Below are 230,686 nucleotides of genomic sequence, written 5' to 3'. Positions count from 1 at the left end.
CTTATAAAGGTGCGTGGGGTCTGGCAACAGGTTTCCTCCATGAGGGAGAGTCTTTGGATTATGCCGCAGAACGTATCCTAAAAAAGCAGACAGGTTTGGACGACATCTATATGGATCAGTTACAAGCCTTTGGTGATGTAGGAAGAGACCCTGTAGAACGAGTGGTTTCAATTGTTTACTACGCATTGATTAATGTGGATAACTATGACAGGTCTCTGTTGGAAGAAAACCAAGCAGAATGGTTTTCTATTACAAGTCTGCCAAAGTTAATGTTTGACCATGAAAACATGATCCAAAAGGCATGGGGAAAACTCAGAAGAAAGTCCCGTTATCAGCCTATTGGATTTGAGTTGCTGCCCGAGAAGTTTACCCTTCCTGAGCTTCAATCCCTTTATGAAGCAATCCACCAGAAGCAGTTTGATAAGCGTAACTTCCGTAAGAAGATCCTTGCTACAAACCTATTGGTGAAATTGGACGAGAAACAGAAAGGTGTTTCCAAGAAAGGAGCTTATTATTATCAGTTCCAAAAAGATTTGTATGATGAGTTGATTGCTGCTGGATTCAACTTTGAGCTTAAATCAATGGCCTTTGGTAGTTAAACTACACAACATCTTTTAGAAAGATAGCAAAGCCACAGGAGTCTTTAACCTTGTGGCTTTATTGCTTTCTAGATGTAACACTTTGCACAACTTTTAAAATGCCATATTCTGAATTTGTAAAGCATTTAAGAAAGGTGGTCAGACGTTGGGTTAGTAGTATGATTAGCCTTCAAACAATTTGAAAGCTAGAAAAGTCGTGATAATTTTCTTGTTGACTATCAATCACTAATGCGGATTACACCTTTTTTTTGTGTATTGGGATTTGTAGAAATGATTAAACCTACTACCTTTGCACTCGCAACAACGGAAAAGGGTTGTGAGTTTGCTTATCAGACCACAAATTTTAACTGTTTTGTGATATTTGACATGATGGGGTGTTAGCTCAGTTGGTTTAGAGCACCTGCCTTACAAGCAGGGGGTCACTGGTTCGAATCCAGTACGCCCCACAATACATTGACAAATGAGTCGGTGTTTTGAAGGATTGATGAATTCCTTTAAAAAAGAAACATGATGGGGTGTTAGCTCAGTTGGTTTAGAGCACCTGCCTTACAAGCAGGGGGTCACTGGTTCGAATCCAGTACGCCCCACAATACATTGACAAATGAGTCGGTGTTTTGAAGGATTGATGAATTCCTTTAAAAAGAAACATGATGGGGTGTTAGCTCAGTTGGTTTAGAGCACCTGCCTTACAAGCAGGGGGTCACTGGTTCGAATCCAGTACGCCCCACAATACATTGACAAACGAGTCGGTGTTTTGAAGGATTGATGAATTCCTTTAAAAAGAAACATGATGGGGTGTTAGCTCAGTTGGTTTAGAGCACCTGCCTTACAAGCAGGGGGTCACTGGTTCGAATCCAGTACGCCCCACAATACATTGACAAACGAGTCGGTGTTGTAAAGGAATGACACATTTCTTACTAGAGGAAACATGATGGGGTGTTAGCTCAGTTGGTTTAGAGCACCTGCCTTACAAGCAGGGGGTCACTGGTTCGAATCCAGTACGCCCCACAATACATTGACAAATGAGTCGGTGTTTTGAAGGATTGATGAATTCCTTTAAAAAGAAACATGATGGGGTGTTAGCTCAGTTGGTTTAGAGCACCTGCCTTACAAGCAGGGGGTCACTGGTTCGAATCCAGTACGCCCCACAATACATTGACAAACGAGTCGGTGTTGTAAAGGAATGACACTTTCTTACTAGAGGAAACATGATGGGGTGTTAGCTCAGTTGGTTTAGAGCACCTGCCTTACAAGCAGGGGGTCACTGGTTCGAATCCAGTACGCCCCACAATACATTGACAAACGAGTCAGTGTTTATAAAGGAATCACAAATTCCTTACTAGAAGAAACATGATGGGGTGTTAGCTCAGTTGGTTTAGAGCACCTGCCTTACAAGCAGGGGGTCACTGGTTCGAATCCAGTACGCCCCACTAATAAAAAAGCCATAGATTAGTTTTATCTAACCTATGGCTTTTTTTATTTCCTAGAGATCAAATTTTTCTATTCTTCATTGAGAAGAATATTATTCAATGAGACATCAACAGTAATTTCTAACCTGTTTTCAAACTTTTTGAATTTACTGAAGTACTCCTCACCAAATAGTGTAATCCCAAATATACGTTCATTATTCTGTTTCATGTTCTCGGTAAGCTTGGCACTTAGCTTTGAATATATGTAAGAGAAGTTATAAAGCTCCTTATACCCAGCCGCATCAATTAATGCATATTTAGGTTTTTTATGTAATGCCAAGAAGTTTTCAAAACCCTCATTGTCATTCGGGTATTTCATTTTACCTGTTTCCACACCTTCTTTTCTAAGTGCGATTTCGCCGGCTGCATAAATATAAGCCTGAGCAAGAATCGCATCATGGAGTGTGATAATGATGGTTTTATTTTCAGAAGCTAGCTGCTTTTCTTGCCTTCTTTCTACTATATATGAACTGATCCATTCCAGTTCTGACCTGTCAAAGGCTGTTGGGTTAGCAGTCGAAAGCGAGTCTAGATACTCATAATACTTGAGGACAAGCTTTCTTTGAGGAGAAATGTCTAGTACAGTAAATGGATTTTGCGTTAACTCATTACCATCCTCTGCTTTTTCTACTACTTGAGGCGTTTCAATATTGATCTGTTCCTTTATTTTTTCAAATGGAATTTCATATTCCTTGAGCTTTTCTTCAAGTCTCATGAGAAGGTACTCTTTGGAGTAAGCAAGTCTTTGTTTTACAAATATTGTAGCATCAGAGGCGCTATAGCGCCTAAGTACAGCCAAGTCTTCTACATATCCACCTGCATAATAATTACTCTGAATATCAAAAGTGTTTCTGAACTGCTCACTGACCAAGTAAGATAAGCTATCCTGAAGCTCAAACCAGCGGATCATGGCTTTTTCAGGAAGTGGAACCTTGGTTTTCATATTGATACTAACTTTAACCTTTCGGTCATGTACCAAGAGTTTTGTAATAGGCTCCAAAACATCTTTTTCTAGTTGCTTATCCAGCACACATCTGTTTTTATCATTATATATTCTTTCATATAGCAACGTAACTTCACTCCTAAAGTCCAAAGTCTTTTCTACATCATACTTGTCAAAGCTTGGTGCATACCTAGCAGCAACAGCGTTTTGAAGAGGTATTGCATCAATAAAAACAGGAATTACCTTTTGTCGAGTAATTATTTCCTTTAGTAAGTAAGAGAAAATGCTGGATGTTCTGATACAGCCACCTGAAAGCGCATAGCCAAGCTGCTCGACTCTATTTGTACCATGTACATATAAGTGGCGTTCCAATGAGTTTAGGTTGTCCATCCAATAGACAGAACTATCCTGATAGTAGTAATACTGTGGAGCCGATATAGGAACGTATTCACTACCGTCATTTTGTCCTTTCAGCGCATATTGATTAGATAGGATGTAAGCTTTCTCTTTTTTGGTACTCACTTTATGTAGCCATTGTGCTGTACCAGCAAACTTTTGCTTTTCAATCCGAATGAAAATGTCTTTCATGTCGGTCATGATGGTATTAGCCATCCACAGGTTCTTGGTTTCATCATTCAGTGTAAAATAACCAAGTGGAGTTTTGCCTGAGTCACAGGAGTAACCTATACCTTGCCAGGCAGTGGATACTTTGACTTCTAGCATAAGTCCTGACTTTACATGTACTAAATAGGCTTTTTGCCCTCCCCTGTTATAGGCGGCTGCATTAACCAGCATGACAAAACCATTTCCTTTCCAGTTCTTTTCATAAACCAGATAGTTTAACTGCTCCTCAAACTTATCTTTAATCAACTGATACTGGCGAATGTTTCTTGTTGGTGATAATACTTTACCAGTAAAGACTTCTTCATTCGCCAAGCTTTTCTGTTCATCAGATAAGCTGAAGTAACTTTCTTGAAGGTTGAAAATGAGGCTGTCACATGCCATTTTCAATGGCATTGGCATATAAGGCTGTTCCTGTCTGAGTGCCTGAATTGAGTTGAGCTTACTTACCCACGCTTCAGCTTCAGCTTTCTTAAGTTGAAGAGAATCTTGTTCTTGGTTGAAAGCTGCTGCGTAGTGAGCAATAAACAGCAAGATGGATAAATTAAGGGTAGAAAGTATTCTCATAGGAATTGGTAGTCAGTTAATAAACCGGTAAGGCTTAGCCGAATAGACTTTAGGTTATGATGTAAGTATCTCTAGTGTATACGTACAGCAAGCCTGAACCGATGATGTATTTGATTTAATTGATGTTAATTTGATTGTAAATAGATCTTATATAAAGTGTGTCCTACTTTTTGTTGGGTTTATCTCGAAAACTATACCGTAATGTTAATGAGTAGGTGATTTTTATGGTTTAATGATTTAGCTAATTGTTGGTAGAGACAATTTAGTTTTTTCTCCAATTCAATCCTTGGAATTTGGAGAAGCTTTAAATCCTGAGGTAAGATTATAGGTGATTTTAAACAGTTCAGCCACTGTAAAAAGGCTTATGTAATGTATTTTTGAAATACACTCTAAATCTTTCGGTTAAATATTTCCATTTATACTCTCATTCATTATCTTTGCAGTCCGTAAAATCTTAATTCTAAAGGAGGGAAATAATGATTGTTATTAACGTAAAAGACAACGAATCAATAGATAGAGCACTGAAGAGATTTAAGAAGAAGTTCGAAAGAACTAAAGTTCTTAGAGAAATCAGAAACAGAGCTTACTTTGAGAAGCCTTCTATTGCGAAAAGAAACGCAAAGATGAAAGCTGCTTACAAGCAAAAGCTTTACGCTGAGCAAAACTTCTAGTAGTTCTCTATTTAGAGATTTTACTCTTGAGAAGCCCGGGTTCGTGAACGAATCCGGGCTTTTTCTATGCGATTTTTTTGATTATTGCTAACCTATGTATATGTTTTTCCTGTCTTTTTAGAGAAAATTTTTTAATCCTATCATCATAATATGGATAAGCTAACGGAATTCTATGATTATTTGACTTACCAAAAAAGGGTGAGTAAGCATACAATCAAGGCATATGAGACAGACCTCAGTCAATTTGGAGTATTCATAAGCAGTAAATATGGTGAGTTAGAGATTGAACAAGTAACGTACAGGCATATGAGAGGTTGGGTATTAGCTCTGTTAGATGAAGGAGTTTCTGAACGTTCTGTTAACCGAAAGGTAGCCACACTGAAAACTTTCTACAGGTTTTTGAAGCAGAAGGAATATACAGCAGATAATCCAGCTCAAAAGCTTCAGTCTCTAAAGACAGGTAAAAAGTTACCGTCATTTATAAAGATGGAAGAGATGGATAGTGTGTTGGACTCAAGTCGGTTTGAAAGTGATTTTAATGGGATAAGAGACCGGATGGTCTTGGAGTTGCTATATGGTACAGGTATAAGACAGGCGGAGCTACTGTCATTGAAGTGTGTCCATGTAGACTTACAGCAGAAGGTGATTAAGGTTACAGGTAAAAGGAATAAGCAGCGATTAATTCCTTGTAATGATACGCTCTGTGAGATTTTTTCCTTATATTTAAACAGTAGGCCTATTGTGGATCATGATTACTTGATTGTGACAAAATCTGGAACTCCTGCATACCCTATGCTTATTTATCGTATTGTCGAAAAACATTTATCCTACACTAACAATGTTGATAAAAAAAGCCCTCACACACTTAGACACACCTTTGCTACACACCTCCTTAATGAGGGCGCTGCCCTGAATGATATCAAAGAACTTATGGGACATGCAAATTTAGCAGCTACACAAGTATACACTCAACAGTCACTTGAACGGCTAAAAAAAGTTTTCATTCAAGCACATCCGAAATCAGGTGAAAATGAGGTAGATAAAAATTAAATATTGAATTTTAGTAATTTTTATTAGGATTTAGAGAACTTAAATGTGTTGTATTCGTATCTTATCATAAGAATTCTGGTTAACCAATTAATTATTATCAACGTAAAATACACACAGATCAAATACTCTTAATGAAGCTTCAATAGAACGATTAGATCAAATATAATTATAGCCGGACAAGGGAGGAGACGCCTTCTGGGATGACGGTTTCACGGGAATTTTTTTCTTCAACTCAAAAATTCACGAAATATGAAATTAGATATTCATTCAATCCACTTCACTGCAGACCAAAAGCTTATCGATTTTATTCAAAGAAAAGTGGACAAGCTGGAAACATTTTATGACAGATTTGTAGACGGAGAAGTCTACCTGAGATTGGACAAGAGCAGTGAGAATAGTCGCGAAAACAAAGTAGTGGAAATTAAACTGAATATCCCGGGTGACCAACTAATTGCCAAAAAACACAATACAAGTTTTGAAGCAGCCTGTGATGAAGCATCGGAGTCTTTAAGAAGACAATTGAAAAGGTTTAAGGAGAGGCTAGTGGCAAAGCACTAGTGTACTACACATAAAGACTGAAAAATCCCTTAGATATGAATTTATCTAAGGGATTTTTTATTTGTATGAACTTGTAATTGAATGATAAAGGGGTGCTACGAAGTCTGATTTAGGCTATATATATTTATATTGTAGTATAAAGATCAAACAATAACCCACAACCTACTATCACATGAAACCTAATACCTTACTATTAACCTTATCGATAGTGCTGTACACTTTTACAGCTTTTGGACAAACCTACCCAATTGATACAATGATCATGAAGTGCAAGCAGGAAAACTCATCCAATTTGGGAGTTTTGGAGTGTGACATGAAAGGCTTTGAACTTTGGACTACAGAAATGGAGAAGAACTATGATCTGTTGTTCAAACAAATGGACAGGGAAGGGCAAAGAATGTTACAGGAACAGCAGACCTTATGGAGAAAGATGATGGAGGCTCAACTTGAGTTTAATCATTATTACTATAAAAATAAAGGAACTTCAGGAATGTTGATTATCTCTTCAGAAAAAACACAGATAGTAAGAAAGAGAGCGTTGGAGTTGAGAGGGCACCTAGAAAGGTTGGTGCTTAAATAAATGAATTGCCAGAAAATCAGAAGTGAAGATGAGGAAAATAAAATCACTTGCCATAGGCTTAGTATGTGTTTGCCTTTTGGGAGTTGTCGGAGCCTGTAATGTTGATAAAGAAAAAAAAGTAGATCCTAATATTGAAGTGGATTTCAAAACAACAGAGCAGTCAAAGATGTTCTTTAATAATGTTAGAAAGCTGTCTTATGATATAGAGGAGGATAAGAATACCGATAGGCTGTTTTACAGAATAAATGAGCGGATCACAGATGACGACCAATTGCTGTTGAACCTTTGTATCGTTCAGGATCCGAAAATAGATGCGGTTTATCTAATGCTTGAACCTAGTAAAAAGATTGATGTAACTAAAGGCATAAAACTGAAATGGGAAAGCAATGATGGTAAATCAGAAGGGATATATGAATATGAGCAAGGTAATGTGCACGAGCAGTTTAGTTTTCTCACTGAAATATATAATGGACTAATAGAACAGCGGTCTTTTTATTTTGTAGAAGATGGACAGGAAATACCAATTCTTGATGCTGAAAATGAGCGGGAAGCCTTTCGTAAAACCATGATGGATTATTACAGATTGGTGAATATATTCTGATTTGAACTGCATTTTTAGCAAAGGTTTATTTTGTGTTTTGTGACTTACGCATATATTTGCGTTCGTTAATGAATACCGCATCCTTTAATTAGGTAGTGATATCAGCGGACACACCTTGTCGTTCAACGATATTGAGCTGTAAATTTTTTTACAGTTTCGAGAAGAAGACCTCCATACTATCAGCCACTTTTAGAATTTTCAGTAGGCTTTTCGAAGCATCCATGAATATAAAGGTTAGGTGAAAAAGACTCTTCTGGCGGTAGGAAAGACAGCTTAAGAAATTTTTTTTCAAACCTTGAATAAGCACTATAAATTAGACCATGAGCGGACAAAAAATCACGATCGAAAACGGTAAGCTTAATGTACCTAATATTCCAGTTGTTCCTTTCATTGAAGGTGACGGTACTGGTCCAGATATTTGGGCAGCATCTCAGTTGGTATTTGATGCAGCAGTAGCAAAAGCTTACAATGGTGAGCGTAAAATCGAGTGGAAAGAAGTATTGGCTGGTGAGAAAGCTTTCAACCAAACAGGTGAGTGGCTTCCTCAAGAAACACTTGACGTGTTCAAAGAATACTTGGTAGGTATCAAAGGTCCTCTGACTACTCCTGTAGGTGGTGGTATCAGATCACTGAACGTAGCACTGAGACAGATTCTTGACCTGTACGCTTGTGTTCGTCCGGTAAGATACTTTACAGGTGTTCCTTCTCCAGTTAAGAAGCCAGAGCTGACAGATATGGTTATCTTCCGTGAAAACACTGAGGATATCTATGCAGGTATCGAGTACTTGGCGGGTACTGAAGAAGCAGACAAAGTGAAGAAGTTCCTTAAAGAGGAAATGGGCGTAAACAAAATCCGTTTCCCTGAGTCTTCATCAATCGGTATCAAGCCTGTGTCAGTTGAAGGTACTGAGAGATTGGTAAGAGGTGCTATTGAGTATGCTATTCTGCACAACAAACCTTCAGTGACATTGGTGCACAAAGGTAACATCATGAAATTTACAGAAGGTAAATTCAAAGAGTGGGGTTACGAATTGGCTGAAAGAGAGTACGGTGACAAAGTATTTACTTGGGCACAATACGATAGAATCGCAGCTGAGCAAGGTAAAGAAGCAGCAGACAAGGCTCAAGACGAAGCTTTGGCAGCTGGTAAAATCTTGGTGAAGGATTCAATTGCAGATGCATTCTTGCAGCAGATCCTGACTCGTCCGGCTGAGTACTCAGTAATCGCTACTTTGAACTTGAATGGCGATTACATTTCTGATGCATTGGCTGCAATCGTTGGTGGTATCGGTATTGCTCCAGGTGCAAACATCAACTACGTAACTGGTCACGCAATCTTTGAAGCTACTCACGGTACAGCTCCTAAGTATGCAGGTTTGGATAAAGTAAACCCAGGTTCAGTAATCCTTTCAGGTGCACTGATGCTGGAGCATATGGGATGGCAAGAGGCTGCAGACTTGATCTACAAAGGTCTTGAGACTGCGATCTCTAAGAAAAGAGTTACTTATGACTTCGAGCGTCTGATGGAAGGAGCAACACTGCTGAAGTGTTCTGAGTTCGGTCAGGAAATCGTAGACAATATGTAAGAATTTCCTCTGCTATTAACAAAATGCCCATGCTGATACAATTTGGCATGGGCATTTTGCATTATATATATAATAATATTACTTTCAAGGCTATCTTGTTAATAACATTAATTGTACTTATTGTTATTCCATAATGGGGATAATATCTTCTGAGAATAATATAATACCGTTTTACGACCTCCAATAAAAGACCATTTTAGACTATGCCGGGCACGCCAGATTATTCACTCCAAAAAGATGGGAACTTCTCATTCTACGAAAACATCACTTTAGAAAAGTTCCAGTACTTTGCCAATGTTATAGGTTTGCATACCGGAAAGGATATTGACATTATATATCCTAGAATCAAAGATGCAGAAGAGATTGTGGAGTTAGGGCCAGGTTATGGTCGTGCTTTGGATTTTATCTTGGAGAAAGGCTACAAAGGTAAAATTACAGGAGTAGAGCGTATTCCACAGTTTGTCAACTACATGAATGAACGCTACAAGGGGAGTGTGACTGTTGAGGAACTCGATATCCGTGACTATCGCTTTGAGCTACCTCGCAAAGTGGGAGCCGTACTCTGGCTGTGGTCAGGTATTTTGGAGCTCACTGCGGAAGAGCAACTGAACTGTATTGCTGAATGCAGTAGAAGCTTGGTAGATGGAGGAGTTTTGGTAATTGAGGCTCCGTATCAAGAAATCAAGAAGCTAGGTAATGTAGAAGACAGTAGTAGCAAGAAGATAAAGTTTGAGACAGAGTGGGGGACACTCAATGCCTACTTTACTTCTTTAGATGATATCGAAAATTTTGCAAGCAAAACGGGCTTTTCTAGAGTTGACTACACCGTTTATAAAACAGATACAGATCTTGAACGAGTAGTTTATTTCCTTTACAAGGATTGAGCTAACGATTAAGTAAATGATATACAGAGAAGAGGCAGTTGGATACTGCCTCTTTTTTTATTCCTAAAAATTTCCCAAATGATGCGTCTGTATTTTTAATCTTCTTGATAAAATTCTAAAATTGTACTTTGAAAGTACAGACGATATCCAAATGTACACATTCGAAAAATGGCTGAGTGACTTTAAAGAGCCTGATGTCTTGGCAAAAGGTTTCCCCAAATGTCATTCAGCCATTCAGTCATTACACCGTTGTTGTGTAATGGCACTGAGGATAACGCTGCATTCGTAAGCAGCGGTCTTATTAACGTAAAAAGCAAAACACAAATGATCAAGGTAACTTTGCCCGATAATTCGGTAAGAGAATACGAACAGGGAGCATCAGCCCTCGACGTAGCAAAAAGTATCAGCGAAGGATTGGCCAGAAACGTTCTGGCAGCAGAAGTAAATGGAGAGGTTTGGGATGCTACCCGCTCACTGCCTACGGAAAGCAACTTGAAGTTGTTGACGTGGAATGACGCTGATGGTAAGTCTACGTATTGGCACTCATCGGCTCACCTGCTGGCTGAAGCGCTGGAAGCATTGTATCCAGGCGTAAAACTAGGTATTGGGCCTGCGATCGAAAATGGTTTCTACTACGATGTAGACTTTGGTGACCATGAGTTCTCTTCTGAGGACTTGCCGAAAGTAGAAGCTAAGATGGCTGAACTGGCTAAACAAAAGAATGAATATAAGCGTCAGGAAATTTCAAAATCTGATGCAGTAAAATACTATGAGGAAAAAGGTGACGAGTACAAGCTGGACCTGTTGAGTGGTCTGGAAGATGGCTCTATCACTTTCTACCACCAAGGTAACTTTACAGACCTTTGCCGTGGACCTCATATTCCGAACACAGGCTTTATCAAGTCAGTGAAACTGATGAGTGTAGCGGGTGCATACTGGAGAGGGGATGAGAAGAATAAGATGCTTACACGTATCTACGGTATTACATTCCCTAAGAAGAAAGAACTGGATGAGTACTTGGAGAGACTGGAGGAAGCGAAAAAACGTGACCACAGAAAACTAGGTCAGGAACTGGATCTGTTTACTTTCTCTCAGAAAGTTGGTCAAGGTCTTCCAATGTGGTTGCCAAAAGGTACTGTATTGAGAGAAAGATTGACAGCATTCCTTAAAAAGGCGCAAACACGTCTAGGATACCTTCCTGTAGTAACACCACACATTGGAGGTAAAGAGCTGTACGTGACTTCAGGTCACTATGCCAAATATGGAGAAGACTCGTTCCAGCCTATTCATACACCAAACGAAGGGGAAGAGTACTTGCTGAAGCCGATGAACTGCCCTCACCACTGTGAGATCTACAAGTCGAGACCTCGTTCTTACCGTGACCTTCCAATCCGTATGGCTGAGTTTGGTACAGTGTACCGTTATGAGCAGAGTGGCGAACTTCATGGCCTGACAAGGGTAAGAAGCTTTACACAGGATGATGCACACATCTTCTGCCGTCCGGATCAGGTGAAAGAAGAGTTTGCAAAAGTGATTGACCTTGTACTGTATGTATTCAAGTCATTGGGCTTTGAAGACTATGTAGCACAGGTGTCGCTTCGTGACCTAGAAGACAGATCGAAATATATCGGTGATGAAAACCTATGGGAAGAAGCAGAACGTAACATCCAGGAAGTAGCAAAAGAGAAAGGACTGAATACAATCATCGAATATGGTGAGGCGGCATTCTATGGTCCTAAACTTGACTTTATGGTGCGTGATGCCCTAGGCAGAAGCTGGCAGCTTGGTACCATTCAGGTAGACTACCAATTGCCAAACCGTTTTGAGCTGGAATACAAAGACTCTGACAATACAATGAAACGTCCGGTAATGATTCACCGTGCACCTTTCGGTTCATTGGAAAGATTTATTGCCATCCTGATTGAACATACAGGTGGTAACTTCCCATTGTGGTTGTCTCCTGAGCAGTTTGTGGTATTGCCGGTATCGGACAAATACAATGATTATGCACAGGAAGTAGCCTTTATGCTACAGGAAAATGATATTGAAGGGTATGTAGACGACAGAAACGAGAAGATCGGTCGTAAGATCCGTGATGCGGAAGTGCAGAAAGTACCTTTCATGCTAATCGTTGGAGAAAAAGAAGAGGAAAGCAAAGCTGTTTCTGTAAGAAGAAAAGGTGAAGGTGACCTCGGTACTATGGAAGTGAAAGCATTTGTTGATTTCTTCAAGGAAGAGGCAAAAGTATAAAGCGATAGTATATGATCTGGAGTGGCAAGCGTTCAATGCAATTTGTGTATTGGAGCTTGCCACTTATGGCGTAAAATATAGACCATGACATACGATATAGTAATCATAGGAGCCGGTATTGTAGGTTTGGCAACTGCCTTGAAGCTGAAGGAAAAATATCCTGACCTGAAGGTAGCTGTTGTGGAGAAGGAGAAGCAGGTAGCCATGCACCAGACCGGCAATAACAGTGGAGTGATTCATTCCGGACTTTATTACAAGCCGGGAAGTCTTAAAGCACGTAACTGTATCAACGGCTACAATATGCTGTTGGAGTTTTGTGACAAGGAAGGTATTCCGTATGACTTGTGTGGTAAGATCGTAGTAGCAACCGACAAGGTAGAGCTTGAGCGCATGAACGAGCTTTACAAGAGAGGTATTGCAAACGGGCTGACCAAGATCAGAAAGATCACCAAAGAGGAAATTAAACGTTACGAGCCTTACTGCAATGGCATTGCAGGGTTACACGTGCCTTATACTGGTATTATAGATTATAAGCAGGTAACAGAAAAGTATGCCGAAATATTTACTGAAAGGTATGAAGGCAAACTGTTCTTGGGTGAAGCAGTAACGGATATCCGATTAGGTAGTGTAGCTGCGGAAACGATTACGGATAAACAAGTGCTTCGTAGCCGTTTGGTAATCAACTGTGCGGGACTTTACTCGGACAAGATTGCCTCTATGGTAAATAAGAAGCTGGATGTGAAAATTATTCCGTTCAGGGGTGAATACTTTGAGCTGAACAAGAATAAGCAGCATTTGGTAAAGAACTTGATCTATCCTGTGCCAGATCCGGCATTCCCATTCTTGGGGGTACACTTTACCCGCATGATTAACGGAGGGGTAGAGGCAGGACCAAATGCAGTGTTGGCTTATCAGCGTGAAGGCTATAAGAAAGGTAATGTCAATGTAGGAGAGTTCTTCGAATCCATTTCTTGGAAAGGGTTCCGAAAAGTAGCTTCCAAGTACTGGGTGACCGGGTTGGGCGAATTCTACCGTTCTTACTCAAAGGCAGCCTTTACAAAAGCATTGCAAAGATTGTTGCCAGACATTAAGCAGTCTGACCTTAAACCTGGTGGTGCAGGCGTTAGGGCACAAGCATGTGATAAAGATGGCGGACTGATTGATGATTTTATGTTTGTGGAGAACGAGCGTATGATCAATGTACTGAATGCGCCATCACCAGCAGCGACTTCTTCTTTGTCGATTGGAGATACCATCTCTGATATGGCACTGAACAGAATCGGTAAGCAGGCAGATCAGTCTTCAAGCAACTAAGTCAGCTATATAAGAATACAGATAGCCACCTGTTTATGCAGGTGGCTTTTTTTGTGCATTCGAGTAAATCTCTCCCCAAGCTTGTAGCATCTTTTCCACAAGTTAACAGCTGTACCCCTTCTTAATTCATGTTTGTTGGAGGTGGCTTGGTTTTGTCACTTTATAAAGCATCACCAAAAACGAACAACTATGGAATCGCTAAAATCACATAAGTTTACTTTTATCTATAATGGAAGTGAGCAACACGACAAGAAACTGCTTGGATACCTGAATGCTTCTAAAACAAAGTTTCACCAATTGGATATAGTTAAGACTCCTTTGACAGAACAACAACTGGCAGAGATTGCGACAGGGCTTAAAGTTCCTGTTCACCAATTGGTAGCAAAAGGGAAAGCCAAAGAAAAAGGAGTCTCTTTTGATGATATTACAGAAAGTGAAGTCCTGACAGTGTTGGTGAAGAATCCAGACTTATTGCAAACCCCTATATTGGGACTTTACAGGGAATATAGAATTGTGAAGGATATTGCAGACGTAAATAGGCTGGATGCTTTGGTCAAGCAGGAAATAGGTTCAGAAAAGCACTAATAACAAAAAGCCCCCGGGAGGGAATCCCGTGGGGCTTTCGTTTCTCATTTATGTCAAGGTTCAAAGTTAACCTCTTTTCAATAAGCGACAGGAGAAATCCCTTGCTTATATATTATCTAGTTGAGTAGTTAGGAGCCTCTCTTGTGATGGTTACATCATGTGGGTGAGATTCTCTTACACCAGCACCTGTAATCTTCACAAATTTAGCTTGCTGAAGTTGCTCAATTGAATTAGCACCACAGTAACCCATACCAGCTTTCAGACCACCAGTCATTTGGTAAAGTACTTCCTCAACACGTCCTTTGTAAGGTACACGTCCAGAAATTCCTTCAGGAACCAGTTTCTTGATGTCATCTTCAGCATCCTGGAAGTAACGGTCTTTAGAACCTTTGTCCATTGCTTCAACAGAACCCATACCTCTGTATGACTTGAATTTACGTCCTTCGTAAATAATCATTTCACCTGGAGCCTCTTCAGTACCCGCAAGTAGTGAACCGATCATGACTACGTTAGCACCACCAGCGATAGCCTTTACAAGGTCGCCAGAGAAACGGATACCACCGTCAGCAATAAATGGAACATTACGGTCTTTCAGTGCTTGTGCAGCCTCGAATACAGCTGAAAGCTGAGGTACACCTACACCGGCAATTACACGTGTTGTACAGATAGAACCAGGACCTACACCTACCTTGATACAGTCAGCACCAGCATCAGCCAATGCAATTGCAGCTTCAGCAGTAGCAATGTTACCTACTACTACGTCCAAGTCAGGATAAGTTTCTTTTACACGCTTCAGCGCATCAATTACTCCTTTAGAGTGTCCGTGAGCAGTATCAAGCGTGATCACGTCTACACCAGCGTTTTTCAGCTGCTCTACACGCTCCATCATGTCGCCAGTGATACCTACAGCAGCACCTACTCTCAAACGACCGTATTGGTCCTTACAAGCGTTAGGTCTGTTCTTGTTCTTCAGGATATCTTTATATGTAATCAGTCCGATCAGCTTGTTGGACTTACTTACGATAGGAAGTTTCTCAATCTTGTACTCTTGCAGAATTTCTTCAGCTTGAGCCAGTGTTATGCCATCATGTGCTGTAATAAGGTTCTCCTTTGTCATGATGTCTCTAACAGGTCTGTACAGATCCTTTTGGAATCTCAGATCTCTGTTAGTCAGGATACCCACCAGAATTCCTTCATCATCTACTACCGGAATACCACCGATCTTGTATTCTCTCATCAGCGCGTTTGCATCCGACAGAGTTTTGTTAGGATCCAATGTTACAGGGTCAAGGATCATACCGCTTTGTGAACGCTTTACTTTGCGAACTTGAGCAGCTTGGGCCTCGATAGACATGTTTTTGTGGATAAAGCCTAAACCACCTTCGTTGGCGATGGCAATTGCCAATTCAGCCTCGGTAACTGTATCCATAGCAGCGGATACAAGCGGAATATTTAGCTTGATGTTTTTCGTGAGGTAGGTAGAAGTATCCGTATCTCTAGGAAGGACTTCTGAATAAGCTGGGCGCAACAATACGTCGTCGTAAGTAAGCGCCTCATACAGTACTTTTGATGGATCTACTGACATTGATAGCAAATAATTTAGTTACCTTATTTGCCGGACAAATTTAAGGAGAATCTAAGACCTGTCAAATTATTTATATAATAGATTATAAAGCTTAACAATTGTTGGTGTATAAATGGTGTCTGAATTTTGCACTTTATGTGATAAGGAAAAGGTTAAAACATTATTTGTGGGTTGTTAAAATTCTGACTTTTACGCCATTTGAGGAATATTATGTCAGTTTGCGGCTAACTGAAAATAATTGAATTTTTATTCAAAATTTTTTCTTGCTCTTAATAAATGACAGCACTTAGCTTCTTTAGAAGACCTGATTAATGCCAAAGTAGAATCCCATATTGCCTCTAGCCCCAATCCCGAAGTCTGTACGCAGTAGGGTAGGGTTGTCTTTTCTGATCTGAAACCTTATGCCAGCGCCAGCACTAGGCGTAATGTGCTGGAACAAGGAGGTTATTTCTTTGTTCACTTCTCCTCCTGTACCAAATACAGCAATGCCCCACCTTGGCAAAATGCGGTAGCGAAATTCCAGTTGAAGTAAATACAGGTGCCGGTCAATGTATCTACCGTACGTATATCCCCTGCCATTCTCTTCTCCTCCATACCATGCCATCTGTTGGAAAGGTGGATTACCTGCTGTGAATTCTGTCTTGAACTGCATAGCCAACAAACTTTTGCCTCCAAGCCTCATGTAATGGCGAAAGTCTGTCATGTACTTATAAAAGCTGGTCAGGTTACCGAAGTCATCATTGAATACTCGGACAGCAAGCCTTGCGTAAGTACCGTATTGAGGATCAATGTCCGTGTCACGTGAGTCGTAAGTAAGCATGGCTCCAATCCCACTGATCTGGGCTTGGCTATTTCCCGTAACGGTTTCCTGTACCAGTAGTCCGGCAGGGTCTTTTTCTGTGACGGTATATTGATGGAAAATATATTCAATACCAGCATAAAGGAATTCCTCAACACGTTTCTGCAAAGAGAATTCAAATTGGTAGCTGTTCATGGTGTACAACTCTTCCTGTATGTCAGGTGTGTTGCGCCCCACTCCCCAAAAAGAAGAGGGGAGGTTTCTGTACCTGATTTTTAAATCTATTTGATAATCTCCTCCCTTTAAGAAGAGCTGCGATGAAGCGCCGAGTCGTATCTGTCCTTTTGTGGTGTACATGGCAGCAGCACTTAGGGTAGAGAACCGTTGGTTGTATTGGTTGGGCATGTCAAGAAAAAACACTCTTCCTGAAGCCCCTAATGCTAGACCTGTTTCCGATTTGAAAAGAATAACCGGAAGAATAATTTTCTGTTTGTTTTTGTGATTGTTTGTAGCGTCCTCATTTACATACTGTCCTTGGCATAGTGTAACCATGCCCATTATTAGGAGCCATATTGTTATCAGGAGTCTTACCATAACATAAGAGAAATCCCTGTACTCAATGTAAAAACATCAAGCGGATTCTTTTTATGATAAACAATATTTAGAGGGATAGCATCTCCTTGAGCGAGAGATGACGTGGATATAATGCGAATTTTTTGATTGGAGTGGAAGTATTCAAGTGCAAGATGCAACGCAATATTTTGGCTGACCATTTGTCTTAGGATAGCACCAGTACTAAAACTGAAAGCATCTTCAGGAATATATTTGAGTAGTGGAGAACTTTGTTGTACAGTACTGGTAGGGCTAAGGCGCTCTAGGTTGATTTTACCGACTGCGTGGCTAGACCAACCAAAGTTTGATTTAAACACCACCGCCAGTTTATCCGAAACAGGTAGGGTATAGTATGGCCCAACCATTACAGACCGTACGCCGTAGGCTTCCGCAGTAACCTGCAACATTTCATCTGTAATTCCTTCATTGGGAAAAGGCTCTGTGTCGAAGTTAAATGCCCTGACAGAGAAGCTTCCTCCAATCCCCCAGCGGTCTGTGATAAAATAGGCGCCTTCCAATCCAAGCATCATTCCGTTTTTCATGGAAGCACCCTCTCCATTGACAAGTTCATTGTAAGTAATATCAAGGTCATCCAACGGAAGGGTATAGCCAAGGTGAATGGAAATGAAGTGTGGTTTTCCTTTCTGGTATTGGTAAGCATTCTGCGGTAATTTGTTTTGCCACTTATCTTTGAGTACCCAGTCTAACAGCTGGTAGCTAAGCTCTGTAGTGAAAATGCCGATGCCTGCTCCCACCAGAACATCTGAAATCCAATGGGCATTGTTCAGTGAACGTAGCGCGCCAGTGGTTGTCGCTACTGTATATCCGGCTACACTGTACCATGGACTCCTATGTCCATATTCCTTATGCAAAAAAGTTGCTGCAATAAAAGCACGTGTCGTATGCCAAGAAGGAAAAGAGTTGTCACCACCGCCAGGTCTCTGGACATTTGTTTTATTTTTTAGGAGGTCAACTATAGGGGAAGCCATGGCATAGCTAAGCCCTAGTCCTAAGGTAGCCCGTCCCAACTTGTTCTGTCCTTTTACGCCCACAGCATTTAGCCCATATACTGTAATGACCGGTGCATAAAAAAGATAATCATCAAACTTGGTGTTGAAATCCTTGAAAAACCTGTTTCGCAGTGAACGGACTCCCTCTCGGTAATCCCATAAGGCAAGACCACTGGCAGTGAGTAGCAGTGGTACTGCTGTCACTTGAAATGTTTTATGTTGGTACCAGTTTGAGTGGGCGTTCTGATGATTAGTAGATAATGAGTCAGGGGTGAGGTATGTCTGTGCTGACGCAGGAATGTTCGTCAGTAGGATGATCAGGTAGAGAAAAAAGGATATGATAACCTGAAACCACATGGACAGAGATAGATAGTTAGTGGAATGGCTACATCATTATTGCAGCCAATAATATATGTTTAGACATTCAATGCTGTAATAAGATAACAAAAGGGTGAAAAGTAATAGTTCGTGAAAAAAAGAAGGGGTAAGGAAATATGATTTCCTTACCCCTTCCTTTGATTTATTTATTGGTTTAAATCAGTACAATACCGAAGAATTTCGACAGTACAGTAAGGACAAAGATAAAGCCTAATACGATAGGGCAAAGGAACCTTAAGGCAAAATCAATGTACTTAGCCATCAGTGTATAGCGGAAGTTGGTGTTACCCTCCGTCAGTTCTGCATACAGGTTTTTCTTTTTCCAGATATAAGCACCATAGATACTGATCAAAGTACCACCCAAAGGTAACATGGTATCACTGGCAGTGTCTTCTACAAGTGTCATAAAAGAGGTAGCCTGATCAGCACCGAAGTAAGTGACAAAGCTGCTGAAGAACTCTGTAGCACCATTGGAAAGCAATGAAGGAATACCAACAGCAAAGATAATGGAGGCTACGATCACTACCGCCTTGTTTCTCTTGATACCAAACTCATCAATTACATAAGCTGTCGGAACTTCCAACAATGATACGGTTGAAGTAAGTGCCGCAAAAGAAAGCAGGATAAAGAAAGTACCGCCAATGACTCTTCCTAAAATAGGACCTAAGCTTTCAAAGGCTCCCGGAAGTACCTGGAAGATAAGTCCGGCTCCGCCACCTTGTCCACCTAGACCTTGTGAGAAGATAAAAGAGAACATCATCAGACCTGCAATAAAGGCAATACCTACATCCATCAGGGTGATCCATGTAGCGGAGGTAATGATGTTGTCATTTTTTCCGACATAACTACCATAAGTAATCAAAGCGCCCATACCCAATGAAAGAGAGAAAAATGCCTGCCCTAATGCACCGTAAATAGTGTCAAGCTTGATTTTAGTGAAGTCTGGAATCAGGTAGTACTTTACCCCTTCCAGAGCGCCTTCCCTTGTAAGGGAGTAACACATCAGTGAAAGAATCAGGACCAACAATGTTGGCATCAGAATTTTAGATGCTTTCTCAATACCTGACGAAACACCTTTCTGAACGATTACTGCTGTTACGACAGCAAAGATCACAGCAAAAGCGCCTGTATATTTCCAGTCAGCAACAAAGTCCCCGAAGTGACCGCCGATCTCAAAGTTGCCCTGAATAATTTCAATGGCATATCCAAATGTCCAGCCTGCTACTACATTGTAGAAGGAAAGAATCAAAGTGCCGGACAAGATGCCCAGTTTACCAATGATAGACCACCTAGGTGTTTTAAGTTTATGGAATGCACCAACGGCATTTTTGGATGTATGTCTTCCGATTGCGATTTCTGTCACCATTACCGGAAAACACAATATAAAACAGAATAGCAAGTACATCACTACAAATGCAGCACCACCGCCATCACTTACTTCGAAAGGGAATTTCCAAATATTGCCCAATCCTACAGCTGAACCTGCTGCAGCTAAAATAAATCCTAGACGGTTAGAGAAACCACCTCTGCTAGTTGTAGCCATTTAAATGTCAATTTTTTCGTTTACAAAAAATAATAGTGAGATAATAAGGACCTTAGCATTGACTAAGGGGTCTTCGACACCAAAAGTTAGAAGCTGCTTCAGCTTTAGTTTTACCAAACAAAAATGCTCTTCTTCAGATGTTCGTTTGTTATTACAATTATTCCAAAAGGCGAATTTTACAAAAAATATGCTGTCTTTGAAAGAAAGAATTATAAAATATTGCTATTTGATATAAGTGCTCATTAAATCATCTGTTTAAACGGAAGTTTAAAAAATGGTGTTTTCACAGGGCATAAAAAAAGTGGTTACAGTTTTACTGTAACCACTTTTTTGTGTGTAACGAACCTTGTTCAAGGTAGTTGCTTATTTCTTCTTACCCTTCTTTGCTGGAATTTCGGGGTGCGCATCCATAAACTTTTGGTATAGGTCTGGTCTACGCTCTTTGGTACGCTGAAGTGACTGCTCAAAGCGCCATTCTGCAATCTTGGCTTCGTGTCCTGAAAGCAATACCTCAGGGACATTCATACCATCATACTCAGCAGGACGTGTAAAGACTGGCGGTGCCAGCAGGTCGTCCTGAAAAGAATCAGAAAGGGCAGACGTCTCATCATTGAGCACTCCCGGAAGCAGGCGCAATACAGCGTCCGCTATAACCGCCGCTCCAAGCTCACCACCTGAAAGTACGTAGTCACCGATACTGATTTCTTTGGTGATAAATTTTTGCCTGATACGGTCGTCTACGCCTTTGTAGTGTCCGCAAAGGATCATCAGGTTTTCTCCCATTGAAAGTTGGTTGGCAATGCGCTGCTCAAACCTTTCCCCATCAGGCGTCATATAGATTATCTCATCATAGTCGCGTTCTGCCTGCAACTCAGTAATGCACTTTTCTACAGGTTCTACCATCAGGACCATTCCGGCACCGTACCCATATGCATAGTCATCAATCTGTCCGTGTTTGTTGATGGCGTATTTTCTGAGGTCATGAACCACAATCTCTGCAAGACCATTATCCTGAGCTCTTTTCAGGATAGAGTGAGAAAAGGGACCTTCCAGTAGTTTGGGAACACAAGTAATAATATCTATCCGCATATTTCTAAGCTCTATATTCAGTGCCACTGCCGGTATATCATCAAGGCAAATAAATTTCCCTGCTTGGTCGTGGCGATTAACTGTAGTCAAGCACCGTATTTTTAGAATCGGTGTCAACCTACAAAGATATAATAAGCGGAGAGTTGAAACGATAGCTTATTGAATTATTTCCTATTTTTTTGTTAATTATCAAACAACGAACAACCCAACATGCTTTTGCACCCCTCACTGAAAGACCACTGTCATAAGGAAGGTGAAAAGAGCCATAAACACAGGGACGTAACACTCCCTAACCTTAACCAATAGTGTCATTAAAATGTACGTTGCTTGCTACTACTATTACCCAACCCTTGTGTTGCTATGCCTACTGCTGTCGGCGGGTAACATCCATGCGCAGGCTTCTGAAGCCTACCTGAAGAATCTGGCTTTTGAAGAACCAGATCAAAAAAAGGTGCGCATTCATTTCAAGAAAGTCAACAACCTTATCGTCATCCCGGTACAGATCAATGGCACCGATAGCCTGAACTTTATTCTTGATTCAGGTGTGGGATATCCTTTGCTGAGTAGTAAGGCAGAGGCAGCCCGAATGGGTGTGAATATGAAACGTCTCAGGCACATTGTAATCAGAGGGTTAGGAGAAGAGGGTGATCTGGATGCCTTTCATTCATGGGGTAACATTATACGCCTGCCTGGAGGCGTGATGGGCGTCAATCAGGATATGCTCTTCCCTGATCGGGACATCTATCACTTGTCTGAAAATATGGGGATGCAAATTCATGGTGTAATTGGCTATAATGTTTTTGCGGACTTTGTGGTGGAGGTGGATTACCTGAACAGTGTCTTGACGCTGTATGCTCCTGACTACTTTGCCCGTAGGATGAGGAAACGTAGAAAGAGAAAGTCTACCGTAATTCCGATCAAGATTGAGGGACGCAAATGTTTTGTCTATGTCTCTATAAAAGGAACGGAAGAGCATCTGAAGAACCTGAAGCTATTGGTAGACACAGGTGCGAGCGGAGCCATAACACTGTTTGAAAACTCTTCTCTGGAGATAGATGCTCCTGAGGATGCAATTGAAACCTATCTCGGTGTAGGGCTGAGTGGAGACATGTACGGAAAGCTGGTGCAGAAACAGGAGCTTCAGTTAGCAAAGTATTCGCTGCGCAAACCTGTAGTGGTATATCCCAAGGAAGAAGCCGTGCGAGGAGTCATGTTGGATACCGCACGTAACGGAAGTATTGGTGGCGAAGTATTACGCAGGTTCAGGGTGACGTTTGATTATGCCAATGGAGAAATGTACTTGCGTGCCAACAGTGATTTCAAAGATGTTTTTTACTACAACCTAAGTGGTATGGATATCAGGACACCTATTCCGGGCTTCCCATTTTATGAGGTGTCAAAAGTCAGGAAAAAATCACCGGCATCCATGGCAGGCATCAGGCAGGGAGATCGGATTATCAGCATCAATGGAGTAGACGCTGTTCACTTCTCATACGACCAGATATTGGAAATGCTTCACAAGCGGAAGGGACATGTGCTGAGCATGGTTGTAGAGAAGCCGACAGGTATCCATAAGGCAAGGATCAAGTTGGTGGATCCATTTGACAAAAAGAATGGAGAAAACTAATTGGAAATCCATCCATCAAATTAACGCAAAAGATGGATGGATTTTTTTGTCCAAAATAATTGGCATCATCCATTCAACCCTTTCAGGGTTATGATACAATGCACACTGTAAAATCCTGATTGCCCTCCGGAGCTAATATGGTTTGTTACCTTCGGAAACAGTGTTTACTGTAAGAGAAAAAACAAAGGAATTGAATAATAGTAGCCTCGGATGATAACCCGAGGTTTGAGCAACCCATCTTTCCTCAACTCCGATAGCCTCAAGCATTCAGTTATGATAACTTGATTCCCTGAAGGTGCTAAATCTTTGTTGACAAAAGTGCACGCAATTTGGTCGTGATTTTTCCACCGAGTTATTATTCCTCAATAAATCTTATTGCGTTAATAGAATCGAATTAACGAAACGAAAAAAGCGTATAATTGTTGGATTATTTTGTGAGACAATCCAAAAGTGACGATACGCATTTATGAGTAGATATAATATGGATATGGGAAACGACAGAATCTCCAGCTTGCTGATGAAGCTGTCATTTCCAGCAATGGCCGGTATGATGGTCATGGTATTTAACCAAATAATCGACACCATTTACATCGGCAGGGGAATCGGAACCATGGCGATTGCAGGTATGGCGATTGTATTGCCAATTGCAACGCTTATCCAGTCTATGGGGATGTCGGTAGGGGTTGGAGGTGCTTCAGTAATCTCCCGTTCATTAGGCGAAGGTAATCAGGACAAGGCTAGCAAGACTTACGGTTCATTGATCACTCTTAGTGCAGTGCTGGGGCTGTTGGCCGTAACACTGGGATTACTTTTTGAAAAAAACCTGCTGACGCTTTTTGGAGCCAAAGGGGAAATTTATGAACCAGCCCACCAATATTACGGCATGACGCTGCTAGGCATTCCGGTACTGATGCAAAATATGGTAGCCAACAATGCCATGAGAGCAGAAGGCGCACCACGTCAGGCAATGTTGGTGATGGTGATTGCAGCGGTTACAAATATCATCCTTGACCCGATCTTTATTTTTGCCCTTGGTTGGGGGATCAAGGGAGCAGCAGCAGCGACCAGTGTCTCTTACTTTGTTGCACAGATTTATGCCAATGCCTATTTCAGAAAGAAAAAAAGCAAGCTGACACTTAAGCTGGAATATTTGAAGCCAGACTTTGCCATCTATCGTGAGGCTATTTCAGTAGGGATTCCTTCATTTGCACGCCAAAGTGTGACCAGCGTTATGACGGTTGTGATCAACAACCTTTTATTGCGTTACGGTGGAGAGTTGAGTGTTGCCGTTTATGGTATTGTCATGCGTGTGATGACATTCTCCTTGATGCCTATGTTTGGCTTGGTACAAGGTTTCCTGCCAATTGCAGGCTTTAACTTTGGCGCAAGAAAAGCAGCCCGTGTAAAAACAGTACTGAAAACTGCCATAATTGCGGGAACGGTAATTTCTATAGGCGTATTTTTCGTCATACAATTGATGTCACATGAAGTGGTAGCAGTTTTCTCACAAGACAATAGCCTGATAGATCAAAGTGCCTTGGCACTGACCATTATATATGCAGCATCTCCGTTGGTAGCTTTTCAGATGTTGGGCGCCAGCTTCTTTCAAGCCATTGGTAAAGGAAGACCTGCATTGTTCCTGACACTCACCCGTCAGGGAATATTCCTGCTGCCTCTTATCGTATTGTTGCCATTGAGTTTTGGTTTAAAAGGAGTTTGGTATGCATTTCCGACTGCAGATGTGTTATCTACAGCTGTAACATTATTTTTTATTATGGCAGAGATCAGGAGACTAGAGGTAGTTCCTTCTAAGGCTTAAAGATTAGTACAGAAATAAAAATAGAAAGGCTTTGTTCAATGTAATGGACAAAGCCTTTTTTCTTGGCTAAAGAGTATGGTTAAAATAGGTAGGGAAATAATCAGGTGTAGAAATAAATGTTTTAAACGCTTCCATGATTTATAGGTTCAACTCCTTTGGAGTTGGATAAATGTAATTTATTTATACCTCAGGCTTAGGCCTAAGGCTACTATTGTTCAATCCCTTCGGGATTTTTTCTCTTACAAAATCCATTGATAAGCTAAGGTGAGTTATGGATTAAAATATACCGATTATATAACCCCATCAATAATTATCGAGAACAGGAGAGAGAGGAATTGCAAGGTATCAAAACATACAAACCCTTGGTTGTTTAAAAAAAGAGGTGCTCCCTTCTGCGTCTCTAAATTCCTCTCTAATAAATAATATTCGTATCCTTTAGTACCTCTTTTAGCTCAAGGTAAACCCCTTCCGAAATATCATTGCCATCAATATACAATTCCTGAAGGTGCGTCATTTTTTGGATAGCAGCAGGCAGGCTTCTTAGTTGGTTGCCCGAAAGCACAAGTTTTTTGAGTTGCTTTAGTTCCATGATATTTTCCCCTACTTCCGTCAGCTGGTTATAACCCACGTCCAATACTTCCAGACTTTCCATTGAGATCAGAATCTCAGGGATTTCTTTCAGTTGGTTATCTGCCACATTGATAACCTTAAGCTTTTCCATCTCGGAAATAGATGGAGGCAAATCTGTCAATTGATTGTACTGTAAGATCAACCGCTCCAATTTGTTCAGCGTACCAATGTTGTCAGGCAAACTTGTCAGGTGATTGTCTGAAAGATCGAGCAGCTGCAGATTTTGCATCTTGAGCAAGGAGTCCGGAACGGTATGGTAGTCATAACTGCTAAGGATAAGCCACTTTGTTTTGGCTGGCTGACTGAAATGACTTTGGGGAGTGGTATTGGCCTGGCTAGAAGATGTACTAAAAAAGCGGGTACTTTTTTCCTGTTGTGCTGAGGCAGCAGCAGTAATTGCCAGTATGCAGATCAGTGAAAATAAAAATCTCATGGTTGTTAGTAGTTTAGCTATGAATCCATACCCCATAACAGCGGAAGGTTAGGGAGTGTTATGGGGGCATCCAAATATAGACATATCCATAACGATCAGAAACAAAGATTTGTATTTGTGACTTGAGTATGAATGTTTTCTTGACAAAAATTGCCTTAGCTTTGCAGGCTGAAAATAACAAACGGGATACACGGATGCTTGACACAGTAATATTTGATATGGACGGAGTCCTGATAGATTCAGAACCACTTTGGAAACAAGCCGAACAGGAAGTGTTCTCTTCAGTGGGGGTAGAAGTGACTGCGGAACTTTCAGCCTTGACGGCCACTATGACTACTGAAGAGGTGACAAAGTTTTGGTACAGTAAGTACCCTTGGGAAGGGAAGTCTTTAGAGGAGGTCGAAAACGCTGTGGTAGATCGGGTAGGCGAACTGATTATGACCGTAGGAAAGCCCATGAATGGTGTCGAGGATATTTTGAAACTGTTTCAGCAGGAAGGTTTTCGTATAGGGCTTTCTACCAATGCGCCGTACCGACTGGTGCCAATGGTATTGGAAAAGCTGGGCATTGACCATTACTTTGGCGCAATTACCTCTGCGGAACAGGAGGCTGCTGGCAAGCCACATCCGGCGGTGTACCTTTCGACAGCCCAAAAACTGAACAGTGATCCTGCACACTGTTTGGCGATAGAAGATTCGGCATCGGGAATGAGAGCGGCACAGGCGGCAGGGATGAAAACAATGGTAGTGCCTGAGCAGTCAGTATTTGACCATTCAAAATTTGATTCGGCAAACCTAAAGCTCGAAAGTCTTGCCCATTTTCAGGCGGGACATCTGGACGCATTGAAAAACTGAGGCGACTTTATGTCTGAACAGCTCGATGACTGACTGTGTACTTTACTTTTTTTCTTAGTTTTGCCCACTTATTAAAAAAAACAGCATATGATTTCAGTTGATAACTTAGGAGTAGAGTTTAGTGGATCCACTTTGTTTAGTGAGGTGTCTTTTGTGATTAACCCAACCGACAAGATTGCCCTGATGGGTAAAAACGGTGCGGGAAAATCAACCATAATGAAGATTATAGCGGGGGTACAGAAGCCTACCAACGGTCGTGTTTCAGCACCAAAGGATGCCGTGATTGCTTACCTGCCTCAGCATTTGTTGACTGAAGACAACTGTACTGTTTTTGAAGAAACGGCTAAAGCCTTTCAGCACGTCTTTGATATGCGTGATCAAATGGAGGAGCTTAACCACGCGCTGGAAACCAGAACCGATTACGAAAGTGAGGAGTACATGAAGATCATCGAGCAGGTAACTGACCTTGGTGAGAAGTACTATGCACTGGAAGATGTCAATTATGATGCAGAGGTAGAAAAAGCCCTGAAAGGATTGGGCTTTAAGCAGGAGGACTTCCAGCGACAGACCAATGAGTTTAGTGGTGGATGGCGTATGCGTATTGAGCTTGCCAAAATCCTGTTGCAGAAACCTGACCTGATTCTGTTGGATGAGCCAACCAACCATATTGATATTGAGTCGGTAATCTGGCTGGAAGATTTTCTGGTAAACAAGGCGAATGCCGTGATGGTGATCTCCCACGACAGAGCTTTTATCGACAATATTACCAACCGTACCGTAGAGGTGACGATGGGACGTATCTATGATTACAAAGCCAATTACTCCCACTATCTGGAACTGCGTAAAGAGCGCAGGGAACATCAGCTCAAGGCATATCAGGAGCAACAAAAGTTTATAGCAGATACCAAGGCATTTATTGAAAGGTTTAAGGGGACATATTCCAAAACCAATCAGGTGTCTTCAAGGGAGCGCATGCTGGAGAAGTTGCAGATCATCGAGATTGATGAAGTGGACAACTCATCACTGAAGCTCCGTTTTCCTCCTGCGCCACGCTCGGGAGATGTGCCTGTCACCGTAAGCAACGTTTCCAAGGCATATGATGACCAAGTGGTGTTTCAGGATGCCAATATGTCGATCAGGAGAGGAGAGAAGGTTGCCTTTGTCGGTAGAAACGGTGAAGGTAAGTCTACCATGATCAAATCGATCCTTGGAGAGACTGAGGTGGAAGGTACTTGTGAACTGGGGCACAATGTCAGTGTCGGTTACTTTGCGCAGAACCAAGCATCTTTGCTTGACCCGAATATGACCATCTTCGAGACCGTAGATGAGGTGGCGCAAGGAGATATCCGTTCACAGATCAAGAATATCCTTGGACAGTTTATGTTCAGTGGTGATGATATTGACAAAAAAGTAGGTGTACTGTCAGGAGGGGAAAAAACACGTCTGGCAATGGTGAAGCTACTTTTGGAGCCAGTAAACCTATTGATCTTGGACGAACCGACCAACCACCTTGACCTGAAGTCGAAGGATGTACTGAAGGAAGCGCTGTTGGCATTTGACGGTACACTGATTTTGGTGTCCCACGATAGAGACTTCTTGCAAGGACTCTCCAACAAGGTGTTTGAGTTTAAGGACCAGCGAGTGATCGAACATTTTGAATCGATTGATGACTTCCTTGAGCGTAACCGTATCAAGAGTATAGCAGAAATAAACTTGAAAAAATAAGGGAAAGGAAAAAGCTTCCGTTTGTGGAGACAAAAAACAGACAGCCCAAACCATTGCTTCTGAAAAGGCAGGGTTTGGGCTGCTAAAAATTTTAGGCTGTAATTCCGACTCGGATTTTTCCCGCACCAACGATGCAATCGCAACAACCTGTCGTTTTTGACCATCTCAAGAGATCGGGTCAGAAAGGCAGGTTGTTTTTTTGTGCCCAAAAATATCTGGAAAGAAAATCAGGGGATAAAATGGGCTTATTTTTTTCCGAAATACCAATGCCCAAGGTGGATACCCCCGAGTCCTGTGCTCAAACAGGACATACTGAATAAGGGGAACCTTCAAGTTACCGGAAAAGTGGCGTAAGAAAGTAGAGTGGAGCGAAATAGCCCAAGCCATTGGAAGTATTTGTACAACGTATGTTTCAGTAGCAACCTCTACAGGCTTGGCAACGGAACGCTTTGCCAGCAGCCTTATCAGCTTATAACGGTAAGAGACCCAACTGCGGGCAAACCTGCTGCGGTACCACTCCCACGCAAAGTCCCTGATACGCCTTTTGTTTCGGAAGCGCATTTCTATAAGGAACGCCCAATGCAAAAACCTACGGTGGCGGACTCTTTTCCTTTGGTCTTTGGCTCTTCTGAAAAAGCGTCCCTTTCTATGGCGTCTCAGGTACTTTGGATAAAAGTATAAAGAGAATCGGCTCTTGCCGCCACCCTTTCGGGAAGAGACCTGTGCTTTGCCCTCCGAAAAAAGCTTGGTCAGTTTCATCAGGTTGGCGCCCATCTGTTTGCGGACAAAAGCTTTTTTGGCGGCAACATCTGCAAAGTATTTTCCATCCACACTGTTTCGACTGATTTCCCTGTTGACAGTACTGCGGTGTACGCCCAGTGCTCGGGCAATAGCAGCCTGTGATGCCCCATTAAGGAGCATTGCTTCTATCAATTGTCTGTTGTGGAGGGTAAGGTGCTGCATCATTTCAAAAGTATTGACAGAAATGTAACGGTACTGTAGGCAGCAGACAAGTGGTTGTAAGGTTGAAAGGGAAAAAGTGTTTTGCAAGATCGGCACTATAATCTGAGTTTTGATCATTCAAAACTTGAAATCCTGAAGGTGTCGCTCTGATGGAGCTTGTTCACTTTAAAACAGGAATCGAATTGAATAGAGGTTTTCTATTCTATCCTTTTCACATATTATGATGTACTAAATGATGCTGTTATCCTGTTCAACCCTTTCAGGGTTGAAAATATCATTTGCATGACGAAGGACTAAAGTCCATCGCTGATATATTTTGTATCCTTCGGAAACAGTGTTTGCTGTAAGAGAAACAATCCCGAAGGGATTGAATCATAGTAGCCGGTCAGGTACGGCCGGTCAGGTACGGTCGCTTATTTTTGCTGAAATGCTTTATTCCTTACTTGTGTATGGTTGCGTTGGTATCGTGTTTTTATCTCTGTTAGGTTATGATCAATTTTATCTCAATGACCGAAAGAGAAGAAAGTGATCTTAATTCAAACAATTCAGCCAATAACTTCAGGTCTTAAAATTATCACACTTTCGATATTGGTAGAATTGCTTTTAAATACTAAACAAAAGTGTAATGCTTGATTCGAACCAATACTTTTCAGAAGAGAAAATCAGCAGCCTACCTTCAGGAGCTTCTAATATTCAAGAAGTGATTGACCTTTTTTATAGAGAATACCATAAGTGGAGTAAACTTTTTCATGACTCTTATGACAATAAGACACCAACGGAAGAAGAGTTAGCAGATTATCAGCAAGAGTATAATGATTTGCAGGAATATGTAACCCAACTGGAAGCCAATATTGAATCAGCCAGTACAGAGAGCCTAAAAGCAAAGTACATTGAGGATAAGGCTGCTGCTACACGTCGTATGCGTACGTTGGAAGGGCGTCTGACAAAAGAGAACCCAGCACAGGTCTTGATGGTGTCAGGAAATGTGACGCTCTATAGAGAGAAGGCAGATATGTATTTGGATGTTTGTAACAGAATTGGCAGCAAGTTTCAGACAGGTGCTTTTGGTGAAGGTGAAGTAAAAGTGGGAGAAACGAGTTATAATTTTAGTAGCAATTAATGACTTGTCTATATGTGCTCATAGATTTTTTTATCTCAGCAGATGCTATTTTAATAGCGTCTGCTTTTTTGTTTTTAAACATAATGCACCTGTTGTTTGGGTGGTGTGGTTTGTTATAAATTAAATGCTTTATCTACTGAGTGGTGAACTGAGTGGTGAAGAGTGTGGTTGTTTTTTTTAATGTAATTAACAGCATTCGGAATTTTTTAATTAAAAAGATAAAGATGAGAACACTTTCTTTTATATGCTTCTATTTTTTGTTGAGTGCAGCTGCTATAGCCCAAGTGAAGCAAGTTGATACCGGAAAAATCAGGATCGACTATACTTACAAGTGCAGGGCTTTTGCAGAAGATACCACTTATGTGGAAGAGGATGTCATGTTGATTTTAGGGACAGAATATTCGCTTTATGGCAATTCAAAGTCTTATGAAATACAAAAAGTGTTGAAACAAGGAGCAACAAACAATAAAAATATTCAGATGGGCTCTATGGTTAGTCTGATCAAAAATATGCCGAGTAGCCAGACCCATAATTTTAAGATAATTAAAAACTTCACCACTCATGAACTGTACCTGACTCAGTCAGCTTTTCCTATGTATACTTATTCGGAAGAAGAAATTGATTTCCAATGGGAAGTATTAGGAGAGCAGCAAGAGATATCAGGTTATCAATGTATCAAGGCAAAGGGCTATTACAAAGGACGGGACTATGTAGCTTGGTTTACTCCTGAATTGCCTATATCTGAAGGGCCATACAAGTTTTATGGATTGCCCGGAGTGATCTTATCGATTCATGATACAGGGTTACAGCATATTTTTGAGGCAAAATCTATCTCAAAAACAGATGAGGCTATTTTTCATACAAAGAATGAGATTCTATCATTTGAAAAGTTTAGTAAGCGTCATATCAAGTTTTTCGAAAAGTGTCAGGCATTATACCAGAATGGAAAGCAGGTAGTTTATAGAGACCATGTGCAAGAGCTGCCGGGCAAGTCACCTGAAAACATCCGTGAGAATTTGTTGCTTTCGAGCTTGAGCAACCCAATCGAGATTTATCATATTGATAAGTAAGCACCTCCATTCTTTAAAACCATCCAAATGAAGTTTTTTTTCAACTTAACTTTTACAGCCTTTCTTTTCATCTGTTCAGTTGATGCTACATCCCAAACAGTCATAACGGGTACTGTAACCGATCAGGAACAACAACCTGTACCACGGGCTACAGTGATGGGCTACACGTTGGCTGACAGTACAGTGCTTGGGTTTGCCCTGACGTCAGAAGAAGGAAAGTATACCTTAAAACTGAAGCAGGCAGGAGCTGATCGTATTCGGATCGCTGTAAGGTCAATGGGATTCCAACGACAGGAACGGATTGTGGCAAATCAGACTCAACAGTTTGATTTTGTTTTGGAACAAGGTACAGATGTATTGGATGAGGTTGAGGTACGGGCAAAGCCCATCACACAAGAAGGAGATACATTGCTGTATAATGTCGCTGCTTTTACCCAACAACAGGATGAAGTGCTGGAAGATGTACTCAAGAAAATGCCCGGCATTAGTGTAGGTGCAAATGGACAGATTACTTTTCAGGGGCGTCTGATCAACAAGTTTTATATTGATGGAAAAGATTTATTGGAAAGTAAGTATGCCATGGCCACCCAAAATATTCCGCACAGGGCTGTGGCATCTGTGGAAGTGATGAAAAACCATCAACCTGTCAAGATGCTGGAAGATGTGGTGCATTCCATTGACCCTGCTATCAATATTACGTTGAAGCAAGGAACCACTTTTACTGGTACAGCAGAAGTAGGGGCAGGGGTTCCCAATATTTGGCAAGTGAAGGCTGCTCCGATGCTTTTTGGCAAGGAGCATCAGATGGTCAGTGAGTTGAGTAGCAATAATTCTGGTGTTGATTATTTGAGAAAGTTTAATGCTATCAACCTATTTGATTATTTGACTTTTGGTGAAAACCAGAACGAAAACCCTGAGCGTATTCTGGGAGGGGAACCTTTTAGTGCTTCTGTATTTGAATCGCAGGATATCAACTTCAATCGTACCCATTCTTTTTCCACCAACTATATCACTTCCCTGAAAAAAGGAGACCTGAAAGTTAACCTCGACTTTTACCATGATACCAAGCGCCAAGAGTCAGCAACACAGACGGAATACTTTGTGGAGGGGGATACCATTCAGGTTGCAGAACAAACTCACTCCAGATTCGGGCAAGTATACTTTATGCCTAAGCTTGTTTATGAGCACAATACCAAGCAGCAGTACTTTAAGAACACACTGAGTGCCCGCTTCTATAAGTTAGAGGAAGCAAGTGAGGTTGTGCTGAATGACAAACCAATACAACAAAATACCGATCGGCTTTTTTATGCTGTGGGAAACCAGCTCAGTATGGTTGCCAAGTTTGGTAAGACATATTTGCAGCTGAATGGCTATACGGAGTTTTCCAAAGAACCTCAAAAGTTGGAGGTGACAGGCGGACCGCTATTTGACAGGCTTTCATTTTTACAAGCGCAGAATATGTTGGCTCAGGAGGTCTACTTTAATAGGTTCAAAGCTTTTTTGGGGACGGAGGTGATCAAAAAATGGAACTCGATCTCTGTCAGCACAAAATTCAACCTGAAATATCGCCATAGGTCTTTAGGGAGTGATTTGGGTACAGCATTAAGTGATAGTAGCAGTTTGATCAATGATTTGGTGTATAGTGCATTTATCCCAAGTGTTGAACCTAACGCCACGCTCACTTCAAAAAGATGGTGGATATCGTTGACTCCAAAACTAAGCTACCAATATTTGCAGCTGAATGACCGTCACCAGAAGCAGGTGAGTAAGGTGAACCGTCCCTATCTAATGCCTTCACTTGATATTCGTTACCGTTTGGCAGGGTTGACGCTTACAGGGAATGTAAACAGGAAGATCAGTTTTCTGGAATTGCCCGATATCTATTCAGGTTTTGTCGTTACTGGATATAGACAAATCAGCAATCAGGATTTGATGTTGTTGGGTGTTGAAACCACTCAGTATCATGGACAGGCAGCGTATGAGTTACTGCCATTGTCTTTGATGCTCAATCTCAATTATACTTATTCTGAAAATGTAAAGGATTGGATTGAGTCAGTGATGGTAAATCAGGATGGCTCATCGACCTCTGAAGCTTTGCCTTACCACAACAATACGGCTTATACTAATAGTATACAGGCGGAGGCGAGCACCTTTGTGGTACCTCTTAAGGCGAACTTCAAGCTAACTACATCATGGAAAAGGTCTCAACAAAATGTGATCATAAGCGATGTGTTGAATAATACACAATCCACAATCAGGATGTATAAGTTGGAGACAGATATTGCTATGGCGAAATGGATGTCTTTTTCAGCCCATTATGATAGGGGCGAGCAGCAAACAGTATTTCAGCAAGGGAATAATTCTTCTATGTATCAGGAAGTGATCGGAGCAGACCTTAACTTTTTTGTCCGCAAGCATTCTTTGCTGTTGCAAGGTCGTCATCTGAACCATCAGTATTTGCCAGAGCGTATTTTGTATGCTGATTTTGTGTACCGGTATAAGCTAAAGAAAAACCGATTGAATATGGAGGTCAAGGTGAGTAACTTGTTTGATCGCAGGACTTATACCCAAACCATTTTTACAAGCACATCTAGTACTGCTCTTTACTATCAGCTAAGACCAAGGCAAGTACTTGCTTCGATCAAGTTTTTCCTAGGCAAAGTATGAACCTGAAAATAGTGGTAAAAGGGAGGGGGTATGATGTTGTGTCTAATAACTTTGAAACCTTTCTTTATAAGGGTACATCTTGATGTAATTTGATAAAAAATAGGAATCTTTCTGTAAAGTTTTTAAACTTGTTAACATAAATTTACGTCTAAGGTAATAGTGATGGATTGTAACTGATGTAATCAGGAAGAGCTGTCGATCGAGAGAGACGATTACTGGCAACGTAAACATGTTATTTTTCACACATCAAAACTGTTCATCATGACTAGAAATCTTTTTGTTGCAGGTGTAGTGCTATTGGCTATTGTTGGATGTGGAACAGCACAGGATAAGCAAGAGGCGCAGCAAGCATCTGCTGAAGCAGTACCTTCGGTTGAAGTAAATGAAGTTGAGGTAGCGACGGATTCTTTGTCTACTGAACTGGAGACCGTGAAAACACAAATTGATGAGACATCTGCAAAGTTGGATGAACTATTAAACAAACTATAAACACACAAATACTCTCAAACCGTATTACTACTATGAATAAAAAAGTTTACATAAGTCTTATTGTGTGCTTAATGGCGTTTCTCCAATGTGGAACGCTGATGGCACAGCAAGGAAAAGGACAGGCCAATAAGGAAAAAAATAAGTCAGAGAAAAAGGTGGAGCAAGCAGCTGCTGTACCTAATGAAAAGGCTGAGGCTGCCAAAGAGAAAAAAGGTGGCAATCCGCATGCAGATACTGATAAAACTAATCAGGGCAATGCTTATGGCAAAAATAAAGGCGAGCTGAAAGGTAAAGAGTTTGGTCAGGAAAGATCAGAAGAAGCCAAAGCGATGAGTGCTGAAAAGCGTGAGGCTTTAGATAAGTCTATCAGTGAGGGAGAAAGAAAGGTGAAGGAAGCGAAAGAGAAAATCCGTAAGTCAAAGGAGGAGCTGGAACGCAAACGTAAGGCGGGTCAGTATACCAAGAAAGAGTATGCAGAAAGGCTGAAGATGATTGAAGAGACAGAAAAGACAGTAGTAGAACTGGAACAACAAATCGAAAAAGGAAAAGAGCTGGAAAGCCAAGAGTAATTGACCATTTTCCTTTTGAATTAACAATGCCCATCAGGAGCACAACGAGGTGCTTTGATGGGCATTTTGTTTGGGTTTTTATTCGACAACTTTAGGCGATAACATTGTCTGTCAATTGACTTAATCTACCTTGGTAAGCTTCTAGCTGTAGCAAGATAGTTTCTTTTTCTTGTTGGAAATAGAACTGCTCATTTTCCAGTATCGTATAGTAGTACTCGATACCTGCCATTAGGTTTTTAGTGAAATTACGGTAGTATTTCTCCTTTTTAGCTGGTATTGGTGTACTTTCTTCAGCCAGTTGGTTCTGAAGGTAATCTACGTACAGTGAAAGCTCTTTGACAAAAAGGTTAGGACGATCTGTACGTTCAATTACATTGTTTCTGCCGTAGATATGTCCTACCATCTCTTTCAGGCTCATAGTCCTGTTGTAGTAAGCCATATTTGGTCCTGGACAAACCGAAACCTCGTCGCCTTCTACCTTGTTTTCGATATTGTGAGTGAGCAAAGCAGCTGTACCCAGTCCAAGGCAGATACAAGACTTCTCTGTGATTTTGAAGAACTCTTTTTCATATTCTTCTTTGCTCAGGTTCTTTTCATCCAGTTCTTGGAGTTTCATATGCTGGTACTTACGTGAAGCTACGCACAGTCCTTTGTCTCCAAATTCCTTATTCAGTTCTACATACTTCTTAGGACAAGGGCTTCCAGGACGACCATTGTTGATACGCTCCATTTTCTTGTTGTCCATCGTGTTGCCTCTAAGGCTATTGAATGGAACACCCAATGGAGAAATCCCACTAAGGTAAAGGTCTTTTTCCTTGGCTCCAGTCAGTAGGTTGATCGTGTTCTTGTCTACGTTTGTAGCTTCCGGAACTAGCAGGAAAGGTGTGCCCCAGCCAGTTGCATTTAAATCATACTCATTGATCAGGAATTCATGCTCCTCATTGGTTCCGATACCACCCTGAGCAGTAATCAGCATCTCAGGAGCTTTTGAACAGGTAAGTCCTTTTTCATCCAATGCCTTGCTCAACAGGTCAAATGTAGTATCAATCAGTGCTTGCTTTCCTTTCTTGAACTCATTGAGGATAGGTCCCATCAGCAAGCCTTCTGTAGCAAAGGCATGACCGCCGCAGTTAAGCCCTGATTCAATTCGGTATTCAGATACCCAGATGCCTTTTTTGGCAAGTACTTTTCCCTGAATCAATGCTGAACGGTAATCACTTACCTTCAGTACAATCTTCTTCTTTATATGACCTTCAGCATCCGGATAAAAATCATCAAAGGCTTCCATATAGCTGAAAAGCCTTGGGTTCATTCCTGCAGAAAGTATGATGGACGAGTTTAGCTTGCTCAAACCGAAACCTCTTAATGCTGCGTGGGCATCATTGTATTCGTTTGGTAGCAATTCATTCTGGAAGAAATTTTCCTTGTCCACTTTTGTCATGATGTTGACATCAATAGAACCTGCTACAATATTTACTTCTGCCCACTCTCTGAACTCTTGTTCATCAGCATCAGAAGTAAGCAGCTTTTTATACTCCTCTTTGATCGGAGAAGATTCTGGTAGCAGCTCAATGTACTTCAACCTTTCGGCAGGGGTTTCTTTGACATGCTTTAACTTCTTTTCCACAATGTCGTGCACAAGGTTGAGAAACTGCGTAATGCGACGCGCTCTTGCATCTTTTTCCTTATCAGAAATAAGAGGGTATGCTAGTCCTCTTTTGGCAGCATGGAAAGCCCCGATTTTTTCGGTAAGCTTGTCATCTACCAATGAAATTACTGAAGAGATGCCATATGGGGCAACCTTGATAGGCGTATCGATTGTAAAGCCGATACCCATAACCGGAATGTGAAAGTTGTGTGAAGTTTGCATGTCTGTATCGTATATGAAAGATATAGTTATTTAGCCAATTCCTTGGCATATCGTCTGTCTAAGGCAAACAGCTCAGGATTCTTAGGTGTAATGTGCTGATAGAACTTCATGATCTCGACCATGTCCTTGTCCATGTCACCACTTGGGTAAATGACCTTGCCAATCCCAGCCACTTTATTTTTGTAATCCAGATAGGCTAATGCAATCGGAACCTCAGCTCTTTGAGCCGTATAATAGAACCCTTTTTTCCATGACTTGGTAAGGGAGCGAGTTCCTTCAGGCGCAATCATGATACAAAGTTCATCACGCTCCTTGTACAGGTCTGCCATGGCATCAACAAGGGCGGTCTTGTTTTTCCTTTTGCTTGCGTCACTACGGTCAACGGCAATGCCTCCCATAGGTCTGATTGCGATATTAAGAGGGAATTTCATCCATGACTGCTTAATGGCAAAGCGGAGTTTCACTCCCATCTGGCGGCATCCTGCCACTGAGAACACAAAGTCCCAATTGGAAGTATGAGGGGCTGCCAGTATCACACTTTTCTTCAGCTTGTTTACATCTACACCAGGGTGAACTTTAACCTTCCAGCCTTTAAGCCAGAAGAGCAGTCTGAAAATCAATCTTACCATTTAGATATATAAGGTTTGGTTACATGATGACAGGAATCAAATCCCGTAAAATACTTGATGACTTACTCTTATTAATCCTATTACATTGTATTAGGAGTACTATTCAATCAACAATAAAAAAGCAGGAATGTGACATTTAATTTAAATTATTTGAGAATTTTTTGAATTTAAATCATGAATAATAATTCACTCATTGAGGGATTTTTAAAATTTTCATTCACTTGATGGAAGGTGTGTTTTCAAGAATTACTACAAAAAAATAGCCTTTTCAAAAGAGACCTGTAGCAACTTTTGAAAAGGCTTTGTTAGCCCATTATAAGACGAAGGTTATGTATGAATGATTGCTCATTGTTATGAGACGTAATAATGATACGGTACTCATCATTCATTTTGTTGCAAGGTTTTTTGTCTTGTTTTCCGTATCCGTCGCTCCTCAGAATCATGGTAATCTTCTAAAGACTTGTAGAAGCTGAAGCACATTACAATAATGATGATGGAGAAAGGAACTCCTGTCAGGATAGAGGCAGTTTGCAATGCGGTCAGTCCGCCACCTACTAGCAGGATGGCTGCTACTAGCCCTTCCATAGAAGCCCAGAAAATTTTCTGACCTTTTGGGGCGTCATGTCTTCCTCCAGAGGTAAGTATATCTACCACAAATGAACCCGAGTCAGAAGAAGTGACAAAGAAGGTGACCACGAGTATTACGGTGATGGTAGATGCCAAAAATGTGAATGAGTATTGCTCATACATATAGTAGATGGCTGTGGCTACATTGGTTTTGACAGCATCTGTAATCGCTGTATTGCCAATTAGCTCCTGATAGATAGCACTGCCACCAAATACAGAAATCCAGAGGAAAGTAAGTAGGGTAGGAACCAGCAGCACTCCCAAAATGAATTCCCTAATGGTTCTACCTTTTGAAATTCGTGCGATAAAGATCCCAACAAATGGAGACCAAGAGATCCACCAAGCCCAGTAGAATACAGTCCATGTATTTTGCCAGTTAGAGCTGGAGTTGGTTTCGACACCCCGATAGGAATTGGTCCAGAAGCTGACCTCAAAGAATTCATAGGCGTAATGCCCGATATTCTGAACAAAGGATTTCAACAGGAATAGGGTTGGTCCTGTAAATAATAGAAAAACAAGCATAAAGAGCGCTATTCGCATATTCCATTCACTGATCATCCGTATTCCTTTGTCGATGCCTAGCACAAGGGAAAGTGTAGCAAATCCGGTGATAATGATGATGAGTGTAACCTGAATGCCAGTACTGTCTGGAATCTCGAAGAGATAGTTTAGTCCTGCATTGACTTGCTGAACCCCCAATCCCAATGAAGTAGCGAGACCAAACAGTGTGGCAATAACAGAAATAATATCAATTGCATCTCCAATAGGACCATGGATACGGTGCCCTAAAAGTGGGTGGAAGATGGAGCGGATGGTAAGGGGCAATTTCTTGTTAAAGGTAAAGAATGCCAATGCCAAGCCAATAATGGCGTAGAGTGCCCAAGCATGTACACCCCAGTGGAGAAAGGTAATACCCATAGCAGATTTAGCTGCCAAGACCGGATTGTCAGGTTGCCCCCTAAGGAATGGATTGCTATTGAAATGATATATCGGTTCGGCTACACTCCAGAAAAGTAATCCGATCCCCATCCCTGCACTGAATAGCATGGAAAACCACCCAACATTGGTGAAGTCCGGTTTGGCGTCAGGTCCTCCGATCTTGATTTTGCTGAACTTGCCAAAGCAGAGGAAAAGGGCAAATATCAGCAGTGAATTCACTAGTAATATAAAGAACCAGCCTACTTTATTGGAGACATATGTTTGGGTTTTGGAAAACCATTCTTCCATTGGTTCTCCTACGATCAGGGTCGTGGAAACCAGCGTGGCAATAATGAGAAAGGAGGTGATAAACACCGGTCCGTTTGCTTTAATGCCAAGGAAAGTTTTTTCATCGCTACGTACTCGTTTTTTGCTCATAATAGCATTGAATTTTTGACTAGAAATAATATCCCAGGTTGATATTGAATCGCATATCCCAACCTGAGCCAGGGGTACCTTCAGCAAGGGCAGCTTCCCACACAGGGCCTAGCCATGGGTGGTTTTTGCCTGCTGCAAAATCAATGTAAGTATAGACTTGTCCGGCTGTAAGTAGTGCACCGGTTACATTCATATAGGAGTCTTCAAAATCAGATTGTGTCTTATCCATAAAGCCGAAGTCATTGTACAGGACAATCTTGGAGATAGGTTTCCAGTCTACAGGGATGGAATAACCAATTCCAAGTGTGTAAATGGTAGCTTCAGCAGCCACAAAGTATGCAGCGCCATAGGCAGCCATGGCAATGACTTGATCGGACTCACCAGCAGGACCGTCAGGATTGTACTTGTAATAGGCAATCTGTGCTTTTGTATCAATCTTACCTGCATCCAACTCATGGTGGACAGCAAAGGCGTAATGGTTTCCCATATTTTCTGTATCCAGATTGTACAGTCCACCAAACTCTGCAGAGACTCCAATCTTTTGGGCATAGTCCATTCCTCCAAATTTGTATAGCAATTTGCCATTCAATTGATTGACTTCTTTATTCCTAAATTGCAGGTTTCCGTCTCCGTTAGCATCAATGGAACTTACATCATAAGAGTACCTGCTAAAGGAAATATCAGAGTTGCTACCAAAGTTGAGTTCTTCTGCATTCTTGAAGAAGGCAATGCTGTAATCCCATACTTCATCTTCGTGTTGAAACTTGACACCCATATCATGGTCATCTTCCAGTCCGACATAGTAGTCGATGCTGAAAAACCAGCAATGAGAGTTGTATTGGGTAATCCCAAAAGGAACTTGCGTGAGACCAATCTGAATTTCATTCTGGTCATTGAAGTCATAAGCCAACCACCCTTGTTTGAGCATGCCTCCCCCAAATGAATTGGAGTAAAGTCGGTATTCTGCATTGAGCTTGACACCTTCATAAGCTGCCTTGACATTAAGCCGGAAGACATCATAGCCAAAATCACCACCTCTTTTCTTCTGACCGTCCTTCCATGTGGAGTAGTTGTAGTTAAACCTTAAAGCACCACCAATTTCCAAAGTAGGCTTTTCCAGGTCAATTTGGTTTTTGTCATCCTGTCCAAATACATCACTGAAATGAAAACTGAAACTGAATAGTAATAGAAGAAAATACTTGCTAGTGAAGACATTCATTTTGTAAACACCATTAATTAATAAGACATACGACTAGAAAAGAGAATGAAGGGAATCTCTATTGAAGTAGGAGTATTGGAATTACTTATTGAGGATAGCATTCATATTAACAAGTGTTTGCTACTGGTTTTAGTTCGGCATATTGGATCATAGTAGAGAGTAATCTCAGATGTTTGCATCCTTTTGTAATATTCTGTTATTTCGTAGCAGCTTTAGGGGTGTTCCATACTTTTAGTATCGGAACTGAGAACTTACCCTTAGAACCTGATGCAGCTAGTACTGCCGTAGGGAAAAGCTGGAAGATGATTTGTTGGGGCGTATTTTTTTATGCGCTTTCCCTAAAACATGTTTCTGCTTTTGATTCTCCTCTAGAGCCTGTGTTTCAAGTTTCATTTACAAAACCAATTGAACATGCAGGTTACCATTAACCAAGATTCTATTCAGCTTCCAGCCAATTGTACCGTTGCATTGGCTGTAAAGGAAAAAGGCGTCCCATTTCAGGGAACCGCTGTGGCTGTGAACTATGAAGTGATTCCACAGGAAGCATGGGAGTCTCATGCGCTAAAAGAAGGCGACAACATCACAATTATTCGTGCAACGCAAGGAGGGTGAAAAATTGAGATGCTAGACATGAGATTGACTACTTTAAATTCCCAATCTCAAGTCTCCAATCATATATCTCAAATCAACAAGACCATGATCAATAAAAAAGAAATTGCCCGTCTGCACTTTATTACACAACCACACCCAACGGTTTCCTATACCAAACAAGTAGAGCTTGCCTGTAAGGGTGATGTCAGGTGGATACAGCTTAGGGAAAAGACCATGTCTGATGAGCAGCTGCGTCCTATTGCGGAGGAAATGGCAGCCATCTGTAAAAATTATGGCGCCACATTGGTGATCAATGACCGGGTGGAACTGGCTGCTGACATCAATGCCGACGGCGTACATATCGGAAAGGAAGATATGTCACCTGTTGAAGCAAGAAAAATTTTGGGTGCAGGAAAAACTATTGGAGGGACAGCCAATACGCTGGAGGATATGCTCAAGCTGGCAGACATGAAGGTGGACTATATCGGCTTAGGACCATTCCGTTTTACAGCAACCAAGAAAAAACTCAGCCCGATTTTGGGATTGGAAGGTTATGCCAACCTTTTGGAAAAATTTCGAAACACAGACAATCACACACCTGTGATCGGGATAGGAGGCATTGAGCATGTGGATATTCCTGAGCTTTTGAAAGTCGGGCTGCATGGCATCGCTGTTTCTTCCCTGATTGCCCAAGCAGAAGATGCCGTCTTGGCAGCTGAGTACACCAACCTGATCATCTCACAACAAACCATCTGAAACCAATGCTTACAGTAGATAATATTCAATTCAATTCCAGACTGTTTACCGGAACAGGAAAGTTCAGCAGCAACAAAGAAATGCGGGAAGCGCTGGATGCTTCTGGTTCAGAGCTGGTGACCGTAGCCTTGAAGCGTGTCAATGAGCACCGACCAGAGGAAGACCTCTTTCACCACTTGCGTGAAGGAAACTTCAGGCTGTTGCCCAATACCTCAGGCGTTCGTAATGCCAAGGAAGCCATCTTTGCCGCACAGCTGGCAAGGGAAGCTTTACAGACCGACCTGCTCAAGCTTGAAATCCATCCTGATCCTAAATACTTGATGCCCGATGCGGTGGAAACCTTGAAGGCAACCGAGGAACTGGCAAAAATGGGATTCAAGGTATTCCCTTATATCCATGCAGACCCTGTACTGTGCAAAAGACTGGAAGATGCGGGAGCCGTAGCCGTTATGCCTTTGGGTTCGCCTATAGGCAGTAACCTTGGACTGAAAACTTTTGATTTCCTGAAGATCATTATTGAGCAGAGCAGGGTGCCGGTCGTGGTCGATGCGGGCATCGGGGCACCATCCCATGCAGCACAGGCAATGGAAATGGGAGCCGATGCGGTGCTGGTCAATACGGCGATAGCAGCTTCCCCTGACCCTGTCAGGATGGCAAAAGCTTTTAAGATGGCTGTAGAGGCAGGGCGTATGGCTTATGAAGCCAAACTGGCGCAACCTGTGCAGCATGCTGTTGCCAGCTCTCCACTGACGGGATTTCTGGATGAGGACTGATTGATCACCCCAAAAACTGTAACAACATGACTTCATTTTATGACTTGTTTACCCAACAAAATTGGGACAGGATCAAGGAAAGTATTTATGATAAATCAGGAAACGATGTCCTGACAGCGCTCTCCAAATCGCAGCGTGACTTGGAAGACTTCAAGGCATTGGTTTCTCCGGCGGCAGCCCCTTACCTGGAGCAGATGGCTGTCCAAAGCCAGCAGCTGACACAAAAACGATTTGGCAAGACTTTGCAGATGTATATTCCGCTGTACGTCTCCAACGAGTGCCAGAATATCTGTACCTACTGCGGGTTCAGTTTGGACAACAAGATCAGGAGAACCACGCTTACTGACCGCCAGCTGCTGAAGGAGGTGGAGCTCATCAAGGAGATGGGTTTTGAACATGTACTGATCGTAGCGGGCGAAGCAAACAAGACGGTAGGGGTGGATTACTTCAAGCATGCCATCGAACTGATTCGGCCGCACTTTTCACAAATCTCCTTGGAAGTGCAACCGCTTGACCAGCATGAGTATAAAACCCTGATCGCTGAAGGTTTGGATACCGTACTTGTCTATCAGGAAACCTACCATCAGGAAGATTACAAGAAGCACCATCCGAAAGGAAAGAAGTCCAACTTCCAGTACCGGATCGAAACGCCTGACCGCTTGGGCAGGGCTGGTATCCGCAAGATGGGATTGGGAGTGCTGATTGGGTTGGAAGACTGGCGAACAGACAGCTTCTTCACTGCCATGCACCTTGACTACCTGGAGCGAACCTACTGGCAATCGAAATATTCTCTCTCTTTTCCAAGACTCCGTCCTTTTTCGGGAGGGCTTGATCCTAAAGTAGAGATGAACGACCGTGAGTTGGTACAGCTGATCTGTGCCTACCGCCTTTTCAATGAGGAAGTAGAGCTGTCACTTTCCACCAGAGAGCAGGAAAAGTTTCGGGACAATGTAATCAAGCTAGGCATCACAACCCTGAGTGCAGGTTCCAAAACCAATCCGGGTGGCTATGCAGCTGGCAAGGAATCCTTGGAACAGTTTGAGATTTCGGATGAACGGTCTCCCGCCGAGATTACAGCGATGATCAGAAAGCAAGGCTATGAGGTAGTCTGGAAGGATTGGGAGATTGGGTTTACAACTTCTTATTAAGCAGGTATTGAATTGGAATAGAGATTTTCAATTCTACTCCTTTCACATATTATGATCTACTACAAAGATTCAGCACCTACGGAGCTAAGAAAGTGAACAGCTCCATCGGAGCGAGACCTTTGTAGTACTTCTGTTCGTGTAAAGCAAGCGCCGTAGGTGCGGCACCCTCTGGGAGGCAAGCTATCATAACTGAATACTCGAGTCTATCGGAAACGGTGTTTGCTGTAAAAAAATAATCCCGAAGGGGTTGAACAATAGTAGCCGTAGGCTTTTGCCTGCGGTATAAGTAAATCCATTTACCCAACTCCAAAGGAGTTGAACCTATAAATCATTGAAGCGTTTAAAACTTCCGATTTCAATGATATAGCTAGCTGCTTAAGAATACTTTTGATGTTCCCTGAGCGAAGCCGAAGAAATTATTTATTGAGCTTTGATTGGCTCAGTATACATCTGCTTAGTCACCATCATTAACTGTAAAGTCTTAATCGTGGTAAAGGATACTGAATATAATTACAAGTACATGGGTAAAAGGTATGCACTACCTGAACCTTGTCAGGTTATATGAAAAACCAAGAGCTCAACTATGTGCTGCCCTTGGTTTTCAATATTTATTCAAAACTAATATCCCCTTACTTCCACTATCTCATCACTGATTCTTTGGCGGACATCGACCTTGGCGCCAACAAATGAAAAAATGGTGGTGCCATATTCTCTTGCATATGGATTGGTAACGGTTCCTGATATGGCAGAGAGTTCAAAATAAGGACTGGTTTCTTTCAGCTCCATTTCTACTTCCTTGTTTTCTTTTACCCTAATCAGGTTGATGTATTGTTTGCTTAGGTCAAACCAGTTGATATAATCTGCGTTGAAGGAAACCGCATGGATCCCTCTTTTTGAATAGAAATTGATCGCACCTGCCTGACCATAGTTGTCGCATAGGATGAGCGTCTGATCAGGGTGAGGCATGATAGCATAAAGGCTGTCAACTTTATGGGCAAGCTCTTTCCAGCCCAACATATCGGCATAGTCCTGTGGCAGGTCATGTTCTTTGCCGTCTTCCCATCGGAGCAGTCCCATCTCGCTGTATTGTTCCTTGTTCTGGTACATAAACTCAGGGCTTTTGTTAGGAAAACCAATCTGATAGGCAGGAATGAAAAACAGCACAGGCAGAAGGTATAATACAGGCATCAGAAATTTTTTCCAGCCTTCCGCTAAAACGTTTGACAGATAAGTTGCTCCAAATGCGATATAGATCGGGTAAAGCCCAATGGCATAATAGTCCTTTGCTTTGAGGTAAATAAATACAGCAAGCGTAAAGCACAATGACCATCCAAACAGCCTGTATGGTCTGAATGGCTTGTAAAAGAACAAGGCATACAGTCCTGCTACGATCACGGGAAGCGAACCAAAAAAGAACCAGAACTGTGAGGAGATAAAATCCATCCGGTTGACATTGACAAGCTGCGTTGCTGAAAGTTCCTGAAGGTGTTTGAATACTGGAAATTCATTCTGGTATTGCCAAACCAAGTTGGGGAGTATAAGTGTCGAGCCTGCGAGAAGCGCCAGATAAAACGAGCTTTGTGTGAGTACTTTCCTGTGTGGGGAAAGCAGCAAGGCGGGCAACAATCCAATCAGGAGGAAGGCAATATTGTATTTGTTCAGAAAACCTGTGGCAAAAACGAGTGCCCCAGCAAAAAGCCATTTGATGTGTTGTGAATTGATGTACTTGATCAGCATCAGGTAAAAGGCTGTCCAGCAAAGTACATCCAATGAGTTGGGTTGGTACAGGGTGTTGAGTCTAAGCAGGGAAGAAAATACCAGACCTGTCGCACCTAGCATGCAGGCAAACAGGTTTCCCTTCAGTTCACGGATCGTTTCCCAAACCGTAAGGATTGTTAGGGCACCGAAAAGAGCAGGGAAAAACTTGACCCAGAATACGGAATTCCCAAGCAGCTGTATGATATAAGAAATCCATGAGGTAAGGGGAGGTACCGACAGAAAACCCCAAGCCAGGTGGTTGGCTTGATCAAGATGCAAGTATTCATCCCGATGGAGATCAAATTCGGGACTTATCAGCATAAATTGCAGCAAAAACTTCAGCAGGATAATGCCGAGTAGGATAATAGTTCGTTTGTTCATTGACACTAGTTTTTTGAGTAGTTATTAAGATATTCTTAATCAAAAGAATAGGTTGATGCTGTAAGCGGAGGGAATATAATAAATGGGTCAATAAATTCAGTTGAAAAAATAAAATGTTGCAATATTAAGGCTTCTTGAAAGTGGCAAAAACCTCTTTAAACTCTCCTGTTTTTCTATTTCGATACCAAGAGAAAAGTTTTTTGATAAGGAATTGGACTATCAGTAAAATAACAAGTCCAACAATGTAGGATGTGATTTCTTCGATGTTCTGGAACTCATCTTTTGTAACGAGTTTCTTTGATTTGTTAGCTGCCAAGCCCCATAGGTTTCTGATACTTTTCTTTTCGTAATACTGGTGGACAAGTTGCGAACTAAACAAACCTGCAGACCAACCCGCAGTCGTGGCGAGGACTTCCTGAAAAGTGAACTTGCCTATCTTACCCCAACCTTGCCATTTGCTGACTTTGGAAGCCTTGATGGAGCTGATAGCTTTTCGGGAAGATTCTTGAATGACAGGACTGTATTCCTGATAGTATTGCTTTGAATGTTTTCCGGCAACCTTTATCGCTTCCTTGCCTTTTTCCAAGAAAGTATCCAGTTGCTGCTGGTAGTTCTTTTTTTGTGGAGTGTTGGTGTCGTTTTGAGCCATTGTTTGATGATTTTTCCTCACTAAATAATATCATCAACGATTGAGGTGTATTGGCTAGTATATGTTACCTGAATTCAGATTCAGTTATCAATAGATAAAATTTTAGTATTGATGTCCTCTATCAAATGAAGTGCGTGTAATGGTGCTGAATCACTTGTTGATTTTAGAGAACACTTGGGGTTAATGGTTTTGTGAAATAAAAATGGTGAGCCTGAATAAAATCTTATAGGATTGGATGTTGTGCTTTGTTTTTTTATTAGTCCACTTTGGTAGTTTGTCTTTCGATACAGGGTGTTTTTTAACTGTAAAACGATTTTTATGCTGAATTACATTTTAGGTTTTGGAATGCCAATGATGTTTCTTCCAATTTTTTTAATTTATGTACTTCCATTTACACTTTGGCTTACGGCAATTATTGATATTGTGAAAAGTGATTTTTATGATAGTACCAATAAAGTTGTATGGACGATTGTGTGTTTTGCTCCAATTGTTGGACCAATTCTATATTTTTCTATAGGCTTAAAACAGAAAGCTTGAAAAAATATTTATAAGAAAAGCCCTCCCAAACAGACAGTTTAGGAGGGCTTTTTTGATAGGAAATTATACTATTAATTTACTTGTGAAGTTTTTCCTTCCAGTGCCAGTAGGAAAGCATATTCCAATGCTGTTTCCTTATATCTCTTGAATCTTCCGGATGCACCGCCGTGTCCTGCTTCCATATTGGCATGCATTAGCAGCAGCTTGTCGCCTGTTTTCATTTCTCTTAGTTTGGCAACCCACTTGGCAGGTTCCCAGTATTGTACTTGTGAATCAAACAGCCCGGTAGTCACCAGCATATTCGGATACTCCACGGCCTTGACGTTGTCGTAAGGAGAGTAAGAAAGCATATAGTCATAGGAGTCCTTGTTTTTAGGATTTCCCCACTCATCAAACTCATTTGTTGTTAGCGGAATCGTTTCGTCAAGCATGGTAGAGACAACATCCACAAACGGAACGGCTGCAATCACGCCATTAAACAGAGAAGGCTCCATATTAACCACAGCCCCCATCAGCAATCCACCTGCACTTCCGCCCATCGCATACAAATGCTCAGAGGAAGTGTATTTTTCTTTTACCAAATATTTACCGCAGTCGATAAAGTCTGTAAAGGTATTGATCTTGTTAAACATCTTGCCGTTGTCATACCAAGCACGTCCCATTTCCTGACCGCCACGGATATGTGCAATTGCCCAAACAAAACCACGGTCGAGCAGACTCAGGCGAGTAGAGCTGAAGCTTGGGTCCATGGAGTAACCGTAAGAGCCGTAGCCGTAAAGCAATACAGGAGCAGAGCCGTCTTTCTTGGTTCCTTTCTTGTAAACCAATGACATTGGTACCTTTGTGCCGTCACTTGCATCTACAAATACACGCTCTGTGACATAATCTTCAGGATTGTGTCCGCCTACAACTTCCGACTGCTTCTTTAGTGTCTTGGTACGGGTTTTCAGGTTGTAATCGTAGATGGTGTTTGGCGTCGTCAGGGATGAGTAACCAAAGCGAAGCTGATCGGTATCGAATTCAGGATTGGTTGAAGAGTAGACCACGTAGGCAGGCTCTTCAAATTCCATATAGTGTTCTTCTTTTGTATTCTGGTCAATGATGCGAAGATGTGTCAGTGCATTGCTTCTTTCCTGTACAACCAGATAATCCTTGAATAGCTCAATGGAGTTCAGCATCACGTCCTCACGGTGTGGGATTACCTCTTTCCAATTTTCTTTAGCTGTAGCCTCTACCGAGGTTTCCATCAGGCGGAAGTTTTGCGCCTCCCAGTTGGTTACGATATAGAACTTATCCTTGTAGTGGTCGATGGAGTACTCGTGTACGTCCTCTCTTGGCGTGAATTGGGTGAATCCATTTTCAGGGTGATCGGCATCGAGGATATGGTAATCATTGGATAGTGTACTCTGGTTCCAGATGATCACATACTGGTCAGATTTCGATTTGTACACCCCGATATAATAAGAAGGATTTTCTTCATGGTACATCAGCTCATCCTTGTCGATGTCATTGCCAAGCTCGTGCTTCCAAATTTTTTCTGAGAGCAGCGAAACCTTGTTTTTGGTTGTGTAGAAGAAAGTCTTGTTGTCATTTGCCCATGCGCCACTGCCTGTTGTATTCGGGAGGCTTTCTGACAGGATTTCTCCTGTTTCTAGATTCTTGAAACGCATATTGTAAATCCTGCGGCTGAGTGTATCCTCACCAAATGCCAGCCACTTGTTGTCAGGGCTTACATCCAGTCCTGAGGCAGCGTAATACTCATGTCCTTCAGCAAGCTCATTCACATTCAGCATTACTTCTTCCTCAGCTTCCAGACTTTCCATCTTGCGACAGTAGATCGGGTATTCTTTACCTTCCTCATAACGGGTATAATACCAGTAGCCGTTTTTCTTGTAAGGGACAGATGCGTCATCCTTTTTGATGCGCCCAACAATCTCCTCATACAGCTCTTCCTGCAAGGATTCTGTTGACTTCAGGGCTTTCTCCGTATAGGTGTTTTCAGCCGTAAGGTAGTTCAATACCTTTTGGGTTTGGGCATCTGGCTCTGTCGCATTTTTCTGCTCATCAGTCAGACGCATCCAGAAGTAGGAGTCTACGCGTTCGTGTCCGTGGATGCTTAATACAGAATCTTTTTTTTCGGCAACAGGTTTGAATTCCTTCAGGTCAGTTGGCAGTTGACCAAGCAGTGTCTCATTTGTTTGCTGCTTGCAGGCAACTGCCATCAGTAGGATACAGCAGCCAGTAATCAGTTTTTGAGTCATGTTATCGTTTTAATGGTAAGTAGTTTATCCGTTTAGTTTTGGATAAAATGGATTTTGTTTACCTGTACAAAATAATTTTTTCTTGGTTTAATACAAAAACGACTTGAATGTGATTTGAAGTAAAGTTTTCAGTTGTAAAGCTTGTTCGCAGTTGTGAAAGTAACATTCACTCTGATATGAAACTTTTATCCATACCCCGTCAGTTGGCTTTATAAAAACAGCCATACTATGTCAGGTAAAATAAAGTTACGTGATGCAATCTCAATTGGCATCGGAGGAATGGTTGGAGGGGGTATTTTTGCAGTGTTGGGTTTGGCAACAGAGCTAGCAAGGGGCGGAACCCCGATCTCTTTTCTGATTGCCGGACTGATTGCATTGCTGACCTCGTACTCTTATAGCAAATTATCATTTACCTATCCAGACAGAGGAGGAACCGTTAAGTTTATCAATCAGGGATTTGGGGTCAATGTATTTAGTGGAGCGATCAATAACCTGCTTTGGGTTAGTTATATCATTATGTTGGCACTGTATGCTTCCGCTTTTGGTTCATATGCGCCCAACCTTTTTAAGCTTACAGACAACCATGAATTGGCGACTCACCTATATTCCAGTGGTATCATTGTGTTTGCAACCATCATCAATTATTACAGTATCGTAATCGTTGGTAAGATTGAGTCCATAGCGGTGATCATTAAGCTGGTAATACTTTTATCATTTGTCGCAATTGGCGTGTATGGATTGTTTGGGAACCCAAATCTTGAACAGCTTTCACCTCAATATTGGGAATCTACATTCAAACTGGTCTCGGCAGGGATGGTCATTTTTGTAGCCTATGAAGGCTTTGAGCTAATTGCCAATGCAGCACCTGATATAGAACATCCTGAACGGAATATCAGGAAGGCATATTTTATCTCAGTCATCTTTGTAATCCTGTTATACATTACGATAGCCTGTGTGACTGTAGGTTCACTGAACTTCAGCCAGATCAAGAATGCGCAGGATTATGTATTGGCTGAAGCTGCTAAACCCATGTTGGGACAAGCGGGCTTTACCGTGATTACAATTGCTGCGTTAATTTCCACTTTTTCAGCGATCAATGCCTCGTTGTATGGTGGGAGCAGGGTCAACTATGAGCTGGCAGAGGATGATGAGGAGCCACACCAACTTACCGCCAAACTATGGAACCAACCGATTGGACTTCTGATTACTTCAGTTGCCACTTTGCTCGTTGTCAATACGCTTCAGTTGGAAAGCATATCCACAGCCGGAAGCGTGGGCTTCCTGTTGATTTTTGGTATTGTTAACTATGTCGCTTACAAGCAATCAGATGAAATTAAAGGGAACAGATTGATTTCGGGATTGGGATCAGTTGGTTGTTTTTTGGCACTTGCAGCGCTGCTTGTTCAGCAATATTCATCAGAGAAGCTGAGTGTCTTGATTGCCTTGGCTATTATCGCAGTTTGTTTTGTGGGGGAGTATTTTTATAAGAGAAGTGAGAGACCTTCGAATAAGTAGGAGGTAAGGCTTTAGAACATAGTATTCGAGTGTCGTAGTAATAATAATTTTGAAATGGTAGATTAAAAAAAGCCCCCAACAGAAAGTTGGAGGCTGAGGATATCAGGTGTTAGTTGGCTGTATTAATTGTTAAACAATTTCGTAGTTGTTATGATGTCTTCCTTGCCAAGCCAGTTTCTGGCGGCTATTGTTTTGGAAATAGAAATCAACTCTGCCTAGCTGGATACCTGCAAAACCAACCTGTGTCACCAGTACTTCTTTTTCTGCTGCATTTTTTATCACAGTCGGTTCTTTCAGGAACGTATGGGTGTGTCCACCAATAATCAGGTCGATATCTTGGGTAACAGCAGCCAGTTTTACGTCTGAGATCTTGTTTGGCTCACGGTCATATTTGTAACCAAGGTGAGAAAGACAGATAACCAGATCACACTTCTCTTCTTCCTTCAGTTTCTTGGTGTAAGTTTGTGCTGCCTCAATCGGATCAAGGTAGACGGTTTCCTTGTAACAGCTTTTAGCTACCAGTGCTTCCAGTTCGATACCTACTCCGAACACTCCAATTTTGATTCCTCCTTTTTCAAATACCTTGTAAGGTTTGGTCTTGCCATCCATTACGGTATTGCTGAAATCATAGTTGGCAGACAGGAACGGGAAGTTGGCATAAGGTAACATCGCTTCGAGTCCGTCAATGGTGTTGTCGAAGTCGTGGTTACCGATAGTGGCTGCATCATACTTCATTTGAGACATCGCCTGAAATTCAATCTTTCCTTTAAAGAAGTTGAAGTAAGGAGTTCCTTGGAAAATGTCTCCAGCATCCAACAATAGTACATTGTCTTCTTTGGCTCTGATGCTGTCAACAAGCGCTTTACGGCGACTTACACCTCCCATACCTGCAAACCTTGGGTGATCGGCAGGAAATGGCTCGATATGGCTATGAGTGTCATTGGTGTGAAGAATAGTGATTTTGGTCACATCCGATCCTTGCGCTAACAGTGAAGAAGGTAACCAAAGACCTGCACCTGCTACTGCCGCACCTTTGACAAACTGCTTTATGAATTTTCTTCTGTTGTTTTCCATTGTAGTGTCTTTAGAGTTTGAGGCTGATTATTGGTCTTGATTGGCCGTTTCTGCAATTTGAATTCTGTTTTCGATGTCAGCAGAAATGGTATCTGCCTCCACAAAGTATTCCATGATTGCATCTCTAAGCAGTAGACCTAGATCGTCTGTCTTAGTTGATTTCTGAAAGAAATACATTCTGCTTCCTCCATTGTAGAGGTAATCAGTAGTCAGGACACGGTAAGACTTATCAGGATCAAAAGGTTGTCCATTAATCATAACGGATACAGGAGAACCATTGTCAATGGTCATTTTCAGCCCCGAGACAGCTTCAGGCTTTTCACAGAGGTAAGCAAGGAACTCTTTCATCCCATCACCTGAAAGTGTTGCTACCATCAAGCTGTTATCAAAAGGCATCAATTCAAACACCGTTCTTTTGGTTACATCACCTTGATAAATAGGAGCTCTAAAACCCCCATTGTTCATAATACAAAGGTCAATAGGTGCTGCCCCATGTTTTTCAGCAATCTCAATACTCAGGTCGCAAATAAGGTTACCTAACTTGCCTTCAGGTTTGCCTTTAAACAGGTCTGTTTTGGCGAAAGTGATTACCTGATTCATTTCTTTATCCAGCTCCACCTTGTAGGTGTGTACAAGGTTTTCGAGTGTGGTGTCAGGTTTAAGTTGTTGCGAAACGGCTACTGTCTCTGCGGAGGTTTTCAGTAGTGCTTGAGGACCCTTACAGTTAGCGAAAAAGGCAATGCTGAGTCCAATCAGTAAGTATTTTAGCTTATTCATCATTACGCTGTAGTTCAGTTGTATAATATCGAATCAGTTAGGCTTACTCCACTCCAAGTTTTCTTGTGAAGGTTCCTTCTGGTGTTACAAACTTCCAAATATAAATTCCTGAAGGAAACTGGTTGGTGTCCAACAGTTGAGGCACGTTCTTTTCTACCTGAAGCTGTTGTGTACTGATCTCTGTTCCGTCTGTGGTATAGGCTGATACACCTACTGTATGTGTGTTGTTGAGGTGACTGAGCAGGTATATTTTTCCGGACCTTGTCAGGAAGGAGTAATATTGACGTATTGGTTCATCATTCAGGGCTGTTACGGTTGGTTCGTCATCATCTGTAACCGTAATGTCAAGTGTACTATTCTCTCCTATTACCAACCCCTCTGAAGCTTCAGAAAGCGTAATAGTAATCGTTTCTGTTCCATCCTCTACTTCATCATCCAAAATCTGTAATGTAGTGGTTGCCTGTGAGCCTCCATCTGAGAAGGAGAGAGATGTATCTGTAAGCAAGAATCCATTGTCTGAGCCAAATGATGAGGTGGCAGTAAGGTTCACTGTTTGCTCTCCTGAAACGGGTACATTGGTTCTTATGGTCAATGTGATACTGTTATCTGTTTCGGTTACTTCAACCTTATCCGCAGAAAGTGAAAGGACAGGCGAGTCGATAATGGTGATGGTGTATTCAGCATAACCATCCATCAGCTTCATATTGCCTTGGGGTACCAGAGTGACAGTCACTTGCTCAACGCTTTCAATTTGTTGGTCTTGAATAAATGTCAGGGTCGTGCTTGCTTCACTTGTTCCTGCCTCTAATGTAATAGTTGTAGCCTCTAGCTCATAGTCACTTTCTTCCAGTTTGTTGCCAGAGATTTCAACAGTGAAAACTTGGTCAGCTGAGACTGGGTTCAGGCTTGAAACAGATAATGTGATAGCTGTTTCTGCAGCTTCGTAGACTTTATCCTCAGATATATCAAAAAAGCCAATATCATTTGAGGTTTCTGAAAATAGTAGACGAAGCATCTGTGGGTTATGGTCTGAGATATTTCCCAGCTCATATTCGGTATAGTATGGAGTTTCTAGGGCTGTCAGTTCGTCAAAAAGCTCATCGGAGAGAGTCATATGATCGATTCCTTCCCCACATGCATAAGTGAAGTCTTTGCTGTTGTACCACCCCCAACGAGTTGGGCCTTCCTTACCTTCATATGAGGCATTGTTGTAATCACCGAGGATTACCAAGTTATTGTCTGCGTACTGTTCACGTAGCTTATTGATCAGGTATTCGCCATCTGCCTGACGTCTTGAGGCAGCATCGCTACAACACTTGAAGTGAATATTGATAAAAGTAATTTCTTGTGTGATACCATTCACCGTTACATCTGCTTTGAACAGTAATGGCAATCTACCTGATGCCATAAAGGAAGACGCACTACCACTGTAGTCAGGAAGGGAATAGTCAGTGTTTGAGGTATACTGGTCGTTAAACATTGGGAAGCTTTCCTTGAATGTCACGACAGACTTTTTGTAAACAAAAGCAGTTTTTTGAGCAGGGAAGTCTTCATCTACTGCTTTCCAGTCCTGGGAGTGTCTTGGGTTGTGGAAACCTGCCCATTTTTCTTCTCCCTCTTTTTCATTCAGCAGGTCAACCAGTTTCTGAAGGTTATCGCCCTTGATCTCATCTACCACCACTTCCTGCAATGCATAAATATCAGCGTCCATTCGAAGGATTTGTTCAGCAGTAGCTTCAAACTGCCAGAATAGAGACGTGCCACTTTTCTTTTCAGGGGCACCTAGCCACTCTACGTTCCAAGTAACTATATCCAATGTTGTATTGAAATCAACCTCTTGGTCACTAATAGGTGTTTGCTGGATATTCTCTTTGGTAGTCCATTTACCATCTGCATGGACAAAGTCCATCGTAGCATCAGAGCGGCTACCATTGTAATAGGCATATGTTACAGTTGTAGACTCACCATCTGTCGCATCAGGGAAGTGCTCTTCAAGAATGTATGCAATCTTTTTGGCTACCCAGAAAGTGCCCAGCTCATTGTAAATCTCAAAGTTGCTGTATTGTCCATCTCCAACCAAAGTATAATCGTCTGCTACCAGCTGATAAGAAGTGGGAGTGGAGGCTAGAGATAAAGAGGAAAGTGTAATAGACAACAGTAAGCCGAGTATTGCCTTTATATATTTTTTCATTTTTTATGTGGTTAAGTCAGTTCAGAACTTGCTTCAGAAAAACGACAAAATGCCGGTCAAGCTGACCGGCACTTTTGTACCTACCCGATAAGGTATTTTCAACTATGATAACTTCAACCATGCTTCACTCTTAACATGGGGAAGTGTTAGTTTTCAATTTGAGTTATTAATTATAAGCTTGCCTCAAGTAAAATAGTAGCTTCACCATTAGCACCATCATAGTACTTGTAAGTTACTGCAACTATAGCACCTTCTGGAACTTGTCCTGCTAATGAGACATTAAGGATTGTTGTGATTTTCTCAATAATTACGCTTCTGTCAGCTTCTGCCTTTCCATCTCTTGTGTCAAAGTTGCCATATCTGCCATTACCAACTACGCTATAGTCAGAGTCATTCAGCGTGTACTCTATTGAAGCTTCAACATTTGAAACTTCAGTGAAGACCATTTGAGGAGCAATGATCCATTCCTCTTTCGAAGGGTTAGTCTCTTTAAACACAAAGAAGATCTCTTTTTCCTCGTTGATTGCAGACATTACCCAATCAGTCCCATTAAACTCAAACTGTGAGGTTCTATACTCTGAGCCACTACCTGTATAGTAGTAGTAACGGAAAGTTTCAGTGTCTCCAGCTTTAGCATAAGGGAATGTTTTTGCTAGATAAATAGGAATGTAGTACTCAGGAGCGTCACTGCTAGAGAAGTTATCGTAGTTACCAGGAGCACCCATAGCATCGTACATAGCTACTGTGAATTCAATTCCTTGTGTTTCATCAGCAATTGAAACATTGATTTTGCTCCAATCAGTACCATCAAACTCATAGACAGTAGCTAATGTTACATTGCTACCATTGTATACTTCGTATTCTACATTTCTCTGATCTCCAGCAACAGCATCAGTAAACTGAGTCTTCAGAATAGTATCAATCTTTTGGTCAATTACCGCAGGATCTTCTTCAGGTTTGCCATCTCTAACATCAAAGTTGCCATATGTACCATTACCAACTTGTTCATAGTCAGTGTCAGTCAGTCTGTATGTTTCGAACATCAGTTCTGATGTCCAACTGTCAGTACCATCGAAACGGAATACAGCAGTTACTTCAAGGGTTTCGTAATCATCGTTGAATACCTTATAAGTTACTTCTACAATATCACCTTCTAATGAAGCTCCAATTTTTCTGCCTGATCTTTTGTTTTCCAAAATCTCAGCGACTTTCTCATGAATTACGACAGAGTTACTTTCAGACTTACCATCTCTGATGTCAAAGTTGTCATAATAGCCATTACCAACCAGGTCATAATCACTGTCTGAAAGCGTGTATGCTCTTTTGATAGGAACTAACTGGAAAGGCGCTTTATCAACGTATAAGTCATATGTTACTTCTAGCACATTACCAACTTGTCCTGTTAACTTATCATTGATCAGGAGTGGTAAGAAATTTTCAGCTTGGGCTTCAGTTTCAAAGCCACCCATAGTTTTGATTTCTTTTGCAGTAGTTGTATCACTTCCACTTACCAAGTTAAATAAAGAACTGTAGTCTGAAGAGGTAACACGGTAAGCTTCAGCAGCCATGTCTCTGTAATGAGCAGCAGAATCTTTAGATGCTTGATTAGCTTGTTCTTGTTCAAGAAGTTCATTGATGTCTTTGTTTGGGTCACAAGAGGTCATTGCAATTGCACCAAACATTAAACCTGTCAGAATATATGTTTTTTTCATTTCAGTGTCTGTTCAATTTAGCAGGGTAATAAGTGTTTTTCTACACTTACCTTCTGCATTACAAATAGTATTACTGATTAAGACTGTTAGCCGTAAGCTTAGAATTTGATCTTCAGAGATGTCGTCCAAGTTCTGCCTACGCCATAGAATACTGATGCAGAGCTGTAGTCATTTGTATCTCCATTCTGTGCATCTGAGATATACTCTGTATCTAGCAGGTTATTTACATTTCCTGTAAGAGTAGCATCTAGGTTACCAATCTTAAAGTCATACTTTACATTAAGATCCAATAATCCGAAAGAAGGAACTTTCCATGAATCTTGTTTGCTTTGACCATCTTTTAGAGCAATTTCTTCATTGCTTATAGGGTCAGCAGAAATATCAGAAGCAAATGTGAAGTACGCATAGTAGTTGTCAGCATAGTTGTAATCAACACCTACTTTGAAATTTTCCATAAATTCATAATCTACACCAAGTGAAGCCGTAGTTTGCGCTGCATCACCTACATGGAGGTCCTTGATAAACAGGTTCGCATAACCGATCAGGTTTCTGTTGTTATCAAAAACAGGCTGGTTGATTAGGTTATCAGCCCATAGCCAATCTCCTACAGAAGCCATTCCTCGAATGTTTACTTTTTCAGCTGGCTTGAAAGTTAATTCAACTTCAACACCTTGGTGAATTGCATCTACTCCTGTTAGGTTAACAGTATAATCTTCTCCATTAGGAGCTTCATAACCTCTAACTTCCGATTTATCCAACCAGCTAGTTCTGTATAGGTTTACTTTAGCGTTAAGCATTTTGCTTCTATAGCCATAACCTAGTTCAAAGCTCATTACACGCTCGTTCTTCGCGTCTTCGTTGATATCGTTACGGTAGTTTCTGAATACAGAGTTGAAGAAAGGAGCTTTTTCGAAGTAACCTACGTTAGCAAAAACATTGTGATTGGTTGTCAAGTTGTAGTTAGCACCACCTTTAGCCATGTAACCAATAAAGTTTTGCCAGTCTGTAGTTTGTTCTGGATCGGAATCCAAGTAGTTGAAGTAGTCTATTCTTCTATAAGATGTATTAGATACTGAAGCCGCTACAAAAGCAGAAAGTTTATCTTTTGAATACTCAGCTTGAGCAAATACACCTTCCCAAAGTACCTCACCATCATTATGGTAATCGATTTTATCACCTACTTTTGCGACCTTATTTATATTGTTTTGATCTCTGCCTTCGTCAATATAGTATTCACCACCTAGTAAATCAGTTACTTCTCTGAAGTGTCTACCTTTGTAGTATCTTAAGTCAAGACCACCAGTGAAAGTAATATTGTCAGTCAACTCAGTATTCAGTGATGACAGTATACCATACCAGTTATGATCATTTCTTGATGCTCTGATGATAGATTCAGAACCTTGGTGACCGTTTGCTATATTTTCGTCAACAATTCTGTCGAAATCGATTTGTCCATCTTTTCTGTAATTGTCAAACTTGTCAGTATCGCCATAACTACCAGTACCACCACCTGTACCGAATGAAACATATGCAGCAGTTGAAAGCTCAGTTTTGTCAGAGATAGTCCAATAATGGTTCAGTGAGATTTGAGGTTTATGGTAGAAGTTTTCACGAAGGTGAACTACTTGTCCATTTTTATATCCCCAATCAGAATTGTATTGCAGACCTTTGTTCGGATCCTTAAATTCTTCCATTTTCAATCTCGTAGAACGTTGACCGTGTACCTGTGGAGCACCAAATGCAGTCAGTGAGAGAGTGTGTGCAGAGTTGATTTGCTTTGAGATATTTGCAAAGTAAGACCAACCTTCAAATTCAGCTCCATCTACCCAGTTGTTACCTTTTGTTCTAGCTCCAGAAACAGTGATTGCCCACTTATTTTCTGTTAGCCCAGTAGAGGCTGTAAAAGCAAGCTTTTGGAATTGGTTGTTACCAATAGAAGTATATATGCTACCACCTTTTTGAGCGTCAGTTGTTTTGGTCAGGATATTGATAGTACCCCCAACAGATGGTACAGCAACTTTTGAAGCACCAAGGCCACGTTGTACCTGCATAGTACGTGTTACATCTGCCAAGCCAGCCCAGTTTGACCAGTATACAGTACCACCTTCCATATCGTTTATTGGTACACCGTTAATCATTACGGCTACGTTTTCAGAAGAGAAACCACGAATGTTTACTCTTGCATCACCAAAACCACCACCTTGTTTGGTTGCATAAACACCTGGAGTTGATTTTAAAATTTCTGGGAATTCTTGGGCACCTAATTTCTCTTCAATAACAGATGTCTTGATTGTAGAAACAGCTACTGGAGTTTGTCTGTCAATTGCTACAGATGCCAGTACCTGTACTTCATTTAGACCAATAGCCTCAGAAGCAAGATTGATATCTTTGAGGTCTACTGTGCTACCATTCAGCTTTACTTGCATCTCTTTTGTAGTCATACCTACAAATGATACAGTAATAGTAGCTTCGCCTGTTTGATTTACTTTTAGTGAAAAGTGACCGTCAAAGTCAGTAGTGGTACCTGTCGAAGTGCCTTTCAGAACTACTGTTGCACCTACGATAGGTTCATTTAAGTCTTTGTCGAAGACTGTTCCCTTAATCACTGTTGCTGCTTGTTGCGCAAAAGCATTCAAACATAGCAGAAGCAGTACAGATACTGATAAAAGTTTTCTCATTTGAATAAAGTCGATTTAAAAATGATTGATTCGCATTTTATAAATGGTACGCCGCAAAAGTATCTCTGCTTGGTAGGGGGAATCAACAACAGTTTAGGTGGTGAAGTAAGATGGGATTTGATGGGTGAATAAGCATTCAGTATGATGTTGTAGGCACTGTTTTGAGGGGTATGGCAAAAAAAAGTAACATTTCCCTAAAAGGGAAATGCTACTAAACATGTGAGGAAAGTAAAATTTAGACTGGTTTAAAGAATATTAACTTTTTGTGAAAGTGTAGAAATAAATCATGCAAAATCGGCAATTTAAGGGCAAAGTGTCCTTTTTTTCTGGTTGATCAGCTCAACTAAATGCTCATATGGGATCACTTCGATAGGTGAATATCCCGATGGCATCGGTTCCTGAATTGAGAATTGTTGCCCTTCATTAGCCTCATATTTTTGCGCTGCCTTATAAAGAAACTTTACAAAAGTAATGGTGCGCTCATCCCCGCTATCTTTCAGGTGCCTGATATAATACATCTTGAGATTGTTACTCTCATTGTAGAGGTCAGATTCTCCTTCATGCATTTTGAGTAATACATTCAAGATCTGTAGTTGTGTATTATATCCCCTCTTGTTTTTGACAATCGGCTTGCAATGATGATGCAGTTGGTTAATGCATAATCCCTTATTGAAAAAGATAAAGTTCTCTTTGATCTCTTCCAGTTTGCCACTTTGGGAAGCACTATAGTATAGGTATGCTTCTTTAAGTGCCCAGATAGCTTTATCAATTGGGGATAACATTTCGAACTGTTCGCACTCCTTGAGCTCTTTCAAGATATTACTTGCTTCTATTTCCAGACGTAGCTTCAATAGTACATCAAAGCGGAAAGACTGTACCTCAAACTGATCAAATGATCGGTAGTCGGATAGGTCCAGACATAAATCAAGTATTTGTAATGCAATTTCGAGCTTACCTTCAAGCTGCTCAACAATTGCAGAAGACAGGTAATACTCAAGTTGGTGTTTTTGTGTTGCCAGACAAGGGTTGTTTTTATACAACTCATTAAGCTCATTGATGACAGACCTGTACATATTAAAGTCAACACTGTGGTAGGCAGCTGTAAGTTTAATCTTTAAATAATAGTGTTCTAAAAATACAGCTTGTTGTGGCTGCAATATCCAAGGTGATAGTACCGAAAGGTACTCTGTACAGGTTTGTTGAATTTCGTCTGAGTAAGAAATGAAAAACTTATCTTGGCTCCTGATAATATTCCAGTAGCTAAGTGCGGTTTTCTCTTGCTTCGCTAAAAGCTGTAAATCCTCAATGATGGAAAAGTAAGACTCAGTAGCTTTTGGATCACCTTTCAGAGAATAAATCATTTGCAGATAACGATAACAGGTAAGCTGAATCTCATTCAGGTGACAGCTTTCTGCTTTTCTGATGACTTTCCATACCATTCTTTCTGCATTGTGATAGACATTGTTTTTCAGAAGCAAATCTGCAATGACTAATTCTTGTCTGCATTCAAATTCAATTACATCATAAGTTTGTCCATCGTCATTCTTTTGTTTAGAGATTAATAGCAAATCTGTCAATTTCTTAATCAGATTCTTTTTCAGCATCAAGTACTTCTTGTCGCCTTTGCTTGTTTTGTAAATTAGCTTTGCAGCTTCATCATCATCTTTGACTTGGTTGTTGAGAACAGCATCAAATAGCATTCGAAGCTTCGATCCTTTTGGGAGAAAAGCATCAATGTATCTGGTAGAGGTAAGGTGATAAAGGAACACCAATTCTTTGAGTAAGTTCATCAATTTAGTTGTTAGTACGAGTGCTTGTAGTTGAAGAAATAATGCTAGCTTACCTAAAAAATAAAATGTTAAAGTACGGTAATCTATATAATTTGACTAGCACAATAATTTATCAAAAGTAAATTATTGTTAAGTGTATAATATACGGAATAAGAGACACTTTATTAAAGTGTAATATAAAATCTAATATTTAGTTTTAATCAAGTAATTAATTTTTTTGCTGAAATAATTACAAGAATTTAAATGTTCAGAATATTAAATTATAGTTTATTAACTCTCCCGTATAAATTTTATAATCCTGTATAAGTACATAGAGAAAACGTAGAGGAACTGTTAAAATTATATGTCAAATCATTTTGTCAGTATAGTGGGGTATGTACTATGTGATGTGATTATCCTTTGTTATGATCATGTTATCATATTGGTGTGCTAGTGTACTTATTGATTACAAGCATCAGACATAGCCAGAAAAGCTTTTATTGGGGTGTCACTCATCCAAATTGCACCTAATACTGCCACTCCCATTACTCCTATTGATTTCAATTCTGGTATACGACCTGGCGTAATTCCTCCTAGTGCCACAATTGGGATAGGGGCCTTGTTGATGGCATGCTGAAGCTTATTTATCTCAAAAGCTTTTTGATAGCCACTTTTGGAAATACTGTCAAAGACAGGACTGATAAAAGCATAATCCAAAATAGGATTTGCGGTTTCCAATTGCTGTAGCTGATGAAATGAAGTAGACTGAATGATTCCTGAAACCTTATTGATTACAATAGGTCTTTTTTTCTCCGAATAATGTATCCCTCTAATGTTAAACTCATCTTTAAGGGGGTGCCCACCATGTAACATTATCCTACTATGATATTTTTCTGGAACACGTTTTAGGTAATTCCGATAGTCATCATTTATAAATGAAGGTTTTCGAAGGTGGAGAATTTCTAAGCCATTGTGGAAAAAGTCAGTTAATAGCTGCGTTTCATTTTCAATATTATCTGGTGATGATATTAATATCAGTTTCATTGTGTGCTAAAGAGTAAACTTTGAAGTTTTCTGTATTTCGAGAATTTAAATATATAAACTCTATTTAAGTTTTGATCTCAATTTTTTAATCATTGACCGCTATTTGTTGTGTCAGGTTCTTGTATTCTGTTTGTTTGCTACAGCAGAAATGAACAGTGAAGCTTGTATGAATGCAATGAGTTGATTGACTATATAAAGGGTAGTTGTATAAACATATAAGGATATGTTTAGGATTATTAGGAGATGGGTAATGGTTTGATTATGAATTATTTATTTGGATTGATCTGTTTAGGTCATTTGCTAGAGCATACATAGATGTATGAATTGTGTTTAATGTATACTTGGAATTAAATACATTGCAAAATACATCAAACAATTGGTTTTTTATGAGAGCTATCAGTCGAGCTCTTCTATTTTTAAATCAGCTAATAACTAAATGGGGTTCGTTCTCATTATTTTAATGTACCCCCTTCTAACTAACACTTACTTCAACTAATAGCACATGGATATTTCTTTAGACTCGTTTGAGAAGAGAGTGTTTTACTTTTCTTCTATATTTTCTGCACTGTTTGGTGCGATAGGAGCCATTTTCGCTTACCTGAATGACATTGGAGAATTAGCTATCTGGTTATTTGGTATTAATTGCATTAATAATTTAATACTAACTGTTGCTAATAAAAAAATTAAGTCAAATACTAATGCAGCACTTTATTATTTTGTTTGCAATGGATTAATAGTTTTCTATGCTTGGTATGCGTTTGAGAATGTGAATAACTTAGTTAACCTATATGCAATTGTACTGATGGTTCAGGCTAGAATCATGTTAAATCATATGCCAAGGTTGGTTGATCACATGTCTTTGTTTTTTAGTTTTGTGTTGATCTTGTTTCATGTGACTGCAATGGCGTTTCCTGAAGTTATGCCAGTGCCTAAGCCTGAACTTGTGATTTTTGATTTTATCTGTATTACGATGGCTTATGTCTTTATCTCGTCAACTATAAGACATTTTAATGATCAGGTAAAAAGTGAGCAGCGAACAGTTCAAGAACAAAAGGAAGAGCTGGCAACACAGAATGAAGAGTTACAGGTGAATAATGAAGAGTTGTTTGCCAATCAGGAAGAAATTTTGGCACAGCGAGAAGCTATAGAAAAACACCATGATGAGCTACAAAAAATAAATAACAACCTCCTTCACTCTATTAATTATGCGAACCGTATTCAAACAGCGCTTTTCAGCTCTTCTGTGAATATGCTCGATAGTAATAGAAGTTTTATTATCAGTAAGCCAAAAGATATTGTGTCAGGAGATTTCTGTTTTGTGAGAGAAGTACGCAATATCACTTATATTATTCAGGGTGATTGTACAGGACATGGTGTGCCAGGGGCGATTTTGACTGTGATTGCTTCTGAGATTCTGGATAAGATTATTGTGGATAAGCATTGTTGGTCTCCGAAAAAGATTCTGACCCGATTGGATGAAGAGATGAGCTTTAGGTTAAAACATGAGAACAGGGCAAACCTTGATGGGCTTGAAGCGGGTGTTTTAGCAATAGATAATAACTTGAACGTAGCACTTTATTCAGGTGCAAAAAGACCACTCATCTACTGGAAAAGTGAGGAGAATGATTACGAAATTATTAAAGGAACAAAGAAGGCTGTTGGAAACTCTATGAATGTAGAGAGTGAATACAGGGAAGAAGTCTTTAAGGTGAATAAAGGTGACAGATTTTATTTATTCTCTGATGGTTATGTAGATCAGTTTGGTGGAGATGAAAATAAAAAGTATTCCAAAAAACGTTTCTTCCAAAAAGTTTCAGAGCTTTCAGGAATTCATATTTCAGAGCAAGGCTCACTGTTAACAGAAGAGTTTGAAAGCTGGAAAGGAGATACACGCCAGATCGATGATGTAATGGTATTGGGTATAGAAGTATAAACAGTATTACAGAAGTCTATATTCGTCTAAACCTCCAAGTTTTGATATTCAAAGCTTGGAGGTTTTTTCTTTGGTTTAGGTAATAGTTTGATAGATATGTTACTCAGTGATTTTTACATGCCATAATTCTAAAATAACATCACTATAAGAGTAGTGAATGATCTCTTTTGTAATAGAATGCCTTATTGATTGAAAAAAAAACAATATTTTTTTTCAAACCATTAATATGTTCATAATCACATATTTGTGTGTGGTTATACTTGTTGATTATTATGTTGTAACATTGAAGTATAGAATAATGTTAATAAAAATCAATACATTGCTTTTGCTAAAAACAAAATACTTCAACAAAACAACTGCGTGTGTTTTGCTAAAATTAATGTAAAAATTGCTTTCAGACAGACTCAAACAGGTCGAAAGCAAATAAGTAGCTAAACTAAAAAGACTAACTAACTTCTTACTATGTCACCGGTAACTTTGAACTCTTTTGAAAAGAGGGTGCTCTATTTTACCTCAATCGCAAATGGACTATTTGCAAGTACAGGTATTTTATTGGCGTATGTGTTGGAATATGGGCAATTTGTAATGCTGATGTTTGGGATTGATGCTGTCAATAACTTTGTGTTAGCTTACCTGACACGAGTAAAACCAAACTATAGAATTGCTGCATTGAGCTTTATCAACAACATGGTTTTCCTTCTGTATGGATGGTACATTTTTGGGAATATGAATAACCTACCCAATTTAGTGGCAGTGGCGATGATTGCCGAGGCTCGAATTGTGTTGAATAGCAGACCGAAAATAGTATCAGCTGTATCCTGGTGTTTTGGAATTGCATTGATTCTACTTCATTTGGGAGCGTTGTTTTTACCTGAGTATATCCCTGTGATCAGACATGATATGGTAATTTTTGACCTGCTTGTAACAGCGTTAACCTATTCATTTATTTCATTGGCAATGAAAAGGTACAGTAAGCAGGTATTGGTAGAACAAAGAACTGTTCAGGAGCAGAAAGAAGAGCTTGCTACGCAAAATGAAGAGCTACAGGTTAGTAACGAAGAGCTGTATGCCAATCAGGAGGAAATATTGGCGCAACGTGAAGAAATAGAACGTCAGCATTTTGGTTTGCAGAGAGCTAACAACAACCTTTTGCACTCTATCAATTATGCAAACCGCATTCAAAAGGCCCTTTTCAGTTCATCTATAGAAAAGCTAAATAACAAAGGGAGTTTTGTTATTGATATGCCTAGAGACATTGTTTCGGGAGATTTCTGCTTTGTTAGAGAGGTCAACAATGTAATCTATATTATTCAGGGTGACTGTACAGGGCATGGAGTGCCGGGGGCAATTCTGACTGTGATAGCAACGGAGTTGTTAGATAAAATAATTGTGGATAAGCAGTGCTGGTCTCCTAAGAAAATCTTGACAAGGTTGGATGAAGAAATGAGATTCAGATTGAAAAATGAGGGTAGAGCAAACCTAGATGGTTTGGAAGCCGGTGTTTTGGCAATTGATAATAACCTGAATGTAGCGCTGTTTGCTGGGGCAAAAAGGCCACTGATCTTCTGGGACAGTACAACAAACCAGTATCGAGTAATCAAAGGAACCAAGAAGGCGGTAGGAAACTCTATGAACGTAGAGAGTGAGTATAGAGAAGAGGTATTCAAGGTAAATACAGGAGATAGATTTTATTTGTTTACGGATGGTTTTGTAGACCAGTTTGGAGGAGACTATGATAAGAAATACTCCAACAAAAGGTTCCTGAATACTATTGCAGAACTAACGGATATCAAGATCTCTGAGCAGGCTGAGGTATTGACCGAAGAGTTCATAAATTGGAAGGGAGACAAGCGCCAAATTGATGATGTAATGGTGCTTGGTGTGGAAGTTTAGTTATGATTGAGTAGTATTTGACAGAGAAAATCCGGTAGGTTTCAGATGGAAAACCTACCGGATTTTTTGTTAGTCTGCAATTGCAGTTTGAGCAGAACTGTTTTTAAACTTGATTAGATAAAGTGACTGACTTCGATCTTTGCTTGACCATAACCATTTGGGCTGTGAGACTTTTTGGTGTTTGATTAGCTGACTTGTATAATTATCCTGATGCAGCCTTGAAAATGTTTCTTTCCCTTCCTCGTCTGTTAAAAGCCAAATATGTTGTTGGGTGGGGTGCCAGTTTTCCAATGTCTCTAAATTATGGGCAGGTGAGTTCAGGTAGAAAAAGGTCTCTTCTCCATAGGTTCTGTATTGATACAGGGCTTGATCATTAAGAGAACTCCTATTGACAATTTTACAGGCTTTGATATAGCCATCATGGCTTAATAAAAACGGATAAAACCGGCTGTTCATCAAACTTCCAACTATTAAAATTGAGGTGAGGGATGTTAGTAATACTTTTGTGCCATTTGAGAGGTGGTAGTACTTGAATAAAAGGAGTACAGGAATAACCATTAATAGTATAGCTAAATGACTGTAATTGTTTGGTATAAAGTAGAAAGACACAAACAGTGCACCCAATAATAAGAGAACTGATAAAGTAATATGAGAGATGCTAAACCATTTTGGATTGTGTTTCAGTAATGGAAATGTCCAATGTGCAGTGATGGCAAATAGAAATGGCAGGATTGGAATAGGGTAATGTTGTCGTTTAAAACTGGAAATGCTGATGATAATTAGGAATAACATACTTCCTAAAAACAGTCCATGTCCTTCCTTTTTGATGCGGTTATTCCATACTTGTTTAGCTTCTAGAAATACAGCTCTGAAAAGTAAGATAGACCAAGGTAGTGCCAGCCATGCTATTGTATGAATGTAGAAAAAAGGACCTCTACTGCCAGCCAAGTATTCACCACTGATTCTACCTGCATTATTGGTCCAGAAGTAGAATATTACCCCATCCATTCCGAACTGCTTATACACGATAAGTGTAGCAGGCAGCAAAGACAAAAGTGTGATAGGCAGACCCACTATATACCACTTAATGTTTAGCAGGTTTTGCCAGTCCTTTTTACTGATAATTTCTCCCGCAACAATAAAAGCAGGAATACAAATACCTATTGGCCCCTTGATTAGTAGCGCTATTCCACAGCCAATAAAACCCAGTATATAGTTGATCCACTTATTTTGCTTTAAAGCCAAAAAGAATTGCCAAACTGCAAATATGATGGTATTCATCATGAACATGTCAATCTTAACATTGTTCATAAACATCAAGGAGACCAATGAACAAGCTGTTAGCAAGGTTGCCAATAAGCCTGTTTCCTTGTTATAGCATAGTGTCGTAAGTTTGAAAAGGCTATATAAGCCAAATATGAAAAACAGCAAGGAGGGTATTCTGTAAGCAAGTGGGTTGACCCCAAACAGCTTAAGAGAAATAGTGTTTACCCAGAAGAAAAGGGGCGGCTTTTGAAGGTAGGGTTCTCCACCTCTATATGTCAACTTCATCCAATCTTCTCTAAGTAGAAGTTCTTTGCTGATGGACGCATACTTGACGGCATTTCCGAATAAATCATCACTGATGCCAGATAGGTAAACACCTATGATGATTAGGAAAAGGCTAAATAATGTAACTCGGGATTGTGTTATTTCTCTCATATCCTCTTTGATGAAAAGGCTATTTAAATGGCTAACTGTAAATGTAACCGGATTAGTTTTTCGAGTGGTGGGCGCTCACCATTATAGTTGAACCGAGTCAGCTGATACTCAAGTACAAGTTTTGCATGCTGTCCGACAAAGTACCAGTTGGACCCTATTTGAAATCTTTCTCCGTCATGTTCAAAAGCATCATATTGACTGTATTCGTAAGAAAGATAAGGTTGTATTTTTCCTTGTTTTAAAAAAGGTGGAATTAGGTATCCAAATTGTGTGAAAAATATCTTTCCAGTACTTGCAACACTCAAAGGACCTATAAAGTTATTTCCAAAGTCAAAGTTGGCATAAGCAGCATATGCTGTAATAGCCCCTTTACCTACAGGTAAATCGGTGAATATATCTGTACTCCAGTGAAATACATCGTAAGTTCGGGTGGTGCTTTTCAGTTCTTGAGGAGTCAAAATTCCATCCATATTTATATCCAGTTCTTCACGACTGAGTGTTCCACTTCCATCTGTATCATACTCATTTAGTATCAGTTCATTCTTGACAGTAATGGTGCCGCTAGGATGAGATATAAAACCTGCACCCAATGCAAGGACTTTTTTCTTGCCTAAATAAGTGCCGGTTTTAAAAGGTAATACCATTCCTTCTTTTTCTAAAAACTGCCAAGTAAAATACCCTTCAGTGACCAACTGCGCTTTTTTATTTATATCATACAGTGCTCTTGTAGCATAGACAAATTGGTCTACGGATAACGCTTTATTTTCATCACGACTACTCCTGAGCGGACCGTTGAATGCAACCTGATATTGTAGCCTTCCCAATTCGCCTTTTGCATATACTCCCAGATGTCTTTGAAGCTGGTTGGTATAACCACCCTGAGCAAAACCAAATAGTGGACTTTCCAATGTTAACAGGTTGGCTGTTGAAGGGCTTGTAACGCGGGAAAGCCCTCCCCAGTAGTGTAACCCAAGCCCAATGTAAAGTTTATCCTTGATCAGCATACTTTCACCGACCATTCCGATTACAAGCTGATCAGAGGTGTTGGATTGTAAACCTGAGATGGTAAGGTTGGAAGGGGTCAGGCCATTTAGACCTAAATTGAGCCATATCAGGAAATGGTCAGTAATATGAATTTCGGTGCCAAGCCGGAGTCGCCTAAGTTCTGGTGTAAGTGAAAATTCGGAATCCTTGCTGGCGTCGGCTATTACCCAAAGGTTGGTACGGAAAAGCATCCGAATCCATGATTTACCATCTTCACTCAGTGTAAATATGAGTTTGGATGGAGCTTGAGTTTCCTGTGAAGGTGGAGCGGTTGTTTGTGCGAATGTATTGATAGAAAATAGTAGCAAGCACAGGTGAAGTGACTTTTTCATTGAGACATGAAAGGACTAGAGGGAATGGTTGATTTAGGGCTATTCTGATTAGTAATACTAAGATACCGGTTTTCTATTCTAATTCAATTGTAGCGGAACTTTCCCATCGGTAAAACAGCGGTGTTTGTCGAGGAAAAACTCGGAAACTTATATTCCTTTTTATTAATAGGGGTAATGTAATCTCTTTTGTACTGTATCAAGGAAAAAGAATCAGTACAAATAAGATATAGCATGAAGAAACTCTTTCTCATTTTATCGATCATTTTTTCAACTCAGGCATTATGGGCACAAGAGGCTAGCCTGAAAGGAAAACTTCAGGATAAATCAGATAATACTCCGTTGATAGGAGCTAACCTGATCCTGACGAGTTTACAGGACACAACCAAGAAGCTGGGAACAGTTGCTAATTCAAATGGAGAGTTTCGTTTCAATAAGCTACAATCACAAGCGTATAGGCTTCAGGTCAGGTATGTTGGATATAAGTCATTTGAGCAGGAGGTAAAGCTTTCGGGTGGAGTTACAGATTTGGGTGTAATTGCTATGTCTCTAGACAAAAAGATGCTCAACGAAGTATTGGTAGAAGAAAAAGTAGCGCCAGCCATTGTAAAGGGTGATACTGTACAATACAATGCCAATGCATTCAAAACCAATCCTGATGCTACAACGGAAGACCTGCTTAAGAAAATGCCAGGCATTACAGTAGACAATGGAGAGGTGACAGCTCAAGGAGAACAGGTGAAAAAGGTTTTGGTAGATGGTAAGCCCTTTTTTGGAGACGATCCAACAATTGCATTGAAGAATATTCCAGCTGATATCATCAGTAAAATTGAAGTGTTTGATAAGCTGAGCGATCAAGCGGAGTTTTCAGGTTTTGATGATGGAAATAGAACCAAGACCATCAATATCATTACCAAAGAAGACAAGCGAAACGGTCAGTTCGGAAAACTGTATGCAGGCTACGGTACTGATAACCGTTTTTCTGCGGGAGGTAATGTCAATATCTTTAATGGGGATCAGCGTATTTCAATAATAGGTATGTCCAATAACCTGAATCAGCAGAACTTTGCGACCGAAGACCTGATGGGAGTGATGAGTTCTGGGTCTTCAGGAAGACGTCGAAGAGGTGGCGGACCTGGTGGACCGGGTGGGAATCCTGCTGATAATTTCTTGATTGGAAACCAGAACGGTATTGCTACAACAAACTCTTTGGGAATCAATTTTACGGATGAGTGGGGAGAAAAAGTAGAAGTAAATGGTAGCTATTTCTTTAACAGGACTGATCGAGAAAATCGTGAGTCCCTGTACCGTCAGTACCTGTCAGGTCAGAGCGATGGACAGTTGTATAATGAACTGAGTGAAACCAACAATATTAATCAGAACCACAGGTTCAATTTCAAGATTGACTACAAGATCAATGACAGTAACTCACTATTGATCAGACCGAAGTTGAGTTTGCAAAAGTATGAGTCAACCAGTTATACCAATGGCGTAACAACTACTGCGGATGGTACAATGCTAAACCAAACTGAAAACACTCAGCTAAAGGAAAGTGAAGGGTTTAACTTCTCCAATAGCTTACTGTTCCGACACAGGTTTGCAAAAAGAGGTAGAACATTTTCAGTGGGTGTAAATACAGGAGTTAACGGAAAAGATATTCACAACACCTTGGGAGCGACCAATATTTTTGGCTCTACAACAGATATAGTAGATCAGCAATCATTTCAGGAGCAAACAGGTTATAGTCTTTCAGGAAATGTGATGTATACCGAGCCAATTGGTAAAAGCAGCAGGATGATGTTCAAATATGATGTGAGCTATTCGAATAGCTATGCTGATAAGGAAACATATGATTATCTGGATGGAGTTAGAATGGACCTTGACAGTGTACTTTCCAATACATTTGATAATGACTACCTAACGCATAAGGCTGGAGTTGGTTATAACTACAGGAAAGGTAGAAACTTTATGTTGATGGCGGGAGCTGATGTGCAACAAGCTGAGCTAATGAGTGAGCAGACATTCCCATTGGTAAATGATTCAGATTATACCTTCACGAATATATTACCATTCTTGAGAATGCATGTAAGAATGGGAGAGGGGAAAGACTTGATGTTCAATTACCGATCAAGTACCAATGCACCGTCTATCAGTCAGTTGCAGAACGTGGTGGATAACTCTAATCCATTACAGTTGAGTTCAGGCAATCCGAATCTTGAGCAACAGTTTTCAAATACGCTGATGGCTCGTTTCCATACAATGAATATGGATAAAGGAACCATGTTCTTTTTGATGGGTAGTGTGCAACAGACCAATAATTATATTACTAACTCCACCATTATTGCTGATGAGGATATGGTTTTGTCTGATGGTACAGAGTTGAAGCAAGGAGCTTCCTTTACGCAGCCTGTCAATATGGATGGTTACTGGAATGCAAGACTATTGGCCAACATTGGCATTACATCCAATATGCTGAAATCCAAAATCAACTTAACTTCAGGAGTTACATATAATAACACTCCGGGTTATGTGGATGAACAGGAAAACGAAACCAAGACTTACACCTTTACACAGGGAGTTGTATTGGCTAGTAATATCAGTGAGCGTGTAGACTTTACAGTATCTACTTCTGTTAACTATAATATTTCGGAAAGTACACTCCAGCCAGAACTGGACAACAAGTACTTCTATCAGACTTCGGGTTTTGACCTTAACTATATTTTTGGGAAAGAATTTGTTTTCAGAAACAACTTGAACCATGTGTGGTACTCAGGTCTTTCAGATGATATCGATCAGAATTACATGATTTGGAATATGAGTATCGGTAAGAAGTTCTTGAAAAACAATCGTGGTGAACTAAAGGTCGGTGTATATGATTTGCTGAATCAAAATACAAGTGTAGGTAGAAATGTAACAGAGACTTACACTGAAGATACAGAGAGCCTTGCATTGGGAAGGTATTTTATGGCAACGCTTACGTATAAGCTTAGCAACTTTGGAGAGCCTCCAATGGAAGATAATAGGAGAAGGGGTTTCGGACCGCCTCAGTTTTTTTAATAGGGTGTAAGTAGTGTAAAAGCCTGTTGTCAGTATATGCTGATACAGGCTTTTTTATTTCAATCAGTTAAAAATCTTCAGCTTCTTCTTTATTGATAATACCACTCCACTCCTCAGAATAGACGTATAGCCCGTTTTCTAACCCTTCAACATATTCAGCAATAAACTCAGAAAAAGAACTTGCAACCAAAACCCTTTCTGTTGCATCGTGCCAGGTCATGATCACTTGCCCCACTGCACCTGAATCATCGGGGTCAAGGTCAAGGCAAATATGGTTGCCATTGTCATCATGTGTAAAAGGAATCCAAAGAGGGTTCCACCAAGCGTTTTTGATTCCTTTATCGGGTGTTGAGACCATTTGATCAAATTGTCCTTCTTCAAGCAGCGTTTTCCATGCTGTCCATTGTACAAACACTTCTTCCAATGGAAGCAAAATATCTCCATCAATCAGTCCCTCAGCGGAACCTGTGTCTTCATCAAGCGCTTGTCCATCATGAATACTGTAAAACGCTTTGAAATCCTCAGGCAGGCTTTTGCCAATTGCATCCTCCAATTTTTTGAAACTTTGAACACCAGCACCTTCATTCAACTCATCAGCTAAGTGTGGGACGTGCTGTTCAAGCCATGTATATAGTTTATTCCAAATTTCAATCATTTCATTATGCTTTTAATGAGCTTTTCTAATGGCGGTAATGTATTTAAAAAGATTTAGATTGGAATCATTTTTAATGCATCGTGAAAATTTATTAAGCATCATTATTATAAAAACCTTAGCAAGTAAGTTGAATTTTCTTTTGTCTGGCCAAATTTGGGGTGAGGGAAATTATTATCGATTAAAAATTTATAATAGTTCAATAATTTAGTCTCTTTCTTGATATCATTGTAATCAAGTTGGTTGGATATTTAGCTGATCGAAATGTTTAATCACAAATCTATTGTCAAAGAGAATATTTTTTTATCACTTCTAAACCCTAATAATGAAACAATTACTTTTAACGCTGCTGTTATTTTTTGCAGTGCAATCACTATGGGCTCAATCTGCTATTTTAAAAGGAAAATTGGAGGATACTTCTGATCATACGCCACTTATTGGAGCAACACTATTGTTGATTGATCAACAGGATACTACCAAGAGAATTGGAACGATTACCGATACAGAAGGTTTTTTCAACTTCAAAAATGTCAAGCCCAACAGTTATAAGCTTCAGGTTAAATATGTGGGTTACAAGACCATTGAACAGGTGTTGAAACTGGAAGCGGGTATCAATGATGTAAAAACCGTACAACTTTCAGAAGACAAGCAACTGTTGAAGGAAGTAGTGGTAGAAGATAAAACTTCTCCGGCTATAGTAAAGGGAGATACTGTTCAGTACAATGCAAGTGCCTATAAAGTAAACGCAGATGCAACAACGGAAGACCTTTTGAAAAAAATGTCAGGGATTACGGTGGAGAATGGCGAACTGAAGGCACAGGGTGAGAGTGTGCAGAAAGTGCTGGTAGATGGGAAAACATTTTTTGGCAACGACCCATCGATTGCCATGAAAAACTTACCCGCAAATGTGATTGATAAGGTTGAGGTGTATGATAAGAAGAGTGATCAGGCACAGTTTTCTGGCGTAGATGATGGGAACTCAGCCAAGACGATCAATATTGTAACGAAGGAAGATAAGCGGAAAGGGAAGTTCGGAAAGGTGTACGCTGGTTATGGTACAGATAACCGTTTTGGAGCAGGAGGTAATGTCAATGTGTTTGATGGAGATAGAAGGTTTTCAGTATTAGGGCTTTCTAATAATGTTAATCAGCAGAACTTTGCGATGGAAGATCTGATGAGCATGAATGGAAGCGGTGGTGGAGGCCGTGGTTTTGGTAGAGGCTTGCAAAACTTCAGAGTAGGAGGACAGGAAGGTATCAGTACAACAAATGCTATAGGGCTTAACTATTCTGATAATTGGGGAGAAAAAGTGGAAGTAACAGGTAGCTATTTTTTCAACCATGCTAAAAATGAAAATAGAAAGTCTCTTTATAGGCAGTATTTTTCTGGCAATAATGATGGGCAATTTTATGATGAACTGTCAGAAGGAAACAGTACAAATTTGAATCACCGGTTCAACTTTGAGTTAGAGTATAAGATCAATGAAAATAACTCATTGAAGATAAGACCTCGATTGAGTGTTCAACAAAATGAATCAAATAATTTCACAGTAGGTAAGACATTTCTGACGGATGGTACAATACTAAACAGTACAGATAACTATAGAACCACAGACAGTCAAGGGTACAGTTTTTCAAACAGTTTGCTGTGGCGTCATTCATTTACTAAAAAAGGCAGAACCTTTTCCATAGATATAAATACAGATGTGAATGGCAATGACAGGGATAATACTTTGAATGCCAACAATGTATTTGGTGATTCGGAAGAGGTGGTAGAGCAGCAGTCTTCACAAGAGAATACAAAATATGAGCTGTCAGCAAAAACGGTCTATACTGAGCCAATCAGTGAACATGGTAAATTGGTTTTTGAATATGAGATTGGTTATGCCAACAGCTATGCAGATCGTAAAACCTATGATTACCAAAATGGGGAGCGAATTGATGTAGACAGTCTTTTATCCAATACATTTGACAATGATTACTTGACACAGGAAGGTGGCATCAAGTATAATTTCAGTAAAGGACGCGATATGGACTTTACGATTGGAGCAGATGTAAAACGTGCTGAGCTAATGGGAAATCAAACATTCCCGATCAATAATGAGACGGATTATATTTTCACCAATGTACTGCCAAACCTTAGGTTGAAAGTCAAATTAGGTAAAAACAATAATCTACACTTCCGTTACCGTGCCCGTACAAATGCACCGTCTATCAATCAGTTGCAAAATGTGGTGGATAACTCTAACCCGATCCGACTTTCATCAGGTAACCCGAATCTTGAACAGGAGTATAGCAACTCAGGAGGGCTTTTCTATCATAGTTTCAATATGGAAAAAGGAAGTTCTTTCTTTATGATGTTAGGGTTTGATCAGGTGAATAATCAGATCACTAACTCGACAATCATTGCTTCTGAAGATATGGAATTGGCAGATGGTACAACACTTAAGCAAGGGGCTTCTTTTACACAGCCTATCAACATGGATGGTTATTGGAGTATCAACTCTAATATAAATTATGGTGTTTCCTCAAAGTTGATTAAGTCTAAAATCAATTTCTCGACAGGGTTATCCTATTCTAAAAAGCCAGGAATGGTAGGAGGAGAAGCCAATGAGACACAGACAATCTCTGTGTGGCCTGGGGTATCTGTTTCGAGTAACATTAGTGAAAAGGTTGATTTTACGATCAGTTCGTATTCTGGGTATAATGTTTCAGAAAGTACGCTACAGCCTGAATTGGATAATAAATACTTCTCTCTTAACTCATCTTTTGACTTAAACTTACTGTTCTGGAAAGGGTTTGTTTTCAATAATAAACTGAATCACATGTTTTACTCAGGTTTGTCGGATGATGTTGAGCAGAATTACATGATCTGGAATATGAGTTTAGGGAAGAAGTTTCTTGAGAAAAACAGAGGTGAGTTGAAAATTGGTGTTTATGACCTGTTGAATCAAAATACCAGTGTTGGAAGAAATGTAACGGAAACATACTCTGAAGATACTCAGAACTTGGCTTTGGGTAGGTACTTTATGCTTACTTTCAGTTATAGGCTCAATAAGTTTGGAGATGATAAACCTAAAGGTGATCGAATGAGAATGATCCGTATACACCGATAGATAACAAAGTATAGTTAATTTATCAGACGAAAGATTTCGATAGAGGACATAGTTATTAACTGTGTCCTTTTTTTATTGTAACTACTCTAAAGCTTATATTCCTTTATCGAGTCAGCCATATCAATAGTATCCATACAGGTAATTTGGTTTATATGTGATACGCTTCCCAGTTTGTTTTTTCCATTTAAAGTCGGTGTTGGATATATTAATCTTGAATGTGTGTTTATAATGAAGGTTGAGTTTAAACTATTTACATAGATGAAATGGTAACATTCAATAATTTTGAAAACAGGATTTTTAGGTTCTCTTGTCTGGTTTGTTTGAGTGTTGTTTTAGTGAGGAGTTGCATTGCTTTTATCATTTATGATGACTACTACAAGAGTATTTCATTTTACTTCTCGATGCTTGATCTTCTGATTATAGGAGTGATTTATCTCTTCGCAAGCCAGAATAAGCACTACAGGTATCTTGATATCATATTTGTTATTTATGTAATAGTATCTATCGTAATCCATTTCCTTTTATCTCAGGGACATAATGGAACGATGCCCTATGTGCAGTTGATGGCAGCACCATTGATTGCTGCATTGGTAAGCTGGAGGCGGATTTTACCTTGGCTGATTCTTTTTTTTGTGATTACAATTGTACTTCATCTGATTAGTCATTTGAGAAGCGATTGGATCATTTATTACAGTGATGTCAGCTCATCCTTCCAGATGTGGGGATTATTTGTTTACATGTTGTCAATGCTTACAATCACATTGGTTGTTTCTATCTTAAGGCATAACTATCATGTAGCCTATCAGCTATCAATTACGAAAAGGCAAAAACTGGAGCAGCAGAGGCAATTGTTGGAAGAACAAAAACAGCAGATAGACCAGTCACTTGTATCTATAACTGAAAGTATTCAGTATGCCAAGAAGATACAGAATACGCTACTTCCCTCCGAAAATGAGCACTTAACCTTATTTTCAGACAGCTTTGTCTTTTTTCGTCCCAAGGATATTGTCAGCGGGGATTTTTATTGGTTTACACAAGTGGATAATTATAAAATTATTGTGGTGGCAGATTGTACAGGGCACGGTGTTCCAGGCGCTTTTATGTCAGTGTTGGGGTATGTTTTTTTGGATCAGATCATTAATTCCAAGAAAATCACCTCACCAGCTGAAATACTTACCCGACTGGATCGCAAAGTAGGGTCAACCTTGTCTTATGACGGAATGGATATGGCGATATGTGTTGTGGATACGGTACTTTCTACCTTGACTTTTGCAGGAGCAAAGATGCCACTATATTATGTGCAGGATGGGAAAAGTATACTACTGAAGGGTACGAAAAAAAGTGTGGGCGATCCCTATCGAGAAAATGTAGTGTTCGAAAACCATATGTTTTCAATTGATAGTCTCACAACCTGTTATTTATACTCTGATGGTTTTCAGGATCAGTTTGGAGGTGTCAAGAAGAAGAAGTTTATGTCTAAGAACCTGAGACTTCTTTTAAGTGGAATTGCTCCTCAAAGTATGAAAAGACAATATCTTGAGATTGATCGGGTATTTAAGGAGTGGAAAGCTGAGGAGGAACAGGTAGATGATGTACTTTTGGTTGGTTTTAGAATAGATAAATTTTAATGAAAAAAAGCTCTACACTAGCGTGTGCAGAGCTTGTATATGATATCTGTAGCGGCAAAAGCTTATTCAGATAAGATTTCCATGGTTAGGCCATCAACATCTTCCAGTTTGCTTTTTACCTCGTCAAAGAATTTTTCTCTTACCCAAAACTTGATCTGACAATCCATCTCAAAAGTCTGATTGCTGAAGTCAAGATCAAAGTTTTTAGCCACTTTCATCACATCGTTCATTTGAGGGTATTCAAAACGGATGTTGATATACTTCTGAAGGTATTCTGTGATAATTTCAGCATTGTCCAATGCTTCTGCTGTAGAAGTTTTATAAGCATTGATTAGTCCCGGAACACCCAGTTTTGTTCCACCGAAATAACGTATGACCACTACTAAAGTATCAGTCAGTTCCTTGGACCTGATTTGGTTGAGTATGGGAGTGCCAGCAGAGTTACTGGGTTCTCCATCATCATTGGCCCTGAACTTTATTTTATCGGCTCCTAGTATATAAGCATAGCACCAATGGCGTGCGTCGTAATATTGCTTGCGGTAGTCCTGAATAATCTCTTTGACATCGTCTTCAGTTCTGACCCTGTGTGCATAGGCAATGAATTTACTCCCTTTTTCTTTGTATAGTCCTTCTGAAATGCCTTCCAGCGTTAAATAAGAATCCTCCATGCTAAATGTTTTCAGTTAGTCTATTTTGATCAGTGATCTTGTTTTAGTGGTGATGGATAAAAAACTTTTCGGTCGCATCTACAACCTGTTGCATATGTACAGGAAGGGATGTCGCTTCCCAAGGGTGTTTGCTTCCAAATGTATGTGAGCCGCCTTCTATAATCAGTACATCACTATCAGGCTTTATCTCATTAAGGTATTGTGCTGCAGCTACGGGAACAGTTTCATCCACATCGCCATGAATCAGTAAAGTAGGAATTGCCAGACTTGCAATGGCTTTACCGACATCCAATCTGTCTTTGTTCTGGTTGAAGTCTTCCACGATCTGGTAGTGCAGTGGCAAGTTGTCACCGTTACGTCCGTTAACGACATGTGCAATGCCTTTTATTTTCCATTCAATCAGGAAGTCTTCTGAGAAGAATTTATCAACAGATGGAATAGAAGCCCAAGTAGCCACTTTTTTAATCCTACTGTCTTCAGCTGCTTTTAGTAGCGCCATACCGCCACCTCGGCTATGCCCGATAAGAAATACCTTGTCAAGATCAAGGTTCGGAATTGGACACTGACTGTCAAATATCCAGTCGATGGTAGTTCCAATATCATCAAGCTCTTTACTGAAGTTGTTTTCTGCAAAAGCATCAAAGTCCGTAATCTCAAAGGGCATGTCAAGTGTGGTGCCGTCGAAAGCTGTGTTGGATTTTACCACAGCGTAACCTAATTCAGCGTAATGCTCCGCAATCATGTTGAAGCATCCCCAATCCTTGAAGCCTTTGAATCCATGAATAAGTAAGATGACAGGTTTTTTGTCTACATGATTTTTCCATGTGGCATCTCCTAAGAATCGTTTCTGGTTATGCTTGGATGTCAATACGAACTCAACTTTCTTCATGCTAGGTATTGTCTTTTGTTTTGAACAGTAAAACTCAAAGATAAGGGAAGATCAAACTGAAAGGAAAGAAAGTGGGATAAATAGCAAAGGTAGTGGATAATTACTGTCCATTATTGAACAGTAATATGTTGATTTCGAACATTTATAGAGGTGGGGAGATACTATTGTAATCTTGTAAGTTATTGATAGTTAGTTACTTAAATTTAATGGTATAAGTGTTGGATAAAATAGAGTGATTATGAAATACTAACTAGTGTCGATTTAATTTATAGGTTATCAAAAAGAAATTTATCTGCGATACCAAACTACCATAAAAAGAGAGAAACTGTTTTTACTATCAATCTAGTGTTTTAGTACTTGTTCAATCAGAGATTGATTGAATTATTCTAGTGTCGATTTAATGTCAAATGAAAAAGGATGTATCTGTGTGGATACATCCTTTTTGTTTGCAATATAAAGTGGATTAGGCCACTACCTCATCACGTTCAACACGAAGGTTGTTGATGATAAAGTTTTGGCGCTCCATTGTGTTTTTACCCATATAATATTTAAGGATATCATTAATGGTTGTATCCTTATCCAATAGCACAGGCTCTAGTCTGATATCTTCACCAATAAAGCCACCAAACTCTCCTGGAAATCTCACCAAGACCCTTAAATCGGGTGATCTCAGGTTTGTTGCCTAGTTCTTGAATGGCTGCTTTACGTTCTTCGTCAGAGTAACAGTAGATGGTTTTCTTCTTGTTTCTTACCCTGAATAGTGGTGTTTCCAAGATATAAAGGTGTCCTTGTTTGACCAGATCAGGGAAGAATTGCAGGAAGAACGTTAAAACCAACAGGCGAATGTGCATACCATCCACATCGGCATCTGTAGCAATTACAACCCTGTTGTAACGAAGTCCTTCAATACCGTCTTCAATATTCAATGCATGTTGAAGAAGGTTGAATTCTTCATTTTCGTAAACAATTTTCTTGGTTAAGCCAAAGCTGTTCAATGGTTTACCTCTCAAACTGAATACCGCTTGTGTCTGAACGTCACGAGCTTTAGTAATACTACCGCTGGCTGAGTCACCCTCGGTGATGAATAGCGTAGTGGCAAGCTTTTTCTCTTCGTCGTTTTTCTTGTCGTTGTAGTGCGCTCTACAGTCTCTTAGCTTTTTGTTGTGAAGACTGGCTTTTTTGGCACGTTCGTTAGCCAATTTTTTGACACCAGCAATTTCCTTACGCTCTCTTTCAGACTGAAGAATTCGTTTCAGCATCATTTGAGCTACTTCAGGATGTTTATGCAGGTAATCGTCCAGTTCTTTCTTTACAAACTCATTGACAAATGTACGGATAGTTGGTCCATCAGGCCCAATATTAAGCGATCCAAGTTTTGTCTTAGTTTGAGATTCAAATACAGGCTCCTGAACACGTATGGCAACAGCGGCTTCAATTGATGCTCGAATATCTGTTGCATCAAAGTTTTTACCGAAGTGCTCACGTATTGTGCGTACCAATGCCTCACGCAGTGCCGCTTGGTGTGTACCTCCTTGGGTAGTGTACTGTCCGTTTACGAAAGTATAGTACTCTTCACCATACTGATTGGTATGGGTAAGTGCTACTTCTATCTCTTCACCTTTTAGGTGAATGATTGGGTAACGACGGTTTTCCTCAATTGACTTTCTGCTTAGCAGGTCCAACAGTCCGTTTTTGGAGAAGTACTTCTTTCCATTATAATTGACATGAAGCCCAGCGTTCAGGTATGCGTAGTTCCATATCTGATTCTCAAGGTATTCAGGAATAAAACGGAAGTGCTTAAAGACAGTATTGTCAGGTTTAAAGAAAACACGAGTACCGTTTGGCTCAGAAGATTTTTCAATATTGTATTCCTTCGTCAGTTTTCCTTGCTCAAATTCCGCTGTTTTCTTTTGGCCATCACGAACAGATGTAACCCTGAAGAAAGACGAAAGGGCGTTTACAGCCTTTGTACCTACACCATTCAGACCTACTGACTTTTGAAAGGCACTTGAGTCGTATTTTGCACCCGTGTTAATCTTGGATACACAATCGATCACCTTTCCAAGCGGAATACCACGGCCAAAATCTCGGACTTCTACGCTGTCTTCATTGACTGTGATGTCAATTTGCTTACCGAAGCCCATCATATGTTCGTCGATACTGTTGTCGACTACTTCTTTGACCAAGACATAGATACCGTCATCCGGAGCAGAGCCATCGCCTAGTTTACCGATGTACATCCCCGGACGTAGCCGGATATGTTCTCTCGGTTCCAGCGACTTAATGCTGTCCTCCGTATAGTTGTGTTGAGTTTTGCTAGACATAATTGTATATAAAAAATTATGGCTGAAGCTATCCTGTCTTTGTGTAGGCGATTGCAAACCCAACACTTCTGACTAAGAATTGCTTCTATCCTTTAATTTATCAGTCAATTCATGTGAAAGCATTCTAAATACTTTCGCGTTAAAGATTAAATGCTTACAAATTTAACAAAAATACAAATCCTGTAAAATAAGTCAATTTTATTGGCATTTAATTGTAGGTCAAATATGATTATCCTCACATCGGCCTACGGGCAGTTACATAGATTTTTTCCCAATAATTGGAATTGAGTTTGTCTGTTGTAACACCTCTGGATGTAGAAGCATGAATAAATGTGATGTCATCACCATTTACTTGTGTAATCATCCCTACGTGAGTGATACGAGACCCTCCTGGATATGTGAAAAACACCAGATCACCAGGACGTAGTTCAGACTTATTTATCGCTGTACCGGTTTGAGCCTGTTGTCTTGATACCCTTGGTAGGGTTACGCCTACTTTTTGGTATGATACATACATTAAGCCAGAACAGTCAATTCCTTTTTTGGTCAGGCCACCCATTTTATACCTGGTTCCCATCCACTTTTGGGCTTCCTCAATCACTACAGCTGAAGCACCAGCAGGACCCTCATTAACGACAGGTTTACTGACAATTGCTGTATTTTCGGAAGAGGCATTCAGGTTATTTTTTAACCTGTATTCCGCCACTTTCAGACCTGTTTCTTCCAACAGCTTTTCATGTCTTGCCTGATATGTATGTTTTGAGGAATTACACCCTGACTGTACCGCTAGTATGAAGATCAAGGAGTACCATACATGGGTTTTAAAATTTTTCATCCCGGCAAAATAATAAGTTTGTGATAAAATTAACTTGGGTTTGACTTTTTTAGCAGTCTTTCACTTTGCCCACGGCTTTTATCCACCTGTCAGGTAAGTTACCTTCCAAGGCATCTTGATAGTCTTTGTAGCTGCATGGGATAATTTGTCCATTTACAGGAGTCTCATCTTCTGTAAAGGCAACTTCCATCCACCACTTATCGGAAAGCTTGCTTTTATAAAAGACTAATGTTTGGAGAGATTCGTCAATTGGGATAATATATTTTGTATGAAAATTACTGAAAAAGCTATATTCTGGTCGTCTTTTACTGTAACCTTCTACAAAATACCATACCATAACAGACAACAACATAGCAGTATCACCCTGAATATCCTTCTTTGGTGCATAATTGTAAAAACCAACGGATGTAAGTTGTTCATTTAACCCTGCATACCAGCAGAGCTGACAAGCTTCTTCCGGTGTTAGCCCAAAAATATTGTTGTGATAAGCACCTTGACATTCTGACTTTCGGATAGCGCTGATGTCAAAGCTCAAAATATTGGCACTGCGAATAACGGGTTCTGTTTCTTGGAGGTTGTCTCGTATTTGCCCAATACTTGTTAGGTCAGCATTAAGCTTTGACAGCTGAAGTAAGGTGTTTTTGTCTGTGATAAACCGCTGATAAGCCAAGTGGCTATATTCAATTTTTGAAGGGTACAGTTCCAAAATTCGGAATAAATGCTCTTCACTGGGAATACCACTTTGTTCCATATCTGGCTTTGCATCAACCCCAACAATTCCCAACGTTTTTTCTGTATCGTGGTAAGCCTTTACCTGAGCCAAATCAAGGTCATGGCTTCCTCCAATAATCAGGGGTAGGGTATTATTGGCCAATAAGTATTCGCAAACCTTTTGCAGTTTATCATACGTGTCAGAAAGCAATGCCCCTGTGATAAGTTCACCTAGGTCCACGATCTTGCAGGAAACGGTCAAGTCCTTCAGGTTATAAAGCTGCTTTCTAAATTTTACAAACCCATTCTTAGGGTTTTCGGATAATGGCAAACCTCTGTATTCTGGTACAAATACCAATGCAATGTCTGCAGCTTCCCAATCAGGAAAGTGTTCAGCAATATGGAAGTCTGTGTTGTCTGACATTGTACCTGCTTCTCTGACAGGTAAAGTGTCTTGTGCAATTGGGTGGAAAAACTGTTTGAGTTCCATGTGGTAAAAAATTGGTATTTGCCTTGGCAGTGTTTAATTTAACTCTATCACAATACGGTTTTTTCTCCTTAATACAGAAGCATGAAAAACGGATAAACCGGACAGCTTTAGAAGTATACAGATAAAACTAAAATTTAAAAGGATGCCAAGTTGTCAATATTTGTATATTTGTCGCTTTGTACCACTGAGTACATAAGATATTTCAATTGAATCAAATTTGATTTTGCAAGAATCACAAATCTATCAAAAATAAACATAATGAAGTTATTAACCGTAGGGTCTGTGGCTTTTGATGCTATCGAAACGCCATTCGGAAAAACTGATAAAATCATTGGAGGTGCTGGAACATACATTTCCATTACAGGTTCTTATTTTACTCCTGAGCAAGGTGTAGTTTCTGTGGTTGGTGGAGATTTCCCTAAAGAGGAGATCGAAATGCTGAAAAGCAGAAAGATTGATTTGGAAGGTTTACAGGTAAAAGAAGATGAGAAAACATTCTTTTGGTCTGGTAAATACCATAATGATCTGAATACACGTGATACCCTGGTTACAGAACTGAATGTGTTGGGTACTTTTGATCCTATTGTACCTGAAAGCTATCAAGAGGCGGACTACCTGATGTTGGGCAACCTTTCTCCTCAAGTACAGAAGCAGGTAATTGAGCGCATGGCAAAACGTCCTAAACTGATCGTGATGGATACGATGAATTTCTGGATGGATATCGCTTGGGATGACCTGATGGAGACAATCAAAATGGTTGATGTACTTTCTATCAATGATGAGGAAGCTCGCCAGATGTCAGGAGAGTACTCATTGGTAAAGGCTGCCAGAAAAATCATTGAAATGGGACCAAAAGTCCTGATCATCAAGAAAGGTGAGCATGGAGCGCTGTTGTTCCACGGACAGAATATGTTCTTTGCACCTGCATTGCCACTGGAAGAGGTTTTTGACCCAACAGGAGCAGGAGATACATTTGCTGGAGGGTTTATTGGCTATTTGGCGAAAACGGATGATACCTCATTTGAAAATATGAAGCGTGCCGTTCTTTATGGTTCAGCAATGGCATCTTTCTGTGTGGAAAGGTTCGGTACAGAAAAGCTGTTGGATATTACGCCAGTGGAACTGTCGGAAAGAGTACAAATGTTCCGAGACCTTGTAGCGGTTGAAGGAAGAATCTAAATCACAGTACGCTGTATAGATAAAAAAGGGAAGCGATTTTTGAGTCGCTTCCCTTTTTATTTTCTTAGTTGACCTGACGGATATCGCCTGATCCTGAAATTTTCACATGTTGTCTGTCTGGTTTTCCCTTATAAGTGATGTTTCCAGAACCTGATACCTTAGCATCAAGGTTGTCAGAAACACTCACTTTTACATCTCCTGAGCCACTGACTCTGATCTCACATGTTTTCGTGCTTAACTCCATTGCATCTACATCTGAAGACCCACTCAATGAAATACCAGCATTGTCTGCTCTTCCTGTCAGGGTAATGTCACTTGAACCAGATAGCGCTACAGATAAGTCATTGCAGTCAATTTCAAACTTCATATCACCAGAACCACTGCTAGCAAGGTCAAGTGATGGCGCTTTCAGAGGTGATTTTGAAACGATATCACTCGATCCAGATGAAGACACCGACTTAACAGATTTATAGGTAAGGTAGATTTTTACGGAACCTGATTTGCTCCATCCCCATCCATTATTTTTCTTAGGTTTGATACGAAGTTTCGACCCTTCCACTTCGGTTTTTATATCTTCAGGCTCATAGTCTCCTTTGCATTCAATGCGAACTTCCTCTTTGTTTCCTTTTTCCATGATTACATCAAAAGAACCTGATACTGCTACCTGATCAAAGGATTCTAGTTGACGTGTTTCAGTTTGGGCAAATGTACAAGCAGAAAGGAGTACAAAGAATAATGAAACGAAAAGTTGTTTTTTCATGGTTGTAATTTTAATTCTGTTTTTACAATAGATGACACAGCTTTTCAAGTTTGTATTTTCGCTGTGCCTGACACTAGTAATCATAAAGACATTGGATAATATCAAGGGTTGCATGTAGGGCAGAAAAAATTATATATCTTTGGTGCAGAATTAATATTTGGCAGTATAAATGCCATCCAATAGTCCTATGTTTGAAGATAGGCAATTCAGGTAAAACTATTATGAGCAGATGGTGTTTCACTATCTGGAACTCAGTACCTGATTACAAAATTATTTATCAACATATATGTCCGACATAGCCGACCAACTTTGAGATGAGGCTGGAGAGCTATGAGTAGGGCATGGTCTAATAGCAAAACCATGAATTCATCTCAACTCAAAGAGTTAAAGGCAAGAGTAGATGCCTTGAGGGGGTATCTTTGACTACGATAACAAAGTAAAACAGATCGAGGAAGAGGAAAAGCAGACCACAGCACCTAACTTTTGGGATGATCCAAAACAAGCGGAAGTAATCCTGAAAGAAATAAAGGGTAAAAAATCTTGGGTAGATGACTATGACAATGTCAAAGCCTTGTATGAGGACCTTGAAACGTTGTACGAATTCTACGAGGCAGGAGATGTGGAGCTTGAAGAGATTACAAAAGAAGCAGTAAAGACTGAAGAGGCAATTGAAAACCTTGAAGTCAAAAAAATGCTGAGTGGTGAGGAAGACCGAATGAGTGCCATGCTTGAGATTAATGCAGGTGCTGGCGGTACGGAATCCAACGACTGGGCAGGAATGCTGATGCGTATGTACATCATGTGGGGTGAAAGCAATGGTTTCAAAGTAAAGCAAGTCAATATCAGTGACGGCGATGTGGCAGGTGTGAAGTCTGCAACATTGGAGTTTGAAGGAGATTTTGGCTATGGTTACTTGAAGTCGGAAATTGGTGTTCACCGCTTGGTACGTATTTCTCCTTTTGATTCAGGAGGAAGAAGACATACTTCTTTTGCGTCTATCTTTGTATACCCTGTAGCAGATGATTCAATTAACATTGAAATTAGCCCTGCGGATATCACATGGGATACATTCAGAGCCGGTGGCGCTGGAGGTCAGAACGTAAACAAGGTAGAAACAGCTGTACGTCTGAAGCACGCTCCTTCAGGGTTGATCATTGAATGTCAGCAAGAACGCTCTCAGCTTCAGAACAAGGAAAAGGCAATGAAGATGTTGAAGTCCCGCCTTTACCAACTTGAGCTGGAAAAGAGAAACGCTGAACGTGACAAGCTTGAAAGCTCAAAGATGAGAATTGATTTTGGTTCACAAATCCGTAACTACGTGATGCACCCATATAAGCTGGTTAAAGACCTGCGTACGAGTGTAGAGCGCACAGATGTGCAGCGTGTCATGGATGGTGACCTGAACGATTTCATCAAAGCATTTTTGATGGCACAGTAAAATGTGACTAAATGGCTGAGTAGGGAGTGATTCTATCATGACTGCTTAGCCATTTTTTCTAAACACATATATATAATTAACAACAGGGAGACTGGTGACTCCTAATTACAAAAACTGTAACCTTAATACCATAAGCACATGCAAGAGATTTTGAATCAATTGGGTATCAAAGAGCTGAATCCAGCTTTTTCAACAGGGGTAAAAGATGCTGAAATAGGCGGTAGAGAAATAAGAGAAATCTACTCTCCTGCTGACGGTAAGCTGATTGCCAAGGTGGAAATGGCAAATACTTCAGATCTGGACAATATCATTAAGGCTTCACAAGAGGCATTTAAAGTTTGGAGAAAGGTACCAGCTCCTCAAAGAGGAGAGATTGTTAGACAAATTGGAGACAAGCTGAGAGAGAATAAGGATGCACTTGGCAGCTTGGTGACTTACGAAATGGGTAAGATTTACCAAGAAGGTTTGGGAGAAGTGCAGGAGATGATTGATATCTGCGATTTTGCAGTAGGCTTGTCACGACAATTGTATGGTTTGAGTATGCACTCAGAGCGTCCTTCTCATAGAATGTATGAGCAATGGCATCCAATCGGGCTTGTGGGTATTATCTCAGCATTTAATTTCCCAGTAGCAGTGTGGTCATGGAATGCAATGATTGCAGCAGTATGTGGAGATGTTTGTATCTGGAAACCATCTGAAAAAACACCATTGACAGCGATTGCTTGTCAGAATATTATCAAATCTGTACTGAAAGACAACAACCTTCCTGAAGGTATCTTTAGCTTTATTATTGGTGATGCAACAGTTGGTGCAGCCATGTCAAAAGATGAGCGTATTCCTCTGATCTCAGCGACAGGTTCGACTCGTATGGGTAAGAAAGTGGCAGAGACAGTTGGTGCAAGACTGGGTAAGTCACTCCTTGAGCTAGGAGGAAACAATGCTGTAATCATTACAGAGAATGCAGACCTCGAAATGGCTATCAGAGCAACTGTGTTTGGTTCTGTTGGTACTTGTGGTCAGCGTTGTACTTCAACTCGTAGACTTATTATCCATGAAAGTGTTTACAATGAGGTGAAAGATCGTTTGGTGAAGATTTACCAGACACTGTCTATTGGTAACCCATTGAAACAAGGCACACTTGTAGGACCTATGATTGATAAGGATGCCGTTAATGGATTCTTGAATGCCATTGAGAAGGTACAAGTAGAAGGAGGTACCCTGCTAACTGGAGGGGAGGTACTGGAAGGAGAAGGTTTCGAATCAGGAACTTATGTAAAGCCTGCTTTAGCTGAGGCTAGTAATGATTTCCAGATAGTTCAGGAAGAAACTTTTGCACCAATCCTATACTTGATCAAATACAGTGGAGGAGTTGACGAGGCTATTGATATTCAGAATAGCGTGAAGCAAGGTCTTTCATCAGCCATCTTTACACAACATATCCGTGAATCAGAAGCATTCTTGTCAGCTCTTGGTTCTGACTGTGGAATAGCAAATGTCAATATTGGTACATCAGGTGCTGAGATTGGTGGTGCATTCGGTGGTGAGAAAGAAACTGGAGGTGGACGTGAGTCTGGTTCAGATGCATGGAAAGCTTACATGAGAAGACAGACCAATACAATAAATTATAGTGCAGATTTACCGCTTGCACAGGGAATTGAGTTTGATATCTAAGTTTCTCATGTACCTTTCTAAGGTGAAATTCACTAATATGTTGGTGGCAAAGGGAACTTAAGGGTGAAGGTCAACAAGTCTCTTAATGTCATGGAGCGTTTTTACGTTGATAACACTATAAATGTTGCTGTGGCTGATAAAAAATACCTTTGTGACGAATGTATGTTAATCCAAAAGCCGGAAGCTTACACATGTAATAGCTTCCGGCTTTTGATATTTGAAATGTTCAATGATATATCGAACTTCCTATCTGTAAAATGCATAACGAATGTGTTAAAGCTGAATTAAGTGCAATACTGAATAGTTTTTAAAAGGACCTAATTAAAGACTTGCAACAGTGACCATTTTTTTGAAAATTCAGCTCAAGGACCCTATGACAAAACAAAAAACCTATTCGCATGGCTGATCAAAAGAAGTATTTTGCTGTAATGCTGATCGATGACAATGAAATTGACAACTTGATTAATCACAAGATGATCGAGGCTTCAAATATCAGCGAGAATATCTATATCCACTCTGGTGCTAAAAGTGCGATTGAATTTCTGAAGAACATGGAAAAGCTTTCGGATTTTGCTGATAAAATACTACCTGATGTCATCTTCTTGGATATAGATATGCCACTTATGGATGGATTCCAGTTTTTGGACCTGTTTGACAAACTAAGTGACAAAATCAAAAAGCGCTGTAAAATTGTAATGTTGACCTCTTCTGTTAACCCACAGGATATTAATCGATCAAAAAATTACAGTTATGTGAAAAAGTATATTAACAAGCCTTTGACCCAACAAAATATAACGGGACTTGAAATGTAAATGTAAGACCATAATAAAAAGTAAAGAACATTTAAGCCTTCGTGAGTTTCATGAGGGTTTTTTTTGTTGGTTCAGTAAAAATGAAAAAAGCCAAAGTCACATAGGACAATGGCTTTCAGTATAAGTAAAGTAAGAGGCATTGATTTAGCTTTTGATTTCAGTATAAGGATCATTTCTGCATATGACATGTTTGAATTTATCATCGATCCTAACAAAATGAATAGGGGAGAAGTTTCTAGGTTGAGGCGTTATCAGAAATTTTTCAGAAAGGCTATTTACCTTAATTTCCTTGTCACGTTTGACATCACTTAATCCTGTTTTCAGCATCTTTACAAACAGGACTACATCTTCACAGTTTTCTTTTCCTAGTATTCTAATTTGTCTCTGAATACTGCTGATGAGTTGGTTGAAAAGTTCAAAATCCCTCATGCAGCAATACTGTAAGGCTAGTACAGCCTTGATTTCAAGCATGGCATAAGGGTATTTTTTTAAACTCATTTCATTTAGTAAGTTATTGATCCACCTTGCGGCTTCATCATACTTATCTGCATAGTAACAGGAAAGCGACCTGTATAATATATAGTTGATATAATTCGGGATGTCATCCATATCAGGGGAGTAATCCTCGAATATTTTGGAGCATTCTTCATACATTTCCGCTTCTGTTTCAAGTCTTAGATGCCTACTGATTTTAGTGTACATGAATTGAGAAGGGAAGGTGAATATATTACAGTATGATAGTAAGGCAGAGGCAGAGTTATTTACTTCATCATAGAAGGAGCCTGCTTTCCTATACACGCGGTAATGGTTATAGTATTCCAGTTTCAGAAATTCAAAAACGAGCTTGAGGTGAAAATAGACAGCATCCTTATGGTACTCTTCAAAGATTAAGTCAATGCGGTCAAAGATATCTTCGATTGCTTCTTCCCCATTATCAAACTCTGTCTGCTCTTCTGCCATTACGAATAACCTATGAAATATATTGACACAGCTTTTGTAGACATAAGGGCGGTGTGAATCATATAAATCACACATATTGTTGATTTCCTTTTTCAGGTAATCCAGACTCAGTTTTTCTATTTCATCACCCGTCAAGGTAAATACACTGAACTTTTTGAAGTAATCTGCTAGGATATCTTCAATCTTGTCAATGGCAAGCATGTAGGAAACGTGCTTGTTGTAAAGCTGTGAATAATGAAAGAAGTCTGGAGAATTGATATGTAACTTTTTAAGTGCCTTATAAACCACCGTAAGTTCATTGGACAGGTCATAGTCCAATAACTCTTTTTCAAGTTTTTTGAGCGTTGCAATTGAAATGGCTTTTTTCTTAGTGAAAACCATTTCATTGATGTTGGATACTTTCTTCAGAAGGTCCGTTCTCGGACTTTCCATTTGTTGCAACAAGTGTTCCTCAATTTTTTGGTTTAATCGTGAACGAAGCGTGTAGTAAGCATTTGTATTGACTTGTAGGACTTCCAGAATCTGGTTGTCGGACATATTGCGGCTTCTCATCGCTTTGAGCAGAAAAGCTGACTTATCAGCATTACTGCTTGTCAAGGAGTGGTAGATTGCGTCGAAATCTTCCTCTGACAGTTGTTTGATGATATGCTTTAATTTTGCCATAAGTTAATGAGGTTAATTTCAGTAGTCTGGATACTGGATAACTGATTTTGTTTTTGATGTTCACGCAAGGCGGGAAGCAGCGTGAGTTGGTCAAAAGAATGTAAGGATATAACGTGGAGAATATGGGAGTCGAACCCATGACCTCTTGCATGCCATGCAAGCGCTCTAGCCAACTGAGCTAATTCCCCGCTTATAGGTCAATGGTTATGTGTTTTAGTACAAACTAATTGAACGAGGAATAACGAAAAGGTTTGGCCAATCGTTAGCTTTCATTCAATCATTTATTTAAAATATAACTAAAATATTACTTATCAAATCTTCACCTCTGAAAAAGCGCCTTTTTATGGTTATATATGCATTGTTATATAATGATTGGGCGCTATTTGAGTATAATCAATAGGTTTGTCAGAAAGGCGTTTACAAACCCGATTCAAAACAGATGTAATATTTTGTGGTAATAGTGATAAAAGCTTCGTTATAAATAACTTTATGGGCTAATTTTTACGCATGGAACAGTAGTGTCGGTTGTAAATTGTTATGAGTTCATTAGAAGCGTCTAACCATACTATTTCTTAGAATATTCATATACTCATCAGCATCCTTATTGGAGAAACCAAGTTTCTCTGTTAGCATATGGTAAGCTTCTCCTTCATTGTATGAAGCCATAATTCCCATTAACTCATTATTTATATCACTTTTTCTATGTGGTACATCAAAAGTGTCTGAAGCTTTTCTTCCTTCAAAAAAGGAAAGAAAAGTTGTCAGTGAATGCTCATTGATAGTATCACCTTTCAGGTACTGAGTGAGTAGCCTCGAGGTAAATGAAAGAGGAGCTTCATAAAAGAAAGTCAAAAATGAAATAGCTTCAGCAGCATGTTGTGGTAACAAGTCTGCCAAATAGTTTTTAGGATAAAAGGAGGTGCTATTTTCTTCTTTTATCTTTTCTATAATATAAGTACTCTCATCAGGAGCACAGCCTTCTTCGATCAGCAATACTTGGCCTTTATCCCATTGGCCATTGCGAACATACTGTAATACTTTATTAAGTAGTTTTTGGGTTATAAGGGTCATGGTTCTTAGCTAAATATTATCAATTGAGAATGAGCCTGTTCGATGTAATATTATAACGGCTTCTTCTCAAATCTTATATAATATTTGCTAAAATAAAGGGAAGAAAAAAGTAATTGAGGATAAAAGACCTTAGATTCTTTATGATTTTTTACCTTTCCAAGTAATAATCCAATTTCTTATAATAAATTGTCCAAATTCAGTTAGGATAGCTTCAGGGTGAAATTGTACTCCTTTTATAGGGAGCGATTGATGTGTGATAGCCATAACTTCTTCCTTGTCAGTGGTAGCAGTGACAGAAAGAGGGGCTTTGACATCCTCTAATAATAAAGAATGGTACCGTACAATTTTGAATTTTTCGGGGAGGTCTTTAAAAAGGGGGTCGTTATTCATTTGTGAGATAAATGATATTTTCCCATGCATTGGACGCTCGGCTTTGACAAGTGAAGCACCAAAGAATTCTCCAATGGCTTGATGTCCCAAACAGATACCTAAAACAGGGAGTTTATCGTGGTAGTATTCAAGTACTTGCATTAGGTTGCCAGCTTTCTGAGGAGATTCAGGACCAGGTGACAAAACAACGGCATCATACTGATTACAAATAATATCCTTAATAGGGGTGTTGTTTCTTACAACGTGGCATTTTTCTCCTGCTTGAGCAAAATAATCAGCAAGGTTATATGTAAACGAATCAAAATTATCCAATAAAAGTATCATGCCTTCTCCTCATTAATCATGTCAAGGTCAATTTAACCTTGAACGCTCTTCATATAATCAGTTACTGATGTGCTGGTCAAACAGGTTGTGAATATGCTCTGCTTTTTCTCCAATTGTGGGTGCCAACATGGCTCCAGTATCTACAAGCCAGCCATGTAAGTCAAGTAGTACAGGGTAAATCATATAGTTGTCAATGGTTGCCTTAGAAGGACCCAAGCCGGCAGAGTTAAACAGTCCGAGGATAATGGATAACGAAATGGCATATTTGAAACCACCAGTAATTAAGGCAGCTACATTGTCAAGGTCATCCAATACGGAGTAGTCTACCCACTCTTGCAGTTTTCTTCCAACGAGGTTCAAGGCAATTGTACCTACGATATAAAATAAGAGGAAGAGAAAAAATACAGTAGATTTCGGAGTCTGAATGCCTAACAGTTCTTGTGTGTTGGTAGATAAAGCAACCACTCCCATAAAAACAATAAACACTCCTACCAGAAAAACGGCTGTAGAGATGACTTCAAGCAGAAATCCCCTTTTGAAGCCTTTATAGGCACCATAAACGATACTTCCTCCAAGAAAAATATCTACAATGCTGATATATCCAGTAGTTACCTCCAAGGTTACCATATAATTGAAACCAATGATTTAGAAATTGATTTAGTATTTCATATCACCATACTGCCTGTAGAATTGTTGACAGTATGGTGATTTTACTATTCAGTTAATTACTGATTGAGTAATTTCTTTACGAAATCAGCTACCTTCTTATTGTCAGCTTTACCTGCCAATTCTTTAGAAGCCATTCCCATAACCTTACCCATGTCCTTGATTGAAGTAGCACCTGTTTTAGCGATGATTTCGCTTACCGCGTTAGATATTTCTTCGTCAGACATTTGCTGAGGTAAGAATTTCTCAATTACAGCCAATTCTTTCAGTTCAACTTCGGCTAGTTCTTCTCTTCCAGCATCTTGATATACTTGAGCAGAGTCTTTACGTTGCTTGGCTTCTTTCATAAGCAGTTGAAACTCCTCTGCTTCTGTCAGCTCTTCTGATGCCCCACTAGCAGTCTCAGCAAGCTGAATTTTTGCCTTGATAGACTTCAGCGCTGTAAGTGTATCTTTATCTTTGGCCTTCATGGCCGTTTTCATCTCTTCCTGTATTCTAGCTTTTAAGCTCATTTTATAGTTATTTTGTTTAATATTATGCAATTGCACTTATGGATGCAGATACATAAAATACTGCATTTTTCATGTGAATACCATGGAATAATCCATGAAAGCAGTTTCAGGTCAATATTACAAACAAGTTATTTTTAAACCAAAATCTAAAATTGGATGACTAGACTGAGCGTAAATATCAATAAGGTGGCTACGCTGAGAAACGCGAGGGGCGGCAACAATCCAGACGTTATACAGGTGGCAAGAGACTGCGAAAGGTTCGGAGCTGAAGGAATAACAGTACATCCTAGACCGGATGAACGCCATATCCGCTTCCGTGATGTGACAGAGCTCAAAGAGATTGTAACTACAGAATTCAATATAGAAGGAAACCCCAATGAAAGGTTCATGCAATTGGTTTTGGATACGCAACCTGCTCAGGCTACGCTCGTGCCAGATGCAGATGATGCCATTACATCAAATGCAGGTTGGGATACAATCAAACACAAAGATTTCCTTATTGATGTAGTGAAAGAGTTGAAAAGTCATGGTATTAGGACTTCAATCTTTGTGGATCCAATTGTGGAAATGGTAGAAGGAGCGGCTATTATTGGTGCCGATAGGGTAGAGCTATACACTGAGCCATATGCAGAACAATACGGTGAAAACCCTGAAGCAGCAATTGCTCCTTATGTTAAGGCAGCTAAAGCAGCTAAGGCAGCAGGCTTGGGACTTAATGCAGGACATGACCTTGACTTGCAGAACCTGAAATATTTCCATCAGCATATAGAAGGACTTGATGAAGTGTCAATAGGGCATGCTTTAATTTGTGATGCATTGTATTATGGTTTGGAGAATACCATTCAGATGTATCTGAGACAATTACAATAGCATAGCTTTATAAAGCTAATTGAAGAAAGGCAACTTGTTTCTAGAAGCAAGTTGCTTTTTATGTTTTAGGAAAGAACCGAAACAAATACTTTTACATAACTTGTTCTTTTAATAAAGAAAGAAAATGGAACGAGATAAAAAGAAGGCTGACTTAAACCAATTTGTAGAATACTCTTGTCTGCATCCAACAGTTACAGAACGTGAAGTGATGGAGACAATTGAATTAGTGGTTGAACACAATTATGGTGGAATATGTCTACCTCCTTATTGGGTTAAGAAGGCAAGAAGAGAGTTGGCTGGTGCTGACACCAAGCTCATAACGGTAGTAGGTTACCCTTTTGGTTATAGCCGATCAGAACCAAAACGCATTGAAATTGAAAAAGCAATTGATGAAGGTGTAGATGAATTGGACATTACGATGAACTTTACTGCATTTAAATCAGATAGTACAGGTTGGGCTAAGGTTGAAGTCGCACAATTTTCTAAAATAGCGCATGTAAGTAATGTGTTTATGAAAATAATAATTGAAACTGCTTATCTTATGCCAACTGAAATTCAAAAAGCATGTAAGATCAGTGTAGATGGAGGAGCCGATTTTGTAAGTCTTGGTACAGGACTTGTTCATACGGTTCCTGATCAAAGTACTGTGCAATATGTACGTGACTTGTTGCCCAAAACAGTAGGTGTGAAATCTTATAGTTTTGAGTTGAAAGCAATAGAAAGTATATTAGAAGCAGGTGCTGAACGTGTTGGTTTTTTATCAAAATCAATAGTTTCTCCATAAAGCTGATTGTAACATGCCAAATTTATTACATTAGCCAAAAACTATATTAAGAAGCACAATAGTGCTCGCCTATAAGTGAACTACTCTGAATAATTTTTTAAGTTACTTTAATAGCCTATTATCATGATTGAAAACAATATCGCAACTGAACATAATATTCAGTCAGGAAGTCTTGGTACTTCACCTTTCGCATTTGATTTTCCCCCGATAGACAACAATCTAAAAGAAGGAGTAAATAGAAAAATAATTACCGAACTGGGTGTTCGTCACTGGGAAAGTTGCCATAGTGTGGTTGGTGTAAGTGATAATGAACAAAATGCAGGGGTACTTAAATCCATTGATGCAGGAGCTGGATCACTCGTTTTTGATTTTTCAAATCAGCATGTTGCTAATGTAGATTGGGAGGTACTTTTGAAAGGCGTTGATTTGGAGAGAAAAGGAATTGTACTAATCACGCAACGAAACATAACATCTTATCTTGAAAGTTATCTCTCATTTATAAAAATGAATGGAGTGAAAGCAGAGAAGCTCAAAGGGTATATAATGTCACGAGAACCTCATGTTGACGATATATCCAAAGCAATGCTTTTAGTTAAAAATAGTCCTGATTTTAAGGTGAACAGTATCATTCTGAATTGTGTAGAAAAAGTAGCAGATCGGCTAAGTGACGCAATGGATGTGGTTGTTAAGAGAATGAAAGAGCTTGCGGAGAGAGAGGTGTCTGAAAAAGAAGCTTTTGATAACATGGTTATATGCTTCAATATAAGTGACCAATACTATTATGAAATAGCAGGTATCAGGGCGCTGAGAGTGTTACTTTTCAAGTTGTCTCAATACTTTAAAGTGGAAAAATTTTCTCTGAGTGATATAAAAATTCATGCTTTTGCTTCAGAAACTGCTTCAAGTAATCAAGGTGAAAAATGTTCTCAATTGAAATTGGCTTCAGCGGTTATGGGGGGATGTAACTTGCTTACGTTACTTGCAGATCATGACGTATTGGAAAACAATGAGGTGTCAGGAGCAGAGCAGAAGTTGTTAGAGTCAGTATTTGAAGACTATTACAGTGGGAGTGAGTCCTATTACTTGGAAGCCTTGACGAATAAATTGGTGAACCTTACTTGGGATAGCTATTTTCCACCAAGCTAGTGAACCTTCAATCTTGTCAGATTAAAGCTGTCAAATTGTCACAGAAAAGCAAATTTTAGACGATGGTCTAAGGTTTGCTTTTTTTATGAAATGAAAGTGATTTGATTGGACTATTCAATTATAGACAAATATATAATAAGCAACTTCAGAAATATGAAACGCAATATTTTTACAGTATTACTGAGTTTGTTAGCAGGATTCATTGGCGCATATCTATTCAGCAAATTGGATAATGGTAATACCAATGGTACACAAGCTGTTGAGCTGGTAAGACAAGGAGAAGTGGCAGAATCCTTGGAGATTCATAGACCAGTTCCTTATGCAACGACCAATGTAAATGGACTACCTAAAGGAGAAGGTGGTGACATACTCAGCTTTTCAGAAGCCTCTGGCGTGGCTACGCAGTCTGTGGTGTACATCAAAACTTATACACAAGGAGCTTATAGCAGAAGGTCAACATGGCTTGACTTGTTTTTTGAACGTAGTCCCAGTCGTGAAGGCGGTATTGCATTAGGGTCTGGATCTGGAGTGATCTTCTCTGATGATGGATATATTGTAACCAATAATCACGTTATAGCCAATTCGGATAAGATTGAGGTAGTACACAATAAGCGTACTTACAAGGCTAAACTGATAGGGACGGATACATCAACAGACTTGGCTTTGTTAAAGATCGAAGCAGAGAATTTGCCTTCGATAAGAGTAGCGAGTTCACGGGAGCTTCAGGTAGGAGATTGGGTTTTGGCAGTTGGTAACCCGTTCAATTTGGCAACAACTGTTACAGCAGGGATTGTAAGCGCCAAAGGGAGGAAGATTAACATTTTGAAAGATGTTTTCCCAATTGAGTCATTTATCCAGACGGATGCTGCCATTAACCCTGGGAACAGTGGTGGAGCATTGGTCAATGTGGATGGTGATTTGGTGGGAATTAATACAGCTATCCTTTCTCGAACAGGTTCATATGCGGGGTATGGGTTTGCAGTACCTTCAGATATTGTAGCTAAGGTAGTCAATGACCTAAAGAAGTATGGTGAAGTCCAAAAGGCTTTTATTGGTGCAGAAGTGGTAGAGGTAGATGAGCAAATTTCCAATAAGTTGAATTTGGATAATGTGGACGGCATTGTTGTCTCAAGAGTTGATGTTGGTGGTGCTGCTGAAAAAGGCGGTGTAGAAGTTGGGGATGTGATTGTTGAGATTGACAATTTTGAAATTAATACTGAAGCTGATTTTGCAGAACAATTAAGTTTTTATGTTCCAGGTGATGAAATCAGGTTGAAATATATCAGAAATGGAAAACTGATGAATACATATCTGGTACTGACCAATCTTGATGGAACAACAGGGATTTCTAAAAGAGAAGTGTACAATGCGGAAAGCATAGGTGCTACTTTCGAATCTGTTCCAAAGTTTGAGAAAACAAAACTAGGATTGGAGAGTGGTATTAGAGTCATGTCCTTGAAAAGAGGTGGGTTACTGGATAGGATGGACCTTAGAAAAGGGATGTTGATATTGGCAATTAACCGTTATCCTGTTAACAGTGCTGAAGACTTTACGGAAATTCTGGAACGGATCAGAGGTAGGGTTATTTTGGAAGTAATGACTGAGAGAGGAGATAAAAAGTATTACTCCTATTATTTCTAGGGAAGTCGTTTTATAGAGGGATGTGTAGCAAATTTGACTGTTTAATATTCTGATTTAAAATTGAAACATATAGATATGTTAGTTTGTTAATGTGTTTGTGGTATATTTGGAACACCGTTAATATTTGTATAAAACGATTCTCGAATTGAACTTTATCATAGTTTCTTAGTTTTTACGACTAGAGCATTTAATTTTGCGGAATCAAAAAATCGCATACAAAATCATAAAAATACAATGGCTAGAGAACAAGTAAAGTGTTTGATCATCGGTTCTGGACCGGCAGGTTATACTGCTGCAATTTATGCTTCAAGAGCTAACCTTAATCCTGTAATGTACCAAGGTGATCAACCTGGCGGACAGTTGACTATCACTAATGATGTAGAAAACTTCCCTGGTTATCCTGAGGGCGTAGTAGGACCACAAATGATGATGGACCTTCAGAAGCAAGCTGCACGTTTTGGTACAGATATCAGAACAGGGTATGTGACTAGCGTAACTTTGGACAAAAATGGAGGCAAACACTTGGCTGTAGTTGATGGTAAGCATGAAGTTGAGGCTGATACTGTGATTATCTCAACTGGTGCTTCTGCAAAGTGGTTGGGACTGGAGTCTGAGCAAAGACTGAACGGTAAAGGCGTATCTGCATGTGCCGTATGTGACGGTTTCTTCTACAGAAAGCAGGATGTAGTAGTAGTTGGTGGTGGTGATACAGCTGCTGAAGAGGCTACTTACTTGGCTAACCTTGCTAATAAAGTATACTTGTTGGTAAGAAGAGAAGAGATGAGAGCTTCTAAGATCATGCAGAAGCGTGTTGATAATGCAGCTAACCTAGAAGTACTTTGGAATACTGAAACGGTTGAAGTAGTAGGTGATGAAGAAGTGACAGGTGTAAAAGTTCGTAACAACGTGACAGGTGAAGAGTCTGTAATCGATGCGACTGGTTTCTTCGTGGCAATTGGTCACAAGCCAAACACAGACATTTTCAAAGGTCAGTTGGATATGGACGAAAATGGTTACCTGATTACAGCTGCTGATAGTACTGCAACAAATATCCCTGGTGTATTTGCAGCAGGTGATGCTCAGGACCATATTTACCGTCAGGCAGTAACTGCTGCTGGTACAGGTTGTATGGCAGCACTGGAAAGTGAAAGATATTTGGCTGCGAAAGAAGTAGAACTTTCTTAATCAGTCATTTAAGAAATATAAAAAGAGGCCCCTGCAAGATGCAGGGGTTTTTTTATGTCCAAACTTTTATTTATCTGAAGACAATTGAGCTATCTCTATTATTTCTATTGTCGTAGAAGGTGTTATCTATATGATTTATAGCATCTTTCAAGGATATTTTTGGTTTATATTTATGTATTTTTATTTCTAATGCATTATCTTGCGATCCATTTGCAAGTATTCCTGTCAGAAACCTAGTCTGATAGTGTAAGCTCAAGTGATGTGATGAAGAGTTCGGAAACAGAGGTTTCGAACAGAAGGGGAGAAAAGCGTTTACGAGAATTCCTTAAAATCAATACTTTATATCTAATATGCGTGTGACTTTAATTACGGGCGCTCTTTGCTCGTTGATGGCTTTCCAACAACTGCATGCACAAGACATGCAGAAACCAAAGTGGTGGTGGGGAAAGCAAAAAAAAGAGGCTTTTTTAGCTAAGAAAGATGCACAAGTTTTGGCTGCAGAAGAGCAGGAGGAAGCAACCAATAGCATGTTTGTGTTTATGAATGGAAACCAAGCATGTCTTGAAGACTCTCTGATCAGCAAGATTCCTGAACCAAAAGGAAGGATCAATCTGAATAAAACAGATCAGTGCGCTGACTCTGTGGAGATTAGTGATGGAGTGTTTATAGATATGGATTACCTGACTGCCCATGATTATTACAGTACATGGGATACGCACTCAGTTAATCCATACGATTATAGCATCAAGAGTTTTCAGGATACGGTAGGACTTAACCTATTTGATGAGGCAAAAGCAAAAGAAGCGTGGTCTTATCCATTGGATGAGTGCGTAAGGGTTACTTCCAATTACGGTTTCAGAAGATGGAGATTCCATCATGGAGTCGATCTTAAACTGAACATTGGTGATCCTGTGAAAGCTGTTTTTGATGGTGTTGTCAGAATAGCGAAGTACAACAGAAGAGGATATGGCTATTATGTGTTGATTCGTCATAAGAATGGATTGGAAACGCTTTACGGTCATATGAAGGAATACCATGTAAAACCAGGTGATATGGTGAAGGCTGGTGAAGTGATCGGGCTTGGTGGTAATACAGGTAGAAGTTCTGGGCCACACTTGCACTTTGAGGTTCGTTATCAGGGACATGGCTTTAACCCTCGAGATATGTTCGATTTCGTAGATCAGAAAGAGCCTTTGATTGCTCAGTTTGATCTGACTCCGAATAACTACAGGTTGTTGCTGTCTGCAAAAAGTAGTGTATACCACAAAATCAGAAGCGGAGACAGCCTTTGGTCAATCAGTAAAAGATACCATACCTCTATCAGTAAAATCTGTAAGTTGAATGGGATTTCAAGAAATACAACTCTAAGACTTGGGAGACGGATTAGAGTCAGATAAGAATAAAAAAACCACTTACATTAAGTAAGTGGTTTTTTATTTCAGTCCCTTTCTACAAGGTCTCTAATCACTACAGAGGCACAGTTTAAGCCAAAGATGGCGGGCATGTAAGAGATAGTTCCAATAACGGACTTCTTATACGTCATGCCTTCTACTACTTTAACTTTACTGTGGTCTATATGCTCAGGAGAGAAAACAACTTTAAAACCTTTCTTGATCTTAAATTCTTTCAGTCGCTTTCTTACCTGTCTGGCAAGTGTACAGTTATATGACTTGGAAATATCGGCAATCCTTGCTTTTGAAGGGTCAACTTTTCCTCCTGCACCCATTGAGCTGATCAACGGTAATTTCTTAGCCATTGATTTCACAATTACATGAAGCTTTGGTGTGAGTGTATCAATACACTCTACCACATAGTCATATGGAGCAGCACTCAGTAGATCTTCGATCTCCTGCTCATCCATAAACATGTTGATAACCTCCAAATTGAGGTCAGGGTTGATGTCTTTCAGTCGCTTTTCAAACAGTTGCGCTTTGGACTCCTCATGCGTACTTGAAAGGGCAATCAGCTGACGGTTACGATTACTAGGGTCAACAGTGTCACCATCTACAATGGTCATTTTACCAACTCCTGCTCTAGCAATGGCTTCAGCTGCAAAACCACCTACACCACCTAGTCCAATTACTAGTACGTGTGCATCGTTCAGTTTTTTTACTTTTTCATCTCCTAAAAGGAGTAATGTTCTTTCTTGCCAAGACATTTTATAAAAACATGAAATTTTAAATATTCAACTCATCCTTTCTCTGAAAGGTGGGCAAAGTTACGGAAAACCTGTGATTTGAGTTCTGCTTCGGTACAGTTTCTTAATGCAGCTGCCTGTTGATACACGCTTTGAATATGTAATGCAGCATTATCATCGGTTTCTAAGAACAACCTATCAACAGGAGTTTTGGTAAATGCTTCAATAAGTTTAGGCTTGTTTTGCAGGAGAGCATGACCGAAAGAAAGGTAACAGCCATTGTTCAAAAGCTGATCAGCAGTTTGCGAATTCCCATTGAAACCGTGGATAATAAAAGGGGTTTTGACCTTTAGTTTTTTCTTGACTGAAATAATATCAGGATAACTGCGAACAGCGTGTATGATCACAGGCTTTCCGATCTCTTCTGCAAGCAGTAAATGTTGCTCAAATATGGATAGTTGAGTTTCCCAAGGGCAATTAATAACCCTGTCAAGTCCAGTTTCACCAATTGCAAAAACAGCATTATTCAAGCAGTATCCCTTCAGTTGCTCAATATCAAATTGCTGGGATGATATATGCCATGGATGTAATCCAATACTTACTTTTCGACCTTCTTTATTCGCCAGTTTGAGTATGTCAAAATCAACTTCTTGCAGAAACAGGTTAGGTATTTCAACAGTATCTTTATTTCCTGTTGGGTGATGAGTATGTATATTGATATATGGAAAATTAGTCATGATTGAAGTGTTGATAAAAAGTGAAAATATGGAGAATGTAAAGGTAGTAAAAGGAGATATTACAAAATGTGAAGTGGATGCAATTGTCAATGCTGCAAATACATCTCTGTTGGGAGGAGGTGGTGTCGATGGGGCTATTCACAGAACGGCTGGACCACAATTATTGGAAGCCTGTAAAAAGTTGAATGGATGCTCAACAGGAGATGCTAAAATCACAGGGGGATTTAATTTACCTGCCCGATATGTAATTCATACAGTTGGCCCTGTCTGGAGAGGAGGTAATAATGGTGAGGAAGACCTTTTGAAGTCTGCTTATCAACGTAGTTTGGAAGTAGCTGAAGAAGGAAGTTTAGATAAAGTAGCATTTCCCAATATCAGTACTGGGATATATGGCTTTCCGAAAGAAAAAGCAGCTAAGATTGCAATAAGTATCGTGAAGGAGTTTATGAGCAAACACAAATATCCTTCAGAAGTTATCTTTGTCTGTTTTGATGATGATAACTACTTGTTGTATCAGCGGCAACTTGAAAAATAAGGAAAGCCACTTAATAGGGTAGGGGCTTTCCGAAATGTTTATTTACCATCTTCTACAAGCAATTTGAGCAATAGTGCATTGGTCCATGCAGAGCGACTATGGTTGTATTTGCTAGGAATAGTAGTATTAAAAGCCTCCACATTAAACTTGTCAGGGAGCGTTCCATTCAGTTGAAATGCTCTGAGGTTGAAAAGTACCCACCTTTTTTTGACTTCATCAGCAATGTTGTCAAACTGGTAATTTCTTAAGCCCACAATGGTGACCCATTGCATAGGAGCCCAACCGTATGGGGCATCCCATGTTTGTCCATTATTAAGTAATGAGGTAGCGACACCTCCATGTTTCATAAATAATGATTTGATGTGGTGAGCCATATGGGAAGAGTGCATATTGGTGGCAAAACCGATATACATAGGGAACATGCTGGCAATGGTAAAACGCCTGGTAGGTTTATTTTGCAGTATGTGATAATCAGAGTAACAATCGGCATGCTTGTCCCATAAATATTTATTGATTGTTTTAGCCCTTAGTACTGCCAGTTTGTGGTAATACCTTGCCATATCCTTATCTCCTGCCACCCAATAAGCTTCCCCCAACAGTTTTTCTAACTGAAGAATCATGCTGTTAAGGTCAACAGGAACAATACTGGTAGTTTCCAGTGATTCAAGTGTGTGGTTGTCAGCGAGCCATCGGCTACTGAAAGCCCAACCTGACTCACATGCAGACTGAATTTCACGGCATATTTCGGCTTTGGGCTTATTGGTTACACTATGAATTCTTTCAGCCAATTGTGTGTCGTGTAAATAAGCTTCAGCTCTTGGCTGTGTATTTTCACTATAGTAGCGGTTTAGAATTGCCCCGTTAGGCATTAGTACAGTTCGGTTATTGGTAGGCTGAGTTTCAGTTAGAGACTCTTTTCCTTTCATCCAAAAGTCGTACTCCGCTTGTAGTTGTGGGAGAAACTCTTCTAGAACTCCCCAACTGTCTTCTGCATAGACCAACTCATTGACCATCTGACTGAAAAATGGGGGACTTGTCCTGCCTAAGTAATAGGTACGGTTACCTTCTGGAACATAACCATACTGGTCAATAAGCCAAGCACAGTTTTTTACAATGTTCCGAAGCATTTCTACCTCGTTGGAGGCATGTAGTCCCAATGCAATACTATAGGCATCCCAGTAATAAAAATCCTTTCCTCCGCCTTTGGCAACAACATAAGGGTGTGGTAGGTGAATATAAGTTCCGGTATATGGTTGGGTACTGCTGATGGGATTGATAGCAGACCATTGATTTTGGAGTTGTTGAATATCTCTGTTCTCAACAGATTGTTGTTCCAGTTGAGTAGTGGTAGGGATATCAAAATTTTCACCGACAAAGGCTTTCAGGTCAAAAGATCCATTGCTTTTATGCTCATGATATTTGTTCATGATCTTGTCAGGGTGGTCAAGTGGTACGCAGTCCACAAATGTCTTGGGATTATCAAAAATCTTTTCCTGATAGACGGCTAGAAATAGCTCATCAAATGATTCTTGAAAGTTGATGGGAGCCTTATCCTGAGAATAGCTGGTAAACTGAAAGCAAGTTAAGAATACAAGCAACAGGGTATATTGCAAGACTGACAATACTTTTTTCATGCTGGTGAGTGCTGGTGGTTATGCAGTAAGTGGTTTTATTGTCTGAAGTCCATGCGTTGGGCATGTAGCAGAAGACGGATAGCATTGGTAAGGAGGGCGCGAAGTTTCGGGTATAGATGTAATTAATTAGGTACTTGGGTTGTTGTTTACAATTGTTTGAAAAATGTGCTAATCCTTACACCTTAAAATAAGAGGTAGGGAATGAAAAATAAAGGCGTAACGGGGATAAAGCCCTGTTACGCCTTCGTAGTTAAGTAATATTCACAAGAGAAGGTACTTCGCCTACTCTCTGTCACTAATGATGCTGCCAGTCATTCTAAGTAAGGAAGCATTGCTTTGTATCAAATCATATTTGGCTCTCAACGCTCTGAATGCTGCATTCAGGTAACTGTTTTGAACTTGTCTGTAGTCAAATGAATTGATAGTACCCATTTCATATTGTTCTTGACTCAAGCGTAGGTTTAATGCAGCAGCCTGAAGGCTCTTTTCTGTCAGGTCCACCAACTCAATCCTGTTGTTGTATTGCTCATGTGTTTTCTTGAGCTGATTGGTTAGGGATAGTGTCGTTTTTTGTGTCATCAATTGCTGTTGCTGATAACTCAGCTTAGCACTTTGTACAGCACGTTTACGCTGACTTCCTGCATAGATTGGTACATTCAGTGTTAGATTAGCATATGGACCATAGCTGTAGCCATTACGCGTTTCTCTTACTAGTTCAGTAGTTGTACTGTTTGCCTGATAGCTAGTAAACGCCTCCTGTAAAACTGGAAGAGCACCCCAATTAATAGGATCGTTAGGGTCTATGTTAGGAGGTAAGAAGTTGCCAATATCATTTCCTGTATTGGGTGTTGTTTGTGGGAAATCTGCTGTAAACCAGTTCGTGGATACATTGTAGCCAACATCAAGCGCCAGACGAGGCTGTCTGTTTACTTGTTGCATCCTGATGTTTATTTCACTTAGTTCCAGGCTTCTATTCTGACGAAGCAATGTGCTGTTACTGGCTTTCATTTTCTCTAATAAATCATCAAAAATGAAGCTTTCAGGAGTAATGCTTAATTCATCTGTCAGGTTGTAGACCTTGTCAAGATTTTCTTCTGCCATCAGTTCATTCAAATCCCTGAAGGCATTCGCCATCACCAATTCTTGATTGACAAAATTAGAGGAGTCGTTATAGAAGTTGGTTTCTTCTTGTGATACTTCAAAGCTTGAACCACTACCCATTTCACGTTGCAGTCTAGCAAACTCAACGCGATCCTTAGACAAGCCAAGAATCGTTTTAAACACCTTCAGGTTTTCTTGCTGCAACTGTACGTTATAATAAGCAAGGATAATTTGTTCAACAGTGCTTTCAAGTGTAATGGCAGCTTGCATTTCTGTTTGAGCTTCCAGCTTTTCGAGTTGCTCCTTGGTAAGGTTTACTTTAAACCCATTGAAGAGTACCCAATTGGCATTGACACTCCCAGAAAGTACATCACTCATGTTGGTTCCTGGCAGGGCAAATGGACTAGCTGGCTTGTTGTACTGTTGGCTGTTATTAAAAGTTGAGCGAAAGTCAATAGTGGGAAACCTGCCCGCCTGTCCCCAAGAGTTTTGTTGGACGGCATCTTCAACCTTACTTTCCTCAATTCTGATGTCGTAGTTGTTTTCCAACCCTTTCTGGATAGCCTGTTTGAGCGATAGGACTTCAGAAGTTACGTCCTGAGCATATGTCATGGCATTACTTAATAGTACTGAAAGGATCAATAAATACTTTTTCATATAAAAAAAGTTTGTCAGTCTCGTAGTAATTATTTCTTGTAAAAGCCCCCGATATATCGGGGGCTTTGTTGATTTAGTGTTTCTCAGAAATTTGCTGCTTATAAGCCTGTCCATTGGACTGACTTAAAGGCGTTTCATCTTTATCAGCAAATAGAATATCCTTATCCTGATCAATGATAACACGTTCAACCTCTTGAGGCTCTGGTCTGAACCCTGTCCATGCCCACTTGGCATATACTCTCAGGTCATTGAACATCAGTATTAGTACAGGGAAGAACAGTAGGATAATTGTTGTACCAACCATCACACCCCAAGCCACTGCAATTGCCATAGGAATCAGGAATTGAGCTTGGAAGCTGGTTTCCATAATAAGAGGATATAATCCAGCCACAGTAGTCATAGTGGTCAGCATAATAGGTCTGAAACGGGAAATACCAGCATCAAAAGCAGCCGCTTTAGGTAGCATTCCTTCTGTCAGGTTTCGGTTGTACTTGTCAAGGAAAACCACGGCATCGTTAATAATTACCCCTGAGAGGGCAATCATACCCCATGCACTCAACAATGAGATTGGTACACCATGTAAGCCATGTCCCCAAGCGGCACCAATCCAGCCTAGTGGAATCATGGAAATGATCAGTACAGCCTGATAGAATGAACGGAAAGTCAGCATAATGATGATAAAGATGGCTAGGAATGCCCCTATAAACAGTTTCATCATCTCTTGTCCTGACTTTTGACTTTCTTTTGCCTGACCGCCCTCTTCTTTTCTTACACTAGGGAATTGGGCAAATACCTCAGGCATAATGTCATTGTTGATTTTCTCCAGAATTGGAGGAACTTCTGCAAACGGATCAACCAGTTCAGCTTCTACCGTTGTTGTACGGCTGGCCATATAGTGCTTGATATCAGAAATACCCCTGATGATCTCATAGTCAATTAGCTCACGGACAGGGTACTCTTTGCCTTGTACCTTGATTTTCATATTGTCAAGCTGTGTTAGGCTACTTCTGCCGTGTTTTGGATAGCGTACCCAAACACGAATTTCATCCCGTCCTTTTTGCAGACGTTGTACCTGTTCACCGAAGAAACCTTGACGTATTTGCTGCACAATCGCATCCCTTGTCAAGCCAAGGAAGTGAGCTTGTGGCTTGAGTTCGATCTTCAGTTCTCGTTTACCTATATTCTTGTCGTCAATAATTTCCTTCAAGGCAGGAATTTCTCCCAAACGGTTTTTCAAGTATTCCGCAGCGGCATCCAGTTCAGCTGGGTTTTTACTCATCAGCTTGATGGAAACAGGTTTCCCCCAACGTCCTTCATTGCCAACCGAAAATTTGTCGGCTTCAGGAATCTCACCGATTTTATCCCTGATTTTTTCAATCAGGTCAGTGTCTCTAAATGGGGCATCGTCCAGTTCTTTGAAAAAGACATTGACGTTACCTGTATGTCCACCACTTCCGAACTTACTGCTACCTACATTGGAGAATGTATAGTTGATCCAGTTGGTAGTGTCATTGTATTCTGTCTTCAACTCCTCATTGATTTGCCACACAAGGCTATCAAACTCATGCACATAATCTTTGGTAACGGTTTCCCTTGTTCCTGCTTTGAAAGCAATGTCAATATTCAAGCTGTTGAATGGGATACGAGGGAAGAAAGTTGCTTTAATCAATCCTCCACCAAGCAATCCGGCAGTAATAGGGAACAGTGCCAATAGTATTACTACAGAAACCCATTTGTATTTTAGGGTAAATTGTAGCGCCTTACCGTAAAGGTTCAGACGAACATGATCAAGGAAGTTATTGATCTTGGTTCTGATGCGTCCACTCCATGAGGTGCTGTCTTTAGCTCTCAATACCACAGGGCTAGCTAAGTGAGCAGGGAGTACAAAGAATGCCTCGATCAGAGAGAAGCTCAGTGCAAAGATTACGACAATACCCATGTCACGCAGGAAGCTTAAGCCACCTTCAAGTAGCAACAGCGGAATAAAGGCTACGATTGTCGTCAGAACGGAAGTAAATACTGCTGGCATTACTTCTAAAGTACCTTCTACTGCTGCACGGTATGGAGACTTGCCCTTCTCGAAATGAGCATAAATATTTTCAGCGATTACGATACCATCATCCACTAGAATACCCACTACGAGGATCATACCGAAGAGGGAAATCATATTGATCGTAAGTCCTACAAACGAACCGAAGATAAATAGACCAAGGAAAGATGACGGGATACCCCAAGCTACCCACAAGGATAGCCTTAGGCTAAGGAAAAGCCCTAAGGAGATCAGTACCAAGACCAAACCAATGGCACCGTTTTCAAGTAGCATGGTCAGACGCTGGCTAAGCATGTCCATAAACTTGAAGGTGATTTCCATATGCATGGATGGGTTTCGCTTGTTGAAGTCTGCGATATATTCATCCACATAGTCCGAGATTTCCTGCAAGTCTTCACTGATCAGTTTATCTACACGCATATAAACAGCTTCCTGACCGTTGAGCAGTGATTCATTAGGCGTTTCGGCAAACTGTTCGTTGATTGTCGCAATGTCTTTTACACGAATACTGCTACCGTCATCGTTGGCGAGCAGTACTATCTGACCGATTCTGTCAGCTTCAGACCTTTTACCTCTTGAACGCAAGAGGATTTCTTCTCCTTCAGTCTTAATCGCACCACCCGATACGTCACGGTTGTTGCGTCTTACAATGTCGGCCACCTGTGTCATGGTAATGCCATAACGCAAAAGTGTTTCTTCAGGAATTTCGATTGAGATCTCTCTGTCAGGATATCCCATTACCTGTACCTGAGAGACTACGTCTGAGCTGAGTAAGTCTTCCTCAACACGCTGGATGGCAATCTTCAGGTCATTCAGCGTTACATAATCATTTGTCCCTCTCAGTCCGACCCACATTACCTGTGTCTTGTTCTTCTGCTTGAAGATTGTAGGACGTTCAGCTCCAACAGGGAAAGCACTAATACCATCCACTGCATTCTTGACATCAGTATATACCTCATCAATGTCATAGCTTTCATAGACTTTTACAGAAATGTTGGCAGCATTTTCAGAAGAGGTTGAATTGATTTCCTCAATACCGACCGTGCTGCGTATTGCCTCCTCAATTCGTTGAGTAACCCCTTCTTCCATTTCTTCAGGGGAAGCACCAGGGTAAAATACTTGGATAGAGATAAACCTAGATTCCCGTTCAGGGAAGAAGGATTTTTTGGTGTTTACAAGGGAGAAGATCCCTATCAGTAGCGTTAGTGCAATGACGGTATTGGAGAGAATACCGTATTTCACAAATGCCTTTAATATGTTTTTCATCGTTTACAGGTTTTTCAACTTATAGTAGTCCGTAGCGGTGCTTAGATACTTGAAAGGTTCTGCTTTTTCTTATCCTTTACATTAGTAACCGTGTTGTTTGACTGGTCTTTTTCTTCATCAAGCTTCTTGACTTTCATGTCTTCGTAAGCATTGATCAGTGGTTCGGTCACAACATCTTTCCCTTCTTCAACACCAGAAATGATGGCAGTCTCTTTGGTGATCTTATGTACTTTGACATCCTTTACCTTCAAGATGCTGTCTTCTACGATGTATACCATCTTGTCATCTACCAAAGCGTTTCTAGGGAATGTCATCGCATCCTTGATTTTTACACCAGAAATAGTAGCACGCAAATACATACCATCATATACTTTGAAGTCCTTACTTGGGCTGATGTGTACATAAACGTCCAAAGACTGGGTGTTTTTGTTGAGTACATCCGAGATGCGGGTTACTTCACCTGTCCAGCGCTGATCTCCATTTTCAGTATCAATATTTACTTCTGTACCTCTTTTAACCCACTGTACGTCTCTTGGGTCTAAAGCAATATTCAGTTCTAAGGAGTTTGCCTGAATGATCTTGCCAATACGCCCACCTGGATTTACAAAAGAGCCTGTGTGTAGGTTTACCTCTGTAATGGAACCACTGAAAGGGGCATAGTAGGTGTATTTCGAAAGGTTTACTTCACCACTTTTGATGCGGTAGTAATTAGAGAAAATATTTCTTGTGGCAAGGAATGTCTTCTCCTTAGCTGAAGTGACTTCTGGCAGTTTGGGCAATGCTTTTGCAACATTGATCTGCTCGAAGAATGTCTGCCATTGCTGGAAACTGTCAGGGAAATCGATTTTGAAGGTTGGTAACACACTGGCTACATCTTTCAGAAAGCTTGCACGATCTGCTTGCAGCTTGTAGTAAGCTTCAGTAGCATCGATTCTGAATAGCACTTGACCTTTTTGGAAGCGCTCACCTTCTTTCAGTCGGATACTTCCAGGTAGCATCTTGCCTTGAACTTCAGAAATGATATCAAGAGGCATAGTAGATTCCACACGACCGTAAGCAACAATTTCGGTGTTTACTTCAGTGTAATCTACAGAGGCGGTTTTGACATATTTTGTAGCCTGAATCTGCTTGACCTGCTTAGGTTCTTCTTTCAGTGAACTTAAAAAGTAAAATAAGCTAGCTGAAACAGCGATGATGAGAACAATAATAATGATCTGACGGGTTTTCATGATCCTCCGTTTATTATGCGTTTAGTGTAATAGTGTAGTGAAACTTAATATCTGTAAATATAAGTGTGCCATGCTTTGCAAACATTTCTTTAACAACATCTTAACTATGAAATGTTTACCAAAGAGGTGTCCGTTTTTGAAACAAGCTGAAAAAATCTGTTCAATGTTGTTCAGAAATAATTTGTTAACAGAACTAACAAAAACACCCCGTACGGTGTAATTGTACAAAGAAAGGAGTAAGTATAATAAATTAGTGTAGGTGAAGTTTGGGATGCTGAAAAAATAAACTTTTTTTTGCAGGAAATTACATCTACATCACCTTCATACTCGAATATGAGCGATTTCATCAAACACGAGTGTGGTATTGCGTTGGTAAGGTTGCGCAAGCCACTTTCTTACTATATCGATAAGTACAAGACACCAGCTTATGGTATCAGCAAGATGTATTTGCTGATGGAGAAACAGCATAACCGTGGACAGGACGGGGTAGGTTTCGCAACAGTGAAGATGGGCATGAAGCCAGGGTCGCCTTTTATCGACAGGGTTCGATCAGTGGACCAGCAGCCGATCATGGACGTTTTCAAGAAAGTAGGCAAGAAACTGAACAAGATCAGTAATGATCCTGATAAATATTTGAATGCTAGCTATCTGAGAAAGAATGTTCCATTTGTGGGCGATGTTTACATGGGCCACCTGCGTTACGGAACACACGGAAAGAATAGTATTGATACGTGTCACCCATTTATGCGTCGCAACAACTGGAGAAGCCGCCAGTTGGTGATGGCGGGTAACTTCAACATGACCAACGTGGAGGAGCTTTTTGACAAGCTTGTAGAACTAGGTCAGCACCCGAAGGAAAAGGTTGACACCGTAACGGTAATGGAAAAAATCGGTCATTTCCTAGACCTTGAGGTACAAAGCCTGTTTGATGCTTACAAGGCGGAAGGGTTTACCAATCAGGAGATTTCTGAGAAGATTGAGGATTCACTGGATCTTCAGAAAGTGTTGGCTAGAGCCTGTAAGGATTTTGACGGTGGTTATGCCATGATGGGTATGACGGGTTACGGTGCTTCATTTGTGGCACGTGACATTAACGGTATCAGACCAGCTTATTACTACGCAGACGATGAGGTAGTAGTGGTAGCATCTGAAAAGCCAGCCATCAAGACCGCTTTCAACACGGCTTATGACAAGATCCATGAGATCAAGCCAGGTCATACACTGATTATTGACAAGGACGGCTCTTACCGTGAAGTACCATACCTGGACGCTGCTGAGAAAAAGTCATGTAGCTTTGAGCGTATCTACTTCTCAAGAGGTTCAGACCCTGCAATCTATCAGGAGCGTAAGAAACTAGGTGAGTTGTTGATTCCTACTATTCTGGAAAAGATCGACTACGATTTAGAGAATACAGTATTCTCATATATCCCTAATACAGCCGAGACTTCATTCCTTGGAATGATTGAAGGTTTGGATAAGTACCTTGTTGAGAAGCGTAAAGAAGCCATTGTCAAAGGAGTCAAAGGCGAAGAGCTTGACAAGCTGCTTTCTCTCAGACCTAGGGTTGAGAAAATGGTTATCAAGGATGCGAAAGCACGTACCTTCATTGCGGATGACAACATGCGTAATGACATGGTAGCACACGTATATGATACCACTTATGAGGTAATCAAGAAAGGTGTAGATACCTTGGTCGTGATTGATGACTCTATCGTAAGAGGAACAACCTTGGAGAAGAGTATCATCAACATGCTGGACAGACTGGAGCCGAAGAAAATTATCATTGTTTCTTCAGCGCCACAAATCCGATTCCCTGACTGTTATGGTATCAACATGTCACGTATGAGTGAGTTTGTAGCATTCCGTGCTGTAATGAACCTGCTTCAGCGTAATGGCATGACGGATATGATTGACGAGATCTATTACCGTTGTAAGCGTGAGCTTCGCAAAGGTCCAGACGAGGAAATCTTCAACAATGCGAAGAAAATCTATGAGCCATTTACAGATGAGCAAATCTCAAATGAGATCGCCAATATTGTAAAACAGGATCATATTAAGGCAGATATTGAGATAGTTTACCAAACAGTAGACGGACTTCATGAGGCTTGTCCTGAACATTTGGGTGACTGGTACTTTACTGGTGACTTCCCAACAAGAGGAGGTATGCTGGTAGCGAACCGTTCGTTTGTCAACTTTATGGAAGGAAAGAAAAACAGAGCTTACTAAGACTGTTTATCTGAAAATATTGAAAGAGCGTACTGCTGTAAAGTGGTACGCTCTTTTTTATTGCTTGTATAAAATAGAACAAAAGAAATGTAGCACTGGGATAAAGGCTCTTTTGCCTTAGGTAGCATGTGATATTTCAGGGATAGGTTTGGCATGAAAATGTATATGAAAGTTTATTGTAAATAAATAACCCATTTTCAAATTAACTGACTTGACTGATGAAACAATTGTTTTTAACCCTGTTACTGACCCTATATTTGCTCCTAATTGTTCCATTTGTTGTTTGGAACCTTACAATGAGACTTACCCTTGGTCTGCCTCTCCTAATTTTTCTGATCTTGTTTATCTACCAGTATTACAGGCAACGGTTTGTAATGGCTTTTGTACTGGTACCATTTATCGCATTTTCCATGTACATGTTAGCAGCCCCATATACTTGTTCACAAATCAATGAACGACAGTATGGGTATATGGCAGATATAGAGGTGGGTAAGCCATTAGGACTATTGGAAAAGTGGAACATTTATGGGCTGAATATTTCAATGGGACTGATAGCGCCTATGGTTGGGTATCCTGAAGCTGGATTGCACACATTGGCGATGATGATTCCGAATGATGGAGGCAAAAAAGTATTTACTGGAGACTTTTTTCTGCGAAAGTCAGCGATGGTAAGGGAGGCATTTATGAAAGGTGAAAAACAGGTGCGCTGGTATCAGAGACACTATAATATCACCAATGAAGAGGCTCGGGTGGCATTAGCGTTGAATGTCGCACATATTAGGGTAGAGGACGGCTATTATAAGATAAAGGCACAAGTGTCTTATCCGAAGAAATGTCGTTCTCATATGATCAACCTATCTTGGCTGAAACTTGATATGGAGGAAGGGCTGATCCGTTATTTGGAAGAGGAAGGTTGGTTGTTTCCATACTGGGTAGAATGGCAATATCCTGTCAGTGATTTTGTCTTAAATTAAAGTCGGTATTCTCCCAAAGAAGTATAAAGCCTGTTTTGGGAGAATACTGTTACATTTAAATGATCACCTGCTGGATGTTTTTTGCTCCAGCGAATGCTGTCATTAACTGAGTGATTTCAGACAAAGCATCGTCAAGCAGACCTTCAGGTTCAAAGTCAAAAAAGAATAAGGCAACTTGTTGGCAACCATCTCCAATACTTGTCCTGACAGAATCACTTGTTGGAGAGCCAAAAGCCCCTTCATGATCATGTAAAACTGGAAGGAACTCAATATTCAATACTCCTCTGCCTATAGCTTGATATGCTACATCAGCCTTTCCATGATCAAGCTCAACTTCTCCTTTTATCATATCAAGGTCATACCCTCCAATAGAGAAACCACTTCTGAGGGAAGTCAAGTTGATGATGTCTACCATATTATTGATCAGGTACAAGTCTTGACTTTTTACCATTCGCCTCATGAGTGCTTCAGCAGAAAGGCGGTAGCGGTTAGGGTCTTTTCCAAGACTCTTGTAAGCACTCTTGCTGGCCTTTATAACAGGATGGTTGCGAACTTCCTCGGCTGTGATTTCACTAAGTAGAGACGTTGTCTGTTGAATTTCTTGCTTAAGAGCAAGAGAGCTTTCTTCAATTTGGACTTCAGCTGTAATGATACCTAATTTGATATTGGGGCATGCAGCTTTGATAGTTGGAGATATAACTGTTTTTATCATGGTAAATGGTCAGAAAAGTGACTGTAACCTATCCGCAGTATTGTTACTTTTAACGGGATTTATTGGAGATAGTCAATTGCATTATTTCTTTGAAAAAGATTCGGAATCATAAATGTAACAGTATTTTTGTTGAAATTTTTTTCAAGAAAACCAATCGAGTGAAACCCTAGAAAGCTGAAAGCATAAGAGATCAATGAAAAAACCGATTATAAAGGTGATAATACCTGCGTTTAACGAGGAGAATTCAGTGGGGAAAGTAGTGCGTGATATTCCTAAAGAGTGGGTCGATGAGGTAGTAGTAGTCAATAATGCGTCTACTGACCAAACAGAAAGAGAAGCAAAGCTAGCAGGAGCAACGGTTCTGACGGAGAAAAGACAGGGGTATGGTTATGCTTGCTTGAAAGGGATGGATTATATCGCTCAACAACCGGATGAGTTAAAGCCTGATATTATCGTCTTTCTGGATGCAGATTACTCGGATTACCCCGAGCAATTGCCTGAAGTGGTAGCACCTATTCTGAAAGACAACATGGATCTCGTGATTGGCTCTAGAGCATTAGGCAAGAGAGAGCGTGGCTCCATGACACCGCAACAGGTATTTGGGAACTGGTTGGCAACAACACTGCTTAGGGTCTTTTATGGAGTTCGGTTTACGGACTTGGGTCCATTTAGGGCGATTGCTTACCCGAAACTATTGGCCTTGGACATGTCAGACAAGACTTATGGCTGGACAGTGGAAATGCAATTGAAAGCGGCAAAACAACAGATGAGATGTACGGAAGTACCTGTTGATTATCGGGAGAGGATAGGGTTTTCAAAGGTGTCTGGTACGGTAAAAGGTACTGTCATGGCTGGATACAAGATTCTTTGGACTATATTTAAGTACTTGTAAATATAAAGGTTACTCACAAAATCAGCACTAAGTTTTGATGAGGGTAACCGTGACTGAAATGCCACCACTATGGAATGGGTTGTATTGATTTTTTACTTGGGTGTATTGTCTTTCATTTTCTGTTACAGTTTGGGACAATTGCATCTGGTAATGCATTACAGAAAAAGGGAAAAACAAAATATAAACCAGCAAGTGTTTGAAACTGATAGCTGGCCAAAGGTAACGGTTCAGTTGCCAATCTATAATGAACTGTATGTGGTAGATCGTCTGATTGATAAGATAGTTGCATTGGATTATCCATCAGCGAAACTGGAAATTCAAGTTTTAGATGATTCGACAGACCAGACTGTTGAGCGGATTGCAGAAAAGGTAAACTACTACCAGAAGCAAGGGGTTGACATTCAGCATATCCGAAGACCTGAAAGAAAAGGCTTCAAGGCTGGAGCCCTTGATTATGGAATGAAAATCTGTAAGGGTGAGTTTTTAGCCATTTTTGATGCGGATTTCCTTCCTGACAGAGATTTCCTGAAAAAGATGGTTCCCAATTTTGAGGAAGGGGTAGGGGTTGTACAGGCTAGATGGGGACATATCAATAGGGACTATTCTCTTTTTACGAGATTACAGGCATTTGGCTTGGACGCACATTTTACGGTTGAGCAAGGTGGGAGAAATGCAGCACACAGCTTTATTAATTTTAATGGGACGGCAGGAGTATGGCGCAAAACCTGTATTGAAGATGCGGGAGGATGGCGACCGGATACACTTACTGAGGATCTTGATTTGAGTTATAGGGCGCAAATAAAAGGGTGGAAGTTTCGCTTCATGGAGGAAATAGAAGCACCTGCTGAGTTACCTGTCACGATGGAAGCTATCAAGTCTCAACAGTTCAGGTGGAACAAAGGAGCCGCAGAATGTGCCCGCAAACATTTGTTGAATGTATTGAGGCAAAGACTTCCACTATCAACCAAACTGCATGCAGTTTTTCATTTGTTGAATAGCTCAGTGTTTATCTTCCTACTGTTGGCATCACTGTGTAGTGTTCCTATGCTTTGGGTAAAGGCACATGACGAAGAGATTAGCAAGCTTTTTCATATAGGGAATATCTTCCTGATTGGATTCTTTTCCATTGCTTATTTCTATTGGGTATCTGTAAAGCAAATGCAGCAATATAACTCGGAGATAGACAGTAACTATTACTGGAAAAACTTCCCTGTATTCCTGATGATTTCAATGGGACTTTCATTGCATAACTCCATAGCCGTACTGGAAGGGTGGTTTGGGTTTAAGTCGCCATTTATCCGAACCCCTAAATTTAACGTAACAGTAGCAGGAGACAATTATACAAGCAATATATATGTCAAGCATCGCATCAGTCCACAAACGGTTATTGAAGGGATGCTATGCCTTTATTTCCTTTTTGGAATTGGTTTGGGTGTACAGTTGAATGACTTCGGACTGGTTTTGTTTCACAGTATGTTGGCATTTGGGTTTGGCAGTATTTGCTGGCAATCATTAAAAAACTAGAAAAAGGTAGGCGTACAGCATCGTACGCCTTTTTTAATAATCAAAAATATGAAAAGAGTTCTGTTGCATGACTTTCGTGTAATTGAAGGTGTTAAGAAGGGAGAAGACCGTATTTTGAGCAGACTTTATAGGGATTACTATACACCTGTTAGGTGGATGGTAAAAAGGAATGGAGGCTCAGAGGAGGACGCCGCAACCCTATGGGCAGAAGTGGTATTGGAAGCTTACAGTCAGATAAGGTTTCAGGAGGAAGCACTGAAGGGAGAGAAGCTAAATGCTTGGCTATATTCATTGGGATGTGATTTATGGGGAGAGATTAAGGATGGTTTTGACCACTACTTGCCATTGGTGGCTGTTCAAGTAACTTCTCAGGGTAAAAATGAAAAGCTGCACCATGCACTTCAAGCTTTTGAGAGCCTGGAGTCCGATACACAAGAGCTTCTGACACTGATTTATTGGAACCGTATAGGTGAAGAGGCTGCGGTACGTCGGTTTGGAGTTGCTACAGCAGAGGCTTCTGCTTATCATCAACGTGCTTTGAGAAATTTTAAAGCTGCCGTACAATCCGAAGAGGTATTGCCAGTACTTCAAAGTGTGCTGATGTATAAAGGGATTGAATCGGTTAGGGAAAGACTGAAAGATTTTGAGTTACCGATGGAGGAGGAACCATTGAGTTTTGAGGAGCAGAAAAAATTGAATCTTACCAAAGATATTACGCCTGTTCTGTTTGAAAAGAAAAGCAGCTTGTGGGAACGAATGAAGCAGAAGTTGTTTAAAAAAGAGTAGCCCTATTATTTAACTTTTTCAAAGAGTCAATAGAGGTATACTTTTATCGGTATCTAATTGATTAGTAGTTGGAAACTCACAGTTTTTAAAAAGGGATAAAACTTTACATCCTGTACAGGAATTTTTCAGGTTGCTTTTGCGGACAGGTTGTGTTAGGAGGCTATTTCTGTTATATTTAACATGTTTTACAGATAATCGAATCATTTCTCACCCGATTCAGTTTCTTATTTTAAGAAACACATTCCTTTCAAAAGATATACTCTATTAAACCCAAAAAATCAGATTTAGATATGAGAAATAACACGCTTTTTACATTCTTGGGAGGTATTGCAGTTGGTGCATTGGCAGGGTTGTTACTGGCACCTGATACAGGAGAAAATATGCAGCGAAAGTTGACAGATGAAGCCAAAAGGCTTCAAGGAGACTTGAACTCTCAGTGGGCAACAGGAAGAGAAAAGTTTGAATCCTACAAGACCAAACTTAAGAAGAAGCAGGACGATCTGGGTGATGCCATTTCTGATGCAACCAAAGGATCAATTGGTGATGCATAATCAGTAAATTTGCATAAAAATATGAAGGCAAAGATAAGCTGTTATCTTTGCCTTCTTCATTATAATTAAGTTTTATGAAAACTTTTATATATGAAAATACGTTAATATAAAAGTGTTAAATAATTTATAAATAGATCAAATTAATACTAACGATATGGAACATCTGACGCTGAACTCATTTAAAGAGAAAGTATTTGACTTTGAGCAAAACAAGGATTGGTCCTTCAAAGGAGATAAACCCGCAATCATTGATTTTTATGCAGATTGGTGTGGACCTTGTAAAATGATGGAACCTGTGCTTGAGGAAATTGCTGAAAAGTATAAAGGCAAAGTTGACATTTATAAAGTTGATACCGAGGCAGAACAGGAACTTTCGGCTATGTTTGGAATTAGGAGTATTCCGTCATTATTGTTTATTCCACAAGAGGAAAAACCTCAAATGGCGAACGGTGCTTTACCGCTTCATACATTGGAAAAAGCTATTGGAGAGGTGCTGAAAGTTGAGCTGTAAGGCTTCATTAAACTTTATTAAATAAATATACCCCGAAAGAAAATAGCTTTCGGGGTTATTTTTTGCCTAATGATCTTCTACATTCTTGTTGGTTTTTCTCCAAAGTCTTCCGTTAATTTGTCGCAGATTATTCAAAAAATCCTTTTTAGAGGAGATTTTGTCATATCTGAAGGTGCTAAATGCTGTAAAATCAAGTATTTCACGGTTTTAATACCTGATTAATTAATTTTCAACCTTGTTGTAAAAAATACAATTGCTGTGTTATAAGTGTAAAAAATAACCTAAATATTCGGCTATTCGCTTACACGATATTTGCGTTTATCTATAAAATTTTACCTTTGAACACAAATAAGGATCATAACCAAAAAGCACATGGACAAATACTCATATATAGCCAATGCGCACGGGGCTTACTTGGATCAGATGTACGAATCGTACAAAGCAGATCCAAACTCAGTAGATGAATCGTGGCAACGATTCTTTGAGGGGTTTGAATTCTCTTTGCAGAAGTACGGAGAAGAAGTGTTGGATGGAAAAGCACCTGCTACCACGACAAGTGTAAGCAGAGAAGTGCTGGAGAAAGAGATTGCAGTAAGAAAACTGATTGACGGCTACCGTCAGAGAGGTCACTTGCAGTCACTGACCAACCCTGTAAGACAAAGAAAAGACAGAAAGGCATTGCTGGAGCTGAAAGACTACGGCTTGAGCGAGAAGGATCTTGATACAGTATTTTCTGCTGGAGAAGAAGTAGGCATGGGCCCTTCTAAGCTTCGCGATATTTTGAGCATGTTGAAGCAAGTGTACGAAGGTCATATTGGATTTGAGTATACTGCTATCCGTGAGCCTGAAGTATTGGAGTGGTTCAAGCACAAAGTGGAGCATGAGTATCCTTCATTCCAGTTCTCAACTGATCAGAAGCGTAGAATTCTGGAAAAACTGAACGAGGCAGTTGTATTTGAAAACTTCCTGCATACGAAGTTTATCGGACAGAAGCGATTCTCACTGGAAGGTGGTGAGTCTACAATTCCTGCCTTGGACAATATCCTCACAAAAGCTGCAGAGTTGGGTGTTGAGGAAGTAGTAGTAGGTATGGCACACCGTGGTCGTTTGAACGTACTGACCAACGTGATGGGTAAGACTTACGCTGAGGTATTCAACGAGTTTGAAGGACAGGCTGTGCCTGATGAAACAATGGGAGATGGTGACGTAAAATACCACCTTGGATTCTCATCTCAGGTAACTACAGCACAAGGTAAATCAGTACGTCTGAACTTGGTGCCAAACCCATCTCACCTTGAGGCAGTTGATCCTGTAGTAGTTGGTAATGTTAGAGCAAAAGTAGATAGCCTTTACGGAAATGATTACTCTCGTATCATGCCAATCTTAATCCACGGTGATGCAGCTTTGGCTGGTCAAGGTGTGGTATATGAGACAGTACAGATGTCTGCACTGAATGGTTATGATGTAGGAGGTACTATTCACTTCGTAATCAATAACCAAGTTGGTTTTACGACCGACTTTGAGGACGCTCGTTCAAGTATTTACTCTACAGACGTATCTCAGTTGATCGAATCACCTGTATTGCATGTAAACGGTGATGATCCTGAAGCTGTAGCTTACGCAGTTAGATTGGCGGTAGAGTTCCGTCAGCGTTACCACCGTGATGTTTTCATCGATATGGTATGTTACCGTCGTCACGGACACAATGAGAGTGATGAGCCGAAGTTTACACAACCGAAGCTTTACAATATAATTTCAAAGCATGCCAACCCAAGAGAGCTTTACAACAAGCAATTGCTTTCTAGAGGTGATGTGGACGCTGAGCTTGCTAAGCAGATGGATGAGCAATTCCGCCACCTGTTGCAAGACCGTCTGAATGAAGTGCGTCAAAACCCACTTCCATACAGACCACAAGAATTGGAAATCCAGTGGAAACAACTGAGGTTCTCTACTCCTGAAGACTTTGATGAGTCTCCTAAGACAGGAATCTCTGATACTGCATTTGATGCAGTTGGACATGCACTGACATCCATGCCTGAAGGCTTCAAGCCTCTAAGACAGATCGAAAAGCTGATCGCTGAGCGTAAGGATATGTTCTTTGAGAAGAAAGAACTTAACTGGGCTGCTGCAGAGCTTTTGGCTTATGGTTCATTGTTGTTGGATGGCAAGACTGTTCGTATGACAGGTCAGGACGTACAGCGTGGTACATTCTCTCACCGTCATGCAGTATTGAATGATGCTGAGACAAACGAGAAATACCACAGCCTGAACCACATCAGCAAGTTGCAGTCAGAGATGAGTATCTACAACTCATTGCTGTCAGAGTATGCGGTATTGGGTTTTGAATATGGTTATTCATTGGCTAACCCGAATGCATTGGTGATCTGGGAAGCACAGTTTGGTGACTTTGCCAACGGTGCTCAAACAATGATCGACCAGTTTATCACAAGTGCTGAGTCTAAGTGGAACAGAATGAGTGGCCTGGTAATGCTGTTACCTCATGGTTATGAAGGTCAAGGACCTGAGCACTCAAATGCTAGACCTGAGCGTTACTTGCAGTTGGCTGCACAAGACAATATCGTGGTAGCGAATTTCACAACTCCTGCCAACTTGTTCCATGCATTGCGTCGTCAGTTGACTTGGGAATTCCGTAAGCCACTGATCGTTATGACTCCTAAGTCTATGCTTCGTCATCCAAGGGTAGTATCACCAATGGAAGACTTTGTATCAGGAAAATTCCAGGAGGTTTATGATGACCAGACTGTAAAACCAAGAAGCAAAGGCAAGGTGAAACGCGTGCTGCTTTGTACTGGTAAGATCTATTATGACTTGTTGGAGTACAAGGAGAATGAGAAGAGAGATGATGTTGCCATTGTAAGGGTAGAGCAGCTGCACCCATTCCCGCAGAAACAGCTTGATGCTATTCTGGATAGTTACAAGAACATGGAGACCTTGATGTGGGTACAAGAAGAGCCTGCTAACATGGGTTACTGGACGTACCTATTGCGTGCATATAGAAACGAAGAGCGCCTTTATCAGCTGAAACTTGTATCGCGTAAGCCAAGTGCTTCACCTGCGACAGGTTTCCCTAAAATCCACAAAGCTGAACAGGATCGCATCGTGAATGTAGCTTTCAATAAAGAAGAAAATTAATCATTAAAGTGGAAAGTATGGGCTTGATCACCTAACCTTTCTGCCGAAAACACAATAGCTATGATCATCAAAGAGGTGAAGTTCGATTCAGATGAGTACAGGAAAACTGTCGCATTGAGAGACAAGGTGTTGAGAAAACCATTGAATATGGAGTTCTCAGAAGCTGAGCTTTCTAATGAATTTGACAGTTACCATATCGCTGCATTGAATGAGGAAGATGAAGTGCTTGCTTGTCTGGTACTCAAACCCGTAACAGGCACTGAAGTGAAGATGAGGCAAGTGGCTGTTGACGAAAGTCAGCAGGGCAAAGGGTTGGGCAAATTGCTTGTCGGCTTTGCGGAACTCTTCGCAATGGACAACGGCTCAGAGCTGATGACTGTTCATGCTCGTGAAATTGCTTTGGATTTTTACCTTAAGTTGGGGTATGAAAAAGTAGGAGAGCAGTTCGAGGAAATTGGCATACCACACTTTAAGGTTCAGAAAAAACTCAGTTAATAATTTTCAAGGTGACGGAAGCTGTAACGAAACCTGCTTCCGTCATCTGCAAAAATACATTTGATAAAACAACACACTATGGCACTGGAAATGAAAGTCCCTGCGGTGGGCGAGTCGATCACCGAGGTTACAATAGCTCAGTGGCTGAAGCAAGATGGCGACCACGTAGAAATGGACGAGATCATCTGTGAGCTTGAGTCGGATAAAGCCACTTTCGAATTGACTGCAGAGGCAAGCGGTACGCTTAAAATTGCAGCGGTAGATGGTGAAACGCTGGAAATCGGCGCCCTGATCTGTACAATTGAGGAAGGGGATGGCGCAGCTGAAACAACATCAGAAGCCAAAACAACTGGTGGAACAGCTCAAGTAGCTGAAGCTCCAAAAGCTACTGGTGAGGTGCTTGAAATGAAAGTTCCTGCAGTAGGTGAGTCTATCTCTGAAGTAACGATTGCTTCATGGGTGAAACAAGATGGTGACTTTGTGGAGTTGGATGAAATCATCTGTGAGATTGAATCAGATAAAGCGACTTTTGAACTGACTGCTGAAGCAAGCGGTACTTTGGAAATCGTAGCAGGTGAAGGTGATACATTGGAAATCGGTGCTTTGATCTGTAAGATTGCTGTAAGCGAAGGCGCACCTGTAGCAGTAAAAGAAACTGCAGCAGCGGCACAAGCTGAAAGCACACCTTCAGCAACAGCAGCAGGTAGTCAGACATATGCAACAGGACATGCATCTCCTGCTGCATCAAAAATTCTTTCAGAAAAAGGCATTGATCCTAACAGTATCAACGGTACTGGTAAAGATGGACGTGTTACTAAGGAAGATGCTTTGAGAGCTGAAAAAGCAGCACCTAAGGCAGCCGCTGCTGCACCAAAAGCTCCAGTAGCTGCTAAGGAGACTGCTCCAGCAGCACCTGCAGGGGATAGAGAACAACGTCATCAGAAGATGACACCGCTGAGAAAGACGATTGCTAAGCGCTTGGTGTCAGTGAAAAACCAGACGGCTATGCTGACCACTTTCAACGAAGTGGACATGAAGCCAGTGATGGACGTTCGTAAGCAGTACAAGGATATGTTTAAGGAGAAGCATGATATCGGACTTGGATTCATGTCATTCTTCACAAAGGCAGTAACAGTAGCACTGAAGGAGTGGCCAGCTGTGAATGCTATGATCGATGGTGATGAGATCGTTTACAACGATTACTGTGACGTTTCAATTGCAGTATCAGCACCTAAAGGTTTGGTAGTGCCGGTTATCCGTAATGCAGAGAAACTGTCGTTGGCAGGAATCGAGCAAGAAGTAAAACGCTTGGCGCTAAGAGCAAGAGACAACAAGTTGACTATTCCTGAGATGGAAGGCGGTACATTTACGATCACTAATGGTGGTGTATTTGGCTCAATGCTTTCAACTCCGATCATCAACGCACCGCAGTCAGCGATCCTGGGTATGCACAATATCGTAGAGCGCCCTGTAGCCGTGAACGGTCAGGTTGAGATTCGCCCAGTGATGTACATAGCACTTTCTTATGACCACCGTATTATCGATGGCCGTGAGTCTGTAAGCTTCCTGAAAAGGGTAAAAGAGTTGCTTGAAGATCCGATCAGATTACTACTTGACGTATAAGCAATAAACAATAAGGTAGTCAGCAAAAGGGTCAAATTCCTAAGCTGACTACTTTTTTTGATACGAACTAAATCCGAGTGACAAGACTTCAGGCAAAACAGATCAGCCAATTTTGAGTTGTATGTGAGGGCTTAAAATTAAGCTATCTTAAGTCTTGAATCTCAATTCTTTCTAAAAACCATACACAATACAGCATATGTACGACGTAACAGTTATTGGTTCAGGTCCGGGTGGTTATGTGGCAGCAATTCGTTGCGCACAGTTGGGTATGAAAACTGCCTTGGTAGAAAAATATAATACATTGGGTGGTACTTGCCTTAACGTGGGCTGTATCCCTTCCAAAGCTTTGTTGGACTCTTCTGAGCATTTCCATCAGGCAAAGCACCAGTTTGCTGAGCACGGAATCGAGATTGGTGAGCCAAAGATCAACCTTGAGCAGATGATGTCGCGCAAGGATGGCGTTGTAGGTCAAACTACAGACGGTATCAACTTTCTGATGAAGAAAAACAAGGTGGATGTATTCCACGGCTTTGGTTCTTTTGTTGACAAAAATACCATCAAGGTAACTAAAGAAGGTGGTGAAACAGAAGAGTTCAAGACGGAGAAAACAATCATCGCAACAGGTTCTAAGCCAATTATGCTTCCTTTTATCGAGTTTGATAAGAAGCGTGTAATCACTTCAACAGAAGCACTTCAGTTGAAAGAAGTGCCTAAGCACCTTGTGATCATTGGTGGTGGTGTAATCGGTCTGGAGCTTGGATCTGTTTATGCTCGCCTTGGAGCTGAAGTAACTGTAGTTGAATTCCTTGACGGTCTGATTCCAATGATGGACGTGACGATGGGTAAGGAACTTCAGCGTGTATTGAAGAAAGAAGGTTTCAAATTCCACTTCAAGACGAAGGTAACTTCTGTAAAAGTGGAAGGAGAAGAAGTGATGATCAAAGCAGAAGACAAGAAAGGTAAAGAGCTTGAAATCAAAGCTGATTACTGTCTGGTAGCAGTTGGTCGTCGTCCATATACAGACAAGTTAGGTCTGGAGAACGCAGGTGTAAAGGTGGATGACCGTGGCAGAGTGGACGTGAATGACCACTTACAGACAAGTGTAGAGGGTATCTATGCAATTGGTGATGTGATCAAAGGTGCTATGCTTGCGCACAAAGCGGAAGAAGAAGGCGTTTTTGTAGCTGAAACTATTGCAGGCCAAAAACCACATATTAATTACAAATTGATTCCTGGTGTTGTTTATACTTGGCCAGAAGTGGCAAGTGTAGGTTACACTGAGCAGGAGTTGAAAGAGGAAGGACGTGCATTTAAAACAGGTTCATTCCCATTCAGAGCATCAGGCCGTGCAAGGGCATCAATGGATATTGATGGTGTAGCAAAGGTATTGGCAGATGCTGAGACAGACGAAATCCTGGGTATGCACATTATCGGGCCACGTGCGGCTGATATGATTGCTGAGGGGGTAGTTGCAATGGAGTATAGAGCATCTGCAGAGGATATTTCTCGTATGTCTCATGCTCACCCTACATATACTGAGGCTATCAAAGAAGCATGTCTTGCAGCAACAGACGACCGTGCATTGCATATCTAAATAATATTGGGTAAGCCTTCGGTTTACAGTAAACCCCGTCAGTCATAGGATTGTCGGGGTTTTGCTTTAAATAGAAATTTTTGACTTGATTTTGATATGTTTAACTTAGGCTGCCTAAAAGCAAGCATTATCAGTAGGTTAAAATCAATTAGAAAATCGGAATAACGATGAAGCAACTAAATCAATTGCTTGTGTTGGTGGTGATGTCATTTACGGCATTTAGCTGTACACAAGAAGCACAGAATAACATTAGTCGCAGTATTCAGAACTGGACAGGTACGGATGGAGTATTGGAAGTTTATGCTGGAGATAAATTGGTGAAGAAATTCATCAAGATTGATAAACTCTCAACAGCAGCAGCAACCAAAGGCCAAGGAGCGAGACCATATCGTTTTGGTTATGGTGTGTTGGATGCCAATTTCAATGGTGTAAAAGATGAAGGAGAGAAGAAAGTCTATTTTGAGTTTAGTGATTACTCGACTTCCTATATTTTTTATGAGTCACCAAATTAATTTGAAATAAAAAAACGGGCTTCTTCATTGTTGGAGAAGCCCGTTTGGTTTGAGTATATGTCTTACTTCACCTTATTAAGGTTGAGGGAATTCATAAAGTGGTCAATGTCTGATTCGCTTTTGTTTTTATCTTTAATTAAAGCGAAAAGTAAACACATTCGGTCACCTAAAATAAAGTTTCGCATGGTCATTTGAACATTGTTTTCAAGTACTGAAGTACCTTGGAAACCGTTATGACCTTCATAAGTAATTCCAGCCTCTGATTCAGGTCTACTGCCAAATGAGTTGAACATCTCATAAAGTGTCGAATGTAAGGTAGATTGGTGTTGAGTGCTATCTGCAAAGGTTCCTTTAGGGTAAGTCATATTCAATACACCAAAGAGACTTCCACTGTCTAATGTAACCATCATCGTCTTGATTTCTATGTTGCCAAGACCTTCTTCTTCTACATTTCTGACTTCTTCTGTAGGGACGATAGGCATATTGATGGACAGTTCATCATCAATTTGTACAGAAACCCAATCTTCTGGTTTATTGTCGTTATATGCGAGATTAACTGTTTCCGGTTTGGATGCAACTCCTAGTCCTGATGCTTGAAAGCTGTCAAAGAAATATTCTTGCATTTCATTGCCCGCGAATTCTTTGGTTGAGATTGCCTGCATCATATAGACTCTGTTTTCAATAAGAACCACCCTTGCTGAAATAATGGCCTGTCCATTGTTTATCGCCACCTTGATTTTACGGCCAGGGTATGTTTTATAGAGATAAGCTTCTTGTGAAAGTAGTTCACTGTCAGAAACCTTTTGGAGTATTCCTGAGATGGCATTCTGAAAAAAGGTATCATGTTGGTCCGTCATATCAGAATGTATCAATGTGGAAGGGTACTTGGTATAGACCATCATATAAATGAGATTCTGTGCAGTACCAGCACTTTTGTATTGGTGTCCTTTAATGGTAATGGAACCTAATTCAGAGTTGATTTTTTGCTCAATTAGCTCAGGTTTACCCGGCATCAAGATACTATAAGGCTCATTTTCTGGGCTTACTTTTATCCAGTGAGCATATTTGTCATCGGTAATGTTTGTTTTACCACTATTCATAATAGGTCTTACTTTATACCCTTTCTTTTTAAGCAGTTGTAAGACTCCGGTTTTACCGGCAAGGTGCCCAGCGCCAATAGTGATGAATGTGGGTTGGGTATCAGTCATTTTAGCAATCCTTTCAGCCATAACCTCGTTACGTTTATCGAGCAGTTCTTCAGCGTATAGTGCAGCCGTTTTGTCTTTTTGAATCAGGTCGTGCAGTTTTTCTATATTCTCATCAGAATAGTATTCAATCATTTTCTCGATTTGCTTTCCACTTTTCTCATGCTCTTCGATTGCTTCAACTACAATCTGTGGAGGTAGTTTCTCAAATGCATTTAACTGTTCACTGATACTTTCCACCCCTTTCATTTCTTTACCTTTACTTTTTGCAAGGTTCCAAAGGTACTCATCCATGGCACTCTCCATTTCACTGTTGCCATATTCTGAGGAGATTATCCCTAGCAATGCAAAAGGCTTCATTTTTTCAAGAGCAGCAAATGGTGCTATTGACTTACCTTCCTTTTCCAGCTTCTCAAAGTAGGTCTTGATAATCTTATATTCTTTGTCTGAGTAGAAATCCTTTAGCGATTTTCCTTCAGGCAGAAGAATTGCTCGCATCAGCTGTTGCATGGAGTCCAGCTCAATGGATACTTCTCCTGCATAGGCTTCACAGGACTCCAACTTATTCATAAGTGAGTCATTGAACTGGAACACCCTTTTGTCCTTAATGTGGAAAGTTCCATATAGGTATGAAGGTTGAACAGAGGTCTTGCCTTTTATCTCCCAAAGTAAACTGTTGGCTTGTTGTGCACTCAATGAAAATGTACAAACGAGACTTAGGATGAGAGATAAAGTAAGAAGCTTAGAAATAGATGATTTTATCATTTTGGTAAAGTGAAAAAGGGACAATTGTAAACAGCTTTTAATAATTACAGCGATTTAAATAGAAAGGTACTGAAATCGGCTTATAGGTCAGCAAATCAGGTGGAAAGCCAACAGATATGTTGATGCTAAAAGCCGATACAAAAGTAAGTCTGTAGTAAAATAATACAAAAAAATATGATTATACATCTGTAAAGGCTTGGTCTTTGTTTGGATAAGATGAATTCTAAAGTTATTATAAGTTACCAATTGTGAGATAGGATTTCACAAGGGAATTAACCTGATAAATCGGTTGAAATATTAACTGAGGTCAAAAATGCCGATTGAGAATCCAGAGATATAATCATGCTAAATAACAAACCATTTTTTTATGTACTGTTACTTGGTTTGCTGTTTCAATTAACTGAAAATAAACTGTTTGCTCAGCGTTACCGAAACAAGCGAAAATTTGAACCAAGTAGTACAGCCTCTTTGATCATGCACTCTTCAAAATGGGTGGTAGGCATAAAAGGAAGCGTGAACTTTACCACGGCTTTGCCCGAAAAGTTTTATACAGTGGTGACTCCAGCCAGTGGTTTAGGCAATGGATATGAGAAAGAGTATGATCTATCCTCTCGCAATGTTAGCCCTGCAATTGCTATTCAACTGTTTTATTACCCTGTTCGCTTTCTTGGTTTTTCTGTGCAGCCTGGTTTTGCCAATTATCGCTTTACATATTCCAGTGAAATGCGTTGGAATATTGATGAACTGGGAAATGGACCCAATTATACAAGGTTGCAGTTTGAGCACGACCATAGGCTAAATTATTTTGAGTTGCCACTTATCACGCAGCTATCTGTCGGTAATGAACAAACAAGGTTCTTTCTGCAAGGAGGGTTGGTATATGGTCACTTGTTGACAGGCTATAAGTACATCAATGGTAGTGAACATAAAGCATATAGTGATGGTGTGATTGTAAAACCTGTTTCAGAAGAAGCGTCCCTTTCGTCTCAAATCAATCCAAACAGATGGTGCTATCAAATAGGTGGAGGTATCAGTTTTGACCTTTTCCCTGTCAGGCTTTCTTTGGAGTGCAACTACAAGAAATCATTTGACCCTTTGATAAATCCTGAAGAGCGGTACAGTGATCAGCACCTGTTGCTGTATTATTATGATGTAATGGATGACCTGAAGTTAGGACACCTTGAGTTTGGTTTAAGTCTGGCTATACCCTTGGATCATATTCATCAGGTATACGACAATAGAAAGTGATAGTGAAATTACAATCAAATGAATAAGATCAGAAAATCATATATAAAAGGTTGGTGCTGGTTGATAGTAGGACTGTTGTTCGGTTGCTCGCAATCACCAGATGAACTTGCGCCTTCTGAACAGTTTGTAAGGGTTTACCAGCATGGTGTGAAGTCAGGCGTTGAACCTATTGATTTTGTCCAGACTGCGGACAGTGGGTTCCTTATTATGAACAGGTGGAAGCGAGAGCTAGCTACAGGCTACGGAACCTACTTGATGAAGGTGGATAACGAAGGAGTTACAGAATGGGATTTACTGATTGATGAGTTTTTTATCAACCCAATGCCTGATATCATATCTCTGGGTGGTGAAATATTGATAGCTGGAATCGACACCAGAAAGAATGTGACTCAATTTCTGATGGTGGATGTAGCGACAGGAGATGTCACACTCAAAAAGTACTTTAGCTCCTTGGGTGTGCCGTTAGCGGCTTGTTCTACAGGTGAAGATGAGTTCTTGATTCAGTATTATGATGAAGTTCAAAAGCAATCAGGAATTGCATTGCTGAGTAGTAATCTTTATATCCAATGGAATAAACGTTTTAATGTCACTGAAGATGGAGATCAGTTGGTAAGTTTGCTAAATGCCTTTGCTAGAGGTACGCCTCCTTTTTTTGTTGTAAACCATGAGAATGAAGTATTGTCCAATATGGTGGTGGGGTCTTCTATCTCGTTGATAGAATTGACGAAGACATATGGAGTTGTCTCTTCAGAAATAGATGGAAACCCTGAAACAGCGATGGTAAGAAATGCTTATCCATTGGGAGACCGTAAATATGCGATCGCATTGACCAATTATTACAACTCAGGGTTGATGCCGAAGTTTACCATTCAGGATGTAGATTTTTCCAATACCTTAGGACTGCTATCTGATCAGTTTATGGATTTGGATCCTACTTCTTCGGTAAGTACCTGTGAAGCGATAATCAATGGGAAGCCTTACCTTTTGTATGCCACTACAACAAGAAGCTTACAAGTAAAGATAGTTGCGTTTAATAAGGAAAATGGCTTTTTGGCAGGAGCTCATTATTTGGGAGAGCGCTATGGATTTCATGCGGTGGATATACTGGCAACAGACGATGGAGGGCTTATTCTATTGGCTTCAACCAGTGCTGTAGATACCAATAGTAGTGTGGCTTTATTCAAGTTGTCAAAAAAGGATCTGGAAGATATGTTATAGTTGTACTTTGAAAATTCAAAGCCAATAACAACATGTAAAGGGATGCTATAGAAAAGTAGCATCCCTTTATATTTTACTGATCAAGCCATTCTTTAAATAAAGGAGTACGTTCGCTGCTGACTACAACATCCTCATCGATTGCGGGAGTAAGCTCAAGCTTAAGTCTTCCTTTGAAGTAAGTGTGAATTGCAAAGGCAGCATCTAAATGGATGATAAACTTGCGGTTCACCCTAAAAAAGAGCTTAGGGTTCAATAGGTTGCTCAGTTCATCCAATGTATAATCAACAGGGTAGATATCTCCTGACTTGGTGACCAAGACATTTACCCTGTCTTTGGTGTAGAAGTAAGCAATAGATTGACATTTGATAGCTTGAATCTTAGAACCATTTTTGACAAGGAACCGTGACTTGTATTCATCATCACGATGCTGCATCATATTGATCAGCTCATCAAGCTTTTCTTTTTCCGGAGAACGTTCAAACCATTGACGCATCTGTTTGAACTTTTGCAGACTGTTGGCTAACCTTTTTGCCCTGACAGGTTTTAGAAGATAATCCAAACTATTGACCTCAAAAGCATTGATTGCGTATTGGTCGTAAGCGGTAGTAAAGATCACTGGGCAGTTCAGCTCAACCTCATTAAAAACCTGAAAACTTAACCCATCGGCAATTTGTATATCTGCAAAAAGTAAATCGGGGTGCTCGTTCTCTTCCAGCCAGTTGATTGCTTTTTCAACTGAATCCAACACAGCAACGACTTTTATATTTTGATCCTGATCCAAAAGCAGTTGTTGTAGCTTTTGGGCAGCCAAAGGTTCATCTTCAATAATAGCAACATTCATTCTTAAAAATTGGTAGTTAGTATAGTCTAAAACAGTAACCTCACTAAATTATTTAGACTATTTCATAGTCTAGCAGTGGGATAATGACAGTAAAATAGTCATCATTTTTCTGTACCACAATATTGCGGTCAGACAGGTAATTGTATCGTTTACGGATGTTGTCCAGTCCACTTTTGGAAGAATAGTTAGGTAATGCCTTTTTCTCTTGCAGGTTGTTTCGAATTACCAGACAATCATCATAATCATTGTAGAGGTCAATATACAAGGCTCTTTCCTGACTGATCACGTTATGCTTTATGATATTCTCGATCAGCATTTGGAGTGTCAGTGGAGGAATAAACTTGTTTCTTTCGAGGTCTTCGTCAATTCTGATATCAAAATGGATATTCCAGTTGAACCGTTTCTGAAGCATAAAAATGTAACTGTCAGCAAATTGAAGCTCCTCATTTAGAGAGACAACTTCACATTTCTTCGACTGTAAAACATATCGGTAAACATCCGAGAAACTGTCAAGAAACTCATGTGCATCCTTGTTGTCCTCTTTGATAAGAGAGGACAGGATATTCAGGTTGTTGAAGAGAAAATGAGGGTCCAGATGGTTTTTGAGAGTTTCAAATTGAGATTTGAGATTAGCTCTTTTGAGGTGCTCTGTTTGAACAAATACCTGTTTCCATTTTCCCATAAAATAAAAACCCAATTGAATGGTCAGGATTGGAATGATAAACAAAAGACCATACAAATTAAGTGTGATAACCTGATCTATATCAGGAGCATAATCGGTGAAATTAACCTTGAACAGGTAGTAGGTAATATTGATGCAAAACAATGAATAGATTGTGCTTCCAACTATCTGAGTCAGAAATCGGGTACGGCTATGCTTCATCCAAGGCAACACCTTATCCAATAAGTTACTGATCGTTGTATTGCCCCACCACAATGCTGTGATTACACAGATGATCCAGATAAATGCTACATAGTAGAGTTGATTTATTTTTAAATCCCATAGCAGATACCCTATAGCTGCAACAAATAGGATAGAGACTAGACTCAGTATGATAGATGTAATGCTGGGCTGCTTTTTTTGTTCAGGCTGCGAAAGTATGTCGTCATCCAGAAAGGGTTCCATAAACTGTCAATGGTTGGGAAGAGTAGAAAATCCAATTATTAGTAGAATGAAGCTCCCTTTTCAAAAGAAGAGCTCCATTCTAGGAAATCCACTCCTTAAGTCCTAGTTTTTAACAATAATTTATAATGAGTTTTACCGTATTAGTCCAAGATGATTTCATCAATCTCACTCCATGAAACATACTGTTTTTCACCGTCCAGTTTGTTTTCTGTGAAGATCAGAATACCGTCATTGTTCTTGCTTACATCTTGAGAATCTCCTAATAGAAGGGATGCACCATTTTTAAGTGTAATTAGAGAGAAGTTATAGTTTTTAGGCTGTACTTTTTTAACCTTTCTGAACGGAATCTTGTATTCCATTCTGTTGTCTGTGCCGTCCAGCATTTCAAAATCCCAGAACTCATCCAAGTCAAAAGCCAAACTTCCTTTATAGGATTCACCCTCAATTGTTTTGACAGTTCCCTGAATGGCTTTCGGTGTTTTAAAGTCATTATAACCTAATGTTGGGAACTTGCCTGAGTTGTCCAATTCCAGTGATTCAAAGTCACTCCAGTCAATTTTTACTCGACCGTAGTCAGGATCCTTGATCACTATACCTCTATTGCCAGCATCCACGTCATTGGAGTCAAAGAGGTCAATTTCTCTACCTGAGTTCAAGGTAACTCTAGACCTGTCTCGACTTGTTTTGGTGATTTTCTTGATATTACGGAACTCGATAGACATTTTACCATTAGAGCTTCTGCCATCCAGTTTATCAACCGTAAGAGATTCATCATTGTCCCATTGGATGCCGCCTTTGAATGATCCTTTTAAGGTTGTGACTGTACCATACAGTGGGCTTCCTGATTTGTACTCAAGCTTGTTGGGTGTATTTAAGAAAGTGACCTTTTTAATTCTGTCCCACTCAAGGTTTATTTCCCCTAACTCTTTGTCGTATACAGTGATTTTAGTTCCGATATCACCACCATTGTGTACTTGGATATTTTCATTGTTTTTGAAGGTTAAAGTAACCTTACTTTTATTGTCAACAATGATTTCCTTGATGTCTCCAAACTGGCAAACAAACTGGTGGTTAGAACTAGGCATATTGCTGTCAGACCAGATACTCATAAAGTTCCAGTTACTTTGGTTAGAGACTTGGTTAGTCAAGGTTTGACTTCTGTTTCGTTGAAGTGCAGCTTCATGGGCTTTGTCTCGTGCCTCTCTGATGCGTTCTTCAGCTTCCCTAATTCGAACTTCTGATTCTCTTATTTTTACTTCAACTTCACGAAGTCTGGTTTCCATTCTTCTGGCAAAGTCTCGGTCATTTCTTTCCTTAGCTTCTCTAGCTTCTTCCTCTATTTCTCTGTAATAGTCACGCAATTCTTCAATGCGGTCTTGGTAAAGCTCCTTACGGTCTTCTTCCATTTCCTGCAAATCTTCTTGCCATTGGTTGTATACTACGTTCTTATTATCATTCTCACTGACCCTGTACTTTACCTTGACTTTTCCTTTGTCAAACATATCCAGTTTGCGGGCAAAAGGATTGGAGGTTTTGTTACTGTTGAAGAGGTCTTCCCATGTACCTTCTTCTTTTCCCCAGCGGAGCTGTCCTTCAAAGACACTTCCGTCAATCATGGTCACTTTGCCATAAATTAATGCTTTGTCCTGTGCAGTTGTAGTCAATGATAATAGGACTGCTAAAATGAGCAGCACTCCCTTTGTTCTGTAATTGTTCTCCATAAGGCGATTGTTTGTTTTCAACACTATTGTGGTGACACTAGAAAATGTGATTTGTTGGAAAGCAAGTAGGATATAATTAAGGACTATGGAAAGTGTTTTTGTGTAAAACGGGATTTTTTTTGTTTCAAAAAGGAAACACCTGTGTTGAAATGAATGTAAAGGCACGTTGTTCCAATAAAAAGTATAAAAAGGGAAGGTTTATGGTGTAAATGTACGTATTGAGACTTTTATGTCCGTATTTGAACATTTTAAAAAATAAATTTCACTTGAATAAAAAATAAATATTTGAAAATGAGTAACTTAAAAATGTTGGTACGGTAATTTTATTATAATAATCAATGTTGGTCACGGTTACAGAGATAGCTGTGATCAAGATAGATAGATGTAAATAATTGAATTGGTTGAAAGCGGCTCCGATATTCGGAGCCGTTTTTTTTATTTATAAAGAATCAAACATAGAGGTACTTCCATCAGGATAATGGAATAAAACTTTGTCGGTAGCATCAAAAGAAACAACTTTTTTAAGTTTTCCATCTGAATTCAACATCCAGGTAGAAGATTCAATGTCAAACAGGAATTCAACAGAGTTTTCTTTTTTAAGCGAGTTGAGTTGGGTGATAAGAATCCTGTTTTTCGTTTTCTCAATTTCGAAAAACTTACCGTTAGACATCACCTGCTTTATTTCTTTATCCCCTTCCTTCATTGATATTGGGTTTTCTCCACCCCAAAATTCTATTGTGTTAAAGATCAATCCATCACCCAACAAAGCGATTTCATAAACAGGAATGATGACAAAAGCCAAAAATACTAGGGCATTGACAAACTTGGTACCGACCTGACCATTCCATGAGTGTAGTTGGTTGGTTAGTCTGAATGGTCCATAGCAGCTTGTTTGTAAGACGCTTACACCGAGAATGAGTAAGGCCACAAATAGATACTTCAATTTTTGAAAAACCATGAGTTTAGATTTATAGGTGAATGAAGAATTTTATTGAAAGGCTTTCAGGGAAACTGAAAGAGGTCAAAACAATTAAGTGAATGAGAAATGAAAGGAATTGGCCAAGAAAGTTCTCTTTACAGTTACGAATATTAAAATATGGAAAATCAGCCTGATGAACAATAGGGAAAGGAGCCTTGAGCCTAATAAGTGGGACCTTAAGCGCTAAAAGTGGGAGAGGTCATTTTTTATCTTAGGACTCTTTTCTATAATGCACAAAAAATTAGGGATATAGCGTAAAGCAAAGGTTAGGTATATGAAATCGGAAAAATTAGTTGTATTTGATCAGCAACCCTCGATTGTAACTCAATATCTTAATGAGTTAAGGAATATTGATGTACAGAAAGATAGCATGAGATTCAGGGAAAACCTGAAGCGTATTGGTGAAATCATGGCTTATGAAATGTCTAAGACATTTGCTTTTAAACCTGTCGATATTCAAACACCTTTGGCAGTCGCAAAGTCTGAAGAGGTGCAAGATCAGGTGGTGTTGACAACAATTTTAAGGGCTGGATTGCCATTATACGATGGCTTTGTGAGAATTTTGGATAATGCGGAGAGTGCTTTTGTCGCTTCATACAGAGCTCCAGCTGTACATGGTGAAGAGGTGTCCATCAATATGGAGTATGTTGCTTCTGGTGATTTGACAGATAAAGTGGTGATTCTTGCTGATCCAATGCTTGCGACAGGTAAATCATTGCTGTTGGCTTATAAAGGACTACGTAAGAACGGGCGACCAAAGCATGTTCATATAGCCGCAGTAATAGCCAGTCAGCAAGGAGTAGACTATATTATGGAGAATATGGATGACGTGCCATTTACCTTGTGGATAGGAGCAATAGATCCGGAACTTAATGACAAAGCATACATTATTCCGGGTTTGGGAGATGCAGGGGATTTATGTTTTGGCCCTAAACTCTAAGGCCCAATTAAGCTATAGAAAGTGGTAATTGAATTATTACTTTATATCCTGCTGCTCAAATGTAACAAATACGGGTATTGCAACGTTTGAAAGGTGTTGTTTGTTGACATTACAAGCAGCACTTTTTTTGTGTGCAGAGGTATTGCTACTTGCAGTATACAATAAAATAAGACAGATTTGTATTTTTATTAGAGATAAAGGGCTGAAGAAATATTGTAAATTAAGAAGTTATGTGAGTCGTCTTTGAGAGTTTGGTAAATGCATAGCCCTACCTTGTAAGCGCAAGCTTTTTTGATTTTCAAAGACAAATTCCCCGTACCTTATTTTAAGGATAAACATTAAATATGCTGAGTATTATTCAATTATTAGGAGGCTTAGTCACGCTGATCTTAGGAGGCGAACTATTGGTAAGAGGTGCAACGGAGATAGCCTTGAGAATGAAAATTTCACCTTTGGTTGTCGGGTTGACTGTTGTTGCATTTGGTACTTCATCCCCTGAACTTTTTATCAGCTTATATTCTGCTGTCTCTGGCAGTCCTGACCTTGCTATTGGTAATGTAGTAGGTTCCAATATCTGTAACCTTGGACTGGTATTAGGCATGACAGCAATGATTTATCCTATTGAGGTACACAAGGATTCGATGAGGATCGACTGGCCTGTTACCATGTTGAGCTCGCTGACCTTGTTTGTTTTCGCTGTCTTGTTTGGTGGTATCAATCAGTTCACGGGACTGGTGATGGTAGCTGCTTTAATAATCTACCTCGTCTTTATTCTTAGAAAAGCCAATAATGATAAGAAAGCACTGCTTGCAGCCGAGGAGGAATTCAGCTTAGATGAAAGTGACCCTACCTCTTTAGTTGCGTGGGTTAAGGATATCGCATTTATCGCATTTGGTATTGGTGCATTGAGCTTTGGTTCTGACTGGTTTGTAGGGGGGGCTAAAGAGATCTTTATTAATATAGGTGTTGATGAGCGTGTGATTGGTATTGTAGTATTGGCTTTGGGAACAAGTTTGCCAGAGTTGGTAACTTCGGTGATGGCTGCCATAAAACGCAATACAGATCTGGCTGTTGGTAACCTTCTTGGTTCAAACATCTTTAATGTATTGTCAATCTTGGGCTTTACAAGTATGGTTACCAATATCAATATCAGTCAGGCGATTACTTTTACAGATATGCCTGTGATGCTTGGAATAACATTCCTTGTAATGGTTCTGATGTTGAAAGGAAAGTTACTGAGCAGATTGGATGGTTTTATACTTTTGGCAGCATACTTAGTTTATACATATACACTGTTCCCTCAATAATCATAGGGAGTTAGTTAGCATATCATAATTTAAATCCACTGAAGTGAGCCATAGAGGTTTCATTTCAGTGGATTTTTACTTTTAGAGCTTAACACAGATAATCCATCGAATGAGGACAGATAACCCTTGAGTTAGGTATAAGTAAGTAAGAAACCTTTATTTTAAAATTGCTACAGGTTGCTTGTTTTCATCAATTGCGACAAATGTAAACTCACCGCTGATAGCTTTTTCTCTGAATTCCGAATACATCTGTTCAATATAAATATCAACCTGTACCTTTAAACTGGTATTACCAATATAGTCCACCTTCCCATGTAGCTCGATGATGGTTCCTGAAGGAATTGGTTTCTCGAAGTCAATCCTGTTACTGCTGACAGTAACCATTCGCTGACGGCTAAACCGTGTTGCTGTAATAAAGGCTGTTTCATCCATCAGTTGCATGGCAGTACCGCCAAATAGCGTATCATAATGATTTGTGGTACTTGGAAATACAGCTTTGAAAATTCTTGTTTCAGATTGCGCTATGCGTTGTTCTAATGTCATTGGAGTAGTAAGTTTATACAGTTTGCTTGTTATGTTAGTTGGTTGAAAAAATACTGCCCCACCTGACATATTGGAGTCGTCAGGTGAAGGGCAATATTCCAATCTGGGTTAAAAATAGACGTGTTATTAGGCAACACTTTCCTTAACCTTGCTTCTAAGTACTTTGGCAGCTTCAACCATCTCGGTCAATGCTTTTTTCGTTTCTTCCCAATGACGAGTTTTTAGTCCACAATCAGGATTTACCCAAAGGTTTCTCTCAGGGATAACCGCCTTGGCTTTTTCAAGCAGCGCTACCATTTCCTCCTTACTTGGTACACGAGGCGAGTGTATATCATATACTCCTGGTCCAATCTCATTTGGATAGTTGAACTGAACAAAAGCATCCAGTAACTCCATCTGAGAACGGGAGCACTCAATCGTAATGACATCAGCATCCATATCCGCAATATTCTGTATGATATCATTGAATTCTGAATAACACATATGAGTGTGGATTTGTGTTTCGTCTTCAACGCCAGTTGAAGAAATTCGGAACGCTTTAATAGCCCACTGTAAGTACGTTTGCCAATCATCCTTGCGAAGAGGAAGACCTTCACGGATTGCCGGTTCATCAATTTGTATGATCTTGATCCCCGCTTTTTCCAAGTCACTCACTTCATCCCTAATAGCGAAGGCTATTTGGTTACAGGTAACAGATCTAGGCTGGTCATCACGTACAAAGCTCCACTGAAGTATGGTTACAGGTCCTGTCAACATTCCTTTTACTAGCTTTTCAGTGAGGCTCTGAGCATAAGCACTCCATTCGACAGTCATAGCAGTTGGACGCTGCACATCTCCATAAATGATTGGGGGTTTTACACAACGGCTACCGTAACTTTGCACCCAACCATTTTGAGTGAAAGCAAAGCCATCCAGTTGCTCACCGAAGTATTCAACCATGTCATTTCTCTCAAACTCTCCATGTACCAAAACATCCATATCAATCTCCTCTTGCCAACGGATTGCGGTCTCTGTTTCAGCTTTGAGTAGTGCATTATATTCCTCTGTAGTAATCTCACCTTTCTTGAACTTAGACCTCCAAGTGCGGACTTCTTTCGTTTGAGGGAATGAACCTATGGTGGTAGTCGGGTAAAGTGGCAGTCCTAAAATTTTGTCTTGTGTCTTTTGGCGAACAGAATATGGATTTATTCTTTTGGCATCTGCTTCTGTGATGGCATTTACCCTTTCCTTAACAGCATTGTTGTGGATAAGAGTAGATGTCTTACGACTTGCATTGGCAGCGATATTAGCTTGTAGCTTAGCAATGATTGATTCATCATTATTGCCTTCTGCCAGTTGCTTAAGGGTAGCAACTTCATCTACTTTTTGTTTGGCAAAAGCCAGCCAATTCTTGATCTCAGAAGTTAGAACAGCTTCGTTTGTTTCCAATTCTAAATCACAAGGGGAATGTAGAAGAGAACAGCTTGGAGCAATCATAACTCGGTCACTGCCCAGCTTATCAACAGCGAGCTGTATCTTTTCTAAAGAGTTTTGGAAGTTGTTTTTCCAAATATTTCTACCATCAATTATCCCCAATGAAATGCTGAGGTCTTTAGGTGCTTGCTGTAATACTTCAGTGAGTTGTTCAGGACTTCTTACCAAATCAATATGCAAAGCACATGCAGGTAGTGATGTAGCCAGTGCTAAATTATCTTTGAGACCGTCAAAGTAAGTCGCAATGATTGTTTTTAGCTGAGGAAACTCTTTTTGAATTGTACGGTAAGTACCCAAAAGCACTTCTTTTTCATAATTGCTTAGGTCCAAAGCCAAGAATGGTTCATCAAATTGTACCCATTCAGCACCGAGAGTCTGTAGTTGAGTGAGTATCTCAAGGTAAACAGGCAGGAGTTTATGAATAAGTTCAATTCGGTGAAAACCTTCCTCTTTCTCTTTACCGAGAAGCAGGTATGAAACTGGTCCTAGCAGTACAGGTTTGGTTAAAATTCCGATTTTTTTTGCTTCCGAAAATTCATCAATGATTTTAGTGGATAGCAACTGAAATTCTTGGTCTTTCTTGAATTCAGGAACGATGTAATGGTAGTTGGTGTCAAACCATTTTGTCATTTCCATCGCTGTTATATCTACCCCATCTTTTTGGTAGCCTCTTGCCATGGCAAAATAGAGGTCGAGAGGTTTGGCTCCAACCACTTCTTTATAGCGGTTAGGAATAGCATTGACAGTTAATGTCATATCCAAAACCTGATCATAAAAAGAGAAGTCGTTGGATGGGATAAGGTCTATGCCAGCTTCCTTTTGTAACTGCCAGTTTTGTTTCCGGATCGTATGACCTGATTCGATAAGGTCAGTGGCTGAAATTTTGCCTGACCAGTATTGTTCGCAGGCTTTTTTGAGTTCTCTTTTGCTACCAATGCGCGGATAGCCAAGAATGTGTGTTTGCATTTCTTTTAACTTTTAAGGATTGAATTTTAGTTAAAAGCTCATTGCAGAATTTCTGCTTTGCAAAACACGAAATTGAAGAAATTAGGAGAGAAAAGGACGTGCTGAAGTATCAACAAAACACAGTAATCCTATGTCTTGCTTAAAAAATACACCAGACCTGACCTAAAGCTTCAAATCGCGAAAGCAAAGTCATAGCGGAATAGGCAGGTCTCCTGACTTATAACAGCTTTTACCGTCCTTCCCATTCATAAAATGAACAGTGGATCACAAGGGCAAAAGCCTTTTATGTTACTTACAGTTGCGCGACAGTTCTGGATTTACACCAGATTCCCTATTAATACACAGCTAAGCGTAACCTTTTCCGTTTGATGAAATTACATAAAGAACTTTCTGGCAAGAAAGTTAGGTATTTTACTTTTAAGTATTGAAAATAATTAGGGTTTATTTGATGATTTGATAGGTAACCTACTTTCAGTCAGAAGTTTTAAATTTTAAGTTATTTACATGTGAAGATAAAGAGACTCTGAAATTATAATTCAATATCATACACCATTCTCTTCGCCAGCAGTTCAGCAGTTTCATGGTCGAATAGCTTTTTCACTAAGTGAAAGGACATGTTGATTCCGGCCGAAATTCCACCTGAAGTAATCAGGTTTCCTTCATCTACAAATTTTGTGTTTCGTACAGCTGTAACATTGGGGTATTCATTTTCTAGCCTATCTATATCCATCCAATGTGTCGTTGCCTTTTTGTAATCCAAAATTCCACACTCTGCCAATAAAAGAGCACCAGTACATACAGATGCCATTATTTCAACTTTTTGATACTGGTCTTTTATCCAATTCAGTATAGTATTGTTTTTTATAGTAATTTCTTCAGCTCCATATCCGCCCGGAATAATTAAAATGTCGAGTTTTGGATGATTTTGTATGTTGAAATTGGGGACTACTTTAAGGCCATTCCTTGCATGGATTACACTTTCTGATTCACCAATTGTGTGGACATTGAAAAGCTTAGTGTTATTTTTTTCAGCGAGGGAAAAAACTTCGAACGGACCTGCAAAATCCAATACTTCAATTTCTTCAAAAAGAAGGATGCCAACTTGAATAGGAGTCATGTTTAAAATGGAAAAGTTTATAGTGAAAAAATAACTATTGACCGATAGACTTTTCCATCAGTATCCTCCATACGTTTAGAGGAAGCCACTCATCATAATTTTTGAGGTGCTTGTACTGAGGTAAGCTAACAGTCTTCGGGATATCAAAAAAAGGAGTACCATTACTCAATTCTTTATCTACAGCTAAATATAAATCAGTAAAGTACTGCTGCAAGAGCGTGATGTCTTCTCTTTTTCCAATTGGTCTTACGTGTGCCATATAAACCTCATCGAAATCGAGTTGTTGTATTTCAGCTAGTGATTGAACCCATTTTTTTGGTTTGGCATCAGGTAAGTATGCATATAAAACACGGTCAGGAACAACTAAATCAATACTGAAAATAGCATTGTGTTCGGGAAACCGGAATGTGGTCATTCCACTGCCGTGATTTGCCCCAAAGTAGTAGCATTCGATACTTTTTTCACCTGCCTTTAGTGTATATTTTTCACCAGACCATGTAGTATCAGGCATGACAACATTGTCATTTTCAGGAATGTCTTCTGCTGCTTTCTGATGGCTGATAATAGAAGCTCCTTGACTTTTAAAAATTTCACCACCACTAATATGATCCCAATGATTATGGCTGTAAATCAAATGGGTTACAGGCTTGTCAGTAACCTTTTTAATTGCCTCCATTGTGGCAGTGGCATGTCGTTCATCAATAGGATCAATTACGACAACGCCTTCATCTGTAATGTAGAAAAGTGAGAATGTTCTGTCTCCAACAAGGTAAAGGTTTTCTTTAGCCTTATAGGTTTTGATCTCTTGAGAGGAGGCCGCGAATGAGAGTAATAAAAAAAGTCCAGTGAGAAGCGTAGTAAGTTTCATATATGATTTCGGTATTCATTGATGATTCACTACATGATACGGAATTCTGACCCATGTAGGAAATTAAAATATGCATTTACCAATGCTTCTCTGGTTATATTATTTAGAGCTGCTTACTTAATTTTTTTCTTTACACCAAGATGTAGTTTTTGAACCCCACGAATACTGGCATAACGAATCTTTTCTTTATAAAGGACCCATCCGCCAACAGTACCTAAGATACTACCAATTGTTATCTCCCAAAATCTTAAAGCAATCAATGCATTGGAGTCCTGAATCAATGGATTAGCTGCTTCTGCTAGTAAAACCGTCAAAGGTGTAATAAAAATAACAGCCAGTGCATATTGCCTTACGACTAGCATCTCAATGATAAACTGGAGAATTATAATGGTAATGCATATACTCAATGGTGCGTCTATTAGACTTAATAATCCCCAGCAAAGTGCTAATCCGATAAATGTGCCTGTAATACGTTGCATTGTCCTTTGCCAAATATGGTGCAATGAAGCGCCTTGCATAACAGCTGCGCATGAGATTGGAATCCAGTAAGGATTGCTAAACTTCAATAGGTGTCCTAAAGACAAAGCTATGGCCATAAAACCACCCACAATTAGGGCTTCTACAAAATCAGCATAATTATTTTTCTTGAGTACAGGGGTGATTTTTGTGGAAGAAGTGTTTTTGGTGGTGACTAAGGTATAAATAAGTGCCAATAGGCATGTATACATGGTGCCTAACCCGATAAGTCCAGCTTTTACAGGGATAGCCGAAAGATCAAATGGTTGACAGCTCGACATTGCTGCAATCAGGATAAAGAAAAAGCTACCAGGAGGCGAGGTCTTATAGTAAAGAACAATCCAGTGTATGGTTATGGAGTACAAGCCAAATATCAAGGCAGATACAATGGGGTTGAAGCTGAAAATAAGACCAATTGTAAATGACACCATGAAACCAAATGAGCTGACCAATATGGTGATCATTCGGTTGGTAAGAGAGCCGGAAGTAGGAAGGTATAGGATGACCATACCACTAAGGCAGGCAAACAGGCCATTTTGTAGGTTGTCAAAATATAGTCCTATGAGAAGTGGAGTTCCGAGACATATGGCGGCTAGAAGAGGAATGTGCCAGTTTCTTTTACTTTCTTTAAATGCCACCAAAAGCTTTAATTCCTTGTTAATCGTCTCCTTAATCTCCATATCTCAAAAATACCTTAGTTCTGCTTTTTATGTCATGTATATGCTCGTATAAGAGGGGCTGCATGTACATTTTAACAACTATAAATAACTCTTTAAGGTTTAAATTGTTTATTAGAATGTTGATATAATTGGGCGAGTAAAATGCTATAGGTAACCAAGGGGTTTTTAAGGTGGAGGAGCGAATCTTTATAGTGATATATTGGAATGGTACCAAGAGGTGTAGGAATCCTATTTTTTAAGGTGTTTACGTTTCTTATTGACCTTTGATAATTCGACACCTTTTCAGTTCTTTGTTCGCAAGTACCAGTATCAACCGTAAGTTTTTTAAACTCTCTAAGTAAATTTACCAAACTTTAGCACGTTGGTCAGTGCTTGATATGAATTTTTATCCACAATCAGTTTGTTGTGATTGTATGGCTTTAACTAGAGCCTAGCTACTAACAGTCAACCAGAATATGATGCAAATGATTTCGAAGTATCTGCTTGTTATCTCATTGAGTATGTTCAAGTTTATTTTCGGTCCAATAACCAGTTTAACATTAGGTTTCAGTTTGGTGGAAGGAATCATCCTGACAGTAGTTGGAATGATGATGACCGTCTTATTACTGATAATTCTGGGACCACGGTTCCGGAATAAGCTTTATGCTTGGATGTACAAGAAAAAACGTAGAAGGTTGTTTACTCCACGTAACAGAAAAATAGTGACTGTTTGGAGAAAACATGGGTTGTTGGGAGTCGCATTTCTTACGCCAGTGCTGTTGACTCCAGTTGGAGGAGCATTGGTAGCTATTGCTTTTGGTGAAAAGAAAAGCAAGATATTCTGGTATATGTTGGCAAGTGCTTTTACTTGGAGTATAATCCTGAATACCGTAATATTTTTGGCAGGAGAAGAATTAGGTATCTTAGATATGATTTTGTAATTGGTCGAATAGATATATCATAAATTTTCAATGGCAGCTTCGTCTATTAAAAGGCGAAGCTGTTTTATTTTATCAGAACCTTTTTATAGGTTAGTCAATAACTTTTTTATTCAGGAAAATACAGATAACAGAACCCGATCCTATGAGAGATAAAGCATTTGCCATCAAGGAATATATCACAGATATACGTAGACGAATCCATCAGCATCCAGAATTAGGTTATCAGGAGTTTGAAACCCAAAAACTGATCAAATCAGAGTTGGAAGCAATGGGGTTTACTCAAATTGAAGAGAAAGCCAAAACAGGCATTGTTGCCTCTCTAAAAAATGGAAATGGGCCTTGTATCGCTTTAAGAGCCGATATTGATGCACTTCCTATAGAAGAGGAAACAGGTTTGGAGTACAGTTCAAAAAGAGAGGGGGTAATGCATGCATGTGGACATGACAGTCATACAGCAATGTTGTTGGGGGCCGCAAAAATCCTGAAAGAAGAAGCATTCCAAGGTGAGGTGAGGTTTCTGTTTCAACCATCGGAAGAGCATAATTATGATGACCCTGATGGGTGGTCAGGAGGAAAGCGAATGGTGATGGAAAATGTACTTGAAGGCGTAGATGCGGCGATGGCAATTCATCAGATTCCACAAATGCCTTTGGGAGCCGTAAGCATCAAAGAAGGTCCTGTACTGGCTGCAGCTGACTTTTTTGAAATCAGGGTAAAAGGGAAATCGGCACACGCTGGAGCGTCGCCAGAATTGGGTATCGATGCCATTGTAGTAGCAAGTCAGATTGTCAACAACTTACAAACGGTTGTGTCCAGAAATATAAACCCTGCTGAAAGTGGTGTGGTAAGTGTGACCACATTTCATGGAGGTTCTGCTCCCAATATCATTGCCGATGAAGTAGTGATGACCGGAACCATTAGGGCATTGGATGATGAAATCCATCAAAAGATAGTCACTAGGGTAAAGGCAATTATCCAACAGACAGCAGCTATGCACGATACAGAAGCTATTTTTACAATAAAACATGGCGTGCCTGTAACATTTAATCATGTGGAGATGACAGCTAAAACTAGGCAGTCAGCCCAAAAGGTATTTGGAGAGCAAGGCGTGATTGCGATTCCTCCTGTTTTTGCAGGTGAAGATTTTGCTTATATGGCTAGGCAAGTACCGTCTTGTTTTGCATTACTTGGAACCAAAATAGAACGTGAAGGAGAAATTTATTCGCTTCATCACCCTAAGATGATTTTGAATGAAGATGCAATGCCATTGGGAACAGCCTTGTTTGTACAAACGGCTTTGGACTTTCTGAACAAGAATTGATGGCAATTGACTAACTACTTCATCATTTCTCTTCTCATTAACAGCTGTCAATGTGCTGTTTCAGTATTTGTCTTTAGATGAATTGTAGGTTGAAGCATTAGTGACATGAAAGATGATTGTCAAACTTCGGAGGTTGATATGAGAAGAGAAACCCATATGTAAGTACAAAAGGCATGTGATAGGATTGGCGCTAACAGTGTCAATTTTTATCTAATTTGTGTACATTGATTGAATATCGTCTAATAACAATTTATTTAAATGAAGCTTATGGCAGTGAGGGAACTTTAAATGGAGCGTTATTACTTTTTTTAGTCAAATCAATTGGTGTGAAATTCAACATAGCGATCACATTTAAACTATATAAATGGAAAAACTAGAATTCAGTAATGGTGACAAAATGCCTTCCATCGGATTGGGAACGTGGAAATCTTCACCTGGAGAAGTCTACAACGCAATAGTGGAGGCACTCAAAATCGGTTACAGGCATATCGATTGCGCAGCAATTTATGGGAATGAGACTGAAATTGGGCAAGCATTTCTGAAGGTGCTGTCTGAAGGAAACATCAAAAGGGAAGAGCTTTGGATTACCTCCAAACTCTGGAATAATGCACATCAGCCAGAAGATGTAATGCCTGCCTTGAAAAAGACTTTGCATGACCTACAACTGGAATATTTGAACCTTTACCTGATTCACTGGCCTGTTGTACTTCGGAAAGGAGTTGAGTTCCCAAGTCAGTCAGATGATTTCCTGAGTCTGGAACAGGTGCCAATTATAGAGACTTGGCAGGCGATGGAAGCATGTGTAGAAGCAGGGTTGGTAAGGCATATTGGCGTGTCCAACTTTAGTGTGAAGAAGCTGGAAGACCTTATGAGTAAGGCTACTGTCAAGCCTGAGATGAATCAGGTAGAAGCGCACCCTTATTTGCAGCAGCTAGAGCTTTTTGACTATTGTAAAAGCAACCAGATCCATATGACAGCCTATTCTCCATTGGGGTCTAAAGATAGAGCTGCACAAGCGAAAAAAGAGAATGAACCGAACCTGTTTAAAGATGAAACGGTGCTGAATATTGCAGATAAGCACCAATGTTCGGCAGCGCAAGTAATGATTGCTTGGGCAGCACAGAGAGGAACAGCAGTGATACCAAAATCGGTTAATCCAGAACGTCTGAAGCAGAATCTTGAGGCTGCCAATGTAAAGTTGGATGCAGAGGACATGAAGCAGATAGCGTCCTTGGATAAAGGTTATCGTTTTATTGATGGCTCATTTTGGGCGATGGAAGGTTCCTCTTATTCTATGGAAAATCTTTGGGATGTATAATCATCTCTTTTTATATTGATACAAGAAATCATCCCGTTGGTGAGGCCAGCGGGATATTTTTTTACTTAAAAATGAAGGTCATGGAAGAGCATTTAAGTTGGAGTGAATTTGCTAGAGTAGAAATGAGGGTAGGAACTGTAATGGAAGCTGAGGTTTTTGAAAAAGCCAGAAATCCAGCACTGAAGTTACAGGTAGATTTTGGAGAAGAATTGGGAATCCGTAAAACTTCAGCGCAAATCACCAAGCTTTATCAACCAGAAAAACTGATAGGTAAGCAGGTGATTGCAGTTGTCAATTTTCCGCCTAAGCAGATTGCCAATATTATGAGTGAATGTCTTGTATTGGGGGCTGTTGGAGAAGCTGGAGAGGTAACATTGTTGCAACCGGAGCGACCTGTACCAAATGGATTAAGAGTTGGGTGATAACTATTTTTTATAATTGACAACCAAATGCTTCATCACAGAATAGTCGTTTTTGCAGCTGTGGCAGAACATGGGAGTTTTACGAAGGCAGCCATGCAGCTGGAAATTTCACAGCCTGCTGTAACTAAACAGGTAAAAGAGCTTGAAAAAGAATTAGAAGTAAGACTGGTAGACAGAAAAGGACAATTTATAGCATTGACAGAAGCTGGAAAGTTGGTGTTGGCGTATTATCATAAAGGAGTTGCACTTCAGCAGTCTTTGGAGTTGGAATTGAGTGATATTCGACAACGTTTTTCAGGTTCATTGCGAGTAGGGGCCAGTACCACGATAGCCCAATATATCCTGCCTTTTGCATTGGCGCATTTTTACAAAAAGCATCCTGATGTAAAAGTGAAAGTGGAAAGTGGCAACACCCAGCAGGTGCAGGAAAAGCTGATAAGGGGAGAGATAGATTTCGGAATTGTAGAAGGTCTTCCTAACAACAGGAACCTACATTATGAACCTATCATAAGAGATGAGATAGCTGTGTTGGTAAATGCCGAAGGGAAATATGCACAACTAGATACCCTGAATGTTGATCAGTTAAAAACAATGCCTGTAATCTTAAGGGAGAAGGGATCTGGAACTTTGGATATTTTGGAGCAGGAGCTCGAAAAGCAATTAGGGTTAAGGGTTGTTGATATGAATATTGTCATGCAACTTGACAGTACAGAAGCTATCAAAACTTTTGTCAAGACGACTGATAGCATTGGGTTCTTTTCTGTTCCTTCTGTTATGATGGACATTAAGGCTGGAAGCTTAAAAATATTGGATGTAGAAGGATTGGATATCAACCGGATGTTTTATGTCATTTATCCACAAGGACCCGCTCCTCATGGTATGGCTGCTCAGTTACTCAAGTATTTACAGTATTATCATCAATTTGGTTGATCGTCGCATTATAACTTTTAGTTATAAACTATGAATAATTACTATTGGTAATAGAAGTTCATAGACTTAGTTTTGTCATAAGTGCTAATGCAAATAACTGACAAACTATCTTATGAAAGCTATTACTGCCAGCCGTCCGGTTTCATTCTTAATGATAGGGATTTCTATCTGTTGTTGCCTATCTCCTTGGGGTTCTGCACCTATTGCACTTTTTTTGGGTGTGTTGATTGCCTTTTTCTTCAGTAATCCATTCGAATCGCTTTCAGCTAAACTAAGTAAGCAACTTTTGCAGTATTCAGTTGTGGGGTTGGGGTTTGGTCAGAACCTTTTTGTGGCCTTAAAGGCAGGGCAATCAGGTTTTGTGATGATTTTGGTTTCAGTCGTATTGACGTTGCTTTCTGGAATATTGCTAGCCAAATGGTTGAAGGTAGATTTCAAGGTGGGGTACTTGATAAGTGCTGGTACTGCTATATGTGGAGGTAGTGCCATTGCCGCAACAGGACCTTGTATAGATGCGAAGAAAGAGCAAATGTCAATTGCGTTGGGTACAGTATTTATTCTGAATGCCATAGCACTGTTTGTTTTTCCTTATATAGGACACTTATTCTCTCTTTCTCAACAACAGTTTGGCACTTGGTCTGCGATCGCTATTCATGATACAAGTGCTGTAGTAGGTGCAGCTAGTATCTATGGGGAAGAGGCGTTGAAAGTCGCCACTACTGTCAAGTTGGCTAGGGCTTTATGGATTATTCCAGTTGCTTTTATTTCGACATTTATAGTAAAAGGGAATAAGGAAAGTAATCGTAAGGTGAGTATACCCTATTTTATATTCTTCTTTGTCATTGCCATGTTGGTCAGTACTTTCTTTCCTTCTATTCATATTGTCTCGCCTCTGATTGTAATGATCGCTAAAAAAGGGTTAGTCGTTTCACTCTTTCTGATTGGATTGGGGCTATCTCCTAAAGTAGTAGGAGAGACGGGCTGGAAGCCAATATTGATGGGGGTAGTATTGTGGGTGACTGTATCAGCCTTGTCTTTGGTCGGTGTAATGATATAATAAAAAAGCCTGCTAGTAGTTAGCAGGCTTTCTTGTATATTTTTTTCTGAGAATTTAGGCACCTCTTTTTTTAGGTGAGTTACTCATGATAAATTCAATTTCACCACCTTGTTTGATATCGGAATGTGGCAAAACGAATCCGTCCAATGTTTTACCATTTACTATAACCTTATCTACATAAACATTGTCCTTACTTTGGTTTGTTGCTTTGACTTTAAGCACCTTTCCATTTTCCAAATGTATTGTAGCTGCCTTCAGTGATGGACTTCCTACAGCATATTCACCTGATCCTGGCGTAACTGGGTAGAAACCCAAGCTGCTGAAAATATACCAAGCACTCATTTGTCCCGCATCATCATTGCCACAAAGTCCATCAACTGTCGGACCATACATGGTATCCATAATCATCCTTACACGTGCTTGCGTCTTGTGAGTGTCACCAGTCCAGTTATATAGGTATGGGATGTGGTGTCCTGGTTCATTGCCATGTACATAAATACCAATTATGCCATCTCGGGTAATGTCCTCATGGTTTTCAATGTACTTATCCGCAAGCTCCATTGAAAATAGTGAGTCCAAGTGTTGGCTAAGCTGTGCTTTGCCACCCATCATCGCAACCATCTTGTCGAGCTGATGAGGAACGTACAGTCCATAGTTCCATGCATTTCCCTCTATAAAACCCTGTCCATAGGTATCAAGCGGATCAAATCCTTCCTTGAATTGTCCATTGGATAATTTTGGACGCATATACCCAATTTTTGGATCATAAACATTATTGTAATATTCTGATCGACCCAAAAATTCCTCTTTTGTCTTATTGTCACCTACACTCTTAGCCATTTGGGCAATACACCAATCATTATAGGCATATTCCAATGTTTTGGATACAGATGAATGGCTCTTATCATCAGGAACAAAGTGGTATTCCATATAATCGCCTACTCCATCAAAGTATGGAACCTTTGCCGTATTGACTGAAGCTTGTAAGGCTTTTTGTCTATCGAAATCTCCTACATCTTTGGAGATGGCATCGGCAATTACTGAAGTAGCATGGTAACCGATCATACACCAGTTTTCGTTGGCATAATGACTCCAAATAGGGAGCATATGGTGTACACTTTGGTCATGGTGTGCCAACATGGATTTGATCATATCATTGTTACGCTTTGGTTGAAGCACATTGAACAGTGGGTGTAATGCCCTGTAAGTATCCCATAGCGAAAAAGTAGTGTAGTTGGTAAATCCTTCGGAAGTGTGGACATTTTGATCCAGTCCCATATACTGTCCATCGACATCTTCGTAAATAGTGGGGCTAAGCATAGTATGATACAAAGCTGTATAAAAAGTTGTCTTCTCTTTTTCTGTGATGGTTTCAGCTTCTATTTTGGATAGCTCTTTATTCCATTGCTGTTTTGTTTCTTCCCTTGTTTTCTCAAAGTCCCAGTGAGGTATTTCAGCATTCAGGTTTTTCAAGGCACCTTCTGTACTTACTGAAGAAAGCGCAAACTTTACTTCAATTTCCTCATTTTGCTCTGTATCAAAATTGAAATATGCTCGGATGTCTTTTCCTGCCATTTCAGGGAAATTTTCCGTTTCATTAAACCTTCTGTAGAACCCGTTGTAAGTTACCTTATCATATTTCTTATGCCCATAACTCTTGAATGGTTTAGAGAAGTGCATGGCAAAATAAACTTTTCTGGTACGAGCCCAGCCTTTTGTCTGTCTGTAACCCGTAACGGTTGAGTCATTTTCTACACGGATAAATGTCCATACATTCTTGTTGTCGTGATGGTATATATTGTATACAAGATCCAATAGGATGTGGGCATTATCGGATTGTGGGAAGGTATATCTGTGATATCCGACACGTTCAGTGGAAGTCAGCTCAGCAGTAATGCCATAACTGTCCAGTTTGACTTTATAGTAGCCTGGTGAGGCTTCTTCTTTGTCATGAGAGAAAGTAGAGTAGAATCCTTTTTTACCTGTTTCAGTTTCCAGTGGATCAAGAATCAGGTCACCTGTGGTAGGCATTACCAGAAAATCACCTAAGTCTGAATGTCCTGTACCACTGAAGCTGGTATGGGCAAATCCTAAAATGGTCGAATCTTTATGCTGATAGCCCGCACAGTATTCGTAGGTTGTGGAATTGTAGCTGCCATCTTCCTTGAACATTACCTCAAAGTTGGTTTGAGGACTTAGCTGAACCATCCCGAATGGCGCTGTTGCCCCTGGAAAGGTATGTCCCATCTTACTTGTTCCAATAAAAGGATTTACATACTGTGTATAATCTGTCTGGCTCGATGTGGCAGAAGGCGATATTTGAGACGTATTCTTTTGACATGATAAACATGTAAAGAGTACGAATGAGAAAAGTAAAACTCGTTTCATTTAATCAGAATTGATGTTGGTTGAAAAGTAGAGTTGTTGAATGATTACACTGTAAACTCAATAATTATCCAAATAAAATAAAGAATAGTGCTATTTCCATAAAAACAAAGCCCAATCATTTATCATGATTGGGCTTTGAAATAGTTTTTAAATAAAAATTATAGGCTTAGCTGACCTGATATCTTGATAGCAAACTCTGGGGCATGACCATCAGTGTGGGTAAGTCTATGGACAAAGTCAACCCGTATAATCTTAAAGATATTTTCCATTCCATAACCAACTTCTGCATATGGCTCTCCATTCAGACTTTTTAAGTGGTCTTCAGGAATGTCAGACAGAATAGCGGCTTTATTTTCGTCACTCAGTGAACCGTATAGGATTCTGGAAGTGGCAAATAACCTAACATTTAGTTTATTTAATATTGGAATTCTGTTGGCAATGAGACCTTCAAAATGATGCTCCAGATTGAGTGATGCATATTGGTCACTGACAAATTCCATAAAGTTCATCAGGTTAAAGGCATATGCATTGTAAAATACAGGAAGCTCATTGCCCAAATGTACTCCAAGCATTGGATAAGGCAGTACATCAGGAATGTAAGTACCAGACAGCTGATAGCTGGTTTTACCAAAGCGCCCCATACGGAAAGAGTGGTCAATACCAGCATAGAATTTTTGGTATTCAAACTGACTTCCCAATAGGTTAGGGATTCCATAAGAATAACGTAACGTTAGCGCAGGTCTGTCATCTGTAGTGAATACAGCGCGGGTATTGTACTCTGTATAAAACATCTTATGACCTGGAGCAATCTTTAGCTCACCAACTACTTCTGCATTTACATAGTTGCTACCACTTAGTTCTGGTTTTTCAGGGTCAAGGCTGTATTCAAAGTCAAAAGCAGGATCAAAAGAGCTTCTTCTTAAAGTAACTTTTGCTGTAACACCTTTCGTTAGGTCGGTTTGGAACCAAAACCTAGATAGCTCATTATAATAAGCTTGTGTTTGTTCGCCCCATCTGGTGGCAGCCATAAAAGCAGGGTCCTGGTTTAGGTCATCATCAAAGATACCGACACGCTGTAGGTCATACTGATGCATAAAACCAAATTGAGTCCACTTGATTCTGTTGGCAATATAACGGAAGGTCATATTGTACTTGAGCTTGTTGTCTCCCGTACCATACCCTAAATAACCTGCCAGTACATATTTGGTACTGAAATCCACGTTGGTAGTGGCTCCAAGTCTGAAACGGTGCTTTTCTATGTCATTATTGGCATAAACATGGGTGTATGTACCCAAATCGATCTTACCAACATTGATATAGCCATTAAAGGCAATATCAAGTACATTGACTAGGTTTTTTACCCTTGGCAATGTCTTGATAGACTCAACAGTATTAATTACCTGTTGTTCTTCTTCCGTAAGTGGATCAGGTCTGCTGCTGCTCCAATAGGTTTCTTCTGCAGGGTCATTTGCATCTTTCTCAATGATGATATCCTGAAGGTAGAAGGTGGATGGTTTTTCTTGGTTGACGATAAAGTTTTGGTTAGCCACTTTGGTATCAACCAATAGCCCACCCCATCTGTCGTTGAGGTTTTTGGCTTGTATTTTTATCCTTGTGTTTTTCGGTAACCAAGCACTCCCTTTTTCAGGTTGTATCAGCTCCTGCTGAATCTCAATGCCTTCTACAAAGTTGATATTGGCAGACTCACTGACTTTAGCATCAATTTTCTTTAGCGCATAACCATGTGCTTCATCCGTGATCCACATAGTACCTGTAAAGGCCAGGTCTTCTTTCCTTTTAGGTTCAAAGGTGATCTTATAACATGGAATACCATCCAGATCGTGCATCTGGAGTTCAAGCTCGTATTCATAGAAACCTTTCCACCCAGAGGCAATTGGGGAAATAAAACCTTTTTGGAGAATGCTTACCCAGTTATCGTAAAAGTTATAATCCTGAAAAGCAGCGCCTGTAAGTTGAGAGAGTACAGAACCATCCTCTACGCCCAAGCCTGACATACGGGTTTTCTGTACGTGTTCAGTCCGCTTTTTAGGATTATTGATAAAGTACATATCAGAAACTGACTCCGAAATAAACAAAGGCAAGGATGTAGCTGAGTCGGTACCAGTATGGTGTTCAGCCACTTCAATCATCTGTTTGATTGTGCGGTTATTCCGAAGTTTATCCGTCAGGTTGTTGACGTAAATTTCGTTACGGGTATATGACTGAAACTGAAATGCCTTTAGCTTATTCAAGTCATTTTCATTTCTGTGCTTGAGTACATTCTCAATTACATCCCAAGCAGGATTTTCATACCCTTTGCGAGTTACAACTACCTCATTCAAGCTTAAAGCAGTAGAATTCAGCTCAAAGTCAATGGTCTGGTTGCTTTTTCCCTTTGTAAGCGCTATGCTTTTTGATTGATAACCAATATATGAGGCGACTAGAGAGTCTGCCGTATGGGTGGTTTGTAAGATGTAATTACCGTCCAAGTCGGTAGTGGTTCCCTTTGTGCTGCCTTTGAGGAAGACGTTCGCAAAAGGAATCCCTTCTTTAGTCTCTGCATCTGATACTTTACCTTTTATCAAAAAATCCTGTCCGTAGACATGTCGAGAAAACAGTAGTACCAATAATGCAAAAACGGATTTCTGTATCTTCATTGAAGTTGGTTAAAACTTATTGAAAACTTAGCTGATCGCTATAACCGTGATCGCAATGGATTTATTAGATCAATTCTTTGTAACGAAAATGAAACGAAATATGGTTAAAAAAGTTTAGCTAGAGATAACGGTTAAAAATACCTAAAACGTATTATTGAATGATTATTCAATTGGTTAATAGAGGATTGTAATATATAAAGGCAGTTGCCAATAGGATAGAGGAGGTTTTTAAATAAGAAAAATTAACAAAAGATAAAGGTGATTTCCCTCAGTAATTGAATAATAACTAAGGGAAATCATTGGTTTTAAGCCTCTACCTGCTCGTGAACAATTTTTAGTTCTGACGAAGTACCAAATACTTTTCTGTCAAAGAAATAAGAAGTTCCCAAAAGTAAGAAGGCGACAAGCGCACCTTCAAACTCACCATCACCAGCCATGATATGTGCACCGAAAGCCATGACAAAATTGTAGAAGAAACCTGCATAAGCTAGGTTTTTCAGGAAGTTTGAAGGCTTGGTCAGGATGGTGATAGCACCCAAAGCCTTGGCTGCCGCTAATGGGTAAAGTAAGTAAACGGGATAGCCTAGTGCGGCAAAGTTGACAGCAATTTCTTCGTACTTGAACACATACATGCTAGCTGACATCAGCATCATGGCACAAAATAATCCCGTTACAGACCAGTAGGTGATCTTGTTTCTTTTTTTCATGTTTGTTTAGTAATAGCAAAGAGTGTTAAAAGTTGAGTTACTAAACCGAAGACTTACCCTTTCCAGATACCGAATTTGCCATTTTGATAATCTAGATAAGCTTGCTGGATTTCTTCCATCGAATTCATTACAAAAGGTCCATGAGCAACGATTGGCTCATTGTATGGTAATGCATGTCCGAAAATAATCAAGCTGTCTTCAGTTGCCTCAATATCAATATTTTTTCCATCATTTGTAAACTCAACAAGATGACGCATTGATACTTCTTTCCCATTAACCGATACCTTCCCTCTTACGACATAAAATAGAATATTTCGTTCCGCTTCTACCTCGAAAGAAATCTTTCCTCCAGCTTTAAATTCTAAAGAACTTAGATATACATCAGTTAGCGAATCAAAAGCGCCTTTTTCTCCATTCCAGTTTCCGCTGATGGCTTTAATCCTCACTTTTCCATCATCAGATTTTATATGTGGGATACCTTCCTCTTGTAAGCCGGTATAGTTAGGCTCGGTCATTTTATATTTGGCAGGCAGGTTTACCCACAATTGAAGAATCTCAAGGTCTCCACCATTTTCTAAAAATTCCTCAGAAGAAGTCTCGGCATGTATCAATCCCTTGCCTGCGGTCATCCATTGAATACCTCCACCATTGATCACACTTTTGTAGCCATTGTTGTCTTCATGTGCTATATCACCATCAACAATGAATGTGACTGTTTCAATACCCCTGTGTGGGTGTGGTCCAAATGGCAGTCCGTTATTGTTTGGTGGATAAGTTTGAAAGCCATGGTGATTCAAAAACAGGAAAGGATCAATGTGTGGCAAGTTGTGAGTTGGCATAGGTGAATACGTTTCCAGATCTGCAATAGGACGATATTCAGCTATATGAATTTTTTTGATGGTTCTCATATCTATTGTCAATTTTTGAAGTTTTCAACTAGTAAACCAAAGCAGATAGATTTGGTTTGTAAAAATATAGTTTAAACATTGATTTTTGAGATTGAGGGTTTGAAATATACTTTATTGGCTATGAAGGCCATTTCATATAGAGGTCAATCCATAATGTTCAATTACCTTATATAGGTTGTATATTAGCTGAATACGGCTTTATGTCATAAGTGAATTATATTCATTGAAAAATGTTTATTAAGTAAGAATTGTAATGACTGGTTTTATCTGTATTGGAATTTAAAACTTACACTTATGCCAAACCCTTTCTTTAAAGCCGTCAGAAAAACGGTGAAATATTGGTACGTTCCGCTAATAGTTGGGATTATCTTTATTGCAGCCGGTATCTGGACCTTCACTTCTCAGCTTGAAGCTTATCTGGCGCTAGCGCTTATCTTTAGTCTTTCATTTATTTTTTCAGGCGTATCAGAAATTGTATTTTCGATAGCAAACCGTACCCATCTTGAAAACTGGGGATGGATGCTTTGTTTCGGAATCTTTACTTTGATCATAGGTTTGCTTCTCTTGCTGAACCCTGAAATTTCAATGACGACACTTCCTTTCTATGTAGGATTTGTTGTCCTGTTCCGTTCAATTGGAGCTGTAAGCACTGCCTTGGATCTTAAAAATTACGGAGTGCTGGATTGGGGGAATTTATTGGGAGTAGGAATACTGGGAATCATATTCTCCTTTATTCTGCTATGGAATCCTCTGTTTGCTGGGTTGACTATTGTATTTTGGACAGCTTTAGCATTAACAGTTACAGGATGCTTCAGCATTTACTTTTCCTTTAAGCTTAAAAAACTCCATGACCTTCCTAACAAGGTGCCTGAAGATCTAAAACACGAATACGAAGATCTTCAGATGCGTATTCAACAAAGAATGCATGGTCATGGTCACCATCCTTCTTGATGGTCTGACTGATGAAAAAAGCCCACCCTTTGTAGAAAACTGTTCTATCAAGAGTGGGCTTTTTGTTTATCTATGTTGTAATACCAAACCGTTATTCTGATAAATTGGAATGTTGGTGTATTGTCAAGTAATAGTAATCATCTAGCAAAATTTTAAGGAATGGGTTTCCTTTTTTGTAGGTGTCAATGACTAGTTTTTCCTGTAGTTTGTTACTAAGTAACATTGCTAATTCATAACTATTTGAGTTAATAGGAAGTGCAAGGGTTTTTTCAATTATTTTTACTTGCTTATCCGTTAAACTTATGGCTTGTGGGTAGGTTACAGTATGGTGTTCATCAAACTTTATTGGTCTAAATTGTACAGAGCGATTTTTTTCTTCATCAGAAATAACTGTTGTTTTAGCTACAATATCACCTACACGCTGTCCTTTTCCACCAATAATGATAGAAAGAATGGCAACAATACCGTAAAGAGGGATGTCAATAAGACGAAAAAGCCATCGCATTAAGAATTGACCAATACTTGGCTGAGAGCCATCTATTGCTATAACCTTAATTTTTAAGGCAACTTTTCCCAAACTTCTTCCTTTATTAAATATTTCAAAAAGGACAGGGTAAAGTAGGTAGAAAAATATGGCAAGGTAAATTAGAGTTTTAAGGGCTTCTTCTGATTGTGTTGAATTAACTATTAAAAGCAAAACAATGAATAGGGCTCCTAGAATAAGATTATCTATAAGATAGGCTCCAATACGACGTGTTACAGTTGCAGGTGTATACGAAAGTGTAACGTTTTGACTGTTTTGGAAAGAAACGTGCTTCATTATTCAAAAAATAAAATTAGAGATAAATCTAAGTCTTTTAAGGTGTCAACTCTGTGTATCTGTTATAACGCTCCAACTTATAAAAACTGTTAGATATTTTTTGAAGCGATAATAAAATAGATATATTTCGATTTAAAGTATTGTATTTTTTTATGAAAGAACCAATTTTTATTCACAACAATCAAAAAAAATGGGAGAATATTGAAAAGGCGTTAATTGGGCCTGAACAATTATCTCCGGATCTATTGGCTAGTTATTATACAGCACTTTCTGAAGACTTATCCTATTCCCAAACTTACTATCCAGGAAGTGATGTGACGGTCTATCTCAATACCTTAACGGCATCTTACCATAAGCAGATTTACCAAAGTAAGCAACAGGATAAAGATAGGTTTAAGACTTTTTGGACAGAAGAAATCCCACTTGAAACCCGTAAAGCTCACCGTTATTTACTGTATGCATTACTGATTTTTTCGTTGAGCTGTTTGATAGGTGCTTTATCAGCAGCGCATGATGAGACATTTGTACGCCTAATTTTGAGTGATGCTTATGTGGATATGACATTGGAAAACATTAAAAATGGAGATCCAATGGCTGTTTATAAGTCTCAGGACAGTGGTTCAATGTTTTTAGCCATTACAACCAACAATATTAAGGTATCATTTTTGGCATTTGTTTCTGGGGTCGTAAGTAGTATAGGTACAGGGTACATTCTTTTACGAAATGGAATTATGCTAGGCGCTTTTCAATATTTTTTCTTTGAAAAGGGCGTATTGATAGATTCGTTATTATCTATTTGGATACATGGTACCCTAGAGATTTCAGCAATTGTGATAGCGGGAGGTGCAGGAATGCTGATGGGAAATTCGTTTCTGTTTCCGGGGACTTATTCAAGAAAAGAGTCTTTGATAAGAGGAGGCCGTAGTGGCCTTAAGATTATAATAGGCCTAATTCCTGTATTTATTATAGCAGGATTCCTTGAGTCTTTTGTTACCAGACAGACGGATTGGCATTGGAGTATTAGGGTGGGAATTATCCTTTTTTCTTTGGTTGCCGTTCTATATTACTATATCTATCTACCTATTCGAGCAGAGAAAAAAGTGGCAGCTTTAGAAGCTGAACATAATAGTTAAAGTAATTACAATCGAATTTTTAGTGAAATCGAATTAAAACCAATTATAATAATCAAACTCATTAGTAGAGGGTGACTTGTTGAGTAAAAAGTCATTTAATTATTTATCAATTATGAATCAAAATCTAGACTTTAAAAGAGCTCGAAGAATGAGCGAAAAAGTGGACTTTACTTTTTCTTTTTGGCGAAATCACTTTAAATCTCTTATCAGTGCAATACTGGTAATTGCGGGGCCATTTGTCCTTCTAGGGGGAGGTATTTCAGGTTATTTTTCGAGTGAAGTATTATTTGGTGTTAATCAAATAACAGCAACATTCTCATCATTGATTGGAGTATTATTTACAAGTATTGGAGGAATGTTTGTATTGTATTATACCTTGTTGTATGTGAAAGTGTTTCTTGAGACGAATGAGGTGCCTACTTTTAAAATACTATGGGAAAGAAAAGAGGAGGTAGGATTAGGGAATATGCTTTTAAGTATGCTTGGGTTGAGTGTGATATTACTTTTCGGTTTTCTTTTTCTTATCATTCCCGGTGTATACATGTCGGTGGTATTTTCTCTTTTGCTCCCTGTAATGGTGTTTGAAAAAAAATCATTTAACAATGCGTTATCTAGGTCATCGTTTTTGATTAAAGAAAATTGGTGGTCTTCTTTTGGGTTCTATTTTGCTATTGGAACAGTTGCTGGTATAATTGGAGTAGTTGTTAATAGTGTACCAAATATGTTTATGATTTTTGGTGCAAGTCAACAAGTAGATGGAGGTGAATTACCATTCTATTTTCAGCCGTTAATTATCTTGTTGACAATGGTTGCATCTCTCATCGCATTTATGATTAATACTGTAAACTATGTAGCTCTTGCTGTTAATTATTTTAGCTTGCTTGAGGATAAGGAAGCCGTTAGTCTGAAAGATGAGATCTTGACAATGGAATAGGTGTAAGATATGAAGAAATATTTCAAAGCAAGTGCCTTACTGCTCTTACCTATATGTTTACAGGCACAGGAGAAATTACTAGCATCTTTTTCAGAATCAAAAGTGCACAAACTAAAGGAAAGTTCTGATTATCAATATCAACTTCCTTTTATGCAGGTGACTATTATTGATAAGTTAATCGATGGTGTTAAATCATTTTTTTTAGAATTGTTTTCTCAAGTTGTTTTAAACCCTATAGCATCTATTATTAAAAATTTATTTTGGCTAATAATAATTGGGCTAGTCATCTGGGGACTTTACCTTCTGTTTAAATCTCAAATCAGTTTCATGTTTTATAGTCAGAAAAAAGGAAACTTTTCACGGACTATATTAGGTGAAGAAGTCATAAGTAATATACCCCTATCTGATCAGTGGCAGGATGCTTTTTCAAGACAAGATTATAAGGAAGCTGTAAGGCTGAGGTATGTCATGGCTATTGAGAACTTGCAAGAGAAAAAGCTTGTTAACCTGAACCGAATCAAGCAACACTCTGATATTTTAAGAAAAATAGAAGGCAAACAGGTTCATGACCCATTTGACAGGCTAGGGTATTTTTTTCAGTATGTCTGGTATGGTAATTTTAATATCGAAGAACACCTGTATGAACAGGTTGAACAGTCATTCCAGCAGTTTGAACAGGCATTGCATAAAGCACCATCATCATGAAGAAATATAAAGGATATTTGATATTAGGGTTGGCTGTGGTTGCTTATTTTTTTATGGTGTCTACATCTAATAAACAGACTGATTGGAATGAGCATTATGACTCCAAAAGCACTTCACCATATGGTACAAAAGCACTGATTGAGTTACTTCAGGATAAACCATTTGGAGTAGGAGTAACCCATACCCGCAAGACATTCTATGAAATATGGAATGAAGAGTCTGTAACGGATTTGATGGTTATTGCTGATAAATTCTTTGCAGGTGATGAAGATCGAAATTCAATTATTGAAGTGGCTGAATTAGGTGGGAATATACTTTTGGCAGCTGAAAAGATAGATGCGCGCACAGCGGATACATTGGGATTGGAGTTAGAATATGAGTACAGTGATATTTATAGGGTGCCGGAAATAAACGAAAATAATATCTCGGATATTGATACAACTTATCTGCAAGCAGGAGACCTGAAAGGCTATTACTCAGACTTTGATCTAAGCTTTTATATAGCCAAATATGATAAGGAAACCTCTACAGTACTGGCAACCAATGAAAGGGGGCAAGCAATTTATGTGAAGGTCAAAGTGGGAGAAGGAAATGTCTATGTGTTGACTACTCCTAAGGTGTTTGCCAATATCAATTTGCTGTATGAGGATAATCACTATTTAGTAGCCAAGATTTTATCAGAATTGCCTCAAGGTGAATATGTCCGCTCAGAACTTTATACACTGGGAAGGGGGCTTTCAAGTTCACCATTCAGGTACTTGGTTTCTCAAAATGCACTCAAGTGGGGATTCTATATTTTGCTGTTGACCTTGGTGATCTTTATGATATTTGAGTCTCGTAGAAAACAGCGGATTATACCTGTGATTGAGCCGCCAGCCAATATGTCGCTTTCACACCTGAATACCTTGACGCAGCTTTACCTTAAGAAAGGAGAAAATAGTAACCTCTTGGAAAAAAGAAAGGTGTACTTTTTTGATGTGCTAAGGAAACGTTTTTTTATTGATCCGATCAATACACAGCAAGACCAGTTGGTAGAAGCTTTGAGTATCAAGACAGGATTGGGGGTGAAGGTACTGAATAAGTTAATTGACAGTTTGGAGATGGCAACGACCAATCCAACAGATGATAAATTCTTTTTTGACGTAAATAGACAGTTGGACAGCTTCTATCAGCATATCAATAGCTAATCTAAACTGATTGAAATAAGACATGGAAAATACGATAGACAGATTTGAAAATAGAATAGATACTACTGAACTGTACGAAAGCCTTAAAGCTGTAAGAGCATCAGTAAGTAAAACAGTCAAAGGACAAAGACAGATGATCGATTTGCTGTTGACTGCTTTGTTGGCTAACGGACATGTCTTGATAGAGGGCGTGCCGGGTGTAGCGAAGACATTGACAGCGAAAGTATTGGCCGCACATATTTCAGGTAATTATAAGCGGGTTCAGTTTACACCAGACTTAATGCCATCTGATGTTATAGGTACATCGGTATTTAATGCACAGAAAAATATTTTTGAATTCAGAAGGGGACCTGTTTTCGGAAATATCGTGTTGGTGGATGAGATCAACCGTGCTCCTGCCAAAACACAGTCATCACTGTTTGAAGTGATGGAAGAGAGACAAATCACCTATGATGGAACTACTTATCCAATGGACGAGCCGTTTATGGTGTTGGCTACGCAGAACCCTGTGGAGCAGGAAGGAACCTATCCTTTACCTGAAGCACAGTTAGACCGTTTTCTTTTTAAGATTAATGTAGACTATCCAGAGGCAGAAGATGAATTCGAGATTCTGAAAGCCAATAATGGACAGCAGAAAATCTGGAAACCAGAAGAGATTGAAACGCTACTGGATGCTGCTCAAATTGCTCATTTCCGAGAACTGACACATCAGGTGATCGTGAAGGATGAAATTATGCAGTATATCCTTCAAGTAATTCGAGGAACTCGTACATGTGGGGAGCTTTATTTGGGTGCTTCACCTAGAGCAGGTGTCGCATTGCTGGCGGCATCAAAAGCTTGGGCCATCTTGCAAGGAAGGGACTTTGTAACGCCAGATGATGTTGCGTCAATGGCAATCCATGTACTCGGACATAGAATTATCCTGACAGCAGAAAAAGAGATGGAAGGAGAGAAGCCTCATAGAGTACTGGAAAGAATTATCAAGACCGTAGAAGTACCAAGATAATGCATTGGAAGCCAGAGCAGAACAGTTGCTGGCTTCATACACCTAAAACAAGCGACCGTGTTTTTTTCAAATAGATTTTATATAAGCAGTCTTGCGTTGGTGGGTGGCTTCGTGCTTTCGTATATATTTCCAGTGCTGCTGTTGCCGATGAAAGTGCTGTTTGGGATATTTTCATTGATTATCATGATCGATATTTTTATCCTATACAGACAAAAACAGGTGCTGACAGCTCATCGGACAGTAAATGACAAGATGTCTAATGGAGATGCCAATACAGTTCATATTTCGGTTGATAGTTTGGTTGATTTCCCTGTCTACTGTACGCTGATTGATGAAGTACCTCCTCAGCTACAACGTAGAGATTTGACCTTTGATTTTAAGTTGGAAGGAAGTCAACAGGAGCAAATTCAATATGCCTTGGTTCCTAAAACAAGAGGAGAGTATCACTTTGGACAATTAAGGTTGTTGGTGTCCACCTCTTTTAGATTAGTAAGACGAAAGGTTTCTATTCCTCAGGAGCAGGTAGTGAAAGTTTACCCTTCCTACTTGAAGCTGAAAAAGTTTGAGTTGATTGCTTTTCATACAGGCCACCTTGAAGGCGGAATCAAGAAAACTAGAAAGATAGGTCAGCAGAAAGAGTTTGACCAGATCAAAGAGTATGTGGCAGGAGATGACTACCGTACAATCAATTGGGCTGCTACTGCCCGTCAGCAAAACCTGATGGTAAATCACTATCAGGATGAAAAGGCACAGCAGGTGTACTCATTGATAGATATGGGACGTTCCATGAAAATGCCTTTTAATGGAATGACGCTGTTGGATTATGCAATCAATGCCACTTTGGTTTTGTTACATATTGCTCATAAGAAACAGGATTCTGTAGGGGTGGTTAGTTTCGAGAAGAAGGTAAATACTTTTTTGAAAGCTGGTAGACTCTCAAGGCAGATGAAGTTGGTATCCGACCAACTTTACCATTTGGATACAGGTTTTCATGAAAGCAATATGGCGGAAATGAGTACGCTTGTCAGAAAAAAAATTACCCATAGGAGTTTGTTGATGCTTTATACCAATTTTGAACATAAGGAATCATTGGAACGAAATCTCCCTTACTTGCAAGTGTTGGCTAAGCGCCATGTATTGGTAGTGGTACTTTTTGAGAATTCGGAGCTGAATGACCTCTTGGAAGAGGAGGAGGATACAAAGTCTGCTCTTTACCGAAAAGGTCTGATCGAGCAATTTTCAATGGATAAAAGACTTATCGCCAAAACACTGAATCAACATGGTATTCATGCAGTGCTTACCACTCCTGAAAACCTGACAGTAGATACATTGAATAAGTATTTAGCCCTGAAAGCTAGAGGCGTAATTTAAAAAAGTAAAGAAGCCCCCGTTTTAAAACGAGGGCTTCTTTTATTTCAAAATATCTGTAACAATATTGTTAGCCCAAACATGAAAACCTTCTTTGAGGTTGGTTCTTGGAAATGGCTCAGAAGGGACTTCCTTGCCAAGGAAAGAACACAGTGGTTCCCAACCATCTTTTGGGTCAAAAATTAATAGCCTTTCTTTTGGAATGGTGCTTTTTACTTCCTCAATGTGTGCTTTGTATTTTTGTATCGCAAACTCCTTATTTTTGAATTGCCCTTCAAAAAGATCTCCCCATATTGATTTTTTATTGAGAATGATCACCTTAAGTAGGTTTCTGGATAGTTGTGAAAAAGGTAGAGATAGAATCATTTTGAGTTTGTTGCCAAGACTGGGTTCAAATTTGAAAATGGTCGTATAAGCACTGTTGTACCAACTCTCAGGATCTCTCATACTTAGAATGACTTTGGCATTGGGGTAATGTGCTGCCAGTTCTTTGTAATACATGGCTCCCGGAAAGTCAACAATAGCATTATAACCTTCAAATAACTTGTCCCAATCGACATGTCTCTTTTTGAATGCATCTTGCCAATGGGTTACGCCTTCAGGATTTCTGAGTAGCTCTTCCATATGGTAACACTTACCATAGCCAAGTTTTTCCAAAGCTACTTGCAATGATTTTGTGCCAGTCCTGCCGAACCCGGCACCAATTACTTTTATACTCATTTTTTGGGGTTTATGATAGCACTTCTATGTGCATGGTAAATTGGTGGTTTTTAATTCAATTCTGGGTAACTGGACCATACTCTCCTAAAAGCGCTTGCAATAAGTCAGGTCTGTCTGTTATGATTCCGTCTGCTTTTAAGTTAATCAACTTACGCATTTCGGTAGAATCATTGATGGTCCAGAAGTGAGTAGCAATTCCTTGCTGTTTCATTTTGTTGATAAACCGCTCATCAGCCAAACTGATACCTGAAGATTGTGTCGGTACCTGAATACTGCTCCCTTTTGGGTGATGGAAGTATTCTAGACCTACTTTATTCAGAAGTACCATCTTGGTGATCTCTGGTTTAGACATGGATGTATAAACTTTTCCCTGTGATATTTGTCTGAAATACTGAAGAGGTTTGGCATAAAAGGATGCTACAATCAATCGGTTTTCTGCATGGTACTTCTCAATGAGTTCCCAAAGCAAATCGGCTGCTTTTGTCCCTGCTTCACCATTGTTCTTGATTTCAACAATCATATCCATATCAGGAAACCGTTTGAGTACTTGCTCTAAAGAAGAAATAAGAACTTTTGTTGTTTTATAGGGCTGATCACCTTTCAGATCTGTAAATCGGTATCCAAAATTAAACTGCTGAAGTTGCTCAAAAGTATAATCTGCAACAGCACCGGTCGCCTCACTGGTTTCATCAATGGTAAGGTTGTGGTGAGTGACCAGTATATGGTCTTTGGTCAGGCAAACATCCATCTCCAGCATGTCTACCCCGTATTGCAAACAGCTTTCAAAAGCCAACATAGTATTTTCAGGATAAAGCAGCTTAGCTCCTCCATGAGCGATAATCAGTGGCCTGTTTTGTTTTTGTCTGAAAGGGTTATGCTCAAATCTTTGTGGAGTAGGTAAAAGCTTAATGACCGTGCCCGCTGTAATTGCTATTCCAAAAAGGTTAGTATGATTTTTTTCATATCTCTAAACGTTCAATCAACAGATTATATAAGTTTAAGCTTTCTATTGATAATCCAAACTATAATGCCCCACATGACCCCCGATACAGCTCCCATAATGACATCTTCCATTGTATGTACATGTAAGGCCATGCGAGAAGCAGCAACAAGTGTAGCCCACACAAAAAATGGTGCCGTAAGCCATGTTTTATCCCTGTATATACTTAACAAGGTTAAGCTCAACAGCGTCGCTAGCAAGAATGCATTCTGTGCATGACCAGAAGGCATCGAGTAACCCGTCTCATGTACCCAGTGTTCGAGTAAAGAGTTGGGTATATCTACAACACTTGCTTTTGCATTGGGGGTCGCTAAAATCTCCATCAGTGCTGTTCGCCTGTCCTCTTTTGTGGCATTTGTCAGATAAAAATCCTTGGCATTCAATAACCCTCTAGCTTCCAATGCAGAGATGGACGGTCTTGGGATTGCCAGATTCTCTTTCAGAAAATGCTCATTGATTGTGGCTATGCCTTTCATCATTAATAATGAAAATACAATGAATATCAGGCTTTGATATCTTTTGGTATGCAAAAAGTGAAAGCCACCTGCCAAAGTAACCAGTCCAATAGTGGGATATGTAATGGCAGAATCAGCGATCAGTAGCCAGTAAGTTGTGAGAGTGTCTGACTGGAGTGCCATACCAAAGAATGGTACAAAAAGGTTGGTGATAACCAATGAAATAATAGCACAAACTAGTACAATGATGATAGCAAAAAAATGGTTTTTCATTTCACTTTCTAATAAATAAGTATGAGTAACTTTTCTCCATGTATATACTCTGTCTATACATGGAGAAAAATGAACGATAGTAGTTTTCTGTTTGCAATATTGTCTAATTTTAATGGCTTATTGAAAATGAAAACTCAAAAATATCAGAAGATAACCTATGCTTAACAAATACTTTTTCAGCTTGTGGATACTGCTACTGCCAATCATTACACTAGGGCAGGAACAAGGTACAAAGTTGCAAGCTTTTCATAACCTGATGGATGGGAAATGGGTGACAGAAGGCAAGTGGGAAAATGGAACCCCTTTCAAACAAGAAATGACCTTTGAGTGGGGATTGGGTAAGACATTGGTAAAAGTGAAAACCTTTGGTATAACCAATATGGAAACAAAGTCATTTGGTTTGAGAAATGAAGGTATTCGTACATGGAGTAAAACCGATAGTACTATACGCTTTTGGGAGTTTGATGTATTTGGAGGAATTACAGAAGGGGTTTGTTTGGTTGAGGGGAAAGATATCCACTATGAATATGAGTATGGGAAAGAACGCCTAAGGGAGAGTTGGGTATATAAGGATCTCAATACATACCAATATAGAATAGGTGTTTACAAGAAAGGGAAATGGCAGAAGGTATATATGGATGCTGTTTATAGAAGGGAAAGCATTTGATATCCAGTAATTGCCTAAAATAAAAAGACCATCAAGGTTTTGTACAGCGATTCCTTGATGGTCTTTTTTATATATAACTATCGAATGTTATGCAACTTTCTTACGCTTTTCCAGAGATACTTCAGAAGCAGATTTTCTCATCTTAATGATACCAACCCAGTTCAGTACCTTTATAATCAGGTAGGTCACATCAATTTCGTGCCATCTAACACCACCAAAGTTGGCTCTTGAGCCGTATGTGTGGTGGTTATTGTGGTAACCTTCACCCATCATCAGAAAATCGAAAGGCAACAGGTTTGTTGAAGTGTCCTTAGTCTTGAAGTTGATATAACCGATTTTGTGTGCAAACCAGTTGATAATAGCTCCGTGTACAGGAGACATCAGGAAGTGGATTGGCAGTAGTAGGAACATCCACCAGTGTGTTGCAAACTGGATATAGAAAAGAGAGTATACAACACCCCATCCAATTCTAGAGTACCAGCTGCTGGCAAAATTGTCAAATGCATGCCATTCAGGTACATCTTTCGTGTATTTTTCTTCTACTTTGAATTTACCTTTGCAAATATCAGTGTAGATATTTTTAGTCTTCCACATCATATCAAACAAACTTGTTGAATAAGATGGTGAGTGTGGGTCATGCTCAGTATCAGCATGGGCGTGGTGTAGCCTGTGCATAATGCCATAACCGTAAGCACTCAGGTAGTTAGAGCCCTGGAAGATATAAGTCAGGATAAAAAAGATTTTTTCCCATGTTTTAGACATTGTAAACATCTTGTGTGCTGCATATCTGTGCAGGAAAAATGTCTGGAAAAAGAGCGAAGTGTACCAGTGCAGTACGAAAAATGCTAGAATAATCATTCTCTACTATTTCATTAAACGTGAATTGGGTTCTCCCCTTTGATTTCATTACTACTAATAATAGCGAAAGCACAGATTTGTGACAGAACCCTTTAATTTTTTTTAAAATATTTGATAAAAGGTTGATAATTAGTGAGAGAATTTTGGACTTGAAACAACTTTTATTCAATTAAGTTGTTAATAGTGAACCCAGTTCAAGGGGGAGTAAAGTGCATCTCACAAAATTTTTATGCACTTTTGTATTTAGACTTAACGTCAGGTAGAAAGTGTCAAATGGAAAAAGAGAAGGTTTGTGGGAGACACTTTTCAGAAAATGTACTTAGTAGGAAAAATTAAATTGAAAGATATAAAATGATTAACGTTACTGATAAAGCCGCTGAAGAGATCATCAAATTAAGAAAGGCGGAAGGCCGTACAGAAGACTTCAATGTACGAGTGGCTGTCAAAGGAGGAGGGTGCTCTGGACTGATGTACGATCTTGAATTCGACAATGAGACACGTGAATCAGATGAGGTGTTTGAGGATAAGGGCGTAAGCATCTACGTAGACAAGAAGAGTTTGCTCTACCTGTTAGGGACGACACTGGACTTCTCAGACGGTCTTAACGGTAAAGGATTCCAGTTTATCAACCCGAATGCTTCACGTACTTGTGGTTGTGGCGAAAGCTTTGCTGTATAAGCTTTACCTTACTTCTTTCTTAATAGTTGAAGGAGCCTTTTGCACGTGATGCAAGAGGCTTTTTTATTGTACGAGCAGTAAATGGTTTCTTTGATTTAGTATAAATGAGCTAGCAAAGAACAAAAATGAGTGATTGTAAAAGGTTTTTAGGCATAGTGATAAAAAAAGCTGATTTTTGTATTTGACCTTGCTGTTAAGCTTGATTCATTTTTTGAGTTTATGACCATGAGTGAAGAAAATTTTAATCTATCATATTTAAAGATGCTCTTTGATGAGGAGGATCTGATTTACCTTCTTCCCGGAGAAGAAGAAGCTTTTCATCTGGACTTGCCTGAGGAGACAGAAGAAGAGTTGGAAGATGCCTATGAGGTTGAAGAGACTGAGCCTGAAGAAGTGGTGGAAGTTCCTAAAGTGGAGGAGAAAAAGGCTGAACGAAGTACTGCTGAGGGGTATAAGTTCTTTGGTGAGAATAAGCGAAAAATACTGGTCTTGTTGGAATACAGCCAAGGGGACCTGCTGAAGAGTAAAGAGTTTGACCTGTTGCTGAAAATTATGGGTTCAATCAACTTGACTTTACATGAATTTGCGGTGGTCAACCTCCTGAAAAATGATAATGTTACGTTTGAAAAACTGTGTAAGCAGTTTGAGCCAAGCAAGATGCTTTATTTCTCCAGTGCTGATGAAAGCTTCCTGATAGAAGGACAGTTGTTGAAATATCAGCCATTGGAGTTGAATGGGGTAGAAGCCATCGTAGCAGATAGCCTGACACAAATGTTAGTGGGAGAGGAAGCTGTAGAGAAGAAGAAAGCCTTGTGGCAGACCTTGAAAGCGTTCTTTCTAAAAAGGATATAGCATAAAAAAATCCCTTATGTTGACTAGAAGCAGCATAAGGGATTTTTATTTAGATCATTAAAAGCCTCCATATTCCAGAGATAAATACCAGAACAAGGGAAATGGGTGTCAGGTATTTCCAGCAGAGTGACATTAGTTGGTCAACCCTGAGTCTAGGGTATGTCCATCTTACCCACATCTGTGAGAAAACAAGTAAGAGGGCTTTTGAAAGTACCCAAAACATTCCCCAAATATTTCCTGCAATGGTGCCAGGTGCCCCACTTGTCCATTCAGCCAGTTTTACGGGTCCCAAGTTAGGGAGAGGAGTGTTCCAGCTACCTAAAAACAGTACAGCGGCTAATAAGCTAACTAATAGCATTGTACCATATTCTGCCAGAAACATATAAGCAAAACGAATTCCGGAGTATTCTGTGTGAAACCCTGCAATTAATTCAGATTCTGCTTCAGGAATATCAAAAGGAGCTCGGTTAGCTTCAGCTAACGAAGCTATATAATAAATGACAAATGCAATCAGCAGAAATGGAGATCGTATAATGTTCCATGTCAGTATTCCACCAATATTGGTCACATCTATTCCTAATGCCTTAATGCCAAAAAGGTAGTTGGCTTCATCTGAAACCATTGGAAGATAGATACTTTGCTGAATGCTTATTTCTTGAAGGTTAAGCGTTTGTGAAATCATAACAACACACAAAACTGCAAGACCTAAAGGGATTTCATAGCTGATCATTTGGGCAGCGGCACGCATAGCGCCATAAAGAGAGTATTTGTTATTGGAACCCCAACCAGCCATTAGAATACCGATTATATCCAAGGCAACAATGGCTAGCAAGAAGAAAACACCTACTTCTGCTTCAGAACCAATCAGGTCAGGAGATAAAGGTATTACAGCAAACCCAGCAAATACAGCGGCAAACATAACCATAGGCGCAGCTTTAAACAGAAACTTATCGGCAGCGGCAGGAACAGTGTCTTCTTTCATCAGGAGTTTCAGTATATCTGCAGCAGTTTGGAGTAAACCAAACTTACCGGTTTCCATCGGACCTAACCTGTCTTGAATAAATGCTGAGATCTTTCTTTCCCCATAAACACCTCCATAAAGTGCATAGACAGGGATAAGAAGTAAGAGTATTATCAGTGCTAACATGCTATCAGAATAGTCAAAGTATTAACCTTCCATATGTTGGAAGAAATTCAGACTGTAAAATTGAGATACAAATTTATCGTTTCAAAATACAATCTTACTACCTTTTAGTTGATCTTTTGTTTGCAATTGCCTCGAAAATCTAAAAAAACACAACCGAACCTCTATCTTTGGGGCTATAAAGAACCAACCTGAATCTAAGTCAGAGATCATTCCACAATACTAACACACATATACAAAATGGAGGAAATCAAGAATGAATTGATTGAGCGTTTCACACGCTATGTACAGTACGATACTGAAGCAAAACCAGAAGTTGAGCATATTCCAAGTACTCCCAACCAGCATATATTGGCAAAAGACCTTGCCGAAGAACTTAAGTCAATTGGTATGGAAGACGTTACAGTGGATGAACACGCTTATGTAATGGCAACCTTACCTGCTAATACTGATAAGCAGCTGCCTACTATTGGTTTTGTTGCACATATTGATACAACACCTGACTATACGGGTCATAATGTAAAACCTCAGGTTTGGGAAAATTATGATGGTGGTGATCTGATATTGAATAAGGAAAAGGAAATAATTCTTTCTTCAGAGGAATTTCCAATGCTGAAAAGTTATAAAGGACAGACTGTTATTACTTCCGATGGGACAACATTACTCGGTGCCGATGATAAGGCGGGAGTAACGGAGATTGTGACAGCGATGCATTACTTGATCAAACATCCTGAAATCAAGCATGGCAAAATCAGAATCTGTTTCACACCTGATGAGGAAGTAGGCAAAGGAGCTGACTTGTTCGATGTGGAAAAGTTTGGTGCTGAGTGGGCCTATACCATGGATGGTGGACCAATGGGAGAGCTGGAGTTTGAAAACTTTAATGCAGCTTTTGCCAAAATTCATTTTGTAGGACATAACGTGCATCCTGGAACTGCCAAAAATGTGATGGTTAATTCTATGTACAGGGCTGCTGAGTTTATACAAGCATTACCAGCTGATGAAGTTCCTGAAAAAACAACAGGGTATGAAGGCTTTTTCCATTTGTTGAGCATGCATGGTGAAACGGAGAATACAACATTACAGTACATTATCCGTGACCATGATCGCCAAAAATATGAAGACAAGAAGCAATTGATTGAGACGTTGGTGGAGGATTTCAAAAAGAAATATGGAGAGAAGTCCATTTCCATTGAAATGATCGATCAATACTTTAATATGCGTGAAAAGGTAGAGCCTGTAATGCATATTGTTGATGTGGCAGAAAAGGCCATGAAAGAGTTGGGTATTACACCTGATATTAAGCCTATTAGAGGTGGTACGGATGGCGCCAGACTTTCATATATGGGACTTCCATGTCCTAACATCTTTGCTGGTGGTCATAATATGCACTCTCGATATGAGTTCGTTCCTGTAGAGACGATGATGAAAGCAACAGAAGTGATTGTGAAAATTGCAGAGCTAGTTGCAAAACAATAGTTACTGATCAATTTACTTTCAGTAAAAAAAAGCACTTTAGGTAGCGTCCTGAAGTGCTTTTTGTTTTTAGAAAAGTAATGTGAAATCCTGCTTGGGTTGCTTGTCTCTAAAGAGGACTAACCCTACTTGAAATAGGTCAATTGTGATTTTTACTTCAGGGTGACATTTGATTTTCTCCCAAGCTTTGCGCATGCCATTAGACCAATGAATATCATCAAAGACAAAAACAGTCTCCTCATGTTTGTAAGGAAGAAAGGTCTCAAAATACCTGACGGTAGGTTCGTAGCGGTGATTGGCATCAAAATAAACGAAATCAACCTTGTTCTTTTGAGAAAGAAACGGCCCCAATGTTTCGTCTAGGTTACCCTGAATAGTGGTGATGTTGTCTGCTCCAGTTGACTTGAAGATGCTTTCTGCAACATCCATTTGAATGGGGCACCCTTCGAAGGTGGTAATATGGACATCGGGAGAAACTTTAGCCAAATATAATGTCGAAATACCCAAGCAAGTTCCTAACTCAATCACTTCTTTGGGCTTTAGGTATGCTACAAGCTTGAAGAGTAATTCTCCTACTTTTTGACTACTCAAAGAGTTTTTGGCAATGTCTTTTACTTTACGTTCTTTGGATTTGAGCTTCTTGGAGCCAGCACCAAAATCGGTGACTTTTAATTTCGTGTTATCTTCCAGTAATGCAGTACGGAGTGCCTCTATTTCATCAAATGCATAGTAGTGTTTGTATGGCTCAATGACATCGGTAAATAGTTTGAATACATAGGGTGAATGTAGTCCGTGTGCGTTGCCTGCTTTGATTTGATAACGTAAAAAGTCGATTGCTGTTAGCATATAAATATCAAGGTAATTGCTTAGTTAATTCTCACCAAACTGTGAGGAGTAATGTTATAAGTAATGTGCAATTTAAGGTCTTCAACTATATTAATGGCATACTTGTGCGCTTTTTCCTTGAAAACCTTATCTTTGCCGATTAATGGAAAATAACTTCTTTTAATGGTAATAGATTAAGAGTTGGTGAATCTTCCTTCAAGGATAAAGATTTTAATTATTTAAGCAAAAATATAAATAATGGGATTGAAATGCGGTATCGTTGGTTTGCCTAACGTAGGTAAGTCAACACTGTTCAATGCGCTGACTAGCGCCAACAATGCTGAATCTGCTAACTTTCCGTTTTGTACGATCGAACCTAACGTAGGTGTTGTAACAGTACCTGACGAAAGATTGAGAGTTCTGGAGCAACTGGTAAACCCACAGAAGGTATTGCCTACCGTTATTGAGTTTGTAGACATTGCAGGACTTGTAAAAGGTGCAAGTAAAGGTGAAGGTCTTGGTAACCAATTCTTGGCTAACATCCGTGAGGTAGATGCTATCATTCACGTGGTAAGATGTTTCAAGGATGACAATATCGTTCACGTAGCAGGCAAAGTAGATCCTATTGAGGACAAAGAAGTCATTGATACAGAACTTCAGCTTAAAGACCTTGAATCAGTAGATAAAAAGATTCAGAAGGTTGTGAAAATGGCTAAGACAGGTTCTGCTGAGGCAAAAAAGGAACTTGTTGTACTGGAGAAATTCCAAAAACATTTGGAAGGTGGTAACAATGCAAGAAGTATTGAAGCTGAAGACGAAGAGTGGGAAGTAGTAGCAGATTTACAACTGTTGACAGCTAAGCCAGTGATCTATTTGGCGAACGTTGAGGAAGACAGCATTCATACAGGCAATGAGCATACAGCTGAGTTGAAGAAAATCGCTGATGCTGAAAGTGCTCAGATGATTCTGGTTTGTGCAGCAATCGAGGAACAAATTGCTCAGTTCGAAGAGGAAGAAGAGAAGGAAATGTTCTTGGAAGAGTACGGCTTAAAAGAGTCAGGTCTTCACAAGTTGATCAGAGCTTCTTATACACTGCTGAACCTGATTACTTACTTTACAGCAGGTGTAAAAGAAGTAAGAGCTTGGACAATTCACAGAGGCTGGAAAGCACCACAAGCTGCTGGTGTAATCCATACAGACTTCGAGCGTGGCTTTATCCGTGCTGAAGTGATCAAGTATGCAGACTTTGTAGAGTACAAGAGTGAGGCAGGCTGCCGTGAAGCAGGTAAGCTGAATGTAGAAGGTAAAGAGTATGTTGTGAATGATGGTGATGTGATGCACTTCCGTTTCAACGTATAATGATACTATAATTCAATAGACGATTATCAGAAAAAGCTATCCGCAAGGATAGCTTTTTTTGTATTTATAACATTTTGCTAGTTGCTAGCATAAAGAAGTGCATTTACCTTTGGAGGAAAGCACAACTATAATGACTATGTATTTTTTTGAGCTGTACTGTTTCTTTATCCATGCACAGATATTGATTATTATTCTGGTTTATACGCGACCCCTGTATTACCATGATAGGAAAGCAATAAAGTATGAAACAGAATTGCCAGTTTCTGTGATCATAGCTGCACATAATGAATTACCCAATCTAAGGAAGTTACTACCAGCCCTTTTGCAGCAAAAACATAAGGATTTTGAAATTATCATAGCGGATGACAGGTCTTCAGATGGTTCGGATGTCTATTTGGAAAGGCAGGCCATTTTAAATAAAAAACTTCGTTACGTAAGGATTGATGAGGTTCCAGTTGGAAAATCTCCCAAAAAAAATGCATTGGAAAAAGCCATTGCTTTAGCACAACATGATGTATTACTTTTTACAGATGCAGATTGTATTCCGCTTACTTTTGACTGGCTGAGGAACATGGCGGCAGGGTATGACTCCAAGAAGGAAATTGTATTGGGGGTAAGTCTCTACGAACAACGAAAAGGATGGTTGAACCGTTTTATTCAGTATGAGACTTTAATAACGGCCTTGCAATACACCTCATTTGCCTTGATTGGACTTCCTTTTATGGGTGTAGGAAGGAACCTGTCATATAAAAAATCCTTATTTCAAAAGAGTGGAGGGTTCGGAGCCCAGATGAAGATCATGAGTGGAGATGATGATCTGATGATTAATAAAATGTCGGACAGGAAGAATGTGGCAGTAGTATTGCAACCTGAAAGTCAAACAATATCAGCTCCTAAGGAAACTTTTGCAGATTGGTATGTGCAGAAAAAGCGCCATTTATCAGTAGGCAAATTTTATTCTTTACGAAATAAGTTGATGTTAGGTTTCATTACTTTTTCACACATTTCAGTTTATTTTTTATCTTTGATTCTGTGGGGGCTCAATGTACAGGTACTTTATGTTTTTATACTTTTTATTTCCAGAGTAGTTATATTAATGTTAGTACTGAGCTTAGCTGCCCGTAAATTTGCTAGTCCCGTAAAGTGGTGGTTAACCCCCATCATGGACCTTATATATATAGTTTACCAGATATCAGTAGGGTTCGTCTCATTGATCTCAAAACATATAAGATGGAAGTAGAAAAAAAGTTTTCAGACAAAGCACTGGAAGATTTCGCATTTATTGACCGTGCCATTGAGGGTGACGAACAGGCGTATGCGTCTTTGATGAACCGCTACCGCAAGTCTGTTTATCATACTATCCTTAAAATGGTTCGAAATGTGGATGACGCCGAAGACCTGACCATCGAAGCGTTTGCTAAAGCCTTTAAAAACCTATCAAAATTCAAGAAAGACTATACTTTTAGTACTTGGCTGTTCCGTATTGCAACAAACAATGCAATTGACTTTATCCGAAAGAAAAAACTGGACACTTACAGCATTGATGCAGAGGTGACCAATAAGGATGGGGACACCATGAGTTTTAATATCAGGGATGAACGCTTGAATCCTCAGGAAGAAGCTATCAAAAGCCAGAAGATTGAAATCATCAGACAGTTTGTAGCATTGTTGCCGCCAAAATATCAGCGTTTGGTGAAGCTACGTTACTTTGAGGAGCTTTCTTATGATGAAATTGCCAAAGAAATTGAAGCACCTTTGGGTACCGTGAAAGCACAACTTCACCGTGCTAGAGAATTGCTGTTTGATTTGGTGAAAAACAGTAAGAATGTGATTTAACCTGATTATCATCACCGACATTGAATTTGACCGGACACAGACAAGTCCGGTTTTTTTATGTCCAAAAATAGATGAAAGTAAAAGTATTGACGTTTACCCTCTCCTTTTAGCAGCATAAACATTTAATATATTGGGTAATAATTGTAATTTAGCCGTTTTGATTGAATAGGATAAATTTTGAGCAGCAGCGGATGGAAATCATCAATAAATACTTTCCCGATCTTACAGAACAGCAGAAGGAGCAATTTTCAAAATTGCAGGACTTATATTCAGACCTGAATGAAAAGGTAAATGTGGTATCCAGAAAGGATATTCAAAACTTATATGAACGTCATGTGCTTCATTCGTTAGGTATTGCCCAAAAATTTTCGTTCAAGCCAGGTACTAAAATTCTGGATGTTGGAACAGGAGGAGGTTTTCCTGGTATCCCATTGGCGATCATGTTTCCTGAAGTACAGTTTCATTTAGTAGACTCCATTGGTAAGAAAATATGGGTAGTCAATGAGGTGGCAGCAGCATTGGGGCTTAAGAACGTGACAGCAGAGCAGGTTCGTGCTGAGAAAGTCAAAGATAAGTATGACTTTGTGGTAAGCCGTGCTGTTACCCGAATCAATGTGCTGTTCCGCTGGATACAGGATATCATTAAAAAAGAGGATAAACACGATTTCCATAACGGGTTGATTTGCCTGAAAGGTGGAGATTTGAAGGAAGAGTTTGCCAAGTTCAAGCGAAATTACCGCTTTTATGATATGGCAGATTTTTATGAAGAAGAGTTTTTTGAAACTAAAAAAGTAGTCTATGTTCCTGCCAAGTAAGGTTGGTATTATATGAGATTAGTAGTGGGGGAGAGGAACATCTGAACTAACATAAACTAAATCTAGACTTTTTGATGTCGGTAAACATACAAGACATACAGGAACCGATTATCGGGGAAATGGTGGAATTTGAAAAGAAGTTCCGCCAATTTATGAAAAGTAATGTACGCCTGCTTGACAATATCATGGGATATATCGTTAAGCGGAAAGGAAAGCAATTACGCCCAATTCTGGTATTCCTCTCAGCAGGTCTTACAGGGGAAATCAATGAGTCAACTCACCGTGGGGCAGCACTTATTGAGTTATTGCATACCGCAACACTTGTACATGATGATGTGGTGGATGATGCCAATTACAGAAGAGGTTTTTTCTCTGTCAATGCACTGTGGAAAAACAAGATCGCTGTATTGGTAGGGGATTACTTGTTGTCAAAAGGTTTACTACTTTCGATTGACAATGACGATTTCCAGTTGTTGAAAATTGTTTCGACAGCCGTTAAGGAAATGAGTGAGGGGGAACTTCTTCAAATAGAGAAAGCCCGTAGGCTTGATATCACAGAAGATGTTTACTATGAAATCATTCGTCAAAAAACAGCAACCTTGATCTCTGCTTGCTGTTCAGTGGGGGCGGCTTCTGTTGGATCTTCCAAGGATACGATTGCTCGTATGCATCTGTTAGGTGAAAAAATAGGTATCGCATTTCAGATTAAAGATGACTTGTTTGACTATGGTACTGCGGAGGTAGGCAAGCCATTGGGAATTGACATTAAGGAGAAGAAAATGACCTTGCCACTTATTTTTGCCTTAAATCAGGCAACTTGGATGCAAAGGAAGAAGGTTATCTTTATGGTGAAGAACCAGAACGAGAATCCTAAAAAGGTCAATGAGGTGATTGAGTTTGTGAAAAACTCAGGAGGTCTGGAGTATGCGACTGAAGTAATGAATCGCTATATAAAGGAAGCAAGAGAAATATTGAATACATTTCCTGAGTCAGAGTTTAGAACTTCTATGGACGATTTGATTACTTATGTAATTGAAAGAAAAAAGTAGAATAGCCTACTGAATAAAATATTGAAAGAGACAGCCTTGTAAGGTTTGTCTCTTTTTTTATGTGAATTGTCATATAAATTAAGTGCGATAGGAGTAAGTAGAACGTTTTTGGTGATAGGTTTTACTTTTCATTTATCAGGTATTGAGCAAGATAGGTAGGGTTCAATCTTGAAAAAGTCTAGTTTATTATTGAAATAATCATTATGTTTCAATCTAATTTCCCTTGAAATCAATTTTTTGCCTGGAAATCGAGGGGAGAAAACTAAGACTAAAAAAACTTTTCAAACGTTATCAAACTGGCAACAACTTAAACAGAAATTTAGCTACAGAAAGCATAACAGTTTTTAGAATGAGAAGAATAAAAATGATCACGGCCATTTGTAGTTTGTTTATAGCAGCAAATGCATTGGCAAGTGAAGGTATAGTAGATAAGGTCACGTCAGGTGGTGTGGATACGGATAAACGTATGGCACCATTGAACAATTTCCGTAAAGAGCTTGGTGGTGGAAAATTTGATGAGGGGAAAAAAGTGATCCAAACTCAGGATGGAGGTTATCTTGTGGCTGGTAGATCTGTGGGTAGTACTGGCCAAACAGATGTAAGCCTTTGGAAGCTGAGTACTTCTGGTGATTTGCAGTGGGATTACAAATTTGGCGAATCTGAAACAGAAGAAGTTGGCGACCTTATTGAGCTAGAGGATGGCTCTATAATCGTAATGGGTAGCTCTGATTCATATGGAGGAGGAGTTGACATGAAAGATATGTGGTTGCTGAAGGTAAGTGCCAGTGGTCAGCAACAGTGGGTGCAAAGTTATGGAACAGATACAACAATAGATGAAGGAAACGCTGTTGTAGTAGCTGATGATGGAGGATTTGTACTGTTGGGACGTAGCTTTGATATCACAAAAGAGAACCCAAAGAGCAATGTCATGATCGTGAAGACTGATGACAAGGGCATGATTCAGTGGGAGAAGAAGTATGGAGGAGACCAGAATGATGAAGGCGTTGGAATTCTTAAAACAGAAGGTGGATATGTTCTTGCATCAAATACTGAGTCTTACAGCAAAGGTAAGTGGGACGTAATGCTAATGGGAATCGACCTTGAAGGAAATAAAGTTTGGGAAAAGAGTTTTGGAGGTGGAGATACTGATAAGGCAAATGATATTATCCAAACTGCTGATGGAGGCTTTTTGGTAGCAGGTTATTCCTATACTTTTGCAGAGGCTAGTTTGGATGCTTGGGTTATCAGAACCGATGCTCAAGGGGAACAGCAATGGCACAAATCTTTTGGTGGACTGAGTACTGATGAAGCGCATGCAGTGATTAAGACATCAGATGATCAATATGTGTTGGCTGGTTATACAGAGGAGTGGAAGCCTGACGAATATGGAGATAATACTAGCCTGAACGGACTTAACATTTACATGGTGAAGTTCAACGACAGTGGAAATAAAGCTTGGGAAAGGTCTTTTGGAGGTTTAGGAGACCAAAGAGCTTTTGATCTTGTTGAATCAAAGGATAAAGGAATTGTCGTAGTTGGATCAAGTAAATCTGGAGAAAAGAACGAGTATTCGATACTTGTGATGAAGGTAGGAGAGAATGGTCTTCAGTAATATTTTTGGTTCAAGTATGATGAAGAATTAAGAAATGCCTCCGGAGATATGAGTTCGGAGGCATTTCTTATTAAGTGATTTCATATATTTACGGTATTCATTCAAATTACACTTAAATTTGTCATATTTTATTTCATTGACATATAAGTGATTAACCTTTTTTATAAGCATTGCATAAGTTATTAATGTATTTCAGGAATATTCTTGTGTGCGGCATTGTCTTTTTTCAGGTGTCCGTGGCAGTAGGTCAACAACAGCCAGCAGCTGCACAGTATCTGGAGGAAGGTAATTATGCTGCTGCATTGCCTCTTTTGATCAGGGAAGACAGTAAAGTCTTAAATGATCCACTGCTGAAATATCAAATAGGTCTTTGTTATTACAACTCCCCTTCATATAAGCTGAAAGCAATTCCATATTTTGAATATGCTCGGAAGTACAAAAACGAATTTGTACCTGATGAGCTATATTTTTATTTGGGGCATTGCCTTCACTTGAACTACCAGTTTGTGAATGCAATCAACAGCTACAATGAGTATATAGAGTCTGCAAATGGAGTAGCAGTGTTACAGAAGCAAGCCAGACAAAAAATCCAAATGTGCGAAAATGGATTGGAGCTTGTTGCAGCTGAACTTGATGGGGTTGCAGTAAACCCTATGGAGGTGCCAGTCAATACTTCTTATGATGAGACAAGCCCAGTTATTTCTACAATGGAAAACCTCATGCTGTTTAGCTCAGGACGTAGAAAGGATAGCTATGATTATGTTTTTGGAAGCGACTATGTCTTCTTGCCAGAGGAGAGAGGTAGTGAAGGCTTGGACATATATTTTACTCATAGAAATGGGATTCACTGGTCTCATCCATACCCGCAGCTAGATTTTGAAGGAAGTGAAATAAAGCCACTTTTTCTATCTTCAGATGGATCTAACATGCTGTTTTACATGAAAGCAGAAGGAGATGGATTCAGGGGTGCTATCTATGAAAGTAGGATAAAGAAGGGTAGGTGGATGAAACCACATATGTTAAGTGAAGTAATCAACTCAACGTATCAGGAGTATGGTGCTTGTTTAGGGTCAAATGGAAACGTGATTTACTTTTCAAGTGATCGTCCTGGTGGTTATGGGGGTTTTGACATATATAAGTCAATGAGGATTGGTAAGAATAACTGGTCAGAGCCAATTAACTTGGGACCGACAGTTAACACACCTTTTGACGAAGTAAATCCATTTATCCATGCAGACAATAAGACACTTTACTTCAGTTCTGAAGGCCATAAGTCTATTGGAGGTAAAGATATTTTTGTAACGGAAAAGCAAGGTGCTATTTGGACAATGCCCAAGAATATGGGATATCCGATTAACAGTACCTTTGATGATGACCACTTTGTTCAGGTGCCAAGCAAAAAATACTCTTACTTGACTTCTAATAGGAGGGTGAAAAATGCGGTTGGTGGTTTTGATATCTATAGTGTATTCAAACCTGTCAAGAAAGTAGATAGAACAATGGTGACAGGTACAATAACAGCTTCAAAAGGTGAAGAGATGTTACCTCTTTCACTGAAGGTGATGGATATGTACCAGAACAAGGTTGAGCGATACATTTATAACCCTGATGTAGAGACAGGACGCTTTTTTATGATTCTTGCACCGAAGCGAAACTACTTGATTCAGATCATGCAAGGTGAAAAGGAGTTGTATAGGTTAAACCTTGATGTACCTGAAGGAACTTACAATTATGAATTGCACCATAAGCTGAGAGTCGATGATATTGAACTTTTAGGGAATAAGATAGGTGAAGAGGTCACACCGGAAGAATCTTCTTTTTCGATCACAAAATTAAGTGAGGTGGAGAAGAAGAAGTCCATGGACGATATGAGGTATGACGCTTTGCTTATGCTGATGGAGATGATTGTAGATAGATCTGACAAAGATGGCCTAAGTTCTTTGAATGAACTTGACCATAATATGCCGGCACCTGTCATAAAAGAGAATGGCCCAGATGAATATTACACGCCACTGATTGATATCATAGAGAAAGCATTCAATGAGTCAGACCCTGAAAAGTTGATGTCTTTGAATAGCCTCAGAGGTGATGTAGGCGCCAAACTACTATTTGAAGGCAATAGCCTGCAACAGGGAAGACAGGAGATACTAAGCCATAATTTTTGGTTTGAGAAAGGAGAAACCGAGCTTAAGGAGAAGCAGGTGAAGGAGTTGGCAGAGATTGCAACATTTACACAAAACCACTCAGTAATGATTGAGTTGGTAGAGCCGAAAACAGATTCTGACCAGCAAAAACAATTGGTACAGAAGAGAATATTAGCATTGAAAGACTTAATTATGCAGTTAGGTCTGCCTAAAGCCAACATAGTTTTGGATGAAACTGAACAAACAAGATTGGTCGACAATAAAGTAACTGTTAGACTGTACAGAACAATTTCCAATTAAATGATGGGGAGAATTCAAATGACAGATTTAGAAGTTGTGCCAAACCTAGTTACAATTAATCACAGAGGTATTGTGGAGATCAAACAAGCAATTTTTTATAGGACTTTACCCATAATGGTGGTGTTGCTGCTTATTATGTCAATGCCTAAGCAAGCGAATGCTCAGTATGCTGAGTATGAGACTAAAGCAGGTATGATATATACTTTTGGTAAGTTAGTGACTTGGCCAAGTAAAGCATTTGACAGTAAGAATAAGCTGGTTTTGGGAGTGCTCGGGGATGACCCATTTGGGTCTATCATTGACAATGTATTAAAAAACAGACCTGTAAATGGTCGTTACTGGGAAATCCGGAGAGGAACCTCTATCAAGGAGCTGAAAGGTTCTCATATTATTTTTATTGGAAACAGTTATCCAAGAGATGTACTCAAGTCTATCTTGGATGATATTTACAGCAAGAAAAACTCAATGGTACTGACTATCGGTGATAATATTGATGGCTTTTGTGAGCTTGGTGGTATTATTAACCTGACTACTAACTTATATCAGCTAAATGTAACCGCTGCAAATAATGCCCAATTGACAGTCGATGTCAAACTACTTAACCTAGCAAGTGATATTGTACCCTATGACAATAACTGAAAAATTTAAGAATGCTTCTATCCAACGCAAGATAGTATGGATCATCATGTTGGTGAGTACAGTCTCTCTTGTGTTGGCCTCTGCTTTTTTCTTTACCTATGATTTTGTGTCATACAGGAATAAAATGATTCGGGACGTTTCCCAGTTGGCAAAAATTATTGGAGACAATAATGATGCATCGGTGGAGCTGAATCAGCAGGTGGCTGCCCAACGAAACCTGTATGAAATCCTATCTAGAGATCCTCATATACTTCAAGGAGCCATCTTTGACAAGAGGCAGCGTTTGTTTGCCTTTTATGATGTACGCCTGTTGCAAAATCCTGAAAGTGGTGAAGAGGAATACGTTACTATCAAAGAGACAACAGACAGTGAGAAAACCCATACATCTCCTACCTTTTCTGAAGAATCTGTTCGTTTCGATTTTTTTGCAAACCATTTAGATATTTTCGTTAGCACCTATGATGATAATGGGCGTATCAATACCGTTTTTTTACGCTCAGAACTGGAAGTCTTTTATGACAGGCTATTGAGATACCTAGGGGTTTACATTATATTCTTCGCTTGTACATTACTGGTATCCTATATTCTCTCTATCAAATTACAGTCCTTTATTTCCAAGCCTATATTGGATTTGGCTCAGGTAACCAAGAGGATTTCATCTAATAAAGATTACTCCATTCGTATAGATTATGACCGTAATGATGAGATAGATACATTGATTAGTGCTTTCAATGGAATGCTCTCTGAGATTGGAACACAAAATGAGAGCTTGGTAAGGGCAAAAGAAGAAGCAGAGCTTTCCGCTAAGGCAAAACAGGAGTTCTTGGCAAATATGAGTCACGAAATACGAACTCCAATGAATGGTGTAATCGGGGTAGCAGATTTGCTGGGTGAGACAGACCTGAATACACAGCAGAAGAAATACTTGGATATCATTCGCAACTCAGCAGATAACCTTCTGGTGATTATCAATGATATTCTGGACCTGTCAAAAATAGAGTCAGGGAAGATGGTGTTTGAGGATGGTGTAATCCAACTTTCAAGAGTAATTGATACTGTAATTGCTTCGTGTATGCCTAAACTGGAGGCTAAAAAGCTTCAAGTGAATGTGGAGCATGATCCAGATGTACCTGCTTCTATTATAGGAGATGCTGTAAGGTTAAATCAGATATTGCTGAACCTCTTTTCAAATGCTATCAAGTTTACGATTAAGGGGTATGTAACGCTTGGATATAAACTTCAAGATGAGACCAGTGACGATGTGTTACTCAGGTTTTATGTCAAGGATACAGGTATTGGTATTCCTAGAGATAAATTTGAGGCAATTTTTACAAGTTTTACACAGGCTACTTCAGATACTACTCGGAAGTTTGGAGGTACTGGATTAGGCTTGTCAATTTCGAGACAACTGGTAGAGCTTCAGGGTGGTAAAATGTTTTTGGAAAGTGAACTTGGAAAGGGAAGTGTATTTTCTTTTGAACTGAAGTTTAAAAAGCAATCTGAGGTAACTATTGATTCGGTAGATGAGCATGCTGCCGTAGAGCAGGAAAAAGAAGTTTACGCTACAGGAAAGCACAAGATTCTACTAGCGGAAGACAATGATGTAAACCAGATGCTTGTGGTGACGCTTTTGAATCAATGGGGATACGAAGTGGATGTCGCAGAGAATGGAAAAGTAGCCGTAGAGATGTTAGAAAATAACAGCTATGGATTGATCTTGATGGATGTACATATGCCTGAGATGGATGGTTATAGTGCTACCAGAAAAATCAGAAGTATGATGAAAGCACCAAAGAATGAAGTGCCAATCATAGCCATGACAGCATCAGCCCTCAAAGGAGAAGCCGACAGGTGTATTGCGGCAGGTATGGATGATTATATATCCAAGCCATTTAACAAGAATATTCTATATGAGAAAATAGCCAGGACATTGGCTATATATGAAGGATGAAAAATAAAAATGGTCTGTCTCTTAATAGGTGACAGACTTTTTTATTTATACCGCTATTTGGTGCTTAGCTTAGCAAACAATTTCGAAAGAAGAGCCTTCAATGGCAAGGTCAGTATCCTCAAACACTTCTCTGGCTTCTTCCAGCAGTGGATCTAAGTCCTTATAACGGGCCGAGAAATGACCAATCAGCAATTTGCCAACATTGGCATTGGCTGCAATTATGCCGGCTTCCCTTGCAGTACTGTGAAAGGTAATAGCTGCTCGCTCTTTGTGTTTTTCAGCAAATGTAGCTTCATGGTAGAGCAAGTCTGCATTGGTAACTTGTGGAATAATTGACTCCAGAAAACGAGTGTCAGAGCAAAAAGCATACGAACGACTTTTCTTGGGAGGCAATGTCACGTTCTCACTGACAAGTAACTGCCCTTCAAAATTCACATTCTCACCAGCTTTCAGCTTTTTGAACATGTCAAATGAAATGCCTGATGGAAGTTTTTCAGGAATGATACGACGTTGCTTTGGTTTTTCTTTAATCAGAAAACCTGTACAAGGTACTCTATGCGAAAGAGGAATGGTCTCTACAGTCAAGGCATCGTTTTCAAAAATGACCTCAGGAAACTCATTGGTGTTTTCGTAAATGAATACACGAAAGTTCAGGACAGTTCTTGAGTGCTTGAAGTTGGCAAGCAATACTTCGTCAAGCCCTCTAGGTCCGTGAATATGGAGGTCAGCTGTACGCTTGTTAAGGTGCATGGTGGAGAGTAAGCCTGGAAGGCCAAAAAAGTGGTCTCCATGCAAATGACTGATAAAGATGCGTGAAATTTTGTGTAGGCTAATATTATGACGGATTAACTGAAACTGTGTAGCTTCCCCGCAGTCAATCAGAAAATGATTGTTCTCAACTTCAACGTACTGTGAGGTCATATATCTATCTCTCACAGGTGTCGCAGCACTAGAACCCAGTATCGTTACCTCAAAAGCCAAAGTCAATATCTGTTTTCAGACAAAAGAACAGCATCGTTGTAAAAGATAGCTGTTTACGTTATAAGTGGTTTGCCTGTTAGTTATTCAAAAATTAAGGAAGCAAAAAGCGGAATTCAGGAAGTAAGCCTTTTGCATTATTCTGGAATGAATTGTTCTTTTTCCAAAAACCTTGCGAATATAGAGAATCTTTAAAAACAAGCAAAGCAACCCCACTAAATAAGCGGAGTTGCTTTGTTAAGGATTTAGATGTAATCTCCTATTTTACAGGTGATTATTCCCCATCTTGCTCCAAGTCTTTTTCTATCTCATAAAGGAAGATTGCATCAATTGCTTCCTGTTTTGTTGGCAAAATGTTTAAGACACTTTCCAGTTTGGAAATTTTTACCAGTTTTTCTACGTGCTCATTCAAGCCTGCTAGTACAAAGTGTCCTTCTGATTCATCAGCTAATCTTTTAGCAACCAGAATGGCACTCAACCCAGATGAGTCTACGTATTTTACTTGGGAAAGATCCAAGATCAAGTTTTGGGTGCCAGCCTGAAAGAGTGTAATAAATTCAGTCTTCAGCTGAGGTGCTTTTAGTGAATCTAGTTTTTCTACTTCTGGCGTCAAGATTGTATACTTTTCCGCCTTATCAATTGAGTATTTCATGTGATTACGTTTTCTTCTGTTTTGATTGGCAACTAAGCTATCAAAGTTGCCCGTTCATGAAAACAAGTTAGGGAACTATTCCCTAAAAATACAAATAAACAACGAAACTGCCTTATCCTTGTTTAATGACTTACCTTCTAATTATTTGGTAAAGTAATTACGGATAGAAGCTTCAATTTGTTGTTCACGGTTTTCATATGAAGTGCGTTCGAAAGCTTCTCCGATGATATGTTCGTATAACTCAATATAACGGTTAGTTACAGAGTCAACAAATTCATCAGACATTTCTGGTTGTACCTGTCCGTCTTTTCCTTGAAAACCATTTTCAATTAGCCATTGTCTGACAAATTCTTTGGATAACTGCTTTTGGGCTTCACCTTTTTCCTGTCTTTCACTGTAGCCTTCTGCATAGAAATAACGAGAAGAGTCAGGTGTGTGAATTTCGTCTATCAGATAGATTTTGCCGTCTGCACTTCCAAATTCATATTTGGTATCAACCAATATAAGTCCACGACTTGCAGCATGCTCCGAACCTCTTTGGAATAGGGCGCGAGTATAAGCTTCAAGTTGTGTGTATTCCTCTTCAGAAACCAATCCTTGTGAAAGAATCTCTTCTCTTGAAATATCTTCGTCATGACCTTCGTGAGCTTTTGTTGTAGGTGTAATAATAGGCTCAGGAAGTTTGTCATTTTCTTTTAGTCCTTCAGGAAGGGCTACACCACAAAGGGTACGCTTGCCATCACGGTATTCTCTCCATGCGTGACCTGCCAAGTATCCTCTGATCACCATTTCCACAGGGTAAGTTTCGCATTTAACACCTACTGTTACATTTGGATGCGGAACAGCTTCAACCCAGTTTGGAACGATGTCGGCAGTCATTTCCAAAAATTTAGATGCAATTTGGTTTAGCACCTGACCTTTATATGGGATTGCTCTTTTTAGCACTACATCAAAAGCAGAGATACGGTCACTGGCAATCATAGCCAATTTATCGCCAAATGAATAAACATCTCTTACTTTTCCATGGTAAACACCTGTAGCATTTTCAAAATTGAAATCTGTGTTTTTGATAGCCTTCATCTTTCCAATGGTTGGTTCGTTGTATAAAGTCGTAATGTCCGAATATTAGCCTTCAGACTACAGGAGGCAAAAGTAACAAAGAGTTCTGATTTTGCTTAGCAGGAACATAAAAAAAGCCCTAATAACTGAGGTGTTATTAGGACTTTTGTTATCATTCATTTGACTTATGCAAGTGTTAAGCTCCTGCTTCAATCAATTCACGTGCACTGTTGAGTGCCATTTCGCTTGGATTGGCACCTCCAATCATCTGCGCAATTTCATGAAGACGCTCATCATCATTGAGAGCCCTCATACGGCTAATGGTTTTCTCTGATGAGTTGTCCTTGTATACATAGTAATGCTTTTCACCAAGTGCTGCGATCTGAGGTAAGTGACTGATGGTAATTACCTGATGGGATTTACCCATATCTTTCATGATCTGACCAACCTTGATGGCAATTTCACCCGAAATACCTGTATCGATCTCATCAAAAATGATGGTAGGAAGTGAAGTTTTACTGGCAAGGATGTATTTGACAGCTAACATCAGTCGAGAGAATTCACCACCAGAAGCCACCTCTTTCAATGGCTGCGGTTCACGCCCCTTATTGGCACTAAATAAAACACTGACTTCATCAATACCTGAAGCAGTAGGTTCTTGTTCACGACGCTCAACGACTACTTTAGCGTTTGGCATACCCAAACTGTCTAGCAGGCTATTGAGAGATGTTTCAATTTTAGGGATCGTTTGAATTCTGACTGCAGATAGCTCTTTACCAACTTCCATCATAGTCTCCCAAAGCGCTTTCTTTTGCGTTTCAGCCTCAAGTAACTCATCATCAAAACTGATGACCTTGTCTACTTTTCGCTGAAGCTCATCCCTTACTTCACGCAACTCTTCAAGCGTGTTGACGTGATGTTTTTTCTGTAAAGAATATAATGTGTTGAGTTGATCTTTGATGGATTCGATTCTTTCAAAATCAAAAAACAAGTCACTGTCTTCTTTCTCGATTTCATAGACAATATCCATCAGTTCGATCAAGCAACTGTCAGTTCTGTTTTTAAGGTCTTCTAACTTAGATGAAAAAGAAGAAATATGCCCCAAGGTACCGATGACGCTTTTTAGACTGCTTTCAGCAGAGAAGTCAGCACGACTCAAGAACTCTAAAGCAGTATTCAAGCTGGATTTAATGTTCTCAGCATTCTCAAGCATTTCTAGCTCCTCTTCCATGCTGGTTTGCTCAATGTCATCCAGATTCATATCTGTCAGTTCCTGCAGCATATGGCTATTGAACTCAAACTCATTCTTGATCTGGTTGTGTTCAGCTAGCAGTTGATTGTAAGCATTTTCTGCTTTTTTATAACTGGTATATTGCTGCTGGTACTTCTGAAGTAAAGAAGTATTCTGGGCATAGATATCTATAAGTCCAAGTTGGTAGGCGTTGGAACCGAGTTGTAACGTGTCGTGCTGTGAATGGATATCCATCAGTTTTTCACTTACTTTTCGGAGTACATCCAACTTTACAGGAGTATCATTAATAAAGGCACGAGACTTTCCAGCAGGTGTTATTTCTCTTCTTAAGATGGTGATTTTCTCATAATCAAGTTCCAAATCTGTGAATAAGTCACGCATATGGTATTCTTGTATGTTGAATGCCCCCTCAATCACACACTTCATACTTTCATCAAAGAGTACCTTTGAGTCAGCTCTAGTCCCTTTCAGTAACCCTAAAGCACCCAGCATAATTGATTTACCTGCACCAGTTTCACCTGTAATCATGTTAAGACCTTCAGCAGGTGAGATTTCTGTATGCTCAATCAGCGTATAGTTTTTAATCAGCAGATGTTTCAGCATAACGTTGAATAGTTCAGTTTGGATCAAGACATAATGATAACCATGACTTTACATGTAGCAGCGGCATATCATTAACTGTCAATGCCCTAAATATAGTTCTAATCTTGATTGTCCTTAAAAAAAGTCAATAAATTCCTCTGTCAGCACCAAATTTAGCAATTGCTGGTTTATTTTATTAGCAATGATGATTTTTTTTGAATTTTCTCCAATGACAGTTTTTTATTTCAAAAGTACTCCAACTTTTTCTCCTGCTTCTTGTGTCATTAGTTTAGGTAAATCATTAACCCTCTTTTTAGAGCAAAAGATCAAAAAAATGAATGAGTTGATATTCATTTATTTAAGTGTTTAGGATTGGTAATTGCTATTAAAGTTGGTTTAGGAAATCACAGGTAATTATCAACATGAGAGGTGCTTGATTTTGTAATATGGTAAGCATTAAGCTTTGATATATAATAATTAGAGCTGTAACATTTAGCATTTTCATTTAGCTTTGCAGCCTTTCATCAAAAAAAACATCGAATGAACCAGTTTAAAACTGATTTTGAAATAGAAAAAAAAGAAACGAAAGGGGATTATTATCAACCAAACCAAAACTCATCAGATGAAATCGATTTGGTACAGCTGTTTCATCTGATTGGAAAAGGTTTAAAACGGATAGGTCGAGGTATAGTTGTCTTTTTGATCGCATTTAGGGCTTTTTTAAAACAGTGGTATAAAGGGATTGGGATTGGTGTATTGGCAGGAGGACTTATTGGAATTGGATTCCAAGTCTACCATTCTTTTGGACTGACTGAAAGTACAATGGTTGTAAAGTCAGAATATTTGAAAGGAGAAAGTTTTGTCAACTATATCAATTGGCTAGATGGTTTGTGTGGATCTGATACTCAAAAGTCCAAAGAAATGTTAGCCAATAAACTGAATATTCCAGTTGAGCAAGCAAGTCAAATAAAAGCAATCGAAGCTTTTTCATCAACGGATTTTGAGGAGTTGGAAAAGTCCGTTGGTGCGAATGAAAACCTTCAATTTAGTATAGATACCTTGAAGTTAAACGCATTGGTAAATGAAGATATGTTTGCAGTTAGGCTGAAATCAGGAATTGAAAACTATTCGTTGGGTCAAATAGAGCAGGGGATTGTATCTTATGTAACTAGTAATGGTTATGTGAAAAAGAGCCTTGAGTTGTCTAGCAATAATCTGAAAAGTAAGAAAGAGTCGATTCAGAAAGAAATCAATAATTTAAATGTTCTTCAGTCATCCTTACAAGGAGTGATAGCTGATCAGGCTGATAATAGTGGTCAGGTAGACGGGACATTGATGGGTGGTCAATACTTGATGCCTATGAGTAGTGATAAGGTGAAGACATCTGGAGAGACTTACTTGAATGTAGTTAAGGAAAAGAAGGAGCTTTTAGAGCAGTTGCAGGAGGTAGAGCTTGAGCTAGTCAATTTAGAGCCTTTACAGGTTGTAAGTGGCTTTACATCAAAAAATGCATCATTTAAAAATGACCCGTATCAGCTCCTGATTGGTGCAGCAATTGGAGGAATGGTGATGGTTGTATTGGGGTTGTTGGTAAATCTGAATAAGTTCCTGAACAGAAAGGAAAAAGAATATATTCAATATCAGTAACAAAAAGTTCTACTGATTTTAGTTTTAGAGTACTATTTTTAGACTCCTGTCCTTGATTAAAGGGACAGGAGTTTTTTGTTTAATTTTTATTTTAAAGACTGATGACTAAAGTTAAGCTTATCGTAGCTTCTAAAAACCCAGTTAAGGTAAACGCTGCATTGACAGGTGTTCAGATGGTTATGCCTTCTTACGAATTGGAGGTGGATGGTATTTCGGTTCCATCAGGTGTTTCAGATCAACCGATGACTTCTGAAGAAACATTGAAAGGCGCACGTTGCAGGGCCGAAAATGCGAAAAATGTTAATCCTAATGCAGACTTTTGGTTTGGTATTGAAGGTGGTGTAGATAAGTTGGATGGTGAAATGGAAGTGTTTGCATGGATCTATATTATTGACAAGTATGGACGAAATGCCAAAGCAAGAACAGGCACATTCTACTTACCTGCTTTAGTGTCAAACTTGGTTGATCAAGGAATAGAGTTAGGAGTGGCTGATGATATGGTTTTTAAAAAGGAAAACTCCAAACAGCAGGGTGGTTCTGTTGGTTTGTTGACTAATGGGGCAGTAGACCGAACTGCTTATTACACACAGGCGGTGGCTTTAGCTATGATACCAATGATCAATGAGGAGCTGTACTTTGAAGAAAATACTGAAAAAAATAGCACTCTATAATGGAGATAGCTATTCTTATTATTTATTCAAATAATCTGGCATGGAAAATAAATTTATAGATAAACTAAAGCTCTATTTACGTGGAGATGAGCTTCCAGGAATGGAGGCACACGTCAAGATGGCTTCTGATAATAGAAAAAGAAGGGGGGCTTTAATGCCTCCAACAGATGCAAGACCATCTGCCGTATTGATTCTATTATCAGACTTTGGAGAAGATGACTTTAGCTTTCCATTGATTCAGCGACCTATGTATGATGGAGTACACGGAGGACAAATGGCATTGCCCGGAGGAAAAAGAGACCCTGAAGATCCATCATTGATAGTTACAGCATTGCGTGAGTGTTATGAGGAAATTGGTATAGAAGTTCGTCCAACGGAAGTACTTGGTACTTTGAGTGACCTTTATATACCGCCAAGTAATATGTTGGTAACTCCCGTTATCGCCTATTCAAATAAAAGAAATGAATATACGCTAGATCCTGTAGAAGTGGATGAGGTAATAGAAACGACTTTAGGGCATTTATTGAATCCAGAGACAAAAAAAATGTCAACAATTGATGTAAGAGGAATGCGTTTCAATGCACCATCTTTTGATATAGATGGAAAGGTGGTGTGGGGGGCAACAGCGATGATTTTGAGTGAAATGCTTGAAATTGTAGAAGGGATACAACAGTTGAGCGATAGATAAAAAGGGACAGTAATATTACTTTACTGCCCCTTTTTTGATTTAGCGGTTATTAAACATGCTAAGCTTGATCTCTGTAAGTTTTTGTTTGGTGTTCAGAGGGAAGTCATTGTTCTGAATCCAGTCATAATATGCAGGATCCTTTTTCAGGACTTCCAGAACAGATTGGTTTTTATACTTACCAAAATTGAATACAGCCACGCCATCATTGTTGTAGACCATACGGTTGGCAAAGTCAACAGCATTACTCAGTGTGAGTTTATGCAGTACTTCTACATCATTGTGAATAGGTTGGTATTCCTTGCCATCCTTATCCTTGATAGTAGCACCTTCATAGTGTTTAACCTGTGCGTCCAGTACCTCAAAAGTAGCCATTGTGTCCGCTTCCGCAGAGTGAGCATCTTCAAGGTCTTTTTTGCAGTAGAACTTGTATGCGGCAGTCAGTGTTCTTGGCTCCATCATATGAAAAATACGTTGGGCATCCACAACTTTCCTGTTACTGATATCAAAGTTGATTCCTGCTCTCAAAAATTCCTCAACTAATACAGGAATGTCAAAGCGCATCACATTGAAACCAGCCAGATCAGCACCTTTCATGAATTCGGCAATTTCCTTGGCGACTTGTTTGAAAGTTGGAGCATCCTTGATATCCTCATCATAAATACCATGGATAAGGCTGCTTTCCAATGGAATAGGGATAGTAGGATTAATCCTCAGTGTTTTTATTTTCTTTTCACCATCCACCATAATTTTGACTACAGAAATTTCCACAATCCTGTCTTTGACAATATTGGTTCCTGTTGTTTCCAAGTCAAATACGGCAAGAGGGTTACGAAGCTTCAAATTCATATATTGTCGATTTTATAGCCATTGTAGCTTTAATGGCATTCAAAAATTTGTTTTAAGTAAAGTCAAGTTTCCCAATTGAGGAAGAAGACAAAGCATACAACTCTTCAAATTTGAGAATATTCTAAACATTTAGAAGAGACTGGAGAGGAGTTAAACCCAAAGCACGAAAATAGTATTTTATAGTGGCAGAAAACAAATCACCATTGTGATTAGCAATATTTAAGAATTACCGATCATCAGAAAGTCCGTTTATCCATGCGTCAAAAACCAGTTGCTGATGTCTTTTTGGACGGTCCATTGGCTCAAATACATCATGCCTGACTTTTTTGATTGGCTTAACTTTGGACTTGAGTTTTTTAGTCTTGCCATTCCGCTGAACTTTAAGGACGAGCTTAGAACCTTTTCGTGCATTTTGCTTAAAGTCCTGTATCATCTCACCTGCGTTGTCTGCATCGATGTCAATACCATTGAATGATAATATGATATCATCTTTTTCGTAGCCAAGCTTTTTACCAAACCTATCAAGTTCATTTATACCTGTCACTATCAGTTTTCCTTCTTCAGTTAGGTCAATATCCACATTTCCTAATGTATAAACTTCAACCTCTCTTTCCTTGTAGTAGTCCACACCTGCCAAAGCCAATATTTCGGAAAGGGGAAGAGGCTGGTTGTCTTCGACATAGTTTGCGAAAAATGGTCGGGTTTCAGGAATGCCACTGATTTTAGCTATTTCTTCAAAGAGGTCATCGTCTTGAAAAGGCTTGTCTTTACCATATCTGTCAATAAGGTCCAATACTAGGTCTCTTAGTGAATAATGTCCATCAGATTTGTGAAGAAGTAATATGTCAAGAGACATGGCAATCAGGGCACCTTTTTCATAGACGTTTCCATACTGATCAGCATATTTATCAAGACAATACTTGCTCAAGTCAGTAAACGGAATGGAGTCATTGTAGTGGTTGGCAGCCGTTTCTATTTTGTTTTTGATAACTCTGAAAAAGACGTCTGTAGAGATTAACCCTTCTTGAACCTGAACATGGTGGGCAAAGTATTCAGTGACTCCTTCGTAGAGCCAAAGGTGTTTAGACATTCTTGGGTGTTCAAAATCAAAACTGCTGATTTCTTCAGAGTGTAGTCCTAACGGTGTTAGAATATGGAAAAACTCATGAGCTGCAATATCACGAATGGTACTGGCTAGAAAGTCCTCAGAAGCTTCCGGAAGAAAATATACAGAAGAATAGGAGTGTTCCAGAGCACCGATAGCACCTGAAAGTGATGGCTTGTCTGACAGGTAAATCAGAAATGCATACCGGTCTACAGGTAGTTTACCTCCCAAGTATCGTTGCTGGGCGAATAACACTTGGTTTAGGTGCGTAGCAACAACCTCCGCATTGAGCATATCATTTGGAGAGTAGAGTGAAATCAGTACGTCTGTATCGCCAAGTGTAATAGTTGCTGTGTCAGCCTGTGTATACATAATGGGGGAATCAGCCAATACCTGATAGTTCTTAGTCAAGTAACGGTCAGTTTGTTCTGTCGAGTTACGGCTGACTAAAGCTGTTGAGCCAAACAGGTCTGTAGGGTGGTAAACATTGACTTCAAATGGGAAATCTCTCATACCATCAAGAAAGCCCATAAAAGCATGGGAGTTGATAATGAAGTTTTTACCAGCTTCAATGTTTGATCCACCTGGTTCAAATACTAAATCACTTTGATTGGTGTCCCATGTGTCTTCTACTTGATATTCAATCTTGTAGAGCTGTTGGGCGTTCAGTATTTTCCATGAATTTTCATCTGTCTTTTCAACCTCTAGGGGTTTGCCATTCTGGTTGCATGCTTTAAACTTATGAATGAATCGTCCAAAATTGTAAACACTGTAGGTGCCAGGAACAATACTTGGCATTTGAAAAACTACTTCGTCTGAAACAACAGAGGGAGTAATCAGTGTGACATTTACTCGATCATTTTTTACATTGGTTAAGTCAAGCCAGTAACGGTATGTAAGTCTTGGTGCTGATTGTTGTGCCTTCAGGTTTGACCCTGTCAATATTATTGTGATTAAAAGGCATATTAAGCACAGAATGTTCTTTAGCATAGTTGGTTATTAAAGCTATTTGCTCTCCATTTTACAAATATAATAACCTCTTTGCATTTTTAGGTGTGTATTTCTTTGGTTTAAGATCATATAGGCGTTATTTCTAAAATTGTATGGTAGTCATATGATATTTGGATAAAATTCACATTCCATCTATTTTGCCTTACTAATAAGATTCACTGACAAGACTGGTTGTGAGATACCATACAATAAGTCAGTGTATTTGAGGAGAGAGAATAATCAAAAAACTAAAACCATTATAAATAACTGTACTGTCATGAAAAAAAATATGAAACTCCTGCTGCTTATTATTGGCTGTTTCATGCTACATATAAGTCTGTCAGAGGCAAATGCTCAATCCAAAAAGAAGTTGAAACAGGAAAATGCAACACTGAAATCGGAGAATGAAGATCTGAGAAAGGCAAAACTGCAAATAGAAGAAAGAGCAAATGAGTTTGAGAAGCGAGCGAATGAACTTGAGAGTGAGAATCAGCGCCTTTCTTCCGAAGTAAGTGCCTTGAACACTAAAGTGTTAAGACTTGAAGGTGAGAAAACAGCACTGGATAACCAATTGGGAGAAATGGAAGATGAGTATGATTCATTAAAAAGATTGGGAACTTCAGGTGGTCAGGTATATAAGGTAAGTCCTAATGATAACCGAACTTGTGCAAGAAGACAAGGTCAGTTGCAGGCAGATAAATCATACTTTGTTGACTTGAACAGCCAAGTGATTTCTCATGGTTGGGGCTTACAAGTATATTCTTCTAACAGCTTGTGTAAAGCACAGGATAAAGCGAAAGATTTTGAAAGTTATTATCATATGTACAAGACTTATATTAAAGTTAAAAATGTAGATGGTCAACCATTGTACTGTGTAGTGTATGGCTCATTGAAATATAAAGATCAGGCTAAAGTATATTGCGATAACTTCCGCAAGATTGGAAGGAATGAAGGAGAGAGAAATGCTTTTCTTGTGCAGCATTAATATTAGAATAGCCTGAGTCTGCATAAAACCACATCTGATCAGGGTGTGGTTTTTCTTTTTTTTTCGTGTTTGTGCCTGAGTTTTTAGATGTATTTGATAGATAACAGAAAATCGTGTCAATTTTTTCTAAGAAAAGTTCAATAAACTTTCTCTCTATCGTTATTATTGAAAGCTATTTGCTGAACAAAAACGGGATAGACCTTTTTCCGTAAAATCAACCAAAACATTATCGAATAAACAGCTAACTAAATTGTCAGATGACGCCGCTTTTAGAGCTGTAAACTACGAGCCAATGGTAATCGAGAAGTTATTGAAACCAAGAACCCTGAAAGAGAAAATCTTTTCAGGATTCTATATTTATTCAGTTCTGTCTTTCTTTGTGGCTTTTACCAGTTTTAATACTTTCCGTGAAATGGAAGATACAGACAAGGCTGTTATGAAGATTAATCAGCTCTATAATCTAACATTGAACATGGCTAGATATGGAGAGCAGTTTTTGGCTTATGAAACCACCAATGAGGAGTTTTTTGCAAAAGGTAAAAGTGATATTCTTAATCAACAGTTTCAGCACCTGAAAAAAGTGCGTGCAATGTCTGATGAGATTCAACAGGCTAAAGGAAACTGGAAACTGTACTATGCCAAAGAACTTGTAAGGTTTGATTCTCTTCTCAATACTTATGACGAGACATTCAAGGAGATCATTAGTTCAATCAAGTATAAAGGGTTTAAGGACTACGGATTACTTGGATATATGAATGAACAAGTAAAGCTTCTGGAAGCTTCCCGTTATATAGACAAGGAACTGTTGATGAAGTTAAGAAATCAGGAAAAGGATTATATGATCCGAGGAGGTACTTCCTACCTGTACGAAGTGAGAAGGTTAAGTGGAGAAATTAAAATGAAGTTGGAAGCCAATCCTCAGGTTCCGGAGGAGGAAAAATTCGAACTGAAAGAAGACCTACGCAGATACAATTCGATTTTCCTGAAGGTAGTGGAAGAAGATATGAAGGTTGGATATAAAATGAATAAAGGACTTGTACCTGACCTTGTAAGATTGACAGAGGAGATTAGTGAATTGGTTACACAAATCAACGAGGAAGCAAGTGGAAGAAAAGATTCACTTTATGATTTAATTAGAATGGGAATCGTTTCTGCCACAACTATTTCAGTAGTACTTCTTCTAGTGTTGAGTGTATCCTTCAACCTAATTCATAGAAGCAGTTATGCCAAGTAGGTTTCTTTGATTGACTAAAGAGATTGATATAAAATGAAAGCGGGCATTCCATTTAGATGGAATACCCGCTTTTTATTTGTTACCTGTTTAGGTCAATGTCAATCATAAACCTTTTCAGGTTTCTTTCTTTGTATCTTTTGCTGGAATAATGCTTTAGCCAAGGTTGGAGCAACCAATGATGCGATAATGATCATTGCACCGGCATAGAAGTAAACGTCCATGATTTCTTGCTCCCCAAATAGCAATAAGGCAGCAACACCTCCATAAATAGGGGACAGGTTGTTAGCCAAGGAGACTGTAAATGGAGATAGGCTTTTCATCACCTTAATCATGGCAGAAAAGGCAAAAATTGAAAAGATAATAGCCAACGTAAAGATTAGGAGCCAGTCAGTAGAGGTTGGAATTTTTAATGTGAGTGAACCTTCGTCAATGTAGTAGAAGAAAATAGGGAATACAGCTATAGTTCCTATCCAGCCTCCAATCATCTGATAGAATGTCACTACTCTGTGATCATACTTTGATGAATGTCTGCTACCGATAATAGTCACTAGTGCAGCAAAGAATGCAGCTGCAATCGCCATAATCATTCCTTCACTGTAAGCAAAACTGGAGCTGAAGATCATGTAAACGCCAAAAATGGCATTTAGCCCCATCATTACTTCATTGAAACTTAGCTTTGACCCTCCAAATAGCGGTGATAGTATACTAACCCACAAAGGAGAAGTGGCTACTCCTACCAAAGCAACTGAGGCATTACCTATTTTGGCTGCAATCACGAAAAATATCCAATATATGGATGTGAAAACTCCTGCAACAAGTAGCTCAACAAGTGTTTTTCGAGGAACCTTAAAGGCAAGTCGTCTCCAATAAATAATACCTCCTAACAGGATAGAGGCTATAAACATTCTGATGAAGACGATCTCAACAGAAGGCAGGGAGATAAAAATGTTAATACTTGGAATAAAGCTGGCTAAGAAAATCCAAAAGTGAAGTTCTAGCTTATCAAAGTTTTTTTGACTGGGACTGATCCCTATCATATTTACGATTGTTCGTAGTGCCACAAAAATTGGTTTTAGCCTGACTGGCGTTTAACAAGCAAATCTTTAGACGCAACAAGCTACCACTACAGGTAGTGTTCAGAAGATGTTACAATAATTATAACGGAAAGAAGTACAAGTTATGCTTTGGAAGCTTCTGAAACCTCAACTGAATTTGTGGTTGATGAGTTGTTTTTTTCAATCGAACCTTCAGGTAATGGGGCTTTTTGTAGCTTCTTTAGTTTGCTGATTTCAGTTTGGGTGCTGTCTATCAGTGACTTCCATTGGTGGTAAATGTCATTGCTCCTTTCATTCAGCATATCGAGATGCTCGTTGGCTTGCTGCGTTTTCTGATGAAGGTTTTGCATTTTTGACCTGTATTGCCTGTCAGCTTCCTGCAAAAGTCTTTTCCCTTTCATTTCAGTTTCAGAAATGATTCTGCGGGCTTCTTCCTCTGCCTCTCTGATTTTTAATTGTGCTTCTTGGTCAGCCTGAAGCATACGCTGTTCTTTGCTGTTTTCAGTCTCCTTAATGGTATCCATAAGCTTACTGCCCATGGCTTCGAGTTGACGAATACGCTCCCTAGCCCCTCTTAATTCTGCTTCAAGGGATAAAATTTGCTTTTCTTTTTGTTCAATAGTACGGGCAGCCTTGTCCAGTACCTCTGTCACCTCTTGAGGTTGAAAACCGCCGAAGATGCGTTTTCTGAATTGTTTGTCTTTCAGTTCTTCAGGTTTTAGTTCCATCTCGATTCTCTGTTTCAGTCCAATATTAATAACTCCGTAAACCCACAGTTAAGTATGCGAAAGTATCGGACATCTTACTGATAAAATCAGTTGAAAAATTCTTGACCAATCTACTACTTTTTTTGTCCTTTAATAAAAGAATTATCCAATTAGCATGGTGTTTTTTATAGATAGTACTAATTTTCTGTGCAAATCGCCTTTTTCAGCGAATCAGCTAACCTATAACTGAATAAGTTTTGGAATCTTTCAACCATGTTTTTTGGTTCTTAACATGTTTTCAGTCTTGTTTTTGCAGTGATATTTTAATGGTTTCACTGTGTGAAAAATAGACTTTGAACTATACCTTTTTCTTAAAATAAGCCAAATAACTATAACGTAAACCTTTATGAAGAATCTATTTAAACTCCTTGGATTATTACTGTTTTGCTTCGCTTTATTTATTGCCTGTGACTCTGATTCTGATCCTGATTTCAATTCAGGTTTAAATGGCGAGTTAACTTTCTATGCAGATGAAAGTGCAGGTCAGAGTGGTGGAATAATTACGATCCTGATTTCAGATTTTGATACAGAAGATAAGGTAGCTGAGGGAGAGATTGGAGCAGCTCCAGAAAATACACCTGATTGTGGAGAAGAACCAACTATGGAGGATTTCCTTACTTTTAGTTTGCCAGATGGTACTTACTTGGTGAATGCAATAGAGAGTCAGGTCGGTAGTGTTGAAGGTGGGGAGTTTACACCACGAGATGGGGCAAGACTAGAAATAATTGGAGGATCCTGCAGGCTAATTGAGTTAGGACAGGAGCCTGGCTTTAATAATGCACGAGTAGTCAATGTGTTAAAAGCCAATGATTATTACCTGAGATTTATGAACTAAGGTATTTTTACTTTAAAACAAAACCCGTGATACTTAACAGTACCACGGGTTTATATTTTTAAGCGAATTCGTCAGTGTCAATTTCTTCCAGAATATCAGCCAATTCATCAAAGTCGTTCAGCCCTACCTTGATTTCACCTCCACCGATAAGCCCAATGCCAGCAGGGTTAATCTGATCAATAATTTCTGAAACATTATCCTTGTCGAGACCAAAACCAACAAATATATCGTATTCTTTCGCAAGCGCAGAAAGCATCTCAATTGTTTCACTATCCAAGCTTCTATCTGAAGATTCCAGCAAAAAGAAAGATACATCTGTTGATATCGTACGCATTTGAGCCTCCAATTCTTCTTTAGTAGCAGATGCACTCACATCAACTTTGAAGATTAATGGAAGATCTTGCGCTTTCAAGGTAGACAACAGAGATACATTGGAAGTTTGGATATAGTCAATTGCCTCATATGTACCAAAGTCAATATCAGCAGACTCATTCACCTCAGCGACAAACGAAATACCAGCCAACCAGCTTGCGATTTCCTTGAATTTGTCAGCATCAACGAAGTTCGGATGAGAAGCATCCAATGGGAAACCTATCATCTCAACGCCCATTCCAGCGCAGTATCTGCCATCGTGAAGGTTATTGACCTCACTTACTTTAACCCTTGTCTTCAGTGCCATTATTTTGTGTTTTATTCTCTTCTTTATGATACAGGCTTTTGCCAGTCCCGCAAAAATCATAAAGAACCATTAGATAATCAAGTTTATAAATAAGCCTTATCTCTTTAAGAGCTTTGTGAAGAGATAATAATTCTGAATGGTAGATCACCAAAATCCACTCTATATTTGCAGTTACTGAACAAAGTAATCTAGAGTTTGTTACTTTTGAGGCTTAACAAAATGAATTGTGAGATTCTTTTATAGATTAAATCATAGAAATCCATGGCAGTAATTGATGCAAATGATAGCAATTTCAATCAGCTTTTAGCTGAGAATCATACAGCAATTGTAAAATACTATGCAGGATGGTGCGGAAGCTGTAGACTTTTCAAGCCAAAATATAAGAGGCTTTCAGGTGATGAGCGCTTTGAAGGAGTCGCTTTCCTTGATGTAAATGCAGAAGAAAGCCCAGAGGCAAGAAAGTTGGCAGGCGTTGATAACCTTCCATTCTTTGCCGTATTCAAAGATGGTCAATTGGTAGAAGGAGTTTCTACTAGTAAAGAAGATGCTGTTGTTGAATTGCTTGGAAAGCTGAAGTAATTGAATTGATAACATCATGAAAGTACCTGTAATCAAGAAGCTTGTAGAAACCTATTCATTGGAGGAGCTAACCTTGGCGGAAGCATCAATTGCAGAGGAAGAGACTCCTGCTATTGAAATTCCTGGTGATGATGAGGGCGAGCAACTGACACATGCATTTGCAGCGATGTGGATAAGGCAGCAAATGGAAGACAATGGGGATGACTTTAAGACCGCATTGAGAGCATATACACAAATGGTAAGAGGCTCTATTTCTTAAACATGGATGACCTGAGCATAAATGCTTAAAGGTTTTGATGGATTGCCAATGATTTGGTAATTGAAAAAGTGAAATAAATGGAAAATAAAACAAATGAAGAGTTCCTGTCCTACTTGGAGGGAATTATCAAAGAAAGAAAGCAAAACCCAACTGAGGCATCTTATACAAGCAGCCTTTTCGCTAAAGGTATAAATAAGGTAGCGCAGAAAGTTGGAGAAGAAGCAGTTGAGTTAGTCATTGAAGCAAAGGACAATGACAAAGACCTGTTCCTGAATGAGGCAGCAGACCTGCTTTTTCACTATCTGATATTGTTGCAGGCAAAAGGTTATGACCTTAAGGATGTTATCGACGTATTAAAAGAGCGTCATAAATAAAAGCTGATAACCGTATAGTATATGATAAGCTGAAACTTCTGTATAGAAAGGGGTTTCGGCTTTTTGTTTTTTACAGGATTAAACTAGTAATACCCAAATTGTAACCTTAAGTTTCAGAGATTCGCCTTCCTTTTACCAAACTTTTCTTTAAATTTATTCAGATCTCAATTTGAATTCTTTTTTAGAAACTATACCATATAGTCAAAACCAAAGCTTTACATGTTAGCGTTATTTACAGCATTGCTGTGTTTTAAATAGTTTTTGTTTAGTAACTCTTGACAAAAGGCTGACACTTAAAGTAAATAAACTATCATATTATGAATAATCAGGCTGTAGAATTGGTACTGCTGATCGATGACAATGACACTGATAACTTTATCAATAAAAGGGTAATTGAACTGACCGGCTTTGCAGGAAATATTGTTGTTAAGAATTCAGGTAAAAGTGCTTTGGAGTATTTGGAAGAGAATAAAGATAACCCTGTAAAATTGCCTAATCTTATTTTTTTGGATATCAACATGCCAATTGTTGATGGGTTTGTCTTTTTGTATGAGTTTGGAAGTTTTAATGATACCATTAAGCAAAAGTGCAAAATAGCAGTTCTTTCTAGTTCTGATAATAAAAGGGATATTGACCGTATAGTCGATAACGAATTTGTAATAAAATATATCACCAAACCTTTGTCTGAAAATGCCTTAAATGAAGTAAGATTACTTCTGAACGAATAAGCATAAATAAAAGACATAGAGTGACTTACTGGTTGAAAAACAGCTTGAAGAGATTCAAGCTGTTTTTTTATGCGAAAGGAATTAGAGTTTACAGTGAAAATCATGTCACTTATCGAAGAATATACCCCATTCCTCGAGTTTTCCCTGATTCAGCGTTTGTAGATCATGCTGAATGAAATCTTTTCTATAAATTCAATTAAGGCTGAAAAGTTTCCTTTGTGATTCGTTGGTTTGTTTGTTATTGATATTCAAGTGTTTGTGTGTTTTATTTCAAGCTAACCAAATAATGAGGCAAAGAGGTCTTAAAAGCCTGATTACATTATTCAGAGATCGTTGAATTCAAATTATCATTACTTGTATACTTACAAATAAGTGTACTTGTATATTGTTTTTCTTTAATAAGTGCCGATGATAACCACCCAGCAAAACATGAGAATGCTTAAAGTAGTAGGAATACTCTTGTTGTTTTGTATTACAAACATTGTGGCTGCCCAGCATATCGGTAGTGAACAGGAATTTGAGGAATTAAAAGTAGCCTCAAGAAGCGGGAAGCCTGAAGCATTATTTACACTAGGTCAAGTATATGAGGAAGGGAGATACCAGAAACAAAATCTAAAGAAGAGCTTCGAGTATTATAAGCAGGCATCACAATCAGGTTATGTGCCGGCTTTATTGGCATTAGGTAGATGTTATCAAGTGGGAATTGGTACTAAGCCAGATCTAGCTCAGTCTTTTTATTATTACAGTAAAGCAGCAGAAGCAAAAGATGGTGAAGGTTTTTACCATGTAGGAGATTTTTATCTGAATGGAGTCAATGTAGCGATTGATACTGTTAAGGCCATTGAGAATTTTTTGAAAGCGTGGGAGCTTGAAAACCCTGATGCAGAAGCAGTATTAAGAGCATTGCCTCTTTCTGATTTTCCCCAATCGGATAATATTATTTATAAGCGCTTTTTAGCAAAAGATGGTACTCCTGAAAATCAGTATGAAATAGGCCGTAGTTATCTTTTGGGAGAAGGAGTTGAAAAGGATGCTAAGAAAGCACTAACTTATTTGGAATCAGCTCTTGCAGAAGGTAGTGCTGACGCTGCATTATTAATAGGTACAGCCTATAAAAATGGTGACGGCTTAAATCCGGATAGTAAGAAAGCCGTTTTGTACCTATTGAAAGCTGCAAACTTAGGAAGTGAGCAAGCCATCGAGTTATTGGATCAAATGGATATTCAGGCATTGGCCGATCATAATAGTGTGGATTACTTACATTATAGTGCCTTGTTGCTCAATGATAAGAATGATCAGTACCGTCTTTATCATATGTATAGAGAGGGTGTGCTAGTGAAGCAAGATTTAAATAAGGCACTAGAGTTTTGTCAGCGTGCAGCACTTCAAGATCATGGCCAAGCTATGCTAGAGTTAGCAACAATGTATCGAAAGGGACTTCTACCTTTGAAAAAGAACGCTTTGGCGGCTTTCAAATGGTATAGTAAAGCAGCCTTTGCGGATATCGATACTGCTAAGTATGTGGTAGGGGAGTTTTATGAAACAGGAGAAGCTATAGACGCAGATACAGCAAGTGCTGTGAAATGGTATTTGCAAGCAGCCAATAACGGTGTACAGATTGCCCAATTCAAGCTTACTAGGTTGGATGTACTTAAATATATTGATCAAAATGATGTAGAGTATGTCACTTATCAGGCAAATTTGGGGAATGTGTCAGCCCAATTGAGCATAGCAAAGTATTATATAATGCTGAATGGCAGTGAGGCGTTGGGATGGTTGAGAAAAGCCGAAGAACAAAATAGTATGGAAGCTGTTGTCCTTTTGGGAGATATTTATCTGGAAGGTAAATGTGATGTAATTCCGAATGAGGCTGAAGCATTGAGATTTTATGACAAGGCGTTAGCTGCGGGATTGCCTGAGGCTAAATTGAGAATGTCTCGGTATTATTTGATATCAAAAGGCGGTACAGGGGAAGCGGACCCTACTGATTTGGCGTTAGATTTCCTTGGTGCTTATTTACAGGATATTGAAAAGTCAGGAGGAGGAAAGTTAAACCTGATGGCTTATGAGGTGAAAGGTGATATCTATAAGCGTAAGCAAAATGTGATGTTAGCTATAAATGGTTACACACAATACATCAAAAATTATGAGGATAGTCCTTATGCGATGGATGCCCTGATGGATGTGATGTTTAAAAGGGCTGAACTACTTTATGAAATAGGACAGTTTCAGAGTGCCCAACTTGAGTCTGAAATTGCTTTGGCAAAACTGGAAACAGTAGAAGAGCCTGTTGCTGAAAAAGGAAGATGGATATACCTGAGAGGGAAAGCATTGTTAAAGCAGGGTGATGTAGGACAAGGTTGTAAGTTGTTGAAAGAAGCAAAAGAAATGGGAGTGGAGATTGAGCCTATCTTTGAAAGAGTCTGCTTGAAATAAGCATAAAGATATAGCTAATATAATAAGAAGCCGTTCTAGTGAAGACTAGAGCGGCTTTTCTGATTAAAAAATGATAAAGACCATTGGTCTATTTTTAAATCTTCAAGTGAATCTGTAATTTTGACAGTGTCAAAAAGTCAGCAAAAAAAGGGTTAAAACAGATGTCTGTAATGGATGTACAAGAAAATCAATCAATCAAACAGCGATTCGGAATAATTGGTAACTCCCCCAAGTTAAACTACGCTATTCAAGTAGCTGCACAGGTTGCGCCTACAGATTTGTCTGTATTGATTACTGGTGAAAGTGGTAGTGGTAAGGAGTCATTCTCTAAGATTATTCACCATCTGAGTCACCGGAAGCACGGTAAATTTATAGCAATCAACACAGGAGCTATTCCTGAAGGAACGATTGACTCAGAGTTGTTTGGTCACGAAAAAGGATCTTTTACAGGTGCTACAGAGGCGCGTAAAGGGTATTTTGAGGTGACAGACGGAGGAACCATTTTCTTGGATGAAATAGGTGAAATGCCTTTAGGTACTCAAGCTCGTCTATTAAGAGTATTGGAGAATAAAGAGTTTATTCGTGTTGGTTCTTCGAAAGTGCTAAAAACGGATGTGAGAGTGGTGGCCGCTACGAATGTGAACCTGATGGAAGCTGTAGAAAAAGGTAAGTTCAGAGAAGACCTTTATTACCGACTTAATACGGTGCCTATTATAGTGCCTCCGCTGCGTGAGCGTGGTAATGATGTCTATTTGTTGTTTAGAAAATTTGCGGTAGACTTTTCCGATAAATATAAAGTAACTCCAGTTACCCTGACTCCAGAAGCTCAGCAAGTATTGATGAGTTACCGTTTTCCAGGGAATATCCGTCAGCTTAAAAATATTGTAGAGCAGATATCAGTATTGGAGATGGATCGCCAATTGGATGCTCAACGGTTGAGGCACTATTTGCCAGAAACAGGCAGTTTCCCTCCGGCATTAGTACCACAAGGAGAAAGAGAGGAACGTAACTTTTCAGAAAGGGATATACTTTATAAAGTCCTTTTTGACATGAGAAAGGACATGAATGACCTGAAGAAAATGGTTCTTCAGTTGGCTAAGGATGGAACCAATGCGGAAGCGCCTCAACTGATAGCAGAGAACAGGCACTTGTTCCATAATATTGATACTTATAACCATGATGACCCAAGGGCTGCACAAAATGAAGCAAGCTCAACAAGCTTGGCAACAAGAAGCCCTAATTTGCCTGCGACAACTACTCCACCGTCTAATTTTCCCCCATCATTCTATGTGCCGGATGATCATGAGGAAGATGAACATATAGAGTATGAAAAAGTGGAAGAAGTAACAGAGCCAACTTCAGAATCGTTGTCACTGCAAAAGCAGGAAAAAGAGATGATTATTAAGGCTTTACAAAAGAATAACAATAAGAGAAAGTATGCTGCCAGAGACCTTGGAATCTCTGAACGTACATTATATAGAAAAATTAAACAGTACGAGATCGAAGAATAGAATGAACATACAAAACAAACAACTTTTTAGAAGGGTGTCAGTTATGCTGATTTGCCTTTTACCTTTTTTACATGGTTGTGCTGGCGTAAACTTCACTTTTACAGGAGTAAACCTTGACCCGAGAATCAAAACCTTTTCGGTGGAGACATTCTACAATGAGGCTCCCGATGGTCCTTCCAATATGGGTATCGACTTTACGGAACGTCTAAAGGATTATTTCCTTAGAAATACATCCTTGAAAATGGCTGATAGTGGAACAAAAGGACATTTGGAATTTGAAGGTAGTATCAATGGATATAGAGTGACTCCTATTTCACCTGGTGCAAACGACTTGGAAGTAGCTGAGCAGCAACGTTTGACAGTGACGGTTAAAGTGAATTTTGTTAACAACTTTGATGATGAGAAAAGTTTTAACCAAGCATTTTCTTTTTACTACGACTTTCCTGCTGATCAAAACGTTCAAGATGTTGAAAATGAGGCGTTGGATGAGATTTTTGAACAAATCCTTTTGGATATTTTCAATAAGTCAGTAGCAGATTGGTAGAAGCTACCAGAATGACTGTAATCAAAATATATCAACCCAAGACTGTTTTTGTACAAGTTTGTTCTTCCATAGTCGTTGTGAGTATAAGACTCGCAATTGGACTAAGTGAAGTAGTAGTACAAAAACAGTCTTGTTTGTTTATAATAGGGCATTAACAAATACCTACAAAATGCCTTGATAAGTGTTGGTTTATTAACTTTCCCTTTATTAGTTTGCATTAATCTTTTAAACAGTTTTACTGATTTTAAGGCTGAAGCCAAAAGCATTCATTGTGACCGACTATCTTGACCATTATATATATGGTCCAATTTGATAAACACCTTAACAAATAAGCTGCTAAAACTAAATGCTAAAGAACTACAATTACAGTGGACAAAAATAAATTCATACAACTTGCAAGCAACCCTAACCTGATAACCTCATCAGATGAGGCTGTTTTGAGGGCGATAGCGGAAAGGTTTCCATTTTTTCAGGCAGCTAGAGTATTATTAGCTAAAGCAACCGGAGGCTTGTCTGAAGAGGTGAAAACTGCTGCTGCGTATACGCAAAACAGACGTATCTTGAAGAGCATCATGAACAGTGAGTTTGATGCTAATATAAACCTTCCTAGTGCTGCAAAACTCAGCATTTCTTACGAACATGATCTAAATGCATTTGAAAAACTTTCTAGTGCAAAATCAGCAGCTGCTAACGTTGTCTCTACTCCACAACCTCAAACTGATAGATCAGAAGACCATGAGTTTAACTGGCCGACTTTTGAACCATTAGAAAAGGAGTCAGAAAAGTTACCAGAGGTAGCAGTAGAGGAAACAAAGGAATCGGAACCTTCAGAAGACCATGAGTTTAACTGGCCGACTTTTGAACCATTAGAAAAGGAGTCAGAAAAGTTACCAGAGGTAGCAGTAGAGGAAACAAAGGAATCGGAACCTTCAGAAGACCATGAGTTTAACTGGCCGACTTTTGAACCATTAGAAAAGGAGTCAGAAAAGTCTACTGAGTTAGAAGTAGAGGCAACAAAGGAACCAGAATCTACAGAAGACCATGAGTTTAACTGGCCGACTTTTGAGCCATTAGAAAAGGAGTCAGAAAAGTCTTCTGAGTTAGAAGAAGAGGTAACGAAGGAACCGGAATCTGCAGCAGACCATGAGTTTAACTGGCCAACCTTTGAGCCATTAGAAAAGGAATCTGAAAAGTCATCTGAGTTAGAAGCAGAGGCAACGAAAGCGTCAGACATCACTGAAGATGAAGAGTTTAATTGGCCAAAGTTCGAGCCATTAGGTAAGGAGCAAGATGAGGAGCGTACTTCTGTTCCAGAAGTAAAACCAGAGCCTAAAGTAGAAGCACCAGTTCAGTCAACTCAACAGGCTAAAAAGGTTGAGGATACTATTCCGACAGACGAAGAGCTGTTGGCAAGATTCCAACGTTTTACTAGAACAAGGGAAGAAATAAACAAACTTGACCACTCTTCTGAGGAGGAGGATACAGAGTTTGCTGCAGAGTTGGCATTGTTGAGGGATAATACTCCAAAGAAGGTTTTAAAACCTGGAGAAGATAAACCTTGGGTAGTGCCACCTGAATCACTTCCTTTTTATGGTGAATTAGCTAAAAGAGCAACATTGTCTTCGGAGGTATCACGTAAAAGTATTGCAGCTTTGTCTCAGTCTGAATTGATTTCTCCTTCCTCGTTTAGTCTTTTCAAGAAAGTAGGAGGAAAGAGCCTTTTAGATAAAGATTATCAGCAGCAGGTAATTGAAAAGTTTATATCAAAATCACCTAGAATTTCATCGGCAAAGACAGAGCCAGAGCTGGTACAAGAAGACCTTTCAACGGAGGCAACTGAGCTTAGCGGCCCTTTGGCTGAAAATTATGCCAAGTTCTTGGTGAAGCAAGGGAAGACACAGGAAGCTATTAAGATTTATAAGACTCTGATGTTGAAAAATCCAAATAAAAAGTCTTATTTTGCGTCTCGCATAGAACTATTAGATAAAAATCAATATTAAGACCGAAAAATAATGGTAACTTTTTTCATTGTAGTAATTATGATCGTGGCAGTACTTCTGATACTGCTGGTATTGGCCCAGGATTCAAAAGGAGGGGGACTGACAGGAAACGTGAGTAGCGCAAGTCAATTGATGGGAGCAAGAAGAACCACAGACTGGATTGAAAAAGCTACTTGGATTTTGGCGGCAACTATGTTCGTTTTGAGTATTGGTGTCAACTTGTTTAGTGGAACTGAAGTTGCAACTGAAGGACCAGTATCACCGACAATCGAAAGCGCTAGTGATGTAGCACCAGTTGCTGCTCCTGAGCTTGAGGCTGTAGAAGCTGATAGCGCTCAATAAGCGTCATTTCGAAGAAATATAAATTCGTCTACAGGCGGATGTTAAGAGGTTCATGCATGATATAAATGTATGAACCTTTTTTATTGAACAAGTTGAAAACACATATCAATAAGGTTGACTTACTAAGAGATTTATGATGATATTACTATAGTACAAGGTACTTTTTAAAGTATCAGTCAGACTTTATTGGGTATATGAGGCTAAAGGCTTTATTTTTAGCTAAAACTTAAGAGACCTGAATTCACCAAAACATGAAAAAGAAACTTCTGATTATTATCGCAACAGCTTTGTTTTTGGGCTGTAGCTCACCACAGCAACCACATGGAGACTTAAAGCATTATGGTGAAAAGATAACAACATTGAATAGTATTAGTGGGACTGCACTTATAAGACAGTTGGAGCAGGCTGACTCTTTGGCTGCCGTAAAGGTGACAGGGGAAGTAACTTCATCATGTGAAGTGAAGGGCTGTTGGATGAAGCTGAAACTTGATAACTCTCATGAGATGATGGTAAAGTTCAAGGACTATGGTTTCTTTGTGCCAAAAGGGTTAGAGTCAGGAACAGCTACAGTAGAAGGTGTTGTAAAGAAAGAGGTAGTATCTGTAGATGTTTTGAGACACTATGCAGAAGATGCAGGTAAATCTGAAGATGAAATCAATGCAATTACAGAGCCTCAGGAAAAAATCGTTTTTGTAGCGAAGGGAGTTATAATTGAAGGAGGCGTAACGGCACCATCAGAGGAGGAAACCAAAACAAGCAGTGAAGAAGAAGACTCTCATAAGAGCTAAAGGCATTCAACAAGTGAATAGAGAAGCATGGGCATTTATATAATAATGCCCATGCTTTTTTATTTAAAGCTTTTCCAGCAAGTCAGCCAATTTGAATATAATCTCCTTGGAACTTGTCGGGAAGTTGGCAATTCTAACCTGAGTGGCTTTATGCTGACCGTATCCTTTTCCGATTTCTAGTCCATGCTCAGCCATGGCGTTGATTACTTTATCAGACGTCAGTCCTTCCAACAAATCTGCAACAATCACAGTTTTGGATCTGTGAGCAGGGTTTACCACAAAAGGTTTAAATTTTGGATGATTTTCCAAAAGACCATACAATGTAGATGCCTTGTAAGCAGTTTCTTGTCTGATTGTCTCTAAACCTTTTCTTAGCATATCTTCTGCTACTTTTCCAAGTATATAGATGCCGATTACGTTTGGTGTAGCTTGTGTCTGACTTTTTTCTGAGTTCTTTACAAGCTCAGGGATGTTGTGGTAAGCACCAATTACTTTTCCTGCGTCTGTCAGTTGCTTGCAACGCTCAATGCACCTTTCATTGAAGATCCAAACTCCTAGTCCGGCAGGTAGTCCCATCCCTTTTTGTACCGAAAAGAACAGGGAGTCTATCTTACTGAAGTCAATGTCAAGATATGGTACTGATGATACTGCATCCACAGAAATCAACATTTCAGGGTACTTTTCACGAAGCGTATAAATGTCCTCAACAGGAAGCATTACACCTGAGCTAGTTTCATTTTGTGTTACGCAGATCATTTCAGTTCCTTCCGGAACGTCTACAGCGTTAATGTCAAACCCCTCTCCAAAAGGGACTTCATGTTTAATTGCATTTCTGCCCAGTTGGGATGAAAATTCATAAAACCTTGAAGAGAATGATCCATTTACCAAATGGTAAGTTTGGGAAGCTGTACAGTTTTGGATTAGTAGCTGCCAAACCTCAGTAGCAGAACCTGTAAAAGCAATTTGGAAATTTTCGGGTACATTCAGGAGTTGTTTCAGTTGATTGACTGTGTGGGAGAAAATCTCTTGAAACTGACTGCTTCTGTGAGAAATAGAGCCTATTCCATCTCGCATAGCGGCTTGCATATGGTCAGGAACTGTAAAGTAAAGTTCGCTAGGCCCTGGTGTCAGAAAGTATTTTCTGCTCGTCATTATTGTAGGTGTTTGTTTGTCAGGAGGGCCTGACAGTAAAGTGAAAAATGAGTGATTAATCTTATTTTAGCGTAAGCTTCAAAGCTACGAAAAAGTATTTCAACTTTCGATATTCTTCTTGTGCTGTAAATGATAAAAGCCGACCAAAAAAGGTCGGCTTCTTAATTTAGAGTCTGTTTTTTTCTAAAGACTGGCAATTACTTGGGCACAAATAATAATGGCTACTAGTGCAAAAGAATAGACAGCAGCATAGGCTACTTGAGGCGCTTCGCTTTCTGTCATGGAGTCAACAGCACTTAAGCCAGGTGTACTGGTCATACCACCCGTAAGTGCACCAAGAATTGAAAGGAAATTGACTTTCAGGAACAGCCTTCCTACAATTACGACAACAATCATTGGAATTAGGGTAATCAAGGCACCAATCCCAAATAAGGAGAGCCCATATTCTTGAACGGTAGCTACTATTTTTGTGCCGGCTCCTAGTCCAACAGGCGTCAGGAACAGCAATAGTCCAAACTGACGAAGCAACTGGTTTCCTGAACCAGGCAAGTTCCAAATGATCGGTCCTGTTTTGCCAAGTCTGCTGAGTATAAGTGCAGCCATCAGGACACCACCTGTCAAACCTAGTGAGAAGGTAGTCCCGCCTGGAACTGGAATGGCAACTTTTCCAACCAATACTCCAATCACAATACCAAGGGCAACCGGCAAAAAGCTGGTCGTTTCTACGGTCTTAAGACTGTCACCAAATAGCTCAGAAAGCCCTCCGACGTTACCTTTTGTGGATGAAATTAATAGCTTATCACCAAAACGCAGTTTTACAGCGGGTCTTGCAGGAAGATCCACACCGGCACGTCGAACACGTGTCACTGTTGCAAAGTAGTTATTGATCAGGTCTAATTCACCAAGTGATTTGCTGACAATATCCCTGCGAGAGACAACATACCACCTAATTTCATGTTGCCCACTTCTAGGTATTTCCTGCTCTGTAGTATGACCTAACAGGATTTCTACCTTCTTGAGCGCTTCTTCTGTACCAACAGCCTTTACAAGATCTCCTAAGTGAAGCTTGGTTTCGGCTGTAGGAGGAATGGATTCTTGATCAGGTCGCATAATTCTGGAAATATTGGCTTTAGTCATAAAGCGAACATCCATTTCCTTCAAGGTTTTACCATCTACATTGGCATTTGTAATGATAAAATTTTTGTTGATAACAGGAGGAATATTGGTGGATGAGCTTTCAGCGTATTCCTTTTCGGCAGCGGCAATCTTAACACCAAATACTTTTGGGATAAACTTGACGAAAAGAATTACTCCAACTACGCCAAAAGGATAGGCGATACCATATCCAATAGAAGCTAATGGAGATTTGGAAGCATCAATAGCAGCTGCAAGACCTGGTGTACTGGTCAATGCACCTGTCAAAAGCCCTACAGAGATTTTGAAGTCTACATCAAAAGCAATGGATAGGATGTAAGTACAAACCGACCCGGTAACAACAGCCAATACAGCCAAAACGATAAGTTTAGCTCCTTGTGACTTGAATGTCTCAAAGAAAGATGGCCCTGCTTGCATACCAATCGTGAAGATGAAAAGTACAAGTCCAATCTTATTGATGATGGTTGGCATTTCAAATGAATCCACGCCATGTGCATTCAGGTAATAGCCATAAAACATTGCCACAAAAATTACGGCTGAGGATCCGAATGAAATTCCTTTAAACTCTAGATTTCCTAATAGGATACCCACTCCGATAATAAGAAAAAGGGCAACGTAGTCAATACTTAAAAAACTTAGAAGTGATTCCATACCTTAGTTATGATTAATTTTCCCGCTGCAACTTGTAACTGAAGTCATTTTCTTGCTTTAGGTTTGCAAAGGAAAAGTAGAGAGAAGGAATATAAATGAATTTATGTCCTTCTTTTAAATGACTTTTTTCATCTATCGGCAACATTTTACAAAAAAATCCTTCTATCAATAAATATAGAAGGATTTGCATTGTATCATTAGGACGCTATTCTATAAAATTATAGCTGTTGGATAGCTTCAAAGAAGTCAATCTGGTTTGAAGGGTCTTTTACCACAAAAGTTGGTAAACTGATTTCTTCATGTCTCAGAATTCTGTCAGCATTACTACCAAAGAAGAAAGCAGCAGCTTTGGTGCGTCCTTGTGAGCCCATGATCATGATGCTTTCAGGATGCTTGAGAGCCATGTTGCATAGTTTATCCGAAGTTTCTTGTCCTTCGTCCAAAAGCTCCATTTCTACAACAAGCTCTACCCCCTCTGTATTGATATCCTTTGTGAATACCTCGTATGCATGTTCGGCATTTTTACACATGATCTCGGCAAATTCCTCATACGTCTTGCCAATAGATGAGTAGCCTGATGGTACATCGTATACGTGTTGACAAACAACTTTGAAATGAAATGTTTTACCCAGTTGAACAGCTGCTTCTAATGCAACTTTTGAAGTTTCAGAGAAATCAACAGGTACAACAATCTCGCTGAAATTAGTAGGCAGGGTTTCAGGTACGTATGCCGTTGAGCATTGAGCAAGTAGAGATACAGGGTGTGTAGCCGTACCGTTGCCCTTTAAGTGCTTTTTCTTACCCATTACGATCAGGTCAATATCTTTCTCCTTGATGATTTGCAGGAGTTGCTTGGCAACTTTGCCCTCTCTGATAATGACATCAAAAGCAATATTTTCTTGACCAAGATGCTTCTCAAACTTTTGTCTGAGTCTGTACTCAAGCCCTTCATCAACAGGAGCCAATAGTCCAGGGTATTTTTTTTCAACCTCTTCGGGCAACTCAAGAGACTTTGTGATCTGTACCACGTACAGCATATGGTCTACATCAGTTTGTCTGTTAAAGAATCTGACAAACTCAAATAACCTGTCATCTATTGCGGAGCCATCGCAGGCGATCAAGATTCTTTTATATTTCATCTATGCGTTGTGAGTTTTTAAAGTGAAAAAAATATGACAATTTAGATACATAGTGGCAGGTTAAAAGTTGCATACTTACAACGAACTGCCTTGAGAACATCTGTATGTACGCCTAAAGTTACAATTATCATCTTTAGAACGATAAGGTAAAGGTCACTTTTGTTAGGTAATGGTACAGTATAGGCTATGTTTAGGGATAAGAAACACTGACAGTGGCTAAATGTGAGGTTTTGTACTTTACTGATAATAAGATATATTTTGAATATAATTCAATAACCAAACTCATCAGGGGAAAAGAATAATCTACTAGCCCCTTGACATATACAAACACATAATAATAACCGATTAATAAAACACATATGCTGGATAAACATGGAATAGCAAAAAGAATAGCCAAAGAGGTAAAGGATGGCTATTATGTTAACCTTGGTATTGGGATACCTACTTTGGTGGCAAACTATATTCCAGAAGGAATGGATGTGGTACTTCAATCTGAGAATGGACTTTTGGGAATCGGTCCTTTTCCAACTGAAGAAAATGTTGACCCAGACCTAATCAATGCAGGCAAACAAACTGTTACGATGCTTGCAGGCTCCTCGCTTTTTAGTTCAGCGGAGAGTTTTGCCATGATCAGAGGAGGACATATCAACTTAACCATTCTTGGGGCTATGGAAGTATCAGAAAATGGAGATATAGCCAACTGGAAGGTTCCGGGAAAGATGGTAAAAGGAATGGGGGGTGCAATGGATCTTGTAGCCTCAGCCGAAAATATTATTGTTGCTATGCAACATACTGATAGGTCAGGAAAATCAAAACTGCTGAAAGAGTGCACACTTCCTATTACAGGAGTGAAGTGTGTGAAAAAGATCGTAACCAACTTAGCCGTGATGGAAGTTGTACCGGGTGGCGGCTTTAAGATTTTGGAAAGGGCTCCGGGAGTAAGTGTGGAAGAGATTGTAGCTGCTACTGAAGGAAAAGTAATTTATAATGGGGAAGTACCTGAGATGAAACTATAGGTGCAGTAGGTATAAAGGAAGGGTGGGGTGGAAAAATCCACCCCACTTAATTTGGATAGAGAAATTTAATAGAGAAACAAGGGAAGGAGAATAATCTCACTATAGGGAGTAGTGAGTGTGCGGGATTGGCTGGTGATTAAGTTTTAATGTAGTGTAATAATTATATCATATAGAGAGTTCAAAGTTTTGAAATGATAAAGTGATTCAATTGCTGTCTTACTTATTTTTTTATCTATATCTAAGATATGAATAATGTTGCGTGTATGTTGTTAATACTTGCAAAGGTATGTTACTGAATGCTTTCAAGGTGTGTAACATGGTGTATTTAGTGTGTTGGGTGTAATTTTGTAGGTCTATTGTACTTTTTAGTAAAATGATATGAGAAATTATTGGGAGGGATTAAAATATAAATATTTAAAGAGTGTTTGGGAGGGGGATGTGATATGTGTTGAGAATATTTAAAGTAAATCTTAAATAAATACATGTAAGAAAGTTATCATAAAAGCAGCATAAAAAAATCCCTTGAAAATGCAGGAAGCAATCAAGGGATTTTTGATTTTTTTGTGTAGGAGTATTTAGATGATATCATCGAAATCAATAGGCTCATCTTGTTCTTCCTTTTTGATTTTGTTATAGTAAAACAGCAGAGAAAGTCCGCCAAACAGCAATATCATGGAGAAGTAAGCAGGCTCTTCATACATCAGGTGCATTTTATGCAGTATACTCCCCATTGTGATACCCGCACCGACACCAGCCAGCATCAGTCCAATCTTTAAGGTAAGTCTTGAAAGCAACTTTCCTCCTGACTTCTTCGATTCTAGCGGATTAATGCCTTGATTGATCAGAGCCATTCGCTCTTTGTGACGGGTGGAAATAAACATATAGATAATGCCTCCAAATGTTCCGAACACAATCATTGTTATCAATACTTCCATATCTTTATTGGTTTTGTTTGCTTACTTTATTTACCCCTTTGACTACGCTTTTGGTTAAGTGGTTACACCATACCAATTTTTTTTTTTAATATGCATTTTCGATTTTGTCGTTCATATCTGTAACCTGATTGGATGTTATGTAGTCAAATGACCGAACCCAAATATTAAGGGTGAATTAGCATTTGATTTACATTGATTCTCTTGGTGCTGCTACACAATGGAAAATGAGATAGAAGAAATTGTACTTGACCAAATTCAGGAAGGCAATATGTCGGCTTGTAGGTTTCTGGTAGATAAATATCAGGACTATGCCTACAATTTGGCATATCAGCTGTTGAAAAACCGTGAAGATGCTGAAGAGGTGGCGCAAGATAGCTTCCTAAAGGCATTCAATCATTTGTCCTCCTTTAATCGTCAAGCAAAGTTTTCTACATGGTTATACCGTATTGTGTACAATGCGTCACTATCCAAGCTGCGGAAAAAGCAGTTGCAACAGCGTCCGCTTCATGAAGCTTCTGACTTGCCAGTAACAGGGGCTGATTTTGGCTCATCACTGGAAGTGCTGAATCAGGAAGACAGAAATGTTTATTTGGCAAAAGCATTGGATAGCCTTAATGAACCGGAGCGGGTATTGATTACCTTGTTTTATTTGCAAGAAAAGTCGATGGAGGAGGTGTCAGGTATTACTGGACTTACAATTAGTAATGTCAAGGTGAAAATACACCGAATCCGAAAGAAGCTGCAAAAGCAACTGGTTACTTTACTAAAAGAAGAAGCAAAGGAACTGTTATGAAAAATAGAGGTGATATTCAGGTGACTGACAAATTGTATCAGCACTACTTTAGGACATCAGCTGAGAAAGCCCCCGAGGGTTTTAGCGAAAATGTAGTGCAAAAAGTGCGTGCTCAGGAGCAGTCAAAGGTATTGGAAGTAAAACCAATTTTTGGAAACCACCTCAAATGGTTCCTGCTGTTTTTAGCAGTTGTAATGGGAATTAGTACCATTTGGATAGCGCCATCGAACGACCATTACCTGATATTGATGATGGGAGAAAGGTTTTCGGAAATTCTGAAGGATATGGTCTTCTATTTCAAGCCTTCACATGAAATGAGCTTACTGATTGCTGTAGCGGGAGTAGGATGGTGGATTTTGGTGTTGTTTGACAAATGGCTTTTAAAAAACCTGAGTAAACGTTAGGCTTATTTTAGTGTTGATATAAAATGATTAACCGTCTCATTTAAGGAGACGGTTTTTTATTTTCTTGGGCTTTTGAAGCCTGAGGGTATTGCTATAGCTCTTTCGCTACAAAAACAAAAGGAGTCAACGAAGGTATGTGTAGAGAAAACCTAAGTTTTATGTTAGCTTTAAAACCACCTTATGGTACTCTCTTTTAAAACTAAATGAAATATACGTTTAAACGTATTTCTACATCTTAGTAGAATCTTTTTTGATTATTTCCTTCGCTAATTTCAACCGTTCACTGTTAAAGCCTTTGGTTAATTCAGTTAAAACTAATCGCTCTTTATATTCACCTGAAATTCCATTTAAGGATTTGTCATCATCAATGATTAAAAACTCTTTTATCTCAGACTTACTGATAAATCGTGTGATTTCCTCTTTTCGATTCTTGCAATCTGCATACTTTGGAAGAAACCCTGTGATTGGTTTATTGATATTCCTATTGGAGAAAATCTTATTAAACTCATCCAAAGTCTTGACGGTTCTGCGTGTTGAACTAAGTCAAATATCATGGTCTTTAATTGTTAGTAGCTCATTAAGATTCTTTACACAGTCATCATTGAATTTAGAATACCCATCAGGGTGAATTTCGTCAGGTTTCCAAGGTGGTGTTGTGATCAGTACTCCATCTAATTCTAATATGAGGACTTTTGATTTCATTTATTTTTTTGGCATAAGTTATAAACCGTACTTAAAATTCTTATTTAAACCACTCGTTTTGAGTAACTACTTCTCTCTATATCGACAATCTCTACAGTTAAAGACATACCAACTAATTGAAGAGATTCCAATTGACACATAATTGCTTTGGACAGTTTAAGTTTATCCTCTTCCGTACGACCAGAAAGTATACGTACAGTAATATGGATAAAGTCTTCTCGCTCTGAACCCGTTTGGTAATGTTCGTATGCGATACTGCGGACTTTTATATCTTTACCATCTGGCTCAAATAGATTTGACTCTAAAGCACCTAGAAATACTTTGTTGTTCAATTCACTCGCATTAATGAAAGACGAATGCTCAACGATACAATGAGGCATATTTTACTTATTAAATATATTGAGCTGCTTGATAAGCACTTTTCAAGGTCTGGGCTTAATCCATTGCTCAAATCAGTGCTTAAGAATTAAAGTTGACTTGTCATTTATTTGTCTAAAGGAAAGTATTTCTCTTTTAATACATTGAAATGATGTATTTGATGTGCTGTAATAGTAAAGCCAATTGCAAAAAGAGGCATCTCGTATTCAAAAAATTCACAATTTGTGTCAAGTATTTTTTTATTAAAAGATTCAAACATCAATATGGTGGATTGGCGTACAATTCGAAGTTCATTGATGAGATGTTCAATTGATAGTTCATCCGCATTCGAATTACTACCCATTATTTCTTGATCAAGTCCATCTGGAATAGTCCCTTCTCCACGAGCAAAAAGTATCGCTCTGTAACACCAGATTCTTTCCCAATCTATAAGGTGTTGTAGTATTTTATGAATACTCCACTTATCTTTTTCATAAGTCTTCAAACCAATTCTCTTCAACTGATCAATATCAATTTCATTGATTCTTTCTAAACTTAATTTTAAAGCTTCTGTCAGTTCAATATCTCCATTTAGCTTTAATACATACTCCAGAAATGCTGGATTTTTTTTAGCATCTGTGTTTTCCATTATTTGTGTTTTATGGTTTTGTTATTAATAATTGAGTAATGGTGTAATTTGTTGAAATGTAATAAGTTAATGTGTGTAATTGTCTCTCCTTTTCAAAAACTCTTTAATCTAGTTGATTCTTGATTTTGTTCAAATATTTTGTTGCCGGATTGTATGGTATAAACAATGTGCCAGTAGAAGTTGAGTATACCTTTAGTCATTCGAATAAGTCTAAATGGTATTCAGAAAGGTAATCTCAATAGTTATAGCGAGGCAGAAATAATAAAAGCTGATGGCATACAAAAAATATCTTTGTACACTATCAGCTTTTAATATCAGCACAAACTAAATTTATGACTAGTTCAATGCTTTGTATTTAACAGGTAACTTTTATCTAACAGAACATACTTTATATAATGAGCCTTTCCTGTAGACTGAATTTTTTAGTTTCCTTCCTTGATTAATTTTAAAAGACAAGAAGATGGAATCGTTGCTTTCAGTACCATCTGAGTTTTGGCATCATCATCTGAGTGTAGCAAAGTCTTAGTGTAAGAAACGGTCCCAATCACATTGCCAAATTGATCAATGATCGCAGCACCACTGGAGCCAGCCGCATAGTCTGCAGAAATGGCCATTAGGTTTCTGTACTGTCCCGCATTGATTTCACTAAATTTATCAGTGACCATTCCAGAAGAGAATGTATAGAAATATCCCTTGGGGTGACTTACAATATACACTGGGTCGCCAATTTCAGCGTCTTTCGTAGCTACCCTTAATGCTGGAAGTTTTACACCCTTAGGATCAATTTTGATGATAGCCAAGTCATTGGATTTATCGGCACTTAATATTTCTGTCACTGGAAAGGTTGTCCCATCCTTAAGCATGACGACCAAAACATCTCTCGAGATTTTATTATACTTCGTAACGTATCCATTCACTACGTGATAGTTGGTTACGATGATCCCTTCTGAATCGATGACATAGCCGGAAGCTGGGTAAGTATGTATCCGTTTACACTCCGTTCCACGATCGTTTACTTCACCACATCTACCTGCTGAAGAGACGATGACTGTGGCTTCAGAAACATGGTTATATATCTCACCAGGTTGCAGTTTTTTCTTTTTCATGGACTCAAGGTTAACAGTCACAGGACCATAACCTTTGTCTTTAAATGTGGTGTTCATGGAGTCTGCCGATATCACACCACCACCATCGATCAGGTCGGCAGATTTGCCTGCCAATTGTACTTTATATTGACGGATGTTATTCTTAAATAGCTGGCCTTGTGCTGTAATGGCGACAAAAGTGAATAGGAATACAAAAAGTGGCTTCAAAAAGTATCTCATAGTATTAAATAATGATTTATATATATAGTTTAATATGTTTATGTTTTGAGGCCGCAAGTTACATTTTTCTTAATATTATATGGACTTAGTTACCATATCTCTAGAGAAAATTACTTTTTCAGACACGTAGTTGTTATCAGGATGTAAATTCATAGGGAAGGTTGGCAGTAGGGAGGAGCTTAACTATTAGACGTTTTCTTGATGTTATATGGCTAAAATAGTTTGGAGGTATTGCAGAAAAGCTTTTTTATCTCTTTATCAAAAAGGATATTTATGGTGATGTATGTCGTTTTGTAAAATGTCCTGAAAGTCAACCCCTTCGATCATCTTCTCAGAATTATTCGTGTTTAACAATTTGTATATCGCTTGTTTTTTATCAGTGTTGTTCTGGTAATATGATTTGCAAATCAGGTAGCCCATCGTATTAAATTACTTGGTCTATCAGAGATTCTCCCTTCCGTTGTACATCCATTTGGACAAATCTAGACTATAAAGATCCCTCTTGAATTCTGCCAATACATCGGTCTGAAGTAGCTACTTTAGTTCATTTGTGATGGTGATGGACTTTTTGAAGAGGTAGTATTTAAAAATACTTATAAGGAAACCGCTACTTTTAGGTTATATACATGTTGTTAAAATCAAAAATGGGATCAAGGAGTCAATTTGTTTGTGAAAAAAGGAACTATATGTTCATAATTGCATAATTTTTATAGATTGTAGTACCTAGGAGGTTTATGATAGAGCTACTAAGACATTGTGAAATGTTACCGGAAAGGCTTTATACTCAAAACTTCCCACTTTTACTGAAGTGTGTGTTTTTCTGATGTTGTTGCTGTTTAGTGATACCTGTACTATATGTAGAATTTCCACGTGATTTCCATATGTATACTAGTAAACATTAGATTATCAATCACTTATTGACTTAAACCTAAAATTATAGCATCATTCGGAGAGAATCGAACCACCGATGCTAAAACCTTAACAATAGAGAGATTTAGATTTAAACTAGCAGGAGCATGTTCAGGACGATCAGAAGCAAATTAATTTTTTATTTTTTGCTGGCAGGAGTAGTACCAGCGTTGACGGTAGCTACTTTTTCATATTTCTATACTATATCAATTGAAAAAGAGAAGGCAGCAGGAAAGCTGGAGCAAATAAGGAATGCTAGCAAAGCAGTAGCCGTAGATTACCTGAATCAGCTTCAGGGACAGGTGTTGGCTGCCGCTTCATCGGATGTGACACCTACAGCATTTTCAAGGCTACGCAAAGCTTTTTTCTCTTACAATAGAGCTGCGGCATTGGAAAGTCATGATACCGATGTAAGAGATTACTTTACACAGGTGTTGGCAGAGCAGTTAAAGTTACCGGAAGACAAGAAAAGTGCTTTTGTTGATAAGTGCGTGTCAAATGATGCCTTGACGCTTTACCATCAGGCATACCTTTTAGCAAATCAGAAAAACAAATACTATAACTATAATGCGCTACTCGAGCAGGCAGATCAGCAGTTAAGCGGACTTCGTCAGCTGCTTCAGTGCCGAGACCTGATGTTGTTGGATTTCCATACTGGATATATACTTTACTCATCCCGTAGAGAGGCAGATTTGGCTGCCAATATCAAACATGGACTGTATGCATCGTCTCCGCTTAAAAAAGTATATGAAAAAGTTCGGGATGGAAAACAAGGGACAGTGGCGATCTCTGATTTTGTAGCACATAGCCCATCTCAAAATATTCCTGTCATGTTTGTAGGAGCACCATTCTATCAGGATGGAAAACCTCTTGGTATATTGGTAGCCAAGGTAGAGGCAGACGGGTTAAGTCACCGAATTAACAATGGAGGACAGTGGAGTGATGCTGGATTAGGAGAAACAGGTGAGACTTATTTGTTTGCTGTAAACGGTATACGTACTGTTCCACGTGCATGGGAACAAGGTGCTTCTGAGTTTTTGCTGAGCATGAAAGTGAAAGGGGCAAGTGAAGAGATGTTGGATAGGATTAAACAGAATGAAACACCTGTATTGAGTTTGGCGGTCAATGCCGAAGCTACCAGAATGGCATTGGCAGGAAAAACAGGCGTTATGTTTGGACAAAACTACCAACAGAAGGATGTGTTGTCAGCGTATGCTCCGCTTGAGGCCAATGGCTTGAAATGGGGAATTGTGACGGAGATACATAAGTCAGAAGCGATGGCAGGTGTTGTGGCTGCTCGAAGTTATATATTATTGATGTCCTTGGCTGTAGTTGTGGCAGGCGCATTTTTAGCCATGCTGATTGCTGGTTTGTTATCCACGCCTTTTGCCAAATTAATGAAAGCCATTAAAGTAGCAGAAACAGGAAACTTCAAGTTGGAAATCAAAGGTGCTGATGAAACAGCTCAGGTAGCAACTTATATTAATAAGCAGCAGGAAAAGATTCAGGAGCAGGAAAGTAATATCCGACAGCAAGCGCAGCAAATCGAGTCTGAAGCTGCTGCAAAGGAAGCTGTAGCGCAACAATTGACGGATACCAAGAAAGGCTTGGAAGAGAAACTGGATGAGCAGGAACTGCACTTGGTTCGACAACTCAAAAAAGTAAGTACACTTTCTGAGAAGCTTGAGGCATTAAGAAAACAGCTCTTGACAAATGAGAATTTTGCTAAGCAGCAGCAGAGTACCTGTTTTCCAGAGTTGGAACGAGTACAACGCAACTTGCCAAATACTTTTGTATTCCATAGGCAAAAGGATGTCATCAGCCAGTCATACTATTGGTTTGAAGAGAGAGGAACACGTTCATTCCTTTTGGTGGCAGATAAATTGGGCGATGGTGTAAAAGGAGCTTTTATGACAGTAACTCTCAGCCAGCTGTTGTATGATATTGTCAGTGTAAATCGTATCTCAACAGCAGACAGGATTTTGGATGAGTTACACAAAAGGCTTTATGCTGTAAGGCAGGTTTTCAGTGATGTGGATCCGCTGGCAGTAAGCCTATGTGTGTTTGACTTTCAGAAAGGGATTCTGGAATATGCAGGCGCTGACCGTCCTCTCTATTATATCAAGGATGGTAAACTGACAGTCATCAATGGAGATGAAATTGCGGCAGGAGGTGATGTGGAGAATGGACTGGTTCGTTATACAAACCACTTGGTGCCTATCAGTAGGACAAGTACCGATAGCTTCTACCTGTCAATAGGAGGGATTGTAGACCAAGAAGGTGAAGATGGTGCTGTATTCGGAGAGCAACGTTTTCAGGAAGTGTTATTGGATATACACAACCTTTCGATGGCTGAACAGCAGGTGTATTTGGCGCAGGTATTGGATGAGTGGAGACAGGATTTGTCACAAACTTCAGATATCCTGCTGTTGGGAGTTCAGCTTCCCTAATATGGTTATCTAAATGAGGTTTTATGATATCAAACAAAAGGAGGTGCATTTACTATGCACCTCCTTTTGTTTAGCCAAATATTTTTTCAAGCCACCCTTTTTTACGCTTATAGGCAATCGCCCTGTCAGGATGTTTCTTGTTGTACAGTTCTACAATTTTATGCTCATAGGTTCTGAAAAACTCAGGATCAAAGTTGGCTTTATGCAGGTTAATGAGGACTTCCTGCATATCACTTCGTTTCTCAAGCCACTCATTACAAACCTCGTGTTTATACCTTATCCCTAATAGGTTGATACCTAAAAGTTGGTGGGTATCTTTTTCATAGAAAATATGGATGCATTTTTTGCCCGATGGATGTTCCCAGTACAGCTCTTCTTGCAGCTCATTCATATTGGCAGGAGCTTTACCGTAGGTCTGGTACTCAATATGGAAAAACTTGGCTGAGTTGAACCAAGGACCAGGTTGGTAGGCTGTTCTTTTTCCACAAATGGTAGCAGCCAGTGTTTCTCCCTGCATCCTTCCTGTATACCAAACCTGTTCTATTGGTTTTCGATCATTTATAGGAATTTTGAATTGGGTACAATCTCCAATTGCGTAGACATCCAAAATATTGGTTTCCAAAAATTCATTGACCAAGATACCTCTGTCTGTTTCTACTCCAGAACCTTGCAGGAAGTCAATATTAGGCTGTACACCGATAGTAAGTCCCACAAAACCACAGGCTATTTCTTTTCCCTGACTGGTTACAATACCTTTTACCTTGCCATTTCCATCATCCAAGATTTCTTTCAGTTCTGTATTGTACCTGACTTCTATACCAAAAAAAGCGATCTCCCGCTTAACGATCTCGGCTTCCTGTTTGGGGAGTACAGAGCGCCAATAGCTCTCTTCTCTTACCAGCATCGTCACGGGAATTTTTCTGGTATGAAACATCTCAGCCATCTCAATACCAATCAGACCTCCGCCAACAATTACAGCATGCTTCAAGTTTTCAGAAGCTGTTTCCATTGCTTCAAGATCCTGATAGCTGTACAGTCCTTGTACATGCTGTAGGTTTTCTCCTTTCCATCCAAACTTTCTGGACTTGGACCCAACCGCCAAGATGAGTTTGTCATAGGTAATATTGCTGCCGTCAGAGCAAAGGAGCTTCTTGTGGCCAGTGTCAACTCTGTCTACAAACTTGTTGAGCAATTCAATCCTGTTTTTCTCCCAAAACCAATCTTCATAAGGCTTGGTCTGCTCATAGGTCATATGCCCCATGTAAATATACATGAGCGCAGTTCTGGAAAAGAAATGTGTTGTTTCGGCAGAAATAACGGTGATTCGATGATTACTTCTTTTTCGAATATGGCGGGCGGCAGTAATGCCCGAGATACCATTGCCTATAATGACGATGTGCATATTGGCAGCAATTTAATTTGATATACCTTGAATTGTCAGGAAAGATGACGATAAACTATCAGAAGAAAATATAAATGCGGGTGTTTCAAGCATAACCCGACGACATAATGGTGCTTTTTTTCAATTTATATGGTCACCATAACGACAGAACGATACTTAAATTCAAATTTAAGGAAGAATTGATACACGCCAGACCAACCTCCTTGACCCAATTTATTGTTTAGGAAAAAACTACTTATACCTACAGCACTAAGTTCCTTTCACTCACTTAAACTGTTTCCATCCGAATGACAACAGCAATCCAAGACAGACAGTCGTTGATCGCCACCATGATTCAGGACAAGGCATGGGATAAACTGGAAGCCTTGCTCAGTAAAATGCCTGCCATAGAAGTAGCTGAAGCCTTGCAGGCACTCGAACCACGAAAGGCACTCAGGGTACTTTCTGTTTTCAAGATGGAAGCACAGGCAAGTGTATTTGTTGATTTGCCTGCCAAGAAACAGGAAGAACTCTTCAATCTCCTTGATAAAAGACGTTTCTCCAAGATCTTTCAGGAGATGCCTTCAGATAAGCGGGCGGATTTTTACCAGAGTCTTACAGCGACAGAACAGGCCGCCTTGATGCCTTTCCTGAGTAAAGCTATCAGGGAGAATGTATTGGAACTGTCTGCCTATCCACATGATACGGCAGGGGGAATTATGAATACAGACTTTGCGACCATCAGGCTGAAGATGACGGTTTCGCAGGCTTTGGAAAAAGTAAGAAGAGATGCTCCATCCGGCAAAATGCTTTACTATATCTATGTCGTGGATGAGCAGAAGCATTTGGTTGGGTTTGTCACCTTGAAAAGGTTGGTGTTGGCTGAGCCGACTCAAAATGTATCTGAGATATTGCATACAGAATATATCCATTCGATGATTACGGATGACCGTGAGGAAGTGGCAAGGTTGATTGAGAAGTATGACTTGGTGGCAATTCCCATTCTCAATGAGTATGACCAGTTGGTAGGAATTGTAAGTCATGATGATGCAATGGATGTGTTACGGAAGGAGCAGTCAGAGGATTTGCAGAAGATTATGGGCATCAGGGTGGCAGACGAAGAGGCTGGTTATTTGGAAACACCTGTGATGAGGCATTTTTCGAAGCGAATAGTTTGGCTGGTTGCGTTGGCTGCCTTTGGAATTATATCGGGGTTGGTGCTGCATCAGTATGAAGGGTTGCTGAATAAATTGGTCGTGCTAGCCGTTTACATGCCGATGCTGGCTGATACGGGAGGGAATGCGGGTAGCCAGTCTTCAACCGTCGTGATTCAGGCGCTTTCGGTTGGGGAAGTCAAGTTCTCTCATTGGTTCAAGGTGATGCTGAAGGAAGCAAGTATCTCAACAATGTTGGCTATATGTCTGGGGGTGTTGGCATTTGCTAAAGTAGCATTTCTCTCTTCAGCCACAGAGCTTCCAAGTGAGCTTTCACTTTCCTACGTTGCTTTTGTGATTGCAGTGGCGATCTCATTGCAGGTGATTAGCTCATCAATTATTGGTGCCTTATTGCCGCTTACAGTCAAGCGGTTGGGGGGTGATCCTGCTGTTGTTGCATCACCTGCTATTACCACCATAGTAGATATCACAGGCTTAATGATTTACTTCGGGTTGGCTTCTTGGCTCTTGCTTTAGTGTTATTTATGAGTATTTACATTTAGTAACACTTTTTTTATACCCCTTTAGGGGTATTTTTCTCGTTTGAGTTGTAATAATGGTATAGAACATAGAAAGGTTTAAACATTTTCTAGACCAATTAGTTTACTCCTATTTTTTTTCAGCTAATAAATGGGTAGTACAAAAAGTATTGACCGTTAACCTTAATTCGCGCCTATTTGGCATTTTAGAATGTAAAAAGATACACGTAGTCCCGTGTAGCTATACTTTCTTTACCTGAATCCTTTTTTTATCACCGAAGCTTTTGCTTCGGTGATTTTTTGTGTGTGTTAGGTAAAGCATTAAGCAGATGTATTATTGAAATCGGAAGTTTTAAACGCTTCAAGGATTTATAGGTTCAACTCCTTTAGAGTTGGATAAATGGGTTTACTAATACTGTAGGCTTTTGTCTACGGCTACTATTATTGAATCCCTTTGTTTTTTTTCTCTTACAGCAAACACTGTTTCCGAAGGAGGTAAACCATATTAGCCCCGGATGGCAATCCGGATTTTACAGTATTCATTATCTCATAACCCTGAAAGGGTTGAACAGGATGACATCATCATTTAGTACATCATTATGTGAAAGGGTTAGCATAGAAAATCTCTATTTCAATACTTGCTTAAAATGATGGGCACAAAAAAAGGTTCTTGAATGTCGTACACCCAAGAACCTTTTTTCATTTTGTGAGGCAGCGATTATTTTACCGCTTCTACCATTTTCAGGTAAACAGGTGAGCCTACTTCAATGCGTGTGCCTGTAGGCGTTAGTTTGCCTGTTTCTATATCTCTTCTGAATACAATTACCTCATCCGTTTTCTGGTTAGCAGCCAATAAGAACTTGCCGCTTGGATCAATCATAAAGTTGCGAGGAGTATCGATACCTTCTGAGACGATATCTACTTGTTTCAGCGTTCCGTTTTCTTGATTGATCTCAAAAACAGTGATAGTGTTTGCATCAAGTCTGTTGGAAGCATAAAGGAACTTGCCGTCAGGGGAGATGCGAACTTCTGCCGCTCCGGACTCTCCCGTAAAAGTACTGTCGGTCATGGCAACCTCTTCGATCAGCGTAAGCGAATCATTGTTGTGCGCAAATACAGCTACTTTTCCTGTCATCTCTTCAATCAGGTAAGCGAACTTTCCATTCTTACCAAATGTGAAATGTCTTGGACCTGAGCCGTCAGTTACTTTTGCAAAAGAGGCTTTCTCTTCAGCAAGCGGGTGCTTTTCATTGCTTGGGTCAAATGGATAGATATTTACTTTGTCTGTACCCAAGTCACCCACAAAAAGGTAATGCTCATCCGGACCCAAAACGGTAGAGTGTACATGAGGGGCTTCCTGTCTTTTTTTGTCGAAACCATTTCCCGTATGTTGGATGGTTTGTACTGGAGCTTCCAATGCTCCGTTCTGACCGATTGGCAATACGGACAAGTTTCCGCTTGAGTAGTTGCCTGCGATCACAAACTTACCCTTGCTGTCAGTAGTCAGGTAGCATGGGTGCTGACCGTTGGATGGCTGCTTATTGATAAATGTCAAAGCACCAGTCTTGTTGTCAAACTGGAATGCGCTAACCTCACCTTCTCCGTTTTCATTGGCAGCATATACGTACTTGTCGTCGTTGCTTACTGTCAGGAAAGATGGGTTCTCTACACCTTTTGCTGTAAACTCATGATGTAAGGTGCCGCTATCGTTGTTGAAACGATAAACATAAATTCCTTCACTTTTTCCAGCCGTGTAAGTGCCAATCAGTAAATGATAGTCGTTAGTGGCAACTTTGGTGTTGGTTTCAGTCTCCTTGGTTTCCTTTTGTGAAGGAGAAGAACACTGTTGAAAAAGTCCTGCTAGTAAAAGTCCTGTTAGCCATAGGGCAATTTGTTTGTGCATAGTCTAAGGATTTCGTTTTCGAAAAAATCAAACAGAAAGGCTGCTGGAAGGAACGCTCCAACAGCTGGTTATTTAGTTATGGGATGAAAGATTTTGTGGTAAAAATCATCAGTCCTGAATAATTGCCACAAGTTAAACCAATATCCTTATTACTGTCCACTTTCAGGATAAATATCCGAGTTGATAACAGATTTTGTATATTCAGCTTTGCCGATTCAAATTTTTTGTATCAAACTTCAATAGTATAAAACTGATGACTGGACTTCGAAACAACGCATGGCTGCTGACGCTGGCATTTGTGACGCTATTTTTCTCCTGTAAAAAAGAACTCCCTTACACCGCCCATAAGACTGCTGTTGCCGATTCGGTAATGGTAGCTGCTGCCCACCCGCTTGCTACACAGGTAGGACTGGACATCTTGCGCCAAGGTGGTAATGCCATGGATGCCACGGTAGCGGTACAGTTTGCTTTGGCTGTCGTATATCCTAGGGCAGGGAATATTGGAGGTGGAGGATTTATGGTAATCCGAAACCATGATGGTGAAATAGCTTCTATTGATTACAGGGAGAAAGCCCCGATGGCTGCAGACCGTAATATGTACTTGGATAGCCTCGGAAATGTGGTGGATGGATTGAGTCGTAACGGACATCTGGCAGCAGGTGTGCCAGGATCTGTAGCAGGCTTGGAAGAAGCGCATAGCCGCTATGGCAACCTACCATTTAAGCAACTGGTGGAGCCTGCCATCCATTTGGCAGAAGCTGGATATTTGCTCT

The 230,686-nt window shown here is 39.6% G+C and carries 186 protein-coding genes, 9 tRNA genes, 3 pseudogenes and 2 riboswitches (2 of these 200 only partly in view); of the genes and pseudogenes, 114 read left to right on the top strand and 84 right to left on the bottom strand.

Annotation, left to right across the window (positions count from 1 at the left end):
- The 9 genes from V6R21_RS22965 to V6R21_RS22925 all read left to right on the top strand — a co-directional run.
- Positions 1-599, top strand: partial view of an NUDIX hydrolase gene (locus tag V6R21_RS22965; RefSeq protein ID WP_334245874.1) — the 3' portion only. The gene continues 112 nt to the left of window position 1, outside the view; the window shows 599 of its 711 coding nt (coding positions 113-711); the start codon falls outside the window, past its left edge; it ends in the stop codon at positions 597-599.
- Positions 600-970: 371 nt separating this feature from the next.
- Positions 971-1,045 (top strand) — tRNA-Val (locus V6R21_RS22960).
- 66 nt (positions 1,046-1,111) lie between these two features.
- Positions 1,112-1,186 (top strand) — tRNA-Val (locus tag V6R21_RS22955).
- A 65-nt stretch (positions 1,187-1,251) separates the two neighbouring features.
- Positions 1,252-1,326, top strand: a tRNA-Val gene (locus V6R21_RS22950).
- A 65-nt stretch (positions 1,327-1,391) separates the two neighbouring features.
- Positions 1,392-1,466: transfer RNA gene (locus tag V6R21_RS22945), tRNA-Val, on the top strand.
- A 66-nt stretch (positions 1,467-1,532) separates the two neighbouring features.
- Positions 1,533-1,607: transfer RNA gene (locus tag V6R21_RS22940), tRNA-Val, on the top strand.
- A 65-nt stretch (positions 1,608-1,672) separates the two neighbouring features.
- Positions 1,673-1,747 (top strand) — tRNA-Val (locus V6R21_RS22935).
- 65 nt (positions 1,748-1,812) lie between these two features.
- Positions 1,813-1,887, top strand: a tRNA-Val gene (locus tag V6R21_RS22930).
- A gap of 67 nt (positions 1,888-1,954) precedes the next feature.
- Positions 1,955-2,029: transfer RNA gene (locus V6R21_RS22925), tRNA-Val, on the top strand.
- 70 nt (positions 2,030-2,099) lie between these two features.
- On the opposite strand, the gene V6R21_RS22920 is transcribed toward V6R21_RS22925, so the two are convergent.
- Positions 2,100-4,199, bottom strand: a complete 2,100-nt coding sequence (locus V6R21_RS22920; protein ID WP_334245873.1) for a L,D-transpeptidase — start codon at positions 4,197-4,199, stop codon at positions 2,100-2,102.
- A 476-nt stretch (positions 4,200-4,675) separates the two neighbouring features.
- Here V6R21_RS22920 and rpsU point away from each other — a divergent pair, with 476 nt between their 5' ends.
- From rpsU to V6R21_RS22870, 10 genes are all read left to right on the top strand, one after another.
- Positions 4,676-4,870 (top strand): 30S ribosomal protein S21, encoded by a 195-nt coding sequence (gene rpsU, locus V6R21_RS22915; protein WP_334245872.1) that lies wholly within the window; start codon positions 4,676-4,678, stop codon positions 4,868-4,870.
- 150 nt (positions 4,871-5,020) lie between these two features.
- The gene (locus tag V6R21_RS22910; protein ID WP_334245871.1) at positions 5,021-5,920 is read left to right on the top strand and encodes a tyrosine-type recombinase/integrase; all 900 of its coding nucleotides are present in this window, start codon (positions 5,021-5,023) and stop codon (positions 5,918-5,920) included.
- A 249-nt stretch (positions 5,921-6,169) separates the two neighbouring features.
- Positions 6,170-6,478, top strand: coding sequence for a ribosome hibernation-promoting factor, HPF/YfiA family (gene hpf, locus V6R21_RS22905; protein WP_334245870.1), 309 nt, complete (start codon positions 6,170-6,172; stop codon positions 6,476-6,478).
- 172 nt (positions 6,479-6,650) lie between these two features.
- The gene (locus V6R21_RS22900) at positions 6,651-7,058 is read left to right on the top strand and encodes a lysozyme inhibitor LprI family protein (RefSeq protein ID WP_334245869.1); all 408 of its coding nucleotides are present in this window, start codon (positions 6,651-6,653) and stop codon (positions 7,056-7,058) included.
- Between the two features lie 28 nt (positions 7,059-7,086).
- Positions 7,087-7,659: a hypothetical protein gene (locus tag V6R21_RS22895; protein WP_334245868.1), complete on the top strand. Its 573-nt coding sequence runs from the start codon at positions 7,087-7,089 to the stop codon at positions 7,657-7,659.
- Positions 7,660-7,979: 320 nt separating this feature from the next.
- Positions 7,980-9,245, top strand: coding sequence for an NADP-dependent isocitrate dehydrogenase (gene icd / locus V6R21_RS22890; RefSeq protein WP_334245867.1), 1,266 nt, complete (start codon positions 7,980-7,982; stop codon positions 9,243-9,245).
- A 203-nt stretch (positions 9,246-9,448) separates the two neighbouring features.
- Positions 9,449-10,129 carry a class I SAM-dependent methyltransferase gene (locus tag V6R21_RS22885; protein ID WP_334245866.1) on the top strand — a complete coding sequence of 227 codons (681 nt, stop codon included), beginning with the start codon at positions 9,449-9,451 and terminating at the stop codon, positions 10,127-10,129.
- Between the two features lie 324 nt (positions 10,130-10,453).
- Positions 10,454-12,379, top strand: a complete 1,926-nt coding sequence (gene thrS, locus V6R21_RS22880) for a threonine--tRNA ligase (RefSeq protein ID WP_334245865.1) — start codon at positions 10,454-10,456, stop codon at positions 12,377-12,379.
- A gap of 84 nt (positions 12,380-12,463) precedes the next feature.
- The gene (lhgO, locus tag V6R21_RS22875) at positions 12,464-13,693 is read left to right on the top strand and encodes an L-2-hydroxyglutarate oxidase (protein ID WP_334245864.1); all 1,230 of its coding nucleotides are present in this window, start codon (positions 12,464-12,466) and stop codon (positions 13,691-13,693) included.
- Between the two features lie 189 nt (positions 13,694-13,882).
- Positions 13,883-14,278, top strand: a complete 396-nt coding sequence (locus V6R21_RS22870) for an arsenate reductase family protein (protein ID WP_334245863.1) — start codon at positions 13,883-13,885, stop codon at positions 14,276-14,278.
- Between the two features lie 112 nt (positions 14,279-14,390).
- Here the strand turns inward: V6R21_RS22870 and guaB are convergent, their stop codons facing one another.
- The 5 genes from guaB to trmD form a co-directional block, all read right to left on the bottom strand.
- Positions 14,391-15,863, bottom strand: coding sequence for an IMP dehydrogenase (guaB, locus tag V6R21_RS22865; protein WP_334245862.1), 1,473 nt, complete (start codon positions 15,861-15,863; stop codon positions 14,391-14,393).
- A 295-nt stretch (positions 15,864-16,158) separates the two neighbouring features.
- On the bottom strand, positions 16,159-17,214 hold the full coding sequence (locus V6R21_RS22860) for a BamA/TamA family outer membrane protein (protein ID WP_334245861.1): 1,056 nt from the start codon (positions 17,212-17,214) through the stop codon (positions 16,159-16,161).
- A 35-nt stretch (positions 17,215-17,249) separates the two neighbouring features.
- Positions 17,250-18,641, bottom strand: coding sequence for a phosphatase PAP2 family protein (locus tag V6R21_RS22855; RefSeq protein WP_334245860.1), 1,392 nt, complete (start codon positions 18,639-18,641; stop codon positions 17,250-17,252).
- 175 nt (positions 18,642-18,816) lie between these two features.
- Complete coding sequence (locus V6R21_RS22850) at positions 18,817-20,205, bottom strand: sodium-dependent transporter (RefSeq protein WP_334245859.1); 1,389 nt, start codon at positions 20,203-20,205, stop codon at positions 18,817-18,819.
- A gap of 363 nt (positions 20,206-20,568) precedes the next feature.
- Positions 20,569-21,294, bottom strand: a complete 726-nt coding sequence (trmD, locus tag V6R21_RS22845) for a tRNA (guanosine(37)-N1)-methyltransferase TrmD (RefSeq protein ID WP_334247597.1) — start codon at positions 21,292-21,294, stop codon at positions 20,569-20,571.
- A gap of 316 nt (positions 21,295-21,610) precedes the next feature.
- Between trmD and V6R21_RS22840 the strand changes: the two genes are divergently transcribed.
- Together V6R21_RS22840 and V6R21_RS22835 are read left to right on the top strand one after the other, a co-directional pair.
- Positions 21,611-22,921 (top strand): PDZ domain-containing protein, encoded by a 1,311-nt coding sequence (locus V6R21_RS22840; protein ID WP_334245858.1) that lies wholly within the window; start codon positions 21,611-21,613, stop codon positions 22,919-22,921.
- A gap of 466 nt (positions 22,922-23,387) precedes the next feature.
- Entirely contained in the window at positions 23,388-24,740 is a 1,353-nt protein-coding gene (locus V6R21_RS22835) for an MATE family efflux transporter (protein ID WP_334245857.1), read from the top strand.
- A 412-nt stretch (positions 24,741-25,152) separates the two neighbouring features.
- Here the strand turns inward: V6R21_RS22835 and V6R21_RS22830 are convergent, their stop codons facing one another.
- On the bottom strand, positions 25,153-25,803 hold the full coding sequence (locus tag V6R21_RS22830; RefSeq protein WP_334245856.1) for a leucine-rich repeat domain-containing protein: 651 nt from the start codon (positions 25,801-25,803) through the stop codon (positions 25,153-25,155).
- Positions 25,804-25,997: 194 nt separating this feature from the next.
- On the opposite strand from V6R21_RS22830, the gene hxpB reads away from it, so the two are divergent.
- A complete protein-coding gene (hxpB, locus tag V6R21_RS22825) occupies positions 25,998-26,657 on the top strand; it encodes a hexitol phosphatase HxpB (RefSeq protein ID WP_334245855.1) in 660 nt (219 codons plus the stop codon).
- An 87-nt stretch (positions 26,658-26,744) separates the two neighbouring features.
- Positions 26,745-28,382 carry a ribosomal protection-like ABC-F family protein gene (gene abc-f, locus V6R21_RS22820; RefSeq protein ID WP_334245854.1) on the top strand — a complete coding sequence of 546 codons (1,638 nt, stop codon included), beginning with the start codon at positions 26,745-26,747 and terminating at the stop codon, positions 28,380-28,382.
- 165 nt (positions 28,383-28,547) lie between these two features.
- On the opposite strand, the gene V6R21_RS22815 is transcribed toward abc-f, so the two are convergent.
- Positions 28,548-29,462 (bottom strand): helix-turn-helix domain-containing protein, encoded by a 915-nt coding sequence (locus V6R21_RS22815; RefSeq protein WP_408613050.1) that lies wholly within the window; start codon positions 29,460-29,462, stop codon positions 28,548-28,550.
- Positions 29,463-29,970: 508 nt separating this feature from the next.
- Between V6R21_RS22815 and V6R21_RS22810 the strand changes: the two genes are divergently transcribed.
- The 5 genes from V6R21_RS22810 (at position 29,971) to V6R21_RS22790 (ending at position 35,260) form a co-directional block, all read left to right on the top strand.
- Complete coding sequence (locus V6R21_RS22810) at positions 29,971-30,465, top strand: hypothetical protein (RefSeq protein ID WP_334245853.1); 495 nt, start codon at positions 29,971-29,973, stop codon at positions 30,463-30,465.
- A 224-nt stretch (positions 30,466-30,689) separates the two neighbouring features.
- On the top strand, positions 30,690-31,535 hold the full coding sequence (locus V6R21_RS22805; protein WP_334245852.1) for a GLPGLI family protein: 846 nt from the start codon (positions 30,690-30,692) through the stop codon (positions 31,533-31,535).
- A 27-nt stretch (positions 31,536-31,562) separates the two neighbouring features.
- The gene (locus V6R21_RS22800) at positions 31,563-34,202 is read left to right on the top strand and encodes a TonB-dependent receptor (protein WP_334245851.1); all 2,640 of its coding nucleotides are present in this window, start codon (positions 31,563-31,565) and stop codon (positions 34,200-34,202) included.
- Positions 34,203-34,463: 261 nt separating this feature from the next.
- Positions 34,464-34,691 (top strand): hypothetical protein, encoded by a 228-nt coding sequence (locus tag V6R21_RS22795; protein ID WP_334245850.1) that lies wholly within the window; start codon positions 34,464-34,466, stop codon positions 34,689-34,691.
- Positions 34,692-34,723: 32 nt separating this feature from the next.
- A complete protein-coding gene (locus V6R21_RS22790) occupies positions 34,724-35,260 on the top strand; it encodes a hypothetical protein (protein ID WP_334245849.1) in 537 nt (178 codons plus the stop codon).
- Between the two features lie 91 nt (positions 35,261-35,351).
- Here the strand turns inward: V6R21_RS22790 and V6R21_RS22785 are convergent, their stop codons facing one another.
- The 4 genes from V6R21_RS22785 to V6R21_RS22770 form a co-directional block, all read right to left on the bottom strand.
- The gene (locus tag V6R21_RS22785) at positions 35,352-37,130 is read right to left on the bottom strand and encodes a hypothetical protein (RefSeq protein WP_334245848.1); all 1,779 of its coding nucleotides are present in this window, start codon (positions 37,128-37,130) and stop codon (positions 35,352-35,354) included.
- 26 nt (positions 37,131-37,156) lie between these two features.
- The gene (locus V6R21_RS22780) at positions 37,157-37,759 is read right to left on the bottom strand and encodes a 1-acyl-sn-glycerol-3-phosphate acyltransferase (protein WP_334245847.1); all 603 of its coding nucleotides are present in this window, start codon (positions 37,757-37,759) and stop codon (positions 37,157-37,159) included.
- Positions 37,760-38,140: 381 nt separating this feature from the next.
- Positions 38,141-39,742 (bottom strand): BCCT family transporter, encoded by a 1,602-nt coding sequence (locus V6R21_RS22775; protein ID WP_334245846.1) that lies wholly within the window; start codon positions 39,740-39,742, stop codon positions 38,141-38,143.
- Positions 39,743-39,761: 19 nt separating this feature from the next.
- Positions 39,762-40,961: a hypothetical protein gene (locus V6R21_RS22770; RefSeq protein ID WP_334245845.1), complete on the bottom strand. Its 1,200-nt coding sequence runs from the start codon at positions 40,959-40,961 to the stop codon at positions 39,762-39,764.
- A 204-nt stretch (positions 40,962-41,165) separates the two neighbouring features.
- Positions 41,166-41,269, top strand: a riboswitch (TPP riboswitch).
- 103 nt (positions 41,270-41,372) lie between these two features.
- Here V6R21_RS22770 and thiS point away from each other — a divergent pair.
- The 4 genes from thiS (at position 41,373) to thiH (ending at position 44,229) form a co-directional block, all read left to right on the top strand.
- Complete coding sequence (gene thiS, locus V6R21_RS22765; protein WP_334245844.1) at positions 41,373-41,573, top strand: sulfur carrier protein ThiS; 201 nt, start codon at positions 41,373-41,375, stop codon at positions 41,571-41,573.
- Positions 41,574-41,657: 84 nt separating this feature from the next.
- Positions 41,658-42,308 carry a thiamine phosphate synthase gene (locus V6R21_RS22760; RefSeq protein ID WP_334245843.1) on the top strand — a complete coding sequence of 217 codons (651 nt, stop codon included), beginning with the start codon at positions 41,658-41,660 and terminating at the stop codon, positions 42,306-42,308.
- Positions 42,309-42,331: 23 nt separating this feature from the next.
- Complete coding sequence (locus V6R21_RS22755; RefSeq protein ID WP_408613143.1) at positions 42,332-43,081, top strand: thiazole synthase; 750 nt, start codon at positions 42,332-42,334, stop codon at positions 43,079-43,081.
- A gap of 26 nt (positions 43,082-43,107) precedes the next feature.
- Positions 43,108-44,229 carry a 2-iminoacetate synthase ThiH gene (gene thiH / locus V6R21_RS22750; RefSeq protein WP_334245841.1) on the top strand — a complete coding sequence of 374 codons (1,122 nt, stop codon included), beginning with the start codon at positions 43,108-43,110 and terminating at the stop codon, positions 44,227-44,229.
- A 618-nt stretch (positions 44,230-44,847) separates the two neighbouring features.
- Here thiH and V6R21_RS22745 read toward each other — a convergent pair.
- Together V6R21_RS22745 and V6R21_RS22740 are read right to left on the bottom strand one after the other, a co-directional pair.
- A complete protein-coding gene (locus V6R21_RS22745; protein WP_334245840.1) occupies positions 44,848-46,368 on the bottom strand; it encodes a glycosyltransferase family 39 protein in 1,521 nt (506 codons plus the stop codon).
- A gap of 124 nt (positions 46,369-46,492) precedes the next feature.
- Complete coding sequence (locus V6R21_RS22740; protein ID WP_334245839.1) at positions 46,493-47,017, bottom strand: hypothetical protein; 525 nt, start codon at positions 47,015-47,017, stop codon at positions 46,493-46,495.
- Between the two features lie 318 nt (positions 47,018-47,335).
- Between V6R21_RS22740 and V6R21_RS22735 the strand changes: the two genes are divergently transcribed.
- Complete coding sequence (locus V6R21_RS22735; RefSeq protein WP_334245838.1) at positions 47,336-47,554, top strand: PLDc N-terminal domain-containing protein; 219 nt, start codon at positions 47,336-47,338, stop codon at positions 47,552-47,554.
- A gap of 71 nt (positions 47,555-47,625) precedes the next feature.
- Here the strand turns inward: V6R21_RS22735 and V6R21_RS22730 are convergent, their stop codons facing one another.
- Positions 47,626-49,815, bottom strand: coding sequence for a S9 family peptidase (locus tag V6R21_RS22730; RefSeq protein WP_334245837.1), 2,190 nt, complete (start codon positions 49,813-49,815; stop codon positions 47,626-47,628).
- Between the two features lie 228 nt (positions 49,816-50,043).
- Here V6R21_RS22730 and V6R21_RS22725 point away from each other — a divergent pair, with 228 nt between their 5' ends.
- Positions 50,044-51,330 carry an APC family permease gene (locus V6R21_RS22725; RefSeq protein WP_334245836.1) on the top strand — a complete coding sequence of 429 codons (1,287 nt, stop codon included), beginning with the start codon at positions 50,044-50,046 and terminating at the stop codon, positions 51,328-51,330.
- Between the two features lie 129 nt (positions 51,331-51,459).
- On the opposite strand, the gene V6R21_RS22720 is transcribed toward V6R21_RS22725, so the two are convergent.
- From V6R21_RS22720 to V6R21_RS22690, 7 genes are all read right to left on the bottom strand, one after another.
- Complete coding sequence (locus V6R21_RS22720) at positions 51,460-52,404, bottom strand: bifunctional metallophosphatase/5'-nucleotidase (RefSeq protein ID WP_334245835.1); 945 nt, start codon at positions 52,402-52,404, stop codon at positions 51,460-51,462.
- 27 nt (positions 52,405-52,431) lie between these two features.
- The gene (locus V6R21_RS22715) at positions 52,432-53,184 is read right to left on the bottom strand and encodes a 5'-nucleotidase C-terminal domain-containing protein (protein WP_334245834.1); all 753 of its coding nucleotides are present in this window, start codon (positions 53,182-53,184) and stop codon (positions 52,432-52,434) included.
- A gap of 40 nt (positions 53,185-53,224) precedes the next feature.
- Positions 53,225-55,372 carry a Calx-beta domain-containing protein gene (locus tag V6R21_RS22710; RefSeq protein WP_334245833.1) on the bottom strand — a complete coding sequence of 716 codons (2,148 nt, stop codon included), beginning with the start codon at positions 55,370-55,372 and terminating at the stop codon, positions 53,225-53,227.
- A 170-nt stretch (positions 55,373-55,542) separates the two neighbouring features.
- Positions 55,543-57,084, bottom strand: coding sequence for a hypothetical protein (locus V6R21_RS22705; RefSeq protein ID WP_334245832.1), 1,542 nt, complete (start codon positions 57,082-57,084; stop codon positions 55,543-55,545).
- Between the two features lie 98 nt (positions 57,085-57,182).
- Positions 57,183-59,762 carry a TonB-dependent receptor gene (locus V6R21_RS22700; RefSeq protein ID WP_334245831.1) on the bottom strand — a complete coding sequence of 860 codons (2,580 nt, stop codon included), beginning with the start codon at positions 59,760-59,762 and terminating at the stop codon, positions 57,183-57,185.
- A gap of 302 nt (positions 59,763-60,064) precedes the next feature.
- On the bottom strand, positions 60,065-61,552 hold the full coding sequence (locus tag V6R21_RS22695) for a hypothetical protein (RefSeq protein WP_334245830.1): 1,488 nt from the start codon (positions 61,550-61,552) through the stop codon (positions 60,065-60,067).
- 438 nt (positions 61,553-61,990) lie between these two features.
- Positions 61,991-62,575 (bottom strand): thiamine phosphate synthase, encoded by a 585-nt coding sequence (locus tag V6R21_RS22690; RefSeq protein WP_334245829.1) that lies wholly within the window; start codon positions 62,573-62,575, stop codon positions 61,991-61,993.
- A 502-nt stretch (positions 62,576-63,077) separates the two neighbouring features.
- On the opposite strand from V6R21_RS22690, the gene V6R21_RS22685 reads away from it, so the two are divergent.
- Both V6R21_RS22685 and V6R21_RS22680 read left to right on the top strand, forming a co-directional pair.
- Positions 63,078-64,508, top strand: a complete 1,431-nt coding sequence (locus V6R21_RS22685; RefSeq protein WP_334245828.1) for a PP2C family protein-serine/threonine phosphatase — start codon at positions 63,078-63,080, stop codon at positions 64,506-64,508.
- Positions 64,509-64,970: 462 nt separating this feature from the next.
- Positions 64,971-66,401, top strand: a complete 1,431-nt coding sequence (locus V6R21_RS22680) for a PP2C family protein-serine/threonine phosphatase (protein WP_334245827.1) — start codon at positions 64,971-64,973, stop codon at positions 66,399-66,401.
- 69 nt (positions 66,402-66,470) lie between these two features.
- Here V6R21_RS22680 and V6R21_RS22675 read toward each other — a convergent pair whose 3' ends face one another.
- Together V6R21_RS22675 and V6R21_RS22670 are read right to left on the bottom strand one after the other, a co-directional pair.
- Positions 66,471-68,102, bottom strand: coding sequence for an ArnT family glycosyltransferase (locus tag V6R21_RS22675; protein WP_334245826.1), 1,632 nt, complete (start codon positions 68,100-68,102; stop codon positions 66,471-66,473).
- A gap of 23 nt (positions 68,103-68,125) precedes the next feature.
- Positions 68,126-69,478 carry a porin family protein gene (locus tag V6R21_RS22670; protein ID WP_334245825.1) on the bottom strand — a complete coding sequence of 451 codons (1,353 nt, stop codon included), beginning with the start codon at positions 69,476-69,478 and terminating at the stop codon, positions 68,126-68,128.
- A gap of 231 nt (positions 69,479-69,709) precedes the next feature.
- On the opposite strand from V6R21_RS22670, the gene V6R21_RS22665 reads away from it, so the two are divergent.
- Positions 69,710-72,532 (top strand): TonB-dependent receptor, encoded by a 2,823-nt coding sequence (locus tag V6R21_RS22665; protein WP_334245824.1) that lies wholly within the window; start codon positions 69,710-69,712, stop codon positions 72,530-72,532.
- 67 nt (positions 72,533-72,599) lie between these two features.
- Here V6R21_RS22665 and V6R21_RS22660 read toward each other — a convergent pair whose 3' ends face one another.
- Positions 72,600-73,187, bottom strand: coding sequence for an SMI1/KNR4 family protein (locus V6R21_RS22660; protein WP_334245823.1), 588 nt, complete (start codon positions 73,185-73,187; stop codon positions 72,600-72,602).
- Positions 73,188-73,509: 322 nt separating this feature from the next.
- Here V6R21_RS22660 and V6R21_RS22655 point away from each other — a divergent pair, with 322 nt between their 5' ends.
- Together V6R21_RS22655 and V6R21_RS22650 are read left to right on the top strand one after the other, a co-directional pair.
- Positions 73,510-76,299 (top strand): TonB-dependent receptor, encoded by a 2,790-nt coding sequence (locus tag V6R21_RS22655; protein WP_334245822.1) that lies wholly within the window; start codon positions 73,510-73,512, stop codon positions 76,297-76,299.
- Positions 76,300-76,562: 263 nt separating this feature from the next.
- On the top strand, positions 76,563-77,927 hold the full coding sequence (locus tag V6R21_RS22650; RefSeq protein ID WP_334245821.1) for a PP2C family protein-serine/threonine phosphatase: 1,365 nt from the start codon (positions 76,563-76,565) through the stop codon (positions 77,925-77,927).
- Between the two features lie 62 nt (positions 77,928-77,989).
- Here the strand turns inward: V6R21_RS22650 and V6R21_RS22645 are convergent, their stop codons facing one another.
- The 5 genes and pseudogenes from V6R21_RS22645 to V6R21_RS22625 all read right to left on the bottom strand — a co-directional run bounded on the left by V6R21_RS22645 (position 77,990) and on the right by V6R21_RS22625 (position 83,844).
- Positions 77,990-78,595, bottom strand: a complete 606-nt coding sequence (locus V6R21_RS22645) for an IMPACT family protein (RefSeq protein ID WP_334245820.1) — start codon at positions 78,593-78,595, stop codon at positions 77,990-77,992.
- Between the two features lie 43 nt (positions 78,596-78,638).
- Positions 78,639-79,484 carry an alpha/beta hydrolase family protein gene (locus V6R21_RS22640; protein WP_334245819.1) on the bottom strand — a complete coding sequence of 282 codons (846 nt, stop codon included), beginning with the start codon at positions 79,482-79,484 and terminating at the stop codon, positions 78,639-78,641.
- A gap of 463 nt (positions 79,485-79,947) precedes the next feature.
- Positions 79,948-81,808 (bottom strand): annotated as a pseudogene (locus V6R21_RS22635) (DNA topoisomerase IV subunit B).
- A 235-nt stretch (positions 81,809-82,043) separates the two neighbouring features.
- Positions 82,044-82,643: a C40 family peptidase gene (locus V6R21_RS22630; RefSeq protein ID WP_334245818.1), complete on the bottom strand. Its 600-nt coding sequence runs from the start codon at positions 82,641-82,643 to the stop codon at positions 82,044-82,046.
- A 49-nt stretch (positions 82,644-82,692) separates the two neighbouring features.
- Positions 82,693-83,844 (bottom strand): arginase family protein, encoded by a 1,152-nt coding sequence (locus V6R21_RS22625; protein WP_334245817.1) that lies wholly within the window; start codon positions 83,842-83,844, stop codon positions 82,693-82,695.
- A gap of 258 nt (positions 83,845-84,102) precedes the next feature.
- Between V6R21_RS22625 and V6R21_RS22620 the strand changes: the two genes are divergently transcribed.
- On the top strand, positions 84,103-85,023 hold the full coding sequence (locus V6R21_RS22620; RefSeq protein WP_334245816.1) for a PfkB family carbohydrate kinase: 921 nt from the start codon (positions 84,103-84,105) through the stop codon (positions 85,021-85,023).
- A gap of 64 nt (positions 85,024-85,087) precedes the next feature.
- Here the strand turns inward: V6R21_RS22620 and V6R21_RS22615 are convergent, their stop codons facing one another.
- A complete protein-coding gene (locus tag V6R21_RS22615; RefSeq protein WP_334245815.1) occupies positions 85,088-85,783 on the bottom strand; it encodes a head GIN domain-containing protein in 696 nt (231 codons plus the stop codon).
- A gap of 360 nt (positions 85,784-86,143) precedes the next feature.
- On the opposite strand from V6R21_RS22615, the gene prfB reads away from it, so the two are divergent.
- The 3 genes from prfB to V6R21_RS22600 all read left to right on the top strand — a co-directional run bounded on the left by prfB (position 86,144) and on the right by V6R21_RS22600 (position 89,704).
- Positions 86,144-87,221, top strand: a protein-coding gene (gene prfB, locus V6R21_RS22610; protein ID WP_334245814.1) for a peptide chain release factor 2 whose coding sequence is annotated in 2 segments (ribosomal slippage) — positions 86,144-86,203 and positions 86,205-87,221 — 1,077 coding nt in all. Because the reading frame shifts where the segments join, the coding sequence is not laid out codon by codon here.
- A gap of 138 nt (positions 87,222-87,359) precedes the next feature.
- On the top strand, positions 87,360-88,892 hold the full coding sequence (gene amaB, locus V6R21_RS22605) for an L-piperidine-6-carboxylate dehydrogenase (RefSeq protein WP_334245813.1): 1,533 nt from the start codon (positions 87,360-87,362) through the stop codon (positions 88,890-88,892).
- A gap of 398 nt (positions 88,893-89,290) precedes the next feature.
- Positions 89,291-89,704, top strand: a complete 414-nt coding sequence (locus V6R21_RS22600) for a response regulator (RefSeq protein ID WP_334245812.1) — start codon at positions 89,291-89,293, stop codon at positions 89,702-89,704.
- Between the two features lie 144 nt (positions 89,705-89,848).
- Here V6R21_RS22600 and V6R21_RS22595 read toward each other — a convergent pair whose 3' ends face one another.
- The 6 genes from V6R21_RS22595 to V6R21_RS22570 all read right to left on the bottom strand — a co-directional run bounded on the left by V6R21_RS22595 (position 89,849) and on the right by V6R21_RS22570 (position 94,290).
- Positions 89,849-91,327 (bottom strand): hypothetical protein, encoded by a 1,479-nt coding sequence (locus V6R21_RS22595; protein ID WP_334245811.1) that lies wholly within the window; start codon positions 91,325-91,327, stop codon positions 89,849-89,851.
- Between the two features lie 114 nt (positions 91,328-91,441).
- Positions 91,442-91,515 (bottom strand) — tRNA-Ala (locus tag V6R21_RS22590).
- 358 nt (positions 91,516-91,873) lie between these two features.
- Positions 91,874-92,398, bottom strand: coding sequence for a hypothetical protein (locus V6R21_RS22585; protein WP_334245810.1), 525 nt, complete (start codon positions 92,396-92,398; stop codon positions 91,874-91,876).
- Between the two features lie 138 nt (positions 92,399-92,536).
- Positions 92,537-93,112 (bottom strand): anthranilate synthase component II, encoded by a 576-nt coding sequence (locus tag V6R21_RS22580; protein ID WP_334245809.1) that lies wholly within the window; start codon positions 93,110-93,112, stop codon positions 92,537-92,539.
- Positions 93,113-93,169: 57 nt separating this feature from the next.
- Entirely contained in the window at positions 93,170-93,739 is a 570-nt protein-coding gene (locus tag V6R21_RS22575) for a CvpA family protein (RefSeq protein WP_334245808.1), read from the bottom strand.
- 98 nt (positions 93,740-93,837) lie between these two features.
- On the bottom strand, positions 93,838-94,290 hold the full coding sequence (locus tag V6R21_RS22570) for a GatB/YqeY domain-containing protein (protein WP_334245807.1): 453 nt from the start codon (positions 94,288-94,290) through the stop codon (positions 93,838-93,840).
- A 156-nt stretch (positions 94,291-94,446) separates the two neighbouring features.
- On the opposite strand from V6R21_RS22570, the gene V6R21_RS22565 reads away from it, so the two are divergent.
- The 6 genes from V6R21_RS22565 (at position 94,447) to V6R21_RS22540 (ending at position 101,313) form a co-directional block, all read left to right on the top strand.
- Complete coding sequence (locus tag V6R21_RS22565) at positions 94,447-95,160, top strand: pyridoxine 5'-phosphate synthase (protein WP_334245806.1); 714 nt, start codon at positions 94,447-94,449, stop codon at positions 95,158-95,160.
- Between the two features lie 124 nt (positions 95,161-95,284).
- Positions 95,285-95,944, top strand: coding sequence for a deoxyribose-phosphate aldolase (deoC, locus tag V6R21_RS22560; protein WP_334245805.1), 660 nt, complete (start codon positions 95,285-95,287; stop codon positions 95,942-95,944).
- 123 nt (positions 95,945-96,067) lie between these two features.
- On the top strand, positions 96,068-97,090 hold the full coding sequence (locus V6R21_RS22555; RefSeq protein ID WP_334245804.1) for a methylmalonyl-CoA mutase family protein: 1,023 nt from the start codon (positions 96,068-96,070) through the stop codon (positions 97,088-97,090).
- 153 nt (positions 97,091-97,243) lie between these two features.
- Positions 97,244-98,731 carry a trypsin-like peptidase domain-containing protein gene (locus tag V6R21_RS22550; protein WP_334245803.1) on the top strand — a complete coding sequence of 496 codons (1,488 nt, stop codon included), beginning with the start codon at positions 97,244-97,246 and terminating at the stop codon, positions 98,729-98,731.
- A 234-nt stretch (positions 98,732-98,965) separates the two neighbouring features.
- Entirely contained in the window at positions 98,966-99,916 is a 951-nt protein-coding gene (trxB, locus tag V6R21_RS22545) for a thioredoxin-disulfide reductase (protein WP_334245802.1), read from the top strand.
- Positions 99,917-100,266: 350 nt separating this feature from the next.
- On the top strand, positions 100,267-101,313 hold the full coding sequence (locus V6R21_RS22540; protein WP_334245801.1) for a M23 family metallopeptidase: 1,047 nt from the start codon (positions 100,267-100,269) through the stop codon (positions 101,311-101,313).
- Between the two features lie 41 nt (positions 101,314-101,354).
- Here the strand turns inward: V6R21_RS22540 and V6R21_RS22535 are convergent, their stop codons facing one another.
- Together V6R21_RS22535 and V6R21_RS22530 are read right to left on the bottom strand one after the other, a co-directional pair.
- Positions 101,355-102,074, bottom strand: coding sequence for a tRNA threonylcarbamoyladenosine dehydratase (locus tag V6R21_RS22535; RefSeq protein ID WP_334245800.1), 720 nt, complete (start codon positions 102,072-102,074; stop codon positions 101,355-101,357).
- Between the two features lie 32 nt (positions 102,075-102,106).
- Entirely contained in the window at positions 102,107-102,790 is a 684-nt protein-coding gene (locus V6R21_RS22530; protein ID WP_334245799.1) for a TatD family hydrolase, read from the bottom strand.
- Positions 102,791-102,818: 28 nt separating this feature from the next.
- Here V6R21_RS22530 and V6R21_RS22525 point away from each other — a divergent pair, with 28 nt between their 5' ends.
- Complete coding sequence (locus V6R21_RS22525; protein ID WP_334245798.1) at positions 102,819-103,325, top strand: O-acetyl-ADP-ribose deacetylase; 507 nt, start codon at positions 102,819-102,821, stop codon at positions 103,323-103,325.
- Between the two features lie 38 nt (positions 103,326-103,363).
- Here the strand turns inward: V6R21_RS22525 and V6R21_RS22520 are convergent, their stop codons facing one another.
- The 4 genes from V6R21_RS22520 to V6R21_RS22505 form a co-directional block, all read right to left on the bottom strand.
- A complete protein-coding gene (locus tag V6R21_RS22520; protein ID WP_334245797.1) occupies positions 103,364-104,959 on the bottom strand; it encodes a trehalase family glycosidase in 1,596 nt (531 codons plus the stop codon).
- Between the two features lie 282 nt (positions 104,960-105,241).
- Complete coding sequence (locus V6R21_RS22515) at positions 105,242-106,717, bottom strand: TolC family protein (RefSeq protein WP_334245796.1); 1,476 nt, start codon at positions 106,715-106,717, stop codon at positions 105,242-105,244.
- A 73-nt stretch (positions 106,718-106,790) separates the two neighbouring features.
- A complete protein-coding gene (locus tag V6R21_RS22510) occupies positions 106,791-110,033 on the bottom strand; it encodes an efflux RND transporter permease subunit (RefSeq protein WP_334245795.1) in 3,243 nt (1,080 codons plus the stop codon).
- Between the two features lie 41 nt (positions 110,034-110,074).
- Complete coding sequence (locus V6R21_RS22505; protein WP_334245794.1) at positions 110,075-111,262, bottom strand: efflux RND transporter periplasmic adaptor subunit; 1,188 nt, start codon at positions 111,260-111,262, stop codon at positions 110,075-110,077.
- 333 nt (positions 111,263-111,595) lie between these two features.
- On the opposite strand from V6R21_RS22505, the gene V6R21_RS22500 reads away from it, so the two are divergent.
- A complete protein-coding gene (locus V6R21_RS22500; protein WP_334245793.1) occupies positions 111,596-113,488 on the top strand; it encodes an amidophosphoribosyltransferase in 1,893 nt (630 codons plus the stop codon).
- 296 nt (positions 113,489-113,784) lie between these two features.
- The gene (locus tag V6R21_RS22495; protein ID WP_334245792.1) at positions 113,785-114,462 is read left to right on the top strand and encodes a hypothetical protein; all 678 of its coding nucleotides are present in this window, start codon (positions 113,785-113,787) and stop codon (positions 114,460-114,462) included.
- Between the two features lie 55 nt (positions 114,463-114,517).
- Here the strand turns inward: V6R21_RS22495 and V6R21_RS22490 are convergent, their stop codons facing one another.
- Positions 114,518-115,174, bottom strand: a complete 657-nt coding sequence (locus V6R21_RS22490; protein WP_334245791.1) for a B3/B4 domain-containing protein — start codon at positions 115,172-115,174, stop codon at positions 114,518-114,520.
- Between the two features lie 193 nt (positions 115,175-115,367).
- Here V6R21_RS22490 and V6R21_RS22485 point away from each other — a divergent pair, with 193 nt between their 5' ends.
- The 10 genes from V6R21_RS22485 (at position 115,368) to V6R21_RS22440 (ending at position 126,815) form a co-directional block, all read left to right on the top strand.
- On the top strand, positions 115,368-116,066 hold the full coding sequence (locus tag V6R21_RS22485; protein WP_334245790.1) for a glycosyltransferase family 2 protein: 699 nt from the start codon (positions 115,368-115,370) through the stop codon (positions 116,064-116,066).
- Between the two features lie 69 nt (positions 116,067-116,135).
- Complete coding sequence (locus V6R21_RS22480) at positions 116,136-117,590, top strand: cellulose synthase family protein (RefSeq protein ID WP_334245789.1); 1,455 nt, start codon at positions 116,136-116,138, stop codon at positions 117,588-117,590.
- Positions 117,591-117,638: 48 nt separating this feature from the next.
- Positions 117,639-118,376 carry an RNA polymerase sigma factor gene (locus tag V6R21_RS22475; protein WP_334245788.1) on the top strand — a complete coding sequence of 246 codons (738 nt, stop codon included), beginning with the start codon at positions 117,639-117,641 and terminating at the stop codon, positions 118,374-118,376.
- A 290-nt stretch (positions 118,377-118,666) separates the two neighbouring features.
- Positions 118,667-118,927 (top strand): YtxH domain-containing protein, encoded by a 261-nt coding sequence (locus V6R21_RS22470; protein WP_334245787.1) that lies wholly within the window; start codon positions 118,667-118,669, stop codon positions 118,925-118,927.
- A gap of 154 nt (positions 118,928-119,081) precedes the next feature.
- Entirely contained in the window at positions 119,082-119,438 is a 357-nt protein-coding gene (trxA, locus tag V6R21_RS22465) for a thioredoxin (RefSeq protein WP_334245786.1), read from the top strand.
- A gap of 372 nt (positions 119,439-119,810) precedes the next feature.
- The gene (locus V6R21_RS22460; protein WP_334245785.1) at positions 119,811-122,591 is read left to right on the top strand and encodes a 2-oxoglutarate dehydrogenase E1 component; all 2,781 of its coding nucleotides are present in this window, start codon (positions 119,811-119,813) and stop codon (positions 122,589-122,591) included.
- A 60-nt stretch (positions 122,592-122,651) separates the two neighbouring features.
- Positions 122,652-123,086, top strand: a complete 435-nt coding sequence (locus V6R21_RS22455) for a GNAT family N-acetyltransferase (RefSeq protein ID WP_334245784.1) — start codon at positions 122,652-122,654, stop codon at positions 123,084-123,086.
- A 78-nt stretch (positions 123,087-123,164) separates the two neighbouring features.
- The gene (gene odhB, locus V6R21_RS22450) at positions 123,165-124,709 is read left to right on the top strand and encodes a 2-oxoglutarate dehydrogenase complex dihydrolipoyllysine-residue succinyltransferase (protein ID WP_334245783.1); all 1,545 of its coding nucleotides are present in this window, start codon (positions 123,165-123,167) and stop codon (positions 124,707-124,709) included.
- A 196-nt stretch (positions 124,710-124,905) separates the two neighbouring features.
- The gene (gene lpdA / locus V6R21_RS22445; RefSeq protein WP_334245782.1) at positions 124,906-126,303 is read left to right on the top strand and encodes a dihydrolipoyl dehydrogenase; all 1,398 of its coding nucleotides are present in this window, start codon (positions 124,906-124,908) and stop codon (positions 126,301-126,303) included.
- A gap of 167 nt (positions 126,304-126,470) precedes the next feature.
- On the top strand, positions 126,471-126,815 hold the full coding sequence (locus V6R21_RS22440) for a hypothetical protein (RefSeq protein WP_334245781.1): 345 nt from the start codon (positions 126,471-126,473) through the stop codon (positions 126,813-126,815).
- 62 nt (positions 126,816-126,877) lie between these two features.
- Here V6R21_RS22440 and V6R21_RS22435 read toward each other — a convergent pair whose 3' ends face one another.
- On the bottom strand, positions 126,878-128,785 hold the full coding sequence (locus V6R21_RS22435; protein ID WP_334245780.1) for a TraB/GumN family protein: 1,908 nt from the start codon (positions 128,783-128,785) through the stop codon (positions 126,878-126,880).
- A 342-nt stretch (positions 128,786-129,127) separates the two neighbouring features.
- Here V6R21_RS22435 and V6R21_RS22430 point away from each other — a divergent pair, with 342 nt between their 5' ends.
- Both V6R21_RS22430 and V6R21_RS22425 read left to right on the top strand, forming a co-directional pair.
- Entirely contained in the window at positions 129,128-130,033 is a 906-nt protein-coding gene (locus V6R21_RS22430) for a hypothetical protein (protein WP_334245779.1), read from the top strand.
- 18 nt (positions 130,034-130,051) lie between these two features.
- Positions 130,052-131,251 carry a hypothetical protein gene (locus tag V6R21_RS22425; protein WP_334245778.1) on the top strand — a complete coding sequence of 400 codons (1,200 nt, stop codon included), beginning with the start codon at positions 130,052-130,054 and terminating at the stop codon, positions 131,249-131,251.
- Between the two features lie 73 nt (positions 131,252-131,324).
- On the opposite strand, the gene V6R21_RS22420 is transcribed toward V6R21_RS22425, so the two are convergent.
- The 4 genes from V6R21_RS22420 to V6R21_RS22405 form a co-directional block, all read right to left on the bottom strand.
- Positions 131,325-132,092 (bottom strand): LytR/AlgR family response regulator transcription factor, encoded by a 768-nt coding sequence (locus V6R21_RS22420; RefSeq protein ID WP_334245777.1) that lies wholly within the window; start codon positions 132,090-132,092, stop codon positions 131,325-131,327.
- 52 nt (positions 132,093-132,144) lie between these two features.
- Positions 132,145-133,218, bottom strand: coding sequence for a sensor histidine kinase (locus V6R21_RS22415; RefSeq protein WP_334245776.1), 1,074 nt, complete (start codon positions 133,216-133,218; stop codon positions 132,145-132,147).
- A 140-nt stretch (positions 133,219-133,358) separates the two neighbouring features.
- Complete coding sequence (locus V6R21_RS22410; protein WP_334245775.1) at positions 133,359-134,939, bottom strand: hypothetical protein; 1,581 nt, start codon at positions 134,937-134,939, stop codon at positions 133,359-133,361.
- 439 nt (positions 134,940-135,378) lie between these two features.
- Complete coding sequence (locus tag V6R21_RS22405; protein ID WP_334245774.1) at positions 135,379-135,882, bottom strand: DUF3332 domain-containing protein; 504 nt, start codon at positions 135,880-135,882, stop codon at positions 135,379-135,381.
- A gap of 310 nt (positions 135,883-136,192) precedes the next feature.
- Here V6R21_RS22405 and upp point away from each other — a divergent pair, with 310 nt between their 5' ends.
- Positions 136,193-136,858: a uracil phosphoribosyltransferase gene (gene upp / locus V6R21_RS22400; protein WP_334245773.1), complete on the top strand. Its 666-nt coding sequence runs from the start codon at positions 136,193-136,195 to the stop codon at positions 136,856-136,858.
- 344 nt (positions 136,859-137,202) lie between these two features.
- The gene (locus tag V6R21_RS22395) at positions 137,203-138,165 is read left to right on the top strand and encodes a calcium/sodium antiporter (RefSeq protein WP_334245772.1); all 963 of its coding nucleotides are present in this window, start codon (positions 137,203-137,205) and stop codon (positions 138,163-138,165) included.
- A 156-nt stretch (positions 138,166-138,321) separates the two neighbouring features.
- On the opposite strand, the gene V6R21_RS22390 is transcribed toward V6R21_RS22395, so the two are convergent.
- The 5 genes from V6R21_RS22390 to V6R21_RS22370 all read right to left on the bottom strand — a co-directional run bounded on the left by V6R21_RS22390 (position 138,322) and on the right by V6R21_RS22370 (position 144,328).
- The gene (locus tag V6R21_RS22390; RefSeq protein WP_334245771.1) at positions 138,322-138,708 is read right to left on the bottom strand and encodes an acyl-CoA thioesterase; all 387 of its coding nucleotides are present in this window, start codon (positions 138,706-138,708) and stop codon (positions 138,322-138,324) included.
- A 126-nt stretch (positions 138,709-138,834) separates the two neighbouring features.
- Positions 138,835-141,147 carry a 5-methyltetrahydropteroyltriglutamate--homocysteine S-methyltransferase gene (gene metE, locus V6R21_RS22385; protein ID WP_334245770.1) on the bottom strand — a complete coding sequence of 771 codons (2,313 nt, stop codon included), beginning with the start codon at positions 141,145-141,147 and terminating at the stop codon, positions 138,835-138,837.
- Between the two features lie 185 nt (positions 141,148-141,332).
- A riboswitch (cobalamin riboswitch) is annotated at positions 141,333-141,522 on the bottom strand.
- Positions 141,523-141,676: 154 nt separating this feature from the next.
- A complete protein-coding gene (locus V6R21_RS22380) occupies positions 141,677-142,264 on the bottom strand; it encodes a DJ-1/PfpI family protein (RefSeq protein ID WP_334245769.1) in 588 nt (195 codons plus the stop codon).
- A gap of 34 nt (positions 142,265-142,298) precedes the next feature.
- On the bottom strand, positions 142,299-143,132 hold the full coding sequence (locus tag V6R21_RS22375; protein ID WP_334245768.1) for an MBL fold metallo-hydrolase: 834 nt from the start codon (positions 143,130-143,132) through the stop codon (positions 142,299-142,301).
- A gap of 113 nt (positions 143,133-143,245) precedes the next feature.
- Complete coding sequence (locus tag V6R21_RS22370) at positions 143,246-144,328, bottom strand: FUSC family protein (RefSeq protein WP_334245767.1); 1,083 nt, start codon at positions 144,326-144,328, stop codon at positions 143,246-143,248.
- Positions 144,329-144,792: 464 nt separating this feature from the next.
- Between V6R21_RS22370 and V6R21_RS22365 the strand changes: the two genes are divergently transcribed.
- The 6 genes from V6R21_RS22365 to V6R21_RS22340 all read left to right on the top strand — a co-directional run bounded on the left by V6R21_RS22365 (position 144,793) and on the right by V6R21_RS22340 (position 150,296).
- Complete coding sequence (locus tag V6R21_RS22365; protein ID WP_334245766.1) at positions 144,793-145,248, top strand: hypothetical protein; 456 nt, start codon at positions 144,793-144,795, stop codon at positions 145,246-145,248.
- Positions 145,249-145,390: 142 nt separating this feature from the next.
- Positions 145,391-146,569 carry a M20 metallopeptidase family protein gene (locus tag V6R21_RS22360; RefSeq protein WP_334245765.1) on the top strand — a complete coding sequence of 393 codons (1,179 nt, stop codon included), beginning with the start codon at positions 145,391-145,393 and terminating at the stop codon, positions 146,567-146,569.
- A 364-nt stretch (positions 146,570-146,933) separates the two neighbouring features.
- A complete protein-coding gene (locus tag V6R21_RS22355) occupies positions 146,934-147,887 on the top strand; it encodes an aldo/keto reductase (protein ID WP_334245764.1) in 954 nt (317 codons plus the stop codon).
- Between the two features lie 80 nt (positions 147,888-147,967).
- Entirely contained in the window at positions 147,968-148,309 is a 342-nt protein-coding gene (locus tag V6R21_RS22350; protein WP_334245763.1) for a tRNA-binding protein, read from the top strand.
- 27 nt (positions 148,310-148,336) lie between these two features.
- Positions 148,337-149,239 (top strand): LysR family transcriptional regulator, encoded by a 903-nt coding sequence (locus V6R21_RS22345; protein WP_334245762.1) that lies wholly within the window; start codon positions 148,337-148,339, stop codon positions 149,237-149,239.
- A 112-nt stretch (positions 149,240-149,351) separates the two neighbouring features.
- On the top strand, positions 149,352-150,296 hold the full coding sequence (locus V6R21_RS22340) for a YeiH family protein (RefSeq protein WP_334245761.1): 945 nt from the start codon (positions 149,352-149,354) through the stop codon (positions 150,294-150,296).
- A 54-nt stretch (positions 150,297-150,350) separates the two neighbouring features.
- Here V6R21_RS22340 and V6R21_RS22335 read toward each other — a convergent pair whose 3' ends face one another.
- The 4 genes from V6R21_RS22335 to V6R21_RS22320 form a co-directional block, all read right to left on the bottom strand.
- Positions 150,351-152,684 (bottom strand): GH92 family glycosyl hydrolase, encoded by a 2,334-nt coding sequence (locus V6R21_RS22335; RefSeq protein ID WP_334245760.1) that lies wholly within the window; start codon positions 152,682-152,684, stop codon positions 150,351-150,353.
- Between the two features lie 158 nt (positions 152,685-152,842).
- Entirely contained in the window at positions 152,843-155,341 is a 2,499-nt protein-coding gene (locus tag V6R21_RS22330) for a DUF5686 and carboxypeptidase-like regulatory domain-containing protein (RefSeq protein WP_334245759.1), read from the bottom strand.
- 305 nt (positions 155,342-155,646) lie between these two features.
- Complete coding sequence (locus V6R21_RS22325; RefSeq protein WP_334245758.1) at positions 155,647-156,048, bottom strand: DoxX family protein; 402 nt, start codon at positions 156,046-156,048, stop codon at positions 155,647-155,649.
- 53 nt (positions 156,049-156,101) lie between these two features.
- Complete coding sequence (locus V6R21_RS22320; protein WP_334245757.1) at positions 156,102-156,956, bottom strand: pirin family protein; 855 nt, start codon at positions 156,954-156,956, stop codon at positions 156,102-156,104.
- Between the two features lie 294 nt (positions 156,957-157,250).
- Here V6R21_RS22320 and V6R21_RS22315 point away from each other — a divergent pair, with 294 nt between their 5' ends.
- Positions 157,251-157,907: an HdeD family acid-resistance protein gene (locus V6R21_RS22315; RefSeq protein ID WP_334245756.1), complete on the top strand. Its 657-nt coding sequence runs from the start codon at positions 157,251-157,253 to the stop codon at positions 157,905-157,907.
- A 91-nt stretch (positions 157,908-157,998) separates the two neighbouring features.
- Here the strand turns inward: V6R21_RS22315 and V6R21_RS22310 are convergent, their stop codons facing one another.
- Entirely contained in the window at positions 157,999-158,727 is a 729-nt protein-coding gene (locus tag V6R21_RS22310; protein WP_334245755.1) for an RDD family protein, read from the bottom strand.
- Positions 158,728-158,879: 152 nt separating this feature from the next.
- On the opposite strand from V6R21_RS22310, the gene V6R21_RS22305 reads away from it, so the two are divergent.
- The 6 genes from V6R21_RS22305 to V6R21_RS22280 all read left to right on the top strand — a co-directional run bounded on the left by V6R21_RS22305 (position 158,880) and on the right by V6R21_RS22280 (position 165,063).
- Complete coding sequence (locus V6R21_RS22305; protein ID WP_334245754.1) at positions 158,880-159,860, top strand: stage II sporulation protein M; 981 nt, start codon at positions 158,880-158,882, stop codon at positions 159,858-159,860.
- A 148-nt stretch (positions 159,861-160,008) separates the two neighbouring features.
- Positions 160,009-160,794 carry a hypothetical protein gene (locus V6R21_RS22300; protein WP_334245753.1) on the top strand — a complete coding sequence of 262 codons (786 nt, stop codon included), beginning with the start codon at positions 160,009-160,011 and terminating at the stop codon, positions 160,792-160,794.
- A 9-nt stretch (positions 160,795-160,803) separates the two neighbouring features.
- Positions 160,804-161,499, top strand: coding sequence for a hypothetical protein (locus V6R21_RS22295; protein WP_334245752.1), 696 nt, complete (start codon positions 160,804-160,806; stop codon positions 161,497-161,499).
- Complete coding sequence (locus tag V6R21_RS22290; protein WP_334245751.1) at positions 161,496-162,686, top strand: DUF4350 domain-containing protein; 1,191 nt, start codon at positions 161,496-161,498, stop codon at positions 162,684-162,686. The genes V6R21_RS22295 and V6R21_RS22290 overlap by 4 nt, the downstream gene beginning before the upstream one ends.
- A 22-nt stretch (positions 162,687-162,708) precedes the next feature.
- Entirely contained in the window at positions 162,709-163,692 is a 984-nt protein-coding gene (locus V6R21_RS22285) for an AAA family ATPase (RefSeq protein WP_334245750.1), read from the top strand.
- 183 nt (positions 163,693-163,875) lie between these two features.
- Positions 163,876-165,063: a DUF58 domain-containing protein gene (locus tag V6R21_RS22280; RefSeq protein ID WP_334245749.1), complete on the top strand. Its 1,188-nt coding sequence runs from the start codon at positions 163,876-163,878 to the stop codon at positions 165,061-165,063.
- 39 nt (positions 165,064-165,102) lie between these two features.
- Here the strand turns inward: V6R21_RS22280 and V6R21_RS22275 are convergent, their stop codons facing one another.
- The 3 genes from V6R21_RS22275 to V6R21_RS22265 all read right to left on the bottom strand — a co-directional run bounded on the left by V6R21_RS22275 (position 165,103) and on the right by V6R21_RS22265 (position 167,508).
- Positions 165,103-165,780, bottom strand: a complete 678-nt coding sequence (locus tag V6R21_RS22275; RefSeq protein ID WP_334245748.1) for a sulfotransferase family protein — start codon at positions 165,778-165,780, stop codon at positions 165,103-165,105.
- A gap of 55 nt (positions 165,781-165,835) precedes the next feature.
- Positions 165,836-166,618: a glycerophosphodiester phosphodiesterase gene (locus V6R21_RS22270; protein ID WP_334247595.1), complete on the bottom strand. Its 783-nt coding sequence runs from the start codon at positions 166,616-166,618 to the stop codon at positions 165,836-165,838.
- Between the two features lie 149 nt (positions 166,619-166,767).
- A complete protein-coding gene (locus V6R21_RS22265) occupies positions 166,768-167,508 on the bottom strand; it encodes a phosphatase PAP2 family protein (RefSeq protein ID WP_334245747.1) in 741 nt (246 codons plus the stop codon).
- A gap of 157 nt (positions 167,509-167,665) precedes the next feature.
- Between V6R21_RS22265 and V6R21_RS22260 the strand changes: the two genes are divergently transcribed.
- Positions 167,666-168,175: a hypothetical protein gene (locus V6R21_RS22260; protein ID WP_334245746.1), complete on the top strand. Its 510-nt coding sequence runs from the start codon at positions 167,666-167,668 to the stop codon at positions 168,173-168,175.
- 87 nt (positions 168,176-168,262) lie between these two features.
- Here the strand turns inward: V6R21_RS22260 and V6R21_RS22255 are convergent, their stop codons facing one another.
- Positions 168,263-169,033, bottom strand: a complete 771-nt coding sequence (locus V6R21_RS22255) for an acyl-CoA desaturase (RefSeq protein WP_334245745.1) — start codon at positions 169,031-169,033, stop codon at positions 168,263-168,265.
- Between the two features lie 351 nt (positions 169,034-169,384).
- Between V6R21_RS22255 and V6R21_RS22250 the strand changes: the two genes are divergently transcribed.
- A complete protein-coding gene (locus tag V6R21_RS22250; protein WP_334245744.1) occupies positions 169,385-169,711 on the top strand; it encodes a HesB/IscA family protein in 327 nt (108 codons plus the stop codon).
- Positions 169,712-169,936: 225 nt separating this feature from the next.
- Positions 169,937-170,563: a hypothetical protein gene (locus tag V6R21_RS22245; RefSeq protein WP_334245743.1), complete on the top strand. Its 627-nt coding sequence runs from the start codon at positions 169,937-169,939 to the stop codon at positions 170,561-170,563.
- 49 nt (positions 170,564-170,612) lie between these two features.
- Here V6R21_RS22245 and V6R21_RS22240 read toward each other — a convergent pair whose 3' ends face one another.
- Positions 170,613-171,710 (bottom strand): complex I subunit 1/NuoH family protein, encoded by a 1,098-nt coding sequence (locus V6R21_RS22240; RefSeq protein ID WP_334245742.1) that lies wholly within the window; start codon positions 171,708-171,710, stop codon positions 170,613-170,615.
- A 237-nt stretch (positions 171,711-171,947) separates the two neighbouring features.
- Between V6R21_RS22240 and pepT the strand changes: the two genes are divergently transcribed.
- Positions 171,948-173,186 carry a peptidase T gene (gene pepT, locus V6R21_RS22235; RefSeq protein ID WP_334245741.1) on the top strand — a complete coding sequence of 413 codons (1,239 nt, stop codon included), beginning with the start codon at positions 171,948-171,950 and terminating at the stop codon, positions 173,184-173,186.
- A gap of 66 nt (positions 173,187-173,252) precedes the next feature.
- Here pepT and V6R21_RS22230 read toward each other — a convergent pair whose 3' ends face one another.
- A complete protein-coding gene (locus tag V6R21_RS22230; protein ID WP_334245740.1) occupies positions 173,253-174,029 on the bottom strand; it encodes an O-methyltransferase in 777 nt (258 codons plus the stop codon).
- Between the two features lie 237 nt (positions 174,030-174,266).
- Here V6R21_RS22230 and ychF point away from each other — a divergent pair, with 237 nt between their 5' ends.
- From ychF to V6R21_RS22185, 9 genes are all read left to right on the top strand, one after another.
- The gene (ychF, locus tag V6R21_RS22225) at positions 174,267-175,367 is read left to right on the top strand and encodes a redox-regulated ATPase YchF (protein ID WP_334245739.1); all 1,101 of its coding nucleotides are present in this window, start codon (positions 174,267-174,269) and stop codon (positions 175,365-175,367) included.
- Positions 175,368-175,503: 136 nt separating this feature from the next.
- Positions 175,504-176,607 carry a glycosyltransferase gene (locus tag V6R21_RS22220; RefSeq protein ID WP_334245738.1) on the top strand — a complete coding sequence of 368 codons (1,104 nt, stop codon included), beginning with the start codon at positions 175,504-175,506 and terminating at the stop codon, positions 176,605-176,607.
- The gene (locus tag V6R21_RS22215) at positions 176,598-177,203 is read left to right on the top strand and encodes a sigma-70 family RNA polymerase sigma factor (RefSeq protein WP_334245737.1); all 606 of its coding nucleotides are present in this window, start codon (positions 176,598-176,600) and stop codon (positions 177,201-177,203) included. The genes V6R21_RS22220 and V6R21_RS22215 overlap by 10 nt, the downstream gene beginning before the upstream one ends.
- A 191-nt stretch (positions 177,204-177,394) precedes the next feature.
- On the top strand, positions 177,395-178,018 hold the full coding sequence (gene rsmG / locus V6R21_RS22210; RefSeq protein ID WP_334247594.1) for a 16S rRNA (guanine(527)-N(7))-methyltransferase RsmG: 624 nt from the start codon (positions 177,395-177,397) through the stop codon (positions 178,016-178,018).
- 74 nt (positions 178,019-178,092) lie between these two features.
- Complete coding sequence (locus tag V6R21_RS22205; protein WP_334245736.1) at positions 178,093-179,067, top strand: polyprenyl synthetase family protein; 975 nt, start codon at positions 178,093-178,095, stop codon at positions 179,065-179,067.
- A 349-nt stretch (positions 179,068-179,416) separates the two neighbouring features.
- The gene (locus tag V6R21_RS22200) at positions 179,417-180,679 is read left to right on the top strand and encodes a hypothetical protein (protein WP_334245735.1); all 1,263 of its coding nucleotides are present in this window, start codon (positions 179,417-179,419) and stop codon (positions 180,677-180,679) included.
- Between the two features lie 170 nt (positions 180,680-180,849).
- Entirely contained in the window at positions 180,850-183,123 is a 2,274-nt protein-coding gene (locus V6R21_RS22195) for a hypothetical protein (RefSeq protein WP_334245734.1), read from the top strand.
- On the top strand, positions 183,124-183,762 hold the full coding sequence (locus tag V6R21_RS22190; protein WP_334245733.1) for a YfiR family protein: 639 nt from the start codon (positions 183,124-183,126) through the stop codon (positions 183,760-183,762).
- On the top strand, positions 183,749-185,713 hold the full coding sequence (locus V6R21_RS22185; RefSeq protein WP_334245732.1) for a response regulator: 1,965 nt from the start codon (positions 183,749-183,751) through the stop codon (positions 185,711-185,713). The genes V6R21_RS22190 and V6R21_RS22185 overlap by 14 nt, the downstream gene beginning before the upstream one ends.
- 69 nt (positions 185,714-185,782) lie before the next feature.
- Here V6R21_RS22185 and V6R21_RS22180 read toward each other — a convergent pair whose 3' ends face one another.
- From V6R21_RS22180 to recN, 4 genes are all read right to left on the bottom strand, one after another.
- Entirely contained in the window at positions 185,783-186,694 is a 912-nt protein-coding gene (locus V6R21_RS22180) for a ribonuclease Z (RefSeq protein ID WP_334245731.1), read from the bottom strand.
- A 271-nt stretch (positions 186,695-186,965) separates the two neighbouring features.
- Positions 186,966-187,343 (bottom strand): STAS domain-containing protein, encoded by a 378-nt coding sequence (locus V6R21_RS22175; protein WP_334245730.1) that lies wholly within the window; start codon positions 187,341-187,343, stop codon positions 186,966-186,968.
- A gap of 141 nt (positions 187,344-187,484) precedes the next feature.
- Positions 187,485-188,423 carry a phosphoribosylaminoimidazolesuccinocarboxamide synthase gene (locus V6R21_RS22170; protein ID WP_334245729.1) on the bottom strand — a complete coding sequence of 313 codons (939 nt, stop codon included), beginning with the start codon at positions 188,421-188,423 and terminating at the stop codon, positions 187,485-187,487.
- A 175-nt stretch (positions 188,424-188,598) separates the two neighbouring features.
- On the bottom strand, positions 188,599-190,257 hold the full coding sequence (gene recN / locus V6R21_RS22165) for a DNA repair protein RecN (protein WP_334245728.1): 1,659 nt from the start codon (positions 190,255-190,257) through the stop codon (positions 188,599-188,601).
- A gap of 519 nt (positions 190,258-190,776) precedes the next feature.
- On the opposite strand from recN, the gene V6R21_RS22160 reads away from it, so the two are divergent.
- From V6R21_RS22160 to V6R21_RS22150, 3 genes are all read left to right on the top strand, one after another.
- Entirely contained in the window at positions 190,777-191,883 is a 1,107-nt protein-coding gene (locus V6R21_RS22160) for a hypothetical protein (RefSeq protein ID WP_334245727.1), read from the top strand.
- A 101-nt stretch (positions 191,884-191,984) separates the two neighbouring features.
- Positions 191,985-192,554 carry an inosine/xanthosine triphosphatase gene (gene yjjX, locus V6R21_RS22155; RefSeq protein ID WP_334245726.1) on the top strand — a complete coding sequence of 190 codons (570 nt, stop codon included), beginning with the start codon at positions 191,985-191,987 and terminating at the stop codon, positions 192,552-192,554.
- 40 nt (positions 192,555-192,594) lie between these two features.
- Positions 192,595-193,242, top strand: coding sequence for an NUDIX hydrolase (locus tag V6R21_RS22150; RefSeq protein ID WP_334245725.1), 648 nt, complete (start codon positions 192,595-192,597; stop codon positions 193,240-193,242).
- A gap of 39 nt (positions 193,243-193,281) precedes the next feature.
- On the opposite strand, the gene V6R21_RS22145 is transcribed toward V6R21_RS22150, so the two are convergent.
- Positions 193,282-194,088 (bottom strand): 3'-5' exonuclease, encoded by an 807-nt coding sequence (locus V6R21_RS22145; protein ID WP_334245724.1) that lies wholly within the window; start codon positions 194,086-194,088, stop codon positions 193,282-193,284.
- Positions 194,089-194,314: 226 nt separating this feature from the next.
- Positions 194,315-196,183 carry a M61 family metallopeptidase gene (locus V6R21_RS22140; RefSeq protein WP_334245723.1) on the bottom strand — a complete coding sequence of 623 codons (1,869 nt, stop codon included), beginning with the start codon at positions 196,181-196,183 and terminating at the stop codon, positions 194,315-194,317.
- Between the two features lie 277 nt (positions 196,184-196,460).
- Between V6R21_RS22140 and V6R21_RS22135 the strand changes: the two genes are divergently transcribed.
- Positions 196,461-197,168 (top strand): hypothetical protein, encoded by a 708-nt coding sequence (locus V6R21_RS22135; protein ID WP_334245722.1) that lies wholly within the window; start codon positions 196,461-196,463, stop codon positions 197,166-197,168.
- 250 nt (positions 197,169-197,418) lie between these two features.
- Positions 197,419-198,402: a hypothetical protein gene (locus V6R21_RS22130; RefSeq protein ID WP_334245721.1), complete on the top strand. Its 984-nt coding sequence runs from the start codon at positions 197,419-197,421 to the stop codon at positions 198,400-198,402.
- 98 nt (positions 198,403-198,500) lie between these two features.
- Here V6R21_RS22130 and V6R21_RS22125 read toward each other — a convergent pair whose 3' ends face one another.
- Both V6R21_RS22125 and V6R21_RS22120 read right to left on the bottom strand, forming a co-directional pair.
- On the bottom strand, positions 198,501-199,463 hold the full coding sequence (locus V6R21_RS22125) for a DMT family transporter (protein WP_334245720.1): 963 nt from the start codon (positions 199,461-199,463) through the stop codon (positions 198,501-198,503).
- 116 nt (positions 199,464-199,579) lie between these two features.
- On the bottom strand, positions 199,580-200,185 hold the full coding sequence (locus V6R21_RS22120) for a DivIVA domain-containing protein (protein WP_334245719.1): 606 nt from the start codon (positions 200,183-200,185) through the stop codon (positions 199,580-199,582).
- 385 nt (positions 200,186-200,570) lie between these two features.
- Between V6R21_RS22120 and V6R21_RS22115 the strand changes: the two genes are divergently transcribed.
- Complete coding sequence (locus V6R21_RS22115) at positions 200,571-201,059, top strand: hypothetical protein (RefSeq protein WP_334245718.1); 489 nt, start codon at positions 200,571-200,573, stop codon at positions 201,057-201,059.
- 58 nt (positions 201,060-201,117) lie between these two features.
- On the opposite strand, the gene V6R21_RS22110 is transcribed toward V6R21_RS22115, so the two are convergent.
- Positions 201,118-201,738, bottom strand: a complete 621-nt coding sequence (locus V6R21_RS22110; protein WP_334245717.1) for a phosphoribosylanthranilate isomerase — start codon at positions 201,736-201,738, stop codon at positions 201,118-201,120.
- A 261-nt stretch (positions 201,739-201,999) separates the two neighbouring features.
- Between V6R21_RS22110 and V6R21_RS22105 the strand changes: the two genes are divergently transcribed.
- The 10 genes and pseudogenes from V6R21_RS22105 (at position 202,000) to V6R21_RS22060 (ending at position 211,299) form a co-directional block, all read left to right on the top strand.
- The gene (locus V6R21_RS22105) at positions 202,000-202,317 is read left to right on the top strand and encodes a thioredoxin family protein (RefSeq protein WP_334245716.1); all 318 of its coding nucleotides are present in this window, start codon (positions 202,000-202,002) and stop codon (positions 202,315-202,317) included.
- Positions 202,318-202,333: 16 nt separating this feature from the next.
- Positions 202,334-202,576, top strand: a complete 243-nt coding sequence (locus V6R21_RS22100; protein WP_334245715.1) for a DUF6952 family protein — start codon at positions 202,334-202,336, stop codon at positions 202,574-202,576.
- A 113-nt stretch (positions 202,577-202,689) separates the two neighbouring features.
- A pseudogene (hisE, locus tag V6R21_RS22095) lies at positions 202,690-202,950 on the top strand (phosphoribosyl-ATP diphosphatase); the annotation flags it as partial.
- Positions 202,951-203,267: 317 nt separating this feature from the next.
- Positions 203,268-203,678, top strand: a complete 411-nt coding sequence (locus V6R21_RS22090; protein ID WP_334245714.1) for a response regulator — start codon at positions 203,268-203,270, stop codon at positions 203,676-203,678.
- A 429-nt stretch (positions 203,679-204,107) separates the two neighbouring features.
- Positions 204,108-206,114: a hypothetical protein gene (locus V6R21_RS22085; protein WP_334245713.1), complete on the top strand. Its 2,007-nt coding sequence runs from the start codon at positions 204,108-204,110 to the stop codon at positions 206,112-206,114.
- A gap of 170 nt (positions 206,115-206,284) precedes the next feature.
- Positions 206,285-207,625, top strand: coding sequence for a sigma-54 interaction domain-containing protein (locus V6R21_RS22080; protein ID WP_334245712.1), 1,341 nt, complete (start codon positions 206,285-206,287; stop codon positions 207,623-207,625).
- A 1-nt stretch (position 207,626) separates the two neighbouring features.
- Entirely contained in the window at positions 207,627-208,169 is a 543-nt protein-coding gene (locus tag V6R21_RS22075) for an LptE family protein (RefSeq protein ID WP_334245711.1), read from the top strand.
- 368 nt (positions 208,170-208,537) lie between these two features.
- Positions 208,538-210,169, top strand: a complete 1,632-nt coding sequence (locus V6R21_RS22070; RefSeq protein ID WP_334245710.1) for a hypothetical protein — start codon at positions 208,538-208,540, stop codon at positions 210,167-210,169.
- Positions 210,170-210,181: 12 nt separating this feature from the next.
- Positions 210,182-210,511 carry a preprotein translocase subunit SecG gene (gene secG, locus V6R21_RS22065; RefSeq protein ID WP_334245709.1) on the top strand — a complete coding sequence of 110 codons (330 nt, stop codon included), beginning with the start codon at positions 210,182-210,184 and terminating at the stop codon, positions 210,509-210,511.
- Between the two features lie 251 nt (positions 210,512-210,762).
- Positions 210,763-211,299, top strand: coding sequence for a DUF4920 domain-containing protein (locus V6R21_RS22060; RefSeq protein ID WP_334245708.1), 537 nt, complete (start codon positions 210,763-210,765; stop codon positions 211,297-211,299).
- A gap of 63 nt (positions 211,300-211,362) precedes the next feature.
- Here V6R21_RS22060 and V6R21_RS22055 read toward each other — a convergent pair whose 3' ends face one another.
- The 3 genes from V6R21_RS22055 to V6R21_RS22045 form a co-directional block, all read right to left on the bottom strand.
- Entirely contained in the window at positions 211,363-212,451 is a 1,089-nt protein-coding gene (locus V6R21_RS22055) for an aminotransferase class V-fold PLP-dependent enzyme (RefSeq protein WP_334245707.1), read from the bottom strand.
- Positions 212,452-212,634: 183 nt separating this feature from the next.
- The gene (locus tag V6R21_RS22050; RefSeq protein WP_334245706.1) at positions 212,635-214,257 is read right to left on the bottom strand and encodes an aspartate:alanine exchanger family transporter; all 1,623 of its coding nucleotides are present in this window, start codon (positions 214,255-214,257) and stop codon (positions 212,635-212,637) included.
- Positions 214,258-214,475: 218 nt separating this feature from the next.
- A complete protein-coding gene (locus V6R21_RS22045; RefSeq protein ID WP_334245705.1) occupies positions 214,476-215,396 on the bottom strand; it encodes a universal stress protein in 921 nt (306 codons plus the stop codon).
- Positions 215,397-215,755: 359 nt separating this feature from the next.
- Here V6R21_RS22045 and V6R21_RS22040 point away from each other — a divergent pair, with 359 nt between their 5' ends.
- Positions 215,756-216,412, top strand: a complete 657-nt coding sequence (locus tag V6R21_RS22040) for a 3-oxoacid CoA-transferase subunit B (RefSeq protein ID WP_334245704.1) — start codon at positions 215,756-215,758, stop codon at positions 216,410-216,412.
- A gap of 575 nt (positions 216,413-216,987) precedes the next feature.
- Here V6R21_RS22040 and V6R21_RS22035 read toward each other — a convergent pair.
- On the bottom strand, positions 216,988-217,347 hold the full coding sequence (locus tag V6R21_RS22035; RefSeq protein WP_334245703.1) for a DUF6249 domain-containing protein: 360 nt from the start codon (positions 217,345-217,347) through the stop codon (positions 216,988-216,990).
- 217 nt (positions 217,348-217,564) lie between these two features.
- Here V6R21_RS22035 and V6R21_RS22030 point away from each other — a divergent pair, with 217 nt between their 5' ends.
- Together V6R21_RS22030 and V6R21_RS22025 are read left to right on the top strand one after the other, a co-directional pair.
- Positions 217,565-218,140: an RNA polymerase sigma factor gene (locus V6R21_RS22030; protein WP_334245702.1), complete on the top strand. Its 576-nt coding sequence runs from the start codon at positions 217,565-217,567 to the stop codon at positions 218,138-218,140.
- Positions 218,137-218,544 carry a hypothetical protein gene (locus V6R21_RS22025; RefSeq protein ID WP_334245701.1) on the top strand — a complete coding sequence of 136 codons (408 nt, stop codon included), beginning with the start codon at positions 218,137-218,139 and terminating at the stop codon, positions 218,542-218,544. The genes V6R21_RS22030 and V6R21_RS22025 overlap by 4 nt, the downstream gene beginning before the upstream one ends.
- 228 nt (positions 218,545-218,772) lie before the next feature.
- On the opposite strand, the pseudogene V6R21_RS22020 reads toward V6R21_RS22025, so the two are convergent.
- From V6R21_RS22020 to V6R21_RS22005, 4 genes and pseudogenes are all read right to left on the bottom strand, one after another.
- A pseudogene (locus V6R21_RS22020) lies at positions 218,773-219,075 on the bottom strand (HAD domain-containing protein); the annotation flags it as partial.
- A 215-nt stretch (positions 219,076-219,290) separates the two neighbouring features.
- Positions 219,291-219,626: a 5-carboxymethyl-2-hydroxymuconate Delta-isomerase gene (locus V6R21_RS22015; RefSeq protein WP_334245700.1), complete on the bottom strand. Its 336-nt coding sequence runs from the start codon at positions 219,624-219,626 to the stop codon at positions 219,291-219,293.
- 104 nt (positions 219,627-219,730) lie between these two features.
- Positions 219,731-220,252, bottom strand: a complete 522-nt coding sequence (locus V6R21_RS22010) for a DinB family protein (RefSeq protein ID WP_334245699.1) — start codon at positions 220,250-220,252, stop codon at positions 219,731-219,733.
- A 422-nt stretch (positions 220,253-220,674) separates the two neighbouring features.
- On the bottom strand, positions 220,675-221,577 hold the full coding sequence (locus V6R21_RS22005) for a S1 family peptidase (protein WP_334245698.1): 903 nt from the start codon (positions 221,575-221,577) through the stop codon (positions 220,675-220,677).
- A 1,016-nt stretch (positions 221,578-222,593) separates the two neighbouring features.
- Here V6R21_RS22005 and V6R21_RS22000 point away from each other — a divergent pair.
- Positions 222,594-224,936 carry a SpoIIE family protein phosphatase gene (locus V6R21_RS22000; RefSeq protein WP_334245697.1) on the top strand — a complete coding sequence of 781 codons (2,343 nt, stop codon included), beginning with the start codon at positions 222,594-222,596 and terminating at the stop codon, positions 224,934-224,936.
- 70 nt (positions 224,937-225,006) lie between these two features.
- Here V6R21_RS22000 and V6R21_RS21995 read toward each other — a convergent pair whose 3' ends face one another.
- Positions 225,007-226,338: an NAD(P)/FAD-dependent oxidoreductase gene (locus tag V6R21_RS21995; protein ID WP_334245696.1), complete on the bottom strand. Its 1,332-nt coding sequence runs from the start codon at positions 226,336-226,338 to the stop codon at positions 225,007-225,009.
- Positions 226,339-226,625: 287 nt separating this feature from the next.
- Between V6R21_RS21995 and mgtE the strand changes: the two genes are divergently transcribed.
- Complete coding sequence (gene mgtE, locus V6R21_RS21990; RefSeq protein ID WP_334245695.1) at positions 226,626-228,008, top strand: magnesium transporter; 1,383 nt, start codon at positions 226,626-226,628, stop codon at positions 228,006-228,008.
- A 720-nt stretch (positions 228,009-228,728) separates the two neighbouring features.
- Here mgtE and V6R21_RS21985 read toward each other — a convergent pair.
- Positions 228,729-229,913, bottom strand: coding sequence for a lactonase family protein (locus V6R21_RS21985; protein ID WP_334245694.1), 1,185 nt, complete (start codon positions 229,911-229,913; stop codon positions 228,729-228,731).
- A 253-nt stretch (positions 229,914-230,166) separates the two neighbouring features.
- Here V6R21_RS21985 and ggt point away from each other — a divergent pair, with 253 nt between their 5' ends.
- Positions 230,167-230,686 carry the beginning of a gamma-glutamyltransferase gene (ggt, locus tag V6R21_RS21980; protein WP_334245693.1) on the top strand. 1,190 nt of this gene lie beyond the right edge of the window, so 520 of the gene's 1,710 nt are visible here — the first part of the coding sequence; its start codon is at positions 230,167-230,169; the stop codon falls past the right edge of the window.

The sequence above is a fragment of the Limibacter armeniacum genome (genome assembly GCF_036880985.1).
In the GTDB taxonomy this organism is placed as follows: Bacteria; Bacteroidota; Bacteroidia; order Cytophagales; family Flammeovirgaceae; genus Limibacter; species Limibacter armeniacum.
Note: the sequence above shows the minus strand (reverse complement) of the source record. Positions and strands in the feature narration are given on the sequence as shown.

What these genes read in the sequence shown, in the direction of transcription:
- V6R21_RS22920 (WP_334245873.1), bottom strand. Translation starts at nt 4,199, where the DNA reads ATGAGAATACTTTCTACCCTTAATTTATCCATCTTGCTGTTTATTGCT.
- rpsU (WP_334245872.1), top strand. Translation starts at nt 4,676, where the DNA reads ATGATTGTTATTAACGTAAAAGACAACGAATCAATAGATAGAGCACTG.
- V6R21_RS22910 (WP_334245871.1), top strand. Translation starts at nt 5,021, where the DNA reads ATGGATAAGCTAACGGAATTCTATGATTATTTGACTTACCAAAAAAGG.
- hpf (WP_334245870.1), top strand. Translation starts at nt 6,170, where the DNA reads ATGAAATTAGATATTCATTCAATCCACTTCACTGCAGACCAAAAGCTT.
- V6R21_RS22900 (WP_334245869.1), top strand. Translation starts at nt 6,651, where the DNA reads ATGAAACCTAATACCTTACTATTAACCTTATCGATAGTGCTGTACACT.
- V6R21_RS22895 (WP_334245868.1), top strand. Translation starts at nt 7,087, where the DNA reads ATGAGGAAAATAAAATCACTTGCCATAGGCTTAGTATGTGTTTGCCTT.
- icd (WP_334245867.1), top strand. Translation starts at nt 7,980, where the DNA reads ATGAGCGGACAAAAAATCACGATCGAAAACGGTAAGCTTAATGTACCT.
- V6R21_RS22885 (WP_334245866.1), top strand. Translation starts at nt 9,449, where the DNA reads ATGCCGGGCACGCCAGATTATTCACTCCAAAAAGATGGGAACTTCTCA.
- thrS (WP_334245865.1), top strand. Translation starts at nt 10,454, where the DNA reads ATGATCAAGGTAACTTTGCCCGATAATTCGGTAAGAGAATACGAACAG.
- lhgO (WP_334245864.1), top strand. Translation starts at nt 12,464, where the DNA reads ATGACATACGATATAGTAATCATAGGAGCCGGTATTGTAGGTTTGGCA.
- V6R21_RS22870 (WP_334245863.1), top strand. Translation starts at nt 13,883, where the DNA reads ATGGAATCGCTAAAATCACATAAGTTTACTTTTATCTATAATGGAAGT.
- guaB (WP_334245862.1), bottom strand. Translation starts at nt 15,863, where the DNA reads ATGTCAGTAGATCCATCAAAAGTACTGTATGAGGCGCTTACTTACGAC.
- V6R21_RS22860 (WP_334245861.1), bottom strand. Translation starts at nt 17,214, where the DNA reads ATGGTTACACTATGCCAAGGACAGTATGTAAATGAGGACGCTACAAAC.
- V6R21_RS22855 (WP_334245860.1), bottom strand. Translation starts at nt 18,641, where the DNA reads ATGTGGTTTCAGGTTATCATATCCTTTTTTCTCTACCTGATCATCCTA.
- V6R21_RS22850 (WP_334245859.1), bottom strand. Translation starts at nt 20,205, where the DNA reads ATGGCTACAACTAGCAGAGGTGGTTTCTCTAACCGTCTAGGATTTATT.
- trmD (WP_334247597.1), bottom strand. Translation starts at nt 21,294, where the DNA reads ATGCGGATAGATATTATTACTTGTGTTCCCAAACTACTGGAAGGTCCC.
- V6R21_RS22840 (WP_334245858.1), top strand. Translation starts at nt 21,611, where the DNA reads ATGTACGTTGCTTGCTACTACTATTACCCAACCCTTGTGTTGCTATGC.
- V6R21_RS22835 (WP_334245857.1), top strand. Translation starts at nt 23,388, where the DNA reads ATGAGTAGATATAATATGGATATGGGAAACGACAGAATCTCCAGCTTG.
- V6R21_RS22830 (WP_334245856.1), bottom strand. Translation starts at nt 25,803, where the DNA reads ATGAGATTTTTATTTTCACTGATCTGCATACTGGCAATTACTGCTGCT.
- hxpB (WP_334245855.1), top strand. Translation starts at nt 25,998, where the DNA reads ATGCTTGACACAGTAATATTTGATATGGACGGAGTCCTGATAGATTCA.
- abc-f (WP_334245854.1), top strand. Translation starts at nt 26,745, where the DNA reads ATGATTTCAGTTGATAACTTAGGAGTAGAGTTTAGTGGATCCACTTTG.
- V6R21_RS22815 (WP_408613050.1), bottom strand. Translation starts at nt 29,462, where the DNA reads ATGATCAAAACTCAGATTATAGTGCCGATCTTGCAAAACACTTTTTCC.
- V6R21_RS22810 (WP_334245853.1), top strand. Translation starts at nt 29,971, where the DNA reads ATGCTTGATTCGAACCAATACTTTTCAGAAGAGAAAATCAGCAGCCTA.
- V6R21_RS22805 (WP_334245852.1), top strand. Translation starts at nt 30,690, where the DNA reads ATGAGAACACTTTCTTTTATATGCTTCTATTTTTTGTTGAGTGCAGCT.
- V6R21_RS22800 (WP_334245851.1), top strand. Translation starts at nt 31,563, where the DNA reads ATGAAGTTTTTTTTCAACTTAACTTTTACAGCCTTTCTTTTCATCTGT.
- V6R21_RS22795 (WP_334245850.1), top strand. Translation starts at nt 34,464, where the DNA reads ATGACTAGAAATCTTTTTGTTGCAGGTGTAGTGCTATTGGCTATTGTT.
- V6R21_RS22790 (WP_334245849.1), top strand. Translation starts at nt 34,724, where the DNA reads ATGAATAAAAAAGTTTACATAAGTCTTATTGTGTGCTTAATGGCGTTT.
- V6R21_RS22785 (WP_334245848.1), bottom strand. Translation starts at nt 37,130, where the DNA reads ATGCAAACTTCACACAACTTTCACATTCCGGTTATGGGTATCGGCTTT.
- V6R21_RS22780 (WP_334245847.1), bottom strand. Translation starts at nt 37,759, where the DNA reads ATGGTAAGATTGATTTTCAGACTGCTCTTCTGGCTTAAAGGCTGGAAG.
- V6R21_RS22775 (WP_334245846.1), bottom strand. Translation starts at nt 39,742, where the DNA reads ATGAGCAAAAAACGAGTACGTAGCGATGAAAAAACTTTCCTTGGCATT.
- V6R21_RS22770 (WP_334245845.1), bottom strand. Translation starts at nt 40,961, where the DNA reads ATGAATGTCTTCACTAGCAAGTATTTTCTTCTATTACTATTCAGTTTC.
- thiS (WP_334245844.1), top strand. Translation starts at nt 41,373, where the DNA reads ATGCAGGTTACCATTAACCAAGATTCTATTCAGCTTCCAGCCAATTGT.
- V6R21_RS22760 (WP_334245843.1), top strand. Translation starts at nt 41,658, where the DNA reads ATGATCAATAAAAAAGAAATTGCCCGTCTGCACTTTATTACACAACCA.
- thiH (WP_334245841.1), top strand. Translation starts at nt 43,108, where the DNA reads ATGACTTCATTTTATGACTTGTTTACCCAACAAAATTGGGACAGGATC.
- V6R21_RS22745 (WP_334245840.1), bottom strand. Translation starts at nt 46,368, where the DNA reads ATGAACAAACGAACTATTATCCTACTCGGCATTATCCTGCTGAAGTTT.
- V6R21_RS22740 (WP_334245839.1), bottom strand. Translation starts at nt 47,017, where the DNA reads ATGGCTCAAAACGACACCAACACTCCACAAAAAAAGAACTACCAGCAG.
- V6R21_RS22735 (WP_334245838.1), top strand. Translation starts at nt 47,336, where the DNA reads ATGCTGAATTACATTTTAGGTTTTGGAATGCCAATGATGTTTCTTCCA.
- V6R21_RS22730 (WP_334245837.1), bottom strand. Translation starts at nt 49,815, where the DNA reads ATGACTCAAAAACTGATTACTGGCTGCTGTATCCTACTGATGGCAGTT.
- V6R21_RS22725 (WP_334245836.1), top strand. Translation starts at nt 50,044, where the DNA reads ATGTCAGGTAAAATAAAGTTACGTGATGCAATCTCAATTGGCATCGGA.
- V6R21_RS22720 (WP_334245835.1), bottom strand. Translation starts at nt 52,404, where the DNA reads ATGGAAAACAACAGAAGAAAATTCATAAAGCAGTTTGTCAAAGGTGCG.
- V6R21_RS22715 (WP_334245834.1), bottom strand. Translation starts at nt 53,184, where the DNA reads ATGATGAATAAGCTAAAATACTTACTGATTGGACTCAGCATTGCCTTT.
- V6R21_RS22710 (WP_334245833.1), bottom strand. Translation starts at nt 55,372, where the DNA reads ATGAAAAAATATATAAAGGCAATACTCGGCTTACTGTTGTCTATTACA.
- V6R21_RS22705 (WP_334245832.1), bottom strand. Translation starts at nt 57,084, where the DNA reads ATGAAAAAAACATATATTCTGACAGGTTTAATGTTTGGTGCAATTGCA.
- V6R21_RS22700 (WP_334245831.1), bottom strand. Translation starts at nt 59,762, where the DNA reads ATGAGAAAACTTTTATCAGTATCTGTACTGCTTCTGCTATGTTTGAAT.
- V6R21_RS22695 (WP_334245830.1), bottom strand. Translation starts at nt 61,552, where the DNA reads ATGAACTTACTCAAAGAATTGGTGTTCCTTTATCACCTTACCTCTACC.
- V6R21_RS22690 (WP_334245829.1), bottom strand. Translation starts at nt 62,575, where the DNA reads ATGAAACTGATATTAATATCATCACCAGATAATATTGAAAATGAAACG.
- V6R21_RS22685 (WP_334245828.1), top strand. Translation starts at nt 63,078, where the DNA reads ATGGATATTTCTTTAGACTCGTTTGAGAAGAGAGTGTTTTACTTTTCT.
- V6R21_RS22680 (WP_334245827.1), top strand. Translation starts at nt 64,971, where the DNA reads ATGTCACCGGTAACTTTGAACTCTTTTGAAAAGAGGGTGCTCTATTTT.
- V6R21_RS22675 (WP_334245826.1), bottom strand. Translation starts at nt 68,102, where the DNA reads ATGAGAGAAATAACACAATCCCGAGTTACATTATTTAGCCTTTTCCTA.
- V6R21_RS22670 (WP_334245825.1), bottom strand. Translation starts at nt 69,478, where the DNA reads ATGAAAAAGTCACTTCACCTGTGCTTGCTACTATTTTCTATCAATACA.
- V6R21_RS22665 (WP_334245824.1), top strand. Translation starts at nt 69,710, where the DNA reads ATGAAGAAACTCTTTCTCATTTTATCGATCATTTTTTCAACTCAGGCA.
- V6R21_RS22660 (WP_334245823.1), bottom strand. Translation starts at nt 73,187, where the DNA reads ATGATTGAAATTTGGAATAAACTATATACATGGCTTGAACAGCACGTC.
- V6R21_RS22655 (WP_334245822.1), top strand. Translation starts at nt 73,510, where the DNA reads ATGAAACAATTACTTTTAACGCTGCTGTTATTTTTTGCAGTGCAATCA.
- V6R21_RS22650 (WP_334245821.1), top strand. Translation starts at nt 76,563, where the DNA reads ATGGTAACATTCAATAATTTTGAAAACAGGATTTTTAGGTTCTCTTGT.
- V6R21_RS22645 (WP_334245820.1), bottom strand. Translation starts at nt 78,595, where the DNA reads ATGGAGGATTCTTATTTAACGCTGGAAGGCATTTCAGAAGGACTATAC.
- V6R21_RS22640 (WP_334245819.1), bottom strand. Translation starts at nt 79,484, where the DNA reads ATGAAGAAAGTTGAGTTCGTATTGACATCCAAGCATAACCAGAAACGA.
- V6R21_RS22630 (WP_334245818.1), bottom strand. Translation starts at nt 82,643, where the DNA reads ATGAAAAATTTTAAAACCCATGTATGGTACTCCTTGATCTTCATACTA.
- V6R21_RS22625 (WP_334245817.1), bottom strand. Translation starts at nt 83,844, where the DNA reads ATGGAACTCAAACAGTTTTTCCACCCAATTGCACAAGACACTTTACCT.
- V6R21_RS22620 (WP_334245816.1), top strand. Translation starts at nt 84,103, where the DNA reads ATGAAGTTATTAACCGTAGGGTCTGTGGCTTTTGATGCTATCGAAACG.
- V6R21_RS22615 (WP_334245815.1), bottom strand. Translation starts at nt 85,783, where the DNA reads ATGAAAAAACAACTTTTCGTTTCATTATTCTTTGTACTCCTTTCTGCT.
- amaB (WP_334245813.1), top strand. Translation starts at nt 87,360, where the DNA reads ATGCAAGAGATTTTGAATCAATTGGGTATCAAAGAGCTGAATCCAGCT.
- V6R21_RS22600 (WP_334245812.1), top strand. Translation starts at nt 89,291, where the DNA reads ATGGCTGATCAAAAGAAGTATTTTGCTGTAATGCTGATCGATGACAAT.
- V6R21_RS22595 (WP_334245811.1), bottom strand. Translation starts at nt 91,327, where the DNA reads ATGGCAAAATTAAAGCATATCATCAAACAACTGTCAGAGGAAGATTTC.
- V6R21_RS22585 (WP_334245810.1), bottom strand. Translation starts at nt 92,398, where the DNA reads ATGACCCTTATAACCCAAAAACTACTTAATAAAGTATTACAGTATGTT.
- V6R21_RS22580 (WP_334245809.1), bottom strand. Translation starts at nt 93,112, where the DNA reads ATGATACTTTTATTGGATAATTTTGATTCGTTTACATATAACCTTGCT.
- V6R21_RS22575 (WP_334245808.1), bottom strand. Translation starts at nt 93,739, where the DNA reads ATGGTAACCTTGGAGGTAACTACTGGATATATCAGCATTGTAGATATT.
- V6R21_RS22570 (WP_334245807.1), bottom strand. Translation starts at nt 94,290, where the DNA reads ATGAGCTTAAAAGCTAGAATACAGGAAGAGATGAAAACGGCCATGAAG.
- V6R21_RS22565 (WP_334245806.1), top strand. Translation starts at nt 94,447, where the DNA reads ATGACTAGACTGAGCGTAAATATCAATAAGGTGGCTACGCTGAGAAAC.
- deoC (WP_334245805.1), top strand. Translation starts at nt 95,285, where the DNA reads ATGGAACGAGATAAAAAGAAGGCTGACTTAAACCAATTTGTAGAATAC.
- V6R21_RS22555 (WP_334245804.1), top strand. Translation starts at nt 96,068, where the DNA reads ATGATTGAAAACAATATCGCAACTGAACATAATATTCAGTCAGGAAGT.
- V6R21_RS22550 (WP_334245803.1), top strand. Translation starts at nt 97,244, where the DNA reads ATGAAACGCAATATTTTTACAGTATTACTGAGTTTGTTAGCAGGATTC.
- trxB (WP_334245802.1), top strand. Translation starts at nt 98,966, where the DNA reads ATGGCTAGAGAACAAGTAAAGTGTTTGATCATCGGTTCTGGACCGGCA.
- V6R21_RS22540 (WP_334245801.1), top strand. Translation starts at nt 100,267, where the DNA reads ATGCGTGTGACTTTAATTACGGGCGCTCTTTGCTCGTTGATGGCTTTC.
- V6R21_RS22535 (WP_334245800.1), bottom strand. Translation starts at nt 102,074, where the DNA reads ATGTCTTGGCAAGAAAGAACATTACTCCTTTTAGGAGATGAAAAAGTA.
- V6R21_RS22530 (WP_334245799.1), bottom strand. Translation starts at nt 102,790, where the DNA reads ATGACTAATTTTCCATATATCAATATACATACTCATCACCCAACAGGA.
- V6R21_RS22525 (WP_334245798.1), top strand. Translation starts at nt 102,819, where the DNA reads ATGGAGAATGTAAAGGTAGTAAAAGGAGATATTACAAAATGTGAAGTG.
- V6R21_RS22520 (WP_334245797.1), bottom strand. Translation starts at nt 104,959, where the DNA reads ATGAAAAAAGTATTGTCAGTCTTGCAATATACCCTGTTGCTTGTATTC.
- V6R21_RS22515 (WP_334245796.1), bottom strand. Translation starts at nt 106,717, where the DNA reads ATGAAAAAGTATTTATTGATCCTTTCAGTACTATTAAGTAATGCCATG.
- V6R21_RS22510 (WP_334245795.1), bottom strand. Translation starts at nt 110,033, where the DNA reads ATGAAAAACATATTAAAGGCATTTGTGAAATACGGTATTCTCTCCAAT.
- V6R21_RS22505 (WP_334245794.1), bottom strand. Translation starts at nt 111,262, where the DNA reads ATGAAAACCCGTCAGATCATTATTATTGTTCTCATCATCGCTGTTTCA.
- V6R21_RS22500 (WP_334245793.1), top strand. Translation starts at nt 111,596, where the DNA reads ATGAGCGATTTCATCAAACACGAGTGTGGTATTGCGTTGGTAAGGTTG.
- V6R21_RS22495 (WP_334245792.1), top strand. Translation starts at nt 113,785, where the DNA reads ATGAGACTTACCCTTGGTCTGCCTCTCCTAATTTTTCTGATCTTGTTT.
- V6R21_RS22490 (WP_334245791.1), bottom strand. Translation starts at nt 115,174, where the DNA reads ATGATAAAAACAGTTATATCTCCAACTATCAAAGCTGCATGCCCCAAT.
- V6R21_RS22485 (WP_334245790.1), top strand. Translation starts at nt 115,368, where the DNA reads ATGAAAAAACCGATTATAAAGGTGATAATACCTGCGTTTAACGAGGAG.
- V6R21_RS22480 (WP_334245789.1), top strand. Translation starts at nt 116,136, where the DNA reads ATGGAATGGGTTGTATTGATTTTTTACTTGGGTGTATTGTCTTTCATT.
- V6R21_RS22475 (WP_334245788.1), top strand. Translation starts at nt 117,639, where the DNA reads ATGAAAAGAGTTCTGTTGCATGACTTTCGTGTAATTGAAGGTGTTAAG.
- V6R21_RS22470 (WP_334245787.1), top strand. Translation starts at nt 118,667, where the DNA reads ATGAGAAATAACACGCTTTTTACATTCTTGGGAGGTATTGCAGTTGGT.
- trxA (WP_334245786.1), top strand. Translation starts at nt 119,082, where the DNA reads ATGGAACATCTGACGCTGAACTCATTTAAAGAGAAAGTATTTGACTTT.
- V6R21_RS22460 (WP_334245785.1), top strand. Translation starts at nt 119,811, where the DNA reads ATGGACAAATACTCATATATAGCCAATGCGCACGGGGCTTACTTGGAT.
- V6R21_RS22455 (WP_334245784.1), top strand. Translation starts at nt 122,652, where the DNA reads ATGATCATCAAAGAGGTGAAGTTCGATTCAGATGAGTACAGGAAAACT.
- odhB (WP_334245783.1), top strand. Translation starts at nt 123,165, where the DNA reads ATGGCACTGGAAATGAAAGTCCCTGCGGTGGGCGAGTCGATCACCGAG.
- lpdA (WP_334245782.1), top strand. Translation starts at nt 124,906, where the DNA reads ATGTACGACGTAACAGTTATTGGTTCAGGTCCGGGTGGTTATGTGGCA.
- V6R21_RS22440 (WP_334245781.1), top strand. Translation starts at nt 126,471, where the DNA reads ATGAAGCAACTAAATCAATTGCTTGTGTTGGTGGTGATGTCATTTACG.
- V6R21_RS22435 (WP_334245780.1), bottom strand. Translation starts at nt 128,785, where the DNA reads ATGATAAAATCATCTATTTCTAAGCTTCTTACTTTATCTCTCATCCTA.
- V6R21_RS22430 (WP_334245779.1), top strand. Translation starts at nt 129,128, where the DNA reads ATGCTAAATAACAAACCATTTTTTTATGTACTGTTACTTGGTTTGCTG.
- V6R21_RS22425 (WP_334245778.1), top strand. Translation starts at nt 130,052, where the DNA reads ATGAATAAGATCAGAAAATCATATATAAAAGGTTGGTGCTGGTTGATA.
- V6R21_RS22420 (WP_334245777.1), bottom strand. Translation starts at nt 132,092, where the DNA reads ATGAATGTTGCTATTATTGAAGATGAACCTTTGGCTGCCCAAAAGCTA.
- V6R21_RS22415 (WP_334245776.1), bottom strand. Translation starts at nt 133,218, where the DNA reads ATGGAACCCTTTCTGGATGACGACATACTTTCGCAGCCTGAACAAAAA.
- V6R21_RS22410 (WP_334245775.1), bottom strand. Translation starts at nt 134,939, where the DNA reads ATGGAGAACAATTACAGAACAAAGGGAGTGCTGCTCATTTTAGCAGTC.
- upp (WP_334245773.1), top strand. Translation starts at nt 136,193, where the DNA reads ATGAAATCGGAAAAATTAGTTGTATTTGATCAGCAACCCTCGATTGTA.
- V6R21_RS22395 (WP_334245772.1), top strand. Translation starts at nt 137,203, where the DNA reads ATGCTGAGTATTATTCAATTATTAGGAGGCTTAGTCACGCTGATCTTA.
- V6R21_RS22390 (WP_334245771.1), bottom strand. Translation starts at nt 138,708, where the DNA reads ATGACATTAGAACAACGCATAGCGCAATCTGAAACAAGAATTTTCAAA.
- metE (WP_334245770.1), bottom strand. Translation starts at nt 141,147, where the DNA reads ATGCAAACACACATTCTTGGCTATCCGCGCATTGGTAGCAAAAGAGAA.
- V6R21_RS22380 (WP_334245769.1), bottom strand. Translation starts at nt 142,264, where the DNA reads ATGACTCCTATTCAAGTTGGCATCCTTCTTTTTGAAGAAATTGAAGTA.
- V6R21_RS22375 (WP_334245768.1), bottom strand. Translation starts at nt 143,132, where the DNA reads ATGAAACTTACTACGCTTCTCACTGGACTTTTTTTATTACTCTCATTC.
- V6R21_RS22370 (WP_334245767.1), bottom strand. Translation starts at nt 144,328, where the DNA reads ATGGAGATTAAGGAGACGATTAACAAGGAATTAAAGCTTTTGGTGGCA.
- V6R21_RS22365 (WP_334245766.1), top strand. Translation starts at nt 144,793, where the DNA reads ATGATTTCGAAGTATCTGCTTGTTATCTCATTGAGTATGTTCAAGTTT.
- V6R21_RS22360 (WP_334245765.1), top strand. Translation starts at nt 145,391, where the DNA reads ATGAGAGATAAAGCATTTGCCATCAAGGAATATATCACAGATATACGT.
- V6R21_RS22355 (WP_334245764.1), top strand. Translation starts at nt 146,934, where the DNA reads ATGGAAAAACTAGAATTCAGTAATGGTGACAAAATGCCTTCCATCGGA.
- V6R21_RS22350 (WP_334245763.1), top strand. Translation starts at nt 147,968, where the DNA reads ATGGAAGAGCATTTAAGTTGGAGTGAATTTGCTAGAGTAGAAATGAGG.
- V6R21_RS22345 (WP_334245762.1), top strand. Translation starts at nt 148,337, where the DNA reads ATGCTTCATCACAGAATAGTCGTTTTTGCAGCTGTGGCAGAACATGGG.
- V6R21_RS22340 (WP_334245761.1), top strand. Translation starts at nt 149,352, where the DNA reads ATGAAAGCTATTACTGCCAGCCGTCCGGTTTCATTCTTAATGATAGGG.
- V6R21_RS22335 (WP_334245760.1), bottom strand. Translation starts at nt 152,684, where the DNA reads ATGAAACGAGTTTTACTTTTCTCATTCGTACTCTTTACATGTTTATCA.
- V6R21_RS22330 (WP_334245759.1), bottom strand. Translation starts at nt 155,341, where the DNA reads ATGAAGATACAGAAATCCGTTTTTGCATTATTGGTACTACTGTTTTCT.
- V6R21_RS22325 (WP_334245758.1), bottom strand. Translation starts at nt 156,048, where the DNA reads ATGAAAAAAAGAAACAAGATCACCTACTGGTCTGTAACGGGATTATTT.
- V6R21_RS22320 (WP_334245757.1), bottom strand. Translation starts at nt 156,956, where the DNA reads ATGAGAACCATCAAAAAAATTCATATAGCTGAATATCGTCCTATTGCA.
- V6R21_RS22315 (WP_334245756.1), top strand. Translation starts at nt 157,251, where the DNA reads ATGCCAAACCCTTTCTTTAAAGCCGTCAGAAAAACGGTGAAATATTGG.
- V6R21_RS22310 (WP_334245755.1), bottom strand. Translation starts at nt 158,727, where the DNA reads ATGAAGCACGTTTCTTTCCAAAACAGTCAAAACGTTACACTTTCGTAT.
- V6R21_RS22305 (WP_334245754.1), top strand. Translation starts at nt 158,880, where the DNA reads ATGAAAGAACCAATTTTTATTCACAACAATCAAAAAAAATGGGAGAAT.
- V6R21_RS22300 (WP_334245753.1), top strand. Translation starts at nt 160,009, where the DNA reads ATGAGCGAAAAAGTGGACTTTACTTTTTCTTTTTGGCGAAATCACTTT.
- V6R21_RS22295 (WP_334245752.1), top strand. Translation starts at nt 160,804, where the DNA reads ATGAAGAAATATTTCAAAGCAAGTGCCTTACTGCTCTTACCTATATGT.
- V6R21_RS22290 (WP_334245751.1), top strand. Translation starts at nt 161,496, where the DNA reads ATGAAGAAATATAAAGGATATTTGATATTAGGGTTGGCTGTGGTTGCT.
- V6R21_RS22285 (WP_334245750.1), top strand. Translation starts at nt 162,709, where the DNA reads ATGGAAAATACGATAGACAGATTTGAAAATAGAATAGATACTACTGAA.
- V6R21_RS22280 (WP_334245749.1), top strand. Translation starts at nt 163,876, where the DNA reads ATGATCGATATTTTTATCCTATACAGACAAAAACAGGTGCTGACAGCT.
- V6R21_RS22275 (WP_334245748.1), bottom strand. Translation starts at nt 165,780, where the DNA reads ATGAGTATAAAAGTAATTGGTGCCGGGTTCGGCAGGACTGGCACAAAA.
- V6R21_RS22265 (WP_334245747.1), bottom strand. Translation starts at nt 167,508, where the DNA reads ATGAAAAACCATTTTTTTGCTATCATCATTGTACTAGTTTGTGCTATT.
- V6R21_RS22260 (WP_334245746.1), top strand. Translation starts at nt 167,666, where the DNA reads ATGCTTAACAAATACTTTTTCAGCTTGTGGATACTGCTACTGCCAATC.
- V6R21_RS22255 (WP_334245745.1), bottom strand. Translation starts at nt 169,033, where the DNA reads ATGATTATTCTAGCATTTTTCGTACTGCACTGGTACACTTCGCTCTTT.
- V6R21_RS22250 (WP_334245744.1), top strand. Translation starts at nt 169,385, where the DNA reads ATGATTAACGTTACTGATAAAGCCGCTGAAGAGATCATCAAATTAAGA.
- V6R21_RS22245 (WP_334245743.1), top strand. Translation starts at nt 169,937, where the DNA reads ATGAGTGAAGAAAATTTTAATCTATCATATTTAAAGATGCTCTTTGAT.
- V6R21_RS22240 (WP_334245742.1), bottom strand. Translation starts at nt 171,710, where the DNA reads ATGTTAGCACTGATAATACTCTTACTTCTTATCCCTGTCTATGCACTT.
- pepT (WP_334245741.1), top strand. Translation starts at nt 171,948, where the DNA reads ATGGAGGAAATCAAGAATGAATTGATTGAGCGTTTCACACGCTATGTA.
- V6R21_RS22230 (WP_334245740.1), bottom strand. Translation starts at nt 174,029, where the DNA reads ATGCTAACAGCAATCGACTTTTTACGTTATCAAATCAAAGCAGGCAAC.
- ychF (WP_334245739.1), top strand. Translation starts at nt 174,267, where the DNA reads ATGGGATTGAAATGCGGTATCGTTGGTTTGCCTAACGTAGGTAAGTCA.
- V6R21_RS22220 (WP_334245738.1), top strand. Translation starts at nt 175,504, where the DNA reads ATGTATTTTTTTGAGCTGTACTGTTTCTTTATCCATGCACAGATATTG.
- V6R21_RS22215 (WP_334245737.1), top strand. Translation starts at nt 176,598, where the DNA reads ATGGAAGTAGAAAAAAAGTTTTCAGACAAAGCACTGGAAGATTTCGCA.
- rsmG (WP_334247594.1), top strand. Translation starts at nt 177,395, where the DNA reads ATGGAAATCATCAATAAATACTTTCCCGATCTTACAGAACAGCAGAAG.
- V6R21_RS22205 (WP_334245736.1), top strand. Translation starts at nt 178,093, where the DNA reads ATGTCGGTAAACATACAAGACATACAGGAACCGATTATCGGGGAAATG.
- V6R21_RS22200 (WP_334245735.1), top strand. Translation starts at nt 179,417, where the DNA reads ATGAGAAGAATAAAAATGATCACGGCCATTTGTAGTTTGTTTATAGCA.
- V6R21_RS22190 (WP_334245733.1), top strand. Translation starts at nt 183,124, where the DNA reads ATGATGGGGAGAATTCAAATGACAGATTTAGAAGTTGTGCCAAACCTA.
- V6R21_RS22185 (WP_334245732.1), top strand. Translation starts at nt 183,749, where the DNA reads ATGACAATAACTGAAAAATTTAAGAATGCTTCTATCCAACGCAAGATA.
- V6R21_RS22175 (WP_334245730.1), bottom strand. Translation starts at nt 187,343, where the DNA reads ATGAAATACTCAATTGATAAGGCGGAAAAGTATACAATCTTGACGCCA.
- V6R21_RS22170 (WP_334245729.1), bottom strand. Translation starts at nt 188,423, where the DNA reads ATGAAGGCTATCAAAAACACAGATTTCAATTTTGAAAATGCTACAGGT.
- recN (WP_334245728.1), bottom strand. Translation starts at nt 190,257, where the DNA reads ATGCTGAAACATCTGCTGATTAAAAACTATACGCTGATTGAGCATACA.
- V6R21_RS22160 (WP_334245727.1), top strand. Translation starts at nt 190,777, where the DNA reads ATGAACCAGTTTAAAACTGATTTTGAAATAGAAAAAAAAGAAACGAAA.
- yjjX (WP_334245726.1), top strand. Translation starts at nt 191,985, where the DNA reads ATGACTAAAGTTAAGCTTATCGTAGCTTCTAAAAACCCAGTTAAGGTA.
- V6R21_RS22150 (WP_334245725.1), top strand. Translation starts at nt 192,595, where the DNA reads ATGGAAAATAAATTTATAGATAAACTAAAGCTCTATTTACGTGGAGAT.
- V6R21_RS22145 (WP_334245724.1), bottom strand. Translation starts at nt 194,088, where the DNA reads ATGAATTTGAAGCTTCGTAACCCTCTTGCCGTATTTGACTTGGAAACA.
- V6R21_RS22140 (WP_334245723.1), bottom strand. Translation starts at nt 196,183, where the DNA reads ATGCTAAAGAACATTCTGTGCTTAATATGCCTTTTAATCACAATAATA.
- V6R21_RS22135 (WP_334245722.1), top strand. Translation starts at nt 196,461, where the DNA reads ATGAAAAAAAATATGAAACTCCTGCTGCTTATTATTGGCTGTTTCATG.
- V6R21_RS22120 (WP_334245719.1), bottom strand. Translation starts at nt 200,185, where the DNA reads ATGGAACTAAAACCTGAAGAACTGAAAGACAAACAATTCAGAAAACGC.
- V6R21_RS22115 (WP_334245718.1), top strand. Translation starts at nt 200,571, where the DNA reads ATGAAGAATCTATTTAAACTCCTTGGATTATTACTGTTTTGCTTCGCT.
- V6R21_RS22110 (WP_334245717.1), bottom strand. Translation starts at nt 201,738, where the DNA reads ATGGCACTGAAGACAAGGGTTAAAGTAAGTGAGGTCAATAACCTTCAC.
- V6R21_RS22105 (WP_334245716.1), top strand. Translation starts at nt 202,000, where the DNA reads ATGGCAGTAATTGATGCAAATGATAGCAATTTCAATCAGCTTTTAGCT.
- V6R21_RS22100 (WP_334245715.1), top strand. Translation starts at nt 202,334, where the DNA reads ATGAAAGTACCTGTAATCAAGAAGCTTGTAGAAACCTATTCATTGGAG.
- V6R21_RS22090 (WP_334245714.1), top strand. Translation starts at nt 203,268, where the DNA reads ATGAATAATCAGGCTGTAGAATTGGTACTGCTGATCGATGACAATGAC.
- V6R21_RS22085 (WP_334245713.1), top strand. Translation starts at nt 204,108, where the DNA reads ATGAGAATGCTTAAAGTAGTAGGAATACTCTTGTTGTTTTGTATTACA.
- V6R21_RS22080 (WP_334245712.1), top strand. Translation starts at nt 206,285, where the DNA reads ATGGATGTACAAGAAAATCAATCAATCAAACAGCGATTCGGAATAATT.
- V6R21_RS22075 (WP_334245711.1), top strand. Translation starts at nt 207,627, where the DNA reads ATGAACATACAAAACAAACAACTTTTTAGAAGGGTGTCAGTTATGCTG.
- secG (WP_334245709.1), top strand. Translation starts at nt 210,182, where the DNA reads ATGGTAACTTTTTTCATTGTAGTAATTATGATCGTGGCAGTACTTCTG.
- V6R21_RS22060 (WP_334245708.1), top strand. Translation starts at nt 210,763, where the DNA reads ATGAAAAAGAAACTTCTGATTATTATCGCAACAGCTTTGTTTTTGGGC.
- V6R21_RS22055 (WP_334245707.1), bottom strand. Translation starts at nt 212,451, where the DNA reads ATGACGAGCAGAAAATACTTTCTGACACCAGGGCCTAGCGAACTTTAC.
- V6R21_RS22050 (WP_334245706.1), bottom strand. Translation starts at nt 214,257, where the DNA reads ATGGAATCACTTCTAAGTTTTTTAAGTATTGACTACGTTGCCCTTTTT.
- V6R21_RS22045 (WP_334245705.1), bottom strand. Translation starts at nt 215,396, where the DNA reads ATGAAATATAAAAGAATCTTGATCGCCTGCGATGGCTCCGCAATAGAT.
- V6R21_RS22040 (WP_334245704.1), top strand. Translation starts at nt 215,756, where the DNA reads ATGCTGGATAAACATGGAATAGCAAAAAGAATAGCCAAAGAGGTAAAG.
- V6R21_RS22035 (WP_334245703.1), bottom strand. Translation starts at nt 217,347, where the DNA reads ATGGAAGTATTGATAACAATGATTGTGTTCGGAACATTTGGAGGCATT.
- V6R21_RS22030 (WP_334245702.1), top strand. Translation starts at nt 217,565, where the DNA reads ATGGAAAATGAGATAGAAGAAATTGTACTTGACCAAATTCAGGAAGGC.
- V6R21_RS22025 (WP_334245701.1), top strand. Translation starts at nt 218,137, where the DNA reads ATGAAAAATAGAGGTGATATTCAGGTGACTGACAAATTGTATCAGCAC.
- V6R21_RS22015 (WP_334245700.1), bottom strand. Translation starts at nt 219,626, where the DNA reads ATGCCTCATTGTATCGTTGAGCATTCGTCTTTCATTAATGCGAGTGAA.
- V6R21_RS22010 (WP_334245699.1), bottom strand. Translation starts at nt 220,252, where the DNA reads ATGGAAAACACAGATGCTAAAAAAAATCCAGCATTTCTGGAGTATGTA.
- V6R21_RS22005 (WP_334245698.1), bottom strand. Translation starts at nt 221,577, where the DNA reads ATGAGATACTTTTTGAAGCCACTTTTTGTATTCCTATTCACTTTTGTC.
- V6R21_RS22000 (WP_334245697.1), top strand. Translation starts at nt 222,594, where the DNA reads ATGTTCAGGACGATCAGAAGCAAATTAATTTTTTATTTTTTGCTGGCA.
- V6R21_RS21995 (WP_334245696.1), bottom strand. Translation starts at nt 226,338, where the DNA reads ATGCACATCGTCATTATAGGCAATGGTATCTCGGGCATTACTGCCGCC.
- mgtE (WP_334245695.1), top strand. Translation starts at nt 226,626, where the DNA reads ATGACAACAGCAATCCAAGACAGACAGTCGTTGATCGCCACCATGATT.
- V6R21_RS21985 (WP_334245694.1), bottom strand. Translation starts at nt 229,913, where the DNA reads ATGCACAAACAAATTGCCCTATGGCTAACAGGACTTTTACTAGCAGGA.